Genomic DNA, 172,542 nt, shown 5'->3' with positions numbered 1-172,542 from the left:
AGCCCCGGTTTCCCGGAGTTATCCCAGTCTTATGGGCAGGTTACCCACGTGTTACTCACCCGTCCGCCGCTAACTTCATAAGAGCAAGCTCTTAATCCATTCGCTCGACTTGCATGTATTAGGCACGCCGCCAGCGTTCATCCTGAGCCAGGATCAAACTCTCCAATAAAGTTAGTTTGTCTAGCATCTAAAAATAAAAATTGACGTTTCACGTTGTTTGTTTCGTTTAGTTTTCAAAGTTCAATATCGCGTTTCAGCGACTTTTATAATATATCATAGTATATTATTTTCGTCAACAAGTTTTTCAAGATAATTTGTATCTCTCATTTGCTGACTCTGCCTATTATATAGATTTTGCTATCACTATGCAAGTATTATTATAAAAAAATAAGAGGGGGGGAAAATCCACCCTCTTATTCTTCAGAAGAAACCTCTTCATTAGATTCTTCTTCTTCATCTTTCTGTGCTTTTGCTACTGTCGCTACCTCTTGCTCATCCTCTAAACGAATTAGACGAACACCTTGTGTATTACGTCCCATTTGAGAGATTTGATCAACCGGCATACGAATAATAACGCCTGCGGCTGTAATTAGCATGATGTCTTCTTCACCTGTTACAGACTTAACCGCTACTAACTTACCGTTTTTATCTGTAATGTTACAAGTTTTAAGACCTTTACCACCACGGCTTTGTAGTCGATACTCTTCAACTGGAGTACGCTTACCATACCCGTTTTTCGTTACAATTAAGACATTCGTATCTTCTTCAACAATTTCCATACCTACTACTTGGTCCTCTTCGCCTAATGTAATAGCTTTTACACCAGCTGCATTACGGCCCATAGAACGTACATCTTGTTCATTGAAGCGAATTAACATACCGTTGCTTGTCCCTACGATAATATCTTTATCGCCAGATGTTAAACGTACAGAAATCACTTCATCTTCTTCACGAAGCGAAATTGCAATTAAACCGTTCGTACGTATATTTGCAAATGATGAAAGTGGCGTTCTCTTAGAAATACCTTGTTTCGTTGTAAAGAATAAGAACTGGTCGTCACCAAATTCACGAATTGGAATAATGGCATTGATCCACTCACCCTTATCTACCCCTAATAGGTTAATAATTGGTAGCCCTTTTGCAGTACGACTATACTCTGGGATTTCATATCCTTTCGTACGGTATACTTTACCCTTGTTTGTAAAGAATAAAATATGATCATGAGTAGACGTTGTTAATAAGTGTTCAACAAAGTCATCATCATTCGTACCCATTCCTTGTACACCACGTCCCCCACGGTTCTGTGTTTTGTACGTAGAAGCTGGTAACCTCTTAATATAACCGTTATGAGTTAACGTAATTGCAATATTTTGCTCAGGAATTAAATCTTCATCTTCAATAAATTCCATACCGCCAATTGTAATTTCTGTTCGTCTCTTATCATTGAAACGCTCTTTTACTTCTGTTAATTCTTCACGAATAATCTCAAGAACTTTCTCTTCATCTGCTAAAATCGCTTTTAATTCAGCAATTAAATTCATTAAATCTTGATATTCTTGCTCGATTTTTTCACGTTCTAATCCAGTTAAACGTTGCAGACGCATATCTAAAATCGCTTGCGCTTGTTTCTCACTTAAACCGAAACGTTCCATTAAGCCTTGCTTTGCAATATCAGCCGTTTTTGAACTACGAATTAACGTAATAACTTCATCAAGATGATCTAAAGCAATTCGTAATCCTTCTAAAATATGAGCACGTGCCTCTGCTTTTTCTAATTCATACGCAGTACGTCTACGGATTACTACCTTCTGGTGCTCCAAATAATGATATAAGTTTTGTTTTAAATTTAGTACTTGAGGCTCTCCATTTACAAGAGACAACATATTAATACCGAAACTTGTCTGAAGTGCTGTATGTTTATATAGATTGTTTAATAGTACGTTTGCATTGGCGTCACGACGTACTTCCATGACAATACGCATACCATTTCGGTCTGATTCATCACGTAAATCTGTAATACCTTCAATTTTCTTATCGCGAACTAATTCTGCGATTTTTTCAATTAATCGTGCCTTATTAACTTGATAAGGTAGTTCCGTTACGATAATAGATTGTTTACCATTTGATTTCTCTTCAATTTCAACTTTGGCACGAAGCATAATAGAACCGCGCCCTGTTTCATAAGCTCTACGGATGCCACTTCGACCTAAGATTAAACCTGATGTCGGGAAGTCTGGTCCAGGAATATATTCCATTAACTCCGCTATAGTAATATCCGGGTTATGACTTAATGCCAACACACCATCAATTACTTCGCCAAGTTGATGCGGCGGAATATTTGTTGCCATACCAACTGCAATACCTGTCGTACCGTTTACTAATAAATTAGGAAAACGCGCTGGTAATACAATCGGCTCTCTTTCCGAACCATCGTAGTTATCTTGATAATCAATTGTATTTTTTGAAATATCACGTATTAATTCCATAGAAATCTTAGACATTCTTGCCTCTGTATAACGCATTGCCGCTGCTGAATCTCCATCTACAGAACCGAAGTTACCATGCCCATCTACAAGCATATAACGTTGACTGAAATCTTGCGCCATACGTACCATTGTTTCATAAACGGCTGAATCACCATGAGGGTGATACTTCCCGATTACTTCACCGACAATACGTGCTGATTTCTTATACGCTTTATCAGCTGTAATTCCTAAATCATTCATCGCATATAAAACCCTACGATGCACAGGTTTTAATCCATCACGAACATCTGGTAATGCACGAGATACGATAACACTCATTGCGTAATCTAAAAATGAGGTACGCATTTCATGACTAATATTAATTTCTCGAATTCGTGCTTGTTGTTGATTGTCTGACATCAACGAGCACCTCCTCTTACGTTTCCGTTATACATACATTGATTTATATGTAGAAGACAGGAATACTTAGATTCCTGTCATTACTCATTTAAATATCAAGGTTTTTCACGTATTTTGCATTCTCTTGGATAAAGTTACGACGTGGTTCCACTTTATCACCCATTAAAATTTCAAATGTTTCATCTGCTTCTATTGCATCTTGAAGAGAAACTTGAAGTAACGAACGTACTTCTGGATCCATTGTCGTCTCCCATAGCTGAGTTGGATTCATCTCTCCAAGACCTTTATAACGTTGAATTCCTGGTTTCGGCTGGGCTGGTAACTCAGCTAATATTTTTTCAAGTTCTTTATCATTATAAGCATATTGAATTTTTTTACCTTGTTGCACCTTAAACAACGGTGGCTGTGCGATATATATATATCCACACTCAATTATTTGACGCATATAACGATAGAAGAACGTTAATAATAGGGTACGAATATGCGCACCATCAACATCGGCATCGGTCATAATAATAACTTTATGATAGCGTGCTTTTTCGATATCGAAGTCCCCACCAATATTTGTACCAATCGCCGTAATAATTGTACGAACTTCATCATTTGATAAAATCTTATCTAAGCGTGCCTTTTCAACATTAATAATTTTACCCTTCAGCGGTAAAATTGCTTGAAAATGACGATCGCGTCCTTGTTTTGCAGATCCACCCGCAGAGTCACCCTCTACGATATAAATTTCACTAATTGCTGGATCTTTAGAAGAACAATCTGCCAATTTCCCTGGTAAACTTGAAACTTCTAAAGCACTCTTTCGGCGAGTTAGCTCACGAGCTTTTTTAGCTGCTACACGCGCACGTGCTGCCATCGTTCCTTTATCTACAATCTTACGTGCAACATTGGGATTTTCCAGTAAGAATTTTTCAAAAGCCTCAGAGAATACTGACTCCGTAATCGTCCTCGCTTCACTATTTCCAAGTTTCGTCTTCGTTTGCCCTTCAAATTGTGGATTTGGATGTTTAATTGACACAATTGCTGTTAAACCTTCACGAACATCTTCACCAGTCAAATTACTATCCGCATCTTTTAAAATGTTATTTTTACGACCATAATCGTTAATCACACGTGTTAAGGCAGTTTTAAATCCTACCTCATGTGTACCACCTTCATACGTATGAATATTATTTGTAAATGAGTAAATATGATTTGTATATCCTTCGTTATATTGAAGCGCAACTTCAACTTGAATACCATCTTTTGAACCTTCTACATATACAGGCTCTTCATGAATTGGTTGTTTTGAACGATTTAAATGTTCAACATATGATTTAATTCCACCTTCATAGTGGAACTCTTTCTTTTGCTTATGTTCACGTTTATCTTCAATTGTTAATTTAATATTACGATTTAAAAACGCCAACTCACGCATACGAGTCGCTAGCGTATCGAATTCATATTCTGTCGTCTCTTTAAAAATTTCTGGATCCGGTTTAAAGCGAGTTATTGTTCCAGTCTTATCTGTATCACCGATGACTTTTAAATCTGCAACCGGAATACCTCTTTCGTATTTTTGGTAATGGATTTTACCATCACGATGTACAAATACTTCTAATTCTGTTGATAAGGCATTTACAACAGATGCACCAACACCGTGCAAACCACCAGAAACTTTGTAACCGCCACCGCCAAATTTACCACCAGCGTGGAGGACAGTCATAATAACCTCTACTGCAGGACGTCCCATTTTTTCTTGTATACCAACTGGAATACCACGTCCATTATCCGTTACAAGAATACTATTATCTTCTTCGATACTAACGTTAATTTCATCACAATATCCTGCTAACGCTTCATCGATACTATTATCGACAATCTCCCATACAAGGTGGTGAAGTCCCTTTCCACTCGTAGATCCAATATACATACCCGGACGTTTCCGAACTGCCTCTAGTCCTTCAAGTACCTGTATCTGACTTTCATCATATGCATTTTCTTGCATTTGTTTTTGTTCCATTGACACAAAGATCACCTACTTTTCCATTTAAACAGGGGTTTATGCCCTATCTATTTCACAATCTACCGTGCCGTTCGTTACATGAATTGTTTTCGCATCTTTTAATGTTTCGTGTTCAATTCCGTCGACACTCGTCGTTGTAACAAATGTTTGCACCTTTCCTTGAATTGTATTTAACAGATGTGATTGACGATAATCGTCTAATTCTGATAAAACATCATCCAGCAAAAGGATTGGATATTCTTTAACCTCTGAATAAATTAATTCAATTTCAGCTAATTTTAGGGATAGTGCGGTCGTTCGTTGTTGCCCTTGCGAACCAAAGACTTGAACATTTTTACTATTAACGAAGAATTGTAAATCATCACGATGAGGACCAATTAAAGTCGTACCACGGAAAATTTCACGTTGTTTCACAGATTGAAAACTTTCATAGTATACTTCTTTTATTTTCGACAAATCCATTGATTCTGATACATCTACACTTGGTTTATAGACAATTTCTAACTCTTCTAATCCACGGCTTATACCGCGATGAATTGGAGCTGCCCATTCCTGTAGCAAATGCAAAAATTCAAAACGTTTTTGCAGTATTTTCGCACCATGCTCAATTAGTTGAAGTGTAAATACATCCAACATCGTTTCCTCATTCTTACTATTCCCTTGCATTTTTTTCAACAAGTGATTTCGTTGCGTGAGCACCTTTTGATATTGACTTAATTCATACAAATATATAGGAGCTATTTGTCCTAATTCCATATCTAAAAAGCGTCTTCTTACTTGAGGGCTTCCTTTTACAAGATTTAAATCTTCTGGGGCAAACATGACAACGTTCATCACGCCAATATATTGACTTAACTTTTGTTGTTCAAGTTGATTTAATTTTGCCTTTTTACCTTTTTTCGAAATATTTAATTCCAAAGACAAAGAACTGTTTCTTTTTTGTAATTTCCCTTTTATTTGACCAAACTCTTCATCCCAGCGGATAAGTTCGCGATCATTAGAGGTTCTATGAGATTTCGCCATCGCTAAAACATAAATAGCTTCCATCAAGTTTGTTTTCCCTTGTGCATTTTCGCCGATAATTACATTTACCTTATCTTCAAAGGAAAGCTCTAATTTTTCATAATTGCGATAGTTTTTTAATTGTATTTCTGAAATAAACAAAGGGCTCCCCCTTTATGCCTGAACTTGGAAAGTTCCGCTTCCTGGAATTTCAATAACATCATTCGCATATAGTTTGCGACCTCTTCTATTTTCAAGTTCGTTGTTCACGTACACTTCATATTCTTGTAAAAACCATTTTACAGCGCCACCTGTATCAATTACATCAGCTAACTTTAAAAATTGTCCTAGTGTAATATACTCTGTTGAAATTTTAATATGTTTCATAAAATCGCTCACTTTCTGAAAGTGTTCATTCTTTCATTGTACTAAATAAACTAACATTAGGAAAGTAATACCCAAAAATCAAATAAGGGCCACTAGCATCTTTAAACTAGCAACCCTTATTCCTTACCTAGTAAGTACGAACCGGTAAAATTAATTGAATAATTGAATCATCATTTACTGTACGAATTAAGAACGGTCTCATCGCCCCAGTAAAGCTAACTTTAATCTCTGTACTATCTAGAGCTTTCAATGCATCCATCATATATTTTGCACTAAAAGATATTTTTAACTCTTCTCCATCTACTTTTTCACATTGTACTTCTTCGACAACTTTTCCAATTTCTGGTGAATTCGAGGAAATCTCTAGCATTTCTTGCTCTAAAGTTGATAATTTGACAACGTTATTGCGGCCATCTCTCGCTAATAGTGAAGCACGATCAATTGCTTGTAGGAATTCTTTTGTATTTACAAAAATATCCGTTTTACTCTCTGCTGGAATTAAACGTGTCGTATCTGGATAATTTCCTTCTAACAATCTTGAGAAGAATAATAAATGCTTTGTACGGAATAATACTTGATACTCAGTTATTACAATATCTACCATCTCTTCAGACTCATCCAGAATTTTACTTAATTCGTTTAAGCTCTTACCTGGAATAACAACATTAGCTTGAAATTCATCTGCAATATTATGTCCTTCGATTTTCGCTTTTCGAAGTGCCAGTCTATGACTATCTGTTGCAATACAAGTTAACTCGCTGTTATATACCTTCCAGTTTACACCTGTCAAGATTGGTCTTGTTTCAGAAGTAGAAACTGCAAATACAGTTTGTCTAATCATATGCTTAAGTAAATCTGTTGGTATCTTAAATACATGATGTTCTTCAATCTGTGGTAATAACGGATATTCTGCAGAATCTAAACCATTTAAGTTAAACTCTGATTTTCCAGATTTTATTTTTGTCATAAAATGATTTTCCACAGAAATTTCGACAGTATCCTTAGGTAGTTTTTTTACAATCTCACTAAAATATTTTGCTTGTAAAACAATGCTTCCTGATTGAGCTATTTCTACGATTTCTTTTCCATCTTCTTCGACTGGAATAAACGATTCAATAGAAATATCAGCATCGCTTCCTGTTAATGTAACCCCTTCTTCAGTAGCTACAACTTTAATTCCCGTAAGGATGGGGATTGTTGTACGAGAAGAAACTGCCTTCATTACATCTTGTACACCTCTTACAAGATAGTCTTTTTGTATTGTAAAACGCATAAAGAAAAACCTCCGGTAAGTATAAGATTTTATTTAATTAATAAAGATAAAAAATAGTAGTAATAGTAATAGGGCTTGTGGATATGTGGATAACCCCTTTGAAGGATGTAAAAACAGTCTATCTACATGTGGATAGACTGTGCGTAAAACAAGGTAAGTTATTCACACTATTCAGCTACTACTTTAAAATACCATTAATTTCTTCAACTTGCTTTTGTAATTGCGTATCGGTTTTTAGTAGTTTAGAAATTTTTTCATGGGCATGGATAACTGTTGTATGATCACGTCCACCAAATTCTTCACCTATTTTTGGTAAAGAGGAATCCGTAAGTTCGCGTGATAAATACATTGCAATTTGGCGAGGAAACGCAACTGATTTTGTACGTTTTTTCGCTTTAAAATCTTCTAATTTTACTTGATAAACGTCTCCGACAGCTTTTTGAATATCATAAATAGAGATAATTTTCGGCTTAGAATTTGGAATAATATCTTTAAGTGCTTCAGCTGCTAAATCAGCATTAATATCTTTATTAATTAAAGATGAATAAGCTACAACTCGGATAAGTGCACCTTCTAATTCGCGAATATTTGAATCAATTTGATTTGCGATATAAAGCATAACTTCATTTGGTATATCAAGCCCTTCAGCTTTTGCTTTTTTGCGTAAAATTGCAATTCGTGTCTCTAAATCTGGCGGCGTAATATCTGTAATAAGTCCCCATTCAAAGCGAGAACGAAGACGATCTTCTAAAGTTGGAATTTCTTTTGGTGGTCGATCACTAGAAATTACAATTTGTTTACTTTCTTCGTGTAATGCATTAAATGTATGGAAAAACTCTTCTTGAGTTTGTTCTTTTCCAGCAAGAAATTGAATATCATCTATCAATAAAACATCTACATTGCGATATTTATTACGAAAATCAACAGCTTTATTATCACGAATAGAGTTAATAAATTCATTCGTGAATTTTTCTGATGATAAATATACAACTTTTGCATTTGGATTATGTTCAATTACATAATGGCCAATCGCGTGCATTAAATGCGTCTTTCCAAGCCCAACTCCCCCGTAAATAAAGAGTGGATTATACGCTTTAGCTGGCGCCTCGGCTACAGCTAATGAAGCTGCATGGGCAAAACGGTTACCAGAGCCGATAACAAATGTATCAAATGTATATTTTGGATTTAACATGCTCTGTGGTAAATGAGCTGAATCATCTTGTGCTGGATTCCGCTTAACTGGAGGAAGATCAATGTCCTCTTCCGCTTGACTTTGGGGAATAATAAAGCGAATTGCTAATTTTGCCCCTGTTAAATCGTATAGTGTTTCTGAAATTAGTTCTGAGTAATGAGATTCTAGCCAGTCACGAGCAAATTCATTTGGAGCTGTAATCGTTAATACGTCTTTCTTCAAGTTATGAGCCGTTGTTGATTTTAACCATGTCTCATAACTAGGCTTGCTTACCTTTTTTTCTAATTCTTTTAAGGCACTATTCCATAAATCAGAGATATTTTCCAAAGGTGTCCCTCCTTTACTAAGATGGTAAAAGAATAAGGCTGCGCAACAAATGTACAACCTAATAAATATAAAATGTATATTTATACGAAACGTATTTTAAAACCTAAAAACGTCGTTTGTATATGAGATAGGGTTTTCGACAAAAAAACCAAATGTGGACAACTGTTTACCCACATGTGATTAAAACTGTCCACATGTTATACACAAATTGTGGATAAGATAAAGATGTGGAAAACTTATTCAAAGTGAAAACACAACTATAATATCAAAAAAAAGTGGCTATAGCAATGAATTTAAGAAAGTTATCCACAAAATCAATACCTTGTGGAATAAACTTGTCCACAACACGATATACTGTGTAAAAGTGGGAAAAAAGTTTGTGGATATAAAAAACGTGAAAAAACATTTATCCACAAGGAAATATAGATGCTGTGAAAAAGTATGTGAATAGGTTCAAAATGAATATTTAATGAAAATTTCTAGAACCATTGACATTTTCCTAGTTGATTAACTATAATTTATAGGACTGTCTTTAACAGATATTCCTCAGGGAGGTGTCATATAATGAAAAGAACTTACCAACCAAATAAACGTAAGCGCAGCAAAGTACATGGTTTCCGCAGCCGTATGAGCACAGCGAACGGACGTAAAGTGCTAGCAGCTCGTCGTCGTAAAGGAAGAAAAGTATTATCTGCGTAGACCACTGATCGTTCAGTGGTCTTTTTTTCTAATAATAGTGAATTTCCGCTGATGAAATACAGGAGTGTCAATTGATATGAAGAAAAAACATCGTATAAAGAAGAATGATGAATTCCAGGCGGTTTTTCAAAAAGGAAAATCAAATGCGAATCGTCAGTTTGTTGTATACCAATTAGATAAAGAAGAACAGCCAAACTTTCGCATCGGCCTTTCTGTTAGCAAGAAAATAGGAAATGCAGTAGTTCGTAATCGAATTAAGCGCATGGTCCGTCAAGCTATTACAGAGTTAAAAGATGAGATAGATTCTGGAAAAGATTTTGTTATAATAGCAAGGAAGCCTTGTGCAGAGATGACATATGAAGAAGTAAAGAAAAGCTTAATTCATGTCTTTAAACGCTCTGGTATGAAAAGAATAAAAAAGTAGCGTAAGGAAATGAATTACACTATATACATACCGATACAAGGAGGAGTAGGCTTTGAAAAAGAAATTAGGTTTACTAGCCATGGTCGTTGCATTAATGGCGATTGCCACCGGTTGTAGTGAAACGGGTCAGCCGATTACATCGAAAAGTACTGGGATTTGGAATGAATATTTCGTATATCCGCTTTCTCAGTTAATCACGTATTTTGCCGACTTATTTAACAGTAATTACGGTTTAGCAATTGTTATTACAACTCTTATCATTCGTTTTGCATTATTACCATTAATGATTAAACAAACAAAGAGTACAAAAGCAATGCAAGCGTTACAACCAGAAATGGTGAAGTTAAAAGAGAAATATAGTTCTAAAGATCAAGCAACACAGCAAAAACTACAACAAGAAATGATGCAGTTATATCAAAAGAATGGTGTAAATCCATTGGCAGGATGTTTACCGATATTTGTTCAGATGCCTATTTTATTCGCGTTTTATCATGCGATTATGAGAACAACAGCAATTAGTGAACATACATTTTTATGGTTTGATTTAGGACAGGCAGATCCGTTCTATATCTTACCGGTTGTTGCAGCAATTACGACATTTATTCAGCAAAAGCTTGCAATGGCAGGAACAGCTGGTCAAAATCCGCAAATGGCAATGATGCTTTGGCTTATGCCGATTATGATTTTAATCTTTGCAATTAACTTCCCAGCTGCATTATCACTTTACTGGGTTGTTGGTAATATCTTTGGTATTGCTCAAATGTACTTTATCAAAGGGCCAGAGATTAAGGCTAGCAAAGCTGGAGGCTCAAGCAAGTGAGTATAATTACTGCTAAAGGACAAACAGTCGAGCTGGCAGTAGAGGATGCTTTAAGGCAATTAAATACATCAAAAGATCGAGTAGATATAAATATTGTCGATGAGGGTAAAAGAGGATTCTTAGGTTTATTTGGGAATCGTCCTGCAGTAGTAGAAGTTGTATTGAAGAAAGATCCAATTCAGGAATGTGAAGAATATTTAAGAAATGTTATTCACAATATGGGTGTGGAAGTTGAAATTAGTAAAGTTGTAAAAGGACGCGAGATCGAATTTACAATTTCTGGTGATGATGTAGGAGTTTTAATTGGAAAAAGAGGTAATACACTAAACTCTTTACAGTATTTAACAAAACTTGTTGCGAATCGTAACACGAAGCAGTATATAGGTATTACACTAGATGCTGAAAATTATCGTAGTAAAAGAAAAAGTACGCTAGAATCACTTTCTTATCGATTAGCGAAACAAGTATCTAATACGAAAAAAAGAGTTATTTTAGAACCGATGCCATCTTTTGAACGAAAAATTATTCATCAGGCATTATCAAATCATCAAGGTATCAAAACAACTTCTGAAGGAAATGAACCACATCGGCATGTTGTAATATCTCCTAAATGACCGGTTGCTCAAATGAGTGCCGGTTTTTTTGAGCGAAAAATAGATGTGGATAACTAAAAAACACTAAACTTATCCACTGTGAATAAGTTTAGTGTTTTTTACATGGGGATATAATAAAATGAGTTATTCTTCTTTTGTAGATAGGTTCGTTATGGTATCCTAATAATTTAGTGAAAGAAATAATCATGTTGAAATAGAGATAAATAAGCAAGTGAGGTGAAAGGACATGGAATTTGATACAATTGCTGCGATTTCCACAGCGCTTGGAGAGGGTGCAATTGCCATTGTTCGAGTAAGTGGGGATGATGCGGTTGAGAAAGTTGACCGTATTTTTAAAGGGAAGGATTTAACAGAGGTTCCTTCTCACACTATTCATTATGGTCATATCGTTGATTTAGATACAAATCAAGTTATTGAAGAAGTTATGGTGTCTATTATGCGCGCACCAAGGACTTTTACACGTGAAAATATAGTGGAAATTAACTGTCATGGCGGACTTGTTTCAGTAAATAAAGTATTGCAACTTATTCTAGCGCAAGGAGTACGATTGGCAGAACCGGGCGAATTTACAAAACGTGCTTTTTTAAATGGACGTATCGATTTATCACAAGCAGAAGCTGTTATGGATTTGATTCGAGCAAAAACAGATCGTGCGATGAATGTAGCAATTAATCAAATGGAAGGGCGATTATCTAAATTAATTGGTCGCCTACGTCAAGAAATATTAGAAACATTAGCTCATGTTGAGGTAAATATAGATTATCCAGAATACGATGATGTAGAAGAGATGACACATAATATTTTAATTGAGAAAGCGACGCATGTTCGTTCGGAAATCGAAAAAATATTAGAAACATCAAAACAAGGGAAAATTTTACGTGAAGGTATTGCTACAGCAATTATCGGTAGACCTAATGTTGGGAAATCATCGTTATTAAATAGTCTTGTTCAGGAGAAAAAAGCAATTGTAACTGATATTGCAGGAACAACTCGTGATGTTATTGAAGAGTACGTTAATGTGCGTGGTGTACCTCTTAAACTTATAGATACAGCCGGTATTCGTGAGACAGAAGATGTTGTTGAACGAATTGGTGTGGAGCGATCAAAAGAAATGATGAGCCAAGCAGATTTAGTATTAGTTGTTGTCAACTATAGCGAGGCTTTAACAAATGAGGATGAAGATCTATTCCATGCGGTACAAGGAAAAGACTTTATTGTTATTGTGAATAAGACTGATTTACCGCAAGCGATTGATATGGAACGTGTTACAGAGTTAGCTGCGGGAAATCGTGTTATTACAACATCCTTAATTGAGGAACAAGGAATAGATGAACTCGAAAAGGCAATAGCTGATTTATTCTTTGAAGGAACAATCGATTCTGCAGATATGACATATGTTTCTAATGCGAGACATATTGGATTATTAACACAAGCGGGACAAACAATCGGTGATGCAATTGAGGCAATAGAAAATGGTGTACCAATTGATATGGTGCAAATTGATTTAACAAGAACGTGGGAAATACTTGGTGAAATTACTGGTGACACAGTCCATGAAAGCCTAATTGACCAGTTGTTCTCTCAATTTTGTTTAGGAAAATAATATAGTGATGTTTTAGAAAGATAGAGATTATTAGGAGGAATAAACAATGGGATACAATGCCGGTTCATACGATGTCATAGTAATCGGTGCAGGTCATGCAGGATGTGAAGCTGGTCTTGCGGCAGCACGAATGGGCTCAAAAACATTAATGTTAACAATTAACTTAGATATGGTAGCTTTCATGCCATGTAACCCTTCTGTTGGTGGACCAGCAAAAGGGATTGTTGTTCGTGAAATTGATGCATTAGGCGGAGAAATGGGACGTAATATTGATAAAACTCATATTCAAATGCGTATGCTAAATACAGGTAAGGGGCCAGCTGTACGTGCACTTCGAGCGCAAGCTGATAAATTCTCTTACCAACATGAATTGAAGAAAACAATTGAAGAAACACCAAACTTAACGTTATTCCAAGGAATGGTAGAGCGTTTAATCGTTGAAGATGGTATGTGTAAAGGGGTAGTTACACAAGCTGGTGCAGAATATACAGCAAAAACCGTTGTAATTACGACTGGGACATTTTTACGTGGCGAGATTATCATGGGCGACTTAAAATATTCAAGCGGTCCAAATAATCAGCAACCGTCTATTACATTATCTGAGCATTTAGAGGAACTTGGGTTTGATCTTGTTAGATTTAAAACAGGGACACCTCCGCGTGTAAACAGTAATACAATTGACTACAGTAAAACAGAAATTCAACCGGGTGATGATAAGCCACGTTCGTTCTCTTTTGAAACAACGAAATTTATTATGGATCAAATTCCATGTTGGTTGACATATACAAGTACAGAAACACACCGTTTAATAGATGAAAATTTACATCGTTCAGCTATGTATTCTGGTATGATTAAAGGAACAGGCCCTAGATACTGTCCTTCTATTGAAGACAAAGTAGTAAGATTTAATGATAAACCACGTCATCAAATTTTCTTAGAGCCAGAAGGGCGTAATACACAAGAAGTATATGTGCAAGGTTTATCCACAAGCCTACCAGAAGATGTACAACGTGACATGCTTAGAACAATTCCAGGCCTAGAAAATGTTGAAATGATGCGCACAGGTTATGCAATTGAATATGATGCAATTGTGCCAACACAACTATGGCCAACACTTGAAACGAAAAAGATTAAAAATTTATATACAGCAGGACAAATTAATGGAACTTCTGGTTACGAAGAGGCGGCAGGACAAGGGCTTATGGCTGGGATTAATGCAGCATGCCGTTCTTTAGGTAAAAAAGAAGTTGTTTTAGGTCGTGAGGATGCTTATATTGGTGTCTTAATTGATGATCTTGTTACGAAAGGTACAAATGAACCATATCGTTTATTAACATCTCGTGCAGAATACCGTCTATTATTACGCCATGATAATGCTGATCTTCGTTTAACTGAAGTTGGTCGTGAAATTGGATTAATTAAAGAAGAGCGCTATGAGCGATTTACAAATAAAAAACTACAAATTGAACAGGAAAAGGAACGTTTAAGCAGCATTATTATTAAACCACGTCCTGAGGTTCAAGAATTAATTCGCAATATTGGCGGAAGTGAATTGAAAGATGGAATACGTGCGAGTGACTTATTACGTCGTCCAGAGATGACATATGAGCATATTCATCTTTTAGTACCAAGTGAAGTAGAATTAAGTGATGAAGTTACAGAACAAGTTGAAATTCAGATTAAGTACGAAGGATACATTGAAAAATCTTTACAGCAAGTAGAGCGTATGAAGAAAATGGAGAGTAAAAAAATACCTGTAGATATTGATTATGATGCGATTTCTAGCCTTGCCTCAGAAGCTAGACAGAAATTGAAAGATGTTCGTCCACTTTCAATGGGGCAGGCTTCACGTATTTCTGGCGTAAATCCAGCGGATATTTCCATTTTACTTGTTTATATAGAACAAGGAAAAATTGCGCGCGTATCGAACCAATAAATAGTAAGGAGATATTGCTAGATGAACATAGAACAATTTCAATCTATGCTAGAAGAGAAGGGGATCACCCTCTCTTCTAGACAGTTAGAGCAGTTCAAAATCTACTTTGAAACATTAGTAGAGTGGAATGAGAAAATGAACTTAACGGCTATTACAGAAAAAGAAGAAGTATACTTAAAACACTTTTTTGATTCTATTACAGCTGCTTTTTATTATGATTTTTCAAAACCGTTCTCAATTTGTGATGTTGGTGCAGGGGCTGGATTCCCAAGTATTCCTTTAAAAATCTGTTTCCCGCACTTAAAAGTAACAATTGTAGATTCATTGCAAAAACGTATTAATTTCTTAAATCACTTAGCACAAAAGTTAGAATTAAGTGATGTTGCATTTTGTCATGATCGTGCTGAAACATTTGGGAAAAAAGAAGGTGTACGTGAATCATACGATATTGTAATGGCACGTGCAGTTGCACGTCTTTCTGTATTAAGTGAGCTATGTTTACCACTTGTAAAAGTTGGAGGAACATTCATTGCAATGAAAGGTGCAGCAGCAAATGAAGAAATCGAAAATGGTAAGTATGCTTTAGAGGTGCTAGGCGGAGAGTTAAAAGAGATGTCTACGTTCCAATTACCGTTTGAAGAGAGTGAACGTAATATTTTATTAATCGAGAAAAAGCGCAAGACACCAAAGAAATATCCACGCAAACCGGGAACGCCCAATAAATTACCTATTGAAAAATAAATCTTATTAGACGTAAGATTAAATTATATAAATGAAAACGTAAATGTTTCATAGGAAACATTTTATGGAGAATAGTCAATAGGCCTAAAAGGTGGTGGAATATGTATGAAAAATACGTTTTCTCGTTTATTTGGCTTTGGAGATAAAGAGAGCGAATTCGAATTACAAGACGAAAGCCATGAAGAAATAGATAAAAAGGTATATGAAGAAATACAAGAAATTCCGATAGTAAATATTACCCCTAACCGTTATCAACCAAGAACAGTTTTTGATGATGCACGTATTGATGAGCTAGCATTAACGATTCGTACACATGGACTTATTCAACCGATTGTTGTAAGGCAATATGAGGATGATAAGTACGAGATTATCGCTGGAGAAAGACGCTTTCGTGCGGCAACAAAGTTAGGTTGGGAAAAGGTTCCTGCAATTATAAAGAACTTAAATGATACAGAGACAGCTTCTGTAGCTTTAATTGAAAACTTGCAACGTGAGGAACTAACGGCAATCGAGGAAGCTGTGGCATATCAAAAGCTGATTGAGTTACATAATTTAACACAAGAAGCATTGGCACAACGACTTGGAAAAGGACAATCTACAATCGCAAATAAGTTGCGATTGTTAAAGTTGCCTGAAGAAATAAAAAGTGCATTATTAGAAAAAAGCATTACAGAACGTCACGCCCGCGCTCTCATTCCTTTAAAAAATGAGGAATTACAACTGAAGGTTTTACAGGAAATTGTGGAGAAACAACTGAATGTAAAGCAAACAGAAGAACGAATTGCGAAGTTACTAGAGGAAGCAAAACCGAAGCGTAAGGCAAAGCAAAAAGCAGTAAGTCGAGATACGAGGATTGCTATGAATACAATTAGACAATCTTTACAAATGGTTACTGAAAGTGGTTTGAATGTTAATTCTGAGGAAGAAGAATTTGATGAGTACTATCAAATTACAATTAAAATTCCAAAGAAAAAATAATAACGACGTGTTAGAGACCTTATCCTATTGGAGAGGTCTCTTTTACTATATTTTCTTGTTAAATGAAGAAGGAGTTTAGAAATAAATTTTGAAGTTTAATAAAGGACGTAAAAGAAAAAGTTTTATTTCATGTTACAATAAACGTAATTGTTATTAGAATAAGATAGAAAGGTTGAAAGTAGGTGACATCATGGGAAAAATCATTGCTATTGCTAATCAAAAAGGCGGTGTTGGAAAAACCACAACATCTGTTAATTTAGGGGCTGGATTGGCGCAAGTAGGTAAAAAAGTCCTTCTTGTAGATATTGATGCTCAAGGAAATGCAACGACTGGTGTGGGAATTGAAAAATCTGAATTAGATCAATGTATTTACAACGTTCTTGTGGAAGATGCAGATGTTCAAGGGGTTATACAGAAAACCGCAACGGAAAACTTAGATGTTCTACCCGCTACAATTCAATTGGCTGGTGCTGAAATTGAATTGGTACCGACTATTTCCCGGGAAGTACGTTTACAAAGAGCATTACAGCCAGTTCGTGATGAATATGATTATATTATTATCGACTGTCCCCCATCTTTAGGGTTATTAACAATTAATGCATTAACAGCAGCAGATTCTGTTATTATTCCTGTACAGTGTGAATATTACGCACTAGAAGGGTTAAGTCAGCTATTAAATACAGTTCGACTTGTACAAAAACATTTAAATAAAAATTTAGCAATTCAAGGTGTATTGTTAACGATGTTGGATGCCCGTACAAATTTAGGGATCCAAGTTATAGATGAAGTGAAAAAGTATTTTAGGGATAAAGTATATCGCTCGATTATTCCGCGTAATGTACGCTTGAGTGAGGCTCCAAGTCATGGGAAACCTATTATGCAGTATGACGCTAAATCAAGAGGAGCAGAAGTATATATAGATTTAGCAGAGGAAGTGATTGCAGGTGGCTAAGGGATTAGGAAGAGGAATTAATGTGTTTTTTCCTGATTTAGATGTGAAAGAAGAGGAAACAATTCAGGAGATTCTTGTAACTGAATTAAGGCCAAATCCATATCAACCGCGTAAACACTTTAATAAAGAGGCTATTCAGGAATTAGCAATTTCGATTAAGGAACACGGTATTCTACAACCATTAATTGCTAGGAAGAGTATTAAAGGATATGAAATCGTTGCAGGTGAAAGACGATTTCGTGCTGCAAAAGAGGCTGGTTTAGAAAAGGTACCTGCGGTTGTAAGACAATTAACTGAACAGCAAATGATGGAATTTGCTTTGTTAGAAAACTTACAACGAGAAGATTTAAATCCTATGGAAGAGGCAATGGCATACCAGATGTTAATGAATGAGCTAAATGTAACGCAAGAACAATTAGCGAAACGTCTTGGCAAAAGCAGACCTTACATTGCAAATTATACTCGGTTATTAAGCCTCCCTTCGTTCGTCCAAGATATGATTGCAAATGGTCAACTTTCAATGGCTCATGGGAGAACTTTACTTACGATAAAAGATGAAGAACAATTGAAGTCCTTATTGAAACGCATTGAAAAAGAAGGATTAAATGTTCGTCAATTAGAGAAAATCGTCCAAGAGATTAATCAACACGTTTCACGTGAAACAAAAAAAGTGAAAAAAGAGCGAAATATATTTTTCGTAGAACGTGAAACGTTCTTAAGAGAAAAGTTTGGCACAGATGTGAAAATTAAAGAGACGAAAAAAGAAAAAGGTAAAATCGAAATTGAATTTTTTAATAAAGAAGATTTGAATCGTATTTTAGAACTATTATCACAAAAAAAATAAAGAGCAAACCATCTTATTATTTATAGATGGTTTGCTTTTTTTAGTGCGGATAATTTTTGATCCGTCTCTTTTATACTTTGTGCGATTACATCGGCCATTTTCATAACTAAACTTAATCTTGTATTTTGAAGAACGAAAAACTCCATAAACCCATTTAGATTGACGATACCGTGTATATGCAGATCACCAACTGCAGGTAATTTCTTATTCATAGCAGCTCCAGGCTTACTAGGGCCCTTTCCAGTAGTGATTGACCCGATATTTTGAGACTTTCCTAAACATGCATCAACAGCAATTATAAATGCAGCAGGATATTCTTTCTGTATATTTTGAATTTTTTCTTCTAAATTTAGCGCATGTACTGGCTCATCTAGTGTACCGAATACTTGGAGGTTTTTGATGTCTATTTGTTCAAGTTTTGTACCAACTAACGGGCCGAGTGCGTCACCTGTAGAACGATCTGTTCCGATACAAACGAGAATGAGTGGTATATTAGTTTTAATAGGAATGTGGGTAAGTAAGAAATTACTGATTATCTCAGAGGCTTCTAGATCCTGGTGCATAACGTTTTGAGTTTCTTTCTCAAAAAATGGTAAGCGAAAACTTCCAATATTCATGAAGCACCCATCCTTTTAATAAATTTTCAATATATGTTATATGGTGAGAAAAATGGAAATCTATAAGTGCGTAATTTTTGCAAAATGTGAATGAAAACGGAAATAATAGTACTAGTATATATATATTCGTTCCATTTTATACCTGAATGGCGGGGGTAAAATAGGATTAAAATCATAAAATTTTTTCAGCAATTAGAGGACTTCTGATACAATAATAAGGATAACTAAAAAGAAATTTTAGCTAGAGAGGTAGAGGTACATGGATTTATTAACGAAGTGGTTTAATTCTACGAAACAGTATTTATTAGATGCTGATCGTTGGGCTCATATTGGAGTTGCGACATTAAAAATATGTATTATTTTAATAATCGGTGCAGTTGTTGTGCGAATTGCAAGAGCGGTTGTACGAAATGCGTTTCGTATGGGGAGTCGTTCTCCAATTCAAATTTCAGAACGTCGTACAGTTACAGTAGCGAAATTACTTGAAAATATTGTAGCGTACGTTGTTATGTTTATTATGCTGATTGCGATTTTAGGTGTGTTTAATATTAATGCATCAGGTTTATTAGCGGGTGCCGGGGTAATTGGTTTAGCAGTCGGATTTGGTGCTCAAAGTTTAGTGAAGGACGTTATTACAGGTTTATTTATTTTGCTAGAAGATCAGTTTTCAGTTGGCGATTATGTTAAAATCGGTCAATTTGAAGGAGTCGTTTTAGAAATTGGACTTCGTACAACGAAAGTAAAGAGTTGGACAGGTGAAATTCATACTTTACCAAACGGAAGTATTATTCAAGTTACTAACTACTCAGTTAGTAATAGTGTAGCATTTGTTGATGTATCTATTTCATATGAGGCTGATATTGCGAAAGCAGAGCAGGTTATTGAAGATTTATTAGTAGAGTTACCTTCAAAGTACGAAAAAATGGTAACAACACCTCAATTATTAGGTGTGCAAACGTTAGCTGCATCAGAAGTTATATTACGCGTTATTGCTGAAGTAGAGCCGATGCAACATGCAGTTATTGCAAGGGCACTTCGTAAAGAGATTAAAAATCGTCTTGATTTACATGGAATTGAAATTCCATATCCACGTATGGTTTTATATAATCGTGAAGAATTGGTTAGTGGAAAAGCAATTTAGTATGGAGAGGAGGAGTTTGAAGAGTGGAGCAAAAGGAATATAACTTGTACGATGTTGTGGAAATGAAGAAAGCACATCCATGTGGCGAGAATCGTTGGAAAATTATTCGTATGGGAATGGATATCCGCATTAAGTGCGAGGGATGTGACCATTCAGTAATGATTACTCGAAGAGAGTTTGATCGTAAGGTGAAAAAAATACTTGTGAAGCACGAAGAATAGAGAGAGAGTAACAGTTACAGTAGGTAACTGTTACTTTTTTTCGTTTGGCGGAAACTTGTCATTTTTTTCGTTACTATCTATAATGATGAAAGATTGAGACATAGGAGTGAAAAATATGGGATTAACGGCTGGGATTGTTGGATTACCTAACGTAGGGAAGTCCACTTTATTTAATGCAATTACACAAGCAGGAGCAGAATCTGCGAACTATCCATTCTGTACAATTGATCCAAACGTAGGGATTGTAGAAGTACCAGATGAGCGTTTAAATAAATTAACGGAATTAGTAGAACCGAAAAAGACTGTTCCGACTGTATTTGAGTTTACTGATATTGCAGGTATCGTAAAAGGTGCTAGTAAAGGTGAAGGTTTAGGAAATAAATTCTTATCTCACATTCGTCAAGTAGATGCAATTTGCCAAGTTGTTCGTTGTTTTGAAGACGAAAATATTACGCACGTTTCAGGGAAAGTAGATCCAATTGATGATATCGAAACAATCAACTTAGAGCTAATTTTAGCGGACTTAGAGTCTGTTGATAAGCGTATCGAGCGTGTTGCGAAATTAGCAAGACAAAAAGATAAAGAAGCTGTATATGAGCATGAAATTTTAGTTCGTTTAAAAGAGGCTTTTGAAGAGGGGAAACCGGCTCGTACTGTTGAATTTACAGAAGAGCAGATGAAGATTGTTAAAGGCCTTCATTTACTTACAACAAAAGAAATGTTATACGTAGCGAACGTAAGTGAAGACGATATTATCGATCCTTCGGAAAATAAATACGTACAAATGGTAAAAGAATTTGCAGAAAATGAAAATTCTCAAGTAATCGTTGTATGTGCAAAAATCGAATCAGAAATCGCTGAATTAGACGAGGAAGAGAAAAAAGTATTCCTTGAAGAACTAGGTATTGAAGAGTCTGGTTTAGATCAATTAATTCGTGCAGCATATGACCTATTAGGACTTGCTACTTACTTTACAGCTGGCGTTCAAGAAGTACGTGCTTGGACATTTAAACAAGGTATGAAGGCACCACAATGTGCTGGTGTTATTCATACAGACTTTGAGCGTGGATTTATTCGTGCAGAAACAGTTTCTTACGATGACTTAATGACAAACGGTTCTATGACAGCTGCAAAAGAAGCTGGAAAAGTACGTTTAGAAGGAAAAGAGTATATCGTAAAAGATGGAGATGTTATGCACTTCCGTTTTAACGTTTAATTTAATATTTCCTAGGAAAAATAAAGATATGAGCTTGGCGAATATATTATATGTTTGCCAAGTTTTTTATGTATTGGTGAGTTGATTCATATAACTTACTATGATATAATCTAAACTCGTGAGTAATTACTATAAATTAATTGCTCCTTGCCCATTATGGGCCGTTTAGACCAAAAGGAGGTGAAAGTGTAATGAGAAAGTACGAAATTATGTACATCATTCGTCCTGGCGTTGAAGAAGAAGCTCAAAAAGCTTTAGTTGAACGTTTTGCAGGTGTTTTAACAAACAATGGTGCAGAAATCATTAACACGAAAGAGTGGGGTAAGCGTCGTTTAGCTTACGAAATCAACGACTTACGTGAAGGTTTCTACATGATCTTAAACGTGAACTCTAACGCAGAAGCGATTAACGAATTCGACCGTTTAGCTAAGATCAACGAAGATATCCTTCGTCATATCGTTGTTAAAGAAGAAGAAAAATAATTGATATATAAGGGAGAGTGGTTCGATTGATGAATCGTGTTATCCTCGTTGGTCGTTTAACTAAGGACCCTGACTTACGTTACACGCCCAATGGTGTTGCAGTAGCTACTTTTACGTTAGCTGTGAATCGCGCATTTGCGAATCAACAAGGTGAGCGTGAAGCTGACTTTATTAATTGTGTAATATGGCGTAAACAAGCAGAAAACGTAGCAAATTATTTGAAAAAAGGAAGCTTAGCAGGCGTAGATGGACGTCTTCAAACTCGTAATTACGATGGACAAGACGGTAAACGTGTGTATGTAACAGAAGTTCTTGCGGAAAGCGTACAATTTTTAGAGCCGCGTAATGGCGGTGGGGAGCAACGTGGTTCATTCAATCAGCAACCATCAGGAGCTGGTTTCGGTAACCAAAGCTCTAACCCATTTGGTCAATCTAGTAATTCAGGTAACCAAGGTAATCAAGGGAACTCTGGATTTACGAAGAATGACGATCCATTTTCAAATGTAGGTCAACCGATCGACATTTCCGACGACGATTTACCGTTCTAATACAGTAAATTTGTTAGTTTTAACAAAGAATGGAGGGAAATAGACATGGCAGGACGCAAAGGTGGACGTGCGAAACGTCGTAAGGTGTGTTTCTTCACAGCTAACGGCATCACTCGCATTGACTATAAAGATGTTGATTTATTAAAACGTTTCGTTTCTGAGCGTGGTAAAATTTTACCTCGTCGTGTAACAGGGACAAGCGCAAAATACCAACGCAAACTTACAGTTGCAATTAAACGTGCTCGTCAAATGGCACTTTTACCATATGTTGGTGAATAATAGCGTATGAAATGCACAGTAGAGTCGGACTCTACTGTGCATTTTGCTATGCTTTTCTTTTTGAAAGAGAGGTTAAAATGTGAAACAAACAAAGTTTATTACAGAAGGTGCAGCGTTATTAGCTATATATGCAATTTTATTGCTTATATCTATGTATGTTCCGATTTTGGGTACTGTTGTAACTTTTGCTTTGCCGTTACCATTTATACTATTAACGATAAGACATAAACTATCTAATGTGCTCATGATTTTTGTAGCATCACTTTTTGTTACTATTATTGTGAGTCAACCTATGAATTTAGTGAAGACAATTATGTTTGGATTGATAGGGATTGTTTTAGGATATATGTATAAAACAAGAAAAAAGTCAGTAGAAATCTTAATAGCGGGGACGCTTGCATACTTAATTGGTTTTGTACTTATTTATGTTGCGAGTATAAAGTTTTTCAACATAGATATAATGAAGCAAATGCAAAGTATGTTTAGTGAAAGTATGGTGCAAAGTGAAAAGATAGTAAGTGCTACAGGTATGCCGATTAGTAAGGAACAAAAAGAGTTACTTACACAAATGAATGATATATTACAATCGTTATTTCCAAGTATACTTGTTCTAGTTTCAGTATGTTTTTCTTGGATTACAGTGATAATATCAGGTAGTGTTTTGAAAAAGTTAAAACATGACATTATACCTTGGCCTAAATTTAAAGATATACAATTACCAAAGAGTATTGTTTGGTATTACGTTATATTTATTTTGTTAGCAACTTTTATAAAAGTAGAACCAACATCATATTTACATATGGTATTTTCTAACCTAAATGTCATATTTACACTATTGCTTGTACTGCAAGGTCTGACATTTATCGCCTTTTTAGCGTATAGAAAAGGTTTTACTAAAGGGATTCCTATTATTAGTTTTATTGCATGCATGTTTATTCCGATGCTGTTTCCTCTTGTGACAATCTTAGGTATAATTGACTTAGGGATTTCATTGCGTTCTAAAATAGGGGGATAAAACAATATTCCTTATACTATTTTAATCTGTTTAACTAACTGGAAGGTGAGTTAGTTTTACTTTATAGGAGTTGTATACATGCCTGAATTTGATAAGAAACAGTGGTTTTTATATCCTGTTTATGTATTGGCATTTTTTGTGTTTGTGCTCATTTCAATTCTCTGTTATTTTCATTTAATTATGGGAATAGCTGCTTTTGTCATTTTTTGTATCGTATTTTTTATCGTTATACGATTTGAACTTAATTTTCAAAGGAATTTCGAAAAGCATACGACAGATATGATTACAAGAGTAAAGAAAGTAAGTAATGAAGCATTTAACCAAATGCCGATTGGTATTTTGTTATACAATAAGGATTATGGGATTGATTGGGCAAATCCTTATTTATCTTCATGTCTGGGACAGCATGCATTAGCTGGATGGCACCTTTACGATGTATCAGAAACATTACTTCTTTTCATTAAAGGAGAAACTTCTGATGATATAGTCTCTTTAAATAATCGAAAGTTTCGCGTTTTTGTAAGGAAAGAAGAAAAGTTAATTTATTTCTTTGATGTAACGGAACAAACAGAAATCGAAAAGATGTATGAGGATCAACGTACTGTTTTAGCTGTAATTTATTTGGATAATTATGATGAAGTTACACAAGGATTAGATGATCAATTACGTACGAATATAACAAGTCTTGTGACATCGCGACTAAATGAATGGGCACTTAAGTATGGTGCGTATTTAAAACGTGCATCTTCAGAAAGATTCTTCGTTGTGCTAAATGAAAGTATTCTGACGCAAATGGAGAAAGGGAAATTTAGTATTTTAGATCAGGTGCGTGAAGAAACATCTAAAAGGAATATACCACTTACATTAAGTGTAGGTGTCGGATCAGGTGATTTACCTTTGTCAGAGCTTGGGGCAATGGCTCAATCTGGTTTAGACCTTGCGCTTGGACGCGGGGGAGATCAAGTAGCTATTAAACAAGCGACAGGTAAAGTTAAGTTCTATGGAGGCAAGACAAATCCGGTTGAAAAGCGTACCCGTGTACGTGCTAGGGTCATTTCGCATGCGTTAAAGGATTTAGTATTAGAAAGTAGTAATGTCATTATCATGGGGCATAGGGCTCCTGATATGGACGCAATTGGTGCTGCGATTGGTATTTTAAAAGTGGCTCAATTAAACGAGCGTAAAGGATATATTGTATTAGATGAAAATGATTCTGATAAGGGAATTAAACGCTTGATGGACAAAGTGAAACAAAATGAGGAATTATGGTCTCACTTTATTACTCCAGAGCAAGCGATGGAATTTGCGAATGATGAGTCATTACTTGTTGTTGTTGATACACATAAACCTTCTATGGTGATGGAACAAAAATTGTTACATAAAATTGAAAATGTAGTAGTTATCGATCATCATCGCCGTGGAGAAGATTTTATTGAAGATCCATTGCTAGTTTATATGGAACCATATGCTTCTTCAACGGCAGAACTGGTTACAGAATTACTTGAGTATCAACCGAAAAATTTAAAGATGACAATGTTAGAAGCAACGGCATTGTTAGCGGGGATTATTGTCGACACGAAAAGTTTCACATTCCGGACGGGGGCTCGTACGTTTGATGCTGCTTCCTATTTACGCTCACATGGTGCAGATACTGTACTTGTACAAGAACTTTTAAAGGAAGATATGGATCAGTATTTACGGGTTGCAAAAGCTATAAAAAATGCGTACATTTATAAAAATGGAATTGCGATTGCTAAAGTTGATAGTGATGATTACTACGATCAAGTGCTTATTGCGCAATCAGCTGACACGTTATTAACAATGACAGGAATTATTGCATCATTTGTTGTTGCGAAACGTGGCGAGAATCTCATTGGAATTAGCAGCAGGTCTTTAGGTGAAGTGAATGTGCAGCTAATTATGGAAAACTTAGGTGGTGGCGGGCATTTGACGAATGCAGCCACACAAATGAAAAATGTTACAGTAGATGAAGCCGAGGAGAAGCTTCGATTTGTTATTGATGACTATTTACAGGGAGGCACACAATCATGAAAGTAATTTTTCTAAAAGACGTAAAAGGTAAAGGTAAAAAAGGAGAAGTAAAAAACGTACCAGATGGCTATGCAAATAACTTCTTACTAAAACAGGGATTGGCTGCTGAAGCAACAAATAGCAGTATGAAAACTTTAGAAGCTCAAAAGCGTAAAGAAGAAAAAGATGCAGCAGCAGAAGTTGAGAATGCAAAAGAGCTGAAAGAAACATTAGAGAAATTAACTGTAGAAGTAAAAGCGAAATCTGGAGAAGGTGGCCGTTTATTCGGTTCTATTACGAGCAAACAAATCGTAGATGCGATGCAAAAATCACATAAAATTAAACTTGATAAACGTAAATTTGAAATGGATGATGCAATCCGTGCATTAGGCTACACAAATGTAACAGTGAAATTGCATCCGCAAGTAACAGCGACAGTAAAAGTTCATGTTAGTGAACAATAAAAATAAATTAAGCAAGGAGGATTGCGTATGAGTGATGTACTTGCTGATCGTACCCCTCCGCATAATATAGAAGCCGAGCAGGCGGTTTTAGGGGCCATATTAATTGATCAAGATGCGTTAACATCAGCATCAGAGTTATTGGTACCTGACTCATTCTATCGAACGAAACATCAAAAGATTTTTGAGGTAATGCTTGGGTTATCTGACAAAGGAGAACCTATCGATTTAGTAATAATGACATCAGCGATGGCTGATCAAGGATTACTAGAAGAAGTTGGTGGAGTGTCTTATCTAGCAGAGTTAGCAGAAGTTGTTCCAACAGCTGCTAACGTTGAATATTATGCACGTATCATCGCTGAAAAGGCACTTTTACGTCGTTTAATTCGAACAGCGACTCATATTGTGTCGGATGGATACGAGAGAGAAGATGACGTAGACGGCCTTTTAAATGAGGCCGAGAAAAAAATATTAGAAGTATCCCATCAAACGAATGCAAAAGCATTTCAAAATATTAAAGATGTTCTTGTAGATGCTTATGATAAAATTGAACTTTTGCATAATCAAAAAGGTGAAGTTACTGGGATACCAACTGGATTTACTGAATTAGATAAGATGACGGCAGGTTTCCAGCGAAATGATTTAATCATCGTAGCAGCACGTCCGTCAGTAGGGAAAACTGCATTTTCATTAAATATTGCACAAAACGTAGCGACGAAAACGGATGAAAATGTAGCGATTTTTAGTTTGGAGATGGGCTCCGATCAGCTTGTTATGCGTATGCTTTGTGCAGAAGGAAATATCGATGCGCAAAGACTTCGTACCGGGTCATTAACTTCTGATGATTGGGCGAAATTAACAATGGCGATGGGTAGTCTTTCAAATGCCGGTATATATATTGATGATACACCAGGAATTAAGGTAAATGAGATTCGAGCGAAATGTCGTAGACTAAAGCAAGAACAAGGTCTTGGTATGGTTTTAATTGACTACTTACAGCTTATTCAAGGAAGTGGGAAATCAGGTGAGAACCGTCAGCAGGAGGTATCTGAGATTTCTCGTACTTTAAAAGGGATTGCGCGTGAATTGCAAGTGCCTGTTATTGCCTTATCACAGTTATCTCGTGGTGTAGAATCTCGTCAGGATAAACGCCCGATGATGTCTGATATTCGTGAATCTGGTAGTATTGAGCAGGATGCTGATATTGTAGCTTTCCTATATCGTGAAGATTACTATGACCGTGAAACGGAAAATAAAAATACGATTGAAATTATCATTGCAAAACAACGTAATGGTCCGGTAGGTTCAGTAGAGCTTGCGTTTGTTAAAGAATTTAATAAATTCGTTAATTTAGAACGACGCTTTGAGGATGGGGCATAAAGGCAGTATAAAAAAGAAACACATTTCTTATAATAAGATGTGTTTCTTTTTTTATGGGATAAAGATAAGGCTTTCATAAGGTGAAAATATAATTCTTACGAACGAAAATGATTTTTAATAAAAAAATGTTCGCTTTTTGGTTGACTTCTTTTTCGGTTTTGGTACAATTATATTGTTTGAATAGATCGTTTGAAAATTGCGGAGGTGCTTTAATAATGTCTTCAGTAGTAGTTGTAGGAACACAATGGGGCGACGAAGGAAAAGGTAAAATCACTGATTTTCTTTCTGAGCATGCGGAAGTAGTTGCAAGATATCAAGGTGGAAATAACGCGGGACATACAATTGTTTTCGGCGGAGTTAAATATAAGTTACACTTAATTCCATCTGGTATTTTCTATAAAGAGAAAATTTGTGTAATCGGAAATGGCTTAGTAGTAGATCCGAAAGCATTACTTGAAGAGTTAAAATACTTACACGACCGTGGTGTAAGTACTGATAATTTACGTGTAAGTAACCGTGCACACGTTATTTTACCTTATCACTTAAAACAAGATGAGTTAGAAGAGGCTAGTAAAGGTGATAACAAAATCGGTACAACGAAAAAAGGTATCGGTCCTGCATATATGGATAAAGCTGCTCGTATTGGTATCCGTATGGCTGATCTTTTAGACCGTGAAGCATTTAAAGAGAAGCTTGAGCGCAATTTAGTAGAGAAAAATCGTTTGTTTGAAAAAATGTACGATACAGAAGGTTTCAGCGTAGAGGAAATCTTTGAAGAGTACTTCGAATATGGACAACAAATCGCACAATATGTATGCGACACATCTGTTGTATTAAATGATGCACTAGATAACAATCACCGTGTATTATTTGAAGGTGCACAAGGTGTTATGCTTGATATTGACCACGGTACGTACCCGTTCGTTACATCTTCTAACCCGATTGCGGGTGGTGTAACAGTTGGAACTGGAGTTGGCCCTGCGAAAGTTACTCGCGTTGTAGGTGTATGTAAAGCATATACAAGCCGTGTTGGTGACGGTCCATTCCCTACTGAACTTAATGATGAAATTGGTCATCAAATTCGTGAAGTTGGTCGTGAGTACGGAACAACAACTGGTCGTCCGCGCCGCGTAGGTTGGTTCGATAGCGTTGTTGTAAGACATGCGCGTCGTGTTAGTGGTTTAACGGATCTATCATTAAATTCTATCGACGTTCTAACAGATATTCCAACTCTTAAAATTTGTGTTGCTTACAAATACAATGGCGAAGTTATCGATGAAGTTCCAGCAAACTTAAACATTTTAGCGAAATGTGAGCCTGTATATGAAGAGCTTCCAGGTTGGACAGAAGATATTACTGGTGTAAAATCATTAGACGAGCTTCCTGAAAATGCAAGAAAATACGTAGAACGTGTTTCTGAGTTAACAGGAATTCAATTATCTATGTTCTCAGTTGGACCAGATCGTAACCAAACGAATATTGTTCGTAATGTATACGAAGCTTAATTGATATTTTTAGAAAAAACTCATGTCCGCATGAGTTTTTTCTTATCTTTTATAAAAAAATGAAAAAAAGTATTGCGAAGAATACAGAATACATGTTATGATACATCTTGTCGTCACGAAAATATGACGTTGGTGAGTATGAGCCATTAGCTCAGTTGGTAGAGCATCTGACTTTTAATCAGAGGGTCGAAGGTTCGAATCCTTCATGGCTCACCATTTTATTTTTCGTGGCCCGTTGGTCAAGTGGTTAAGACACCGCCCTTTCACGGCGGTAACACGGGTTCGAATCCCGTACGGGTCATGTTTTTTTTATGCTTATTTTTGGTCCCGTGGTGTAGTGGTTAACATGCCTGCCTGTCACGCAGGAGATCGCCGGTTCGACCCCGGTCGGGACCGCCACTTTTGTTTATACCACCATTAGTGGTTTTATATATAGTTTTGGCTCGGTAGCTCAGTCGGTAGAGCAGAGGACTGAAAATCCTCGTGTCGGCGGTTCGATTCCGTCCCGAGCCACTCTCAGGATATTAAGTGGGCCCACTTAATATCCTTTTTATTTATGTAATTTTACAAAACTGAGTAGTTATTTTAAAATAGAACGAGGAGCCTCTAGCAGTTGAAGCTAGAGGTTTTTCTATAGATCGTATAGGATGCCGTGTAAAAGTGGATCATACATGAGTCTATGAGAATAGAGGAGAAAATACTTAAACAAAGGATGCGGTCATATAGGACATACTATGTAAACATCGATATGTTTAGGGATTATTGACCATATTTTTATAAGGAGGAAATAGACGATGATGGGAAAGAAAATTTTAGTAGTTGATGATGAAAAGCCGATTGCAGATATTTTGAAGTTTAATCTAGAAAAAGAAGGTTTTGAAATAGTAATGGCGCATGATGGTGATGAAGCAATTGAAAAAGCTAATGAAGAACAACCAGATATGGTTTTATTAGATATTATGCTACCGGGTAAAGATGGATTAGAGGTTTGCCGTGAAATACGTAAAAGTTCAGAAATGCCGATTATTATGCTTACAGCAAAGGACTCTGAGATTGATAAAGTATTAGGGCTTGAGCTTGGGGCAGATGATTATGTAACGAAGCCATTTAGTACGAGGGAATTACTTGCTCGTGTGAAGGCGAATTTACGCCGTCATCAACAAGGTGGTTCTGCAGAAAAAGAAGAAAATACAGAAATGGTTATTGGACCAATTGTTATTAATCCAAATGCATATAGTGTAACGAAGCGCGAGGAAAATATCGAGCTTACACATCGTGAATTTGAGTTGCTACATTATTTAGCGAAACATTTAGGACAAGTTATGACACGCGAACATTTATTACAAACAGTTTGGGGTTATGACTATTTTGGAGATGTGCGCACAGTAGACGTAACAGTACGTCGTTTGCGTGAAAAAATTGAAGATAATCCAAGCCATCCTACTTTAATTGTAACTAGACGTGGAGTAGGGTATTACTTGCGTGACCCAGAGCAGGAATAGTATATGAAGAAAGTTGGTTTTTTTCAATCTATTCATTTAAAATTTGTGCTTATATATATGCTATTAATATTAATAGCGATGCAAGTTATTGGGGTTTATTTCGTAAGGGAATTAGAGAAGAGCCTAGTACAAGGTTTTAGGGATTCTTTAACGCAGCAAACAAACTTATTATCATATAACTTGAAACAAGAGTTTAAAAAAAGTTATACAAAAGCAGAAACAGAGTCAACAGATGAAACCATTAAAACTTCTATTCGAAAATTTGCCTCTGATCAAAAGAAAGTTATCCAAGAGGTAAGTGTATTTGATTCGCATAGAAAGTTATTGGCTATTTCAGATGAATCAAAGCAGAATAAGGTGAATAGAACATCAACTGATATAGCTGTTCAGCGAGTGTTAGTACAAAAAAAGCCAGAAGTGAAAATTGAGAAGGATGGTAGTACAGGCCATCGTGTTCAAGTTATGCTTACTCCGATTCTAGATGATAATGGCAAGGATGCGCTTGGTGTTATATACATCGTTGCATCTATGGAAGATGTATATAAACAAATGAAGGATATAAATCAAATTTTTGCTACGGGAACAGTAATTGCCTTATTAGTAACGGCCGTACTTGGGATTTTATTGGCTCAAACAATTACAAGACCAATTTCAGATATGCGGAGACAAGCAATTGAAATGGCAAAAGGAAATTATTCGAGAAAAGTAAAAGTGCATAGCCATGATGAAATTGGACAACTGGCATTATCCTTCAATAATTTATCAAAAAAATTACAACAAGCTCGTTCTTCTACAGAAAGTGAAAGGCGTAAATTATCATCCGTTTTATCACATATGACAGATGGAGTAATTGCTACTGACCGAAAAGGGGATATTATTTTACTAAATGACCCTGCGGAAAAGATGTTAAATGTTTCTCGTGAAACAGCGCTCGATCAATCTGTTTTAGAGGTATTAGGGATACAGGAAGAATTTACGCTCGATCATTTATATGAAGAGCCAGATTCTGTGTTATTAGATTTTAGTACGAGAAACGAACCATATATTTTACGTGCTAGTTTCTCTGTTATTCAAAAAGAAACAGGGAAGGCCAATGGCTTAATTGCTGTACTATATGATGTAACAGAGCAGGAGCGTATAGAAGGGGAACGCCGTGAGTTTGTGGCGAATGTCTCTCATGAATTAAGGACGCCATTAACGACGATGCGCAGTTATTTAGAGGCACTTACAGATGGAGCGTGGCAGGATCCGAATATTGCACCACAATTTTTAACGGTTACACAAGAAGAAACAGAAAGAATGATTAGACTTGTAAATGCGTTGTTACAGCTATCTAAACTTGATAGTACAGAGCACCGTTTAATGAAAGAATGGGTCGACTTTACTGATTTCTTTAATAATGTTATTGATCGCTTTGAAATGTCTAAAGAGCAAAATGTAAGTTTCAAACGATCTTTCTCTAAAAAATCTAGGTTTATTGATATGGATACTGACAAAATTACTCAAGTGCTGTATAACATTATTTCTAACGCATTAAAGTATTCACCAGAAGGTGGAACAGTAACATATCGCTTACGTGATCGCGGTGATTTATTAGAAATTAGCGTAAGTGACCAAGGAATGGGTATTCCAAAAGAAAACGTTGATAAAATCTTTGAACGTTTTTATCGCGTAGATAAAGCTCGTTCAAGACAAATGGGTGGTACGGGACTTGGATTAGCAATTGCAAAAGAAATGATTGAGGCACATGGTGGCTCTATTTGGGCGAAGAGTGAAGAAGGAAAAGGGACAACTATTTATTTCACGTTACCAATGGCAGCAGATGAAGAGGACGATTGGGAATGAGTATGGAAAACTTTAAAACAATAGTTTTAATTAACCTAGTCGTAATTAGCCTATTTCTTACTTTTAACCTATGGACGTATGTGCCAGATTCTACATCCATGCAAAACGCGAAATTTGTACAGGGCAATGAAGGAACGAATCAAACTAAAATTGCCGATGTTGTCCGTCCTACTTCTATCATCGTGCATAAAGATAAAAATCATTATGGGAGCAGAAGAGAGGCAGATATAGAATCAATCTATAAGCCTCTGGAAGTAGGGGAACTACATGAGTTTAGAGAGATATCAATCACTAAGGGTGATTTCCTGTCCTATGTGCATGGTGAAGGGAAAATTGAACTTGTTTTCCCTACCGATATCCCATTTGATGCAGTTAAATCCATGTTTAACATGAAAGAGAAAGGTACAGATAAGCCTAAACATTTTAATCGTATTCTTCTTGATCCTTCTAGAAGTAAGGATCAAGAAATTAAAATTAACTTTGTTTCTGATGGTGATAACTTTAAAATATATGAGGCAAAATTAAGTGGCGTGTATTTAAAAGATATTGTAAATGCCCAAAATCAATTTATAGTATCAGCAAAGCCTTATTTTGATTATCAAATCAATGATATGAAAAAGTTATTTTTACCAGATGGAACGACAGAGTTAAACAATATAACATATATCTCATCTAATTTAGCAGTGGATACGTTTAAGAATGCTCTGTTTAGTGATCCTCGTTATTTAAGTCCAATTACTGAGATATCGAAAGAAACATTTACAGATGGTATTAGATCTATGGAAATTGAAGACGATCGTCACATGCTAAAGTATAAAAACTCTTCTGTCTTAACTGAGAAAACGATAGATAATTTAATGCTGTTACAAAAAAGCTTTGAATTCGTAAGTGGTCACAGTGGAAGTTTGGATTCATATCGTTTGGACTATATGAATAAAGGAGAGACAGTGTTTCGCTTACATGAAGATGGATATTCCGTATTCAATACAGATGGATTAGCTGAATTGAGACAAAAATGGGGATCAGAAGAAGTAATGGAATATGAAAGACCGTTGCTGTCTTTAAATACTAAAGGCATAGAACAGAAGGTTACTCTTCCGTCAGGGCATGTTGTAATAGCATCTCTAGAAAATAATCCAGAGATAAAGAAACAAGTAATTAAGGATATTGGTATTGGATACAAGTTATCACTAGATGGACAAGTAGTTCGACTACAACCAATTTGGTATGTAAAGCTTGTTGAAGGTGAAACAGGTAAACAGAAAATCTATGAGTGGAGTGAGGGAGGACTAAATGGATTGGGATCGGATTAAAACCATATTTATTGTGACCTTTTTTGTTTTGGACCTCTTTCTCATTTTTCAATTCATTCAAAAGCAAGATAGTAATCAATTGGAGCTTATTGCAGAAACAAAGATAGATCAAGAATTAAAGGCAAACAAAATTACTATAGGGAATATCCCTAAGGAACCGAAAAAAGAGTCGTTTATTAGAGCGGAAAATAAAGCCTTTAAAGAAGATGATATACAGTCTTTGAAAAATCAAACGGCGCATATACAAAATATGTACAAGATAGAAAGTAAGCTAAAAGAGCCTTTTTTAAATACGAAATCATTATCAAAAGATAAGTATAATGAATTTTTGAAGAACTATGTATTGGATGGACAAAAGTATGAATTTGGAGCGGTGAAAGACTCTAAAATTTATTTCTTCCAAAAATATAAAGATAAGCCTATTTTCTATAATAATCAGGCGATGATTGTTGTGGAATTAAATGAAAAAAATGAACTTGTTTCATATACGCAGACAATGCTAACTGATTTAAAAGAAATGGGCGAAGGTGAAAAAACGAAAGAGCAAGAAATTATTACGGCTCAAACAGCTTTAGAAAATTTGTATTTAAAAAATAAAATTCATGGAAATACGCATGTTAAAGAAGCACAAATTGGCTATGCCACTCTTACCGCATCTACTTCTAATAACCAAGTACTTGCTCCAACGTGGAATTTAAAAACGGAGCAGAAACAGGACTTCTTTGTGAATGCAATTGAAGGACAAGTTATGGAATTAGGGGAAAAGGAAAATCAAGTGGTTGATGAACATACTGGAGTGAGAAAGAATGGGGTTGCATTTTAGCGTACTTGCAAGTGGAAGTACAGGAAATATGCTATACGTAGGAACCGATGAAAAAAAATTACTAGTCGATGCAGGTTTAAGTGGTAAAGCGACAGAGGCTTTATTTAAACAAGCAGAACTGAATATAAATGATGTATCAGGTATTCTTGTAACACATGAGCATAGTGATCATATTAAAGGGTTAGGTGTATTGGCGCGTAAATATGATTTACCCGTTTATGCGAATGAAAAAACATGGAATGCAATGGAACATTTAATAGGAAATATCCCAACTGAGCAAAAATTCATTTTCTCAGTTGGGGATGTGAAAACATTTGGTGATATTGAAGTCGAATCATTTGGAGTTTCTCATGATGCGGCAGAACCGATGTTTTATGCTTTCCATAACAATAATAGGAAATTAGCACTTATTACAGATACGGGATACGTAAGCGACCGTATGAAGGGCGTTATTAAGGGAGCTAATGCTTTCGTATTTGAAAGTAATCATGATGTGGAAATGCTTCGTATGGGACGTTACCCATGGAGCATTAAACGACGTATTTTAAGCGACGTTGGGCATGTTTGTAATGAAGATGCTGCATTAGCAATGGCAGATGTAATTACAGATGAGACAAAGCATATTTATTTAGCCCATTTAAGCTTAGATAATAACATGAAAGAACTAGCTCGTATGTCAGTATCACAAGTACTAGAGGAAAAAGGATTTGGAGTGGGTGAATCCTTTGAAATTCACGATACAGATCCAAAAATGCCTACAAAAATTCAATACGTATAATTCTTCATTTTAGTAAACAATAAAGGTGAATATAGTTGTTTTCAGGAAGATGGGTGAACAAATATGTCCTTTATTGATGAAGAAAATTATCGTATGAAACGTGCAGGGAAAAAGAAGCATAAAGGTATAGTTCTTTCTAGTATAGCGGGAACAATTGTAGGAGCTTCTTTATTTGCGTTTGGAGCTCCTTTATTTTCAAATTCTGCTGATACGCTTCCGCAAGCTGAAGCAAGCGGAAGTAATATGGCCGAAGCTCAAGGAATTAAACAGATTAGCTTTGTAGATGCTGTTGACCGTGCATCTGAAGCTGTTGTGGGCGTTATTAACATTCAACGAGATAACTTTTCAGAGGCAGATTCAGAGGCTGGTACAGGATCAGGAGTAATTTATAAAAAGACAAATGGTCAAGCTTATATTGTAACGAATAATCATGTTGTAGCTGGAGCGAATCGTATTGAAGTAAGTTTAAGTGACGGTAAGAAGGTTCCTGGAAAAGTATTAGGAACCGATGTAGTCACAGATTTAGCTGTATTAGAAATAGATGCAAAGCATGTGAAAAAAATAATTGAAATCGGCGATTCTAATACTGTTCGCAGAGGAGAGCCAGTCATTGCGATTGGAAATCCACTCGGACTGCAATTCTCTGGAACTGTTACACAAGGTATTATTTCAGCTAATGAACGTATTGTCCCTGTAGATTTAGATCAAGATGGACACTATGATTGGCAAGTAGAAGTGTTACAAACGGATGCGGCGATTAATCCGGGGAATAGTGGCGGTGCGCTTGTAAATGCAGCAGGACAATTAATTGGTATTAATTCAATGAAAATTGCTGCAAAAGAAGTAGAAGGAATCGGACTTGCTATTCCGGTGACTAGGGCTGTTCCGATTATGAATGAACTTGAGAAGTATGGAAAAGTAAGAAGGCCGTATGTTGGGATTGAACTTAGGTCATTAAATGAAATTCCAAACTATTATTGGTCAAAAACATTACATTTACCAGGTACTGTAACAGAAGGAGTTTGTATTTTGGATGTGAAAAGTCCTTCGCCAGGCGCAGATGCTGGTTTAAGAGAACATGATGTTATTGTGGCAGTAGATGGAAAACCGATTCGCGATATTATTGGATTCCGCACGGCCTTATATGATAAGGAAATTAATGATAAAATGACTCTTACGTTTTATCGTGGTACAAAAAGAGTAACAACAACAGTGAAATTAGGCATTCAAAAGTATTAAAAACAGGAGGGCCTACCTCCTGTTTTCTATTGTAGAAAAGTGAGGTGAAGAAAATGAATTTACCTTGTTGTTTAGAACATGTTGAATTAGCGTTAGATATTATTGTGGATGAGTGTGAAGTTGCGCCGGTTATCAACAATGTGGATAACTCAGAAAAAGAGAAAAAAACATGTGAATTTTGTCAAAATGAGGCGACATATGTTGTATCGAACACAGATTCTCACACAATATGTGGGTAGTGTTTGTGGATATGTGGATAAGTTTTGTGGATAACATGTTTGTAAGGTGGATGATACGTGTGAATATCTCGATTATTTCAATTGGGAAATTAAAAGAAAAATATTTGAAACAAGGTATAGCAGAATACTTAAAACGATTATCAGCATACGCAAAAGTAGAAGTAATTGAATTGCCCGATGAAAAGGCGCCAGAAAATTTAAGTGAAGCAGAAATGTTAATTGTAAAGGAAAAAGAAGGTATACGTATACTGGATAAAATTTCTGATGACACGCATGTGATTGCATTAGCTATAGAAGGAAAGCAAAAGTCATCAGAAGAATTTGCGGTAAGTCTAGATCGCCTTGCTACATACGGAAAGAGTAAAGTCGCATTTGTAATTGGTGGATCACTCGGACTAAGTTCAGAAGTGATGAAGCGTTCAAACGAATCACTTTCTTTTTCAAAGATGACATTACCACACCAATTAATGCGATTAGTATTGCTTGAACAAGTGTATAGAGCGTTTCGGATTAATCGTGGGGAACCGTATCATAAGTAAGATATTCTATGTAAAATAAAGGTAAGACACTGATATTATCATATTTATTTTATTATGCCTATAACTGGAGGCTATGTGAATGGTAAGTGATCAGACGAGATATTCTAGGCTCGCGAATATAACAAAAATAATAAATACGAAATTAGAACTACGTGAAGTATTGCAGCGTGTGACAATGGCGATATCAGAGGAGATTGTTAGGTGCGATGCTGTTGGAATTTATTTACCACAGGAAGATGGAACATTTAGAGGGTTTGCAGGAAAACCAGAGACCATAAATGGCGTAACGCTCGATACTCAGGTAATTGATCCTGAAATAGACTTACTGGCAAAAGAAGTTATTGAAACGAAAAAAACCATCTATATTCCTGATACCTCAAAGGATCATCGACCAGATCCGAGACCAGTTGATGCGTTTAAAATTAAGTCCTTATTAGCTCTGCCTATCTCATTTAGGCAAGAGTTATTTGGTCTGGTTTTTTTATTTGATTATGGGATTCCGATGAACTTAACAGATTCAGAAATTCAAAGTGTTGAAGCTTATGTAAATATGGCCGCGGTCGCAATTCAAAACGCAAATAATTTAACACAAAAGGAAAACCTTATTGCTGAGAAGCAGCTGTTACTAAATGTTACCCGTGATTTATCAATGTGTTCTTCGATACAGGAGAGTTTTGATAAATGCTTTTTTTACTTAGAACAGATTTTAGAGAGTAAAAATATGACTGCCCATCTTCTAGATCCGCTAGACAAAACAACGATTAAAACAACGAAATTAAGTAAGGGCTGTGATTGGACAGAAGCGGATCGGACAGAGAAAAGCTATGAAGCCAAGATCCAAGAGGTTATTCAAACAAAAAATATAGATAGTAAGGATCTATTGATGATTCCATTGGTTTCAGTGGGAGAAGTATTAGGGGTAATCGTCGTTGGCAAAGAAGGAAAAGCTCACAATTACGATAATTCTCAAATTCAACTAGCAAAATCTATCGTTGATGCCACAGCCCCTACGTTTTCAAATTTGTTATATATGGATCAACTAGAAAGCATAGTGAAAGAGCGAACGGGAGAGCTAGCTGCTGCTAATGAAAAAGTTACAAGTGTGATTGAATGTATTACGGATGGATTCTTTACTTTAAATAATAAATGGGAATTTACGTACGTAAATAAGCACCAATATTTTCCGCAAAGAAAAACAGCAAAAGATGTATTAGGAAAGAATATATGGGATGTTTTCCCGAGTGACATCGACACAGTTATGTATAAGGAATTTCATCGTGCGATGTCAGAGCGAACTACAGTTCATTTCGAATTTCTTTCTACTGCAGATGAATATTGGCACGAAGTTATTGCATACCCGTATGATGATGGTATTTGCTGTATTTTTAAAAACATAACGGAAAAAAAGAAATATGAACAGGAATTGAAAAGATTATCTAACATTGATTTAATAGGGCAAATGGCAGCAGGTATCAGCCATGAAATTAGAAATCCAATGACAACGGTACTAGGATTTTTGCAGTTATTAAAAGAAGAGAATACCTATGAGAAACATAATAAGTACTTTCATTTAATGATTGAAGAACTTAACCGTGCCAATTCTATTATTACTGAATTTCTCTCAATGGGTAATACAAGGAAATTAGATTTGCAGATGTTAGATTTAAATTCAATTATCCGCGATATTATCCCTTTAATAAAGATTGATACGTATAATCAAAATAAATATATTCAAGTCGATACAAATGACATTCCGGAATTACTTTTAAATCGTAATGAGATACGGCAATTATTAATGAATCTATATCGTAATGGCTTAGAAGCGATGAATACAGGGAAAGTTCTAACCATTAGCACCTACAAGGAAGGTCAAAATTGTGTGGTGCTTGCAGTGCACGATCAAGGAAAAGGTATCAGGCCTGAAGTCTTAGAGAAACTGGGTACGCCATTTTACACGACCAAAGATAATGGAACTGGATTGGGGTTAGGTGTATGTTATGCCATTGCTGCCCGCCATAATGCAAAAATAGAAATTCAAACAGGATCGGAAGGCACTACCTTTTTTGTTAAATTTAATTATAAAGATAATAAAAATTAAACTTATTTAGATTAGTTACGGTGAACTGTATCATAAATATTGATCCGAAATTAATCATGCCTTGTGTACCAACATGAAGTATTATTGGCTGTATATTGAATAAAATGCGTATAAAAAAGCACTTATCTTTACAAGATAGAGTGCTTTTTTATACGCATTTTATTATTTTAGATTTAACCGATATGTAATGAAGATGTACAGTAAATATGGGGGTATGCAAGTGCCTGGTGAAATCAAGTATACTCAATATAGGAAAAAAGAAGTATTAGATGTAATTAGGGGGGATTAACATATTTAAGGAAGATATGAAAAAAATATTGGCATCATTACTAAAAAATCCATTAGTAATAATCGTATACTGGATTTTTTGTTATGAGTTAGCTTTATTATGTATGTATGGGAGAATGAATAATAATATTTATATTTGGTTATTATCTATAGCATTTCTAATACTTATCATTATATTTACTACAATTAAAATTGTGAAAAATAGGGAACGCGAATCATCCAAATTATTAAATGTAAAGGGATGGAAATACATTTCTGTTCTAATACTTATCCTTATAACGTCTTTTTATGGGATAAAAATTTATAAAAGTGCAACGAATTATGGCGGTAAACTAGCATGGTTTATAGAAAGCGTAAAAAACGAAAGATCAGTTAAACTTGAGCGTGATAATATATATAAGTATGGTGTAGAGGGCATTTTTGAAGATATAAATAAGAAATATACTTTGCCAAAGAAGTTATATATGTCGGATGATTTTACTTTGGAATTTAAATCAGATGGAACAATTACATCATTTGATACTTTTCTTTATGGGAAAAATGCTGCTGGAAAAGAGGAAAGCTACTTAATATCTTATAATAAAAATAAATCAAAAGATATTTTTGTAGGATTAAATGGGTATGTTAACGCTGATTATAATGAAGATAAATTAGTAAAACCTTTAATTAAAACAGTTCAAGCCATTCCAGTTAAACAAACTGTAAGTAAGTGGAATGAAGATAAGTATGGGCTGGTCTATTATGGGAAAAGGAACTGGGGTTACAACAGAGAAGGAATTATTAATATTAATAAAGATGGGAAATTAGAGAAGCTTGAAGAAGCAAAGTCCGAAATAATTGGATATACGGTATCTATATTTATCCCTGGAAAAGAGAAAGAGGTAGTACCTGCTAGATATAATTTACTAGGTGACCCAAATTGGAGTAAGGAAAGTAGTTCTAAAAAGAAAAAGAAGAATTTAACTAATAATAATGAGCAATTTTACTTTTCAAAAGAAGTTGGTTATAAACTAGATGTCACAGATAAAGCATTAGGGAGCACCTTTTATTCACTAAGCAAGACAATTGATGGAGGGGAAACATGGGGAGTTATAAATGAAGACCCGTTCAATGAAGCGGTAGGTAGTGCATCAGGAATCATCTTTTTTAATGAAAAGCTCGGATTTTTAAGGGCAGCCAGACCCTCTGGAAATGAAGGGAGGTTATACCGTACAGATGATGGGGGTATAACTTTTAAAAAGTTGAGCTATACAAATTATGAAGTGAAACTAGAAAGTGGACAGGCAATAAATCCGTTTGATTTTCCTAATATGCCTTATGAGAAGGATGGAGTTTTTAACATGCTAGTAGGGCAAGGAGCAGATGGAGACTACAATGGTAATAGTAGTATACTTTATCAATCAAAAGATCAAGGTGAAACATGGGAGTATGTAAAAGAGGTTAAAGATAATTAATAGTGGGAAAGACCATTGGACAAAAATTACCGATGGTCTTTTAAACATTATTAGATGGTATGTACATTTCCTAAAATAAGTATGTTTCTATTTCTATAAAAATATGCTGTAATATGAAGAGGAAAAAGTATAAGTAGTTAGAGAAGTGAGGAATTAAAGGTGAAGAAGTTTAAGAAGTTTTACTTGGAGATTACGAGTGTGTGTAATCTTGCGTGTAGCTTTTGTCCGCCGACGGAAAGGCAGAAGCAATTCATTTCTGTAGAGGATTTTGCTAAAAGATTAGACCAAATTAAACCTCACACAGACTACATTTATTTGCACGTGAAGGGTGAGCCGTTGCTCCATCCGAAAATAGATCAGCTATTAGACTTAAGCCATGAAAAAGGGTTTAAAGTTAATATTACAACGAACGGAACGTTAATTAATAAGAGAAGGCATAGGCTGTTAAATAAGCCCGCGTTAAGACAAATGAATTTTTCACTGCATAGTTTTGATGGACACCCAGGTTCGCAAGATAAAGAGGGCTATGTAAGGAGTATACTTTCCTTCATTAGGGAAGCGACAAGTCAATCAGATTTAATTGTATCGTTAAGGTTATGGAATTTAACTCAGGATAATAAAACAAATGCTGAAATCCAGAAAAATAGAGAGTTATTATCCATAATTGAAAATGAATTTGATCTATCTTATCAGATTGAAGAGAAGCTTACACCAGGAAAAGGTATAAAAATTGCAGAACGTGTCTTTATTAATCAAGACTATGAATTCCAGTGGCCAGCATTACATGAAGAAGAGGATGATGGGAAAGGATTTTGTCATGGACTTCGTAATCAGGCAGGGATTTTAGCGAATGGGACGGTTATTCCTTGTTGTTTAGATGGTGAAGGGATTATTAACCTTGGAAATATTAATAATGATTCATTTTCTAACATTATAGAAGGTGAAAGAGCAACAAACATTGTCGATGGATTTTCAAAAAGAGTTGCGGTTGAAGAGCTTTGTAGGAAATGTGGATATCGTAAAAGGTTTGGGAAGTAAATATGAAATAAGCCCTCATAAAGCGAGGGCTTATTTTTTATTCTTGATAAGAATGCTCTAATTCATCAATTAATGAACCAACGTAAGAAACAGCTTTACGGATTGCATCTGATTTTGACATATCTACTCCGGCATGTTTCATTAGTTCAAGTGGTTTCATTGTACCACCAGCGCGAAGCACATTTAACCAGCGATCAATAGCAGGTTGTCCTTCCGCTTTAATCATTTGAGCTATTGCAGTAGCTGTAGTGAGGCCTGCGGAATATGTGTAAGAATATAGACCCATATAATAATGAGGCTGACGCATCCAAGTTAAGCCCGCACCTTCATCGATTTCTACAGAATCTCCCCAGAATGTCGAAAGGACATTTGTTTTAATTTCAGTTAAAGTTGTAGCTGTAAGGGCCTGTCCTTCTTCTGCTAGAGCATATACCCTACGTTGATATTCACCCTCAAGTAAATGAGTAACAAAGTTGTGATAATATGTGCCGAGTAGTTGTAGAATGACCCATCTGCGCATTCTCTTATCGTCAGTAGTCGCTAGTAAATGCTGAGCTAATAGTAATTCATTCATAGTTGATGGTGCTTCAACAAAGTACATAGATGGGCGTACGTTCATGATACGTTGGTTTTTATTTGCTAAATAGAAATGACCAGCATGTCCAAATTCATGTGCTAATGTGAAGCATCCACGCATCGTATTTTGCCATGTAATTAAAATATAGGGATGAGAGCCGTATGGACTTGAGCAAAATGCCCCGGTTGATTTGCCTACGTTATCTGCAAGATCTACCCATCTTTCTTTGAATCCTTTTTGGATTATTGAACTATATTCATCGCCTAATACTTTTAAAGAATCTTGAATGAGCGTGCCTGCTTCTTCATAAGTAATAGCTGGATTAAATTCGGGATCTAAAGGTGCATGTAAGTCGCAGAAAAGCATTTGATCGAGTCCTAATACTTTCTTTTTTAAATCTGCAAAACGGCGCATATGAGGTGCTAATTCTTTATAAATAATATCAAGTTGGTTGTTATACATTTCAAGTGGAACTCTTTGTGGTTCTAATAGCATATGGGTAACGGATTCATATTTACGTAAACGAGAAAGTGTTACTTGTTTTTTAACTTCAGTAGCATATGTTGTGGCAATTGTATTTTTATATTGTTTTAGTGTGGAAACAAATGATGAATATGCTTTTCGACGTATATATGTGCTTGGAGAAAATTCATATTTGCTTTCAAATAATGAGAATGAAACAGGGAGTTCGTTTCCTTGTTCGTCTTGTATAGAAGTGAAATCCATATCGGCCAATTTAGTCATGCCGTAAATTTTGTATGGAGAACTATGAACTTCGCCAAGTGCAGCAAGTGCTTCTTCTGTTTCAGGAGAGAGAGTGTGCTGCCTTTTTTTGAGTATCTCTAGTAACGACTTACGGAAAGGTTCAAGTTTTGTTTCGTCAGTTAAATATTTTTCAATTGTTCCTTCTTCAAGTGAGAGAATTTCATTATGGATAAAGGATAGTGCAGTATGTACTTTCGTCCATAAAGCAGAAATTTTGGAAGAGTTCGCTTGAATAACTGGATTTGTACGATCAGTAGATTCTTTTAAATTTGCATATGAATACAGTTTTGTTAACTTCATTAAAAGCTCTTCTTCTAAAAGTAGGCAATTTAATAAAGTTGTGGAGTTGGTATGTAAACGTCCTTTAAATGTATCAAGTTTCTGTATATCATTTTCTAATACGTTTAATGCGGTATGCCATTCGGCATCAGAATTATACAAATCGGATAAATCCCATGTTAGTTCAGCAGGCACCTCTGCGCGATTAAGGCGATTTTCCATTACATTTTTCAAGTCTATCTCCTCCTCATTAAGACTATTTAAAAACATGATACTAGAAAATTCAGTAAAATAAAAATATTTTATGTTTTTATATATTAAAAAGAAGGACAAGCACTTTTATGCTTGTCCTTCTTTTTAAATTTAAGAATTAATATACTTTATCGCCGTTGAAAATCGAGTTTTTCACGACAACATAATCTACAGTACGAATAGCATCTAATTTTGTTCCGCCAGCGTAAGAGATAGAAGATTGAAGATCTTGTTCCATTTCGATTAACGTATCTTCTAAAGAACCTTTATGCTCAACGAACATTTTCTTACCTTCAACGTTTTTCTTCTCACCCTTTTGGAATTCAGAAGCAGAACCGAAGTATTCTTTATAAAGTTTGCCATCTCTTTCGATTGTTTCCCCTGGAGACTCTTCGTGACCAGCGAATAGAGAACCGATCATGACCATAGTTGCCCCAAATCGAATAGATTTAGCTACGTCGCCGTGTGTACGAATACCACCATCAGCGATAATTGGCTTACTTGCAGCTTTTGCACACCAGCGAAGTGCAGCTAGCTGCCAACCACCAGTTCCGAAGCCTGTTTTAATTTTAGTAATACAAACTTTACCAGGTCCAATACCAACTTTTGTTGCATCAGCACCAGCATTTTCTAATTCTCTTACCGCTTCTGGAGTTCCAACGTTTCCAGCGATAACGAAGCTCCCTGGTAAATGTTTTTTTATATGTTGAATCATGTTGATCACAGCATTAGAATGACCGTGTGCGATATCAATCGTGATATATTCAGGTGTAATTTGCTCAGCAGCTAATTGTTGTACGAATTCATATTCGTCCTCTTTTACACCAACGCTGATAGAAGCGATTAATCCACGTGATTGCATATCTCTAATGAATGAGATTCGTTTCTCTGGTTGGAAACGATGCATGATATAGAAGTAATTGTTTTCAGCTAAATAAGTTGCGATTCTTTCATCAATAATCGTTTGCATATTTGCAGGCACGACAGGTAATTTAAATTTATGTTTTCCTAAAGTGACAGTTGTATCACATTCAGAGCGGCTATTTACAATACATTTTGCAGGAATTAATTGAATATCTTCATAGTCGAATACGTTTTCCATCATTTACACCCCTAAAATACGAATATTTTATTTTTATTAATCAAAAATGTTCGTCCATAGGATAATTTACATTATTTTTATTAAGAAGTCAAAGGATTTCTTAACATTTTTTGAAAAACTAGATGTTACATCTGAAAAATAACGTTAAAAACGAATTTAAAATGTATTTTTATTTATATTGTTCGTTTATGGTAAAGATTGAAAAATTGAGATAATTATATAAGGTTGTATGTATTCTTTTTATTTTTTTGGAGTGGAATGGAGGATACCATGAAAGAGTCAATGCTAACAATACGAGCAAAAGATGTTATCAATTAGTTGAACAATATATGAAATGATAAGGTTTATTTCTATATAAAAAGAGGAATCTGGTATGAACCACCTTTTTATGTAAGGTTTCAAGTATAATAAGTAGGGTAATAGTAACGTATACAAAAGATAAAAAAGAAAATAATACATAATAAAATGAGGTTAATATATGAGTAAAAAAAGTTTTTCTGATTATAAATTAAGTAAGGAAATTGTAAGGGCACTTACTGGGTTAGGATATGATCATCCAACAGAAGTACAAGGTGAGGTTATTCCAGTCGCATTACAAAAGAAGGATCTTGTTGTGAAGTCTCAGACTGGAAGTGGAAAAACAGCTTCATTTGGTATTCCACTTTGTGAAATGGTGGAGTGGGAAGAGAATAAACCACAAGCATTAGTTTTAACACCAACGAGAGAGCTTGCGGTGCAGGTAAAAGAAGATATTACAAATATAGGTCGATTCAAAAGGATTAAGGCTGCGGCAGTTTATGGGAAATCTCCATTTGCACGTCAAAAATTAGAATTAAAGCAAAAGACACACATTGTAGTTGGGACTCCTGGTCGTGTATTGGATCATATTGAGAAGGGTACCCTTTCTTTAGAGTGTTTGAAGTATTTAGTTATTGATGAAGCAGATGAGATGCTAAATATGGGCTTTATCGATCAAGTAGAGGCAATTATTGATGAATTACCTACAAAAAGAATGACAATGTTATTTTCAGCAACACTTCCAGAAGATGTTGAAAAATTGTCTCGTACATATATGAATTCACCAACTCATATTGAAATTAAAGCAGCTGGGATTACAACGGATAAAATTGAACATACTCTTTTTGAGGCGATAGAAGACGAGAAGTTTTCACTACTTAAAGATGTAACAATGATTGAGAATCCTGATAGTTGTATTATTTTCTGCCGTACACAAGAAAATGTAGATCATGTATATAGACAGCTAAAACGAGCTAATTATCCTTGTGACAAAATACATGGTGGTATGGTACAAGAAGATCGTTTTGAAGTCATGGATGATTTTAGAAAAGGAAAATTCCGTTATTTAGTAGCAACAGACGTAGCTGCGAGAGGAATTGATATTGATAATATTACACATGTTATTAATTATGATATTCCACTTGAAAAAGAAAGCTATGTACATCGTACTGGAAGAACGGGACGAGCTGGAAATAGTGGAAAAGCTATTACATTTATAACACCATATGAAAATAGATTTTTAGAAGAGATTGAGGATTATATTGGTTTTGAAATTCCAAAGGCAATTGGACCTTCAAAAGAAGAAGTTATGAAAGAGAAAGCTGCATTTGAAGAAAAGATACATGCTAAACCAATTATTAAGAAAGATAAAAATGCGGACATAAACAAAGGCATTATGAAGCTGTACTTTAATGGCGGGAAGAAAAAGAAAATTAGAGCGGTAGATTTCGTCGGTACAATTGCTAAAATTAAAGGTGTTACAGCAGAAGATATAGGCATTATTACGATACAAGATAACGTTTCTTACGTTGAAATATTAAATGGAAAAGGACCACTTGTCTTGAAAGTCATGAAGACTACAACGATTAAAGGGAAACAATTAAAAGTTCATGAGGCAATTAAGTAAATAAAAAACTATCCACTTTAATAGGTGGATAGTTTTTTATTTATGATTTTTTCAAATCATCAACTAGTTGCTCTGCTAAACGTCTATACATATTACTCATAGTCACGAAGGATGTTAATAGTAGAAATTTTTCTAGCTTTGTACCTTCTAAGGAAGAAATCTTATTTACTTCTGTAACACGTTTATTTACGTCTTGTTTAAAGTTTTCGACATTGCTTGCAGTAAGAGCAAGATAATTTTTATATAACGCATTTAATTCAAATGAATCATCGTTTAATAAGGAGTCATTTATATTTTCTAATGAACTTTTTATGTCGTTAATGGAGAGAGCTCCCTTTAATTGGTAAATCAGGCTAATTAAAATCATATGCTCTTTTGAATACTTTTTATTTTTGATAGGGATGAATAGTTTCCCTTTTGCGTAATTATTAATCATCGTTTTTGTTAATACTTTTTCATCATCAGTTCTCGTTGTATCTGCATAAGTATTCTCAAATAGTTGGACAACTTGGTCTACATATAAGTCAACATTTGGAATATCCTCAAGTTTAATATTTTTTTCTAAATGTAATGTCTCAAGTAATTCATTTATATTTTCCACGTAGAATCCCTCACTTTTATAACTTAGTGGAACTTAATGTTTAATATATCTTTAAATATGGTATTACGAAACAAATGAATTGTAAATGTTGACCTTAAAAAGAAATGTGTATATAATTACATGTAGTTATCAAAACTACATGTAATTATATGAGGGGTGTTATTATGAATACTTATGTAAGGGAACCAGTTAACGCATTTACTCACTTAGGTGGAGCGATCTTATCATTTATTGCCTTATTAGCTATGCTTGTGAAAGTTTCTATTAAGATGCCATCATTTGCTGCAATTACAGCTGTTATTTTGTTTGGTATTGGAATGATGGTCCTTTATGCGGCGTCAGCTGTGTATCATAGTGTTGTGGCCAATGAACGTGTTATTTACTTCTTTAGGAAGCTAGATCATTCTATGATTTTTATATTAATTGCAGGTACATATGCACCCTTTTGCTTAATTACATTAAATTCAGCAAGTGGTTTGCTATTATTTTGTTTAGTCTATGCAACTGCGATTTGTGGTATTGTGTTTAAAATGTTTTGGTTTAATTGTCCAAGATGGTTATCGACAGCAATTTATATTACGATGGGTTGGTTAATTGTTTTGTTCTTTGCACCGTTAGCTGAGAATTTAAGTACAGGAGGTATTGTTTTCTTAGTACTTGGGGGCATTTTTTATACAATTGGTGGATTTATTTATGGCACAAAGCCAAAATGGCTAGAGTTTAAATATATGGGACATCATGAAATTTTTCATGTTTTTGTATTATTAGGTAGTCTTGCGCATTTTCTAAGTGTATATTGTTACGTAATTTAATAAAAAGACGCCACATAATTTTTATTATGTGGCGTTTTTTTTATTACCTGATTAGAATCGTATATGTTATAAAATTATTATGGGATAAAATGTAAGTTTCTGTGTTCGCATGTTAAACATAGGATAAGAAATATGTGATATACTTTGAGAAGTTTATAATGAATGAAATATGGAGGACTATAATTATGGCAATACTTGTAACAGGTGGAGCAGGATATATTGGTAGTCATACATGTGTAGAATTACTAAATAGCGGTTACGAAGTTATAGTAGTGGATAATCTTTCGAATAGCTCGGTAGAATCCATAAATCGAGTGAAAGAAATAACAGGAAAACAATTTAAGTTTTATAAAGAAGATGTTTTAAATCGCGAAGCGCTTGACGCAATTTTTGAAGAAAATGTAATTGAAGCAGTTATTCACTTTGCAGGATTTAAAGCTGTAGGGGAGTCAGTAGCGATTCCATTAACATATTATCATAACAACATTACAAGCACGTTAGTGCTATGTGAAGTAATGCAGAAACATAATGTAAAGAAGATGATCTTTAGTTCATCTGCAACTGTATATGGTATCCCGGAAACGTCACCGATTACGGAGGAGTTTCCATTAAGTGCAACAAATCCATATGGTCAAACGAAATTAATGATTGAGCAAATTATGCGTGATGTAGCATTTGCAGATGCAGAATGGGGTATCGCATTACTTCGCTATTTCAATCCATTTGGTGCACACGAAAGTGGGCGTATCGGAGAAGATCCAAATGGAATCCCAAATAACTTAATGCCATATGTAACGCAAGTAGCAGTAGGTAAGTTAAAAGAATTAAGTGTATTCGGAAATGACTATCCAACGAAAGATGGAACAGGAGTCCGTGATTACATCCATGTTGTGGACTTAGCAAATGGTCACGTAAAGGCGCTTGAGAAAGTAATGAGTACAACAGGAGTAGATGCTTATAACCTGGGCACAGGCATGGGCTATAGTGTACTAGAGATGGTTGAAGCATTTGAAAAAGTTTCGGGCAAGAAAGTTCCTTATAAAATCACAGAGCGTCGCCCAGGTGATGTGGCAGTATGTTTTGCTGATGCATCGAAAGCAAAGCGTGAATTAGGCTGGGAGGCAACACGCGGATTAGAAGAGATGTGTGCAGATTCTTGGAAATGGCAATCAAATAATAAAAATGGCTATTTAGAAGTTTAATGATGAATAAAAAAATGACCTTTGCTTAAAAGCAAGAGGTCATTTTTTATATTCATTTTTTATTAAGTTTATTACCTAACCTAGAAAAGAACGTTCCCTGTTTTATAGGAATATTTGACTGGCAACACGTGTAGGAATCGATACTTTCAATATTAGTAAAGGTATTGATTATTAAGTATGCGCTCTATTTCTCGTCTTAGAACGAAAGTGTATTTAATATAGCCTAGTAGTAAGTGAATAAAGATTGAAAAGTGCTACAAAGGTATTGTTATAAATAAGGAAAATTATCGGAAAGGATATAGATGAGGGATCAACTGCCTGTAAAACCCCAACTGATTAAAGTTTTATTTTATGATCAGCCAGCAACACAAGAGCAATTTCAGCGAGCATATGTAAATTTATTAAAAGAAATTAAAGGTTTTGATTCAAGCCTATTCCTTATACAAAATTGAGGATTTGAAACAATCAAAAACTGTTAAGGGTTACTATCGCGTTTTAGGTCCGTAATACAATTTTCTCATAAGAAAGAATGTATTACGGACCACCACCTATTACATAATAGGAGGAATTAATGAATTCGAACAAGTTGTTTGTGATATACTGTGTTTCCCTCTTGACTTGTATATGGTGGGAGACTTCGTCCGAAACAATTTGCAATAATATTGGAGTGAGCGGGATAAGAAATACGTATTTCATACAAATCAATAGTTTCATCTAAATTAGCATAAAAGACTGCGAGATGATTGCCTTGTAAAACATATGGGAATTCTACTTCTGCATTTTCACCAATTAATACAGGTAACTTTACAGGATTAGAATAATTAGACCAATCCCACACTTCTATATTTACATAGTGAGCGTAATATGCATCTAAATTTACAATGTTTATGACCGCTGAAATAGTTGCAGGTTCTCTTGTTAATACACCTGTAGAGTGAAAAACAGAATGATTTGGATAATGAAGAGGCATAAATATCAAACCTTTCTTAAAATGATAGGATTTTACAATATCTTATGCTAGAAGGTAGTAGAATGAGATAGAGGAATGTATTATTTTATTCATTTTTTATGGAAATTGAAAGCGTATTATTGAAATGTATTCCAACACTTGTATCATCGCTAGAGTCCGTTTATAATCAAGGAATCCTAGTTCATGTTTTGATAGGATTATTTATTATTGAAAGCGTTTTAAGTTCGCTCCTTTTTAAGGTAGGAGGTCTGACTTATACAGATGAAAAATTATGTATGTAGTTTTAAATGGGAAGAAAAATAATATAAGTATCACTTTATAGTGTGGGGAGGTTAAAAGTGTGAAAGGTAAAGATTTTCACACGAGTATATATGGGTTATGTAGGATTATTACTTTCAGGGGCAGCTTTATTTTTAAATAGTCTTGTTATATTAGGGAAAGCAGAGATGAAAAGTGCGGGTGTTTTTAATTTATTTGTGGGTGCACTACAAATTATTATTCCGTTTTATTTGATCATGATTTCTGACCAAAGCAATTGGACAGTGTATTCATATGCGGCTACTTTCTTATTTGGATTAACCTATTTATATGTAGGTGTTACTTTTATAAAGGGAATGGATAGTAGTGGTCTAGGATGGTTTTGTATTTGGGTAGCAATTATAGCCTTATTCTATATGGTTGTTTCATTTGTTCAATTTCATGATGTTGTTAATGCGTTAACATGGTTTATGTGGGCATTACTTTGGTACTTATTCTTTGTGCTAAATACACAAAAAAAGAATATTAATCAATATCTCGGACGAATCGCCTTCGTACAATCATGGGTAACATTGACTTTACCTTCACTATTTTATTTTATGGGAGTGTGGGGAGAGGGATTTGTATATGAACTATGGGTTTATGTATCAGTAATTTCTATTTTGTACTTTTGTTATTGTATTTTTAAATATAGAGTCCGTTAATATATTATCTGCATAAAAGCATGGAATCGTTAAACTGATTTCATGCTTTTTTTTATAATAGCCTTTTATAATAAAAGAAGTAGTATTTTATAAATTGCAAAAATGGGGATGATGAAATTGAAGAAAGTGTTGGTGCTAGGAGGAACAAGATTTTTTGGTAAACATTTAGTAGAGTACCTTTTGCAAGCTGGACACGATGTAACAATTGCCACGAGGGGAGTTACTGAAGATTCTTTTGGTAATGCAGTAAAAAGAATAATTGTCGATAGAGAAGATGGAAAACTACTAGAAGAGCGTCTAGAAGGAAAAAGTTATGATATTGTATACGATAATTTATGCTATAGTTCAAATGCAGCGAAAATGGTATGTGAAGTTTTGAAAGGAAAAACGAAGAAGTATATTATGACATCTTCAATGGCTGTCTATGAACCTGCATTAAGCTTGTTAGAAGAGGACTTTAATCCATACGAATATGCAATTACATATGGAGATAGGAATGATTTTAATTATAGTGAAGGAAAGCGATTAGCCGAAGCGGTTTTATTTCAATATGCAACATTCCCAGTCGTTGCAGTGCGTTTTCCAGTTGTTATTGGAGAAAATGATTATACGAAAAGGTTACAATTTTACGTTGAATGTGTTGTGAACCAAAACCCTATCGTTGTGGATCATGTAGATGGAAATTTGTCATTTATACATGAAAAAGAGGCAGGAGAGTTTCTAGCTTGGTGCGGAATGGAAAATGTGAAAGGACCAATTAACGCCTGTAGTAACGGGGTAGTTTCTACGGAAGAAATTATTCATTTCATAGAAGAGAAGACGGGAATAAAAGCACTTATCCAGGAAGCTGGGGAAAATATAGCTCCTTATAATGAGGTAACTAACTGTACGTTACATAATGGAAAGGCTCGTGAATTTGGATTTTTGTTCCGAGAGCTGAAAATAGAAATAAAAAATGTTTTAAAACATTATATAAATACAATGAAGTAATCATAAATCCCCCGGTGGCAATCCGGGGGATTCTGGAGGATTTCGACAATACTGATTTTACATTACCAAATTTACCTTATACGTACGACTAATGTTTTTGCGATTGAATTGCTTGTAAATACTTCTCGTTTACTTGGTCCCAGTTTACTGTATGCCACCAGTTGGTAACAAACTCGGGGCGCCGATTTTGATACTTTAAATAATAAGCATGTTCCCATACATCAATTACGAGTAAGGGGATTTTTCCTTCTTGCAAAGGCGTATCTTGATTTGGTGTACTCATAACAGAGAGTTCCTCACCGTCAAGAACAAGCCATCCATAGCCACTTCCAAAACGACTAATAGCTGCTTTGGAAAGTTGATCTTTTAAGTTGTCAAAGGTATTGAAATAATAATCAATTACTTTTGCAACGTCTCCATTAGGCTCACCGCCACCTCGTGGGCTCATCACTTCCCAAAAAAGACTATGACAATAGTGACCACCACCGTTATTTCGTACAGCTGTAACAATTTCCTTCGGTAAAGCATCTAAATTACATAGCAATTCTTCTAAAGATTTATTATGTAATTCAGTATAATTTTCTAAAGTAGCATTTAAATTGTTTACGTATGTCGCATGGTGCTTTCCATGATGAATGGAAAGTGTATTGCTATCGATATGTGGCTCTAGTTCATCATAGTCATATGAAAGCTTTGGCAATTGAAATGAAGACATAACATTCCCTCCTTTCTATTCAAAAGTTGGTCTAGGTAAAAATACTTTACCTGAGTCAAAAATACACTCATTTTCTATGGAAGTCAATAGTAAGTTCGTTAATTTTCTGAAAAATATTACAATAAAAGTAACACTCTCGCTTTCATTTGTGACTCCTATCCTTTTTGCTTATACTGTAAAGTATCAGGGTTTTGTTGAAATAGAAGGAGATTGTTTATGAGTGAAACGAAACAATTAATAGAGGAAGCAAGTAATTTTATTACGATTTGTTATAAAGAGCTTCATAAAGAACAATTGATAGAAGAACGTATAAAAGAAATTCAAATTGAGGTAGAGAAGACAGGGACATATGAGCATACATTTGAAGAACTTGTTCATGGTTCACGAATGGCATGGCGTAACAGTAATAGATGTATTGGAAGACTATTTTGGAGTAAGATGCACATATTAGATGCGCGCGAAGTAAATGATGAAGAGGGTGTATATAATGCATTAATTCATCATATTAAATATGCAACGAACGACGGGAAAGTTAAACCAACCATTACGATTTTTAAGCAATATCAAGGTGAGGAAAATAATATACGAATTTATAATCACCAATTGATTCGATATGCAGGATATAAAACAGAAATGGGAGTGATCGGTGACTCTCATTCCGCTACATTTACGGACTTTTGTCAGGAGCTTGGCTGGCAAGGAGAAGGTACGAATTTCGATGTATTGCCACTTGTGTTTTCTATAAACGGGAAGGCGCCTACATATAAAGAAATTCCGAGGAAAGAAGTAAAAGAAGTGCCAATTGAACACCCAGAATACCCTATTTCATCACTTGGAGCAAAATGGTATGGGGTTCCAATGATCTCGGATATGTGCTTAGAAATTGGCGGTATTTCTTATACAGCTGCTCCGTTCAATGGATGGTATATGGGAACAGAAATTGGGGCGCGCAACTTAGCGGATCATGATCGTTATAATTTACTTCCGGCTGTTGCGGAGATGATGGATTTAGATACATCGAGAAACGGTACGTTATGGAAGGATAAGGCGCTAATTGAGTTGAATATTGCCGTACTACACTCTTTTAAAAAACAAGGAGTTAGTATTGTTGATCATCATACTGCTGCACAACAATTTCAGCAATTTGAGAAGCAAGAAGCTGCTTGTGGTCGTGTTGTAACAGGTAATTGGGTGTGGCTTATTCCACCATTATCTCCAGCTACCACTCATATTTATCACAAACCGTATCCGAATGAAATTTTGAAGCCAAATTTCTTTCATAAATAATATTTAGTGCAGTTTTTTCTGCAAAATATAATTTTTTTAATTACTGTTATGTAGCAAATGGAAGCCTTTACTCTCGGTTATTTTTGGAAGAGGATTTTTGAACCAAGGAGTTCCTTATGTTATAATCAAATTTCTGTTTCGAAGACCTTATAGAAATATAAGGTCTTTTGTTTTGCTTTTTTATGTAAGAGAAAGAGATTTTTTCTTTTTAATAAGGGATTTGGCATATTTTTAGGGACAACATAAGTATGTGGGAAGTCGATAAAATGTTATGCATATATAATTATTGTGTTTTGGGTTTAAACAATAAAACATAATAAAGTTGTTTTTTTAGATTGCTGAGGAAGGAGGAATTGTAAATGAGGATGAAGAGTCGAAAAACTGATTGGCCTGTATTTATTATTAGCGGTGGTTCACTTTTATTATTTGTAATTGCAGTTTTTTTGAACAAGGATTATGTAGAGAGTGCGATTAATAACAGTTTCGCTTTTTCAATTAAATATTTTGGTGCCTTCTGGCAAGTTTTATTATTAGGTACATTTATTGTTGCGATGTGTATGGCGTTCTCCAAATATGGGAGAGTTAAACTTGGGGGATTAGAAAAACCTGAGATTAGTACGGCAAAATGGCTTGCTATTATTATGTCTACATTACTTGCCGGAGGTGGCGTTTTTTGGGCAGCAGCAGAGCCAATGTACCATTTGATGACGGTGCCACCAATACATGATGGTATATCTGCTGGAACGAAAGAAGCAGTCATGCCTGCTTTAGCACAAAGTTATATGCATTGGGGATTTTTAGCATGGACGATTTTAGGTACAATTAGTGCGGTAGTTATGATGTATGGACATTATCATAAAGGTATGCCGCTAAAACCTCGAACGCTTTTATATCCTATTTTTGGGGAAAAATTAAGAAAGAGCCTGCTTGGAACGATAATTGATGCAGCTGCAATTATTGCAGTAGCTGCAGGTACAATTGGCCCCATTGGATTTTTAGGTTTACAAGCAAGTTATGGGTTACAAGAATTATTTGGAATTTCTGATGTGTTTACTACTCAATTGGCAATTATTGTTTGTGTAGTGGCCGTGTCTACCATATCGGCAGTAACAGGTATTGATAAAGGGATTCAAATTATAAGTAATTTAAATGTTAGATTAGCAATTTTGTTAATGGCATTCATATTACTATTTGGGCCAGGTGGATTTATTATTGATTCGTTTGTTTCTTCGTTTGGATTTTATGTAAGTGAGTTTATACCGATGAGCACATACCGTGGTGATACAAGTTGGTTAGGATCTTGGACAATCTTTTTCTGGGGATGGTTTATTGGATACGGACCAATGATGGCAATTTTAGTGAGTCGAATTTCAAGAGGGAGAACGATTCGAGAAATCATCGTTGCAATTGGAATTATCGCACCTATTATTACAACGTTTTGGTTTACTATATTAGGTGGATCAGGTGTGTTTTATGAGTTAATGAATCCTGGTTCTATCTCGGACGCATTAAGTGAATCTGGTATGCCGGCAGCTATGATTGCAATTACAGGGCAATTGCCACTTTCTAATATTATTGGACCAGCATTTCTTTTATTAACAATTTTATTTGTAGTGACAACAGGAGATTCAATGGCGTATTCCATTTCAATGGCAGTGACTGGAGACGGAGATCCTAGAATTAGTTTGCGAATTTTTTGGTCGCTTATTATGGGAGCAGTTGCAGCAATTCTTTTATATATGGGTGAAGGAAGTATTAATGCGCTACAATCGTTTATCGTAGTGACGGCAGTTCCGGTATCAATTTTATTATTCCCAATGCTATGGTTAGCGCCTAAAGTTGCGGGAGAATTAGCATTAAAACAAGGTATTGTAAAAGAAGAAGATAAAACTGCATTCTTATTTCAGAAGGCTAGTAAATCAAAATAAATAAAAACGTAAAAGAGGAAGCATCTTATTTAAGATGCTTCCTCTTTTACGTTTAATCTAATACTTTTCCCTTTGTTTCTGGTACACATATTAGCATTGTAATTAACCCGATTGGGTAGATGATAAAAATCAAGGACAATGCTCCAAGCAGGTTGCCGCCTGTAGCGAGTAAGCCGATAATAACAGGCCCAAATCCAGCTAACCCACGTCCTGTACCGAAAATAAAGTTTTCTGCGGTAGAGCGAGCTTCAGCAGGGTAGTTTTCAGCTAAAATTGCCCCAAACCCTCCCATCATTCCATTTGCAAAGAATCCAAGCAATGCACTTCCCCATAATAATAATGTTGAATCTGTGAATAAGAAGAAGTAAATGAGACAGTATACTGTACCACCAATATAATAAATTGCAAAAGTTTTACGACGACCAATTTTATCAGCCAGAATACCAAAGATTGCAATTCCAATTAGCATACCGATGGTAGAAATGAACATCCAGCCACTCGCTTTTGCTAATGTATAGTTATATTTATTTGCTAAAATAGTTGGCATCCATGTGAAGATGCCGTAATATCCGAAGTTCTGGATAAACGACATAATAATAAGACCGATTGTTGTGATTGTTACTTTTTTATTGGCAAATAATTTTCGAAGTGGGAATTTTTTTATATGTTTTAGTTGTTCTGCTTCAGTAGTTGTTAATTTACCTGTAGCTTCTTTTTGCAATAGTTCCTTTTTGTAGCGTTGTTTTTGCTCCCATATTTTCGGTTCACTTAAACTTTTACGGACATAGACAGCTAGTAAAGCTGGAATTAATCCAAATAAGAAAACGGCTCTCCATCCAAAGTGTGGGACAATAAATGCTGGAAGGAGTGAAGCAATCAGTACACCAAATTGCCATCCAAGTGCAACAACAGATGTCGCTTTAGCGCGCATTTCTTTAGACCATGTTTCTGTTACAATGGCCATTCCGATTCCGAATTCACCACCAACTCCCATTCCAACTAAAAAGCGAAGAATTAATAATTGCCAGTAGTCTGTTGCGAAATAAATGAGTGCGGTTGCTAGTGAAAACAGTAAGATTGTGAAGGCCATTGTACGAATACGGCCAAATAAATCAGCAATAAATCCAAATAAATAAGAACCAATTAACATCCCTATTGTGGTAGCTAATGTTAAGTTTCCACCTTCAACAGGACTTAAGTGAAACTCTTTTAAAATATAGACAAGTACGAAAGATAATAGCAACATATCTAAACCTTCTGCTGCATATCCTAGCGCAGAACCAAATAATGTTTTATACCTTTTCGCTTTCGTCTCCTCTGTTGTTTGTTGTACATCAGTAGTGACGTTCATTATTACTCCTCCTTATTTTCTACAGTCGCTATGGAAGAATAACAAAAGGCCTTCTCACCTGATATGATGAGAAGGCCAAAAAAGCATACGTATCCCCAAAAAAGAACATACGTATATTGTATTCCGGCTTCCTTCTCAACCTCACAGGGTTGGGTTAAAGGACTGTATTATATTACTTTATTTTTAGCACTCTTCTATTGGATTGTCAAATAAAGAGGAAGTTATTATGTGTGAAATATTTCAAAAAACATTTCGTTCTTCTTGACGTCGGCTTCATTATTTTCCCATAATAAAACTAACTAAATAAAAAGGAATGAATCAAAGATGCTAAATTTAGTACTCATGATGATTGAACGAGTCGGACTTATAGTTATTTTAGGATTTTTACTCTCTCATATCAAAACTTTCAGGCGCCTCCTTCATAAACAGGATGGCTATGTAGATAAGCTTAAGCTTATTTGTATTTTTTCGGTATTTACAATTGTAAGCAATTACACTGGGATTGAAATAGCAGGAAATACGATTATGAATGAAAATTGGTTACAAGGTGTTTCTTCGTCAAGTACAATTGCGAATACGCGTATTATGGGTGTTGGTATTAGTGGCTTACTTGGTGGCCCTATCGTAGGGGTTGGAGTAGGGTTTATTGCTGGTATTCATCGTTATATGCTTGGTGGTACGACAGCGCTAAGCTGCGCAATCTCTTCTATTTTAGCGGGGATTATAACTGGTTATATCGGATATATTTTCAAAAAATATAATCGTACAATTACTCCTAAGTTTTCAGCAGTTTTAAGTGTTTTTATCGTATCTTTAGAAATGCTTATGATTTTATTAATTATAGAGGATGGAATTAGCGTTGTGAAAACAATAGCGATACCGATGATTCTTGTAAATAGTTTTGGAAGTTTTATTTTACTTTCTATGATACAAGCTATTTTGCGTCAGGAGGAGAATGCAAAAGCACTTCAGACTCATAAAGTATTGCGTATTGCTGATAAAACGTTACCGTATTTTCGTCAAGGCTTAACAGAAGAATCGTGTAAGCATGTGGCACAAATTATTCACCGCTTTACAGGAACAGATGCGGTATCTTTAACAGATACAGAGAAAATATTAGCGCACGTTGGATTAGCATCAGATCACCATATTCCTTCACATAGTTTAATAACTGGTTTATCAAAAGAAGTTTTACATACAGGGCAAATAATGAAGGCGAAATCACGTGAGGTTATTAATTGCCAACATGAAGGCTGTCCCTTACAAGCCGCTATTGTTATTCCACTAACTTCACATGGAAATACGATAGGGACATTAAAACTGTATTTCAAAAATTCTAACCAGTTAAGTCGCGTTGAAGAAGAATTAGCAGAAGGGTTAGCAAAAATATTCTCCACGCAGTTAGAGTTAGGAGAAGCTGAGTTGCAAAGTAAATTACTTCAAGATGCGGAGATAAAAGCATTACAAGCGCAAATTAACCCGCACTTTTTATTTAATGCGATTAATACAGTATCAGCTTTATGCCGAACAGATGTAGAAAAAGCAAGGAAGTTATTATTACAGCTTAGCGTGTATTTCCGTTGTAATTTGCAAGGAGCACGTCAGTTATTGATTCCACTGGAACAAGAATTAAACCATGTACAGGCATACTTATCACTAGAACAAGCAAGGTTCCCAAATAAGTATGAGGTAAAGATGTATATTGAGGATGAGCTAAAGACAACTTTAGTACCACCATTTGTTCTTCAACTATTGGTTGAAAATGCATTGCGACATGCTTTTCCGAAGAAGCAACCAGTGTGTGAAGTGGAAGTGCATGTTTTTGAAAAAGAGGGTATGGTTCACTTTGAAGTAAAAGATAATGGACAGGGAATTGAGGAAGAACGTTTAGAACAATTAGGAAAGATGGTAGTTTCGTCAAAGAAAGGGACTGGAACAGCTTTATATAATATTAATGAACGTCTTATTGGGTTATTTGGGAAAGAAACGATGCTTCATATCGAAAGTGAATTAAATAAAGGGACGGAGATTACCTTTATTATTCCAAAAAAAGTAGGGGAGGAAGAGCCAGGTGTTAAAAGTATTAGTAGTTGACGATGAAATGTTAGCACGTGATGAACTAAAGTATTTATTAGAGAGAACGAAAGAAGTTGAGATAGTTGGTGAGGCTGATTGTGTGGAAGACGCATTAGAAGAACTAATGCAATGTAGACCAGATATTGTATTTTTAGATATTCAATTATCTGATGATAACGGATTTGAAATCGCGAATATATTAAAGAAGATGAAAAATCCACCTGCAATTGTATTTGCTACTGCCTATGATCAATATGCGTTGCAAGCATTTGAAGTAGATGCGTTAGACTACATTTTAAAACCATTTGATGAAGAGCGTATTGTGCAAACATTAAAGAAGTATAAAAAACAAAAACAAGCGCAAATAGAAACGAAGCACGAAATAAAGGGGACAGATGTAACAGCAGAGATGCATAAATTAGCATTACCAATTGAAGAATCAATCGTACTTGTGAATATTGAAGATATTATATATGTAGGGCTTGTAGATGGGAAAGTAACAGTAAAAACAATGAGGGAAACATATGTAACACATGATACACTTGTAATTTTAGAGAAGAAGTTACCACAAGCAAACTTCATGCGCGTCCATCGTAGCTTTATTGCAAATATTAATCATATTACTGAAATTCAGCCATGGTTCAATTCTACTTATAATTTAATCATGAAAGAAGGATCGAAAGTACCTGTTAGCCGTACATATGCCAAAGAACTCAAGAAGCTGCTTCGTATTTAAGAAGCAGCTTTTGTATTTCATCCTTTTATATTTGTAACTGATTCTGTATATTTGACGTTCTGTTATGTAAACGCTTACCTCGTTACTTACATCTTATACAATAAAGGTACCAAATCGAAAGAGGTGGCCAAAATGAGCACGAAAAAAGTATACAGTTTCTTATCACAAGCATTCATATTCTCAGCTATTATGTTAATTTCTAATATTATTGCAACACATTTACCAATTCCGATGCCTTCATCGGTAATCGGGTTAGTTATTTTATTTAGTCTATTATGTTTAAAAGTTATTAAATTGGAGCAAGTTGAATCACTTGGAACAGCTTTAACAGGTATTATCGGATTCCTTTTCGTCCCATCAGGTATTTCAGTTATTAATTCTCTTGGTGTAATGGGACAATATTTTGTACAAATTTTAACTGTAATTGTTGTAGCAACAGTTATTTTACTAGCTGTAACAGGATTATTTGCACAATTTATTTTAGGAAAAGATGAAAAAGAAACAGAAGATACAAAAGAATTGAAAGTAGTAAATAAAGGACGCAAGCACGGAAAGGTTGCGTAACCATTGCATTTATATATTGTTAGGAGGTAATGAATATGGCAAGCACAATGACTCCATATTTCGGAATCGTCGTTTCATTAATCGCATACGGGATCGGAACGTTATTATTCAAGCATTCAAAAGGATTCTTCTTATTTACACCATTATTTGTAGCGATGGTATTAGGGATTGTCTTTCTAAAGGTAGGTAACTTTACTTTTGAAGAATATAATACTGGCGGAAAAATGATTAGTTTCTTCTTAGAACCAGCAACAATTGCATTCGCTATCCCACTATACAAGCAAGTGGATAAGTTGAAAAAATATTGGTGGCAAATTTTATCGGCTATCGTGGTGGGATCTATTTGCTCAGTAATTGTCGTGTTTATTGTTGCAAAAGCAATCGGTTTAGATACAGCAGTAATGAATTCAATGCTACCACAAGCAGCAACAACAGCAATTGCGTTACCAATCTCAGAAAGTATTGGTGGTATTCCAGCAATTACATCGTTTGCAGTTATTTTCAACGCAGTTATCGTATACGCATTAGGGGCATTATTCTTAAAAACATTTAGAGTTAAGCATCCGATTGCAAAAGGTTTAGCACTTGGAACAGCGGGCCATGCATTAGGAGTTGCAGTAGGAATTGAAATGGGTGAGGTAGAGGCAGCGATGGCAAGTATTGCTGTAACGGTAGTTGGGGTTGTAACAGTAGTTGTCATCCCAATGTTTATGCCATTCATTGGATAGTAAAACTTACTTAAAAAATAAGAAAAGCAAGCTATTTGTAGGACAGATTTCTACTGATAGCTTGCTTTTTATGTTACAGTAGTGGTAAGACCTATTTAAAAAAATGTAAGTTTCCTTAAATCTTCATTAATACTATGTAGAATACGTTTTGAATTAGGTCATTGTATTGTAAAATAAGAAGTAATCTACTATATACCTGTTAAGATAGGCATATAATGAGTTTATAAAAATCTTAATATGAATGAATAATTTAAAAGTAGAAAAGAGAGAAATCTACTTATTAACGTTTTAGTTTATAGGACAGGAGAGAGTATTCGTCGATTATGCAAATAAAAAACCTGTTTCAAAGCAAAGGATTTCAGAGGTTACTCGTATTAGTAATACTTGCTCTCGTGTTATACGGGCTGCAAAGTATGTTGAATTTAATATTAATTACGTTTATTCTCACGTATTTAATGGATCGATTCCAAAAGTTTATTTCCCGCAAATTAGATCATTTCATGCCTATTAATCGAAAAATTATTATAGCATTTCTATATGTAATGTTAATTGGTGGAATTGCTATTACGCTATTTAAATATTTACCAGTATTAACGATACAAATTTCACAATTGATTTACCAATTCAATGTATTTTTAAGAAACCCACCAGATAGTGAACTAATTAAGTATGCAGTTAATGCTGTCAATCATATGGAGCTTTCTAAATATGTAGGACAAGGCGTAGACATTTTGTATAAATCGATTACGAATGTTGGTAAATTTGGCCTTCAAGTTTTACTTTCTTTAATTTTGAGTTTGTTTTTCTTACTAGAAAAATCTCGTATTGTTGGTTTTACTGTAAAGTTTAAAGAAAGCAGGCTTGCAATTTTCTATACTGAAATTGAGTACTTCGGAAAGAAATTTGCACGTTCATTTGGAAAGGTAATCGAAGCGCAATTTTTAATTGCTGTTGTTAACTGTGTTCTTTCAGTTATCGCATTATGGATATTAGGATTCCCACAATTATTAGGTTTAGCGTTAATGATTTTCTTGCTTGGCTTAATTCCAGTAGCGGGGGTTATCATTTCGTTATTCCCACTTTGTATGATTGCTTACAATATTGGCGGTATTATGTACGTTGTTTATATTTTAGTTATCGTAACAGTTATTCATGCGCTTGAAAGTTACGTATTAAATCCGAAGTTTATGTCGCAAAAAACAAATTTACCGATTTTCTATACTTTTATGGTATTAATTTTCTCAGAGCACTTCTTAGGTGTATGGGGACTGATTATCGGTATTCCAATTTTCATTTTCTTATTAGATGTCTTAGATGTGACAAGTGATGAAATGGAGAAGGATGTTGGAACAAAATAAAGTGAAGTAGAGAAAAAGCATCGATGTTCGATGCTTTTTCTTTTATAACATTATGTTTCTTATGCCATACTGTAAGGAGAATATAGAATAGGGGTGAAGTAATGGCTGTAAATGAAAAGGTAGAATTGGCTACATTTGCTGGAGGGTGTTTTTGGTGTATGGTTTCTCCATTTGAAGAGATGGAGGGAATTATACAGGTTATTTCAGGTTATACAGGCGGTCATAAAGAGGACCCAACGTATAAAGAAGTGTGCTCGGAAACAACAGGACATTATGAAGCGGTACAAATTACATTTGATGCAAATAAAATGCCGTATGAGGAATTGTTAAATATATATTGGAGACAAATTGATCCGACCGATATTGGGGGACAATTCCATGACCGCGGACAGTCTTATGAAACGGTGATTTTTTATCATAATGAAGAACAACATAAAAAAGCAGAAGCTTCAAAAGAAGAGCTTGAGCAGAGTGGGCGCTTTTCGAAACCAATTGCGACAAAAATACTACCAGCAGCTACATTTTATCCAGCTGAAGAATATCACCAAGGATATCATAAGAAAAACACATTCCGCTATGAGTTATATCGTAAAGGCTCAGGACGAGATGCTTTTATTAAGGAACATTGGCCAAAGGATAATGCTCATTTAAAAGAAAAACTCAATGAGATGCAGTTTTATGTAACACAGGAAAATGGTACAGAACCACCATTTCGAAATGAGTATTGGAACCATAAAGAGGAAGGTCTTTATGTAGATATCGTTTCAGGTGAGCCGTTGTTTACTTCTCTAGATAAATTTGATAGTGGATGTGGATGGCCTAGTTTTACAAAACCAGTTATGTCAGCAAGTGTGAAAGAAAAGATGGATGTGAGTCATAATATGACACGTACAGAAGTGAGAAGTAAAGAGGGAGATTCGCATCTTGGGCATGTATTTCCAGACGGTCCAGGACCGAATGGGCTTCGTTACTGCATTAATTCCGCAGCTCTTAGATTTATTCCAAAAGAGGAATTAGAGAAAGAAGGTTATGGCGATTTCTTAATCTTGTTTGGAAATAAAAAATAACCTCGCAGTTAGCGAGGTTATTTTTTTGCTATTTTGTTTTTTTCTTTTTAAATTTGCTTAATACTTCATAAACAATTGGAACAATAAGAAGTGTTAATAACGTTGAACTTGTTAATCCACCAATTACTGTTACACCAAGTCCTTTAGAAATTAAGCCGCTACCTTCAAATCCTAATGCAAGCGGGATAAGAGCTCCGATTGTTGCAATTGCAGTCATTAAAATTGGACGCAAGCGTGTTGCACCAGCTTCTAATAAAGCTTCACGTGTTGATAAACCTTCATTTTCTTTATGAATAACGCGGTCGATAAGCACGATTGCGTTTGTTACAACGATACCGATTAACATAAGCGCCCCAATCATTGCAGATACACTTAATGTTTCACCAGAGATTAATAAGGCAACAAGGGCCCCAATAATTGTGAATGGTAGCGAGAATAAAATTGCGAATGGTGCAAGGGCACCGCCAAATGTAACGACAAGAACGAAGTATACAATGGCAATCGCAGCTAACATCGCTAGGCCAAGTTGCTTGAATGATTCTTGAATATCTTTAGTAACACCGCCCATAGAAACATCTACACCAGAAGGAAGATCCATTTTATCTACTTCTTTTTGGACTGCAGCAGATGCTTTTGAAACGTCATCAGATGTTAATTTTGCACTAACCTCTGCATAAACACGGCCATCTCGGTGTGTTACTGTATTCGATGTTTCACCTTCTTTTACAGTCATAACATCTTTTACAGCTACTTCATTACCAAGTGGTGTTGTAATTTTGCGATTTGTTAAGTCATCGATTGTTTCATAATTTTGTTTTTCAGCTTCTACATATACATTGATATCTTTACCGTCTTTTTTAATTGTTGTCAGAACAGGGCGATCATGTTGATTAGAAAGTCCCATTCCAATTTGAGCAGCCGTTAAGCCCATTTTACTCAGCTTTTCTTGATCTGCGACTAAAGTGTACTCTGCATATGTTTTTGCAATACTAGAATCTATATCTTTTAAGTCTTTATTTTTCTTCATGATATTTTGAATATCTTTTACGACAGGCTTAATGTCTTCTGAGCTATCTCCGTAAACGTATAGTTTAATTTCGTTACTACCGCCACTTGCTCCGAAGTCTTGGTTTTTCCATTCACCTTTTCCAGACATTTTTTGTAAATCTTTCACGACTTCTTCTTTTTCTTTTTCGAAGTTTTTCGTGTCGTTATCATATTGAACGAAGAACATAGCTTGATTTGTTTGACCAGGGCTCATTGGATTCTCTCCACCTAATGAGAACTGAATTGTTTTCACGTCTTTATTATCTTGGAAGTGCTTCTCAGCTTTCGTTGCAATTTTTTCAACGTCTTCTAATGTTTGACCTGGTTCAGGTTTGTATGTTGCGATAATCATTTTTTCTTCTTCAGAAGGTAAGAAACTTACACCGATAACCGGTACAAGTGCGAGACTACCAACTAATAGAAGGACAGCAATACTAGATGTAATAATTTTGTGATTTAAAGCCCATTCAAGTATACGTTTATACCCATTTGCTAATTTGCTTGGTTTCTCTTCATGATGTACCTCTTTTTCCCTCGTGCTTTCTTTCTTAAATAAGGAATGGGCAAGCATTGGTACGATTGTAACAGCCACTAGTAACGATGCTAATAAAGCGAAGACAATAGTTAAGGCGAATGGTAAGAACATTTCACCAATCATACCTTTTACAAGTCCTAGCGGTAAGAATACAGCGATTGTCACAATGGTAGAAGACATAATCGGAATAAACATTTCTTTCGTAGCTTCACGAATTAAATCTCTTCCGCGCAATTTCTCTTCTGATAACGACATACGTCGGTAAATATTTTCAATAACAACAATTGAGTCATCAACAACACGGCCTATAGCAACTGTCATTGCTCCAAGCGTCATAATGTTAAGCGTAATATCCATTTGCTTTATGACTAAAACAGCAATTAATAACGAAAGTGGTATTGAAACGACAGAGATTAACGTTGTTCGAATATTTCGTAGGAACAGCATAATAATAACAATCGCAAAGATAGCACCGAAAATTGCTTTGCTTAGCATTGTTTCAACTGACTTTTCAATAGGTGCACCTTGGTCGAATGTTGAAATGATCTCTAAATCTTTATATTTTTTCTCAAGATCTTTTACTTTATCTTTTACTGCATTTACAACATCAACTGTATTTGCATCAGAGGCCTTCACAATTTGAATTCCAATTGCTTCTTTTCCATTTGTTCGAGAAATGGATTCTGCTTTCCCAACTTCTTTAATTTCAGCAATTTCGTCTAATGTAACTGTTGGAATTCCGTTCATAGCAGCTGGATTCATTTGCGGCGTTTGTGCACCAGCGCCAGCATTTTGACTACCTTGACCGTTAGGTGATGAAGGTATAGCTGGGATTTTGAGTTCTTTTAATGCTTTAATCGTTGTAATATTGCCATCTACAACAACTGATTTTTCCGTGTCTTTAAACGTATATAGGCCAAGTGGTAAAGATACATCCGATCCTTTAATTACATTTTTTACAGTATCTTCACTTAGTCCTAGTTCTTTCATTTTATCTTTCTTGAAGACGAGCTGTACTTCATCTACTTGTTGGCCTGCAATTTGAACAGATGCAACACCATCAAGTCCTTTTAAGCCCGGTACAATATTTTTCTCTACATTTTCAGTTAAGATAGCTAAAGATTCATTCTTGCTTGCTACGCTTAACGAAATAACAGGAAAAGCATTGAAGTTTACTCGTGAAACCTTAGGGTCTTTAACACCGTCAGGGAGCTTTACATTTGTGAGAGCTTCTTTAATTTCTGTTTCTGCTTTTTCCATATTTTTATCAAAATCGTATTCTACTTGAATAGAAGATGCGTTTTGAAAAGATGATGAGCTAACAACGTTAACACCACTTAAATTTTGTAGTTGTTCTTCCATCGGCTTTGAAACTTTATCGGCTACTTCTTCTGGTGTAGCACCAGGATAGACCGTAGTTACTGTCACAATCGGTGTTGTAATATCAGGAATTGTTTCCAGCTTCATATTGAGGCCAGAGTAAATTCCCGCAATAGTAACAATAATGGTTAGTAGCCAAACTGCGAACTTATTTTTTAACGAGAAATTGATGATTTTGTTCATGTTTGCGCTCCCTTTGTATTATATTGACCAACTGGTCAGTCTAATACATAATATAACTGACCAGTTGGTCAATCGTCAATAAAAAGAGATGGTATAATAAATCCATAATAAGATGCGAGATTAAATTTAGGAGAGAAGATATGAAAGAAAAAGAGCGTTTAATTATAGAATCGGCTATGAAGTTATTTGCTACTAAGGGTGTAAATGCGACATCAGTGCAGGAAATTGTGACAGCTAGTGGTATATCTAAGGGAGCTTTTTACTTATATTTTAAATCAAAAGATGAGCTTTTATTAGCGACACTTCGATATTATTATGACAAAATTCAAAAGAAAATGCTGGATATTGAGCAAGAGTCTTTGTTACCACGTGAAAAATTTGCAAAACAATTACATTGTCAGTTTAATGATATACAAAAGCATAAAGAGTTTATTATTATGCATGCGAGAGAAAATGCGATTCCGTTTAATAAAGAAGTGGAAGAATTTATGATGCGGATGAAGTTAGAGTCTCATGCATTTTATCGAAATAGTTTATTGTCCATTTATGATGAAAAGATTATGCCATATTTATTGGATTTAGTAATTATGGTGGAAGGCATATGCCGTGGGTATTTAGAATTAATTATTTTACAAGCAACAGAAATTGATTTATCTTACATCTCTGCTTTTATTTTAAAAAGAGTAGATAATTTAGTAGATGGCTTGGTAGAATCTTCGGAAGAACCTATTTTACACGAAGAAAAGCTTGGAGAATTTCTTTGTAAATCAGAGCTCATTAAGGAACAGGTTAAAGAGCATTTTTTAAAAGAAATTATTGGATTTAAGCGTACTCTAGCTGATCAATTAGAGGACGATGAGCTGCTAGTAACATTAGATGTTTTAGAGGCGGAAATGCGATTGCTTAATCCAAGAATTCCGGTAATTAGAGGTATGTTAGCAAATTTAGAGGTTTATCCGGAATTAAAAGAATTTCGCTTACGCCTTATAGGATACTACAATATAAAAAATTCTTAATAAAAAACTCCTTGTCTACACAAGGAGTTTTTTATTAAAGATTACTTACTATTTTGAGACCATTTTTCTACATCCCAAACCTTTGTGATCCAATCTTCATAGAATTCCGGTTCGTGACATACAAGGAGAATTGTTCCTTTATATGCTTTCATAGCCTTCTTAAGTTCTTCTTTTGCTGTAACATCAAGATGGTTTGTCGGCTCATCAAATAGTAGCCAGTTACTTTCTTCACCCATTAGCTTACATAAACGAACTTTTGCTTGTTCTCCACCACTTAATTGACTTAATGGACGAGAAATATGTTCATTTTTTAATCCGCATTTCGCTAACATCGCACGAATTTGATGCTGGTCTAGGCCAGGGAATGTATTCCATACATCATCAATTGGTGTTATATTATCAGCTTTAACTTCTTGCTCAAAGTATGCAGGCTCTAAGAAGTCACCAAGACTTGTTTTACCGTTTAAAGGTTTAATTTTACCTAAGATTGTTTTTAGTAGCGTTGATTTACCAACACCATTACATCCAACAATAGCAATTTTTTCACCACGCTCAATTGTCATTGATAACTTTGGTAGTAGCGGATGTGTATATCCGATTTCTACATTTTCACCTTCAAAGACGAAGCGACTACTTGCACGACTTTCTTTAAATGAGAATTCAGGTTTGATTGCTGTTTCCGGACGATCAATAAGTTCCATGCGATCAAGTTGTTTTTGACGACTCTTTGCACGACCTGTCGTTGAATAACGAGCCTTGTTCTTTGCAATGAAGTCTTCTTGCTTTTTGATAAACTCGCGCTGCTTTTCATAAGCGTTTATATGTTGATTTTTATTGATTTCTGCTAGTTCTAGGAATTTTTCATATGTCGCTGTATAGCGTGTCATTTTTGTGAATTCTAGATGGAAAATAACATCAACACATTTGTTCATAAATTCCGTATCATGAGAAATCAATAAGAATGCATGTGGGTATTCTTTTAAATAAGTTGTTAACCAATGAATATGTTCAACGTCTAAATAGTTAGTAGGTTCATCAAGCAATAACACTTCTGGTTGTTCAAGTAATAGCTTTGCAAGCAATACTTTTGTACGTTGTCCACCACTTAGTGCTGAAACATCACGATCTAAACCAATAGCATCAATTCCAAGACCACGTGCAGCCTCTTCAATTTTCATATCTAGTAAATAGAAACCACCTGCTTCAAGTGCATCTTGTATTTCTGCCATTTGCTCAAGAAGTTCTTCTAGTTCTTCTGGTGTAGCAGTTCCCATTTTTTCTGTAACTTCATTTAAAGCTGTTTCCTTTTCGAATAACGGTAAAAATGCATCCGCTAGTACGTCACGAATTGTACGTCCAGGCGTTAAAACCGTATGCTGATCTAAGTAACCGTAATGTGTGCCTGGTGTCCATTCTACACGACCTTCGTCATGAATAAGCTGACCAGTAATGATATTCATAAATGTTGATTTACCAACACCGTTTGCACCAACTAATCCAACGTGCTCACCTGCTAATAATCGCATAGATACATCTTTAAATAATGTACGATCGCCAAATGTATGTCCTAATTTTTCAACTGTTAATAAGCTCATAGTATCCTCCGTCCAACTTGAAATAGTACCTTGAATCATGATACTAAATTCTTTCATATAATGCCATCATTTCAAAATGTATATTTTTTCAAAAAAATAGTTGCATTAATTTTCTGAAAATATATAATATAATTGAACAGTGGTTAATTATATGTGTGAGGTATGAAATATGTCGCCAAGGAAAGCAGTTAAACAAGAACTAACAAGAGAAATGATTATGAATGTAGCTAGGGAGCTATTTATAGCACAAGGATATCAACATACTTCAATGCGCAAAATTGCAACAGAACTTGGATATAGCCATGGTTCGATTTATTATCATTTTAAAAACAAAGCAGAGCTATTTTACGCAATGGTGGAACAGGATTTTCAATTATTAAACAAAAAGTTAGATGAAATTTGTAATCAAAAGTTATCGAGAGAAGAGCAACTAAGAGCAGTTTTATTCGGTTTTATTGAATTTGGTCTAAGAAATCAGAGTCATTATGAAATTATGTTTTTAATTAAAGATGCCGAATTAAAAGAGTGTTTGGCAAATAGTCCTAATGTTAGTTATGAAAAATTTGCGAAGGTTATTTCTTTTTTATGTGATGGGGAATTAAATGCGATGATAATATGGTCTGTTTTTTTATCATTACATGGATTTGTAGCACATTATTGCAGAAGTGGCCAAACGTTTGAAGAACTACAAGGTTTGGCTAAGGTACATGTAGAGTTTATTTCAAAATCGCTTCTTATGTAAGTGATTTTCTTTTTAATATTAATTGAACAGTGGTTAATTAATTTAGGAGGGGATTTATAATGAAAAAGGCTTTAGTATTAGGTGCTTCTGGTTCAATGGGTTATGCAATTGTAAACGAATTATGTGGCCGAGGGATTCATGTGGTTGCTTTTGCAAGAAATAAGGAGAGATTAGGTGCATTATTTTCTGGGAACAAACATGTAGAAGTTGTAGCCGGCGATGTATTTGTAAAAGAGGATATAATGAATGCTGCTAAAGATGTTGATATTATATTTCATGTTGTAAATATTCCGTATTCAGATTGGGAGAAACAGCAAGAGAAATTATTAATAAACATATTAGAGGTATCGAAACATTACGGTATCAAACTAGGGATAGTTGATAATATTTATGCGTATGGAAGGCAAGGGGAAGGGCTTGTAAAAGAAGAGGCTAAAAAAAGACCACACACAAAGAAAGGGAAGATTCGTTTACAACTTGAAGAGATGGCAAAACAAGCTAATGTACGAATGTTTATTGCTCATTTCCCAGACTTTTATGGTCCAAATGCAGAAAGCACACTTGTTCATCATACATTAAAGGGAATACTTGCAAATAAAATGTCTAGCTTTGTTGGAGATAAAAAGATTGCCCGTGAATATATTTTTACACCAGATGGTGCAAAAGCAATGGTTGAATTAGCTTTACATGATGAGGCCTATGGACAAAATTGGAACATACCAGGTTATGGTGTTATTACAGGTGAGGAAATGATTCAACACATACGGGAATTAACGGGATATACGAAACGAGTAATAACTGTAAAAAGAGGAATGATCCAGTTTATTGGTCTGTTTGATAAGCAGATGAAAGAATTTATGGAAATGCTATATTTGACGGAAAAACCAGTTGTATTAAGCGGGGAGAAATATGAGAGGTATATCGGGGATATACCAAAAACTTCGTATTATAATGGGCTAAAAGAAATGATTATATCTATGCAAAAAAAGGGTGTGTAAATGTTAGTATATAAAAAAGTTACTTCTACCTACAGAAGTAACTTTTTTGTTATGCCTTTTGTTTAACTTCACTAACTTTCTTTTCAGCTACAATAAAATGCGGTCTACGTTTTGTTTCATAATAAATACGACCGATATATTCACCAATAACACCTAGGAATATGAGTTGAATACCGCCAATAAATAGTATAGCGGAAATGAGAGTAAAGTAACCAGGAACTTCCACACCACCAAGGATAATTTGAACGAACGTAGTGATTACATATAAAAGTCCAAAAATGGTTGTTAGTAATCCAAGATATATAGATAGGCGTAACGGTTTATTATTGAATGAAATTACACCATCAATTCCGTAATTTAATAATTTCGAGAAGGTCCATTTACTTTCTCCATCAGAACGTAATACATTTTCATATTCAATAATTAATTCGTTATAACCAATCCAAGAGAATAAGCCCTTTGAAAATCGGTTGTACTCACTTAAGGATACTAATGAATCCACTGCTCTTCGACTTAAAAGTCTAAAGTCACCAATACCATCTACTAATTCAATATCTACAAACTTATTCATCACCTTATAGTAAAGACGAGAGACGAAAGAGCGAACGGGTGAATCACCAGTTCTTGTCCTTTTTGCAATGACTTGGTCGTAGCCATCGTTATATCCTTCTAACAGTTCTTTTATTAACGTAGGAGGGTGTTGTAAGTCAGCATCCATAATAACAATGGCATCGCCTGTAGCGTATTTTAAGCCAGCTAACATTGCAGCTTCTTTTCCGAAGTTTCGACTAAACGATATATAGTGTACCGATGAATCTGAACTAGCTAAATCACGTAAAATATTTAATGTATCATCTTTACTACCATCATTAACAAAAACAAATTCATAATCGGTAGTTAATTTATGAATTTCAAGAGAAGTCTCTGAATAAAAGGCTCGAAGCACCTTTTCTTCATTGTAGCATGGTACTACTATTGAAAGGGTCATGTTAGGACCTCCTTAGGTGTAATTTTAAACTGGGCATGAAGTAAAAGTGAAGCAATGATCTTCAACTTTTACTTCACTTTACTTTAATAACTTTTTTTAAAACGATTTTTTAATTTTGAATATCTTTTCGGATCTCCAAGAACTAGAAGCGAGATGCAAATGATAAATGAAATGATAGAAATAACGAGACCCATTTTGAAATAAGGTGTGACGTATTTCATTTCAACTATATGTTGCCCTTTGGAAATAGGAACGCCAATAAAGGCGGAATTAGCCTTCGTAAATTCTGTTTCTTTACCGTCAACTTTTATTGACCATCCTTTACTATACGGTACCGATAAATATAGCAATCCATCCTTAGTAGAATTAATATCACCTTTTAAGGAGTTACCTTCATAGTAAATATTTTGTAGACTATTTTCTTTTAAAGTATTTACTTTTTTCGGGATAGTCTGATAGTTAGTACTGTTGATTTGTAAGTCTTTCAACTCATATTGACCAGGAGTAGGAATAGAAATGATTAGCTCGGTTGGCTTCGCATCTTTTCCTAAGTTGTAAACAAATCTTTCTAAAGGATAAGCATAAGCTCCATCTTCATTACCTTTTATCATAGATTTGTCATTCACGGTAACCCCAAATGATTCCTTGTTTATATTTCTAATTTTAATTTCAACAAGAAGATCACCTAACATATCGTTATTATCAATAGGTACTATTATACGCCCATTTTCATGAACAGTGAGTATATCTTTCTCTTTCTCTATATTTTCCCACTTCATTTTATTTGGATTAATCTTAATTTGTTTTGAATCTAGCTGTTTTGTATTAAATTGTTTTAGTGGAAGACTTCCAACATCATTTACAACTACAGCATCTAATAAAAGTTGATCTTTCTCGGCAAAATTAAGTTTTGAAAATTCTTCATCACTTATTCCAGCTTCGTATACATAGCCTAATGGTAGTGCAAATTCATTTTTATAAATGTTGTAAGGACCTACTTGTTGTAAATGCTTATAGCCATAAGGAATTTCGGTTTTATTAGCACCGTCACTTAGTACATAATATTTTACCCCTAGCATGTTCTCAAGGAATAATCGTTTATCTAACTGGAAGAACATAGATGGGCTATCATATCCTTGGAAAACATTGTACTTATTCTTCATAAAGTCATGAATATGATAATTGACTAAGCTTTGATAAGTACTTGTACCATGATAACCTTGCAACATAGGCGTATTTTTATAATTATTGTTTGGATTGATAATTCGATAAAAATCTTTATCTTGATTTTGTATATAACGAATTGCTTCAATTTCATCCTTATTATCAAGACCTGGTCCATGTAATGATTCTTTTGTCACGCCTGCTTGATTAAAGTGTTTACTAAGAGCAAAATCTGAATAGAAGTAATTAATAAATATTACATTGACGAGTACATTTAATACAATGAAACATTGTAGGGCTACTTTTGATAAATAGCGCCATAGTAATATTGTAATAATGGATAATACAGTAGTGCAAATTAAAATTTTATCAATCGTTTGTAGCGGCTGTGCGTTTATATTTACTTTTCTATAGAATGCGTAAATAAATAGTGCTGTTGCTAGCAAAGGACCTATTAAAGAATTGACCTTCTTTTTGTGAAGCAGCATCCAATCTAAAATGTAGGCGACAGTTTGCGCAACCACAAATGCAAATAAGTAAAACCATCTGTATTGCATAGCAGAAAAGCCATTAAATATGGAATACGTATATGGAAGCATATATAGCACTAACATAAACCCAGTAAAGAGTAATTTATTTGTGACAAGTTTATTGCGTATTAGAAGCGCGCTAGTAATAAGGAAGAGGATGAAAACAGGGAATGCAAGCTGATAATCCTCTGTATTATTAATGAAAAAGATACTTTCCATTAAGTTTTTATAAAACGTATCTTCAAAAAATAACGGTATAGTAAATTTTGTAGCGAGTCGATCGGAACTAAATACACCATTTACAGATGGTATAAAGCAAACAGCAGATAAACCTAGTGATAAAGCATACAGAAAAGCAATTCTAATATAATAAATTATAAATGTTTTAATTGTTTTGTTCTGCTGTGTAGCGAAATATTGGAAAAAGGCATAAATATAGATAAAAATACTAGTAATGAAAGCGAAATAGAAATTTGATGCAAGCATAAGTGCTGTTGCAAACAGGAATAATCCCTTTTTTCGCTCTAAAATATATTTATCTAATCCCCATAGTACTAAAGGTAAAAACACTATAGCATCTGCCATGAAATCCCATAATAAAGAATGGCGAATGAAAGTTACACATCCTCCATATATAATGGCAGAAATGAGAGAAGAAAAAATAGTTTTATTGTGATAACGTAAAGAACCATACATGAATAACATAGCTAATGTACTTTTTAAAATGCTCATATATAGTTTCATCTCAAAGATTTGGTCAAAATTTAGTTTAGGAAGTAGAAGCGTAAGCCAGAAAAATGGTGCTGTACTATAGTAATAACTAAATTCTCCGAATAAATCCCCACCTAAGCCATAATCCCAAGACCAAAATAAATTTCCATCTTTAAATGCGTGTTGTAAAAGGAATGTAAAGAAACTGAATTGTGATAATGCATCTCCCGTACTAGAAAATACACTGTCTGATTTTAGGAAAAAGTAATGAAAAGCAAATGCACATATTATTAATAATGGAATAATAATAAGTGTGCTTTTAGTGAAAAATGTTCTTTTATTTACTTCTGAAGTCATTAAATAAATAAGCCTCCTTAAATGCAATTGCCACATTCTTCACCTCTGGATATCGTTTTATGATGAAGAAAAACTATGTATGAATCGGCGATTTTTAATAGTATTAATAAAGTGTTCATTTGTGCAATTTGTGGAAAATTTAGGGCGTGAATAGTTAATATTTACATGAAGAATTAACTATGAATTACCTTAATAATAGGTGTTAGACATCTAGTGCTGTTCGTTTCCAAGTATAATCATTCCAGAAAGGCAAGTCAATTTAAGATATAGATTGAAAAAGGGCTCATTTTCTAAGTGAAGAAGATAAAAATAAAAACTTCAAATTTGATTTGAAGTTTTTATTTTTATTTATTTTCGAGCCAGCTTTTTATTTATAAATCCTAAAATCAATACGCGTATTTGTGGATCGATTGCAAGACCGATAATACCGTATAATATACCAGTAATTGTTAAAGCAACTAGTGGCGGTAAGGCAATTAATATTGTGCGGTATAAAATATGGCTGATTATAAAGGCTAAGGTATTGAATATAATCCCTTTAAATAGTAACGAGAAGCCTTTACGAACAAATAGAGTGAATCCGATTAGTAACGTAATCTCGGTAAGGATAGCAGCAATAGCGGCTCCCATCATTCCGAACTGACTACCTAAGGCGATGTAACTTATAACGGCAACAGCTAGTCCGATTCCCATTGTTGTTGCACGTTTCCATTGTTGACCAATGGTCGTTAAATTATCAGCAAGTGGGTAGTTAATAGATTGTAGAATGACCATAAAGGCTAAAATGGCAAGAGCATCACCAGCTGGCGCATATTCTTCACCTAATAAAGTAACAATCCAAAAGCTTGGATTAGCGATAAATGGAATGGAGATCCCCATTCCTAAGAAAGACATCAGTTTTAATTCAAACTGAGATAGTTTTCTATGTTCATCAATATTTTTTTCATTTCCAAACGCAAATAACTTTGGATAGAAGGCTGCTGCAATTACACCAGGTATTTGATAAAGGACTGCAGGTATTTTCGATGCAGCTCCAAAGAATCCAACTTGCTCATATGTCGAAACTTTTTCTAATATAATAGGGCCTAACTGCGGTAAAAGCATAATGATAATGCCATTGATTGTGAAAATCAGCAGTTGATCTAAAATCCCTTTGTCCCAGCCCTTATGAACTGTCGTATGGCGGAGTACCATTATGAAGGCAATGACTCCTGTTACAAGACTAGATATCCCGTACATGGCAGCGACTGTCATAAGTGACCATTTCAATGACATTCCTAGTAGAAGCGCAGCAGCGGCTGTTACACCTTGTAGTACAGAAATAATCGCTGTAAATTGCATACGTTCTGTTACTTGGAAATAAGCCATTCCAACGCCTTGTAAAGTTGCTCCAAACATTGTTGGTAATACAACCCAATATACCATGGCGCGTAAGTAGGCATCCGTATAGAAGAACTGAGCAAAAATAGCGAAGAGTACAGAAATTACGACAGCTAATACGAAACGAATGCGTAAATAACTACTGATTAGTACGCTAATATTTGCATCCTTTCTCGTTCCTTCACGCATAAACGTATGTGTCAAACCCGCATCTGTGAAATAACAAATAACAGCGGAAACTGCTAATGCAGTTGTAAACATTCCATACTCACCGGGAGACACGTATCTTGCAAAGAGAATCGTCGCGATAGCAAGTACAAATCGAACAGTAATATTTCCTACAAATAGGTAGGAGGCATTTTTAAGAATCTTATTTGTTTTCATGGGAAAAAACCTTTCTATTCTTTAGGACCTTTTTTGTCTGTCCTATTTGTAAATTTGATTTGTTTACGGAAAGAGAGGTGAGTACTATATTTTCAGTTTAAGAAAACAGAAATTTAATTCGTACAAACCAAAGCATTGCATATAGTTTTTTACTACGCTTTCCGTTTTTTGAATAGATTTTACGGCAATATTTCTTTATATCTTTTTTGATTAATTGAACTTGGGCATTATTTAATTGAGAGTTTTCTTTAATGTATATACAAGCATTATTGATAACCGTATAAGGGAATAAATAAGTCTCAAGAATCTCAATAAGTGACTGAGGGTCTTTCGTAATGAAGTCTTGAGATTTATTATGTACCCAGTCTTTCATACGATTGAATACTTCCAGTTCTTTAGTTGTTTTTAATTCGTAATCTTTATATTTAGAAGAAAGATTTCCTTCTGATAAGATTCTATAATATGTTAAATATTCATCGACATAGCATACATTTGTCACACTCATTAGTTTAAATAAAAACTCCAAGTCTTCTCCCCAGCTACATCCTGGTGTAAAACGGATATTATGATTCATTGCGATAGAGCGTTTGAAAATCCAAGTACTTGTTTGAGCAACAACTTGGTGTGTTAAGAATGCTTTTGCCATATCACCTTTAATAAAGTTTGTTGTATGCTCAACCTTTTCGCCTGTTTCTTCGTAGAAATTCATATAACCACAATAGCACGCGTCCATGTTGTTTTTATGCATACTCTCGATTTGTTTCTCAATTTTAGTTGGATGCCATAAGTCGTCACTATCAAGGAAAGCGACGTATTCTCCGCTAGCATTTTCAATCCCTGTATTACGAGCTACTGAAACACCTTGGTTTTTTTGGTGAACGTACTTTACTTGACCCGGATATTTTTCTGCAAGGTTTTTTACGATAGAAGGTGATTGATCTTTACTTCCATCATCTACAATTACAATTTCAATGTTTTTATATGTTTGATCCAGTATCGAATGCATCGTTTCTTCAATATATTTTTCTGTGTTATACAGGGGTATGACAACAGAAACAAGTTGTTTTTGTTCCATCATAGAATTTTTATCTCCTCAAATTTTTTATGTCTTGCACCATATATACAAGCCTTTTGAAAGGAAGAAGATTACAAGAACATCTGTATCAGTTTAACGCATATAAACTTTGTAAATCAACTTTCTATTATTGTACTTTGTATAAAAAGTATTTATTATAGAATATATTGTCTTGTAAAAATATAGAAATATAATTTGAAAATTATGTATTTGAAGGGAGAAGATGAGATGTTAAGGCGATTTACTCGCAAATCTAATGTAATCCTTTTAGGGATTATTATGATAGTCGGTTTTGCGCTTCGTTTTGCAACTTTACAAACACATGGTGCAGATTTGACTCTAGCTAGCGATGATCTAGGTTATCAAAAAACGGCAACTATTTTATTGGAAACAGGAATGTTAACATATCATGAGCCGGATAAACCAACTATTCATATTATGCCAGGTTTTCCAGCGTTTTTAGCTACTGTATTTTACTTTTTTGGAAATGGCAATGAAGGCCTTTTTGTAGCTAAATTAATTATTATCCTATTAGGGGTACTTAGTATTTTACTAACTTATAAGATTGGTACTTATTTATTGAATCCCGCTGCAGGATTAATAGGTGCTTTCTTATTAGCTGTGTATCCTCCAGAGATTGTTGTGGAAAATTTAACTTTAACTGAAGGACCGTTTCTATTCTTTTCATTAGGATTATTATATTGGAGTTTAAAATTAGCTGATACTCATAAAACGAAACATTTCCTAATTGTATTAATTTTCTACTTTTTAGCATTGTACTTACGCGTACAAGTTGCTTTATATCCAATACCATTATTTATATATCTCTTAATGAAGCGCTATCCATTCCGCATTATGATGAAGCAAGCGATTATAAGTGTAGGAATAGGACTTATCGTACTTGGACCATGGTGGGCCCGCAATTATATTCAATTTGATAAGTTTATTCCACTAACTGCTGGGGCAGGGAATCCGTTATTACTGGGAACGTATCAAGGGAAAGGTTACCCAGAAGGTAAGAATATGGCAGAACTTGAAGTAGAATTACACGCAAAGTACCCTAACCTAGAAGCACATGAATTTATGGAATTAGAAGAAAAAATAGCGAAAGATAAAATGAAAGAATGGTGGAACAGAGATAGGAATTCCATGATAGAGAGTTATTTAATCTTGAAGCCAGAAATTATGTGGAAAAAACCGTATTATTCTATAGAGCATAATATTGAAGTATTCAATGTTTCTGCAAAGGATATGAATGAAATACATAATTTTATTAAGACGATGTTTTTAATATGTACAATACTTTCATTTATCTTCCTTTTAAAAAGGTGGAGAGAGACTACATTTTTATGGTCAATCCTTTTACTGCAAACAGCTTTAACTTGTTTTTATGCCGCATATGAAAGATATGCATTACCATTAATTCCATTTTTATTTATTATAATTGGAGTAGGAACTGTAGCAACGGTTATGAAAATTAGTAAATTATTAATTAGAAACAAATAGTTTGCAATGAAAAAGCACCTTGATTCGTAGAAGAATCAAGGTGCTTTTTTGTATAATATAATATTTGAATGTAAAAAAATTATTCGCTATCTGTTTTAGTTTGCGTTCCTTTTAATTTTTGCTTTAATAATGCATAATCTTGCGTTAATGTTACAAGTTGATGGTGTAGCTTAGAAATTTTTCTTGTTAGGTCAAAAATTAAGATGAAACAGAATAATAATCCAAATAAGAATAAGATGGATGGTGGATATTCTACTTTTAATAGTTTTCCAATCCAATTTATAATTTTATCAGTAGAACTTAAAATAGCCATTGCAACACAAACAAAAATCCACAAAATAGCATATTTTGTTTCTAAAGCCCCGCGACGAATAGAATTAATAATTAAGAAGAATAATAACAAAATAAAGATGAATGAAAAGGTAATTATATGCATTCACTATCAACCTTTCACGATTTTTTGCATCAATATAGCAAGGCTTACTTTAATCATGTAATATGCAGATTTAAGAGGTGTGATGGAAGATTGTCCACCTTGTCGCTCTTGCATATTTACAGATATCTCATTAATGCGAAGTTTTTTCTTTTTTAAATGAATAAGAACTTCTGGTTCTGGATAATCTTTTGGATAATTGTGTGCAAAAATTGTAATTACTTCTCGATTGATAGCACGATATCCAGAAGTTGGATCCATAAATGTTTGTTTCGTTAACACTTTCAGTAGGGCAGTAAAATAAAAAATACCGATTCTTCTTGAAATACTACCTTTATAAGCTGTTTTTTCTGTAAAACGTGAACCTAGCACCATATCGCATTGGCCTTCAGCAATAGGCTGTATAATTTTGTATAAATCATCCGGATTATGTTGTCCATCAGCATCGAACTGAATTGCAATATCATATCCATTCTCATATGCGTATTTATAGCCAGTTTGTACAGCTGAACCGATGCCCAGATTATATGGTAGATTAATAAGATGAACAGGGAAATTTTTTACGATTTGAGCTGTTTTATCTTGTGAGCCATCATTAATAACGCAAATGCTTAACGCTGTAAAATGTTGTTTTAGTTCTAGTAATCTTGTTAATGTATCTGCAATTGCTTCTTCCTCATTATAGGCTGGAATAATAATCAAAGTTTTTGGTATTGAAATTGGTACCTCGATAGACATTACCGCACCACCCCTTACATATTTAACTATATTATGGTTATTTATAAACAACTTTACTTAATATACCATTAAAAGTATAAGAAAATAAAGGAAAAACTGATGGGTGATTTTAAGAGGAAGCCACTGATACAAAGGCAAGCGATAGTATTTTTTATAATAAAAAATACATGCAAGGAAGGACCTGTGCATGTATGATGAGAAGATTATGTTAAATATTCCAAGGCTTACTTAAAGTTAAAACTTCAGCCATCTCTTTACTTTTTAAACGTCCCTTTTTTCGGTTTTCCGCGCGTTCTAAACCGGTTGTGTGTAACCAATGTTCTTCCTGAGTTTCAGGGAGTACTTGTGGTACGGACGAAGGTTTTCCATCTTTTATCGCCACAAATGTAATGAAGCAAGTAGCAGCAATTCTACGCTCGCCTGCTAATAAATTTTCTGCGATTACTTTTACGAAAACTTCCATTGAAGATTTCCCTGTATAACATACAAATGCTTCATAACAAACAGAATCAGCTTGGTGAATTGGAGTTAAAAAATCAACTGAATCAATAGATGCTGTTACGCAATGTTTACGACTATGTCTTGCAGCCGCAATTGAAGCAATACTATCAATTTCTGCTAATAATTTCCCTCCAAAAAGTGTTTGGTGATTATTTAAATCGTTAGGAAAAACACGTGTTGTCTTAATTGCTTTAGATTCTCGCATGAATTTCTTTTCCATATATTCAGCCCCTATAGTCTGTTTTCAATCAGAATAATATGTGTAAGCGGAGTACTCATATTAGATATTTAATGAAGTAAAGTGTATTCCAAAAGAGAATGATTTAAACTTCTGTATTTGTATTCATATAACTGAAAGAAAATTTATTTTATCTAAAATGTAGTGTAAAAGAGGATTCGCTTACATTGCAAGTAAAAAAGTAATGACTATGTATTTATCATAGAAATTCCCTATCAGCCATGTACCCATTCATGATAGAATCGTTTTGTTATGAATGGAAATAGAGGTGCAATGGACATATGAATCATATACAAACAAATTTTTCATCTTTCTTCAATAAAATTACGATCGGTGCGATGCTCGCATTTTTTGTTTATAGTTGTTGGGCAGCATTTGAGACAAGTAAGCAATTTTTTGGAGGAAGTACAACAAGTGTAACAATCATACTGGCAATTTTCGTCATACTCATTTTGTTAGTGGCATCAATCCTACAATATCGTTTTACAGATAAACAATTTCTTATTTTTCTTATAAGTATATCTATAGTTGTGAGATTTAGTATGCTGTTATTTGTAGATGCTCCAATAATTGGTGATATGAAAGTGATGTATGAGTCTGCAAAGCAGATTGCAATTGGTAATAATATAGGGACTGTAACTCATTTGCCTTTTATTATATATGAGTCAGTAATTATTCGTATATTTGGTGATACATTATTCGCTTTACAACTATTTAATGTGTTATTTTGCGCAGGAACCGCATTTTTTATTTATCGTATTGCGGCAATGGTTTTTGGAGAAGAATGCGGGCGTATTGCTTCTATATTTTATGCTCTGTATATTCCAAATATATTCATGAGTTCCGTATTAACTCCTGAGTCACTTGCAATATTTTTATTTTATTTTGCTTGTTACATACTTTTATATAACGGATTAGATCATCCTTATATGTGGTTGTTTTCAGCGATTTTATTTGCATTTAGTAATATGATTTTCCCAATGGGATTATTTCTTCCTATTTTTATCACGGTATATATATTATTAATTGAAGTGTTTCAATCAGCAACGAAACAAAAAGTGTTACTAAAGATGATAGGGATACTTATTCTATTTTATAGTGCTCATTTTAGTGTGAATTATGGAATTAAGACAATGGGACTGTCACAATATACGATTGCGAATGAGACGTATGTTCAATCTGTCTTAATTGGAAAAACGCAACATGAGGAAAAAATATCGAAAAATCAAAGTGTAACAGAGCATATTGATCAAAAGTTAAAAGAGATTGAGGGAGAAAGATTTAAACTTTTAGAACCTATGATAAATCAGTTTTCAGAGGAGGGGATAAATTCTATTCTTTTCAAATGTGAAAAACTGATATATATAGCCGTAACATTGTTTATGACTATAGCTCTATTACACTTCCTAATTAAGAAACAACAAAATGAGGGATATATGTTGTTCTTATTTTTAATTAGTGGCTACGTATTGTTAAAGCTCTTCCAAGTAGATATGGCATATTACAATGTAATTATGCCGGCATTGTTTATTTTGCAGAGCTTTGGTGTTTATATGAGTTATGTGTATTGTCAAAAAATATTTTTCAGAAAGTAAAAAGAATCCATTCTGGATTCTTTTTTTGATGGAAGATGAAATTTAGTAGTCAGTGCAGATGAAAAGTATGCCTGACCTGAATTTTGTCTTATCGATTTAGTTCTAGTTGCAAATTATCGGCTGTTAGAGCCATTTGTGAGGAATCATCTTGAATTCCTTTCATGACTTGTGAAATAGCTTGTAGCTCATGTTCAATTTTCTTATTCTGTTCTTTTGAGTTAGACATATCTTTTACAATTTCTTGGAAGTATCGATCTGTTGCCGACATACTATCCGTTCCTTCCGATACGAGAGAGCTAATTTGTTTCACGGAAGACGAGACACGGGTAATTTGTTCATTTGTTTTTTCGACGAGCTTTGTAACGTTAAATATCGATTCTTTCGTTTGCTCTGATAATTTTCGGATTTCACCAGCAACAACAGAAAACCCCTTCCCAAATTCTCCAGCACGTGCAGACTCGATAGCAGCATTTAGTGCGAGTAAATTTGTTTGCTCCGCGATCGATTTAACGATATCTATGATTTCGTTAATTTTGTTAGAAATATCGAGAAGTTCATGAGTATCTGTAATAATCGTTTCCATATTCATTTGAATAGATCCCATTCGTTTGTTTTGCTGGTTTAATTGTTCTTTCCCTTTATTCGCTTTTTCTTCAGATGTTGTAGCTAATGATGTACCTGTTTTAGCAATCTCTACAATAGTTTCAGACTTAGCGGTTAGTTTTTGAATAGAAGAGCTTGTCTTTTCAGATACAGCAGCTAGTTCTGTTGCGATATGCGTAATTGTCATAGCAGTTAGTTCTTTTTCTTTCTCATGCTCTTTTTGCATTCTTTCATATTCAGATTCATAAGCTGCAAGAACAAGTTCTTGTTCAAGAGTGAATAATTTATTTATGACATTTATAGAATAGGAAAAATCATCGATTGTTGTTATTTTTGTTTGCAAAATCTTCATAATAGAGCGGAATAATTCTTGATAAGCAGCAGTATACCATTTTCGATGTAAGCCAATTTGTACATGTCGTTTGGCAATCCTAACACGCTGTTCAATAAAATCTTCATGCATATTGCCGCTGAATAATTCTTTAATATGTGTTTTTAAAGTTTGCTTTAGTTTTGGAATAGAGCTGTAACGTTCAATAATAGTAATTAAATTAGGTTGTTTTGTAATGTTGGCATAGAATTTTTCAGTAATCCAATCAATTTCTGCATAAATAAAAGGCTGTAGTACTTTTACAACTTGTAAATCTTCTTTTGAAATGTGTAGCATATCCATTTGAATTTTCAGTTCAGAATTAGTAGGTACATTAAAAGTTATTTGTTGGTCCTTACTTAATTCGATTATACTGGTGTTTGTTTTATTAATATTTTTTTTGAAAACCCCAAGCATCATTCTTCCCCCTGTGTATAAAACGTTTTCAATTTTAAAACTAATATAGAGTAATTATATATGCTTATATATAATTACTCTATATTAGTTCGTAGAATAGTATATAAATTAAGAGAATTCTAGATAGAATTCTCTTAATGGCCTTTATTAATTTTAGCATGTGTTTTAAAGAAAACAGGGAAATGCACATTATATATTACAGTGACGACACGAATAACGAATGTTACTAATAAACAAACATAGAAAGCTAATACGTGCGCGCCCATAGCGTGTGTGATTAGGAAGCTAATTGCTCCTAAGATAGAAGCGATTGCGTAAATCTCTTTTCGGAATACGTAAGGGATATCTTGAGCACAAATGTCACGCAAAATACCGCCTCCAATACCTGTAATGACTCCCATTGAAACAACTAGAAATGAGGCGTCAACATGATGTGACATTGCCGCATTTGCACCAATAGCTGTAAAAACGCCTAAGCCAACAGCATCAGAAAGCATAATAACGACTTGAAGTTTATTGATGCGCTCAAAAAACATACAAGTAAATAATGCTGATAATACACTTACGAAAAAGTAAATGGGTTTTACAAATGCGACAGGGGGCAGGTTACCAATCATGATATCACGAATAATACCGCCGCCGAGCGCAGTAGCTACAGCTAAACAAAGGACACCAAATAAATCTAAATCTTTTTTTAAACCAACTAATGTACCAGAAATGGCAGCGGCGATAATGCCAAGAAACGTAAATATATCGATTAATAACATGGCCTTAATCCCTTCCTCTTAAAGATGTTCCAGAGAAAAAATATACACTAAAGTATTGGAAATAACAATTACTTTTCGTTACATGTAGAAAAACGGATAAAATACATAAAGAAAGCGTTTGAAAATGTTTAGGGGAAAACGAAGCAAGGTTAATTTTTAGTTGTAGGGTAGCCGAGTGAATGTCATTTTTTAACCGTTAAATTTTATATATTAATAAAAGGATTAATAAATGTTTGCTATAATGCTGATAATAAGTGAAAGAGTGTTAGATAGTTTTTATAGAGATAGGGAAGGATAGCTAAAGGATAATATTTTCTAGTTACTACTTACGATGGATTGGCTAGTTTCGGTATAAAAATAGTTCTCAATTTAAATATGAGTTATGTTATAATTGCTAGGTGTGTTTTAACGATAATAAATTATGATTAAAAGATAATGTTAAGATTTTGTATGGAGGTCTTGGAATGTTAGCAAATCAAGCTAGGGTTAGATTTGAGCATTTTTTGCTCTTTTTTATTATTTTACAGCCTGTTTTAGATTTATTAACGTCTCTTAGCATCACTTTATTAAAGTCAAATGCTACCGTTGGAATTTTAGTAAGATTCCTTATTATGGCTGTTGGTGGTATTTACATTTTAATTCAGGCAAAAGAGAAGGAAAATAGAAAGTTTTTAATTTATCTTATATTATTAGCCGGAGTTTTAGGGGTAGGATTTATTAATAATAAACTAGTTAAGGATCCTATTGTACTTAGTGAAGAAGTTAAATTCGTTGCGAAAGCATTATATATATATATTATGCTGGGGTCATACATTTTAGCTTTAAAATCATTGAAAAAGACAGTTAATATTAGTGATAAGGTTCGAAATAGTATTGTATATTCTACATTAATCATTAATGCAATTATGGTTATTTCTATTTCAACATCTACTGACTTTGGTAGTTATGAATGGATGAAGGTTGGTTCTCGAGGTTGGTTCTATGCAGGGAATGAACTAGGTTCAATCTTAGCTATTATTTTCCCTATTGTGGTACTATATTCTATTCAAAAAACAAAAAGCGTGAAGCACGTTTTATATTGGATTCCATCAATTTTAATGATTTATTCTTTAATTCAAGTTGGTACGAAAGTAGGAATGGGTTCAATTGGTGTTACGTTAGCGGCAGCAATCGGAATCATTGTACTACAATTATTATTTGATAGAAAAAACCCGAATAAAAAAGCTCTTGCGCTTAACGCGTTAATTGCTATTATCCTATTAGCCGGTGTAGTTGGGACGTTTAAACAAACACCATTAGCGCAAAATATGGGTATTCACAATAACTATTTAACAGAGCAAAATGTAGCACAACAAGATCAAAAAGAACAAGAAATTAAAGATAAGCTGAAAAAAGAACAAGAACTTAAAGAAAAAGAAGAAAAGCACCATAAGGCTGAAAAACCAGAAGAAAAAGCGAAGATAGAAGTAGAAGTTAAGAAAGAACTTGAGAAAGAGCAAAAGAAAGAAAATCAAGAAAACCTTATTTTCAGTGGACGTCAAGTATATGAAGAAAGACATAAGCAGTTCTTTAAAGAAGCGCCAGTGTCACAAAAGTTATTAGGAATGGGTTATGCAGGTAACTTTAAATACAATGAACAAAAGCAACCAGATCCAAAATTAATTGAAATGGACTTCCATGATTGGTTTTATGATTTCGGGATTATTGGCTTTGTATTACTAATGATTCCATTTATTTATTACGGGCTAAGAATTCTACTAGCATTTGCTAAGAGATTTAAGGACATATTTAATATAAAATATGGAATGATTTCAGCAAGCTTATTGTTAGCGTTAGGTATTGCTTATATTGCAGGACATATTTTAACAGCACCAGGAGTTGGGATTTACTTTGTAGTGGTGCTAGCTTATCTAATAGTAGACCTAGAAATTGAATGATAAAAATAAAAGCTAACTTTTGTTAGCTTTTATTTTTTAGTACAGTAAAATAAAAATAGCTGGAAACGTAGCAAGGATTTAAAGGAGGAAAAAACATGAGAATATTGCATATGAATGCAGGAGCAGAAGATGGGGGAGGGAAAACACATATTATTTCACTTCTCGATCAGTTTCCAACTGGTGAAGTAGAATTAGCAGTATTTGAAGATGGAATTGTTGCGAAGGAAGCAAGGGAATTAGGGATAAAAGTCCATGTGTTTTCACAAAAATCGCGCTATGATTTATCCATTTTAAAGAATATAAGTGAATTTATTAATAAAGAAAAATTTGATGTAGTTCATACGCATGGTCCTAGGGCTAATTTCTATGTTTCTTTAATGAAAAAGAGAATAAAGGCAAAATGGGTAACGACTATTCATAGTGATCCATTTCAAGACTTTACTAAACAGGGCTTAAAAGGTTGGATTTTTACGAAATTAAATTTGAAAGCCTTAAAAAATATAGACTTATTTTTCGTAGTAACAAATAGATTGAAAAAAAGCCTGGCAGCATTAGGGATTTCAAATGAAAAGATGCATGTTATTTATAATGGAATTGAATACGATAAGGAAAAAGCAGAAGGCTATAATAAAAAAGAAATGTTCAATATTGCTGAAGATGTATTTACGGCAATCCAAGTAGCGCGATTACATCCTGTCAAAGGACATGAAGTTTTATTCGATGCGTTACAACAAACAAAATTGGAGAAAATTAAAGTATTATTAGTTGGCGATGGCCCATTAGAAGAAAATCTAAAGTCATTAGCTACTGAAAAAGGGATTAACGATAAAGTAGAGTTTTTAGGACATCGTCAAGATGTAAAACAATTATTTGCGTCGTCACATGTAAATTTATTAACTTCTCATAGTGAAGGGTTCCCACTAGTTTTATTAGAAGCGGCAAATCAACGCGTACCATCAATTGTGACTAGGGCTGGAGAAATTGAACCATTAATCGTAGATGAAACTTACGGATGGATTGTGCCAACAGATGATGGAAAGGCATTAGCATTAGCTTTAGAAGAAGCGTATGATAAGTGGAAAACTGGAGAATTAGCAGCAATGGGTAAACATATTTATGAGCATGCTACTATGAATTTCTCACTTCAAAAACTATATGAAGATACAAAGGAAACATATAAGCAATTAATAGCGAAAAACTTGTAATGATAGAGAGGATAGTTAACTATGGCAGTACAAACAGTTGATATTCTAGGCGTTCCTTTTTCTACAATGACAATGGATGAAACGGTCAAATATTTAAAAGAACAACTAGAAGCGGAGCGAACTCATACGTTTCAGGTAGTAACAGCAAACCCTGAAATTGTTATGTGCGCAAAAAAGGATGAAAAGTTCTATCAAACATTATTGAATACAGATTTAATTACACCTGATGGTATTGGGGTTGTAAAGGCAAGCGGCATGCTTGGTACACCTTTAAAAGAACGTGTAGCAGGTTTTGATTTAATGTGTAATTTACTTGCGAAGTTATCAGAAGATAGTAAACCAGTATCTGTTTTCTTATTAGGTGCAAAGCCGCATGTTGTACAAGCTGCAGCAGATCATTTAACAAAGACATATTCAGCTGTATCCATCGCCGGTACACAAGATGGTTATTTCAAACAAGAAGACGAAGAGAATATTATTTCTCGCATTCAAGAAGCAAAACCAGATTTATTACTTGTTGCACTCGGTTTCCCGAGACAAGAGAACTTTATCCAAAACAATAAGCATCGTTTAGAAACGAAAATGGCTGTTGGAGTGGGTGGAAGTTTAGACGTATGGGCTGGAGAGGTAAAACGTGCACCAAAATGGATTCAAGCGATTCATTTAGAGTGGTTTTATAGATTATGCAGTAATCCAACACGCTGGCGTCGTCAGTTAGTATTAGCGGAATTTTTAAAAGAAGTAATGCGTTCGAAAAAGTAGCGAAATATCGCTACTTTTTTTTATTTATTCATTTTTAATGAAGTGAAACTTTAATCAGTGAGTCATCCCTACTGATTATTAGCCCTCACCAATCGGGATAGACGTTTTACTTTTTGGGAATGATGAAGGAGAATTTTTTACACAAAAGTATTTTACTTATACAATTCACACATGTAAAATGATGTGTAAAGACACCTGTGTGAGGAGGACTTCTAGTGGGCAAGGTAAAAGAAATTTCGAAGCGCAAACTACTTGGTATAGCTGGACTTGGATGGCTATTTGATGCAATGGATGTTGGAATGCTTTCATTTGTAATGGTAGCCTTGCAAAAGGATTGGGGATTAACGAGCCAGGAAATGGGCTGGATAGGCAGTATTAACTCAATCGGTATGGCAGTAGGAGCGCTTATTTTTGGGATACTATCAGATAGAATAGGCCGAAAATCAGTCTTTATTATTACATTATTATTATTTTCTATCGGTAGTGGTTTAACTGCATTAACAACGACACTCGCGATGTTTCTCGTTTTACGCTTTTTAATTGGTATGGGGCTTGGCGGAGAGCTTCCGGTTGCCTCTACACTAGTATCAGAGAGTGTTGAAGCGCATGAGCGTGGGAAAATTGTTGTGTTATTAGAAAGTTTTTGGGCAGGTGGATGGCTAATTGCAGCCCTTATCTCGTATTTTGTTATTCCTAAATATGGTTGGGAAATTGCGATGGTATTGAGTGCAGTTCCAGCACTATATGCTTTATATTTAAGATGGAATTTACCGGATTCCCCAAGGTTCCAAAAAGTTGAAAAAAGACCATCTGTTATTGAAAATATAAAATCAGTTTGGTCTGGGGAATATCGTAAAGCAACAATTATGCTATGGATTCTATGGTTTTGTGTTGTCTTTTCTTATTATGGAATGTTCCTTTGGTTACCGAGTGTAATGGTGCTAAAAGGATTTAGTTTAATAAAAAGTTTCCAATACGTACTTATTATGACATTAGCTCAACTTCCAGGATATTTCACCGCTGCTTGGTTTATTGAACGTCTCGGTCGTAAATTTGTGTTGGTTACGTATTTAATCGGGACAGCTTGCAGTGCCTATTTGTTTGGGGTTGCGGATTCATTAACAGTATTAATCGTGGCAGGTATGTTACTATCCTTCTTTAACTTAGGTGCTTGGGGAGCATTATACGCCTATACACCTGAACAGTATCCGACGGTTATTCGTGGTACTGGTGCAGGAATGGCAGCAGCATTTGGGCGTATTGGTGGTATTCTTGGGCCACTATTAGTGGGGTATTTAGTTGCCTCAGAAGCTTCACTATCACTAATATTTACGATTTTCTGCGGATCAATTTTAATTGGTGTATTCGCTGTAGTAATACTTGGACAGGAAACGAAGCAACGAGAATTAGTATAAAGTGAAATTTTAAACGTAGCCCTGACCGTTTATTACCCTACACTACTCCGCTCTTTCTAGGCAGTTAATGTAGGATAAAGGGGGAGAGGAAACCGAAGTGGTTTCCTTTTTTCTGTTTTTTTAGATAAATAATGGTATAGTAAGAAAAAGGGATTATTTCTTATAAAAGCGAATGTATACAGCAGGACATATGGACAAAGAATTAGGTGGTTGAAGAAATGAAAATTTTACTGATCATGGAAGAGGCAGAAGAGAGAAGAGAGTTAGCTGAAAATTTCACTGAAAATATGAGAAATGTAGAATGTTTTGAAGCAAAGACAGGAACAGAATCTTTATTTATGATGAAAAAACATATACCAGACTTTGTTTTTTTAAGTTCCAAATTACTAGATGGTACTGGTTTTGAATATGCAAGTTTATTACGAGAAATAAATTGCTATACAAAATTTATTTTTGTAGGTGAAAACATAGAGGAATCTATTACAGCTTTTCGTTTCCAAGCATTTTATTATTTATTACGACCATTTCGTGAAGAAGATTTACAATTTCTTTTATATAAAATAGGTAAAGAACAAGGTGAGAAAGCAAAGAGTTATTTGCGGAAACTACCGATAGAAAGTCAAGAGGGTATACGATATATTCTTCCAGAAGATATCGTATATGTAAGTAAAAATAAAGAAAATAAAACTGTTTCAATTTACACAACGAATAATCAGTATATTTCAACATATACACTTCAGGAATTAGAAAATAAGCTAAATGCATATGATTTTTTACGTGTGCATAAAAGCTATTTAATTAATATGTCATATGTAAAAGAACTGAAACCTTATTATAATGGCACGTATAATTTGTATTTAGATAGGTATGATGAGCAACCGATTCCAGTCAGTCGTAATTATGTAAAACGCCTTCGAAATAACATTGAATTATAGTAGGTAATGAGAGTATTTTAACATGATAAACTGAAAATCCTTCATGATAGGGAGGATTCAAGTTAAATATTCAGAAAATTTAGTACAATCTCCACTAAGAAATAGTATTGGGGGAATTGTATGTGAAGACATTGAAATCGATTTTACTTTGGGGCGTTATTACAGCAGTAGGAGCAGGGGCTTTTGGGGTAATAGCTTTATCACAAGGTGAAACCATTAATGCTGTATGGCTCTTAGTAGCTGCTGTATGTGTATATGCAGTTGCTTATCGCTTTTATAGTAGATTTATAGCGAGAAAGGTTTTTAATTTAGATGATAATCGTCAAACACCAGCCCATACATTAAACGATGGGAAAGACTATGTTCCAACAAATAAGTGGGTATTGTTTGGACATCACTTTGCAGCGATTGCTGGGGCGGGACCTTTAGTAGGACCGATTTTAGCAGCACAAATGGGATATTTACCAGGGACCATTTGGATTATTGTTGGGGTAGTTGTTGCGGGGGCTGTCCAAGATTTTGTCATTTTATTTGCTTCGATGAGACGTAATGGTAAATCGTTAGGAGAAATGATTAAGGATGAGATTGGGCCTGTTACAGGACTAATTGCAATGATAGGTATTTTAGGAATTATGATTATTTTATTAGCAGTATTAGCGTTAGTCGTAGTAAAGGCACTGATTGGAAGTCCTTGGGGAATGTTTACGATAGCAGCAACGATTCCCATCGCTATTTTAATGGGAGTTTACATGCGCTATATTAGGCCTGGTCGTGTTGGAGAAGGGTCAGTAATTGGTATTATCCTACTTATTTTATCTCTTATTGGAGGACAGTATGTAGCAGAAAATCCAACACTTGCAAGTATGTTCACATTTAGTGGCGAAACAATTGCTATTATGCTTATTGTATATGGATTTATTGCATCTGCATTACCAGTTTGGATGTTATTAGCACCACGTGATTATTTAAGTACATTTTTAAAAGTTGGAACAATTGTTGGATTGGCGATTGGTATTTTAATTGTAGCACCTGATTTACAAATGCCAGCAGTTTCGCAATTTATTGATGGAACAGGTCCTGTTTTCTCCGGTAATTTATTCCCGTTCTTATTTATTACGATTGCCTGTGGTGCAGTCTCTGGATTCCATGCTCTTGTTTCATCAGGTACGACGCCAAAAATGATTGAACAAGAGGGACATGCACAGCCAATTGGTTACGGAGCAATGTTAATGGAGTCGTTTGTAGCTGCGATGGCAATGATTGCAGCTTGTGTATTAACACCAGGAACTTATTTTGCGATTAATAGTCCGGCAGCACTTATTGGTACGGATGTATCGCAGGCAGCTCAAGTTATTTCTTCATGGGGATTTGCTATTACACCAAATGAACTAAAAGAACTTGCTGTAAATGTTGGAGAGCAAACAATTTTATCACGTACAGGTGGCGCACCAACGTTAGCGATAGGTATGGCATATATTTTCTCACAAGTAATAGGTGGAACGGCGATGATGGCATTCTGGTATCATTTTGCTATTCTCTTTGAAGCCCTATTTATTTTAACAACGATTGACGCAGGAACGCGTGTAGGACGATTTATGATTCAAGATATTTTAGGGCATGTATATAAGCCGTTTGCGAAAACAGATTCTACATTAGCAAATGTAATAGCTACAACGTTATGTGTATTAGGATGGGGTTATTTTTTGTACCAAGGGGTAGTAGATCCGCTTGGTGGAATTAATACATTATGGCCACTTTTCGGTATTGCAAATCAAATGTTAGCAGGTATTGCATTATTACTTGGAACGACAATTTTGTTCAAAATGGGGAAAAAGGCATATGTTTGGGTGACACTTATTCCAACTGTTGGATTGCTTATTGTAACGATGACGGCGGGTTATCAAAAGCTATTTCATGAAAACCCTAAAATAGGATTTCTATCTCATGCAAAGGTGTTCCAGGGAGCATTAGATGAGGGGAAAGTGTTAGCACCAGCTAAAAATGTTGCTCAAATGAAGCAAATTATTTTCAATGATTATATTGATGCAGCGCTTTGCGGGATTTTTATGATAGTTGTAATCGCTGTATTAATTTCTGCAATTCGAATTTGGATTCAAGTATTAAGAAATAAGCCGATGCTGCTAAAAGAGGCAGCATATATTTCTAGAGATGAAAGTGAGTCGAGGAACTATTATGCTTAAACGACTACGGAAAGTATGGGGGGAAAGAAAACGCTTTATTAGTTTGCTCGTTGGGGTACCAAGTTATGAAGTATATGTGGAGCATATGAAAAAGCATCATCCTGAAGAAGAGGTTGTATGTCAAAAGCAATTTTTTGCTGAGGCACAAGAAGCAAGATTTAATGCAAAGGGTGGAAAAATATCACGCTGTTGTTAATGAAGAAGGGCGAGTTTTCGCCCTTTTTATTTTTTTGCTGTTTCACGTGGAACAGCAAAAAATAAACAAAAAACTTTGGGAATTATAGGGATTTCGTATACAATAAAGTGGGGAAGGGGATAGATGGAAAAGTAGGGAGATTATTTTATGTTAAGGGACTTATTTGTAAATACAACAATTATTCTTTCCTTTATTTTTGTTGGAGGTCAGCTTTTAAGAGATAGGCCGTTAAAAGAAGAGTTTTCTCTTTGGCAGAAATGTGTAGTAGGTATTCTTACTGGAATATTAGGTATATTACTAATGTATTTCGGTGTTCATGTTGGTACCATCCTATTGGATTTGCGCTACTTAGCTGTTATTTTAGCTGTTATAATTGGAGGCCCGATAGCGAGTACTATAGCTGTTAGTATGATTTTAGTAACTAGGTTATTATTTATGGATTATTCATTAGCTTCTCAAGTAGCTTTTTATACAATTATTGCGATAGGAGTAGGTAGTATCTTTATTTCGCGTCTAAATATCTCTCTAGGAGAAAAGTGGGCATGGTTACATACATATATTTTATCTATTCTAATCCCCTCACTATATATATGGTTAATTAAAGATATTAACATAGTAGGATTATATTTAATTTCTAGTATTATTACAGGCTACATAACATTCATAAGTGCAAATTACGTTTTACAATCCAATGAGTTATTCCAAACGATGAAGCAATACGCAACGGTAGACGCATTGACAGGTCTAGGAAACGTAAGACAGTTTGATTTAGAAATGAATCGTCATATTAGTAATAAGAACATGAAAAATGATTTGCTTTGTTTACTACTTATAGATATTGACCACTTTAAGTATGTAAATGATACGTACGGGCATCCTGCAGGGGACGAAGTGTTAAAACAAGTAGGATGTATTTTACGAGAAACTTCACAATTTCCAGATTTGGCTTTTCGAAAGGGTGGAGAGGAGTTTGCGCTTTTGATACCGAATAAGGGATTAGCTTACGGAATTCGTATGGGCGAGCAAATTCGTATAGCTGTTGAAAGTCACCCATTTCAATTGTTAGATGGAACAAAAATAAAAATTACGGTTTCGGTAGGGGTTTCAGAGTATGAAGGGTCATCAGAGCAATTTATTCAAGCGGCGGATGATGCGTTATACTACTCGAAACGAAATGGTAGAAATAAGGTCAGCTCTGCATCTTAAAGATAAGATGACCAGAAGACATAAAGCTTATAAAAAACACTCACAGAGGCAATGTATGAACCTTGTGAGTGTTTTTATTTATATATTAGACAAGTTCTTTTGATACAACGAATTTACGATATGCACCATGGTGAGTCGGACCTACGTATTCGTTAATTTTGAATGAGTAACGAATAGCAGCTGTGATGAATTCTTTAGCAGTTTTTACTGCTTCTTTCACAGGTTTTCCTTTTGCAAGTTCTGCTGTAATTGCAGCAGAATATGTACAACCTGCACCGTGTGTATTGGTTGTATCGATTTTTTCTGATTCTAGAAGATCGAATGTTTCTCCATCATATAGGACGTCGATTGCAGTTTCCGTACCAAGCTTGCTTCCGCCTTTAATTAGGACATATTTCGCACCTAAAGCATGGATTTTCTTCGCTGCTTCTTTCATGTCCTCAAGAGAATTAATTTTCACACCGCTTAATTGGTAAGCTTCAAATAAGTTTGGCGTTACAACTAATGCTTTTGGCACAAGAACGTCACGTAAGCAGTCATTTGTTTCAGGATGTAATGCTTCATCAGCACCTTTACATACCATAACAGGGTCAACTACTACATTTTTGAAATTGTGCTTTTCGATTGTTTCTGCAACCATTTCAATAATTTCTACTGATCCAAGCATACCTGTTTTTAAAGCGTCTACGCCAACACCTTCAATTGTTGTTTCTAATTGTGGTTTTAATGTAGAAGCTGGGATTGGAAATACGTTATGTGCCCAACCGTTATGTGGATCCATCGTTACGATTGTTGTAAGAGATGTCATTCCGTATACGCCAAGTTCTTGGAATGTTTTTAAATCTGCTTGTATACCAGCACCGCCACTTGTGTCAGAACCAGCGATAGTAAGTGCTTTATTTAATGTCATTATGAAAGCCCCCTCAAGTGATATAATGAAAACTATGTTTTCACCATTATATCAATGTTACGAATAAGTACAAAGTGAAAAGTAGATGATTTATTTTAAGAGCTATTTAAAATCTTGTATGCAGGAGACTGAGTATGTTTCGAGATAATCGTACAAATGAATTAGTTATATTAAAGGAAATTGCAGAAACATTAAATACATCAAATGATACATATCATGTATTGCAAGCAGTACTAGAAAAATTGCTCAGTGTAACAGGTTTAACGACAGGCTGGATTTTTCTTGCGGATGAAAATGGGAAGTATACGAAGGTGATCGATTACCAGTTACCAGAGGCACTTAAATATGAAAATAAACGCCCGATGTGTGAAGGTGAGTGTTGGTGTTTACGCGGCTTCGTAGATGGGAAATTAGAGAGAGCCGTTAATATTATTGAATGTAAAAGAATTAATAATGCAATTGAATATAATTGGGGAGATACAGAAGGAATTCTTCATCATGCTACGGTTCCTTTAAAGGCTGGAGGAGAGAAATTTGGTGTTTTAAATGTAGCTAGCCCCGGTAAAACACATTTTTCGGAAGAAGAATTAGTATTGCTCCAATCAGTTGCTTTCCAAATCGGGACAGCTTTAAAGCGAACAAAATTATATGAAAATGAAAAGCGAAGAGCACATTACTATGTGAAATTGGAGCGGTTTATTCAAGCTTTAAAAACGATTCATAAGTTTAATGTATTATCTGAAAAGGTGGTAAATCACGTAGGTGAAGTATTTCAGTGGAATCAAGTGGCGTTTTTTATTAGGGAAGAAATAGAGTTATCTTTGCGAGCTTCTTATGGGCAGGAAGAGTTACAAGAGGATGTAAAAGAAGCGGCAAAGAAGGCGTTAGAACAAGGTGAGCTAGCTCTATTAAAACGTGTAAATGGAGTTGTTATTGCTACGCCAATACATATTCAAAATCATATATTTGGTGTTTTATGTGTTAGTTTAAATAATGGAGAATTTGATGTTAATACAATAGATATAATTCAAGCATTATCGAATCACGTTTCATTAATAATAGAGAATCTAAGGTTAAACGAACAGCGCCGTGAACTCGTACGACTGGAAGAAAGAAACCGATTAGCAAGGGATTTACATGATTCTGTTTCGCAAAAATTATTTTCATTAACCTTTATGACAAAAGGGGCTGAGGCCGTTTTAAAAGGTCAAAATGAAAAGGTTGACCAATCTTTGCATGAGATGCGGGAACTAGCGCAAGGAGCTTTAAAGGAAATGAGAACATTAATTTGGCAGCTTCGTCCGGCAGGATTAGAAAAAGGTTTATTACCAGCTTTAAAGCAGTACGGTGAAAACTTGGGACTGAAAATTCGGGAACAAGTTACAGGTGTTCGTGATTTACCGCGTGTAGTAGAGGAAGCGTTATGGAGAATTGGACAAGAAGCTTTGAATAACGTAAGTAAACATGCGAATGTCAGAGAATCAACGATTTATTTCAAAGTGACAGAGAAGAATGTATCATTAGAAATAGTCGATCAAGGAAACGGCTTTGTAGAAAAGGATATAAAAGAGAAGAAATCACTCGGCATGACTACGATGCGTGAAAGAGTAGAATTAGTTGGTGGAACAATTAAAATTGTAAGTAGTAAGAAGCGAACGAGCGTAAAAGTAAATGTACCATTATGATGTGAAAATGAGGGAAGTTTGTGAAAATAAAAGTATTGTTAGTCGATGATCATACAGTCGTTTTAAAAGGATTAGCATTTTTCTTAAGTACACAGGAAGATTTAACGTTAGTTGGAGAAGCAAATAATGGGAAAGAAGCGTTAGTGAAAGTAGGGGAGACGAATCCAGATGTTGTATTAATGGATTTATATATGCCCGAAATGGATGGTGTCGAGGCGACGGCGTGCATCAAAAAAGAATATCCGAATGTGAAAGTAATTGTATTAACTAGCTTTTCTGATCAGGCGCATGTTTTACCAGCGTTAAGGGCGGGGGCAAGTGGGTATATTTTAAAAGATGTAGAACCGGATCAGCTTGTTGAAGCTATTCGAAGCGCATATAAAGGTAATATTCAATTACATCCGGATATAGCAAATACTCTTCTCTCTCAAACACTACCTGTGGAAGAAAAGGAAGAAGAACCTTCTATTCAAGTGGATGTGCTAACGGCGAGAGAAAATGAAGTGCTGCAGCTATTAGCGAAAGGGATGAGTAATAAAGAGATCGCTTCTGTTTTAGTTATTACAGAAAAAACGGTAAAAGCTCATGTAAGTAGTATTTTGAGTAAGTTGAATTTATCTGATCGCACGCAAGCGGCGTTATATGCAGTGAAAAATGGAATTGTATAAGACAAAAGTCGTAAGACCTAGTTCACCTTTAGAAGGTGGACTTTTTTTATGGAAAAATACGTCTATGTGAGGACGAAAATGTATTGATATAAAGATAAAATATGTTTGTAAGCAACAAAACAACAATTACAAGGGATACCTTTTTTGAAAGCATATAACAACATAAGAGTGAGTACTAGGAGGAAGAAATAATGGCAACAGTTTTATTTGTTAAAGCAAACAACCGTCCAGCGGAACAAGCAGTTAGTGTAAAATTATATGAGGCATTTTTAGCGAACTATAAAGAAGCACACCCAAATGATACAGTAGTAGAACTTGATTTATATAAAGAAGAATTACCATATGTAGGTGTAGACATGATCAATGGTACATTTAAGGCAGGTAAAGGATTTGATTTAACAGAAGAAGAGGCAAAAGCAGTAGCAGTTGCTGATAAGTATTTAAATCAATTTCTAGAAGCTGATAAAATTGTTTTCGGCTTCCCATTATGGAACTTAACGATTCCAGCAGTGTTACACACATATATTGATTATTTAAACCGTGCTGGTAAAACGTTCAAATATACACCAGAAGGTCCAGTTGGTTTAATTGGAGATAAGAAGATTGCATTATTAAACGCGCGCGGCGGCGTATATTCTGAAGGTCCAGCAGCTGAAGTAGAAATGGCTGTTAAATATGTAGCAAGCATGATGGGCTTCTTCGGTGCAACAAATATGGAAACAGTAGTTATTGAAGGACATAACCAATTCCCAGATAAAGCAGAAGAGATCATTACAGCTGGTCTTGAAGCAGCAGCTAAAGTAGCAAGCAAATTTTAATTGAAAATAGAATCGTCACTCGAAAAAAAGTAGCATTAACAGGTAAACGTTAATGCTACTTTTTTTATATTTTAAGTTCATCAGCCAGTTTTTCTAATTGAATTCGATCTTGTATGTAATAGGTTCTTCCGTCTTTTTTTAAGTAATTTTGTTGGCAAAATTGGTTTAATACATATAAAAGATGACGATAGCTGACATTTAAGTATTCTGCAGCCTCAGTATGCTTTTCTATATAACAATTATTTTGTTCTGTTAATAAAATAAAAGCAGCTAATCGATTTTCGAAAGGATAACTATAGTTTTTTGCGTAATTTTCAGTGCGAGTAATTGTCTTTTCTCCAATAAATTTGCATAAGTGCTGTAAAAACGTTGCATCTTGTAATAAAAGTTGCTGACAATCTTTAAGAGGAAGTGCTAAACAAACACAATCTTCTAGTACTTCAACGGACTTGGTGATATTTTCTACTCCTATTAATCCTAATTCCCCGATAAAAGATGGTGGTTGAATAAAATTAATTAATGAAACTTTCCCGTTTTTATGATTCATATATATTTTTGCTTTCCCAGAAATTAAGTAATAGAGATAAGGGAGGGCGTTTCCTTCGCTACATATCATCTCTTTCGTTTGAAAAGAATGCAGCTCTACATATGGCAAGACATGAAATGAAAATAGGGTATGGAATTGATGGATTCGCATGTATTGATAAATTTCTTCTTCATTTTTGCTGATTTTCATATTTTCACCCCTATTTATAGTATGAGATATCTCCTATTATCTTTACAAGAAGGAATGATACGATTTATGTAAATTTGTTTTTGTAGAAAAGAGGGTGTGATGAATTTATGAAAAAATATAAAACATTGCTATTTGATGTAGATGATACATTATTAGATTTCCAAAAGGCTGAAAAAGTAGCTTTACAGGTGCTTTTTGAAGAGAAGGGAATCCCTTTAACAGAGGAGATAGAGGCTCGTTATAAAAAAATAAATAAAGGTCTTTGGAATGCTTTTGAAAAAGGTGAACTATCACGTAATGAAGTTGTAAATAAACGATTCTCTATGTTGTTTAAAGAGTATGGAGAAGAAGTAGACGGTATATTATTCGAAAATAATTATCGTAGCTACTTAGAAGAAGGAAATCAACTCATGCAAGGTGCGTTTGAATTTATAAATCAAATTCAAGGGGAGTATGAGTTGTATATAGTGACAAATGGTGTTTCTAAGACGCAAGATAAACGTTTGCGTAATGCAGGGTTACATTCATTATTTAAAGGTGTTTTTGTTTCGGAAGATACAGGTTTTCAAAAGCCGATGAAAGAGTATTTTGATTATGTTTTTGAACGGATTCCTAACTTTGCACCTGAAGAAGGGCTGATTATTGGGGATTCATTAAGTGCCGATATTAAAGGTGGATATGTAGCGGGAATTGATACTTGTTGGTTTAATCCAGAAAGGAAATTAAATGATAGTGGGATTATACCGACATATGAAGTGCATAATTTTGAAGAATTATACGCTCTATTAAAACAGTTTGTTTAATGAAAATAGATGATTGGGGTTTATTTTACATGAATCATTTTTTCTAAAGGTCTTTTTCGAGTTAGTATGGAATATATTTCTTTTGTTGCTTTATATGAAATTGTTAATGTTTATTTTAGAACATTCAGAAAAAACTGTTTGACATTAGGAAATTATTGCTATAAAATCAACGGTAATTGCATAGTCTTATCAAGAAAAGGTGGAGGGACAGGCCCGATGAAACCTTGGCAACAGCCGTATAACGGAATTGTGCCAAATCCTGCAGGTAGTAATCCTGAGAGATAAGAAAGAGCCTTTAGAGCGTGTTTTCAAACTGCTCCTTTCTTGTTTTCAGGAAAGGGGCAGTTTTTTATTTTGTATAAAAGAAAGGAGAATGAGAGATGGGAGAATCATGGGGAAAAGGAACGATTTGTGTGCAAGGTGGCTATACGCCAAAGAATGGTGAACCACGTGTTTTACCACTTTATCAAAGTACAACGTATAAATACGATACTTCGGATGATTTAGCAGCCCTATTTAACTTAGAGGCAGAAGGATATATTTATACGCGTATTGGAAACCCTACTCTAGCTGCATTTGAGCAGAAGTTATCAGATTTAGAAGGCGGGGTAGGAGCTGTTGCAACGGCTTCTGGGCAAGCGGCTATTATGCTCGCAGTTTTAAATATTTGTAGTAGTGGAGACCATTTACTTTGCTCTTCAACTGTTTACGGGGGAACGTTTAATTTATTTGGGGTGAGTTTACGTAAGCTTGGCATTGATGTTACGTTCTTTAATCCCAATTTAACGGCAGATGAAATTGCGGCACTTGCTAACGATAAGACGAAGCTCATTTATGCAGAATCATTAGGAAATCCAGCGATGAACGTTTTGAATTTTAAAGAATTTTCAGATGCAGCGAAAGAGTTAGAAGTGCCTTTTATCGTGGATAATACATTAGCAACTCCTTATTTATGCCAAGCATTTGAGCACGGAGCAAATATTATCGTTCATTCTACGACGAAATATATTGATGGTCATGCAAGCTCTTTAGGCGGCATTGTCATTGACGGAGGGAACTTCGATTGGACAAATGGGAAATATCCTGAACTTGTTGAACCGGATCCAAGTTATCACGGCGTAAGTTACGTTCAAAATTTTGGTGCAGCAGCTTATATTGTGAAGGCGCGTGTTCAATTATTAAGGGACTACGGAAACTGTATGAGCCCATTCAATGCGTATATTAGCAATATCGGCTTAGAAACGCTGCATTTAAGAATGGAGCGTCATAGTGAAAATGCTCTCGTAGTTGCTAAGTGGCTTGCTAACCATGAACGTATTGAATGGGTGAATTATCCTGGATTAGATAGCAATGAAAATTACTCGTTAGCACAAACGTATTTGAAAAAAGGTGCTAGTGGTGTTTTAACATTCGGCATTAAGGGCGGATTAGAAGCGGCGAAAGAATTTATCGCAAATGTAAAACTAGCAACTCTTGTAACGCATGTAGCGGATGCACGAACTTGCGTTATACATCCTGCTAGCACAACGCATAGACAATTAAGTGCTGAAGATCAGCGTCTAGCTGGCGTTACATCAGATTTAATTCGTTTATCTGTTGGCATAGAAGATGTTTCTGATATTATTGCAGATTTAGAAGCGGCGCTAGTCGGAGGCAAAGAACATGCCGATCATAATTGATAAAGATTTACCAGCTCGCAAAGTGTTGCAGAAGGAAAATATATTTGTAATGACGAAGGAGCGAGCAGAAACACAAGATATTCGGGCATTGAAAATTGCTATCTTAAATTTAATGCCTACAAAGCAAGAAACAGAAGCGCAATTACTTCGTTTAATTGGCAACACACCGTTGCAATTAGATGTTCATTTGCTTCATATGGAATCACATTTCTCTCGCAATGTAGCGCAGGACCATTTAATGAGCTTTTATAAAACATTTCGTGATATTGAAAATGAAAAATTTGACGGGCTCATTATAACAGGAGCACCAGTTGAAACTCTTTCTTTTGAAGAGGTAGATTATTGGGAAGAGCTTAAACGTATTATGGAGTATTCAAAAACGAATGTAACATCTACGCTCCATATTTGCTGGGGGGCACAGGCTGGCTTGTATTATCATTATGGTGTTCCAAAGTATCCTCTTAAGGAAAAAATGTTCGGTGTATTTGAACATGAAGTTTGCGAGCAACATGTGAAATTGTTACAAGGGTTTGATGAATTGTTTTTTGCTCCCCATTCTCGTCATACAGAAGTACGAGAGAGTGATATTAGAGAGGTGACAGACTTAACATTATTAGCAAATTCTGAGGAAGCGGGTGTTCACCTGGTCATTGGGCAAGAAGGAAGGCAAGTGTTTGCCCTTGGGCATAGTGAATATAGTTGTGATACGTTAAAGCAAGAATACGAACGAGATCGTGACAAGGGATTAAATATTGATGTGCCAAAAAACTATTTTAAACATAATAATCCAGATGAAAAGCCCCTTGTTAGGTGGAGGAGTCATGGGAATTTATTGTTTTCTAATTGGTTGAATTATTACGTGTATCAAGAAACCCCTTATATATTGTAAAGAAAGATTGTGTAACACGTGGCAACGTTTTCCTTGTAAAGATTAACCTTTATTTTTCCGAATGTTCGAAATACATTGTTTTTCAGATTTTTTATTCATATAATTTCATCTAAACACAATTTTTGAGGGGTGGACAGTACTATGAAAGAAATTCAAGTTGGTTTATTAGGTCTTGGGACAGTTGGGAGTGGTGTAGTTCGTATTATTACGGATCATCAAGAAAGACTCATACACCAAGTAGGTTGTCCAGTGAAGGTAACGAAAGTATTAGTGCAAAACATTGAGAAAGAGAGAGAAGTAGAGGTACCTTCTACTCTATTAACACAAGATGCAAATGAAATTTTAGATAATCCAAATATTGATGTTGTCATCGAAGTAATGGGTGGCATTGATGATGCAAAATTATATATTTTACAAGCTTTAAAAAGCGGAAAGCATGTTGTAACTGCAAATAAAGACTTAATGGCATTACATGGAGCTGAATTATTAGCGACAGCAAAAGATAATAAAACTGATCTCTTCTATGAAGCGAGTGTGGCAGGGGGAATTCCAATTCTACGCAGTATTGTAGAAGGACTCTCTTCAGATCTTATTACGAAAGTCATGGGAATTGTAAATGGAACGACAAATTTTATTTTGACGAAAATGTCAGACGAAGGGAGAGCATATAACGACGTGTTAAAAGAAGCCCAACAACTTGGATTTGCAGAAGCAGATCCAACATCAGATGTAGAAGGTTTAGATGCAGCAAGAAAAATGACGATTTTAGCTACTCTCGGTTTCTCTACAAATGTAGAGCTTGGAGATGTGAACGTAAAAGGAATTACCTCTATTACAGAGGAAGATATTGAATACAGTAAGAGCTTAGGTTATACAATTAAATTAATCGGTCTTGCAAAACGAGATGGTGAAAAATTGGAGGTTACGGTTGAACCAACTTTACTTCCAAATACACACCCTCTTGCGGCAGTACAAAATGAATATAACGCTGTGTATGTGTACGGTGAAGCAGTTGGGGAAACGATGTTTTATGGACCAGGGGCAGGAAGTTTACCGACAGCGACAGCTGTTGTTTCGGATTTAGTTGCTGTAATGCAAAATATTAGATTAGGGGTAACAGGAAATAGTGCTGTAGTCCCACAGTATCAAAAAGTATTAAAAGAGCCAGACGAAATAGTCGTGAAAAAGTTTTTAAGACTGCATGTAAAAGACGAAATTGGTGTATTTGCAAAAATTACTTCATTGTTCTCTGAGCGCGGAGTTAGCTTTGAGAAAATTATTCAAATGCCGCTTGAAGAGAAAGGAAAGGCTGAAATTGTAATTGTAACGCATCGTGCGTCTCTTGCTGATTATGATTATATTCTACATACGTTGCAAGGGTATGAAGAAATAGATTGTTTGAAAGCGAACTATCGAATTGAAGGGGATGCTAAGTAGTATCTCTTACCATAAAACAGAAAGAGCCTATTAAGCAGCTTGCTTAATAGGTTCTTTTCTATTTAAAATCTGTGTACCAACTTGAATAAATGCTTGGATAATCCAGCCTGTTGTAAAGGATAAGATGATGGTTCCAAAATAGATAGGTCCATCTAATAAAAAGCTTAAAGTTAAAAATAAAAAGGCTAATGAAATCTCTGTTCTTCTAAACGTCCATTTTTTCTTCTCAGCAACGGTTAAAACGAAAGCTTCTTGAGGCGCTGCGCAAAGGTTTGTAGAGACGTAAAGACCAATTCCAGCTCCAACGAATAGATTTCCGCAAATAAGTGTTATATATTTTGGAAGAGAGCGGATAGCGTCCATAATAGTTATAATGGAACCAATCCAATCAACAAAAAGAGAAATAAGAACCATCGTTACAATTGTACCGATTGTAATTTGTTTTTTATTCCAAAAGAGTACGATAAGTGTAAAGGCAAAGTTAATCATGAAAATCCAAAAACCAATACTTATCCCAAAATTTTGATATAGTGCAATAAAGAAGGAATCATAAGGGCTAAGTCCAAAGGAAGTAATTGTCGTCATCATATTAATACCGATGGCAAGAATGAGTAAACCGCCAATGAAAAATATATATTCTAATTTGAATCGAAGCATAGTTGTATATCCTTTCTAAATGTATTTGCTAGGAAAGGATATATTGTGGAAAGCTTACCAGGTCAAGAGAGAATTTTTGTGAGAAGGGGAAAGTGAGATGACAAATATAAGAAAGATTGCTGAACTTGCTGGAGTATCTGTTTCAACTGTTTCACGTGTACTAAATAATCATCCGTACGTAAATGAACAGAAACGAAAAGAAATTTTAGCGATTATAGAAGAATTAAATTACACGCAAAACGTGAATGCAATTCATTTAGTGAAAGGAAAAACGAATGTAATTGGCGTTTTATTGCCACACGTAAATGATCAATATTATAGCGCTATTATTGAGGGGATATCAAAAGAAACGGCAAAGAATAATTATAATATGATGCTTTGCCAGACAAATTATAGCGAAGAAAGAGAACTAGAAATTTTAAATATGTTAAAAATGAAAAAGCTTGATGGAGTTATTATTTGTTCTCGGGCAAATAGTAAGGAGAAGCTTGAAGAATATACGAAATTCGGCCCGATTGTTATGTGTGAAGAAATAGATTCAAAATGCATTTCAAGTGTCCATATTGATTACTACAAAGTATTTTCACGTGGGATGAAAAGCTTAATAGATGCCGGTCATACAAGTATTGGATATTGTATTGGAAGAAGTAATAGCGTTAATAGCCAAAGACGAAAGAGGGCGTATGAAGATTCGCTTCAACAGAGTATCGTAACACCGTTAGAGACCTGGAAATTTGAGGGGTGTTTTACAGTGGAAGATGGACGCAATGTAATTAGAGAATGGGCTCATATGTCAGTAAAACCGACGGCGTTCCTTGTATCTTGTAACCATATTGCAGCGGGGATGGTTACAGAAGCAAAAAAACAAGGAATTCGTATTCCAGAGGATATTACGATTATTGGGTGTGATGATCAAGAGGTGGCAGATATATTGGGTATAACGACGATTTCGCATTCTAGTAAAAACGTTGGATTGAAAGCGTTTGAATTATTATATGAAAAGATTAATGAAGAGAAATTAGATGTGAAGCATATAGAGTTATTACCAGAGTTAGTAGATAGAGAAACGACATAATTGAGAAGGTGTGAAAATCGCTTTTCAAAATTTCGTTTGGTATAATTATGGACAATCTATGAGGGCTAAAAGGGGTTTTGATATGAGATCAAAAGTAGTAAAAGTAATTCTACTCATTACAATTGCATCTTTCTGTTTATTTGCATATGGCTTTGTTTCAGGTGTAAATGATGTATTAAATCCGAAAGCTTCAAATTTAATTAAAAAGACCGATGTAGTGGCAAAAGAGAAAAAGAAAACGGGAACGTTACAAATCGTTAGTTTAGGTGATTCATTAACGCGTGGCGTTGGTGATAAAGAAGGAATTGGCTATGTTGGGCGAATGAAAGAGGATTTACAAAAAGATTATAAGCAAAAAATTGCATTAACAAATTTAGCAGTTAGTGGTGCAAAAATGCCCGATTTATTAAAACAAATTGAAAGTAATGGCGCTCAATATTCAATTAAGCAAGCAGATGTAATCGTGTTAACGATTGGTGGGAATGATTTGTTCCCAGGCTGGGAATCGCTTGGGAAGATAGATTTAGATACGTATCGTCCTGACACAGAAACGTTTCAAAATGAAGCAAAGAAAATTATAGAAGAAATTCGTAAATTAAATACAGATAGTCCAATTTTTTGGCTTGGTTTATACAATCCTTTTGAAGATGTAGAAGATTTAAAAGGGTCTTCAAACATTGTTGTGGACTGGAATGCATCTTTAGAGAAGTTAGCGCTAAACGATAAAAATGTGTATATTACACCGACATTTGATTTATTCCAAAACCGCGGAAAAGATTTATTATACTCTGATCATTTTCATCCGAACGAAGTAGGTTATACGTATATGGCAGAACGTTTAGTTCAAAATGTTGTAAGTAAATTAAAACTAGAACAAGGAGGGGTAAAATGACGACGATACTTTCCGTACGAGACTTGAAGAAGGTAATTGGAAAGAAGACTCTTGTAGAGGACATTTCCTTTGATGTAAAGCAAGGAGAAGTGTTCGGGTTCTTAGGACCAAATGGTGCTGGAAAGACGACTACCATTCGAATGTTAGTCGGATTGATTACGGCGACAGAAGGTACGATTTCTATCGGTGGTTATTCGATTAAGGACAATTTCAGAGAGGCGATGCGTCAAATTGGGAGTATCGTTGAAAACCCAGAGTTGTATACATATTTAACAGGATGGGAAAATTTAAAGCAATTTGCTCGTATGTTAGGTGATATATCAGATGAACGTATTATTGAAATTGCTGAAATGGTTCATTTAGATGAAAGAATTCATGACAAGGTAAAAACGTACTCACTTGGTATGAAACAACGCCTTGGAATTGCGCAGGCGCTCCTTGGGAATCCAAAATTGCTCATATTAGATGAGCCAACGAATGGTTTAGATCCAGCAGGGATTAGAGAACTTAGGGAATTTATACATAAGCTTGTAAAAGAAGAAAATATGAGCGTGTTTATTTCAAGTCACTTGCTAAGTGAAGTGCAAATGATATGCGATCGCGTTGCTATTATTCATAAAGGAAAGATGATAACAGTTGCCAAGGTTGAAGAATTAATTAAAACAGCAAGTGATCGTGTAGAATGGATTGTTACACCAATTTCTAAGGCGAAAGATATGTTAGAAGCAGCCGAAGAAGTAAGAGAAGTGAGTGTAGAAGGCGAGCGATTATTATGCCGCATGGATATTGCATCTATAAGTAGTTGGAATAAACACTTGGTAGAAAATGAAATAGATGTACATAGTGTTAAGGAGCTTGTATTTACGCTAGAAGATTTATTTATTGAACTCACAAGGGGTGAGCAGCATGCGTGAATTTGCGAATCTAGTTTTAAATGAATCAGAAAAGATTTACCGTAAGAAACGTATTTTTGTTGTTATGCTTATTTTAGCAATCTTAATCCCGCTTTTTGTGTATGCGCAGTATCGCGAAATAGAAACGACACAAAAAAGACTCGGTACAACTGATTGGAAGGTTTCATTGCAACAGCAAATTGTTGATTCTCAGAACCGGTTGAATAATTCTAGATTGCCAGAAGAATGGCGTGATTGGTTAAAGGTAAGAGTTGAACAACAACAATATTATTTAGATCATGATATTAATCCGATGGCGCCAGGTGCACCGACTTTTGTCAGAGCATTTATTGAACAAGGAATTACATTGTTTATTCCGCTTCTCGTAATGATTGTCGCCATTGATATCGTTTCTGGAGAACGAAGTGATGGGACGATGAAGATGTTACTTACGCGGCCGATTCGGCGCTGGAAAATACTCCTTAGTAAATACGTGACGATGTTATTTTTCATTTCGCTCATACTGCTCCTTGTAAGTTTGTTTGCTTACATATTATCAGGGCTTGTATTTGGATACTCGGGATGGAATTTACCTGTTTTAACAGGATTCGTCATTGATAAGGAAACGTTAAATACGAACTTTGTGCACCTTATTCCGCAGTGGCAATACATCTTAATGGCGTATGGACTAGCCTGGTTTGTTGCTATCGTTGTCGGAACTATATCATTTATGGTCTCTGTTTTAATTCGTAATACACCAGCTGGTATGGGCGTTATGCTAGCTGCATTAATTGCAGGCGGTATCTTAAGCTCATTCGCAACATCTTGGGAAGGCGCGAAATATATTTTTAGCGTGAATTTATCATTAACGGATTATTTATCAGGAAAATTACCTGCATTACAAGGCTTATCAATGGGATTTTCTTTGATGAATTTAACTGTTTGGGCAGTTGTTTCTCTTATTATTTCGTTCTTAGTATTTACAAAACAGGATATGTTGAATTAATTGGACAGGAAGTGAAAGCATGGAAAATGTTTTAAGAAATGATTGGGGACCATTACTGGCACCAGAATTTGAGAAAGAGTATTATCTTACTCTATCCAGTTTTTTGACAGAAGAATACAGCACGCATGTTGTTTATCCGAAGGTGGAAGATATTTTTAACGCTCTTCAGTATACAAGTTATGAAAATACAAAGGTTGTTATTTTAGGACAAGATCCGTATCATGGACCGAATCAAGCGCATGGTTTAAGCTTTTCTGTACAACCTGGTGTTAAAACACCACCATCATTGTTAAACATGTATAAAGAGCTTCGAGATGAATATGGTTATGAAATTCCGAATAACGGTTATTTAGTAAAATGGGCGGAGCAAGGAGTATTACTACTAAATACCGTATTAACAGTTCGTCAAAGTGAAGCAAATTCTCATAAGGGAAAAGGATGGGAGCACTTCACAGATCGTGTGATTCAACTGTTGAATGAACGTGAAAAGCCAGTTATTTTCATATTGTGGGGGCGCCATGCGCAGGCGAAGAAGAAGTTAATTACGAATCCGAATCATCATATTATCGAGTCTGTACATCCAAGTCCATTATCAGCAAGACGTGGTTTCTTTGGTAGTAAGCCATACTCTAAAGTAAATACGATTTTAGCTAATATGGGCGAAAGAGAAATTGATTGGGAAATTCCAAATTTATAAATAGAAAAGGTAGTTAACAGTCGTTAACTACCTTTTTATTATTATTGCTCGTTCTTTAATTTTGCATCTAGTACAAAAGTACCAAATGGGATAACTGATGAAACGAATGCTCCAAGTGCCCATAAAATTGATTTACGGTGTACGATTGTTACTTGAATTACTGCAAAGATGAATAGAATAAATAGAACACCATGAGCCATGCCTGTAATTTTAACAGCTGTTGCAAATCCTGCGAAATATTTCAATGGCATTGCTACAAATAATAGTAATAGGAAAGAAATACCCTCAACTAGTCCAATTGCTCTTAATCGTCCGATTGGTGTAGATAACATAAAGTAGCCTCCTTTAACGTATGCTTGTATATAGTAAATTTGTATTCTTTTTCAAAATAAAATAGTCTATTTTGTTTCATTATATACAAAAAGAAAGTTTACACTACGAGAATAGTGCAAAGTTCAAAATATAGTCACAAAAGCATGAGAATTTAAATAAAAACCTATTTGAAGTATTTGACTTCAAATAGGTTTTGTGAATGAAAATATTAAACAAGTACATCCGTTTTTAAAACAAATTTCTCTACAACTTTTGCAACACCATCGTTCATATTTGTATCTGTTACGTAATTTGCAATTTCTTTAATATCATCAGGTGCATTGCCCATTGCAACGCCAAGACCAGCAAATTCAATCATTGCTTGGTCGTTATAGCTATCGCCCATTGCGATAACTTCTTCACGCTTAATGCCAAGCTTTTGAATCAGTTTGTTTAAGCTCGTTCCTTTTGTAACACCGGCTTCAGTAAATTCTAAGAAGAATGGTTTCGAACGCATCACGCTTAATTGGCCTTCTAGTTGTTTTTGTAGTTTCTTTTCAACTTCAACAAGGCGTTCAGCTTCTTTATTCATTAATACTTTTACTACAGGCTCTTTAACTGCGGCTTTAAAGTCATCTACTACAACAATTGGCATACCAGTAATATCGCCCTCAATTTCAGTATAAGGATTATTTTCTTCCGTTACGATATCATCGCCCATATAAGTATGAATCCATACATCTTCAGTTTTACTAATTTCAAATAGGTTGTGAACGATTTCAGGAGATAGTGTACTACTAAAGATTTCTTCGTTTGTTTTACAGTTAATAATTTTTGCGCCATTAAAAGATAGAATGAAACTGCCGTATTCTTCTAAGCGAAGTTCTTTGGCTACATTGCGCATACCAAACGTTGGACGTCCAGAAGCAAGTACAACCTTTACCCCTTGCTCTTGTGCAGTCATTAACGCTTCTTTCGTACGAGGTGAAATAGTATGGTCATCACGTAATAAAGTATCATCTAAATCTAAAACAATCATTTTATAAGTCATATAGAAAATTCCTTTCTTTAATTGAAATCAAAATACATGTTCATGAAGATGTTGAGGAATAATAGTAAGACATCAAACCTCTTTGAAAAGAAGTAGATAAATCATTATGAGTGTGTTGCTCATAATATCGGTTAATAATCATTGGGGATGGATAAAACCCCAATGATTCAAGTTTGATTTTATCGTAACAACTCTAAAGGTAGAGTGCAATAATGGAAGTTTTCCAATTTACGATATTTGTTTTGCTGTGGAACGAGAAAATAGTATTTCTAGCAAAATGGCCATTACAGATCCAAGAACGAGACCGTTACTTAAAAACGATGCTAGAAATGGTGGAAGTGTGGAATATGCTCCTGCTGGAACAAACATAACTCCGACTCCTGTGAAGATTGAAAGACCGGCTACTTTAAATAATCGTTCTTTATCCTGGACAGTTTCGTATTCTCGAAAGGCAAGGCCAATCATGCTTGCGAATACAGGATAAATAGCGGCATAACCAACTGCAACAGGGATTGCTGCAAAGAATGAAGTGATCTTTGGAAATATACTAACGACAATAATAAAGCTTGACCCTAATATAAACGGGAGACGTTTATAAATATTAGTCGTTGCAATAAAACCTGCTGATCCAGAAATAGCGACAGGCCCAATAGCTGAAAATAGGCCGCCTAGCAATTGGTTGATTCCTGTTATAATGCCAGCTTGTTTAAAACGATCTGGTGCTGCATTCTTTTCATACTTAGAGACAATCCTTTGCACAACACGAATACTTGCTAACATATTTGTTAGAAGTAATAGTGTAACGAAAACGACCGTAATTGCCATGTTCCATTCAATACGAGGCATTCCGAAAACAAATAGAGACGGAAAACGGATTATATCTGTCACAGGCGTTACTGGATTTGATAACCCGAAGCATGCGAATAATATCCAGCCGCATACGATACTGAAAAGAACAGAATATTGTCCAATAATAGGTAGCTTCATGATGAAAAAGGATAGTAAAATAACAATGAGTGAAAGAATAAATACGTTAGGTTGTACTTCTGTATGTTTTCCATCAAGGCCAAACATTCCCTTTAAGAAGGAGCCACTAAGCTGCGCAACAAGAAGAAATAAATATGTTCCAATGACTGTCGGTGTAAAATAGCGAACGAGTTTATCAATAAGTCCAAAAGCGCTAAGAATAATGCAAATAATACCGCTTAATAGGAAAGCATATTGAAGAACTTTAAGTGTCTCATTGTTTGATCCAAATAATACGACGCCTAAACTTGCGTAAAGGGAGAAAATTCCCCACCAAAGTCCAGCAGGACCTTCTTGAATAGGAAGTTTATGCCCAAATATAGCTTGCAAGAGACCAGCAAAGCCTAGAACAAATAATGTTCTTTGTACGAATGCGATAGCTTCAGCGCCATCAAGACCATAACTAGTTGCGACACTAATTGGTACAATAAGGCTTCCAGCTAAAATAAATAGTGCCCATTGTAAGGCGGAAAGAAATGTCTTCATTATATCAACCTCTTTCATAGATTCCGTATCTAGTATATACGTATTTTATTTCCACTGGCAAAGATTGTAGATAGAGAAAAGAGTTGAAATACGGTATGAATGCACGTAAGCAATTATGGATCGCAGTTATATGTATGACTTTTGTTGTAATTCTAGGAACGATAGGATTTATGACAATTGAAGAGATTAGTTTGTTTCAAGCATTTTGGATGACGATGATTACTGTATTGACTGTTGGATACGGAGATGCTGTTCCTGTAACGCAAGCGGGGAAAGTATTTGCGCTCCTTATTATTCCTGTTGGCGTAGGTATTGTTACGTATGCAATTGGGGTAGTGGCAGCTATGATTATTGAAGGGAATTTATTTCATGCAGTGCGGAGGAAGAAGATGGATAAACAAATAGCGCAGTTGAAAAATCATATTATAGTATGTGGTTGCGGTAGAGTGGGGCTTCAAGTTGTACATGAATTGCAAGAAAAGAAAATTCCATTTGTTGTTGTCGATAAAGATGAAAGTGTATTAGAGAAGGGAAAGCTTTTGTATATACATGGAGATGCGACGGAGGATCAAGTTTTACATCATGCTGGAATTTCAAAAGCGGCTGGTTTAGTTGCTATCGTAGCAAATGATGCTGAAAATGTATTTATTACATTAACAGCAAGAGGATTAAACGATGCAATTAAAATTGTGGCGAGATCTGAAAAGCCAGAAACTGAAGAGAAATTAAGGCGTGCGGGTGCAAATAAAGTTATTAATCCATCCAGTATGGCAGGAATTCATATTGCAAAAGGTATTGCGAATCCATTAACAGTTCATTATATTGATACAGTGCTGTATGGGATAGAACAGTCATTTGTCATTGAAGAAATTTTAGTTGGAAAAGATTCAATATTAGTTGGTAAATCGTTACTAGAGAGTGATGTGAGGAATCAGTTTGATGTAACGATATTAGCGATTTTGAGAAATGGGGATATTATACATAATCCAACGGGGCAGGAAAAACTGCAAGAACATGATATGATAATAGTATTTGGTTTAGTAGAGAAGCTGAAGCAATTTGAGAAAGAACTACAAAGTACGAGGTGATAAGGAATGCAAATATCGAGCGATAAGATTTTAAATAAAATGGCGAATGAAATTGCAAAGGCAAAAAGTAGTGAAGGACAAAAATCAAAAGATCATTTATTAGTTGTGCGTGCTTTATGCGATTTACTATTAGATGAACAGGTTGAATCTTCTACGTATAGGGAGCCGCAAATTCAATCGCAAGTAATTGGATCGCAGCCTATAAAGACAGTTCAACCAGTTATGCCAGTTTCTGGAGAACCTGTGTATATTAAAGAAGAAGGTGCAAATGGTAATTCTTTATTTGATTTTTAAGGATTAAATCGTTTGGCTTATATGAAAAAATTGCTTATGATAAAAGTAAAAAAGGGGAATTAAGATGAAAATTTTCTTTTTACTAGGTTGTATTGCAGCGGGGCTATCTGTTGCGTTAGGAGCCTTTGGAGCACACGGTTTAGAAAATAAAATTTCTGCGAAAATGTTAGAAGTTTGGAAAACAGGTGTTACATATCAAATGTTTCATGCAGGTGGACTATTCGTAGTTGCTTTATTGATGGATAAGGTTCAATCATCACTTTTAACTACTGCTGGTTGGCTTATGGTAGCTGGGATTATTATGTTTTCAGGCAGTTTGTATGCATTAAGTACGACAGGTATTAAGTTCTTTGGCCCAATTACACCTCTTGGTGGCGTAGCGTTTATTGTAGCATGGATTTTAGTCGGAACTGCAGTTGTAAAAGGTTTATAAAAAAACAAAAGCTGGCATATGCCAGCTTTTTTTATGGTCTTGGAGCATAAGTTGCTTGTTGACTAGGTAAGTACGTAATTTCTTCGGGGAATTCCACATAATCTAAGTAAATCATTAATAGTAAAAAACGTTTCCCTGATTGTGGCTCACTAATTACAATATGATCGCGACCAGCTGCTTCGATAATACCTGTATACGATTGGGTACCGAGTGAGCTACCACGTTCATAAGTCATTACAACCGTAGCTTGCTTACCCTTGTTTAAACGAAGGATATTTTCAATATAGGATTGTTCTAATGGTAACATGCCTTGAGAAACGGCATATTGAGCTTGCGCCGCTTGTTGTTGCATTGCTTGCTGTTGTTGCTGTTGTTGTGGAGTCATTTGCTGCGGTTGTACATAAGTTCCAGATGGTTGATAAAATCCAGTTCCGTAATACGGGTTTTGTTGCTGTGCCATTCAAAAATCCCTCCTTATTATCAATCCTTAATAAACGCTAGGACAATCTTCGCCAGATGGCTGGAAGAAGCAGTGCTTTTTGAAGCGACCAGAGTTTTGTTGATTATACCAAGTTGACGGACAAGGGCCTTCAGGTCTAAAAAACCATAAGGAAAAATTTGCAGGCCAAAAGCGTTGTCCCTGAATCGTTCGCCTTGCTAAAGCAATATCTTGTTCCCTTGCACGTTGATAAAAATACCCTTTTTGTGTTGCCTCAAAACCACCAGGATTTTGATACACCATTTGACGTAAATTACGTATTTTTTTAAAATCTAAACAATTTCCACGGACACGATTTACCCCAACGTTCCCGACCATCAACATCCCCTGTTGTCCTTCTCCTTCGGCTTCAGCACGCATCAGTCTAGCTAATAACTTTACATCTTCTTCGTTATAAGCAATAACGCCCATTATGTGTCACCTCTCTTTTTGGAATACCTTGTGGAAAGAGGTTTATCCCGCATTAACGGGCAGTAAGACTCCCACCTTAAAATTGGGCTGGAGCAAAGAAGGTGGGTGGGAGATCAAACTGCCCGTAAAAGCCCGATTAGTTCAACTAATAATCAGTGGGGATGAACAAAACCCCCACTGATTAAAGTTTCACTTTATCTCTAGATGAAGTGTGTAACAATTACTAGTTCATACGTATGAGGAAAAGGACTCAGATATGACAACCAAACGAAGTTTTACATGGAGAGAAGAAAATAAAAAAAGCTAGCGTGAGCTAGCTTTTCATCATTATTAAAATACTTTAGACCATAAGTTTGAGAAGAAATCTCCAATAGAGCGCATTGATAATACAAACCAATTTGCTTTTTCAACTTCTTCTGTCGTTTTTGCAGTAGCTTTCATACTTTTACTACCGTCTAAGAAACCATATTTATCAGTTGATTCTAAAGTAATTGAGCCTACTTTGGTATCTTTCTTAACAGGAGCAACTAAATGTCCATCTTCAGCAAGGGATTTATCTAATTCAGTCCCAATTTTATAAGGCTCTTTGCTACCTTTTTTCGCAATTACTGTTATTTCTTTTTCGGGTGCAACAGTTACTTGGTCTTCTTTCCCTTTTACTACAGAGATTGTATTGTTTTTATTAACTTTTAATTTTTGTTTTTCAAAGTTATTAAATCCATGTTCGATTAATTCACGAGATTCTGTGAAGCGTTCATCCATTGATTTTGTTTTAATAATAACCGAGATAAGACGAACATCACCACGTTTCGCTGTAATAGTGAACCCATATCCAGCGGTATCAGAACTACCAGTTTTTAAACCGTCCGTTCCATCATAAGAGAAGGCAGCGCCTGGTAACATCCAGTTCCAGTTTTCCATACGAATTGGTTTTGGATGATTGTCTGGGAAGTTTCTAAATCTTTGTTTTGTATCCTCTAGCATTTCTGGATACTTTGTAATAATCGTTTTTGCAAGAATACCCATATCGCGAGCTGACATGGAGTTTTCTCCGGTCGGATCTGTTCCTTCAGGATGTTTTCCTTTTAAATCAGCATTATTTAACCCGGTAGAGTTTACAAATTTATATTTCTTTAACCCTAGCTTTTTTGCATGTTCATTTGCAAGATTTAAGAAGTTTTTCTCACTTCCTGCAAGAAGTTCTGCTAAAGCAATACTAGATCCATTTGCAGAGAATATAACAATAGAATGATATAATTCTCTTACAGTATATTGACGTCCTTTTTCGAACGGTACATTAGAGAATTCATTATTACGAGAGACTTCATAAGCGTAATCAGAAATATTTACTTTCGTATCCCAAGTGATTTTTCCTTCTTTAATTGCTTCTAAAACAGCGTAAACAACAATTAATTTTGACATACTAGCAATAGCTAGCAATTCATCTGGATTTTGCTCGTGAAGTATTTTTCCTGTATCTGCATCAAATAAAAGTGCAGCAGCAGCCTCAATATGTATTTTTTCTTCCGCATGGGATGTTGTTACTCCTAAGGAAGAAATTGACAATACAAGCAATGGTAAAATAGACAAGATTTTTTTCATATAGATTATCACCTTCGCATCGTTATTTAGCATATAGCTCGTATCATTTTAGCATAAATTTGGATATAGAAAGGTTACAATTTTGTAAGGTATTTGAAAGAGATTTGTCGATTTTTGTTCAAATTTGCGGAGAAAAGCAGTTTTTTGAGGAGAAATATGGAGGGTAATAAAAAAAGGAACGAATTTCGTTCCTTTTTTTACGATTTTATATGTGTAAAAATTTCTCTACCTTGTCGTCTGGTAAAATGTTTCCAACGAAAAATGTTCCGAATTCACCATAACGAGCACTTACTTCATCGAAGCGCATTTCATATATAAGTTTTTTAAATTGAAGAACATCGTCAGCGAATAATGTTACGCCCCACTCAAAATCGTCGAATCCAACTGACCCTGAAATAACTTGGCGTACTTTACCTGCGTATTGACGACCAATTTTACTATGACTGTACATCATTTTTTTACGCTCTTCCATAGGAAGCATGTACCAGTTGTCATCACCTTGGCGACGCTTATCCATTGGATAGAAGCAAATGTGATTTGCTTTTGGTAGTTCTGGATATAAGCGAGCTAAGATTTGTGGGTTTTGATATGGATCTTCATCAGCTGGAAGGTAGTTGCTTAGTTCAACAACAGATACGTAAGAGTATGCAGGAACCATATATTCAGCTAATGTTGTTTTATTCAATTCTGTCTCAATTTCATTTAACTCTTCCATTGTTGGACGTAAAATCATAAGCATAATATCAGCTTTTTGGCCAACAACTGTATACATTGCATGACTACCTTTTTTCGCAGTAGATACTTCGTTCCATTTTTCAACGACATTTAAAAATTCAGACACAGCTTGTCCGCGTTCGTCGCTAGATAATGTTTTCCATGCAGCCCAATCAATAGAACGTAAATCATGTAAACAATACCAGCCATCTAACGTTGTTGTTGCTTCACTCATTCTATTCACCTCAGTTAATGATAGTTTTACACGTTAACTATAGCATATATAGTTTTAAAATCATCTATATAAAGCTTTGGCGCATAAAATTGTCACATTTAAATTTACTTGAAAATAGGAGGAGATAAGGATTAAAGGGGATTTATTTTTAGGCTGAATTTTATGAAAATATAATCATTTTCATTTTATCTATTTTTTGGGAGCTATAAGTTTAAAATATAGAAGAAAAGCAGTATTCTTAAAGATAGAGTTTTTTTAACATATGTAGGAGGGTTTATTCGTGAGCAACTTATTTACAACAGTAAAAGAAAAAGTTCAAGGAAAAGGCATTTCTATCGTACTTCCTGAAGGAACTGATGAAAGAATTTTAGGCGCTGCAGAGCGTTTAGCAAAAGAAGAGTTAGTAAAACCAATCTTAGTTGGTAATAAGGAAGAAATTAGCGCAAAAGCTGCTAGCATGAATTTAACATTAGCAGGCGTTGATATTTATGACCCAGCTACATATGAAGAAATGGATGCAATGGTAGCATCTTTCGTTGAACGCCGTAAAGGTAAAGCAACTGAAGAAGACGCTCGCAAAATCCTTAAAGACGAAAACTACTTCGGTACAATGCTTGTATACATGGGCAAAGCACACGGTTTAGTAAGTGGTGCAGCTCACTCTACAGCTGATACAGTTCGTCCAGCACTTCAAATCATTAAAACAAAACCAGGCGTTACAAAAACTTCTGGCGTATTCATCATGGTACGTGAAGAAGAGAAATATGTATTCGCTGATTGCGCAATTAACATTGCACCAAACAGCCAAGATTTAGCTGAAATTGGTATCGAGAGTGCAAAAACTGCTGAATTATTCGGTATTGACCCACGCGTTGCTATGTTAAGCTTCTCTACAAAAGGTTCTGCGAAATCTCCAGAAACAGAAAAAGTTGTAGAAGCAACTCGCATTGCAAAAGAAATGGCTCCTGAATTAACTTTAGATGGAGAATTCCAATTCGATGCTGCATTCGTACCATCTGTAGCTGAGAAAAAAGCTCCAGGTTCTACAATTAAAGGTGATGCTAACGTATTCGTATTCCCAAGCTTAGAAGCTGGTAATATCGGTTACAAAATCGCTCAACGTTTAGGTAACTTCGAAGCAGTAGGACCAATCTTACAAGGTTTAAACATGCCTGTAAATGACCTATCTCGTGGATGTAACGAAGAAGAAGTGTACAAGTTAGCTTTAATTACAGCAGCTCAAGCACTTTAATTCTATAATGAATTGAAATAAAGACCGTCGCTATAATAGCGACGGTCTTTATTTTTCTAAGCCAAGTGCTTTATTGTTACGATCAATAATCCGTTGTAAATTCGTCTCATATAAAGGTATTTCATCTATTGTTAATTGAGATGGTGTTAACTTCGGAGCGAATTGCTGCAATGTTTTTAAAAGGCGCATCATTAAATCTTGTACTGTAATGGTTTCGCCAAGTAATTCTGAAAGTGAAGCCATCGTACTCGGTACAATTTCAGGATACGTAAAGCGTGTTTCTTCTCCTTGAATGGCTAGGTTATAGAAATCACGAACGAGTGCGGCACGCTCAGAGCCACTTCCTGTAGCACAAAGATAAATTTGGACAGCGACACCCCCGCGAATACGGCGCTGTGAAATGCCAGCGAATTTTTGATCGCGAATACTTAAGTCATAGCTACCAGGACAGTAAGAACCTACAATTTCTTTTGCCTCGATAGTAACGTCGTAATCCTTTAACATCTCCTTAATTAAATGCCACATCGTATCGTATCCAAGATCAATATCGATACCTTTTTCTGTTTCTTGGAATAAAAGTGATACGTTTAAAACACCTTCATCAAGCACGACTGCAAGCCCGCCAGAATTACGAACAATAACATTGAAGTTGTTCTTTTTTAACAAGGAAATGCCTTCTTCTAAGTGTGGTAGGCGTGAATCTTGAATGCCAAGAACAATTGTATTGTGATGAACCCAAGAACGCATTGTTGCAGCTGATTGACCATTTCCAATGCTTGTGCACAGTGTGTCATCCATTGCGAATGACTGCAATGCATGGAATGTTGGTCCCAAACTAGATTGATCTACAATACGCCACTCTGGCTGAGATAAAATGGAACGGGAATTGCTCATATAACTAACCCCTTATCTTTAAAATGACAATCTCTATTATAGCAAAAAAATGAAGAATAGAGTTTTCTCATATATAAAGGGGAAGTTTAGATGTGAAAGAATAAAAAGGATGCATTATATGCATCCTTTTTATTCTGCAATTTTTTCTAAATTACCGTTTCGATCCATTCGGAAAGATGTTTGAGAACGTTCTTCGTCATCCATGACTGCCAACTTACGAGCTCGGTTCATAATGTTCATAAGTGTTTCGTAATCTTCTTGTACAGTATGAGATTGCTTTTCTAATTTTTCTAGTTTCTTTTCTAGTTCTTCATTTCGAAGGATTTGTGCTTTAATTTCTTGTTTCAATCTCGTATTCTCGTTTTCAAGAGCTGTTACTTTTATATTTGAGGATCCAACTGTTTGTAAGAAATAAATAACATCTTGCATTGTCATAGAGCTTTTTGCAACAGGAACGGTAGATTCTTGATATGGAATAGCTTCTTTATATTGTACAATTGATTCCTCTTGTACGAATTCTTCATAATCAGTTATCGAATCTGAAGCTGGTGGTGTATAAAGTAAACGTTTTTTCGCTTGCTCACCGCTTGCAGCGCGCATTTTATCTTTACGATGTTTTTTTGCTAGTTGAAGAGCTTGTTCATAGCTATAGCGAACGACAGCATTCCAGCGGAAACCACAAGCAGCGGATGTACGATTTAACTGATCCCCTACTTCCTCAAATGCATTTAATTGCGTACTTCCTTCTCGAACATGACGAAGTACCGTTTCAGCAAGTAATAAATCATCCTCATCTGTCCAAGCATCTTGTCTTACTTTCATAGATTCAACTCCCTTTCTTTTTATGAACTTCCTATTTTTATAATGGGCAAAAAAATAAACTTTTATACAAAGCTTTTAAAAATATGGTAGATTTCGATGAAAGGTAAAAATTTTCCCATGAATGGTGAGCGCTTCTGTAGGAGAGCATATAAATATGTAGCATTATGTAGAGAATAGGCCCTGTAGGGAAACTTGCAACGAGCTTCAAAGAACGGTAAAATACCATTTAGTGTTTATTTTTAAATGTACTTGAGAAAAGTTTAAAATAGAGGAAGTGTTATATAATGGGAAACGAATTTCGCGTGTGCGATGACTGTCAGGCAACGAACGTTAAAACGTTAGTTCCGAAGTTAAAAAAAGTAGATTCATGTGCAACGATTGAAGTTGGATGTCAGTCTTACTGTGGTCCTGGTCGTAAAAAATCATTCGCATTTGTAAATAACCGTCCAGTTGCGGCTCCAACAGAAGATGAGTTAATCGTAAAAATTGAAGCAAAGTTAAATAAGTAAGAAAAAGAAGAGTGAAAAGATTACTCTTCTTTTTTATGCCCATAAGAGGAACGATTTATTCTGCGAAAGTGCTCTTGTGTGGACGAACGTTTTCTAAAGGATGGATATAACTTTTGTATTAAAGTTCTAATTTATATAAATTTGTATTTCAAAATAATGGTTGACAGTCTTTTAAAGCGATAGGTAGAATAGAAGTGTCTGATTCTGAGAATCATTATCAGGAAAATAACAATTCACCTAATTTTTTTATTACTATTTGAGAATAAATTTCATTTTAATAAATATATGTTGTTGGTTAGGATGGTTGAGGGATGGAAGCGAGCGCAAGCAGTATAGAACAGCAAGAAGAGAATGTTAAAGAGATTAAGAGCAGACCGCTCATTGCTTCTATTATTTTAGTAGCGGGTACAGTTTTGTTAGCTTTAAGCATGGCAGTTTCTATTTCTTTTGGGGCTGCAGATATTAGTTTAAAGACTGTATGGCAAGCTGTATTTCAGTTTGATGGATCTATTACACATCATAACGTAATTCAAGAGCTTCGCATGCCTAGAGCAATAGGGGGCGTAGTTGCAGGTGCCTTTTTAGCGGTATCAGGAGCAATTATGCAAGGCATGACGCGAAATCCACTTGCTTCACCATCGTTAATGGGGATTACAGATGGTGCAGTATTTGGAATTGCAATTATGTATGCATTTTTTCCTAATTCACCTTATTTGATGTTTGTTATTGCATCTTTTATTGGAGCTGCGTTTGGTGCAAGCATTGTATATGGAATTGGGTCTTCTTCACCAGGTGGATTAACACCTGTGAAATTAGCTTTAGCAGGTGCAGCTATTAGTGCTTTATTAGGGGCAATTTCATCTGGAATTGCATTGTATTTTAATCTTGCTCAAGAGGTGAGCATGTGGAATGCAGGCGGAGTTGCTGGAGTGAAATGGCAAAGTATTAATATGTTAGTGCCAATTGGCCTTGTTTGTCTTTTTATCGCAATTATGATGTCGAGATATATTACAATTTTGAGCTTCGGTGAAGAAATTGCGATTGGACTTGGTCAAAATACGACATTAATTAAATTTATCGGAACAGTACTTGTTCTTGTTTTAACGGGTTCCGCAGTTTCCATGGCAGGATCAGTTGGATTTGTTGGTCTTGTAATCCCGCATATGACTCGTTTCCTTGTAGGCTCGGACTATAGATGGGTTATTCCATGTTCTGCGGTCTTAGGCGGGCTGTTAATTGAATGTGCAGATATGTTATCTCGCGTTATTAACCCGCCATTTGAAACGCCAATTGGAGCAATTACAGCGCTAATTGGGGTTCCATTCTTCCTCTACTTAGCACGTAATGAAGGGAGAGGAAAGATGTGAGGACGAGTGTCTTAACAAAAAAGAACATTTCTATATTAACGATTTTAGTAGGACTAATCGTTTCTATATTTCTTATTAGTTTAAATACAGGAACTTTTAAAATACCGCCAATGGACGTATTAAAGTCATTGGTTGGAATAGGGGCTGAAGATCAGTCTGTTATTTTATTTGAATTCCGCATGCCGCGTATGGTGATTGCTATACTAGTCGGATCTGCTTTAGCGATGTCAGGTGCGATTTTGCAAGGATTATCACGAAATCCACTTGCTGATCCAGGTATTATCGGTATTAACGCTGGAGCGGGATTAACAGTTGTTATATTCGTCTACTTTTTCTTTGGAAAAGTTGGGACTGGTACATTTTTATCTGTATTTATCCTTCCATTCTTCGCGTTGGTTGGTGCAATATTAGCGGCGGTTATTATTTATTTACTAGCATGGAAAGACGGCGTTTCATCAACGAGATTAATACTAGTTGGTATCGCTGTTGCAGCCGGGTTTGGTGCTGTTAGTTTAATTTTTTCTATGAAGATGACATCTAACGATTTTCGTTTTGCTACGATTTGGTTAGCAGGAAGTTTATGGGGAACAGATTGGAAGTTCGTGCTAAGTGTACTTCCATGGATGGTTATTTTCTTGCCACTTGCTATTAGTAAGGCGCACATATTAAATGTAATGAACCTAGGCGATTCTACAGCAGTTGGTCTTGGTTTAAATGTAGAAAAGGAAAGACGTAAATTATTATTTATTGCAGTTTGCTTAGCTGGTGCATCTGTCGCTGTTGCCGGAGGAATTGGTTTTATCGGTTTAATGGCTCCGCATTTAGCGAGGCGCCTTGTTGGTGGTAAACATCAAATTATGCTGCCTACTGCTGCACTAATAGGGACGTTTTTACTCTTATTCGCAGACGTAATTTCAAGAAGCGTGTTAACAACTTCAGAAATACCGGTCGGTCTTGTTATTTCTGTAATTGGTGCACCATATTTTATATACTTACTTATGAGGACAAAATAAAGGGAGGCTTTTTGTATGGCAACTTTAGCAGTTGATGCGGTATCTGTTGGCTATAATGAAGGGTTAATTATTGATGGATTAACAGTTGAAATTCCGGAAGGGAAAATTACAACAATTATTGGACCAAATGGTTGTGGGAAGTCCACATTATTAAAAACGGCTTCTCGTATTTTGAAGGCGAAAAAAGGTACTGTTTATCTTGACGGAAAAGCAATCGAGAAACAACCAACAAAAGAAATCGCAAAGAAAATGGCGATTTTACCACAGACTGCAGAAGTGCCAACTGGCCTTACTGTGTTTGAACTTGTTTCATATGGACGTTTTCCTCATCAAAAAGGATTTGGAACGTTGAAAGAAGAGGATTATCGTTACATTCATTGGGCACTTGAAGTGACGGGAATGACAGAATTCGCAAATCGTTCAGCAGAGGCGTTATCAGGCGGGCAACGTCAACGTGTATGGATTGCGATGGCCCTTGCACAAGGAACAGAATTACTTGTATTGGATGAACCAACAACGTACTTAGATATGGCTCATCAATTAGAAGTATTAAACTTATTGAAAAAATTAAATGAAGAAGAAGGTAGAACGATTGTTATGGTTATCCATGACTTAAACCACGCTTCTCGTTTCTCAGATCATATGATTGCATTAAAAGCAGGTAAGTTAATGAAACAAGGAACGCCAGATGAAGTTATGACAAGTGAAACACTTCGCAGTGTATTTGAGATTGAAGCTCAAATCGTTCCTTGTCCAGTAAACTGTAAGCCAATTTGTTTAACATATGATTTAGCGATGATTAGTAATCAATTGCGTAAAAAAGCATAAGTAGAACCCCCTCGTGAAGAGGGGGGACTTCTAATGGACGTTGAGCTTCTTATATAAGAATGGGAAGTTGAACGCCCGTTAGAATGGGTTATTAACAACAATTAATAAATATATATAAATTAATTGTTATATTTGTTTCTTATAATTCATTGTAACTTATAAGATAAATACAGCTAGAAGGAGTGGGAACATGAAGAATTTTAAAATGGCACTATTAGCAATGGTACTAGTTGTGACTTCTGTACTATTTGCAGCTTGTTCTAACAAAGAAGAAGAAAAGAAAGCAGATGCAAAGACTGAAGAGCGCACTGTAAAACATGCAAAAGGGGAAATTAAAATTCCTGCAAATCCAAAGAAAATTGCTGACCTTAGTGGTTCAACAGAAGAATTATTAATTTTCGGTATGAAACCGGTTATTACTGCTAATACATCTCAAGAAAAAATTGATGCACATATTGAAAAGAAACTAAAAGACGTTAAACCAGTTGGTTCTGCTTGGGGCGATAAAATTAACATCGAAGCAGTAGCTGCTGCAAAACCAGATTTAATTCTTGTAAATAATCGTCAAGAAAAGATTTATGATCAATTATCTAAAATTGCACCAACAGTTATGTTAAACACTCCATTAGATCAATGGCGTCCAAAATTCCAAGAAGTAGGTCAAATCTTCGGTAAAGAAAAAGAAACAAAAGAATGGTTCAAAAAGTATGATGAAAAAGCAAGCAAATTACATGACAAAATCGTCGCTAAAACTGGTGAAGCAACATTTATGAAAATGGCTGCATATCCAAATGCTTTCCGCGTATACGGTGACTACGGTTACGGTAGCGTAATCTTTAATGATTTAAAACTACCAGCAGTTAAAGGTACACCAACTGATAAACCGTTAGTACAAGTACAAAAAGAAGCTTTAATCGATTACAACCCAGATTACTTATTCGTATTTACAACTGGTGACGGTTCTCAGCGCTTAAAAGAATTCCAAGAAGAATCAATTTGGAAAAACATGAACGCTGTTAAAAACAACCACGTATTTACAATTAAAAATGAAGACTTAAACAAAGGTTACTTCCCACTAGGGAAAGATATGATCTTAGACGAAGTTGCTGAATTCGTTTTAGGTAAATAATGTATAAAGGAAATCACTTTTACTTCGGTAAAGGTGATTTTTTCTTTTTATAAAGGGAATTAATACAGTCTTTCATTTCTTTCTGTTTCTCATTTCGTTTATAATATAAAGTAAGAATGTAGTAAAGAAAGGGGGATGTCGGAAAGTGGTATATTTAAACGACAAACTCAGCGAAACAAAAGTGTTTAAAGACCCAGTACATAAATATGTGCACGTGCGTGATCGTGTTATTTGGGATTTAATCGGAACGAAAGAATTTCAACGCTTGCGCCGTATTAAGCAGCTTGGAACGACATTTTTTACATTTCACGGTGCAGAGCATAGTCGCTTTACTCATTCGTTAGGTGTATACGAAATTATTCGTCGTATGATTGATGATGTGTTTGATGGCAGACCAAATTGGAATGCTGAAGATAGATTGTTATGTTTATGTGCGGCATTACTTCATGATGTCGGCCACGGCCCATTTTCTCACTCGTTTGAAAAAGTATTTTCATTAGATCATGAGAAATTTACGCAAAAGATTATCGTTGGCAATACGGAGATTAATGATGTATTAAGTCGTGTTGATAAGGAGTTTCCACAAAAGGTAGCAGATGTAATTGCAAAAACGTCTACTAATAAATTAGCGATTAGTATGATTTCGAGTCAAATTGATGCGGATCGTATGGATTATTTATTAAGAGATGCTTATTTTACAGGCGTAAAGTACGGAAACTTCGATATGGAACGTATACTGCGTGTAATGCGTCCGTATGGGAATCAAGTAGTCATTAAAAATAGTGGTATGCATGCTGTTGAGCATTACATTATGAGTCGTTATCAAATGTATTGGCAAGTATATTTCCATCCGGTAACGCGAAGTGCAGAAGTTATTTTAACGAAGATTTTACACCGTGCGAAATCACTGCACGAGAAGTATTACACATTTAAAAATCATCCTGTTCATTTCTATTCTTTATTTGAAGAAGAAGTAACAGTAGAGGATTATTTAAAGTTAGACGAGAACGTTATGTATTACTACTTCCAAGTATGGCAGGAAGAAGAAGATCCAATTTTAAGCGATTTATGTCGCCGTTTTATGAATCGAAATCTATTTAAATATGTAGAGTTTACAGATAAACACGGTTTAGATAATTGGATGGAGTTAAGTAGTTTATTTAAAAAGATTGGACTTGATCCGGAGTATTATTTAGTAGTTGATTCAACATCGGACTTACCGTATGACTTTTATCGTGCAGGAGAAGAAGAAGAGCGTCTGCCAATCCTGCTTCTTATGCCAAACGGAGAGCTTAGAGAGCTTTCACGTGAATCGGATATTGTTGAGGCGATTACAGGTAAGAAAAGAACGGATCAAAAGTTATTCTATCCACATGATTTAATCTATGAAGATGGAAGAAAAGGAAAATATAAAGAGAGAATTATTGAGTTGTTAGAAGGAAAGAAATAAGAAGCAGCTAATGGCTACTTCTTATGAAAAAACTTGAAATTATTTGTCGCTTAATCGTTTTCCGCCAACTGCATAATGGTTTTTAGACATTTCTTCGATGAAAACAACGATGTTTTCTTCAGGAGCACCAGTTGTTTCGCTTACTGCTGCTGTTACTTTCTCAGCAAGAGCTTTCTTTTGTTCTTCTGTGCGTCCTTCTAGCATTTTCACTGTTACGTATGGCATGTACAATCGCTCCTTTTATGTAAGTTACACTCTTATTATAGCGGATTATGGGGAAGAACAATCGAAAAAACAAATAATTTCTTTTTTTGACATATGGAAGAGGAGATGAAGTATGGATCAGTTATTTAGATATCCATTGCACGAAATTCCGTTGGTAGCAATGGCGATTATTATTGCATTATCCGTTCATGAATTTGCACATGCATATGTTGCATATAAATTTGGGGACGATACAGCAAAGAGACAAGGGCGTTTAACGTTATCACCGATGGCTCATTTAGACCCTATCGGTTTGATTGCAGTATTAATTCTTGGATTCGGTTGGGCAAGACCGGTTCCTGTTAACCCATATAACTTTAAAAGACCGCGTCTTGCAGGCATATTAGTTTCAATTGCAGGGCCGATTAGTAACTTAATTTTAAGTGCAATTGGTTTAATTATTTGGTATAGCTTATTAAAATTTGGTGTATTATACTCAATTCCATCTGCAGTAGCAGATACGTTAGCTCAATTTTTCCAGATTTTTATTATGCTGAATATCGTTTTACTTGTATTTAACTTATTACCGATCCCACCACTTGATGGGTATCGCGTAGTGGAAGATTTAGCACCAGCAAATATTCGCGCGAAAATGACACAGTATGAAAAATACGGGGCAATTGCGTTATTAATTCTCGTTATTACACCGCTTAGTAATTACACAATTCAACCTATTTTTCAGGTAGTTATTCCGCATGTATTTGTATTTTTAGATAGCATCATTGCGCCTATTTTTGGCCTTTTATAATTTTTAAGTGAGGAGGATTTTACATATGACAGAGAAAAAGAAAAAAATCGGTTTTAATATCGTGAAAAATGATTCAACAGATGGACATGGTGGATTTGGTGTTGGGGCATTAAGCTTAGAAAATATTTCACCTGTATTTGTTGATGTACTAGAGAAGACTGCATTCGTTGATATCGGTGCGATGCATGCGCGTAGTACAGTAGAAAAAGGTATTAAGTTTTTAACAAATAAAGATGAAGTTCCAAACGGAAAGCCATTTTGGCTTGTTTGGGTAACGATTGAAAGAACTGCGACAGGTGCGTATTACGCAGGTGTAACAGCTTGTGAAATGACAGTTGACCGTGAGATTCGCCGCGGATATAAATCACTTCCAGAACACGTAAACAAAATGGATAAATCAATGAAGCGTCACATTATGGTTGACCATATGGATGAATCATCTAAAAAAGTACTTGGTACGTTCTTGAAAGAACATAATGAAGCGATTTGGAACGAATCTGGTGAAGAATTGCGCCGTGCATTATTAAGTGAATAAAAAATAGCTGACGGATGCCCGTCAGCTATTTTTTTTACCAAGGAAGATATTTTTTCCACCAACTTGTTTTTTTCTTTTCTTCAGTCGTTTTTTCAAATTCTTCTTTATCATCGACGTGATCCATACAATATTCAGTCGGTTCGGTACCTTTAGCGAAGTACATTTTCACAGAAATAGGACAATTTTTTGTAGCAATTTTACCGTTCTCTGGGTTGATATTAACCGCTACGACGTCACCTGGTTGTTTAAATTCTTTTTTTGGCTGTCCATCTAAGCCTTTCTCCATCGTATCAGTCCATATTTTCTTCGCATATCCTTGTTCTGCTACGTTTGAAATAGATTTAGGTTGATCGTATCCGACCCATACACCAGTTACGATTTGCGGAGTAAATCCGATCATCCAACTATCCGTTTCAGTAGAACCAGATTTTCCGGCATATGTTCTTGATAATTTTGATAACATCGATTGGCCAGTTACAGCAGCATAACTGCTTAGTTTCTTATTAAACATACCAGTCATCATTTCTTCCATTACAAACGCTTTGCTCTTGTCGAGAACTTGTTTACTCTCTAAATGAGCATCGTATAATATATTTCCTTCATGATCCATAATGCGGCGAATGAAAGTAGGTTTTACTTCTTTTCCACCGTTTGCGAACATGCTATAAGCGTTGACCATTTCAATTGGTTTTACTGGTGATGTACCGAGAGCTAGAGAAGGCACATCTTTTAATGCACTTGTAATTCCAAATTGTTTCGCTGTTTTTGCAAGCGCGTCATCTCCTAAAAATAAATTCGTTTTCACAGCATATATGTTATCAGAGACTGCGAGAGCTTGTGCCATCGTTACGAAATCATCGGCATAATAATCTTTATAGTTCTTCGGTTTATACTTTGAAACACCGTCACCTAAGGTGAATACAGTATATTCGCTTTTTAAGCGCGTAGCAGGTGTGAATCCTCGTTCTAATGCCGCATAATATAGAAATGGCTTAAATGTAGAACCAGGCTGACGGATGGCTTGTGTAGCCCTGTTAAATTGACTCGTAGTATAATCAGTTCCGCCAACAAGAGCAGCCACTTCACCTGTCGTTGGATTCATAGAGACGAGAGCAGTTTGTATGTTTGTTGTGTCAGGTATATGATCTTTTACAGCTTGTTCTGCTACAGCTTGTAGTTTAGGGTCTAGCGTTGTATAAATTCGCAAGCCACCTCGTTGTAAAGCTTGTTCGTCTAATCCAACATCACGAAGAAGTGAAGCTTGTACAGCATCTTGGAAATATGGTGCGACCTCTGCTACTTTTTTCGTATCTAATGAGGCAAAAGTTAGTGGCTCTTTCTTCGCTAAGGCTGCTTGTTGCTTCGTAATATATCCTTGTTCTACCATTTCATCTAATATGAGGGCTTGTCGTCCTTTAGCACGATCCTCTTTCAAAAAGGGAGAATAGACACTTGGTCCTTTTGGGATACCTGCGAGCATACTAGCTTCTGCTAATGTTAACTCTTTTGCTGTTTTATCGAAATATAGACGGGACGCAGCTTCGATGCCATAAGCTCCATGTCCGTAATAAATTGTATTTAAATATCCTTCTAAAATATGATTTTTATTATAGTTTACTTCAAGGCGGACAGTGTACATTGCCTCTAATAATTTCCGTTTCCACGTTTTATCATGATCTAAATACAGATTACGCGCGTATTGTTGTGTAATTGTACTAGCTCCTTGTACCTTTGCCATTGCTTTTAAATCAGCAACAATTGCACCTGCAATCCGTTTTAAATCGAAGCCGTGATGTTTATAAAATCTTTGATCTTCAATAGAAAGGGTCGCTTCTTTTACATAAGGTGAAATTTCATTAAGAGAGACATTGTAACGTTTTTGAATTTCGTTACTTTGTCCAATAACGGTATCATCGTTTGCGTAAAAGACGCTTGTTTGCGGGACCGCAACAGGAGGAGGTCCCATAATTTTTGCAACTATAATAATAACAAAAAAAGAAAAAACGAAGAAAAGGACGCAAGAAAACATTGCGGTGAAGAAAAGACGTTTATATTTTTTAAGTTTTGGATTCATAGTTTGATCCATCTTTTTTCAGCCCCTCATTAATACAAGCGTTATTGTATTAGTATTGAGGGTTTTCGTTTATTTTAAACAATGAAATTTCGAAAATAAAAAAGCCCCTTCCATTAAGAAAGGAGCTCAAAGGCACGTGTTGGCCAATCGGTAATGATGACATCTACACCATAATCAATCATAGTTTGTAAATCTTTGTATTCGTTAATTGTATATGGACGGAAAACATATCCTTGCTCTTGTGCTAACTGCACAAATTCTTTCGTTAATAGCTGGAAGTTTGGATGTAATCCACTTGCTTCTCTATGTTTTGCTTCGGCAATTGGATCAGCAATCGGTGTATCATATAAAATTGCTCTTGGAATTTCAGGAGCAATTTCTGCTAATAATGAAACAGAGTCATGGTTAAATGATGAAAATACAATTTGATTTGAAAGATGATATTCACGCACAAGTGCAACAACTTTTTCCTCAATATTTGGGTAATGAATAACATCTGTTTTTAATTCAATATTTAGTTGTAAGTTCGTTGTGGAAAGCCAAATGAAAACCTCGCGCAACGTTGGAATTTTTGCTTCTTGGAAAGAAGGGGCTTTATGGCTACCAGCGTCCAATGATTGTAATTCCTCTACCGTTTTTTCAGAAACAAGTCCAACGCCATTTGTTGTACGATCGACGGTTTCATCGTGAATTACGACAAGTTCACCATCTTTTGATAGGTGGACATCGAGTTCAATTCCGTGAGCGCCAATGCGTTCAGCTTCTTGGAAGGCAATCATCGTATTTTCGGGATGTGTTCCTTTTACTCCGCGGTGAGCAAAAATAAGTGGTTTACTCATATGAAAATCTCCTTATTATCTCTTTTCTTTCATTATGAAACTGCTTTAGGGAAAATACAATTGAATATGACAAACATTTACAAAAGTCTAACAGTTGCAGAAAAGTTAACGTTAACGTAAAATGTAATAATTGAGTGAAGGGAGGAATAAACATGTATAAAATTGATGAAGTAACAAAGCAAGTCGGTTTAACAAAACGTACACTTCGTTATTATGAGGAAATTGGTTTAATTCATCCCCCAGAACGTAGTGAGGGGAATATTCGTCTGTATACGGATGAGGATATTGCCAGAATTAAAAGAATTGTAGAAGCGAAAGAAGTGCTAGGAATCACACTTCAAGAAATGCAACATTTCTTATCACTAAAAGAAAGAATGGAGCAAAGAAGAAATAGCGAGAACCCTCGTGATCGTGAAGTGATTCAAGAAATTAAAGATATGCTTGAAAAACAAGTGCAAACGTTAGACGAAAAAATGGAGCAAATGCAACGTGTAAAGGCAGAACTCGAAGATAGTTTACATCGTGCAGTAACATTTTTAGAGAGCACAAAAGGAGAGTAATCAAAATGGAGAGCAAACAAAAACTAGGGAGATTGATTACAGTGGTAGCTACCTTTCTTGCCTTTTCGGGTATAGGGGTAGTTGACCCAATCTTGCCGATTATTGCTGAGAAAATTGGTGCAACGCATTGGCAAGTTGAAATGTTATTTACCGCTTATATTTTAACGATGGCAATCATGATGTTACCAGCTGGTATATTTGCATCGAGATTTGGTGATAAACGAATGATGACAATCGGTCTTGCAATTGTGACTGTATTTGCGTTTATATGCGGTATATCGCAAACGATTGCTCAATTATCTCTTTTCCGTGCTGGATGGGGATTAGGAAATGCGATGTTTTTTGCGACAGCAATGACACTGTTAATAGCATTAAGTAAAGAAGTTCATGAAGCAGTAGGATTATACGAAGCAGCTATCGGCTTAGGTATGGCTGGGGGGCCGTTATTGGGTGGAATACTAGGTGGACATTCTTGGCGTTATCCGTTTTTCGCGACGAGTATTTTAATTTTCTTAGCATTTATTTTAGTATTCTTTTTTGTAAAAGAACCAGAGCGAAAGGTGAAGCGTAAGGCTGCTGGCGTAGGGGAATTACTTAATTTGGTGAAGTATAAACCATTTATGCAAGGTGCTATTTCAGGGATGCTATACTACTACGGATTTTTTGTTGTGTTAGCATATTCACCACTTATTATGCATTTATCAGCTATTCAATTAGGATTTGTATTTTGCGGATGGGGACTGGCGTTAGCTTACGGTTCTGCAATTTTAGCACATAAGCTAGAAGGGAAATATGAACCAAAAACATTATTGAAGGGGAGTTTACTCGTATTTGCGATTTTCTTAATTGCACTATTCTTTGTGAAAATTATGTGGTTACAAATTACTCTTATCGTTTTATCAGGATTGGCATCTGGCTTAAACAATGCATTATATACAAGTTATGTAATGGATATTTCACCTTATGAAAGATCTGTTACGTCAGGTGTTTATAACTTTGTTCGTTGGTTAGGTGGTGCGATTGCTCCAATTTTATCAGGAGTTATCGGGCACACAGTTTCACCACAAAGCCCATTTTTAGTTGGGGGAATTGTTGTGTTAGTTGGTTGTATTATGATCTTAATTCCAATTCGTAAACCAGTAGAACTAGAGAAGAAAACCCTTTCTTAAGAAAGGGTTTTCTTTATACACATATGTTAGAACCCTCTGACTAAAATATATTTTCGGTATTTTTGTACTTTTAACTATACATTTTGGATGTTTTGTTTTATTTTTGTTAGGGGACATTAATGATGTCCCTATTATAAATTTGCATTGAAAGGCGTGATTGTACGATGGAACTATGGTTCACTGAAAAACAAACAAAACATTTTGGGATTACGGCGCGTATTAACCGCACATTACATACGGAGCAAACAGAATTCCAGAAACTTGATATGGTTGAAACGGAAGAGTTCGGAAACATGCTTATTTTAGACGGCATGGTTATGACAACAGAAAAGGACGAGTTCGTTTATCACGAAATGGTAGCGCACGTACCTTTATTTACACATCCAAACCCTGAAAACGTATTAGTTGTTGGCGGCGGCGATGGCGGTGTTATTCGCGAAGTGTTAAAACACCCAAGTGTAAAGAAAGCAACTCTTGTTGAAATCGATGGAAAAGTAATTGAGTACTCTAAACAATACTTACCATCAATTGCAGGCGCATTAGATAATGAGCGTGTAGAAGTAAAAGTAGGAGACGGTTTCCTACACATCGCAGAAAGCGAAAATGAATACGACGTAATTATGGTAGATTCTACTGAGCCAGTAGGCCCAGCAGTAAACTTATTTACGAAAGGTTTCTACGCTGGAATCTCTAAAGCGTTAAAAGAAGATGGTATTTTCGTTGCACAAACGGACAATCCTTGGTTCACACCAGAACTAATTACAACTGTGTTTAAAGACGTAAAAGAGATTTTCCCAATTACTCGTTTATACACAGCGAACATCCCAACTTACCCAAGTGGTCTTTGGACGTTCACAATTGGATCTAAAAAACATGATCCATTAGAAGTAAGTGAAGAGCGTTTCCACGAAATCGAAACGAAATACTACACAAAAGAATTACACAATGCAGCATTCGCATTACCGAAATTTGTTGGCGATTTAATTAAGTAAGAAATCGAGTTTGAACAAATAAAGTGTAGGTAGCTCATTTAAGGTGTTTGTCCAGAAGACTTGAACATGCTAGCTACTTACACTCCTGTAAAGAAAATCGTCTTCTTATTGTTAAAAAAGAAGACACCGGTAAATCGAGAAAGAGGAGCAGTTCGCTCCAAATTTGAGAAATAATGAAAGGTTGGGATACCTTAAGTTCCACATAAGGAGGAAAAGAATATGCGTTTTGATGAAGCTTATTCAGGTAAAGTATTTATTAAAAGTCATCCAAGTTTTGAAGAGTCAAAGGTAGTTATTTACGGGATGCCTATGGATTGGACAGTAAGTTACCGTCCAGGTTCTCGCTTTGGTCCTGCACGTATTCGTGAAGTATCAATCGGTCTTGAAGAATATAGCCCATATTTAGATCGTGAATTAGAAGAGGTAAAATATTTTGATGCGGGTGATATCCCATTACCATTCGGAAACGCACAACGCAGTTTAGACATGATTGAAGAGTATGTATCAAAACTTTTAGATGCCGATAAGTTTCCACTAGGTCTCGGCGGTGAGCACCTAGTGTCTTGGCCAATTTTTAAGGCAATGGCAAAAAAATATCCGGATTTAGCAATCATCCACATGGATGCTCATACTGATTTACGTGAATCGTATGAAGGGGAGCCTTTATCCCACTCTACACCAATTCGTAAAGTGTGTGATTTAATTGGTCCGGAAAACGTATATTCTTTCGGAATTCGTTCTGGAATGAAGGAAGAATTTGAATGGGCGAAAGAAGTAGGTATGAACTTATATAAATTTGACGTATTAGAACCGTTAAAAGAAGTATTACCGAAACTTGCTGGACGCCCAGTCTATGTCACAATCGACATTGATGTATTAGACCCAGCTCACGCTCCAGGAACAGGAACGTTAGAAGCTGGCGGTATTACATCTAAAGAATTATTAGATTCCATCGTAGCAATTGCAAATTCAAATATAAATGTAGTTGGAGCAGACTTAGTAGAAGTAGCTCCGGTCTACGACCATAGTGATCAAACACCAGTCGCAGCAAGCAAATTCGTGCGGGAAATGCTGCTCGGTTGGGTGAAGTAAAAGTGAAGCCGACTGTTTAGACCCGGTGAATAAGGTTCTTCCCTGCAAAAGGTGCTTTTTACCTTTTAGCAGGGAAGGTTCTTAGACGCAAGGGTCTAGGAGGCGTAACTGGATAGAAATAAAAGCGGAAGCGGCTCGCTCAGAATGTGTCGGTAAGTCGATATATAAAAAAATCGTCGATATAATCTTATTTACCATGGCAAGACATGAAAAAAAGAGTTATTCTCAAAAGGTGAGAATAACTCTTTTTCTTATGCAACTTTCTCTTCCGAATTAACGCCGCGAATTTCATCAGCAGAGCGGATCGGATATTTGTGGAACACAATAGATCCGATGTATCCGATAATAGTGGTAACGATTCCACATAGTACAGCAGCAATCGTTACTTTTATAACGTCATTAAATCCGAATAGGACGAGAAGACCTGGAATCGGTGATGCTGTTCCTGGTGCATTATTAACAAGCTGGAATAGCGATGTAATAATACCGGCAAGTGCACCGCCAACGAAATTTGTCATATAAATTGGAATTGGATTTGCTGAGACAACATCGGCTTGTGTTAAAGGCTCGATTGCTACAGCAATTGTATCTTTCTTTGAACAAATTTTTAATCGTTTAAAGAAAATAAAGTTCATCGGGGCTGAAGCTGCTACGGCAAGACTACCAATTGCCATTGGTAAACCTGTTAATCCAAGCATTGCAGTTAGTGCCATAGAACTCAGTGGAGAGGTAGAAATAACTGTTATTAATCCACCAAGCATAATACCCATAATGATAGGACTCTCTGTAGTTGCAACTGAAATCATAGAACCGATTTTACCAAGTGTTGCGTTAACGAGCGGATCCATAAGCATTGCCATTCCACGTGAGATTGGTGCAGCGATGAATAGGATTGCTAAAAATTCCACACCAGCTGGTAATTTCTTTTCGAGAAATTTCACGACGAAGGCACAAACGTATCCAGCGAAAAATCCTGGTAAAATACCGAATCCACTAGTAGCGATACCAATTAAAACAGCGTATACGGGGGAAACACCGATTGCTAATGCGACTAAAATCGCTGCTGCAACACCGCTCATACTACCAGAAGCTTCTCCTACTGATTGTAAAAAGTCATTGTGAAACATTTCTCCACCTATATAACGGTGAAATGCTTCAATAAGAAAACTTGCGATTGCTGCATTAGCTAAAGCACCCATCGCCTTCATTCCGTAAGGCGCACGGTAACTGAAAAGTGTAAATAGACAAAGTACAACAAGTAATAGTGCTAAACCTTGCAAGATAGCCATTTGAAAACTGTCTCCTTTGATTTTTGTAATAAAAATTCGTATCATTCAATAATAATATAAAAGTGTATGAAACGGAAAAATTTTTTCTTGGGAACTTGCTGTAAGAAAAAATCCCTTACAATAATGTAAGGATTGTGTAAGACTTTTCGATAGAGTATAGTATACCCTTTTCCGTATAATACAGGTATAGACATAACATTAGTGAGAAAGAAGTGTAAAACAGGAGGCGCATGTATGAAATTGGTCATTAAAGTTTTAGCTGTATTCGCCATTATTTTAGGGGGAACAGCGTATTATTTGAATACAAAAACAGAAGGTGTACATGCTTTTGTAGACAACTTCTTTTCAAATAAAGAAATACAAGATTATTATGCGGTTGTAGATAAAGGTGAGAAAAAAGACGGTGAGTATTTGTATACATTTAAAGGGTATACAGAGGACGGAAATCAACAAATTATTAAAAGAATGGTAAATCGTGAATTGCATGCAGGTGCTTTTATAAAAATTTATGCAAAAGGTATGCAAGGAAAAGGATGGGCTGAAATAACGAAAGAGTCAATCCCGCAAAAAGCGTTGCAAAAAATAGAAAAACCATAAAAGGAGCGACTCATTCGCTCCTTTTTTAGTACGCTAAAATAGTGATAGATGTCTTTTCTTTGTTAGAAATAATTTTTGCACGTCCACCAATTGGGAAAGTGAAAATCGGGGTTGTATGCCCGAAACTTGCGTTTGCAATAATAGGAATATGTGCAAGTTCAGGTTTTGAAGCAATCATTTCTTGAATGTCCGCTATCGTACATTCTGCTTCTTTTTGCATTCTTCCTATTACAATACCTGTTATATGTTCAAAATTAGGTTGCTGCATAAGGGAATGTAGATAGCGATCAAAAGTTTTAAGTGTCGATTTTCCTGTTAAACTGTCTTCTTCAAGGAATAAAATTTTGCCCTTTAAGTTTGGCATATATGGTGTGCCTTGTAGTAAATTAAGTGTGCTCATATTGCCACCGATAATTTCTCCTGTCGCTTCCCCCTTTTGAATTGGAACATACCCTTCATTTTTAATAAATTCTCGATTTTCCTGATCCATATACCAAGAATCATCGCTCCACGTTTCCGCCGGAATGATTTCAATAGGCTCATTAGCGGTTAAGCATTGTAAAAAGTAATCAGCCGTGTAATGGAGTCCTTTTTCCATTCCAAATGAAGAGAAGTGGGGACCTGAATATGTAACGAGACCCGTTTTTGCGTAAATTGCATTATTTAAGGCAGTAATATCAGAATAACCACAGAAAAATTTTGGGTTTTCACGAATTAAATCAAAATCGAGATATTTCAATAAACCATTCGAGTTGTATCCGCCAAGTGTAGTTAAAATAGCTTTTACATTAGGGTCTCTAAATGCTTCATGGAGGTCTTGGACGCGGGAAGAAATAGAAGAGGAAGCAAATCGATCTATCTCATCGGCATATTTTGAGAATGTCACTTGAAAGCCCATGTCAGTTAATCTTTTTATAGCAAGTTTTCTATTTTCATTTGAAACAATACTTAAACTACAGGATGGTGAAATCACGCGTATTTCATCACCCTTTTTTAACTTTGTTGGTATCATTGAATTCACCTCTATAATTAAAAGAATATTTAGATTTAAAAAATATTTTATCATATGAAATAAAGTAGGAGGGAATTATTTTTTGAAATGGAGTTTTCCTGATTTTTCAGCAGACAGACAGCGTCTTTTTTTGATATGATAGGAAAAGTGATTTATTATAAGTAGTATTTAATATCTATAACATTTGAAAGGTGTGCAAGACGTGAAGAAACAACTTGCAGGCTTGCCGGTACACGTTCATTTCGTAACAGAAATCCGTGAAGGGGCGAGGAAGGAAACCGTTGCTTTTGAAGCAAATGGTCAATACTATGTAAAAGGTCAAGGTACATATGTAACATTCCAGGAGCCGAACGAACAAGGCGAAGTGAAAACAATTATTAAAATTCAAGATGAACAAGTTCTCATTATGCGTTCAGGTGCTATTTCTATGCGTCAGACGCATGTGAAAGGTGAATGGACAACGGGTACGTATACGAGTGAACTTGGTACGTTTGCACTGCAAACGAAAACTGATAACGTTCTTTTTAAATGGTCGGATGAAAAGAAAAAAGGACAACTCTTCTTAACGTACGCATTGCTTCTAAGTGAACAAGAAGCTGGCAGATATACAATTACAATTAATTTGAAGGAGGCAAAATAATGAATTCCTTAGAACAGGTAAAAGGATTGATTAAAGAAGAAATTCAAGCTGCTGTATTAAAGGCAGAATTAGCGACAGAAGAACAGATTCCAAACGTTGTATTAGAATCTCCAAAAGATAAAACAAATGGTGACTTCTCTACAAACATGGCAATGCAACTTGCACGCGTTGCGAAAAAAGCACCTCGTATGATTGCAGAAGAACTAGTTGCAAACTTCGATAAAGCAAAAGCTTCTATTGAAAAAATCGAAATCGCTGGTCCTGGTTTTATTAACTTCTATATGGATAATAGCTACTTAACAGATTTAATTCCAACAATCGTAAACGCTGGTGAAGCTTACGGTGAAACGAACACTGGTAAAGGTGAAAAAGTACAAGTTGAGTTCGTATCTGCGAATCCAACAGGTGACCTTCACTTAGGACATGCACGTGGTGCGGCAGTGGGTGACACTTTATGTAACGTATTAGCAAAAGCAGGATACGATGTATCTCGTGAGTACTACATTAATGATGCCGGTAACCAAATTCATAATTTAGCTCTTTCTGTTGAAGCTCGTTACATGCAAGCTTTAGGTTTAGATAAAGAAATGCCAGAAGACGGTTACCATGGTGCGGATATCATTGGAATCGGTAAACGTTTAGCTGAAGAGTTTGGCGATCGTTATGCAAAAGCTGATGCTGAAGAAAGCTATGAATTCTACCGTTCATACGGTTTGAAATATGAGTTAGCAAAACTTCAAAAAGACTTAGAGAGCTTCCGTGTTAAATTTGATGTATGGTTCTCAGAAACATCATTATACAAAAACGGAAAAATCGATGCTGCACTTACTGTATTAAAAGAGCGTGACGAAATCTTTGAAGAAGGCGGAGCAACTTGGTTCCGTTCAATGACTTACGGTGATGACAAAAACCGTGTATTAATTAAAAATGACGGTTCTTACACATACTTAACGCCAGATATTGCTTACCATCGCGATAAATTAGAGCGTGGTTTCGATAAGCTAATCAACATTTGGGGTGCTGACCACCACGGTTACATTCCTCGTATGAAAGCTGCTATTCAAGCGCTAGGTTACGATAAAGAAACACTTGAAGTAGAAATCATCCAAATGGTACAACTATACCAAAATGGTGAAAAAATGAAAATGAGTAAGCGTACAGGTAAAGCAGTTACACTTCGTGAGCTTATGGAAGAAGTAGGCGTGGACGCAATGCGATACTTCTTCGCAATGCGTAGTGGTGATTCTCATTTGGACTTCGATATGGACTTAGCTGTATCAAAATCTAATGAAAACCCAGTATACTATGCACAATATGCTCATGCTCGTGTATGCAGTATCCTTCGTCAAGGTGAAGAGTTAGGATTAGCTGCAGATGGAGACGTGAATTACAAACTTGTTACTTCTGAGAAAGAAGTAGAGTTACTGAAAAAGCTTGGTGAATTCCCAGCTGTAGTTGCGGATGCAGCACAAAAACGTCTGCCACACCGCATTACAAGCTATGCATTTGAATTAGCAGCAGCATTACACAGCTTCTACAATGCAGAAAAAGTATTAAACCAAGATAACTTAGAATTAAGTAAAGCTCGTTACGAGTTAATGAAAGCAGTACGCACTACGCTTCAAAATGCATTAGCAATCGTAGGAGTATCTGCACCAGAAAAAATGTAATGAAGAAAAGCGGAGCCGACTGTTTAGTCCCGAAGGCTAAGGTTCTTTCCCACAGAAGATGCATTTTATCTTCTCGTGGGGAAGGTTCTTAGACAGAAGGGGCTAGGAGGCAGAGCTGGACATAAAGAAAAGCGGAAGCGGACTTTCGTTTTTAAATAAAAGGCAATCACATGATGTTGTGATTGCCTTTTTGTATGGAGATAATAAAAAAATAAAATTTTATCAAACAAAAGGATAATTTGCGTCGTCTTATATAAATGACAGGAGGCTTATGATGGAAGAAAAGGTAGAAGAATTAATTGATATATATAAGCAGCAAATATATTCCTTATGCTATAAGTTAGCGAAAACGAAAGAAGATGCGGAAGATATTTTTCAAGAGACGTGGATAAAGGTTTTTTCATCAAGGCATCAACTTTCCTATGTGGATAATTATAAAAAATGGATTGCTACAATTTGTGTTCGTACGTTTTATGATTTTTATCGTAAGAAAAAAAGGTGGAAAGATCGAATATTGGATTTGTTTCATAAAGAAGATGGTGGAGAAATAGATTTCGCAGATGAAGTAAATATATCAGAAGAATGTATTCAAAAAGTGGAAGCGGAAATGATACGGGAAGTTATACAGTTATTGAATGAAAAGTATAAAACTGTGCTCGTACTCTACTATTATGAACAATATTCTTATAAAGAAATGAGTGAAATATTAAATATACCGATTGGTACAGTGAAATACCGCCTTAATTATGCGAAGAAGCAAATTCGAGAACATTTGGAGGGGTTCGTTTATGACGGAAGATAAGTTTGATCAGAAGATAAAAAGTAGCTTAGCGGGAGAGATGGTTCCTAACGAAGAGCTAATAAACCATACGAAACAGAGCGTGCGAAATGCTCGAAAATTAGAAAAGAGATGGGTTGTTTTCATTCATGCTATTTGGATGATTGTATTAACAGTCACCCTAGAGCAGTTTGTTAGTCATTTGGATCATAAAATATCTGTCATTATAACGATAGTTATTATGATGCACATATACATTCCTATATATGTTGTCATACAGGCATTTTTAAAGAAGGAGTATAAATTACATGATAGGGTTCGCTAATCCATTTGTAGTATTTGAGATAGCTGGGATTACAATGTTTTTGGCTTTTATAGCACTTTTAGTATGTGTAGCATCATGGGTATATACAGATGCGAAAACGCGTGGAATAAGTAAGTGGTGGAGTGTTATAGCGATTATATTGCCATTTTTTATTGGAGTTTTGTTATATATGACACGCAGAAATAGCCGGAAAGTAGAAGGAGAATATACGATGAAGGGTATGAAAAAGCAAAAGGTAACATTAGTTGTTATATTTGCAAGTGCGATGTTTGTATTACTTAGCGGCTTTGCTTTCGTTCAAACGTTAGATGATATGTGGAGAGCTGGTGATATATATTTAGAAAATGAGAAGAAAGGGGAGACAAGTTACGAGGCAAAATTCTCATCATGGGATATTGCTGGGAAAGATATTGAACTGGAGTATGCAAAAGATACAGAAGTAACATTTTCTTATGAAACAGATGCAAAGCGTGGTAACTTATGCTTTAGCTTGTATGAAAGACAAGGAGAAGGGATAAAGGAATTAAAGGAGATTTGTGAATCGAAAAAAGGTACTTTTAAAGCTACATTAAAAGCAAATGAAAAGTATGTATTCAATATAAGTGGTTTAATGGTGAAAGATGGTTTTGTAAAAGTGAATTGGGAAGCAAAATAAAGGGCCCCTGAGAAAGGCCCCTTATTTTATTGGATTGTATAAGTAACAGAAAAACTAACAGGACTATAGTAAACGTAAGGTGCATGAAATTGAACATACATATTTCCATCTGTTTTTGCAGTGAAAATTCGGCCGTAACCATCAGAATAACGCCCAATAAGGTTATGATTTGAGTCATAAACACTGTAACTAGGAGTTTTGCTGTTAGGATGAATTGTTAGTTCTTGTCCTTTTTGAAGGAAAATAGGTTCTTGTTCAGAACTACCTCCAGTTTGCAAAGAATAAAATTTTGTAAAGCTTTGTTCTTGAGCGGCAGCAGCGACTTTTGTTTCAGGAATAAACGCGGTAGCTCCGGTAATTCCTGCTAAAGTTAACGCACCTACTAAAATCATTTTTTTCATAATAGAAAAAGCCTCCTTATTAGTTGTAATCGGTGTTGTTACAGTTAATATTGTATACGATAATGAGTAGGATAAAATATGCTTTTATGCATATATATTTTTTCTCAATAAAAGACCACTGATAAAAATCAGTGGTCTTTTATTGATTAAGCAGCTTTCTGCTCAGTTTGAGTAATAGGTTTTTGAAGCGAGTTATAAACTCCTGTTCCGATAACGTCTAATGCCATTTTCATTCGTTCAGGTGAAATGTTTTCTAATACGTTATCTTGGGGTGTATGGTATACCTTCTCGATATGATAGATTAATGGATTCCAACTATCGACACCCATCCAAATAAATAGAGCAGCAGGAATACCAGCTTCAGCAAACGGTACGTGATCACTGGATCCAAATTTCCCTTGAAGAACGAGGTCATTATTTAATTGTTTACCTGCTTGCAAGGCAGCATCTGTTACAAAGTTTGTAGAGCCATCAGGTGTCATAGCGTATAAATTCTTTGCTTTATCATAATTTGTTGCAACCATATCAGCATTAAAGACGCCTAAAATACGGTCACGTTCTTTTTGGGATAGACTATTAACGTAATAATCCGAACCAAGTAATCCAGTTTCTTCAGAACCAAAGGTAATAAAGCGAATTTCTTTATCAGTTTCTACATTTTGAAAAGCACGAGCTAGTTCTAATACTAATCCAGTTCCAGAAGCATTATCATTTGCGCCAGGTGCTCCAACAACACTATCATAGTGCGAGCTTACAACGACTGCTTTTTCATTACCTGTACTCTTTTTTGGTTTCTTTTTTGCGATAACATTTAGAGATTTTAATTTAGATTCATGTCTCGCTTTTAGGGAAAGAATTGTTGTCTCTTTTTTAGTGATTTCTTCTTTAAATGCATTTCCTTGCGCATAAGCAAGACCAAAGACAGGGATAGATTGCTTTTTCGTTAGGCGGGGATTGAAGGTTTGTCCATAATTTCCGCGTCCGCCAATTAAACTGTATAAAAGAACACCTTTTGCACCTTTGCTAACAGCATTTTCAACTTGTTTATTATAATCTGTAACTGTCGTTCCTCTTTCAAATAAAACAATTTTACCTTTTACTTCATTTGGAATATCTTCTAATTTTGTCCCACCTTGAACAAAGATAAGGGGAGCTGTAATAGCTTCTGTAGATATTAGTGCATTAGGAGCAGCACCAGCTTGCCAATTACGTTTTGTTGATAGTGGTGATTCAATGAATCCAACGTATTGATCGGGCACCTGAAATGGCTGATATTCTACGTCATAACCCATTGATTTAAGCTGCATACCAATGTAACGAGAAGCCCATTCTTCGGATTTTGTTCCACCGGGTCGAGGCCCAATTGTTTCAGATAAGAAACGAACATGTTCAATGGCGCGGTTTGGATCAATTTGTTTTGTAATAGATGGAGTTTGTGGAACTTCTGAAGTGGAATCCGCTTTTGCTTGCCCAATTGGAGCTAAGCTAACAGCAAGTGATATAGCAAGCAAAGAGCTTACTATTTTTTGTTTCAATGATTTGCTCATTTTTTCCTCTCCTATTCTTCTATTCTCTCTGACTGACAAAAGAAGACGGATAATGACTTTATTTTACCTTTGTGTCTTTTATTTTTCAATATTCTGACATTGAGAAATAAAAACAATATATGCATATTTGCATATTTTTGAGGGAGATATGTATGCTATCATTTTAAACGAAGGTTCGCTTTCTACTCTGAAAGCCCCTACATTGCATGAATCTAGTGTACCCAAACTTTAGATTATGTAGAGGAATGGAACCACTGTAGGGTTTCATTCCTCATGTTTGAATCAGTTGATGGTAATTATGTTTCCGCATTTCATAATTATTATCAGTGATATATGTAAGGCATCCATATGAAAATACGAGGCTGTTCAAAGGTTTTCCGTACTTTTGGGCAGCCTCACCCCGTTAAAAGGACGATACTTTATGTATCGTCCTTTTTGTATAAAAAAACACCCAATCAATTGAGAGATTGATTGGGTGTGAAAAAATTATTAATAATTTTTTTTGCGTTTTTTAGCTAAAATACTTAATAATCCAGCTAGTAGAAGAACGATACCTACTGTTTGTGTAGGATCTTCTTTATGACCTGTATTTGGAAGGTGCTTATCCGTATTTCGATCATCTTGCTGTTTGTTATCTGTTTCATTTGATGTTTCTTCGGAAGTTCCGTTTTTGTGTTTCTCAGATGTTTCATTGCCTTTGTTTTCTTCTTTATTTGGAGGAGTAACTGGCTTGTCATCTCCACCTGACGAAGATTCAATCTTTTTATTTGAAACTGTAATTTGTAGTGGTGTAGCTTGGGCTTTATCAATTGTAAAGTTTATTGGTGATGCATCTAATTGATAGCCTTTAGGAGCCTGTGTTTCTACTAATTGATAATTACCAGGTTTCAAATCATTTACGATTACTTTTCCGTGTTGGTCTGTTTTTAAACCTTCTCGGATGATTTTTCCATCTTGGTCTAAAATATTGAAAATGGCACCTTCAAGTGTTCCATGGTGATCAATATCAACTTTAGTTAACTCAATTGAACCTGTTGTTAAACTATTTAAAGCTGTAACAGAGGTAATCTGAGATTGTCCTTTCGTAATTGTGAAAGGAATTGGTTTAATGTTTAAATCATAGCCAGTTGGAGCTTTCGTTTCAATGAACTGATAATCTCCTGGACGTAAATCAGAAACAGAAATCTTACCATCTTTATCAGTAGTTAAATCAGAATGAACATCCTTACCGTTCATATCTACAATTTTAAAGATAGCCTCTGCAAGAGTAGTACCATCGATGTCATCAACTTTAGTTAATTCAACTGCGCCTTTAGTTAAGCTGTTAGTAGCAGTAACAGAAGCTTTAGCAGTTTGACTCTTTTCAATAGTAAACTTGATAGGATTTTGATTTAAGTCATAATGCTTAGGAGCTTTCATTTCAATGAACTGATAATCTCCCGGACGTAAATCAGAAACAGAAATCTTCCCATCTTTATCAGTAGTTAAATCAGAACGAACATCCTTGCCGTCCATATCTACAATTTTAAAGATTGCTCCTTCAAGAGTAGTACCATCGATGTCATCAACTTTAGTTAATTCAACTGCGCCTTTAGTTAAGCTATTCGTAGCAGTAACAGAGGCGATTTTTTCTTGGCCTTTTTTAACTGTGAACTTAATAGGTGTTTTGTTTAAGTCATAGTGTTCAGGAGCTTTTGTTTCGATAAACTCATAGTCTCCTGGCGGTAATTCATCCACAACTAAACGGCCGTTTTTATCAGTAGTTAAATCGGTACGAACATCGTGTCCATCCTTATTAACAATTTTAAATACTGCACCTTCAAGTGTTGTGTTTTGCTTGGCATCATCAACTTTAATTAACTCAACACTACCTTTCGTTAAGCTATTAATAGCTGTAACGAAGACATGCTTTGTTGGACTTCTTTCGATTGTGAACTTAATTGGTTCTTCATTTAAGTCGTAATGTTTAGGAGCTTTTGTTTCAATAAATTGATAGTCTCCTGGTTGTAAGTCTTTAGCGATGATTTTTCCATCTTTATTGGTAACTAAATTCGTACGAATGTCGTTACCGTTCAGATCAGTAATTTTAAATACCGCACCTTCTAGCATTTCTTTCTTATCTATAGAGTCAACTTTCGTTAATTCCACGCCACCTTTTGTTAGGCCATTCTTAGCAGTAACAGAAGCGTGAGTTAGTTGACTTTTTTCGATAGTGAAGCTAATAGGTGTTTTATTTAAATCGTAATGCTTAGGAGCTTTCATTTCAATGAATTGATAGTCTCCTGGGCGTAAGTTCGTAGCAGTAATCTTACCATCTTTATCAGTAGTTAAATCAGTGCGAACAATTTTACCTTTCGCATCGATGATGTTAAACACTGCATCAGAAAGTTTTGTATCTGGATTTATATCATCCACTTTTATTAATTCTACAGCACCCTCAGTTAAGCTATTTGTAGTAGTAACTTGGAGCTTTTCTTTTTGGCTTTTCTTAATTGTAAACTTAATAGGTGTACTATCTAATTTATAGTGTTCAGGAGCTTTCGTTTCAACAAACTGATAGTCCCCAGGACGTAAATCAGAAACAGAAATTTTTCCATGTACATCTGTTGTAAGCTCAGTGCGAATGTCATTACCATTCAGATCAGTAATTTTAAATATCGCATCTTTAAGAGCGGTACCATCAACATCATCCACTTTAGAAAGCTCCACAGTGCCTTTCGTTAAGCTATTTGTAGCTGTAACAGAGACAGGCTCAGCTTGGCTCTGTGTGATTGTGAATGGAATTGGCTCTTTGTTTAAATTGTAGTGTTTCGGAGCCGTTGTCTCGATGAATTGATAATCACCAGGACGTAGGTCAGAAACGCTAATTTTACCTTGTTGATTCGTAACAAGATCTTTGCGAATTACAGTACCATTCATATCTGAAATTTTAAATACTGCGCCTTCAAGAGTAGTGCCATCAACGTCATCTACTTTAGAAAGTTCCACGCCGCCTTTTGTTAAACTATTTTTCATAGTAACGGTAGCGATATCTTTTTGGCTTTTTTCAATTGTAAATATAATTGGTTTTTTGTCTAAATCATAGTGTTCAGGAGCCGTTGTTTCAACGAATTGATACGTACCAGGACGTAAGTTTTCGACAACGATTTTACCTTCACTGTTTGTTTTTAAATCTGTTTTAAGTACCTTGCCATTTTGATCTAGTAAATTAAATACCGCATCGGCAAGTTTTGTTTGATCGTTTAAATCATCAACTTTAAGTAATTCGATACTACCTTGTTTTAAGCTATTTGTAGTAGTTAAAGAAATAGATTTCTTCTGTCCTTTTTCAATAGTGAATTTGATTGGTGTTTCATCTAAAACATAATCCTTAGGAGCTTTCGTTTCGATGAATTGGTAATCACCAGGACGTAGGTCGTTAATTTCGATTAGTCCTTGTTCATTTGTAACAAGGTCTTTATGAACTACATCACCGTTCATATTAACAATTTTAAATACTGCATCTTTAAGAACAGTGGCATCAACATCATCTACTTTAGAAAGTTTAACAGCACCCTTTGTTAAAGCATTTGTAGCAGTGACATGAAGAGCTTCAGTTTGGCTCTTTTTAATTGTAAATACGATAGGTTTTTTATCTAAAACGTAATGTTCAGGAGCAATTGTTTCAACGAATTGATACGTACCAGGACGTAGATTTTCAACAACAATTTTACCTTCATCATTTGTTTTTAAGCCTTCTTCAACTAGCTCTCCGTCTGCATCTAATAAATTAAATACGGCGTTAGCAAGTTTTGTATTTATATCAATATCGTCAATCTTTGTTAGTTCAACGCTACCTTTTTTCAAAGCATTTTTACCTGTAACATTGATCTCTTTCGTTTGACTTCTTTCAATTGTAAACGGAATTTGTGTTTCTTCTAATACATAGTGCTCAGGAGCTTTTGTTTCAATGAACTGATAGTCTCCAGGGCGTAAATCAGAAACAGAAATTTTTCCGTTTTTATCTGTAACAAGATTCGTATGAACTTCCTTACCGTTCATATCAACAATCTTAAAGATTGCACCTTCGAGCATCGTACGATCGATGTCATCGATTTTTGTTAATGTTACTGCACCTTTCTTTAAACTGTTAGTAGCAGTAACAGTAATATTCTCTTTTTGACTTTTTTCGATAGTGAACGGAATAGGCTCTTTGCTTAAGGTATAGTCTTTTGGAGCTTTTACTTCAACAAATTGATAGTCTCCAGGACGTAAATCAGAAGCAGTAATTTTACCGTTTTTATCAGTCGTTAAACCTTTGCGAATTACCTTTTTAGTATCATGAGCGTCAACGATTATAAATTCTGCACCTTCAAGAGTAGTGCCATCAACATCATCAACTTTTGTTAAAGTGACGCCACCTGTAAGTAAACTGTTTTTTACAGTAACAGGGATAGGAAGATCTTCCTTACTACCTTTTTTAATTGTGAACTTAATAGGTGTTTGATCTAATTTATAATGTTCAGGAGCTTTCACTTCAATAAATTGATAATCGCCTGGTGCTAAATCAGGGATGACTAATACTCCGTGTGCATCTGTTATTAAATCTTTCATAATTTCTTTGCCAGTTGCGTCTTGTAATGTGAATACAGCGCCAGCAAGAGCTTTCGCGCTTTCCACGTCATCTTCTTTAATTAATTTGACCTTTCCTTTCGTCAAACTATTTTTGAAAGTAATAGGGATGAGTTTTTGTTGACTCTTTTCAATTATAAATTCAATTGGTTCTTCATTTACATCGTAATAAGTAGGAGCCTTCGTCTCGATTAGCTTATAGTTACCAGGACGTAAGTCATCTACAACTAGCATTCCTTTACTATTCGTAACAAGGTCCGTACGAACATCTTCATTAGTATCTCTATTAACGATTTTAAATACTGCACCTTCAAGTGTTTCCTTTTCATCTGCAGCATTCACTTTTGTTAACTCAATACCGCCTTTTGTTAAGCTGTTTTTAGCGGTAACAGTAGCCTGAGTTGTTTGACTTTCTGTAATCGTAAATTTAATTGGTTTTGTATTTTTGTCGTAATACTTCGGTGCTGTTACTTCGATAAATTTATAATCGCCAGGGCGTAAGCCAGTAGCGATAGCTTTACCATCCGCACCAGTTTTTACATTTTCGCGAATAACTTTCTTTTCATCATTTGCATCAACAATTTTAAATACAGCACCTTCAAGAGCTGTACCATCGATATCATCAACTTTTGTTAATTCAACATCTCCTGGTTTTAAAGCATTTTCAGCTTTCACAAGTAGAGTTTCTTTCTGACTTCTATCGATTGTAAATTCAATAGGTTCTGCTCGTAAAACGTAATGTTCAGGAGCAGCTATTTCAATAAATTTATACGTACCAGGACGTAGGTTACTAACTTTAACTTTACCGTGTTTATCAGTAGTTAAGTTAGTGTGAGGGGAAACGTCATTATTATTTGTATCGACAAGTTTGAATACAGCACCTTCTAGTGGTTTTTTCTCACCAAACTCATCAACTTTTAATAATTCAACCTCGCCCGTTTTTAAGCTGTTATTTGCCGTAACAGTAGCAAGAGTTTGTTGGCTTTTATCAATTGTAAACTCGATAGGGTTTGTACTTAACGTATAATCCTTAGGAGCTTCTGTTTCGATAAATTTATAAGCACCAGGCTCTAGATCTTTAACGGTAACTTTTCCATCTGAACCTGTTTTTATATTTTCACGAATTACTTGTTTCTCGTCATTCGCATCGACAATTTTAAATATAGCACCTTCAAGGGCAGTGCCATCGACATCATCGACTTTCGTTAAAGTGACACCACCTTTAATGAGGTGATTTGTCGCTGTAACAGTAAGTGCTTTCTGTTGGCTCTTTTCAACTGTAAATTTAAGCGGTTTTTTATCTATTTCATAATGTTCAGGTGCTTTTTCTTCAACAAATTGGTACTCTCCAGGAAGTAAATTTTTCGCTTCGATTTGTCCGTTACCATTTGTCGTTAATTTGGTATAACCAGGGATTTTTTTGTTATTTCGGTCCCGTACACTAAATACTGCACCTTCTAAAGTATTACCCTCTTTATCAACTTTTTTTAGGATAGCTGAGCCTCTAATTAAGCTGTTTTGGGCCTCTTTATTAATTACTGTTGTTTGATCTTCCTCGATTTTAAATTCAATAAGTCGATCATCTAATTGATAATGCTCAGGAGCCTTTATTTCTTTTAAGTAGTAAGTTCCTGGTTTTAAATTATCTACAGTAATTTGTCCTTTATCATTTGTTATTAATTCTTTATGTTCAGGAATGACATTATGGTTTTGATCAAGCAGAGAGAAAACTGCATTTTTAAGCTTTTCTTTGTTATGAGCATCGGTCTTTGTAAGTACTACTTTTCCAACAAATTTCTCGTTTTTAAGAGTATATGTTGTAGTTTCTTCTGCACCAAGCTTAACAAGTTTACCTGCTTTTAATTCTTTACTAATGACATAGCCATCAAGAGTTTTCATTTCTCTAAGCAGATATTCATCGCGTTTTAAGTTGTTAAACTGAGCGATACCATTGTCGTCTGTTGTAATTGTTCGAATAGCAGTTGTACCTGTGCGATCGAATAAAGTAAATACTACGCCAGATAAAATTTTATTTGGATCTGCATTATCTACTTTTTTAATTTGAAGGTTTCCGCGTCCCTTAGTAGCAGAACCGCCTCCAGATCCAGAAGATACTTTAACTACTATTTCTTCAATTTTTTCAGTTTCTGTTAATTTCAAACTATTACCAGTAATCTTCGCTTTATTGCTTACCTTTTCATTATTGTCTGCATTAATGAGTGAACGGTATTCTAAAATATAAGCTCGATCAATAGTATGAAGAAATTCAATTGTAAATTGTTGTTTCCCCGTATTGTTGTCTGTTGTTATTTTGAGTTTATAGTCTTTTCCTTCTTTTAATTCGTTTGTTGTATCTTTCGTTAAAGTGCCATCCACGGCTACTGTTGTCCCATATAGGTGGAATGACTTTTCATCGAGAATTTGATTGTCTGTCGGATCGTCTGTTACGACAGCATTTTCAATCGTTGATTGACTTGCATTAATAGAAACGCTCCAATCAATGTACTTGTCATTTTGTTTTGCTTTTTTCGTAACGCCGCTACCACCATTTTTGATCTCGAATGCACCATGAATATTGGCGATAGTTTCCGATCCATCTTTTAATTTGGCGTAATTATCATAGCGCTTATTAATTTCTTCACCTGCAAGTGAAGTTTTAAAGCTGATATGGTACGCTGTTTTAATTTCATTTTTAAAATGAATCGTTAATGTATTTTTATTATCTTTCGTTGCATTTTCTACCGTATATTCGTCAGGGGAAACAAGTGCCCCTAATTTATAACCGTCTGCACCACCAGTTAATTCCATATGATGAATCTCAATGGAGTCTGGTATAAGTTTTTGATTGTTTTCTAGTACGTCAACGATAGAAGGGTCTTTAATAGTCCTGTTATTATAGTTAAACCCTATGTCCCATTTGATTTCTTTCGTTTGGGCATTGTAAGAACCGTATTTAAATCCGTTTCCTTTTGTATAGCCGTCAGGATTGAATCTATCATGAGATTTACTATTTTTATCGTTCCCATTTATATCTTTCCATGATAACTCAGCTGTATTTTTGAATGATTTATTATCATCCTTTTTAGATAGAGTCTCGTAATTAAAGTCTGTTGTGTACGTGATGGTTAAAGTTTTATCCATATTAGACTTATAAATACCAGCTAGTGTTACTTTGAATCCGTCAGCTGTTACATCAAGTGTGTAATCAGAGTCTAATTTCAGTTCAGTTGATCCATCAGTAATTTTGAAACTATCTTTTTGTAATGTAAGTCCACTATAGTCAAACGTATCAGTGATAACAGCATCATTTAACACGTAATTGTTATCATTTACAATAATTGTCCATTTCGTTGTTTTCTTATTGTAATCTGTATCGTTTGCATTTTTATTATGTTTTTTTATGATGTTTTGTTGTTGTAATGTAACTTTGTTTGTTTTACTCCATTTTCCATCTGCAATAATTTTATTTTCGATTTCGCCATCTTGTATAACATCATTCTTGGCTTTCGATGTATAAGTAATCACATAGGCACTATTAATATCTTCATTAAATTGTAAATCAAATCCCTCATCGGTTTCTTTTACAGTAAAGTTTGTAGCGTTGTCACCTGTAACAAGTTTTCCGTTATTATCATAAGAAGCATTTTTAACCACGATAGAACTTGCATCAACTTTATGAGATTTGTCCAAGATGTCTTTTAAAAGCGCATCAGATTGTTTAATCTCTCTCTGGTCACCGTTGAAAGTAATTGTCCATTCAATTGTTTGTGTTTTTGGATTATATTTACTAGTTTTCTCTAGATGTGTACCGCGTGAAACAGTTACAGTTGCATTTGCGGATACATCTCCTTGATTCTTGCTGGATACTTTTGCTTCATTTTTGAAACTAGTAACACTTTCGTCAGTAATTTTTGTCGCATATTCAATTTGATATGCTTTTTTCGTTTCATTTTTAAAAGCGATATTTAATTTATCGGAGGATGAAGTGAGTGTATATTCTTCTTTACTAACTTCGGCTCCACGAGTCGTTTTCCCGTTAATATCTACTTCTAACTCATAAACCTTAATAGAATCTTCATTGAGATTGGCTCCATTTGGAATATTGTCTTGGAAGACAGCGTTTGTAAGAATGTCTTTTGTTTTGTTCATTTCGACTGTCCAATTGATTTGATTCGTATTAATCGGTCTATCAGGTATACCTTTTTTATTCATAGATTTCTTTACATTAGGTTTGAAATCAAGCTCGATAATAACGTCTTGTTCTTTAATTGGGAAAGGAATTTTTTGTTCCGTAGTCCCTTTAATTTTTGTTTTATTGAATTCCGTACCAACTTTTAAATGACCATCTATATTAGGATTGTCTTCAACGTACTCGTTAAAAGTCATAGTTACTTTTCCGTTTAAGTCAACAACGAACGTCCCAATTTCATGTCCAGTTCCATCAACTAAAGGCTGTGTAATGGTGTTATGGACGATAAAATACTCCGGTAGTTGGAAAATATAGTAATCTCCCTTTTTTACTTTTAATGATTCTAAAACTTCCCATGTAAAATCGATATTGGCAGCAGAATCAGGATTTGGACGATTATCTGTATCATTAAATGGTTTTCCGTCTTTATCTGTTAATTTTACGCTTGTTAAAATATTTTCTTTAATTTGCTTAGGTGATGGGTCTGGATTTTCAACAGGTTGCCCTGTTGTGTTATCACCAGGGTTCTCAGTAGGTTGCTGTGTCCCGCCATCTTTTGGCTGTTCAGTAGGCTGCTGAGGATTCCCGTTTTTCGGCTGTTCCGCAGGTTGCTGAGTGTTCCCGTCTTTTGGTTGTTCCGCAGGTTTCTGCTGTGTCTCACCATCTTTTGAATGTTTCGCAGGCTGCTGAGGATTCCCGTCTTTTGGTTGTTCCGCAGGTTTCTGCTGTGTTTCACCATCTTTTGGCTGTTCAGTAGGTTGCTGTGCGTCACCGTTCTTTTGCTCTTCGGTAGTCTGCTTAGCATCATCACTATTAATAGTAGGTGAAGTAGGGTTATCTACTTGAACAGGAACTGAGATAGTCTTAGCTACTGTACCTAGAGGGAAAGTGAGTGGGACGGCTTTTATGCCAGGTTTTAAATCTGGATTGAATACAGTGTCAAATTTAATTTTTCCCTTAACACCTTTTGAATCTTTTACTGAATCGTTAAAGACTATTTTCATTTTGTTATCGTTTGCCGTAACAAAATATTGACCAATAATTTGTTGATCTGCCATCAAGTTTCCTTGTTGGTCATTTTTTACTTTTAATGCGTTAGGTATCTGAAGAACTGTTGAATCTTTTTCTTGTGCAACTTGTTGATCCTTTATTGACCAAGCGTATTCTACTTGAATGGTTGATCCTATCTTTATTAAGTTGTTAGGATTTTTTGCTTCGTCAATAATATGATTCGTTGCATCTTTCATTTCAACAGTGTCAAATAAGGAATCTCCTGTTAAGGTTTCCGCTTTTACTTGATTGTATGGAAAACTAGCAAGCTGCGAAAATAGTACGAATACAATTAAACATACATTGAAAAGTTTTTTCATTTTTCCTCCTCTGAACATTCATTTGTCCATTGGGGACTTATTCCACATGAACAAATGGAATATTAAAAGTATTTGTTATAAGCTATTTGTTTTTGCTATCCCTCCGTTTCTATACGCGTTCTCAGACAAACTGGGTTATGTTCAAAGTAATATTATTTAACGTAAAACAAAATGTATATTTACACAGTTATTTGGAAATATACACAATTCGACAAAAAATGTCGAAAAAAATACTGATATAAAGAATGATATCAGACCTTTATATGTGAGATAGTTTTCATGTATATCTAGTAAAAAAGAATGGTTATAAAGGTAAGTTTTACGATACATACTAACCAAGGTAGTGTATCCCCTTGTGAAGGCTTATTTTTGCCTTAAAGTTATGTGGAAATAAAAATCTAGATAGGGTTGTTTTTGGTCAGAATGAAGACAATATGTACTTTGAAAATAGTCATCTATTTTGTCTAAAGAGAGTTGTACGATTAGTGGACCGAAGTTGAAAGACGATAGTTTCTTACATTGTTAGAGGAATATAAGGATTACAGAATATTCGACTAACCCGTTACTACGGTCATTTTTGAGACTGTTTAAACAATAAAAAAGAAGGTGTTTTCCTCCTTAGCTACAATATCTTTTTAGTAAAGATAAGCTTAAGTAACCTCCGCTAAAGATTATATACTTAAATGATAAAGAGTTCAACAATAGTTCACATATTTTCCCAAAATTAAAAAACGGCTGTTTTATGTGGAATAAATCTACAAAACAGCCGTTTTTTTATATTAGATTTCTGTTAAGATTATTGGTTCGCCGCGTGTTACGACAACGGTATGTTCACATTGTGCAACAAGACTTTTATCAGGTGTAATGAATGTCCAACCGTCGTCACCACGCTCAATAATATGATCAGCTTTCATAGATATGAACGGTTCTACAGCGATAACAAGACCGTCTTTTAGAAGCGTATTATCCATTGGATCATAGTAGCTTAAAATGTGATTTGGTGCTTCATGTAAGCTAAGACCAATGCCGTGACCAGTTAAGTTTTGAATAACATTGTATCCACTTTTATGTGCGAAGTTTGAAACAGCACGACCAATTTGATTTTGTTTTGAGCCAGCTTTAACCTTTTTCATTGCTGCCCAAAATGCATCAACCGCTGCTTGGCAAAGCTTTTCTTTTGCCTCGTCTTCTCCAAGTACAAATGAAATACCTGTATCAGCATAATAGCCATCAAGTGCAGCAGATACATCGACGTTTACTAAATCGCCTTCTTTTAATACACGATCTCCTGGAATACCATGAGCAACTTCTTCATTTACACTAATGCAAGTTACACCTGGAAAATCATATTCTTTTTCAGGTGCAGAAATAGCACCATGCTCATCTAATACTTTTTTACCGATCAAATCAAGCTCTTTCGTTGTCATACCTGGCTTCGCTTGTTTTTTCATTTCTTCACGTGCAAGCGCAACGATGCGGCCGATTTTTCGTAAGCCTTCTAAATCTTGTTCATTACGAATAATCATGAAAACCACTGTCCTTCCTCGAATATATATCTTATCCGATTGTATCATGTTTATTTTCGTCCTGCTACTTGCTTGCGGTATGCGGGCTGATTCCTCTCACAAGGAATATATGACAATTGTCATATCGATGTCATGACGTATCATACTGTTTCCTAAGTTTTCCAGGTAATACAATGTAAATATAAGAAACAGTGGGGGTGGAGAGATGGAAAAGATTATTGAAGTAAATGGTGTTTCTAAAACATTTAAACATAAAAACGCAGTAAATAACGTTTCATTTCACGTGGATAAAGGAGAAATAGTAGCATTACTTGGACCAAATGGTGCGGGGAAGACGACGATAATTTCGATGATGCTTGGATTAAAAGATCCTACAGAAGGTACGGTTTCTATATTTGGAAAGAGTCCAAAGCAGAGAGGCGTTCGTAATAATCTTGGGGCAATGTTACAAGAAGTAAGTGTGATTGATAGCATTACAGTGGAAGAGGCAATAGAGCTATTCCGCAGTTATTATAAGAATCCTGTAGCGAAAGAAACGTTACTGCAGTTATCAAATTTAGAATCAGAGCGAAAGCAAAGATGTGAGAAATTATCAGGTGGGCAAAAAAGAAGGTTAAACTTTGCGCTTGCACTTGCGGGAAATCCGGATTTGTTATTTTTAGATGAGCCGACAGTCGGAATGGATATTACGTCTCGAAGAACGTTTTGGGAAACGATTCGAAAGTTAGCAAGTGAAGGGAAAACGATTATTTTAACGACGCATTATTTAGAAGAAGCAGATGCTTTAGCAAATCGTATCTTATTATTTGCGAACGGAAAGATTATCGCAGATGGTACACCAGACGAAATGAAAGCAACGATTTCGAGAAAAACAATCACATTTTATTCGAAGGAAAGCATTCCTACAAAATTACTAAAGGAATTACCAAATGTAACAGAAGTAAAGTCAAACGAAGGACGCTTCATTTTAACAACGGAGGATACGGATGCAACTTTAAAAGCCATTTATCAAAGGAATTTACCTGTAACAGATGTTTCAGTTGAACGTGGAAGCCTTGATGAAGCATTTGAACAGTTTGTCGCAAATCAGAAGGAGGAAATCGCATGAGAGCGTTATGGATGCAATGCAAAATAGAAATTTTACGTACATTCCGCAATAAATTATTTATTTTTTTCTCATTATTAATGCCTGTTATGTTTTACTACATTTTTACAAATGTTGTTCAAGTACCACAAAACGGAGATGCGTGGAAGGCACACTATTTAATTTCGATGGCAACTTTCAGCATTGTAGGGACTGCACTCTTTAGTTTCGGTGTGAGACTTTCTCAGGAAAGAGGGCAAGGGTGGACACATCTTCTAAAAATTACACCGCTTCCAGAGGGAGCATATTTAACAGCAAAAATTATCGCTCAAACAGTAGTAAATGCTTTTTCAATATTAGTTATCTTTATTGCAGGGATACTAATTAATCATGTTGAGTTAACGGTAGGGCAATGGATTGGTGCGGGGCTATGGTTATTGTTAGGGGTAACACCATTTTTAGCATTAGGAACAGTAATAGGTTCCATTAAGAAGGCGGACGCAGCTGCTGGCTTAGCAAATATTTTAAATATGAGTTTAGCTATAGTTGGCGGGTTATGGATGCCGATTGAAGTATTCCCCAAAATATTAAGAACGATTGGTGAGTGGACACCGACATACCATTTCGGAAGTGGTGCGTGGGATATTGTAGCTGGAAAATCAATTGGATGGGAAAATATCGCGGTATTAGGAGGTTATTTCCTTATATTTGTTGTAGTATCAATATATATAAGAAAAAGACAGGAAGCGGTATAAATGATAGAGAAAAAGAGGATTGAGGTTTTTCCGAAACATATGGGGTTCTTTCCGTATATGTGGTTTGTTTATCTATTATTTCCAATTTATCACTTAGCGCAGGCATCAGGATGGAAGCTTGTAATAGGAAGCTGTATGTTGATAATTTTTATCGTCACATACCGTCAGCTTTATTTTGTTCAGAGAACGTTTGTTTTTTGGGCTTGTATTCAAATGGTACTCATCTTTTTATTTGCTTTATTTTATAATCCTTTTATGATATTTTTTGGCTTTTTCACAGCAAGTGCGATGGGATTTGCGCCAAATAAGAAAGTATTTCGAGTGCTGTTATGTTCGTTAGTTATAATGCTTGGAGCATTTTTATTTGTAAATATGAATCAACTAACAACTACAAGTTTAGTAAATATCGTTCCGATGTTTATTTTAATGCTTCTTACGCCATTTGGTATGCGCAATTTTAATCAGAAAAAGATGTTAAAGAACCAACTGAATGAAGCAAACGAGCAAATTAAAGACTTAGTAAAGCGTGAAGAACGGCAGCGGATTGCGAGAGATCTTCATGACACATTAGGGCATACGTTATCTCTTATTACTTTGAAAAGCCAGCTTGTAGAGAAGTTAATTGTGAAAAATCCAGAGCGTGCAAGTGTGGAAGCGAAGGAAATTACACAAACGTCTCGTACAGCCTTAAAGCAGCTGAGAGAATTAATTTCTGATATGCGTATGATTACGGTAGAAGAAGAGCTAGAGCAAATAAAGGCAATCTTACAAGCAGCTAATATTGAATTAGAAGTGAGGCAAGAAGCAAGCTCGAGCTCGTTATCACCAATTGAACAAAATATTGTCGGGATGTGTTTACGTGAGGCCGTTACAAATGTTGTAAAACATAGTAAGGCAAAGCGGTGTGCAGTTTCTGTATTAGAATCGCAAGGTGAGCTGATTTTGAAAGTAGAAGATAACGGAATTGGTTTAACAGATCAAAATCATGATGGAAATGGTATCCGCGGCATGAAAGAACGAATTGCTCTTATTGATGGATTTGTTGAACTAGGTACAATCAATCCAGGGACGTTGTTAACAGTAAAAGTTCCAGTTGTTATTAGAACAGGAAAAGATGAGGTGAGGGCATGATTCGAATTATTATTGCAGAAGATCAACGGATGCTTCGTGGTGCATTAGGTGCCTTACTTGATCTAGAAGATGATATCGAAGTAATTGGGCAAGCGGCAAACGGGGAAGAGGCGCTAAAATTAATTGAATCGTTAAAACCGGATATCAGTATTATGGATATTGAAATGCCAATTCAAAGTGGATTAGATGTTGCTGAAGCGTTAAAGAAAGAAAAATCACCATGTAAAGTTATGATTTTAACAACATTTGCACGGCCAGGATATTTTGAAAGAGCAATGAAAGCTGGCGTGCACGGCTATTTATTAAAAGATAGCCCAAGTGAAGATTTAGCAGCAGCAATTCGTAATGTAATGAAGGGGAAACGAGAGGTCTCCCAAGAGTTAATGTTCGGTCTATGGCAGGAGCAAAATCCGTTGTCAGATCGCGAAAAGGAAGTATTGTTGCTTGCGAAAGAAGGAAAGACGGCAAACGAAATTGCGAAGGCACTTTATCTTTCACCGGGTACAGTACGTAATTATATTTCTGAAGTATTAACGAAGCTCGATGCGAAAAATAGAATTGAGGCAATTACAATTGCGGAAGAAAAGGGTTGGATATAAGAAGAAGTTTACCTAAGAGGAGTAAACTTCTTCTTCTTTGTTATTGTACTTCTATTACCTTATTTACTTTTTGTAACGACTTGTAACCATGTGCTTCAAATGCCTTTGCAAATTCATTTGATACGGCAGTGCCATATAAATCTTTTGCAGCTTGTACGATGTGAGATTGAAGTGATTCAAAGTCTTCAGCGGAAGTTGCATAATTTTGCAATGCACGCATAACAACTTTGCTTACTTTTTCATTGCCTTGTTTTTGAACAGCAACACCGTTATATGTTTTACCTTCAGCTAATTGATATAATACGTGACTGATAATACCAGAATTCACGTGTGATTCTTGATTATTACCATCATTATAGAAATCTTTTAAATTTGTATATAATTTATGACCGCCGTCACCAATTTCCCTTGGGATATCACGAATTGTTAGGCCACCTAATGTATCGCCCATAATCCAGTTTCCTTTATCTTTCTTTACGTAATATTCGATTTGTGTACCCCAGAAATCCGCTAATCCCTCGTTTAGTGCAGATGTTTCAGCGTTTGGATATCTCACGACTTTATTTTTCGTCGTGCCACTGAATACAGCATGTCCAAATTCATGAGCTGTTACATCAAGAGCTGATGTTAGTTTGCCGTCTAAACCATCACCAAATACCATTTGGTTCCAAGCGGGATGCCAAAACGCATTTACATAGTCTTCTTTTATACCATCACTAACTTCAGTAGAATCAAAACCGTGTACACTAGCAACAACTTTTGAATCTTTATTATCGTAACTTTTTAGATTATGTTCTTTCTTAAAGTAATCATAAATATCACTCATGTTCTTCATAGCGCCCGCGGCTTCTTTATCTGCAAAATTAGGAGTGCTACTTGAAATTAGTGTCCCTGGATAACCAGCTTGACTATATCCCCCGAGGGAATCGGCGTAGTTTGCATTATAAATATAAATACCATTTCCGCGTGATAAATCCGCTAAATAAAATTTCCCATCAGTTCCTTTGGCAATATTGAAAGAGATGTTTTCTTGAAGTGCATTTTTCCCAGTTCCTTGCTCACTTGCAGTGGATAATCTAGGTGATGTTACTTGATTTATAGTCTTATTCTCTTTGTTTTTAATGAATTTTTCTTGGAAAAGTACTTCACCAGTTTTTAGATCAACGATAGCATTGCCATTTATAATTTGTTCATTGTTTTCATAAGTAAATGTAATAACAGTTGCGAATGTATAATAGCCATCTTTTTTCTTATAAACAACGGTTTCGCTAGAGAATTCTGTCTCAACCGCATCACTTGGAATTTGAACTATATCGCGTAATTTAGATTTCACTTCATTTTTCGACAAAAAATTTGTTATAGTAAGATTAGGTTGTTGATTTAAATTTTGAACAACTTTACCACTAACAGTTGTGATCACTCCATTTTTATCTACTTTTACAATGAGATCTTGGCCATATACTTTATAGTTTTTATATGTTTGTGCAAGGCGAACTTCGGTTTGATTTTCTTTGGTTTCTTTATTTGTAGGTTGGAAATCTACATTTTTTTCAGTAGTGACTTGTTCTTGTTGAGCTTTAGCCCCATCTACCTCACCTTTTAAATACTTTTTAGCAATATTTTCTTTCGTATCATTTTGAGGTTGTGTTAATTTCCCGATTGTTAAACCAGGCTGAGCAATTTCAACTTTGACTGCACTTTTGTCTAATTCTTGAGCATGAATAGCTTCTGTTGATAAAGGGTAAAGAAGACCGAATGTAACGAAAGCACTGGCAAGTTTTCTATAATTCATCTATAACACTCCTAATCTATTATTGTATGTGAGATGAATTGTATGAAAAATTTGCCGAATTTTATATATATTATGCATTATTTCATATCAAAAATTGTCGAATGCACATTATTGTAGTGGTATGACAACTTAAAAAATTAGATTGTTATAATGGGATGGTGAGTAAGTATGCAAGCAGAGAAATTAGGAAGTGAAATTAAAAAAATTAGAGTGTTAAGAGGACTAACACAAAAACAGTTATCCGAGAACATATGTCATCAATCGGAAGTAAGCAGAATTGAATCGGGTGCAGTATACCCAAGTATGGATATATTGCAAGGTATTGCAGCGAAATTACAAATTCCCATTATTCATTTTTATGAGGTACTCATTTATTCGGATATTGAAAGAAAAAAACAGTTTAAAGATCAAGTCATTATGCTTTGTAAGCAAAAAAGATATAAAGAAATTTATAATAAAGTATGGAATGAGCTGAAAAAGGAAGAATATCATCCTGAATTCCAGCAATTTCTTCAATGGCAATATTATGTAGCTGCTTACGTGTTGAAAAAAGTCGATTACGAATATTGTATTTTAGAATTAAAGAAATTGCTCAATCAACAATTGACAGGAATTGATGTATATCAGAATCTTTATATTGAAAACGCAATTGCAAACATTTATGCTGAAAATGGCTATTTGAAGAAGGGTATTGATTTATTTGAACAAATATTAAAACAATTAGAGGCATTGCATGATAATGAAGAATTTGACGTGAAGGTAAGGTATAATCATGCAAAAGCATTATACTTAGATAGTCGATATGAAGAATCACTTTATCAAGTAAATAAAGCGATTGAAATATCATGCCGAATTAATAGTATGGCATTAATTGGACAGCTATATTATCAAAGAGGTGAATGCCTAAGGAAGTTGGAGTATGAAGAGGCAGAGATTGAAGATGCATATAAGAAGGCAAGTTTCTTTTTTGATATATTAGAAATGCATGCATATAAAGAAGCGCTCGTAAATAAAATCAGCAGATAAACAACCTAAAAAGTGGATATGCATAATTGCATACAATGTGAATAAATTTTCATGATATATTAAAAGTAAAAAATGTGGGTGATGGAATATGAAGAAATTACTTATTGGTAGTTTATTAACGTTAGCAATGGCATGGGGTATTTCATTAGGTGATACAACATTAGAGAAAAGTCAAATAATTTCTCATAATGATCAAGAGGTACAAGTAGCTGCAGATTTACCTTTTGAGTTTTAAAAAACAACCGCCTTATTTAGACGGTTGTTTTTTTATGGAGTAACATCCAAACGTCTTTACTAGAAACAGGTTTGCTAATAAAGAATCCTTGAATGTGATCACAATTTTGTCTATGTAAAAATTCCCATTCTTCTTCCGTTTCTACACCTTCTGCAATCACTTCTAAATTTAGTTCTTTTGATAGTGTAATAATGGAAGAGACAATTGCTTCTTCTAAAGGACTATTTGTAATTCCACAAATAAACTCTCGAGCAATTTTTAATGTGTTGATTGGATATTTTGTTAAATAAGCTAAAGAACTATAACCAGTTCCAAAGTCATCGATTGAAATTTGAATGCCGAGATTTTGAAGCTGTTCTAGTTTTGCAACTACAGATTGATTTTGATTAATTGCGATGCTTTCCGTAATTTCAATATCTAGTGCTTCTGGTTTCAGTTCTGTTTCTTCTAACACCTTTGAAATAGTTGGGATTAAATCAGCATGGTTAAATTGAACAACAGATAAATTCACACCAACTTTTAAGTGAGAAAAACCTTGATTATGCCATCTTTTTGCCTCTAAACATGCAGTACGTAAAATCCAATTACCAAGTTCAATAATAAAACCAGTTTCCTCTGCTAGAGGAATAAATTGGGCAGGAGATACGATACCGAGTTTTGGATGCTTCCAACGTATTAATGCTTCAAAACCGATAATTTCTTTTGTTTTTGTGCTTACTTGTGGTTGGTATTCAAGGAAAAATTCATTTTGTTGTAATGCTTTTGAAAGTTCACCTTCTAAGAATTGAATTTCATTTTGAGCGATACTCATTTCTTTTGAGAAGAAAACAAATCTGTTTTTTCCATTTGCCTTCGCACGGTACATAGCCATATCAGCATTTTTCATTAACTCATTTACATCAGTTCCATAATCAGGATACATCGCAATTCCGATACTCGGTGTAATAGAGAGTTCTTCGCCTTGAATGAAGAATGGTTTGTTTAAAATAGTTAAAATCTGTTCAGCTATAAAAATTGCACTTTTTTCTGAGTACATTTCTGGTAATAGAATGGTAAACTCATCTCCACCTTGGCGAGCGACGACATCTTTTGAACGCAAGCAACCGCGTAGTCTGTTTGCTACTTCAATTAATAATAAATCTCCGACGTCATGACCAAGTCTATCGTTAATTTTTTTAAATCGATCTAAATCAAGGAACATGACGGCGACATCATTTGCGTTAGTTTGGGCTGTATTCAAAATGGCTTTTAAATCTTTTTCGAACTTTCGGCGATTTGGTAATCCAGTAAGTGCATCGTGAAAGGCTAAATGTTCTACTTGTTTTTGTTTTTCATATAAAGTGGTAATATCACGCGCTATCCCAAACATTCCGACCACTTCTTTGTTTATAAAAGTAGGGATAAGTGTAATATGGAGATAATAATAATAGCCTTCTTGTTCTTTTGTACGAACTTCTAACGTTTGTGGCTTACCTTCCTTTGTAATTTGTAAAGCCTTCTTAAGTAGTTCGTGGTCTTTTGAATCAATGAAGTGTACCAGAGAATAGCTTGCCACTTCGCAATAATAGGCAGTAAATAAGCTTTCGCATGCCTTATTAGATTGTTGAAAAATGCCATTCATATTTAAAGAGAAAACGGCATCGGGATGATCTTCGAATAAAGATTTATAGCGTTGTTCACTTTTTGATAATGCAAATGCACCTTCTTCAACTTCGCCCTCTAGTTGTGTAGTCAACTGTTCATATGTATGGATTAGTGCTTGATTATCTTTCCACATGTAAAGTTGCCGCAAGAATAACAAAATAAGTGATAACACGAGGCCGATTAACATGAATTTATCATCCCAAGGTTGAATGATAATAAAAGAAAAAGTAATAATTATACTAAAATAAGGTAGTATAAAACGTATATAATCGAATCGATAATATTTTGCTTTCGTTTCATGCTGCATTGGTTTATCCAAAATATATAGTATGGAAGAAAGTCCAATTAATAAAATAGAAGCAGTGTGTATTAAATAATTAATTTCAGCGGAAGTTTTCATCCCAAAATTCAATTGAAACAGATGAATATAACCGTATACGAGTATAATAGTGAAACCGATAATTAATGCGATTCTACTAGAAGAATATTGTTCTCTTCTATATAGGCTAATAACGGCGTAAATTACTAATGATTGTGCAATAAAATACCCAATTAAAATCCAAGTGTCCTTTGTTAACATGCGGAAGCTTGAAATATCTAAGATAAAAGTTAAGGTGAAATAAATGTTCATAATAATAATAAAGATGCTATCGAATGAGAATTGAGAAAGTCCCTTAATAGAGTAATTTTTTATAAACTTTATAGCAAATCCAACAAAGAGCAAAATATATTGTATGATAAAAAAAGGTAATGCTTTATATGAAAATATAGATTGATTATGCATGGAAATCGAACTAAGAAATAGGGTTATCTCCATAACTAATCCACATAGGCAAGTGCATAGTAATAAAATCCAAAATAGTTTATCACTGCGTTTCATTTTTTTAATAGCTTTATATAAACAGTGGCAAGAAAAAAGTGCAGCAAAACAGAATAAGAAAAGAATCCCAATTTCCTTTATATGCGACTCATTTGGAATAAAGAGTATCCAAAGAGCAAATATAGATATGTATATTATGACAAATTGTACATACTTTTTTTGATTAATCATATTATGACTCCGTTTCAATAAAGTTGAATCTCGGGGGAATGCTAATTTAAATAATAGCATATAAAATAGGATGTTTTTTACTATAAAAATTACTTTTTTGAAAAAATGGTGCAAAGTTACAATTTACCACTGTAACATTGCACCACTTATTCTTTTAATGCCTCTTATAGCAGAAAGTTCATCTATTAATCGGAATAGTGCTAAGTCTTTTTGTTTACTTTCAATCATAATATCGAAATTATGATTGTTTTTTTTTGCAACGTGTAAGAAGGGCTTAATAAACTCTAAATCGATATATTCAGCATGAGCCCTAAATTCTTTTTCCGATCTTGGGGAGGAAATGTGAACTTTAGGAGAGATATTTGTATGTGACCAAGTTTCAAAAATTGCAGGAAGCAACTCTTCTAGTGGTTGCTCGCAAAGATTGGCCATATGATGATGATAATCAAATACAAATGGGATATTTTCTTTTTGGCAAATTGATAAAGTTTCAGAAGTTGTATACGTTTTATCATCGTTTTCAAGGGTCATTTGTTTTTTTATATGTGCAGGAAGTTTTTTTATGTTTTCATGGAAGCGCTCAATTGCCTTTTCTTTATTTCCATAGGCTCCACCTACATGAATATTAATGTAAGAAGAATCTGCAATGCCTATAGCATCCAATATTTTATAATGATAAGTCATATCCGTAATAGCGTTAGTAGTAATATGTGGCTTGTCACTTGTAAATAAAGTAAATTGATTTGGATGAAAACTTATTCGTAAATTGTGTTCTTTAATTAAAGCCCCTATTTTACGCCAAAGTGGTGTGAATACCCCAATATAGTCAAACTCGACTTCGGGATGTGTTGCAAGTGGGACGATGGAAGACGATAGGCGATATAGCGGGATTTCATGCGCTATATTGTAATGAAGGATACGTATTGTGTGCTCTAAATTTTGCCTTATAACATGGTACAATTTGTCTTCTCGCTCTTGTTTGCTGAGTTTCTTAAAGCTTGTAAACGTCATTGTTTTGGCAGGAGAACAGTCCCAGAGTGCCATTGCATGTGAGACATATCCAAACCGCATAATCATATGAGATACACCTCTTTTATTCATTGTCTTTCCTATAAAAAGAAAGCAAGCATTGTTCCAATCCATTCTTTTCCTCTATCGATAAGAGAAGGTGGGTTTACATCGCTATAGGAAAGTACGGATGCATTCTCTAGATCTTCATGGAATTTATTTTTTACTGTTCGAATGAAATGTTTATTATATAACAGGCAGTTTATTTCATGGTTAATATATAAACTTCTCATATCAAAGTTTGCTGTTCCAATATCACAAATATCATCATCCACTATAATAATTTTGGCGTGAAAAAAACCTTGTTGAAATGCGTAAATATTGCAACCAGCCTGTATTAATTTTCGGCAGTACGGGAATTTTGCTTCTCGAACGAGAGGGTGATCAGCTTTTTCTGGAACGAGAATTGTGATTTGAACCCCTCTCTCTCTTGCTTTTAATAAGGCATTCATAATTTTTTTTCCAGGAATGAAATATGGTGTACCAATACAGATTTCTTTTTTTGCTCCGTTAATTAAATGTAAAAAAGTATGCTGTAAATAAGCACCATCAGTCGGAATAAATTGATGCATTATGGTACCTGGGTTTTGTTTTGGAAAATAAAGAGAAACATCCAATAAATTCTGTTTCGTATCATCAAACCAGTCATGCAAAAATTGCTTTTGTAAATCTTGAACCCCTTCTCCTGTAAGACGTAAATGATAGTCTCGCCATAATCCTAAATATTCATTATGCCCTAGATACTCTTCGCCGATATTAAAGCCCCCGATATAGCCAGTTTTCCCATCAATCACTGTAATTTTTCTATGATTTCTTTGATTGGCAGAAAAGAAAAGTAGAGGAAATTTTATCTTATGACAAAATGAAAAAGATACACCATGTTTTCGCAGGGAGCGAATAGCTTCGTTTGATAAATAATGGCTGCCAAATCGATCAAGTAAAAGTCGTACTTCAATTCCTTCCTGAGCCTTATCAATCAGCAACTTTAAAAATTCACGACTGATTTTATCGTTTTTTACAATGAAGAATAAAATATGAATGTGGTGCTGTGCTTGTTTTATATCAGTAAATAAGGCGTCATACAAATCTTTCCCGTATGTATAAAGGTGAAAATCACTTTGACGTAAAGGGAAAGTGCGAGAGCTTACCCGCTTTAAATGAAGAAGTCTCCCGTATGAAAGGTCAATTGTAATCCAAAGAGCAACGGATATTAACAAAAGAGATAAGTAGAGCATCAGTGAATTCCCTCCTTCGCATTCTTTTCACCTTCAGTGTGTTACAAATGATACGGGTAGCACGGTTGTTATTATAAATTTCATCAGAGGATAGTATGTCGCACTGATTAAAGTTTCACTTTATCCCGCTTTAACGGGCAGTAAGCTTCCTACTTCAAAAACTGATGAATAAGTAGAAGTTAGTTTGGAAATCAACTGCCCGTAAAAGCCCGATTGGTTCAACTAATAATCAGTGGGGGATGAACCACCCCTACAGATTAAAGTTTCACTTTATAGTTTCACCGAAATAAACAGCTTTATGAAAAAATGTGTTGTTCTATAACAAAAAACTGTTGACTGAATGCTCACTCATTATATAATGGGGGTAGGGGATATAATTCAGAAAATTATATATTTTTGAAGATTCTAAAAAGAAAGAGGGCTTACAAAGAGAGGGGTAGCATAAAAATGAATAGCTTACTGATCATTAATTGGCTGGCTGCCATTGCTGTTATTGCTTATGCAGGATATTTGTTTGTATATCTTATACGGACGAGAATAGCCTACATACAATTAGGAAAAAAAATTGAATTTGACCGTCGTTTTAAAGAGCGTTGGGATCTTCTTAAGGTCAATGTTTTCGGTCAGAAAAAGCTGCTGAAAGATAAGAAAAGCGGCATCATTCACGTTATGTTCTTTTACGGATTTATTCTTGTCCAATTTGGAGCAATTGACTTCGTTTGGAAAGGACTCGCACCAGGATCACATCTTCCACTTGGACCACTATACCCTGCATTTACATTCTTCCAGGAAATTGTCACACTTGTTATTTTAATTGCAGTATTTTGGGCTTTTCATAGACGTTATGTAGAAAAGCTTGTTCGTTTAAAACGTAACTTCAAATCAGGTCTTGTTCTTATCTTTATCGGTGGTTTAATGATCTCTGTGCTACTTGGTAACGGTATGGGACTTATATGGCATGGCGAGGAGCTTTCATGGAGTGAACCAATTGCTTCTGCAATCGCTTACGTTTTTAGCGGGATAAATGAAACCGTAGCCATTTCAGTGTTCTATTTCTCTTGGTGGGTGCATTTACTAATTTTGTTAACGTTTTTAGTGTATGTTCCACAATCAAAACATGCGCATTTAATTGCGGGACCAGCTAATGTATTTTTCGGTCGTATTTCAAATCCAGGGAAGCTTGAAAAGATTGATTTTGAAGATGAAACACAAGAAACATTTGGTGTTGGTAAAATTGAAGACTTTAGACAAAATCAACTTATTGACTTATACGCTTGTGTAGAGTGTGGCCGTTGTACAAATATGTGTCCAGCAACAGGCACAGGGAAAATGTTATCGCCGATGGACTTAATATTAAAACTTCGCGATCATTTAACTGATAAAGGGGCTGCGGTAACATCAAAAGCACCGTGGGTTCCAGTAGTTGCCTTCAATAATACACAAGGAAATCAGTTAGCGATGATGGCAGCTGGAAAAGGACAACAAGAATCAGCGGCTACAACGCTCGCTTACGATCCGAGTTTAATCGGAGATGTTATTACAGAAGAAGAGATTTGGGCATGTACAACGTGTCGTAACTGTGAAGATCAATGTCCAGTTATGAATGAGCATGTTGACAAAATTATTGATTTACGTCGATATCTCGTTTTAACAGAAGGAAAAATGGACGCGGAAGCACAACGCGCGATGACAAACATCGAGCGTCAAGGAAATCCGTGGGGTCTGAACCGTAAAGAGCGTGAAACATGGCGCCAAGGTGATGACGAAGTAACAGTTCCAACTGTAAAAGAAAAATCAAAAGCTGGTGAGGAATTCGAGTATTTATTCTGGGTTGGTTCAATGGGATCATACGACAACCGTAGTCAGAAGATTGCAATATCATTTGCGAAGTTAATGAACGAAGCAGGCATTTCATTCGCAATTCTCGGTAATAAAGAAAAGAATTCTGGAGATACACCACGTCGCCTCGGAAATGAATTTGTATTCCAAGAGATGGCGACAAAGAATATCGAAGAATTTGAAAAGGCAGGAGTGAAGAAAATCGTTACGATTGATCCTCATGCTTATAACACATTTAAAAATGAGTATCCGGACTTTGGCTTGCAAGCAGAAGTCTATCATCATACAGAATTGTTAGCCCAGTGGGTGAAAGAAGGGCGTTTAAAGCCTGTTCATGCTATTGAAGAAACAGTTACGTACCATGATTCCTGTTATTTAGGAAGATACAACGAAGTGTACGAAGCGCCACGTGACATTTTGAAAGCGATTCCTGGAGTGAATCTTGTAGAAATGGCACGTAACCGTGAGACTGGAATGTGTTGTGGCGCAGGTGGTGGCTTAATGTGGATGGAAGAAACAACAGGCTCTCGTATTAACGTTGCTCGTACAGAACAAGCATTAGCTGTACAGCCATCCATTATCGGTACAGGTTGTCCATATTGCTTAACGATGATCAGTGATGGCACGAAAGCGAAAGAGGTAGAAGAAAAAGTTCAAACTCTTGATGTGACAGAGATTTTAGAACGATCTGTTATCGGACAGAAAAAAGAAGCGATGTAGTTTATAAGAATGTATACAACTTTAGAAAGAGGTGCAATGATTGCACCTCTTCTCAACGTAGGGATACCGAGCGAGCGCTCAGTGTTAAAAAATGAAATGGGGGAAAGAAACATGAGTAAAACAGTTATTTTAAGTGCTGCAAGAACACCAGTTGGAAAATTCGGAGGATCTTTAAAAGATGTAAAAGCGACGGAACTTGGAGGAATTGCAATTAAAGCAGCGCTTGAAAGAGCAAATGTTGCAGCTAGTGATGTTGAAGAAGTTATATTTGGAACGGTTATTCAAGGTGGACAGGGACAAATTCCATCGCGCCAAGCTGCAAGGGCTGCAGGAATCCCTTGGGAAGTGCAGACGGAAACAGTCAATAAAGTTTGTGCATCAGGCCTTCGTGCGGTTACGTTAGCGGATCAGATTATTCGTACTGGCGATCAATCACTGATTGTAGCTGGTGGTATGGAGTCGATGAGTAACAGTCCTTACATTTTACGCGGAGCAAGATGGGGATACAGAATGGGCAACAACGAAGTTATTGATTTAAACGTTGCTGACGGTTTAACATGCGCATTTTCAGGTACACACATGGGTGTTTATGGCGGAGAAGTTGCGAAGGAAGATGGAATTTCTCGCGAAGCGCAAGATGAATGGGCATATCGTAGCCATCAGCGTGCGGTTTCAGCGCATAAAGAAGGACGTTTTGAAGAGGAGATCGTTCCAGTAACGATCCCGCAAAGAAAAGGCGATTCTATTGTCGTTGCAAAGGATGAGGCGCCACGTGAAGATACAACGATTGAAAAGTTAGCAAAGTTAAAACCTGTATTTGATAAGACAGCGGCGGTGACAGCTGGTAATGCGCCAGGCTTGAACGATGGTGGTGCCGCACTTGTATTAATGAGCGAAGACAGAGCGAAGCAAGAAGGAAGAAAGCCATTAGCGACAATTTTGGCGCATACAGCAATTGCAGTGGAATCTAAAGATTTCCCAAGAACGCCAGGTTATGCAATTAACGCATTGCTTGAAAAAACAGGCAAGACAATTGAAGATATCGATTTATTCGAGATTAATGAAGCATTTGCAGCGGTAGCAATTGCAAGTACAGAAATCGCAGGAATTGATCCAGAAAA

Annotated in this window: 149 protein-coding genes, 4 tRNA genes, 1 pseudogene and 1 riboswitch (1 of these 155 cut by a window edge); of the genes and pseudogenes, 104 read left to right on the top strand and 50 right to left on the bottom strand. The window is 35.3% G+C overall.

From position 1 onward, the window contains the following. Positions 1-413: 413 nt before the first annotated feature. The 6 genes from gyrA to dnaA all read right to left on the bottom strand — a co-directional run bounded on the left by gyrA (position 414) and on the right by dnaA (position 9,080). On the bottom strand, positions 414-2,885 hold the full coding sequence (gene gyrA / locus DOS87_RS29695; RefSeq protein WP_001282868.1) for a DNA gyrase subunit A: 2,472 nt from the start codon (positions 2,883-2,885) through the stop codon (positions 414-416). Between the two features lie 88 nt (positions 2,886-2,973). Continuing rightward, positions 2,974-4,896 (bottom strand): DNA topoisomerase (ATP-hydrolyzing) subunit B, encoded by a 1,923-nt coding sequence (gene gyrB, locus DOS87_RS29690; protein WP_000435979.1) that lies wholly within the window; start codon positions 4,894-4,896, stop codon positions 2,974-2,976. A 39-nt stretch (positions 4,897-4,935) separates the two neighbouring features. Then, on the bottom strand, positions 4,936-6,063 hold the full coding sequence (recF, locus tag DOS87_RS29685) for a DNA replication/repair protein RecF (RefSeq protein ID WP_000470754.1): 1,128 nt from the start codon (positions 6,061-6,063) through the stop codon (positions 4,936-4,938). A gap of 12 nt (positions 6,064-6,075) precedes the next feature. Next, positions 6,076-6,288, bottom strand: a complete 213-nt coding sequence (gene yaaA, locus DOS87_RS29680) for a S4 domain-containing protein YaaA (protein ID WP_000680510.1) — start codon at positions 6,286-6,288, stop codon at positions 6,076-6,078. 127 nt (positions 6,289-6,415) lie between these two features. Further along, positions 6,416-7,561, bottom strand: coding sequence for a DNA polymerase III subunit beta (dnaN, locus tag DOS87_RS29675; RefSeq protein WP_001212884.1), 1,146 nt, complete (start codon positions 7,559-7,561; stop codon positions 6,416-6,418). 178 nt (positions 7,562-7,739) lie between these two features. After that, positions 7,740-9,080, bottom strand: coding sequence for a chromosomal replication initiator protein DnaA (gene dnaA / locus DOS87_RS29670; protein WP_000428018.1), 1,341 nt, complete (start codon positions 9,078-9,080; stop codon positions 7,740-7,742). A 564-nt stretch (positions 9,081-9,644) separates the two neighbouring features. Here dnaA and rpmH point away from each other — a divergent pair. The 10 genes from rpmH to spo0J all read left to right on the top strand — a co-directional run bounded on the left by rpmH (position 9,645) and on the right by spo0J (position 18,691). Beyond that, on the top strand, positions 9,645-9,779 hold the full coding sequence (gene rpmH, locus DOS87_RS29665) for a 50S ribosomal protein L34 (RefSeq protein WP_000831901.1): 135 nt from the start codon (positions 9,645-9,647) through the stop codon (positions 9,777-9,779). Positions 9,780-9,855: 76 nt separating this feature from the next. Then, the gene (gene rnpA, locus DOS87_RS29660) at positions 9,856-10,203 is read left to right on the top strand and encodes a ribonuclease P protein component (protein WP_000726621.1); all 348 of its coding nucleotides are present in this window, start codon (positions 9,856-9,858) and stop codon (positions 10,201-10,203) included. A gap of 52 nt (positions 10,204-10,255) precedes the next feature. Then, entirely contained in the window at positions 10,256-11,023 is a 768-nt protein-coding gene (gene spoIIIJ, locus DOS87_RS29655) for a YidC family membrane integrase SpoIIIJ (RefSeq protein ID WP_000727741.1), read from the top strand. After that, complete coding sequence (jag, locus tag DOS87_RS29650; protein ID WP_000022797.1) at positions 11,020-11,637, top strand: RNA-binding cell elongation regulator Jag/EloR; 618 nt, start codon at positions 11,020-11,022, stop codon at positions 11,635-11,637. Before spoIIIJ ends, jag begins: the two co-directional genes overlap by 4 nt. Before the next feature lie 226 nt (positions 11,638-11,863). Next, the gene (mnmE, locus tag DOS87_RS29645; protein WP_000393760.1) at positions 11,864-13,240 is read left to right on the top strand and encodes a tRNA uridine-5-carboxymethylaminomethyl(34) synthesis GTPase MnmE; all 1,377 of its coding nucleotides are present in this window, start codon (positions 11,864-11,866) and stop codon (positions 13,238-13,240) included. Positions 13,241-13,286: 46 nt separating this feature from the next. Next, on the top strand, positions 13,287-15,176 hold the full coding sequence (mnmG, locus tag DOS87_RS29640) for a tRNA uridine-5-carboxymethylaminomethyl(34) synthesis enzyme MnmG (RefSeq protein ID WP_000541045.1): 1,890 nt from the start codon (positions 13,287-13,289) through the stop codon (positions 15,174-15,176). Between the two features lie 21 nt (positions 15,177-15,197). Further along, positions 15,198-15,917: a 16S rRNA (guanine(527)-N(7))-methyltransferase RsmG gene (rsmG, locus tag DOS87_RS29635; protein ID WP_001019628.1), complete on the top strand. Its 720-nt coding sequence runs from the start codon at positions 15,198-15,200 to the stop codon at positions 15,915-15,917. 105 nt (positions 15,918-16,022) lie between these two features. Continuing rightward, complete coding sequence (gene noc, locus DOS87_RS29630) at positions 16,023-16,895, top strand: nucleoid occlusion protein (protein WP_000799016.1); 873 nt, start codon at positions 16,023-16,025, stop codon at positions 16,893-16,895. A gap of 190 nt (positions 16,896-17,085) precedes the next feature. Continuing rightward, entirely contained in the window at positions 17,086-17,847 is a 762-nt protein-coding gene (gene soj / locus DOS87_RS29625) for a sporulation initiation inhibitor protein Soj (RefSeq protein ID WP_000516114.1), read from the top strand. After that, on the top strand, positions 17,840-18,691 hold the full coding sequence (gene spo0J, locus DOS87_RS29620) for a stage 0 sporulation protein Spo0J (RefSeq protein WP_001051833.1): 852 nt from the start codon (positions 17,840-17,842) through the stop codon (positions 18,689-18,691). Before soj ends, spo0J begins: the two co-directional genes overlap by 8 nt. A 20-nt stretch (positions 18,692-18,711) precedes the next feature. Here spo0J and yyaC read toward each other — a convergent pair whose 3' ends face one another. Next, positions 18,712-19,308: a spore protease YyaC gene (gene yyaC, locus DOS87_RS29615; protein WP_001020711.1), complete on the bottom strand. Its 597-nt coding sequence runs from the start codon at positions 19,306-19,308 to the stop codon at positions 18,712-18,714. A gap of 259 nt (positions 19,309-19,567) precedes the next feature. Here yyaC and DOS87_RS29610 point away from each other — a divergent pair, with 259 nt between their 5' ends. From DOS87_RS29610 to DOS87_RS29485, 26 genes are all read left to right on the top strand, one after another. After that, a complete protein-coding gene (locus tag DOS87_RS29610) occupies positions 19,568-20,449 on the top strand; it encodes a mechanosensitive ion channel family protein (protein ID WP_098577932.1) in 882 nt (293 codons plus the stop codon). A gap of 23 nt (positions 20,450-20,472) precedes the next feature. Further along, a complete protein-coding gene (locus DOS87_RS29605) occupies positions 20,473-20,670 on the top strand; it encodes a DUF951 domain-containing protein (RefSeq protein WP_000435486.1) in 198 nt (65 codons plus the stop codon). Between the two features lie 115 nt (positions 20,671-20,785). Beyond that, entirely contained in the window at positions 20,786-21,886 is a 1,101-nt protein-coding gene (gene ychF / locus DOS87_RS29600; protein ID WP_000524658.1) for a redox-regulated ATPase YchF, read from the top strand. Positions 21,887-22,077: 191 nt separating this feature from the next. Beyond that, positions 22,078-22,368 (top strand): 30S ribosomal protein S6, encoded by a 291-nt coding sequence (gene rpsF, locus DOS87_RS29595; RefSeq protein ID WP_001233781.1) that lies wholly within the window; start codon positions 22,078-22,080, stop codon positions 22,366-22,368. Positions 22,369-22,394: 26 nt separating this feature from the next. Continuing rightward, positions 22,395-22,916, top strand: coding sequence for a single-stranded DNA-binding protein (gene ssb / locus DOS87_RS29590; RefSeq protein WP_000981963.1), 522 nt, complete (start codon positions 22,395-22,397; stop codon positions 22,914-22,916). A 45-nt stretch (positions 22,917-22,961) separates the two neighbouring features. Further along, positions 22,962-23,195, top strand: coding sequence for a 30S ribosomal protein S18 (rpsR, locus tag DOS87_RS29585; protein ID WP_000918873.1), 234 nt, complete (start codon positions 22,962-22,964; stop codon positions 23,193-23,195). Between the two features lie 79 nt (positions 23,196-23,274). After that, on the top strand, positions 23,275-24,210 hold the full coding sequence (locus DOS87_RS29580) for a YybS family protein (protein WP_000814842.1): 936 nt from the start codon (positions 23,275-23,277) through the stop codon (positions 24,208-24,210). A 78-nt stretch (positions 24,211-24,288) separates the two neighbouring features. Then, a complete protein-coding gene (locus DOS87_RS29575) occupies positions 24,289-26,262 on the top strand; it encodes a DHH family phosphoesterase (protein WP_001113785.1) in 1,974 nt (657 codons plus the stop codon). Continuing rightward, positions 26,259-26,705, top strand: a complete 447-nt coding sequence (gene rplI / locus DOS87_RS29570) for a 50S ribosomal protein L9 (RefSeq protein ID WP_000864237.1) — start codon at positions 26,259-26,261, stop codon at positions 26,703-26,705. Before DOS87_RS29575 ends, rplI begins: the two co-directional genes overlap by 4 nt. Before the next feature lie 27 nt (positions 26,706-26,732). Then, complete coding sequence (dnaB, locus tag DOS87_RS29565; RefSeq protein ID WP_001286147.1) at positions 26,733-28,082, top strand: replicative DNA helicase; 1,350 nt, start codon at positions 26,733-26,735, stop codon at positions 28,080-28,082. Between the two features lie 215 nt (positions 28,083-28,297). Next, positions 28,298-29,587, top strand: a complete 1,290-nt coding sequence (locus DOS87_RS29560; protein WP_000100230.1) for an adenylosuccinate synthase — start codon at positions 28,298-28,300, stop codon at positions 29,585-29,587. 140 nt (positions 29,588-29,727) lie between these two features. Continuing rightward, a tRNA-Lys gene (locus DOS87_RS29555) sits at positions 29,728-29,803 on the top strand. Positions 29,804-29,816: 13 nt separating this feature from the next. Then, positions 29,817-29,888 (top strand) — tRNA-Glu (locus DOS87_RS29550). 22 nt (positions 29,889-29,910) lie between these two features. Continuing rightward, positions 29,911-29,986 (top strand) — tRNA-Asp (locus DOS87_RS29545). A gap of 41 nt (positions 29,987-30,027) precedes the next feature. Then, positions 30,028-30,100, top strand: a tRNA-Phe gene (locus DOS87_RS29540). Positions 30,101-30,381: 281 nt separating this feature from the next. Then, positions 30,382-31,089, top strand: coding sequence for a cell wall metabolism DNA-binding response regulator WalR (walR, locus tag DOS87_RS29535; protein WP_000971869.1), 708 nt, complete (start codon positions 30,382-30,384; stop codon positions 31,087-31,089). A gap of 3 nt (positions 31,090-31,092) precedes the next feature. Further along, positions 31,093-32,934 carry a cell wall metabolism sensor histidine kinase WalK gene (gene walK / locus DOS87_RS29530; RefSeq protein ID WP_000755366.1) on the top strand — a complete coding sequence of 614 codons (1,842 nt, stop codon included), beginning with the start codon at positions 31,093-31,095 and terminating at the stop codon, positions 32,932-32,934. After that, the gene (locus DOS87_RS29525; protein WP_000061567.1) at positions 32,931-34,247 is read left to right on the top strand and encodes a YycH family regulatory protein; all 1,317 of its coding nucleotides are present in this window, start codon (positions 32,931-32,933) and stop codon (positions 34,245-34,247) included. Before walK ends, DOS87_RS29525 begins: the two co-directional genes overlap by 4 nt. Beyond that, positions 34,228-35,070 carry a two-component system regulatory protein YycI gene (locus DOS87_RS29520; protein WP_000383719.1) on the top strand — a complete coding sequence of 281 codons (843 nt, stop codon included), beginning with the start codon at positions 34,228-34,230 and terminating at the stop codon, positions 35,068-35,070. The genes DOS87_RS29525 and DOS87_RS29520 overlap by 20 nt, the downstream gene beginning before the upstream one ends. Beyond that, complete coding sequence (locus DOS87_RS29515) at positions 35,054-35,848, top strand: MBL fold metallo-hydrolase (protein ID WP_000522837.1); 795 nt, start codon at positions 35,054-35,056, stop codon at positions 35,846-35,848. The genes DOS87_RS29520 and DOS87_RS29515 overlap by 17 nt, the downstream gene beginning before the upstream one ends. Positions 35,849-35,911: 63 nt before the next feature. Continuing rightward, positions 35,912-37,087 carry a S1C family serine protease gene (locus tag DOS87_RS29510; RefSeq protein ID WP_000008032.1) on the top strand — a complete coding sequence of 392 codons (1,176 nt, stop codon included), beginning with the start codon at positions 35,912-35,914 and terminating at the stop codon, positions 37,085-37,087. Between the two features lie 53 nt (positions 37,088-37,140). After that, a complete protein-coding gene (locus DOS87_RS29505) occupies positions 37,141-37,326 on the top strand; it encodes a CxxH/CxxC protein (protein WP_001052827.1) in 186 nt (61 codons plus the stop codon). Between the two features lie 59 nt (positions 37,327-37,385). Next, the gene (gene rlmH / locus DOS87_RS29500; protein WP_001027003.1) at positions 37,386-37,865 is read left to right on the top strand and encodes a 23S rRNA (pseudouridine(1915)-N(3))-methyltransferase RlmH; all 480 of its coding nucleotides are present in this window, start codon (positions 37,386-37,388) and stop codon (positions 37,863-37,865) included. 79 nt (positions 37,866-37,944) lie between these two features. After that, positions 37,945-39,963: a GAF domain-containing sensor histidine kinase gene (locus DOS87_RS29495; protein ID WP_098424964.1), complete on the top strand. Its 2,019-nt coding sequence runs from the start codon at positions 37,945-37,947 to the stop codon at positions 39,961-39,963. 305 nt (positions 39,964-40,268) lie between these two features. Continuing rightward, positions 40,269-41,705 (top strand): WD40/YVTN/BNR-like repeat-containing protein, encoded by a 1,437-nt coding sequence (locus tag DOS87_RS29490; protein ID WP_000721638.1) that lies wholly within the window; start codon positions 40,269-40,271, stop codon positions 41,703-41,705. A 159-nt stretch (positions 41,706-41,864) separates the two neighbouring features. Continuing rightward, complete coding sequence (locus tag DOS87_RS29485; protein ID WP_000713633.1) at positions 41,865-42,743, top strand: radical SAM/SPASM domain-containing protein; 879 nt, start codon at positions 41,865-41,867, stop codon at positions 42,741-42,743. 37 nt (positions 42,744-42,780) lie between these two features. Here DOS87_RS29485 and pepF read toward each other — a convergent pair whose 3' ends face one another. Then, entirely contained in the window at positions 42,781-44,598 is a 1,818-nt protein-coding gene (gene pepF, locus DOS87_RS29480; RefSeq protein ID WP_000800232.1) for an oligoendopeptidase F, read from the bottom strand. A 136-nt stretch (positions 44,599-44,734) separates the two neighbouring features. Beyond that, the gene (gene guaC / locus DOS87_RS29475; protein ID WP_098577934.1) at positions 44,735-45,718 is read right to left on the bottom strand and encodes a GMP reductase; all 984 of its coding nucleotides are present in this window, start codon (positions 45,716-45,718) and stop codon (positions 44,735-44,737) included. Positions 45,719-46,196: 478 nt separating this feature from the next. Between guaC and DOS87_RS29470 the strand changes: the two genes are divergently transcribed. Beyond that, the gene (locus DOS87_RS29470; protein ID WP_000039346.1) at positions 46,197-47,642 is read left to right on the top strand and encodes a DEAD/DEAH box helicase; all 1,446 of its coding nucleotides are present in this window, start codon (positions 46,197-46,199) and stop codon (positions 47,640-47,642) included. A 40-nt stretch (positions 47,643-47,682) separates the two neighbouring features. Here the strand turns inward: DOS87_RS29470 and DOS87_RS29465 are convergent, their stop codons facing one another. After that, on the bottom strand, positions 47,683-48,243 hold the full coding sequence (locus DOS87_RS29465; protein WP_000427875.1) for a DUF1836 domain-containing protein: 561 nt from the start codon (positions 48,241-48,243) through the stop codon (positions 47,683-47,685). A 164-nt stretch (positions 48,244-48,407) separates the two neighbouring features. Here DOS87_RS29465 and DOS87_RS29460 point away from each other — a divergent pair, with 164 nt between their 5' ends. After that, positions 48,408-49,055: a PAQR family membrane homeostasis protein TrhA gene (locus tag DOS87_RS29460; protein WP_001099726.1), complete on the top strand. Its 648-nt coding sequence runs from the start codon at positions 48,408-48,410 to the stop codon at positions 49,053-49,055. Between the two features lie 185 nt (positions 49,056-49,240). Beyond that, complete coding sequence (gene galE / locus DOS87_RS29455; protein WP_000996551.1) at positions 49,241-50,257, top strand: UDP-glucose 4-epimerase GalE; 1,017 nt, start codon at positions 49,241-49,243, stop codon at positions 50,255-50,257. Between the two features lie 568 nt (positions 50,258-50,825). Here the strand turns inward: galE and DOS87_RS29450 are convergent. Beyond that, a complete protein-coding gene (locus DOS87_RS29450; protein ID WP_001128270.1) occupies positions 50,826-51,227 on the bottom strand; it encodes a hypothetical protein in 402 nt (133 codons plus the stop codon). A 371-nt stretch (positions 51,228-51,598) separates the two neighbouring features. On the opposite strand from DOS87_RS29450, the gene DOS87_RS29445 reads away from it, so the two are divergent. Continuing rightward, positions 51,599-52,189 carry an AmiS/UreI family transporter gene (locus DOS87_RS29445; protein WP_000542567.1) on the top strand — a complete coding sequence of 197 codons (591 nt, stop codon included), beginning with the start codon at positions 51,599-51,601 and terminating at the stop codon, positions 52,187-52,189. Between the two features lie 102 nt (positions 52,190-52,291). Next, positions 52,292-53,179, top strand: coding sequence for an NAD-dependent epimerase/dehydratase family protein (locus DOS87_RS29440; RefSeq protein WP_003310130.1), 888 nt, complete (start codon positions 52,292-52,294; stop codon positions 53,177-53,179). 88 nt (positions 53,180-53,267) lie between these two features. On the opposite strand, the gene sodA is transcribed toward DOS87_RS29440, so the two are convergent. Then, the gene (gene sodA, locus DOS87_RS29435; RefSeq protein ID WP_000094037.1) at positions 53,268-53,894 is read right to left on the bottom strand and encodes a superoxide dismutase [Mn]; all 627 of its coding nucleotides are present in this window, start codon (positions 53,892-53,894) and stop codon (positions 53,268-53,270) included. A 216-nt stretch (positions 53,895-54,110) separates the two neighbouring features. Here sodA and DOS87_RS29430 point away from each other — a divergent pair, with 216 nt between their 5' ends. Together DOS87_RS29430 and DOS87_RS29425 are read left to right on the top strand one after the other, a co-directional pair. Beyond that, entirely contained in the window at positions 54,111-55,181 is a 1,071-nt protein-coding gene (locus DOS87_RS29430) for a nitric oxide synthase oxygenase (RefSeq protein WP_000005086.1), read from the top strand. 359 nt (positions 55,182-55,540) lie between these two features. Next, positions 55,541-57,109 carry a BCCT family transporter gene (locus DOS87_RS29425; protein WP_001242450.1) on the top strand — a complete coding sequence of 523 codons (1,569 nt, stop codon included), beginning with the start codon at positions 55,541-55,543 and terminating at the stop codon, positions 57,107-57,109. Between the two features lie 52 nt (positions 57,110-57,161). Here the strand turns inward: DOS87_RS29425 and DOS87_RS29420 are convergent, their stop codons facing one another. Further along, positions 57,162-58,460 carry an MFS transporter gene (locus DOS87_RS29420; RefSeq protein ID WP_001103414.1) on the bottom strand — a complete coding sequence of 433 codons (1,299 nt, stop codon included), beginning with the start codon at positions 58,458-58,460 and terminating at the stop codon, positions 57,162-57,164. A gap of 324 nt (positions 58,461-58,784) precedes the next feature. Here DOS87_RS29420 and lytS point away from each other — a divergent pair, with 324 nt between their 5' ends. From lytS to msrB, 6 genes are all read left to right on the top strand, one after another. Next, entirely contained in the window at positions 58,785-60,554 is a 1,770-nt protein-coding gene (gene lytS / locus DOS87_RS29415) for a two-component system sensor histidine kinase LytS (protein WP_000933588.1), read from the top strand. Continuing rightward, positions 60,532-61,272, top strand: a complete 741-nt coding sequence (locus tag DOS87_RS29410) for a LytR/AlgR family response regulator transcription factor (protein ID WP_000921846.1) — start codon at positions 60,532-60,534, stop codon at positions 61,270-61,272. Before lytS ends, DOS87_RS29410 begins: the two co-directional genes overlap by 23 nt. Before the next feature lie 132 nt (positions 61,273-61,404). Beyond that, complete coding sequence (gene lrgA / locus DOS87_RS29405; RefSeq protein WP_000104901.1) at positions 61,405-61,836, top strand: antiholin-like murein hydrolase modulator LrgA; 432 nt, start codon at positions 61,405-61,407, stop codon at positions 61,834-61,836. Between the two features lie 35 nt (positions 61,837-61,871). Continuing rightward, complete coding sequence (gene lrgB / locus DOS87_RS29400) at positions 61,872-62,564, top strand: antiholin-like protein LrgB (protein ID WP_000168869.1); 693 nt, start codon at positions 61,872-61,874, stop codon at positions 62,562-62,564. 323 nt (positions 62,565-62,887) lie between these two features. Then, positions 62,888-63,922 carry an AI-2E family transporter gene (locus DOS87_RS29395; protein ID WP_001166012.1) on the top strand — a complete coding sequence of 345 codons (1,035 nt, stop codon included), beginning with the start codon at positions 62,888-62,890 and terminating at the stop codon, positions 63,920-63,922. A gap of 101 nt (positions 63,923-64,023) precedes the next feature. Continuing rightward, positions 64,024-64,989 carry a peptide-methionine (R)-S-oxide reductase MsrB gene (msrB, locus tag DOS87_RS29390; protein WP_000290172.1) on the top strand — a complete coding sequence of 322 codons (966 nt, stop codon included), beginning with the start codon at positions 64,024-64,026 and terminating at the stop codon, positions 64,987-64,989. 28 nt (positions 64,990-65,017) lie between these two features. On the opposite strand, the gene DOS87_RS29385 is transcribed toward msrB, so the two are convergent. Next, positions 65,018-68,134 (bottom strand): efflux RND transporter permease subunit, encoded by a 3,117-nt coding sequence (locus DOS87_RS29385; protein ID WP_001033478.1) that lies wholly within the window; start codon positions 68,132-68,134, stop codon positions 65,018-65,020. Positions 68,135-68,274: 140 nt separating this feature from the next. Between DOS87_RS29385 and DOS87_RS29380 the strand changes: the two genes are divergently transcribed. Beyond that, positions 68,275-69,150 (top strand): TetR/AcrR family transcriptional regulator, encoded by an 876-nt coding sequence (locus DOS87_RS29380; protein ID WP_000659637.1) that lies wholly within the window; start codon positions 68,275-68,277, stop codon positions 69,148-69,150. 41 nt (positions 69,151-69,191) lie between these two features. Here DOS87_RS29380 and DOS87_RS29375 read toward each other — a convergent pair whose 3' ends face one another. After that, positions 69,192-70,745 carry an ABC-F family ATP-binding cassette domain-containing protein gene (locus DOS87_RS29375; RefSeq protein WP_002083531.1) on the bottom strand — a complete coding sequence of 518 codons (1,554 nt, stop codon included), beginning with the start codon at positions 70,743-70,745 and terminating at the stop codon, positions 69,192-69,194. 169 nt (positions 70,746-70,914) lie between these two features. Between DOS87_RS29375 and DOS87_RS29370 the strand changes: the two genes are divergently transcribed. Continuing rightward, entirely contained in the window at positions 70,915-71,487 is a 573-nt protein-coding gene (locus tag DOS87_RS29370; protein ID WP_000074952.1) for a TetR/AcrR family transcriptional regulator, read from the top strand. Between the two features lie 59 nt (positions 71,488-71,546). Further along, positions 71,547-72,485 carry an NAD-dependent epimerase/dehydratase family protein gene (locus DOS87_RS29365; protein WP_000709952.1) on the top strand — a complete coding sequence of 313 codons (939 nt, stop codon included), beginning with the start codon at positions 71,547-71,549 and terminating at the stop codon, positions 72,483-72,485. 49 nt (positions 72,486-72,534) lie between these two features. Here the strand turns inward: DOS87_RS29365 and DOS87_RS29360 are convergent, their stop codons facing one another. The 4 genes from DOS87_RS29360 to DOS87_RS29345 form a co-directional block, all read right to left on the bottom strand. Continuing rightward, positions 72,535-73,473, bottom strand: coding sequence for a glycosyltransferase family 2 protein (locus DOS87_RS29360; protein WP_000175828.1), 939 nt, complete (start codon positions 73,471-73,473; stop codon positions 72,535-72,537). An 83-nt stretch (positions 73,474-73,556) separates the two neighbouring features. Beyond that, positions 73,557-76,235 (bottom strand): YfhO family protein, encoded by a 2,679-nt coding sequence (locus tag DOS87_RS29355; RefSeq protein WP_000200234.1) that lies wholly within the window; start codon positions 76,233-76,235, stop codon positions 73,557-73,559. Between the two features lie 348 nt (positions 76,236-76,583). Continuing rightward, positions 76,584-77,999: an oligosaccharide flippase family protein gene (locus DOS87_RS29350; protein WP_098577936.1), complete on the bottom strand. Its 1,416-nt coding sequence runs from the start codon at positions 77,997-77,999 to the stop codon at positions 76,584-76,586. A 97-nt stretch (positions 78,000-78,096) separates the two neighbouring features. After that, on the bottom strand, positions 78,097-79,077 hold the full coding sequence (locus DOS87_RS29345) for a glycosyltransferase family 2 protein (protein WP_000970513.1): 981 nt from the start codon (positions 79,075-79,077) through the stop codon (positions 78,097-78,099). Between the two features lie 225 nt (positions 79,078-79,302). Between DOS87_RS29345 and DOS87_RS29340 the strand changes: the two genes are divergently transcribed. Then, positions 79,303-80,580, top strand: coding sequence for a glycosyltransferase family 39 protein (locus DOS87_RS29340; protein ID WP_000946117.1), 1,278 nt, complete (start codon positions 79,303-79,305; stop codon positions 80,578-80,580). Positions 80,581-80,659: 79 nt separating this feature from the next. Here the strand turns inward: DOS87_RS29340 and DOS87_RS29335 are convergent, their stop codons facing one another. The 3 genes from DOS87_RS29335 to DOS87_RS29325 form a co-directional block, all read right to left on the bottom strand. Next, on the bottom strand, positions 80,660-81,016 hold the full coding sequence (locus DOS87_RS29335; RefSeq protein ID WP_000547569.1) for a DUF2304 domain-containing protein: 357 nt from the start codon (positions 81,014-81,016) through the stop codon (positions 80,660-80,662). Positions 81,017-81,022: 6 nt separating this feature from the next. After that, positions 81,023-81,751: a glycosyltransferase family 2 protein gene (locus tag DOS87_RS29330; RefSeq protein WP_000021473.1), complete on the bottom strand. Its 729-nt coding sequence runs from the start codon at positions 81,749-81,751 to the stop codon at positions 81,023-81,025. A 208-nt stretch (positions 81,752-81,959) separates the two neighbouring features. Then, positions 81,960-82,472, bottom strand: coding sequence for an acyl-CoA thioesterase (locus DOS87_RS29325; RefSeq protein ID WP_000412126.1), 513 nt, complete (start codon positions 82,470-82,472; stop codon positions 81,960-81,962). Between the two features lie 299 nt (positions 82,473-82,771). Between DOS87_RS29325 and DOS87_RS29320 the strand changes: the two genes are divergently transcribed. Further along, entirely contained in the window at positions 82,772-84,085 is a 1,314-nt protein-coding gene (locus DOS87_RS29320) for an ArnT family glycosyltransferase (RefSeq protein WP_001015632.1), read from the top strand. 88 nt (positions 84,086-84,173) lie between these two features. Here DOS87_RS29320 and DOS87_RS30670 read toward each other — a convergent pair whose 3' ends face one another. The 3 genes and pseudogenes from DOS87_RS30670 to DOS87_RS29310 all read right to left on the bottom strand — a co-directional run bounded on the left by DOS87_RS30670 (position 84,174) and on the right by DOS87_RS29310 (position 86,242). Further along, a complete protein-coding gene (locus tag DOS87_RS30670; RefSeq protein ID WP_370541919.1) occupies positions 84,174-84,875 on the bottom strand; it encodes a methyl-accepting chemotaxis protein in 702 nt (233 codons plus the stop codon). A gap of 54 nt (positions 84,876-84,929) precedes the next feature. Next, positions 84,930-85,475: pseudogene (locus DOS87_RS30665) on the bottom strand (protoglobin family protein); the annotation flags it as partial. 134 nt (positions 85,476-85,609) lie between these two features. Next, positions 85,610-86,242: a trimeric intracellular cation channel family protein gene (locus tag DOS87_RS29310; RefSeq protein WP_000924371.1), complete on the bottom strand. Its 633-nt coding sequence runs from the start codon at positions 86,240-86,242 to the stop codon at positions 85,610-85,612. Between the two features lie 464 nt (positions 86,243-86,706). Here DOS87_RS29310 and DOS87_RS29305 point away from each other — a divergent pair, with 464 nt between their 5' ends. From DOS87_RS29305 to DOS87_RS29270, 8 genes are all read left to right on the top strand, one after another. After that, positions 86,707-88,179 carry an O-antigen ligase family protein gene (locus tag DOS87_RS29305; RefSeq protein WP_098577937.1) on the top strand — a complete coding sequence of 491 codons (1,473 nt, stop codon included), beginning with the start codon at positions 86,707-86,709 and terminating at the stop codon, positions 88,177-88,179. Between the two features lie 95 nt (positions 88,180-88,274). Then, positions 88,275-89,384: a glycosyltransferase family 4 protein gene (locus DOS87_RS29300; RefSeq protein ID WP_016078221.1), complete on the top strand. Its 1,110-nt coding sequence runs from the start codon at positions 88,275-88,277 to the stop codon at positions 89,382-89,384. 21 nt (positions 89,385-89,405) lie between these two features. After that, positions 89,406-90,146, top strand: a complete 741-nt coding sequence (locus DOS87_RS29295) for a WecB/TagA/CpsF family glycosyltransferase (protein ID WP_000290744.1) — start codon at positions 89,406-89,408, stop codon at positions 90,144-90,146. Between the two features lie 215 nt (positions 90,147-90,361). Next, on the top strand, positions 90,362-91,561 hold the full coding sequence (locus DOS87_RS29290) for an MFS transporter (protein ID WP_000521109.1): 1,200 nt from the start codon (positions 90,362-90,364) through the stop codon (positions 91,559-91,561). Between the two features lie 218 nt (positions 91,562-91,779). Further along, positions 91,780-92,496 carry a LytR/AlgR family response regulator transcription factor gene (locus DOS87_RS29285; protein WP_000698256.1) on the top strand — a complete coding sequence of 239 codons (717 nt, stop codon included), beginning with the start codon at positions 91,780-91,782 and terminating at the stop codon, positions 92,494-92,496. A gap of 122 nt (positions 92,497-92,618) precedes the next feature. Then, complete coding sequence (cstA, locus tag DOS87_RS29280; RefSeq protein WP_000854306.1) at positions 92,619-94,697, top strand: carbon starvation protein CstA; 2,079 nt, start codon at positions 92,619-92,621, stop codon at positions 94,695-94,697. Further along, entirely contained in the window at positions 94,690-94,893 is a 204-nt protein-coding gene (locus DOS87_RS29275; protein WP_000919819.1) for a YbdD/YjiX family protein, read from the top strand. Before cstA ends, DOS87_RS29275 begins: the two co-directional genes overlap by 8 nt. A gap of 147 nt (positions 94,894-95,040) precedes the next feature. Next, positions 95,041-96,099, top strand: a complete 1,059-nt coding sequence (locus tag DOS87_RS29270) for a GGDEF domain-containing protein (protein ID WP_000942919.1) — start codon at positions 95,041-95,043, stop codon at positions 96,097-96,099. Positions 96,100-96,184: 85 nt separating this feature from the next. On the opposite strand, the gene pdxK is transcribed toward DOS87_RS29270, so the two are convergent. Beyond that, entirely contained in the window at positions 96,185-97,009 is an 825-nt protein-coding gene (pdxK, locus tag DOS87_RS29265) for a pyridoxine/pyridoxal/pyridoxamine kinase (protein WP_000174252.1), read from the bottom strand. Positions 97,010-97,143: 134 nt separating this feature from the next. On the opposite strand from pdxK, the gene DOS87_RS29260 reads away from it, so the two are divergent. The 3 genes from DOS87_RS29260 (at position 97,144) to DOS87_RS29250 (ending at position 100,180) form a co-directional block, all read left to right on the top strand. Further along, positions 97,144-98,694, top strand: coding sequence for a GAF domain-containing sensor histidine kinase (locus DOS87_RS29260; protein WP_000488150.1), 1,551 nt, complete (start codon positions 97,144-97,146; stop codon positions 98,692-98,694). Positions 98,695-98,714: 20 nt separating this feature from the next. Then, entirely contained in the window at positions 98,715-99,362 is a 648-nt protein-coding gene (locus DOS87_RS29255) for a response regulator (protein ID WP_000695816.1), read from the top strand. Between the two features lie 191 nt (positions 99,363-99,553). Beyond that, complete coding sequence (locus tag DOS87_RS29250; RefSeq protein ID WP_000246719.1) at positions 99,554-100,180, top strand: FMN-dependent NADH-azoreductase; 627 nt, start codon at positions 99,554-99,556, stop codon at positions 100,178-100,180. Positions 100,181-100,244: 64 nt separating this feature from the next. Here the strand turns inward: DOS87_RS29250 and DOS87_RS29245 are convergent, their stop codons facing one another. Then, entirely contained in the window at positions 100,245-100,916 is a 672-nt protein-coding gene (locus DOS87_RS29245; protein WP_208730170.1) for a transcriptional regulator YeiL, read from the bottom strand. Between the two features lie 107 nt (positions 100,917-101,023). On the opposite strand from DOS87_RS29245, the gene DOS87_RS29240 reads away from it, so the two are divergent. The 4 genes from DOS87_RS29240 (at position 101,024) to DOS87_RS29225 (ending at position 105,724) form a co-directional block, all read left to right on the top strand. After that, positions 101,024-101,719 (top strand): YjjG family noncanonical pyrimidine nucleotidase, encoded by a 696-nt coding sequence (locus tag DOS87_RS29240; protein WP_000760177.1) that lies wholly within the window; start codon positions 101,024-101,026, stop codon positions 101,717-101,719. 183 nt (positions 101,720-101,902) lie between these two features. After that, positions 101,903-102,007: riboswitch (SAM riboswitch) on the top strand. 92 nt (positions 102,008-102,099) lie between these two features. Then, positions 102,100-103,398 carry a bifunctional O-acetylhomoserine aminocarboxypropyltransferase/cysteine synthase gene (locus tag DOS87_RS29235; protein WP_000504772.1) on the top strand — a complete coding sequence of 433 codons (1,299 nt, stop codon included), beginning with the start codon at positions 102,100-102,102 and terminating at the stop codon, positions 103,396-103,398. Continuing rightward, positions 103,382-104,287: a homoserine O-acetyltransferase MetA gene (gene metA / locus DOS87_RS29230; protein WP_001121542.1), complete on the top strand. Its 906-nt coding sequence runs from the start codon at positions 103,382-103,384 to the stop codon at positions 104,285-104,287. The genes DOS87_RS29235 and metA overlap by 17 nt, the downstream gene beginning before the upstream one ends. A 141-nt stretch (positions 104,288-104,428) precedes the next feature. Next, a complete protein-coding gene (locus DOS87_RS29225; protein WP_000659105.1) occupies positions 104,429-105,724 on the top strand; it encodes a homoserine dehydrogenase in 1,296 nt (431 codons plus the stop codon). Positions 105,725-105,754: 30 nt separating this feature from the next. Here DOS87_RS29225 and DOS87_RS29220 read toward each other — a convergent pair whose 3' ends face one another. Continuing rightward, the gene (locus DOS87_RS29220) at positions 105,755-106,381 is read right to left on the bottom strand and encodes a YczE/YyaS/YitT family protein (RefSeq protein ID WP_000943409.1); all 627 of its coding nucleotides are present in this window, start codon (positions 106,379-106,381) and stop codon (positions 105,755-105,757) included. Positions 106,382-106,478: 97 nt separating this feature from the next. Between DOS87_RS29220 and DOS87_RS29215 the strand changes: the two genes are divergently transcribed. From DOS87_RS29215 to DOS87_RS29195, 5 genes are read left to right on the top strand one after another with little or no spacing between them, the layout of a single operon-like run. After that, positions 106,479-107,456: a LacI family DNA-binding transcriptional regulator gene (locus DOS87_RS29215; protein ID WP_000181963.1), complete on the top strand. Its 978-nt coding sequence runs from the start codon at positions 106,479-106,481 to the stop codon at positions 107,454-107,456. Positions 107,457-107,466: 10 nt separating this feature from the next. Further along, positions 107,467-108,348, top strand: a complete 882-nt coding sequence (locus tag DOS87_RS29210; RefSeq protein ID WP_002083539.1) for an SGNH/GDSL hydrolase family protein — start codon at positions 107,467-107,469, stop codon at positions 108,346-108,348. After that, positions 108,345-109,262, top strand: coding sequence for an ABC transporter ATP-binding protein (locus DOS87_RS29205; protein ID WP_000207706.1), 918 nt, complete (start codon positions 108,345-108,347; stop codon positions 109,260-109,262). Before DOS87_RS29210 ends, DOS87_RS29205 begins: the two co-directional genes overlap by 4 nt. Then, positions 109,255-110,247: an ABC transporter permease subunit gene (locus tag DOS87_RS29200; RefSeq protein ID WP_098577938.1), complete on the top strand. Its 993-nt coding sequence runs from the start codon at positions 109,255-109,257 to the stop codon at positions 110,245-110,247. Before DOS87_RS29205 ends, DOS87_RS29200 begins: the two co-directional genes overlap by 8 nt. A gap of 19 nt (positions 110,248-110,266) precedes the next feature. Further along, the gene (locus tag DOS87_RS29195) at positions 110,267-110,944 is read left to right on the top strand and encodes a uracil-DNA glycosylase (RefSeq protein WP_000432545.1); all 678 of its coding nucleotides are present in this window, start codon (positions 110,267-110,269) and stop codon (positions 110,942-110,944) included. A 41-nt stretch (positions 110,945-110,985) separates the two neighbouring features. Here the strand turns inward: DOS87_RS29195 and DOS87_RS29190 are convergent, their stop codons facing one another. The 3 genes from DOS87_RS29190 to DOS87_RS29180 all read right to left on the bottom strand — a co-directional run bounded on the left by DOS87_RS29190 (position 110,986) and on the right by DOS87_RS29180 (position 113,819). After that, positions 110,986-111,276 carry a DUF3817 domain-containing protein gene (locus DOS87_RS29190; protein WP_000953395.1) on the bottom strand — a complete coding sequence of 97 codons (291 nt, stop codon included), beginning with the start codon at positions 111,274-111,276 and terminating at the stop codon, positions 110,986-110,988. 209 nt (positions 111,277-111,485) lie between these two features. Further along, positions 111,486-112,307 (bottom strand): Cof-type HAD-IIB family hydrolase, encoded by an 822-nt coding sequence (locus DOS87_RS29185; RefSeq protein WP_000221382.1) that lies wholly within the window; start codon positions 112,305-112,307, stop codon positions 111,486-111,488. 228 nt (positions 112,308-112,535) lie between these two features. Next, positions 112,536-113,819 carry a purine/pyrimidine permease gene (locus tag DOS87_RS29180; RefSeq protein WP_000847020.1) on the bottom strand — a complete coding sequence of 428 codons (1,284 nt, stop codon included), beginning with the start codon at positions 113,817-113,819 and terminating at the stop codon, positions 112,536-112,538. 95 nt (positions 113,820-113,914) lie between these two features. Here DOS87_RS29180 and DOS87_RS29175 point away from each other — a divergent pair, with 95 nt between their 5' ends. The 3 genes from DOS87_RS29175 to DOS87_RS29165 all read left to right on the top strand — a co-directional run bounded on the left by DOS87_RS29175 (position 113,915) and on the right by DOS87_RS29165 (position 115,634). Beyond that, positions 113,915-114,907: a potassium channel family protein gene (locus DOS87_RS29175; RefSeq protein WP_000993978.1), complete on the top strand. Its 993-nt coding sequence runs from the start codon at positions 113,915-113,917 to the stop codon at positions 114,905-114,907. A gap of 6 nt (positions 114,908-114,913) precedes the next feature. Beyond that, positions 114,914-115,201: a YwdI family protein gene (locus DOS87_RS29170; protein ID WP_001167339.1), complete on the top strand. Its 288-nt coding sequence runs from the start codon at positions 114,914-114,916 to the stop codon at positions 115,199-115,201. Between the two features lie 64 nt (positions 115,202-115,265). Further along, on the top strand, positions 115,266-115,634 hold the full coding sequence (locus DOS87_RS29165) for a DUF423 domain-containing protein (RefSeq protein WP_000688315.1): 369 nt from the start codon (positions 115,266-115,268) through the stop codon (positions 115,632-115,634). A gap of 31 nt (positions 115,635-115,665) precedes the next feature. On the opposite strand, the gene gerQ is transcribed toward DOS87_RS29165, so the two are convergent. The 4 genes from gerQ to hemQ all read right to left on the bottom strand — a co-directional run bounded on the left by gerQ (position 115,666) and on the right by hemQ (position 119,095). After that, positions 115,666-116,094 carry a spore coat protein GerQ gene (gene gerQ / locus DOS87_RS29160; RefSeq protein ID WP_000068647.1) on the bottom strand — a complete coding sequence of 143 codons (429 nt, stop codon included), beginning with the start codon at positions 116,092-116,094 and terminating at the stop codon, positions 115,666-115,668. A gap of 27 nt (positions 116,095-116,121) precedes the next feature. Next, the gene (gene cwlJ / locus DOS87_RS29155; protein ID WP_000538164.1) at positions 116,122-116,544 is read right to left on the bottom strand and encodes a cell wall hydrolase CwlJ; all 423 of its coding nucleotides are present in this window, start codon (positions 116,542-116,544) and stop codon (positions 116,122-116,124) included. A 330-nt stretch (positions 116,545-116,874) separates the two neighbouring features. After that, complete coding sequence (locus tag DOS87_RS29150; RefSeq protein WP_208730169.1) at positions 116,875-118,146, bottom strand: serine hydrolase; 1,272 nt, start codon at positions 118,144-118,146, stop codon at positions 116,875-116,877. Positions 118,147-118,351: 205 nt separating this feature from the next. Continuing rightward, on the bottom strand, positions 118,352-119,095 hold the full coding sequence (gene hemQ / locus DOS87_RS29145; RefSeq protein ID WP_001287601.1) for a hydrogen peroxide-dependent heme synthase: 744 nt from the start codon (positions 119,093-119,095) through the stop codon (positions 118,352-118,354). Between the two features lie 280 nt (positions 119,096-119,375). On the opposite strand from hemQ, the gene pta reads away from it, so the two are divergent. Continuing rightward, positions 119,376-120,347 (top strand): phosphate acetyltransferase, encoded by a 972-nt coding sequence (gene pta / locus DOS87_RS29140; protein ID WP_000067215.1) that lies wholly within the window; start codon positions 119,376-119,378, stop codon positions 120,345-120,347. 48 nt (positions 120,348-120,395) lie between these two features. Here the strand turns inward: pta and DOS87_RS29135 are convergent, their stop codons facing one another. Together DOS87_RS29135 and DOS87_RS29130 are read right to left on the bottom strand one after the other, a co-directional pair. After that, positions 120,396-121,241: an octanoyl-[GcvH]:protein N-octanoyltransferase gene (locus DOS87_RS29135; RefSeq protein ID WP_000071959.1), complete on the bottom strand. Its 846-nt coding sequence runs from the start codon at positions 121,239-121,241 to the stop codon at positions 120,396-120,398. A 129-nt stretch (positions 121,242-121,370) separates the two neighbouring features. Beyond that, positions 121,371-122,063, bottom strand: a complete 693-nt coding sequence (locus tag DOS87_RS29130; protein WP_000868355.1) for an RsfA family transcriptional regulator — start codon at positions 122,061-122,063, stop codon at positions 121,371-121,373. Between the two features lie 284 nt (positions 122,064-122,347). Here DOS87_RS29130 and DOS87_RS29125 point away from each other — a divergent pair, with 284 nt between their 5' ends. The 6 genes from DOS87_RS29125 to DOS87_RS29100 all read left to right on the top strand — a co-directional run bounded on the left by DOS87_RS29125 (position 122,348) and on the right by DOS87_RS29100 (position 128,359). Beyond that, positions 122,348-122,572, top strand: a complete 225-nt coding sequence (locus DOS87_RS29125; protein ID WP_000526079.1) for a YuzB family protein — start codon at positions 122,348-122,350, stop codon at positions 122,570-122,572. A 311-nt stretch (positions 122,573-122,883) separates the two neighbouring features. Further along, the gene (locus tag DOS87_RS29120) at positions 122,884-123,939 is read left to right on the top strand and encodes a FecCD family ABC transporter permease (RefSeq protein ID WP_000388296.1); all 1,056 of its coding nucleotides are present in this window, start codon (positions 122,884-122,886) and stop codon (positions 123,937-123,939) included. Next, positions 123,936-124,952 (top strand): FecCD family ABC transporter permease, encoded by a 1,017-nt coding sequence (locus DOS87_RS29115; protein ID WP_001260753.1) that lies wholly within the window; start codon positions 123,936-123,938, stop codon positions 124,950-124,952. Before DOS87_RS29120 ends, DOS87_RS29115 begins: the two co-directional genes overlap by 4 nt. Before the next feature lie 15 nt (positions 124,953-124,967). After that, the gene (locus DOS87_RS29110; RefSeq protein ID WP_000212066.1) at positions 124,968-125,780 is read left to right on the top strand and encodes an ABC transporter ATP-binding protein; all 813 of its coding nucleotides are present in this window, start codon (positions 124,968-124,970) and stop codon (positions 125,778-125,780) included. 190 nt (positions 125,781-125,970) lie between these two features. Further along, the gene (locus tag DOS87_RS29105; RefSeq protein WP_000787726.1) at positions 125,971-126,909 is read left to right on the top strand and encodes an ABC transporter substrate-binding protein; all 939 of its coding nucleotides are present in this window, start codon (positions 125,971-125,973) and stop codon (positions 126,907-126,909) included. Positions 126,910-127,054: 145 nt separating this feature from the next. Beyond that, positions 127,055-128,359, top strand: coding sequence for an HD domain-containing protein (locus tag DOS87_RS29100; RefSeq protein ID WP_000262742.1), 1,305 nt, complete (start codon positions 127,055-127,057; stop codon positions 128,357-128,359). A 39-nt stretch (positions 128,360-128,398) separates the two neighbouring features. Here the strand turns inward: DOS87_RS29100 and DOS87_RS29095 are convergent, their stop codons facing one another. Next, complete coding sequence (locus DOS87_RS29095) at positions 128,399-128,584, bottom strand: 2-hydroxymuconate tautomerase (RefSeq protein WP_001147171.1); 186 nt, start codon at positions 128,582-128,584, stop codon at positions 128,399-128,401. Between the two features lie 112 nt (positions 128,585-128,696). Here DOS87_RS29095 and DOS87_RS29090 point away from each other — a divergent pair, with 112 nt between their 5' ends. Next, a complete protein-coding gene (locus DOS87_RS29090; protein WP_000372445.1) occupies positions 128,697-129,371 on the top strand; it encodes a site-2 protease family protein in 675 nt (224 codons plus the stop codon). A gap of 25 nt (positions 129,372-129,396) precedes the next feature. Then, positions 129,397-129,906: a YwhD family protein gene (locus DOS87_RS29085; RefSeq protein ID WP_000136681.1), complete on the top strand. Its 510-nt coding sequence runs from the start codon at positions 129,397-129,399 to the stop codon at positions 129,904-129,906. A 34-nt stretch (positions 129,907-129,940) separates the two neighbouring features. On the opposite strand, the gene DOS87_RS29080 is transcribed toward DOS87_RS29085, so the two are convergent. Next, entirely contained in the window at positions 129,941-131,992 is a 2,052-nt protein-coding gene (locus DOS87_RS29080; protein WP_000372951.1) for a transglycosylase domain-containing protein, read from the bottom strand. A 101-nt stretch (positions 131,993-132,093) separates the two neighbouring features. Further along, a complete protein-coding gene (locus DOS87_RS29075) occupies positions 132,094-132,819 on the bottom strand; it encodes a glycerophosphodiester phosphodiesterase (RefSeq protein WP_081143283.1) in 726 nt (241 codons plus the stop codon). A 152-nt stretch (positions 132,820-132,971) separates the two neighbouring features. On the opposite strand from DOS87_RS29075, the gene DOS87_RS29070 reads away from it, so the two are divergent. From DOS87_RS29070 to speB, 4 genes are all read left to right on the top strand, one after another. Next, positions 132,972-133,379 carry a MerR family transcriptional regulator gene (locus tag DOS87_RS29070; RefSeq protein ID WP_000276560.1) on the top strand — a complete coding sequence of 136 codons (408 nt, stop codon included), beginning with the start codon at positions 132,972-132,974 and terminating at the stop codon, positions 133,377-133,379. A gap of 5 nt (positions 133,380-133,384) precedes the next feature. Further along, positions 133,385-134,548, top strand: coding sequence for an MFS transporter (locus DOS87_RS29065; protein WP_000444235.1), 1,164 nt, complete (start codon positions 133,385-133,387; stop codon positions 134,546-134,548). 164 nt (positions 134,549-134,712) lie between these two features. Then, positions 134,713-135,540 (top strand): polyamine aminopropyltransferase, encoded by an 828-nt coding sequence (gene speE, locus DOS87_RS29060; RefSeq protein WP_000424696.1) that lies wholly within the window; start codon positions 134,713-134,715, stop codon positions 135,538-135,540. A 219-nt stretch (positions 135,541-135,759) separates the two neighbouring features. Further along, positions 135,760-136,632 carry an agmatinase gene (speB, locus tag DOS87_RS29055; RefSeq protein ID WP_001209831.1) on the top strand — a complete coding sequence of 291 codons (873 nt, stop codon included), beginning with the start codon at positions 135,760-135,762 and terminating at the stop codon, positions 136,630-136,632. Between the two features lie 251 nt (positions 136,633-136,883). On the opposite strand, the gene DOS87_RS29050 is transcribed toward speB, so the two are convergent. After that, entirely contained in the window at positions 136,884-137,921 is a 1,038-nt protein-coding gene (locus DOS87_RS29050) for a PTS sugar transporter subunit IIC (protein ID WP_098577939.1), read from the bottom strand. A gap of 234 nt (positions 137,922-138,155) precedes the next feature. Between DOS87_RS29050 and DOS87_RS29045 the strand changes: the two genes are divergently transcribed. Further along, a complete protein-coding gene (locus DOS87_RS29045; RefSeq protein WP_000779933.1) occupies positions 138,156-138,518 on the top strand; it encodes a YxeA family protein in 363 nt (120 codons plus the stop codon). 25 nt (positions 138,519-138,543) lie between these two features. Here the strand turns inward: DOS87_RS29045 and DOS87_RS29040 are convergent, their stop codons facing one another. After that, the gene (locus DOS87_RS29040; RefSeq protein ID WP_000613237.1) at positions 138,544-139,530 is read right to left on the bottom strand and encodes a S66 family peptidase; all 987 of its coding nucleotides are present in this window, start codon (positions 139,528-139,530) and stop codon (positions 138,544-138,546) included. A gap of 202 nt (positions 139,531-139,732) precedes the next feature. On the opposite strand from DOS87_RS29040, the gene DOS87_RS29035 reads away from it, so the two are divergent. From DOS87_RS29035 to DOS87_RS29015, 5 genes are all read left to right on the top strand, one after another. Next, complete coding sequence (locus DOS87_RS29035) at positions 139,733-140,170, top strand: YwiB family protein (RefSeq protein ID WP_000744343.1); 438 nt, start codon at positions 139,733-139,735, stop codon at positions 140,168-140,170. Then, entirely contained in the window at positions 140,170-141,840 is a 1,671-nt protein-coding gene (gene argS / locus DOS87_RS29030; RefSeq protein WP_001086463.1) for an arginine--tRNA ligase, read from the top strand. The genes DOS87_RS29035 and argS overlap by 1 nt, the downstream gene beginning before the upstream one ends. Positions 141,841-142,114: 274 nt before the next feature. Continuing rightward, positions 142,115-142,642 (top strand): RNA polymerase sigma factor, encoded by a 528-nt coding sequence (locus tag DOS87_RS29025; protein WP_000391648.1) that lies wholly within the window; start codon positions 142,115-142,117, stop codon positions 142,640-142,642. Continuing rightward, positions 142,629-142,943: a hypothetical protein gene (locus DOS87_RS29020; protein WP_000133816.1), complete on the top strand. Its 315-nt coding sequence runs from the start codon at positions 142,629-142,631 to the stop codon at positions 142,941-142,943. The genes DOS87_RS29025 and DOS87_RS29020 overlap by 14 nt, the downstream gene beginning before the upstream one ends. Next, positions 142,927-143,598 carry an ABA4-like family protein gene (locus DOS87_RS29015; protein ID WP_000578914.1) on the top strand — a complete coding sequence of 224 codons (672 nt, stop codon included), beginning with the start codon at positions 142,927-142,929 and terminating at the stop codon, positions 143,596-143,598. Before DOS87_RS29020 ends, DOS87_RS29015 begins: the two co-directional genes overlap by 17 nt. A 26-nt stretch (positions 143,599-143,624) precedes the next feature. On the opposite strand, the gene DOS87_RS29010 is transcribed toward DOS87_RS29015, so the two are convergent. The 4 genes from DOS87_RS29010 to map form a co-directional block, all read right to left on the bottom strand. Further along, a complete protein-coding gene (locus DOS87_RS29010; protein WP_000738257.1) occupies positions 143,625-143,999 on the bottom strand; it encodes a hypothetical protein in 375 nt (124 codons plus the stop codon). A gap of 146 nt (positions 144,000-144,145) precedes the next feature. Further along, on the bottom strand, positions 144,146-145,546 hold the full coding sequence (locus tag DOS87_RS29005) for a M28 family metallopeptidase (RefSeq protein WP_000045705.1): 1,401 nt from the start codon (positions 145,544-145,546) through the stop codon (positions 144,146-144,148). A 489-nt stretch (positions 145,547-146,035) separates the two neighbouring features. After that, positions 146,036-155,716: a SpaA isopeptide-forming pilin-related protein gene (locus tag DOS87_RS29000; RefSeq protein ID WP_208730168.1), complete on the bottom strand. Its 9,681-nt coding sequence runs from the start codon at positions 155,714-155,716 to the stop codon at positions 146,036-146,038. A 779-nt stretch (positions 155,717-156,495) separates the two neighbouring features. After that, positions 156,496-157,290, bottom strand: coding sequence for a type I methionyl aminopeptidase (gene map / locus DOS87_RS28995; RefSeq protein ID WP_002083543.1), 795 nt, complete (start codon positions 157,288-157,290; stop codon positions 156,496-156,498). 157 nt (positions 157,291-157,447) lie between these two features. On the opposite strand from map, the gene DOS87_RS28990 reads away from it, so the two are divergent. From DOS87_RS28990 to DOS87_RS28975, 4 genes are read left to right on the top strand one after another with little or no spacing between them, the layout of a single operon-like run. Next, on the top strand, positions 157,448-158,350 hold the full coding sequence (locus tag DOS87_RS28990) for an ABC transporter ATP-binding protein (RefSeq protein ID WP_000411121.1): 903 nt from the start codon (positions 157,448-157,450) through the stop codon (positions 158,348-158,350). After that, positions 158,347-159,081 (top strand): ABC transporter permease, encoded by a 735-nt coding sequence (locus DOS87_RS28985; protein WP_001202431.1) that lies wholly within the window; start codon positions 158,347-158,349, stop codon positions 159,079-159,081. The genes DOS87_RS28990 and DOS87_RS28985 overlap by 4 nt, the downstream gene beginning before the upstream one ends. Beyond that, positions 159,082-160,212: a sensor histidine kinase gene (locus DOS87_RS28980; RefSeq protein WP_097980930.1), complete on the top strand. Its 1,131-nt coding sequence runs from the start codon at positions 159,082-159,084 to the stop codon at positions 160,210-160,212. It begins immediately after the preceding gene. Then, on the top strand, positions 160,209-160,811 hold the full coding sequence (locus DOS87_RS28975) for a response regulator transcription factor (protein ID WP_000619243.1): 603 nt from the start codon (positions 160,209-160,211) through the stop codon (positions 160,809-160,811). Before DOS87_RS28980 ends, DOS87_RS28975 begins: the two co-directional genes overlap by 4 nt. 40 nt (positions 160,812-160,851) lie before the next feature. Here the strand turns inward: DOS87_RS28975 and DOS87_RS28970 are convergent, their stop codons facing one another. Continuing rightward, positions 160,852-162,603, bottom strand: a complete 1,752-nt coding sequence (locus DOS87_RS28970) for a M4 family metallopeptidase (protein WP_098577941.1) — start codon at positions 162,601-162,603, stop codon at positions 160,852-160,854. 168 nt (positions 162,604-162,771) lie between these two features. On the opposite strand from DOS87_RS28970, the gene DOS87_RS28965 reads away from it, so the two are divergent. Then, positions 162,772-163,629 (top strand): helix-turn-helix domain-containing protein, encoded by an 858-nt coding sequence (locus DOS87_RS28965; protein WP_001147494.1) that lies wholly within the window; start codon positions 162,772-162,774, stop codon positions 163,627-163,629. Between the two features lie 88 nt (positions 163,630-163,717). After that, positions 163,718-163,864, top strand: a complete 147-nt coding sequence (locus tag DOS87_RS28960; RefSeq protein WP_000734733.1) for a quorum-sensing peptide PapR — start codon at positions 163,718-163,720, stop codon at positions 163,862-163,864. A 16-nt stretch (positions 163,865-163,880) separates the two neighbouring features. On the opposite strand, the gene DOS87_RS28955 is transcribed toward DOS87_RS28960, so the two are convergent. The 3 genes from DOS87_RS28955 to cls form a co-directional block, all read right to left on the bottom strand. Then, positions 163,881-166,559, bottom strand: a complete 2,679-nt coding sequence (locus DOS87_RS28955) for a DUF4084 domain-containing protein (RefSeq protein ID WP_002162962.1) — start codon at positions 166,557-166,559, stop codon at positions 163,881-163,883. 123 nt (positions 166,560-166,682) lie between these two features. Then, positions 166,683-167,636, bottom strand: coding sequence for a UV DNA damage repair endonuclease UvsE (gene uvsE, locus DOS87_RS28950; RefSeq protein ID WP_014895365.1), 954 nt, complete (start codon positions 167,634-167,636; stop codon positions 166,683-166,685). Positions 167,637-167,668: 32 nt separating this feature from the next. Continuing rightward, complete coding sequence (cls, locus tag DOS87_RS28945) at positions 167,669-168,862, bottom strand: cardiolipin synthase (protein WP_000966425.1); 1,194 nt, start codon at positions 168,860-168,862, stop codon at positions 167,669-167,671. Positions 168,863-169,309: 447 nt separating this feature from the next. Here cls and DOS87_RS28940 point away from each other — a divergent pair, with 447 nt between their 5' ends. Next, positions 169,310-171,421: a (Fe-S)-binding protein gene (locus tag DOS87_RS28940; protein WP_001086753.1), complete on the top strand. Its 2,112-nt coding sequence runs from the start codon at positions 169,310-169,312 to the stop codon at positions 171,419-171,421. 9 nt (positions 171,422-171,430) lie between these two features. Then, positions 171,431-172,542, top strand: the 5' portion of a protein-coding gene (locus DOS87_RS28935) for an acetyl-CoA C-acetyltransferase (RefSeq protein WP_002083553.1). The gene runs 172 nt beyond the window's last position; only the first 1,112 of its 1,284 coding nucleotides appear in the window; its start codon is at positions 171,431-171,433; the stop codon falls past the right edge of the window.

Origin of the sequence: Bacillus sp. CR71 (genome assembly GCF_003429245.1) — a bacterium.
Taxonomy (GTDB): Bacteria; Bacillota; Bacilli; order Bacillales; family Bacillaceae_G; genus Bacillus_A; species Bacillus_A thuringiensis_S.
This window is presented reverse-complemented; position numbering and strand designations above follow the sequence as displayed.

Coding starts and splice junctions, on each gene's coding strand:
- DOS87_RS29610 (WP_098577932.1), top strand. CDS start 19,568: ATGGATTTATTAACGAAGTGGTTTAATTCTACGAAACAGTATTTATTA.
- DOS87_RS29075 (WP_081143283.1), bottom strand. CDS start 132,819: ATGAGTAAACCACTTATTTTTGCTCACCGCGGAGTAAAAGGAACACAT.
- DOS87_RS29365 (WP_000709952.1), top strand. CDS start 71,547: ATGAAAAAGGCTTTAGTATTAGGTGCTTCTGGTTCAATGGGTTATGCA.
- DOS87_RS28980 (WP_097980930.1), top strand. CDS start 159,082: ATGATAGAGAAAAAGAGGATTGAGGTTTTTCCGAAACATATGGGGTTC.
- DOS87_RS29225 (WP_000659105.1), top strand. CDS start 104,429: ATGAAAGAAATTCAAGTTGGTTTATTAGGTCTTGGGACAGTTGGGAGT.
- DOS87_RS29275 (WP_000919819.1), top strand. CDS start 94,690: ATGCTTAAACGACTACGGAAAGTATGGGGGGAAAGAAAACGCTTTATT.
- DOS87_RS29310 (WP_000924371.1), bottom strand. CDS start 86,242: ATGTTATTAATCGATATATTTACGTTTCTTGGCATTATCGCCGCTGCC.
- DOS87_RS29445 (WP_000542567.1), top strand. CDS start 51,599: ATGGGTTATGTAGGATTATTACTTTCAGGGGCAGCTTTATTTTTAAAT.
- speE (WP_000424696.1), top strand. CDS start 134,713: ATGGAACTATGGTTCACTGAAAAACAAACAAAACATTTTGGGATTACG.
- DOS87_RS29335 (WP_000547569.1), bottom strand. CDS start 81,016: ATGCATATAATTACCTTTTCATTCATCTTTATTTTGTTATTATTCTTC.
- rsmG (WP_001019628.1), top strand. CDS start 15,198: ATGAACATAGAACAATTTCAATCTATGCTAGAAGAGAAGGGGATCACC.
- DOS87_RS29110 (WP_000212066.1), top strand. CDS start 124,968: ATGGCAACTTTAGCAGTTGATGCGGTATCTGTTGGCTATAATGAAGGG.
- pdxK (WP_000174252.1), bottom strand. CDS start 97,009: ATGACATTAAATAAAGCACTTACTATCGCTGGTTCTGACACAAGTGGC.
- guaC (WP_098577934.1), bottom strand. CDS start 45,718: ATGGAAAACGTATTCGACTATGAAGATATTCAATTAATTCCTGCAAAA.
- sodA (WP_000094037.1), bottom strand. CDS start 53,894: ATGTCTTCATTTCAATTGCCAAAGCTTTCATATGACTATGATGAACTA.
- DOS87_RS29170 (WP_001167339.1), top strand. CDS start 114,914: ATGCAAATATCGAGCGATAAGATTTTAAATAAAATGGCGAATGAAATT.
- DOS87_RS29425 (WP_001242450.1), top strand. CDS start 55,541: ATGAGGATGAAGAGTCGAAAAACTGATTGGCCTGTATTTATTATTAGC.
- lytS (WP_000933588.1), top strand. CDS start 58,785: ATGCTAAATTTAGTACTCATGATGATTGAACGAGTCGGACTTATAGTT.
- DOS87_RS28965 (WP_001147494.1), top strand. CDS start 162,772: ATGCAAGCAGAGAAATTAGGAAGTGAAATTAAAAAAATTAGAGTGTTA.
- DOS87_RS29510 (WP_000008032.1), top strand. CDS start 35,912: ATGTCCTTTATTGATGAAGAAAATTATCGTATGAAACGTGCAGGGAAA.
- DOS87_RS29270 (WP_000942919.1), top strand. CDS start 95,041: ATGTTAAGGGACTTATTTGTAAATACAACAATTATTCTTTCCTTTATT.
- DOS87_RS29050 (WP_098577939.1), bottom strand. CDS start 137,921: ATGGCTATCTTGCAAGGTTTAGCACTATTACTTGTTGTACTTTGTCTA.
- DOS87_RS29360 (WP_000175828.1), bottom strand. CDS start 73,473: ATGACCCTTTCAATAGTAGTACCATGCTACAATGAAGAAAAGGTGCTT.
- DOS87_RS29420 (WP_001103414.1), bottom strand. CDS start 58,460: ATGAACGTCACTACTGATGTACAACAAACAACAGAGGAGACGAAAGCG.
- walK (WP_000755366.1), top strand. CDS start 31,093: ATGAAGAAAGTTGGTTTTTTTCAATCTATTCATTTAAAATTTGTGCTT.
- rplI (WP_000864237.1), top strand. CDS start 26,259: ATGAAAGTAATTTTTCTAAAAGACGTAAAAGGTAAAGGTAAAAAAGGA.
- DOS87_RS29250 (WP_000246719.1), top strand. CDS start 99,554: ATGGCAACAGTTTTATTTGTTAAAGCAAACAACCGTCCAGCGGAACAA.
- DOS87_RS29380 (WP_000659637.1), top strand. CDS start 68,275: ATGAAAGAAAAAGAGCGTTTAATTATAGAATCGGCTATGAAGTTATTT.
- DOS87_RS29240 (WP_000760177.1), top strand. CDS start 101,024: ATGAAAAAATATAAAACATTGCTATTTGATGTAGATGATACATTATTA.
- DOS87_RS29495 (WP_098424964.1), top strand. CDS start 37,945: ATGGTAAGTGATCAGACGAGATATTCTAGGCTCGCGAATATAACAAAA.
- DOS87_RS29440 (WP_003310130.1), top strand. CDS start 52,292: ATGGGGATGATGAAATTGAAGAAAGTGTTGGTGCTAGGAGGAACAAGA.
- DOS87_RS29355 (WP_000200234.1), bottom strand. CDS start 76,235: ATGACTTCAGAAGTAAATAAAAGAACATTTTTCACTAAAAGCACACTT.
- DOS87_RS29165 (WP_000688315.1), top strand. CDS start 115,266: ATGAAAATTTTCTTTTTACTAGGTTGTATTGCAGCGGGGCTATCTGTT.
- mnmG (WP_000541045.1), top strand. CDS start 13,287: ATGGGATACAATGCCGGTTCATACGATGTCATAGTAATCGGTGCAGGT.
- DOS87_RS28975 (WP_000619243.1), top strand. CDS start 160,209: ATGATTCGAATTATTATTGCAGAAGATCAACGGATGCTTCGTGGTGCA.
- DOS87_RS29430 (WP_000005086.1), top strand. CDS start 54,111: ATGAGTGAAACGAAACAATTAATAGAGGAAGCAAGTAATTTTATTACG.
- DOS87_RS28990 (WP_000411121.1), top strand. CDS start 157,448: ATGGAAAAGATTATTGAAGTAAATGGTGTTTCTAAAACATTTAAACAT.
- galE (WP_000996551.1), top strand. CDS start 49,241: ATGGCAATACTTGTAACAGGTGGAGCAGGATATATTGGTAGTCATACA.
- DOS87_RS29135 (WP_000071959.1), bottom strand. CDS start 121,241: ATGAGCAATTCCCGTTCCATTTTATCTCAGCCAGAGTGGCGTATTGTA.
- rpsR (WP_000918873.1), top strand. CDS start 22,962: ATGGCAGGACGCAAAGGTGGACGTGCGAAACGTCGTAAGGTGTGTTTC.
- DOS87_RS29025 (WP_000391648.1), top strand. CDS start 142,115: ATGGAAGAAAAGGTAGAAGAATTAATTGATATATATAAGCAGCAAATA.
- DOS87_RS29305 (WP_098577937.1), top strand. CDS start 86,707: ATGTTAGCAAATCAAGCTAGGGTTAGATTTGAGCATTTTTTGCTCTTT.
- gerQ (WP_000068647.1), bottom strand. CDS start 116,094: ATGGCACAGCAACAAAACCCGTATTACGGAACTGGATTTTATCAACCA.
- DOS87_RS29205 (WP_000207706.1), top strand. CDS start 108,345: ATGACGACGATACTTTCCGTACGAGACTTGAAGAAGGTAATTGGAAAG.
- DOS87_RS29105 (WP_000787726.1), top strand. CDS start 125,971: ATGAAGAATTTTAAAATGGCACTATTAGCAATGGTACTAGTTGTGACT.
- cls (WP_000966425.1), bottom strand. CDS start 168,862: ATGCTCTACTTATCTCTTTTGTTAATATCCGTTGCTCTTTGGATTACA.
- DOS87_RS29330 (WP_000021473.1), bottom strand. CDS start 81,751: ATGTCTATCGAGGTACCAATTTCAATACCAAAAACTTTGATTATTATT.
- DOS87_RS29350 (WP_098577936.1), bottom strand. CDS start 77,999: ATGAAAACAAATAAGATTCTTAAAAATGCCTCCTACCTATTTGTAGGA.
- gyrA (WP_001282868.1), bottom strand. CDS start 2,885: ATGTCAGACAATCAACAACAAGCACGAATTCGAGAAATTAATATTAGT.
- DOS87_RS29045 (WP_000779933.1), top strand. CDS start 138,156: ATGAAATTGGTCATTAAAGTTTTAGCTGTATTCGCCATTATTTTAGGG.
- DOS87_RS29175 (WP_000993978.1), top strand. CDS start 113,915: ATGAATGCACGTAAGCAATTATGGATCGCAGTTATATGTATGACTTTT.
- DOS87_RS29200 (WP_098577938.1), top strand. CDS start 109,255: ATGCGTGAATTTGCGAATCTAGTTTTAAATGAATCAGAAAAGATTTAC.
- DOS87_RS29130 (WP_000868355.1), bottom strand. CDS start 122,063: ATGAAAGTAAGACAAGATGCTTGGACAGATGAGGATGATTTATTACTT.
- DOS87_RS29325 (WP_000412126.1), bottom strand. CDS start 82,472: ATGGAAAAGAAATTCATGCGAGAATCTAAAGCAATTAAGACAACACGT.
- dnaB (WP_001286147.1), top strand. CDS start 26,733: ATGAGTGATGTACTTGCTGATCGTACCCCTCCGCATAATATAGAAGCC.
- DOS87_RS29185 (WP_000221382.1), bottom strand. CDS start 112,307: ATGACTTATAAAATGATTGTTTTAGATTTAGATGATACTTTATTACGT.
- DOS87_RS29095 (WP_001147171.1), bottom strand. CDS start 128,584: ATGCCATACGTAACAGTGAAAATGCTAGAAGGACGCACAGAAGAACAA.
- DOS87_RS29215 (WP_000181963.1), top strand. CDS start 106,479: ATGACAAATATAAGAAAGATTGCTGAACTTGCTGGAGTATCTGTTTCA.
- DOS87_RS29575 (WP_001113785.1), top strand. CDS start 24,289: ATGCCTGAATTTGATAAGAAACAGTGGTTTTTATATCCTGTTTATGTA.
- cwlJ (WP_000538164.1), bottom strand. CDS start 116,544: ATGGGCGTTATTGCTTATAACGAAGAAGATGTAAAGTTATTAGCTAGA.
- DOS87_RS29395 (WP_001166012.1), top strand. CDS start 62,888: ATGCAAATAAAAAACCTGTTTCAAAGCAAAGGATTTCAGAGGTTACTC.
- DOS87_RS29220 (WP_000943409.1), bottom strand. CDS start 106,381: ATGCTTCGATTCAAATTAGAATATATATTTTTCATTGGCGGTTTACTC.
- DOS87_RS28970 (WP_098577941.1), bottom strand. CDS start 162,603: ATGAATTATAGAAAACTTGCCAGTGCTTTCGTTACATTCGGTCTTCTT.
- msrB (WP_000290172.1), top strand. CDS start 64,024: ATGGCTGTAAATGAAAAGGTAGAATTGGCTACATTTGCTGGAGGGTGT.
- DOS87_RS29520 (WP_000383719.1), top strand. CDS start 34,228: ATGGATTGGGATCGGATTAAAACCATATTTATTGTGACCTTTTTTGTT.
- DOS87_RS29370 (WP_000074952.1), top strand. CDS start 70,915: ATGTCGCCAAGGAAAGCAGTTAAACAAGAACTAACAAGAGAAATGATT.
- DOS87_RS30670 (WP_370541919.1), bottom strand. CDS start 84,875: ATGACAATTACGCATATCGCAACAGAACTAGCTGCTGTATCTGAAAAG.
- DOS87_RS29195 (WP_000432545.1), top strand. CDS start 110,267: ATGGAAAATGTTTTAAGAAATGATTGGGGACCATTACTGGCACCAGAA.
- gyrB (WP_000435979.1), bottom strand. CDS start 4,896: ATGGAACAAAAACAAATGCAAGAAAATGCATATGATGAAAGTCAGATA.
- DOS87_RS29340 (WP_000946117.1), top strand. CDS start 79,303: ATGTTAAGGCGATTTACTCGCAAATCTAATGTAATCCTTTTAGGGATT.
- DOS87_RS29070 (WP_000276560.1), top strand. CDS start 132,972: ATGTATAAAATTGATGAAGTAACAAAGCAAGTCGGTTTAACAAAACGT.
- DOS87_RS29515 (WP_000522837.1), top strand. CDS start 35,054: ATGGGGTTGCATTTTAGCGTACTTGCAAGTGGAAGTACAGGAAATATG.
- DOS87_RS29245 (WP_208730170.1), bottom strand. CDS start 100,916: ATGAAAATCAGCAAAAATGAAGAAGAAATTTATCAATACATGCGAATC.
- dnaN (WP_001212884.1), bottom strand. CDS start 7,561: ATGCGTTTTACAATACAAAAAGACTATCTTGTAAGAGGTGTACAAGAT.
- walR (WP_000971869.1), top strand. CDS start 30,382: ATGATGGGAAAGAAAATTTTAGTAGTTGATGATGAAAAGCCGATTGCA.
- noc (WP_000799016.1), top strand. CDS start 16,023: ATGAAAAATACGTTTTCTCGTTTATTTGGCTTTGGAGATAAAGAGAGC.
- DOS87_RS29525 (WP_000061567.1), top strand. CDS start 32,931: ATGAGTATGGAAAACTTTAAAACAATAGTTTTAATTAACCTAGTCGTA.
- hemQ (WP_001287601.1), bottom strand. CDS start 119,095: ATGAGTGAAGCAACAACAACGTTAGATGGCTGGTATTGTTTACATGAT.
- DOS87_RS29180 (WP_000847020.1), bottom strand. CDS start 113,819: ATGAAGACATTTCTTTCCGCCTTACAATGGGCACTATTTATTTTAGCT.
- DOS87_RS28985 (WP_001202431.1), top strand. CDS start 158,347: ATGAGAGCGTTATGGATGCAATGCAAAATAGAAATTTTACGTACATTC.
- DOS87_RS29235 (WP_000504772.1), top strand. CDS start 102,100: ATGGGAGAATCATGGGGAAAAGGAACGATTTGTGTGCAAGGTGGCTAT.
- lrgA (WP_000104901.1), top strand. CDS start 61,405: ATGAGCACGAAAAAAGTATACAGTTTCTTATCACAAGCATTCATATTC.
- DOS87_RS29000 (WP_208730168.1), bottom strand. CDS start 155,716: ATGAAAAAACTTTTCAATGTATGTTTAATTGTATTCGTACTATTTTCG.
- rpsF (WP_001233781.1), top strand. CDS start 22,078: ATGAGAAAGTACGAAATTATGTACATCATTCGTCCTGGCGTTGAAGAA.
- DOS87_RS29020 (WP_000133816.1), top strand. CDS start 142,629: ATGACGGAAGATAAGTTTGATCAGAAGATAAAAAGTAGCTTAGCGGGA.
- ychF (WP_000524658.1), top strand. CDS start 20,786: ATGGGATTAACGGCTGGGATTGTTGGATTACCTAACGTAGGGAAGTCC.
- DOS87_RS29300 (WP_016078221.1), top strand. CDS start 88,275: ATGAGAATATTGCATATGAATGCAGGAGCAGAAGATGGGGGAGGGAAA.
- DOS87_RS29385 (WP_001033478.1), bottom strand. CDS start 68,134: ATGAACAAAATCATCAATTTCTCGTTAAAAAATAAGTTCGCAGTTTGG.
- DOS87_RS29375 (WP_002083531.1), bottom strand. CDS start 70,745: ATGAGCTTATTAACAGTTGAAAAATTAGGACATACATTTGGCGATCGT.
- DOS87_RS29490 (WP_000721638.1), top strand. CDS start 40,269: ATGAAAAAAATATTGGCATCATTACTAAAAAATCCATTAGTAATAATC.
- DOS87_RS29085 (WP_000136681.1), top strand. CDS start 129,397: ATGACAGAGAAAAAGAAAAAAATCGGTTTTAATATCGTGAAAAATGAT.
- DOS87_RS29190 (WP_000953395.1), bottom strand. CDS start 111,276: ATGTTATCTACACCAATCGGACGATTAAGAGCAATTGGACTAGTTGAG.
- DOS87_RS29120 (WP_000388296.1), top strand. CDS start 122,884: ATGGAAGCGAGCGCAAGCAGTATAGAACAGCAAGAAGAGAATGTTAAA.
- DOS87_RS29505 (WP_001052827.1), top strand. CDS start 37,141: ATGAATTTACCTTGTTGTTTAGAACATGTTGAATTAGCGTTAGATATT.
- DOS87_RS29560 (WP_000100230.1), top strand. CDS start 28,298: ATGTCTTCAGTAGTAGTTGTAGGAACACAATGGGGCGACGAAGGAAAA.
- DOS87_RS29010 (WP_000738257.1), bottom strand. CDS start 143,999: ATGAAAAAAATGATTTTAGTAGGTGCGTTAACTTTAGCAGGAATTACC.
- map (WP_002083543.1), bottom strand. CDS start 157,290: ATGATACAATCGGATAAGATATATATTCGAGGAAGGACAGTGGTTTTC.
- rnpA (WP_000726621.1), top strand. CDS start 9,856: ATGAAGAAAAAACATCGTATAAAGAAGAATGATGAATTCCAGGCGGTT.
- DOS87_RS28940 (WP_001086753.1), top strand. CDS start 169,310: ATGAATAGCTTACTGATCATTAATTGGCTGGCTGCCATTGCTGTTATT.
- DOS87_RS29080 (WP_000372951.1), bottom strand. CDS start 131,992: ATGGATCAAACTATGAATCCAAAACTTAAAAAATATAAACGTCTTTTC.
- metA (WP_001121542.1), top strand. CDS start 103,382: ATGCCGATCATAATTGATAAAGATTTACCAGCTCGCAAAGTGTTGCAG.
- DOS87_RS29345 (WP_000970513.1), bottom strand. CDS start 79,077: ATGATGGAACAAAAACAACTTGTTTCTGTTGTCATACCCCTGTATAAC.
- DOS87_RS29040 (WP_000613237.1), bottom strand. CDS start 139,530: ATGATACCAACAAAGTTAAAAAAGGGTGATGAAATACGCGTGATTTCA.
- DOS87_RS29450 (WP_001128270.1), bottom strand. CDS start 51,227: ATGCCTCTTCATTATCCAAATCATTCTGTTTTTCACTCTACAGGTGTA.
- DOS87_RS28960 (WP_000734733.1), top strand. CDS start 163,718: ATGAAGAAATTACTTATTGGTAGTTTATTAACGTTAGCAATGGCATGG.
- DOS87_RS29260 (WP_000488150.1), top strand. CDS start 97,144: ATGTTTCGAGATAATCGTACAAATGAATTAGTTATATTAAAGGAAATT.
- uvsE (WP_014895365.1), bottom strand. CDS start 167,636: ATGATTATGCGGTTTGGATATGTCTCACATGCAATGGCACTCTGGGAC.
- DOS87_RS29150 (WP_208730169.1), bottom strand. CDS start 118,146: ATGAAAAAAATCTTGTCTATTTTACCATTGCTTGTATTGTCAATTTCT.
- mnmE (WP_000393760.1), top strand. CDS start 11,864: ATGGAATTTGATACAATTGCTGCGATTTCCACAGCGCTTGGAGAGGGT.
- DOS87_RS28955 (WP_002162962.1), bottom strand. CDS start 166,559: ATGATTAATCAAAAAAAGTATGTACAATTTGTCATAATATACATATCT.
- DOS87_RS29320 (WP_001015632.1), top strand. CDS start 82,772: ATGAATCATATACAAACAAATTTTTCATCTTTCTTCAATAAAATTACG.
- lrgB (WP_000168869.1), top strand. CDS start 61,872: ATGGCAAGCACAATGACTCCATATTTCGGAATCGTCGTTTCATTAATC.
- DOS87_RS29090 (WP_000372445.1), top strand. CDS start 128,697: ATGGATCAGTTATTTAGATATCCATTGCACGAAATTCCGTTGGTAGCA.
- DOS87_RS29470 (WP_000039346.1), top strand. CDS start 46,197: ATGAGTAAAAAAAGTTTTTCTGATTATAAATTAAGTAAGGAAATTGTA.
- soj (WP_000516114.1), top strand. CDS start 17,086: ATGGGAAAAATCATTGCTATTGCTAATCAAAAAGGCGGTGTTGGAAAA.
- DOS87_RS29460 (WP_001099726.1), top strand. CDS start 48,408: ATGAATACTTATGTAAGGGAACCAGTTAACGCATTTACTCACTTAGGT.
- DOS87_RS29295 (WP_000290744.1), top strand. CDS start 89,406: ATGGCAGTACAAACAGTTGATATTCTAGGCGTTCCTTTTTCTACAATG.
- yaaA (WP_000680510.1), bottom strand. CDS start 6,288: ATGAAACATATTAAAATTTCAACAGAGTATATTACACTAGGACAATTT.
- argS (WP_001086463.1), top strand. CDS start 140,170: ATGAATTCCTTAGAACAGGTAAAAGGATTGATTAAAGAAGAAATTCAA.
- rpmH (WP_000831901.1), top strand. CDS start 9,645: ATGAAAAGAACTTACCAACCAAATAAACGTAAGCGCAGCAAAGTACAT.
- speB (WP_001209831.1), top strand. CDS start 135,760: ATGCGTTTTGATGAAGCTTATTCAGGTAAAGTATTTATTAAAAGTCAT.
- DOS87_RS29005 (WP_000045705.1), bottom strand. CDS start 145,546: ATGAGCAAATCATTGAAACAAAAAATAGTAAGCTCTTTGCTTGCTATA.
- DOS87_RS29285 (WP_000698256.1), top strand. CDS start 91,780: ATGAAAATTTTACTGATCATGGAAGAGGCAGAAGAGAGAAGAGAGTTA.
- DOS87_RS29125 (WP_000526079.1), top strand. CDS start 122,348: ATGGGAAACGAATTTCGCGTGTGCGATGACTGTCAGGCAACGAACGTT.
- DOS87_RS29015 (WP_000578914.1), top strand. CDS start 142,927: ATGATAGGGTTCGCTAATCCATTTGTAGTATTTGAGATAGCTGGGATT.
- yyaC (WP_001020711.1), bottom strand. CDS start 19,308: ATGAATATTGGAAGTTTTCGCTTACCATTTTTTGAGAAAGAAACTCAA.
- DOS87_RS29065 (WP_000444235.1), top strand. CDS start 133,385: ATGGAGAGCAAACAAAAACTAGGGAGATTGATTACAGTGGTAGCTACC.